Raw genomic sequence first — 226,276 nt, forward strand, 5'->3', positions numbered from 1 at the left:
TTCGCTTGCGCCATCTCAGTCTCCCGTCTCTCAGTTGTTGAACACTTCAATGTCCATGACGGCGCAAGCAGGAAAAGCCCCGGCAAGAACAGCACCGGAGCCGGGAATCATTCCTTTCATGAAACCCACGTGCACGCGCGTACGCATGACTACCCTCCAGAAAATGCTATATCACGCCCTTTTGCCTACTAATCGATGTATACCCTTAACTAGTCCGACTAATTAATTTTTTGCGGTGCAGCGCGGCGCTCCGTATTCGCGTCCCACCGTGCAGCGCAACACGATGATGGGACAGGTCCGGATCGCTGGCCGCAGGTCGTGCGTTGTCGAAATGATCTGCACAATATGCAGCTTTAATAGTATGACTATCGACTTGGCGCCCGGAAAGCAAGGGACGTGAAGAACAGTAAGCGCCCGCTGCGCTCTGCCCGGGGGTTCGACTCAGCCAACCCGTTCGCATCAGGGTTGTGTCTGAAACTGGCTACCGGTTTCCAGAACGCGCTCGGCGTCCGCGCGTGCATTGTCGAGCTGGACCAGACTTGCATGCCGCGCGCCCAACGGGTCACGACTCTGGATTGCAGTGAGAATCGCCTTGTGCCGCGGCAACGAAAGCGCGTGTGTGTCGGGATGACGGCTCGTCAGCTTGATCGATTCCGTCAGGGCAAGTGACAGCATGTTGCCGATATAGGCCAGCAGGTCGTTGTGAGTGGCCGCCATGATTGCGCGATGAAACTCGAGGTCAGGATCCAGTAGCGCGCTTGCGGTTTCCGCACGCTCCATCTGGTCGTAAGCCGATGCAATGCGCGCAAGATCGTCGCTTGTTGCAGCCGTGGCGGCAAGTGCCGCCGCCGCGGGTTCGATAACGCGGCGCACGGTCAGGAGCGAGCTGAAGAACTCGCCTTCCGGAACACTGTTGATCGTCCAGAACAGGACATCGGGGTCAAGCATGTGCCACTCCGCGCGAGGCTTCACAACACTGCCTACACGCGGTTTCGACACGACCAGCCCTTTCGCCACGAGCACACGGGTGGCCTCGCGCAGCACGGGGCGGCTAACGCCATAGCGCTCGCATAAGTCGGCCTCAGCAGGCAAGCGCTGGCCCGGCTGTACCCTGCCGCCGACGATATCCATGCCGAGCTCCTGCACAATGCGGCCGTGCAAGCTCTTGCGCTGCTGCAGATGACGATAGTCCATGGTCAACGATCGCAGTCGTGTCCGGCTCGGTTTTGCGCCGACCGGTGCGGCGTTCTGGATGGCACTTACCTCGTCGTCGACACGGATAGCGGTGGGTAGCGCGGAGATACTTGCCGGTCCAAGCATAGCACGCGACATTTGGCGCTAATACTGTTCGATTTGCCCTGCTGCAATGTCCTCGAGCGATCTTCCGCGTGTCGGCACCCCCATGAGTACCACGGCCATCGCACCGGTCAGCAGCACAAGCGTTGTCGCACCGAACACCCCGCCAAAACCAAGCTTCGGATAGACGTACCCGACAAGAATAGGCGCTGCAATCGCGCCCAGCCGGCCAATTGACGAAGCGAGCCCCGTGCCCGTTGCGCGCACGTCGGTGGGAAACACCTCCGGGGTATAGGCGTAAACGCCGGCATAGGTGCCGTTCATGAAGAACGACAGCAGGATGCCCGACACCATGATGCCGGCATCCGTACGCGTCAATGCAAGCCCAAGCGCCGATACGCCGCCCAATATCATGTATGACGCGATCGTCGCCTGCCGGCCGATCTTCTCGTTGAGCCACGCACCTGAAAAGTATCCCGGGATCTGTGCAATGTAAATCACGAGCGAATACGAAAAGCTTCGCGTGATCGTCATTCCGTTCTGAACCAGCAAGCCGGGAATCCACGTGAAAAAAGCGTAATAGCTGAACGTGATGGATAGCCACATCAACCACGTCATGGCTGTGATGCGCGCGAGTTTCGTCGCCCACAACGCCTTGACGTTCGCGACGATCGAGGCTCGTCCGGCTGCGAGCGGAACGGTTCCGTCACGCACCGGAGACAGCGGCTCCAACTGCACGCCCGCTTGGGTGACCTCCGCCTCCATCCTCGACACGATCGCATCGGCCTCCGCGTGCCGGTCGCGCGCCTCCAGCCAGCGCGGTGACTCGGGCAACGCGCGGCGCCACCACAGCAGCATCAGAATAGGCAGCGCGGTAATGACCATCACGGCGCGCCATGCATTGGGTGCGAGCGGGATCACCAGATAGCCGAGCAATGCAGCCGCTACGAAGCCGAAGGAGAAAAAACCCGCGAGGCTGCCCGTGAAACTCCCGCGATACCGCCGCGCCACGAACTCCGAGAGAAACGGCGCGACGATGGCGCTTTCCGCTCCCGTTCCTAACCCGGCGACAATCCGCGTCGCGAGAAAAAATCCCCAGTCGTTCGCCAATGCACTGGCAAGCGACGCGACACAGTAAATCACGAGCGCATACATCATGACCTTGCGTCGGCCGATGATATCGCCGAGCATGCCCGCCAGCATCGCGCCGAAGAAATAGCCCATGAACGTGCCGCTTCCCAGTACGCCCGTCTGTACGCTCGTCAGCCCCCATTGCGTGCGCAACACCGGCAGCAGGAAAGCGAGCACGGCGGCGTCCATCGCATCGAAGGTGTAGCCGAGGCCGCCCATCAATAGCAGACGGCGGTGAAAAGCTGAAAACGGCAGGCGCTCGATGCGGGCGGAAATCATCGTCATAGACAGGCTCCGACAGGGGCTGCGGGGCGCCGCGGACGCAGCGTCAAACGGTCAAACTCTTTCGAGTTCGTTGACGAAGAGCCGGCCATCCTTCATCACGAGCGGAATATGCTCACCCTGACCCAGCAGACAATCGACGGACTTCAGAGGATTGCCATCGACCACCAGCACATCGGCATGGGCATCCGGCATGATTCTGCCGAGCTTGTCCTGCATGCCCAGCACTTCCGCGCCAACGAGGGTCGCGCTTGCGATCACCTCGGCCGGTGACAGAACCTCGGCCAGGATCCGGAATTCATCGCTTTGCAGACGTTGGGCCTCGCCGAGCAAGTCGGTGCCAAAGCCCATCTTCACCCCGGCGCGCTTCATGATTTCAATCGAGTGCATGCCGGCGCCGTGCACGTCCGCGACCTTGGCAATACTTTCGGGCGGCAAACCATATTTCTCGCCTTCGCTTGCAAGGGCATCGTAAGTAACAAGGGTCGGCACGACATACGCGCCATGCTCCGCGACGAGGCGGGCGGTCTCATCGTCAATCAGATTGCCGTGCTCGATCGTGCGCACGCCACAGCGCACCGCGCGCGCGATCGCTGCAGCCGTATAGGCATGCGCGAGCACATAGGTGCCGCGCCCCTGAGCTTCCGCTACGATCGCGCGGATCTCATCTTCGGAGTAACCGAATGCGCCGACCGGATCGGTCGGTGAAGCAACGCCGCCCGAGGCCATGATCTTGATCTGGTCGGCGCCCATCTGCAGTTCCTCGCGCACGGCCCGGCGCACTTCATCGACGCCGTCCGCCACGCGGCCAAGCGCCCCCACGCGCACGCAGCATCCGCAGGGTGAATCGGGCGGCATGTAGTCGGAGCGGGCGCGAGGATCGGCGTGACCACCGGTCTGGCTTAACGCGCGGCCGGATACGAAGAGGCGCGGACCTTCGATCAGCCCTGACTCGACCGCCTGCTTGAATGGATACCCGGCACCCCCTGCGTCACGCACGGTGGTGAAGCCGCGGCGCAGCATTGCACGCATGATCGGCACGGCGCGCAGCGTCACCAGCACGTTGGGTAGCGTCGCAACGCGCGGCAGGTTGAACTCGATCGCAACGACGTGCACATGCAGATCGATCAACCCCGGCATGATCGTTTTGCCTTTCACATCAATTACGTGCGCGCTGCCGCTTTTTATCGGCTTGTCGGAAACCTCGCGGATGAAACCGTCCTCGATGAGGACTTCGAAGCCTTCTAGCAGATCAGGATGGGTAGGGTCGAGAAGTGCGCCGTTACGTAGGAGGAAGGTGGTCAACGGTTGTCTCCTTCAGGTTTCAATCGCAGCGCCCGGCATCCGGAACTCACCTCGAGTATGCAGACGGGCGTATGGAAGCGCTGCCAGAATAGTCACCGGGATCAGTGTGACACGCATCACGTCTGTGCGCTGACGAACACGTTGTGCGAAGCGGCACGCGATTGCCGGTCAACGGGTCGTGCTGCGCCGCGACGGATTCACGAAGGTGCCGTAAAAATGCTGAAAAAGTTTTTTCCCACATATTGATCTATTGGACAACTCAGCATTAAGATGAGTGCCATGGCGCGCGACATGCCACCTGAACGTGAGGTGACAGCCTGCAGCAGCCATCCCCGAATTGATCCTGCTCGCGTAGCGAGGCCAACGGATCACGTTCCCAGCAAAGCAGGTTTAGCCAGGAGACGGCGATGCTCAGTCCGCATGAATTCGCGACCCTCATGCTACTCAAGGATGCGCCGGATTGGCTGAATCTGGACGGTGCCGATCTGGAAGCGCTTCTAGACCGTCAGCTCGTCACGCTGGAGAACCTCCCTTCCGGGCAACAGCGCCCGCTCATTACCCACGACGGACAGATGTTCCTGAAGGCTGCCGCTCGTATCCTGAACGACGAATGACACGTATCGCTTGATCAGTTTCACAGTCAAGGAGTGTTCCGTGGCCGAATCGTGGACAGGAATCGTCGTGGGGCTGTGTGGGTTGAGCGCCGCCGTGCTGCTGGTCGCCGTTCACTATTGGCGCGAAATGACGCGGCGGCGGAAACTCAGCCGGATGGACCATCGCGATTGCTGGGAAGTGATGCGCCACAGGCGCTGATGGCAAGCGCACGTCGCTAACGAAAGATGTACGCACACCCGTTGCCCGGAATCCCAGAATATTAGAGGTCGAAGGTGCCTCGATACTTCTCGTCGGCATCCGAACGGGTATTGAATTCGACGAGGACGCCGCCCGGTACTTCACAGAAGAATCGCGAGCCGCGTTCATGCTTGAACACGCCGGTTTTCATCACGACGTCTGCTGCAACCATCTCGTCATAGAGCGTGCGCCGCGACGGCCACGTCCTCTTGCGGTGGCAAACCGTCACGCGCGAGGACTTCCAATAACACGCTGCGCACCGATCCGGTGCTGGCCAGCGCCACGCGCAGTTGCGGCCTGCTCTCCTCGACGTCGAGTAGCCGTGCAAGCGTAGGTCTCGCGAACTGCTGCCGCACTGAGACGCCGATCAGATGCCTGAGCGCGATCGGTCCAAGTGGCGTGCCGCGCTTCGGATGACTTCATCTGTCTGCATGCGTCGTCATGCACGCCATTCATGTCGTTCATTTTTGTCCTGAATTTGACCGCCTTTTGCCTCGGCCATATTGTGCGGACATGCCTGCCCCGTTCGCATCGTCGTACCTGCCGATCTGTGTTGTCGAGAGGCGGGATCTCCAACACTGTGATCTGCGAAATGCCATGAATCCTGACGCAACAGCTACGCTTGCTCCCCTATCCGACCTGCGTCCGACCAGCAAGGTTCGCCGCGCGGTGACGACTGCAGTGCTCGGCCAGATTCTCGAGTGGTACGACTTTTTTCTCTATGGAACCGCCGCCGCGCTGGTGTTCGGCCACCTGTTCTTCCCCATCGGCACCGATCCACTGACTGGGACGATTGCGGCGTTCGGCGGCTTTACGGTTGGCTTCATCGCCCGCCCGATTGGCGGCGTGCTCTGCGGCCATATCGGGGACCGGTACGGCCGCAAGACGGTCATGATGCTCACGCTGTTGATGATGGGCAGCGCGACCGTCTGCATGGGTCTCTTGCCGACTTATCAGCAAATCGGCATCGCGGCCCCCATTTTTCTGGTCCTGCTGCGCATCGTGCAGGGTCTGGCTGCGGGTGGGGAATGGAGCGGCAGTATTCTGCTCATCCATGAAAACGCGCCTGCATCGAAACGCGGTGCACTCGCTGCATGGAGTCCCTGCGGCGCAGCATTCGGCTTCGTTCTCTCCACCGTTGCGTTCCTGCTCGTCCAGACGCTGTCGTCTTCCGACTTTCTGAGTTGGGGCTGGCGCGTGCCGTTCCTGTGCAGCGCCGTGTTAGTCGCGCTCGGACTGTGGATGCGCCGCTCCGTGGACGAAAGTGCCGAGTTCGCCGAGGTCAAGGCCACGCACCGTGGCAGCCGCATGCCGATTATCGAAGTGCTTCGCCAATGTCCACGTCAGGTGCTGACCGTTTTCGGCCTGCGCTTTGGCGAAGGCGCTGCGTCGTACATCTTCTTCGCTTTTTCGATTGCCTACGGCCGGTTTGTCGGCCTGCCATCGAGCTGGATTCTGGGTGGATTGACGGTGTCGATGCTGTTGATGATCCCCGTTTCGCTCGTAATGGGTCACGTGACGGACAAAATCGGCCGCAAGCCGGTGTATCTCGCCGGAGCAATCGCTATGGTGCTGGTCGCCTACCCTTACTTCGTGTTGCTCGGCTCGGGCGTGCTGTGGAAAGTCATCCTGGCGCTCGTCCTCGCCAACAGCATGACACTGGGTATCCTCGAAGGCGCTCAGCCTGCTTTCATCAGCGAATTGTTGCCTGTTCATCTACGTTTCTCGGGTCTTGGCATTGGCCGCGAGATGTCGTCGGTACTCGGCGGCGGTCTGTCGCCGATGATCGCGACCGCGCTGCTCGCTCACTACCGTAGCGCCACGCCAGTCGTCATTTACCTCGTTGTTCTCGGACTGATCACCGTGCTCGCGACCTGTCTTGCGCCCGAGACTTTCCCGAAGGCTTTGAGACTTCAGGCGAAAGAAAGCGCCTAACATCGTCAAGCGGAGGCGCTGAGTCGCCGCCGCACCAGACGGATCGATTATTCAATTCCTACACCCTGCCATCATGCAAAGCCTTCAAAGTGCCAGCCTTCCGACGCACGCCTATGAACCTCGCGTCATCGATCAAGCCGACCTGTATCCGGAGTACGCGGGTCCTCTTACCCTCGATGTTCTGATCGAGGAAATAGAGCGTCGAAGAGACGAGTTCGATCAGTTGTCGCATGTTCCGCGCGACGTGATCGCGAAGATGAAACGCGCGGGCATCTTTCGCGCAAGCACGCCGCGCCGCTTCGGTGGAGACGCGCTGCCGCCGCCGCGATTTCTGCGCATACTCGAGCGCATCGCGATCGCCGACGGGTCGACCGCCTGGGTCGCCGCGTTTGGGTCGGCGAATACCTATCTCGCGTCGCTCCCAATCGAAACGCAACAGCACATTTATGCAAAAGGACCCGACCAGGTTTTTGCCGGCGGACTCTATCCATTGCAGCCAGCCGCCAAAGTGCCGGGTGGCTTCATGGTCAGCGGACAATGGCGATTTGCAAGCGGCTGCAAGGGCGCGGACTGGATCGGCGTAGGGATCGGCGGCACGCCCGCCAATTCGGGCGACACTGGCGCAGGAAAACCGTTCACCGCCGTATTCCCGGCGCACGAGGTCGAAATCGTCGAGAACTGGAACGTCGTCGGTATGCAGGGCACCGGCAGCCATGATCTGCGGCTTCGCGACAAATTCGTCGACGCACAATGGACATTCGTTCGCGGCGGCCAGGCGCTGATCGACGAGCCGCTCTATCGCTATCCTGCCGTTGCGTACCAGGCGCAAGTGCACGCGGCCGTCAACGTCGGCCTCGCGCGTGCAGCGCTCGATCTGCTGACCGACATGTCCGGATCGACTAAAACCACAACCGGCGCCCCGCGTCTTGCAGATCGCGGTTACTACCGCTCCGGTCTTGCGAAAGCGGAGGCCAACTGGCGCAGTGCTCGTGCGTTCTTCTACGAGTCCGCCGAGTCGGCATGGCAAACCATCATCGCCGGCGATCCTGCGACACAGCATCAAGCCAATCTGATGCGCCTCAGCGCGACTCACGCCGCACAAGTGTGCGCCGAGGTCGTGATGCAGGCGTATCAGTTGGCAGGCATCGCCGCGATCTACCGCGAGAATCGGCTGCAGCGATTGGTGCGCGACTCGATTGTCGTGACGCAGCACGCGTTCCTTGGAGAAGGCACCTACGACGCATCGGGCGCACTGTTTGCCGGCATCGCGCCGGTAACGCCGTATCCCTGATGAGGGCCATGCCACATGAAAGCGACAGGACAATCATGACGATCGACGACACCAAACGGCGTTTCCGCGATGCGATGGCGTGCCTGCCCGCGGCCGTCAACATCATCACCACGGATGGCCCGAGCGGACGTTGCGGGATTACCGCAAGCGCAGTCTGTTCCGTGACGGATGAGCCGCCGACAATGCTCGTTTGTATCAACCAGGCCAGTTACGTACACGATGTTCTGCATCACAACCGGAACGTGTGCATCAATGTGCTGGCTGCGGAATGTCAGGACGTCGCGCGTGATTTCGCGGGCATGACAGCCTGTTCGATGGACGAGCGGTTTGCACGTCATGCATGGACGATCGGGCATCAGTCGGCCCCGGTCCTCTCGCATGCGATTGCAAGTCTCGAAGGCGAGATAGTCGACCTCAAGAGTGTTGGATCGCATTCGGTCATGTTTGTAGAAATCGGGCATATCTCGACCAGATCGGAGGGCGACGGACTGATCTATTTTGGTCGGCAGTTCCACCGCCTTGTGCGGCCAGAAGCAACGGCGCAATCCGTCGTAGCAAGTGCTCCGAGGTGAACGTGGAAGTCTGTCTGTTTCTTATCGGCTACCGCAATGACATGCATCGGGAGCCGCGCGACATCGATATATCGCTCATTCAGGCGGTGTCCCAGAACGTAGAAGGACTGCGGCGCTTCGTAATCCATCGCTCTGTCGAGTCGGCGAATGGCGACCCTCATTCAAACGAACATGCTTTGAAGCCACGCTGGGTGCTGCAGTGGTATTTCGACGATCTCAATCCTGCCGAAGCGGCGCTTCAACGCGGCGGTGCCACACATACGATCGTGGAGCAAGCGATCGACGCCGTCCAGGACCGCCTTGCATTCGCGCAGCAACTCATGGCGGTGAGAAAATTTGCTACGCCGAATGCCCCCGACATTGACGATCCGTCTGAGAAATGCACGTATCTCGTCGGCTATGAAGGAGAAGCCCAGAATTTCAATGCGTGGTTGACGCACTATCTGAAGCATCATCCCCCGCTCATGGCACAGCTGCCCCACATTCGTGAGCTGGAAATCTATACGCGGGTCGACTATCGGACCGGTTTAGATATTCCGCAAGCAACCGCCATGCAGCGGAACAAAGTGGTCTTCGACGATTCCGCGGCGCTGGCCGCAGCGCTGGCCTCGCCGGTACGTGCGCAAATGAAGCAGGATTTCGACGCATTCCCGCCATACAGCGGACCGGCCTCGCATTTCCCTATGCACAGCATTTACGGTAACCTGCAGCGGAGGTAAGGCCGGACGCGGATGGCCCCAACCGATCGGCCGCTGTCACGTCCCGCTCTGCGAACCGGATACTGTCGCATCGAAAGTTGCGCGTCCGTTTTAACAGCCAGAGTCTGACGCAACGCGATCGTCAGACTCCTTCACTGCCGCGATCCGAACGTCATGACAAAGTCGCACTCTGGCATTACGGATTTGAATCTGCTACGCGTGTTTCTGGCCATTTCGGATCTACGCAGCCTGACCGCCGCGGGCGAACGCCTCGGGCTCACGCAACCTGCCGTTAGCCACGCGCTCCGTCGGCTGCGTGGGTTATTCGACGATCCGCTCTTCGTTCGCACACCCAGCGGCATGGTGCCCACGGATGCGGCACTGCGTTTGCACGCACCGCTCACGCAGGCGTTCGAAATCATCAACGGGGCAGTGCAGCAGCTCGCGAAATTCGACCCCGCTACGACGACGCGCGTATTCCGCGTGTCGATGTCGGATATGTCGGAGTACTTTTTCCTGCCGCCGCTGCTCTCGATGCTCGACCGTACTGCACGCGGCATCCGGATCGAGATCGCCAATGTCTCCGTCGACTCAGTGAGTGCCGCGATGCGCAGCGGTGAAATCGATCTCGCGCTCGGTTACGTTCCGGGTCTGGATTCAGGTTGCGTGAGCAGGACGCTATTCTTCGACGAACACGTTTGCGTTGTGCGAGCGGGGCACCCCTTGCGCAAACTGAAACCAACCAAGGAAGACCTCGCAGGCTTGCGCTACGTCTATGCGAGTACAAACGCAACCGGACACCGGATGGTCGAGCAATGGCTGGAGGAATTGAACCTGCGCCGGGATATCGTGCTGCGTCTGCCTCATTTTGTCGTTGCGCCCGAGATCGTTCAGAACACGGATCTCGCCGTCATTTTCCCCAGAAGCATCGCGCAGCGCTTTAACCGCAACAAGTCCTTCCGCATCCTCCCGTTGCCTTTCTCGTTGCCACCCATTGAAATTCAGGTCCATTGTCACGCCCAGTTCTCGGCGGACCCGGGAATCGCCTGGCTGGTCGACTCCATTTACGATATGTTTCATCAGGCCGGTTGACCGGATTTGCCCGGACGGCGCTAGTGTCCCGCGCGCAATCTTGCCGACGCCGATTCGAGATCACGCCAGGCCGGCTGCCCTGGCGCGTAGCGCGCGCGGATATACGACGCGAGTTCGGCCATCTGCTTGTCGTCGAATACATCTCCGAATCCGGGCATGTAGCCCAGCGATTCCGTTGCGGGCTGATCGATCCCGTGTTGCAACACATGCAGAAGATTGTCCGGTGAAGCCTGTGCAACGCTCGTGTTCAGCCCCATCAACGGACGCACGCCGAAATGGCCGACGCCGCCCGATTCCGCATGACACACCGCGCACGATGCTTCGAAAATGCGACGGCCGTTTTCGAAGCCAAGTGTCGTCGTCGAACCCGCGTCCGTAGCAATCGCATGCGCGGCCGCGGCACGGGCGGACACCTCCGCGTCAACGGGTGGCGACAACGACGCGACGTAGTGAGCCATTGCGCGCACGTCGGATTCCGGCAGCGTAGCGAGCCCGGCGACGACAGGTGCCATCGGTCCCGCCGCCACACCGTGTTCTGCAGAAAAGCCCGTGCGCAAATAGTCGAATAGCGCAGCCTCGGACCACGGCACCGGCGACGCACGCGAAGCCACCAGCGACGGCGCGTCCCAGCCTTCCGCACTCCCGCCCGACAGATACGCAAAACCGCCCTTCTCCGCGCCGATCGCATTGCGCGGTGTATGACACGCGCCGCAATGCCCCGCGCCGTCGACCAGATACTTGCCGCGATTCCATTGCGCCGAGCGCGTCTCGTCAGGGACGAACGCACGCGTGTCATGAAACAGCCAATTCCAGCCGGCCACCAGCCGTCTTTGATTGAGCGGGAATGGCAAGTTCGTTTTCGGTGGCGCGTTTTTGACCGGCGCTTGCGACATCAGATACGCGTAGAGCGCCATCATGTCGGACTCGCTCATCCTGGCGAACGCGATGTACGGAAACGCCGGGTAAAGATGCGAGCCGTCGCGCGAAACACCTTCGCGCATCGCCCGCGCGAACGCTTCGTACGACCAGGTTCCGATGCCAGTCTGCGCATCGGGCGTGAGATTGGTCGAGTAGACGGTGCCGAACGGCGTGTCGAGCGCGAAACCGCCGGCATTGGTCTTGCCGCCCGGCGCGGTGTGGCAGACCGCGCAATCTCCCGCGGCGGCGATCTGACGACCGCGTTCGAGCGTGGCCGGCGACCACAGCGAAGTGTCGACTGAGGCAATCGGCGCGATCGGCGCCGGCCCCGGCAGGACCGAGCACGCGAGGCCGATCAAACCGCCCATCACGCCGCCGACGCCGCCCCCGGCCAACCAGCGCCGCCAACGCGACGGACGACGCATTTGCGCAGGCGCCACGACCAACGTAGCGGAAGGTGCGTCAGCCAACGCGCGGCGAATGCGCTCCGCGTCGAACGGGGGTGCACGGAAACGCACGCCGGTTGCGTCGAACAAGGCGTTCGCAATCGCGGCCGCGGCGGGCGCGGCGGCACGCTCTATCGTGTCGGCCTCCGCGCTCGTCAAGGTACGCGCCGTCCCGGCAGTCGACTCGTTCAGCGCCCTCCCCGTTACGCTCAGTTCATGCGACACCGCAGCATCGCCGTTCGCAGAGCCGGTTTCATCGTGGGCCGACCGGGCAAGAAAGCGCACGCCGGTGGAGCGCTCGATCGCATCGGTCACCTGCCATGACGGCAAGCCCGAGACGCGCGCGGCACCCGGTTCGCCCGAACCACGGCCCGCAACCACGCGTCTGATCGCGACATCACCAGTTTCACGATTCACGTCGACATCCACGACCCACGCCGTCCAGCTATCGGCACTCGGATTCGGCGTTCCCGCCGTGACGCGCACAGGCAAACTGCTTTTCTCATCCGACGATAGCGGCGCGCTGTGTTCAAGCGCTTCGCCGTCGAACGCGAAGCCGCGTCCGCGCACCCAGGGCGACGCCGGCTCAACCTGAGCCGCAAGCGCCCCGCCCCACGCGGCACGCTCGGTCACCATGCGGATCGTTTCGCGCGCGCCGCCGTCACGCTGCGCGTCGAGGTGCTGCAGGCGCAACGCGACGGGATCGCGTTGCAACGCATGGGCGAGTTCGTCGATGAACGATTCGCGGGCAAACGCATGCGCCTGAACAGGAATTGTCCGGGCCGCAGAAGCTTCGACCGCCACAGACGTCTGAGCGTGCCGGTACACCAGCAAAGGCGCATCAGACTCGACGTCGTCATCGCACGCTGAAGCCTCTTTGTGTTCCAGCCGCGCACGGTATTGCCACGTTGTCATCGTGCCGTCGTGCTTGTGGCCGGTTTCGACCATCAGGTCCGCATAGGCCATTGCGGCTGCGTCGCCCGTTTGCGTTGGTACGGGCCATTGATACCGTTCCGACCGGTACAGCGCCGCGCCGGACTTTTCGTTCTCGACAGACTGCGCACGCACAGACTCAAGCCCACGTTCATCCTCACGCACCGCTACGATGTCGTCACCGTCCTGATTCATGCGCACCTTCATGCCGCAGATATTGCGCAGCGCGACGCACCGCGTTGACGATCTCGAAGTGCGTGCCGCATCGGCACAGATTGAAGCGCAGCGCGTCGCGGATCGCGTCGTCGTCAGGCTCCGGGTTACGGTCGAGCAACGCCTTCGCGCTCATGATCATGCCGTTCAGGCAGTAACCGCACTGCGCCGCCTGTTCGTCGATGAATGCGCGCTGCACCGGGTGCAGCGCGTCGACCGTCCCTAGTCCTTCCAGCGTCGTGACTTCGCGCCCGATCGCAATGCTCGCGGGCACGACGCACGAACGCGTCGGCTGATCGTCGACGATCACCGTGCACGCGCCACACTGCCCGAGGCCGCATCCGTACTTCGGCCCGTTCAGTTCGAAGTCGTTGCGCAGGATATACAGCAGCGGCGTATCCGGCGTGGCGCCTTGAACGGTGCGGCGAACGCCGTTGACGGTGAGCGTCAGCGGACCGGCGGGCGGACTCGAATGCGCCATATCTGAGCCTGTTCACAAATGAAAAGGGACGACGTTACAGCGGAAGCACGCGGCGTGCTATGGCGCCGGCGCCGCGTGCTTCCGGATTGCATGCTTGCCACTCACACTCAGGCCGAAGCAACCTCGGCGGCCGGCGACACGAGCGGTACGTTGAACACGTCGTAGCCAAAGACCCACGACGGGTCTTCATTCGTACGCAGCCACGTGTTGTTGTGGGAGACCAGTTGGACCTTGGAGGCGCGCGTCGCACGATTCGCTTCGTACAGCGCGAAGGCACCCGCGTAATCGGTTGCGCCCACTTCGTCGAGGCAGCGCGTCAACATGGCTGCGTCTTCGATCGCCATCGCCGCGCCCTGCGCCATGTGCGGCTTCATCGGATGACATGCGTCGCCGAGCAGCACCAGACGGCCACGGCTCCACAACGGCAGCGGATCGCGTTCGAGCAACGGCCATTTCGTAATGGACGGCGACACGTCGATCAGATTCTGCACGTCCGGATGAAAACCTGCGAACGCCTCGCGCATTTCTTCACGGCTGCTTTCCATCACCGACACCCCCGCGGGCCACTCGGCCTGCGGCACGCCCGTGACGTAGTAGTACTCGTCGCGCGCCTCGGTCACGTAGTAGACCATCATGTGACGGTCTTCCGACCACCACTTCACGCACATGTCATACGGCTTGTGGCCGAGCAGCGACGCGGGGAAGACCGCGCGATGCGCAACATAGCCCGTATAACGCGGCGGCTCCGAGCCCAGCAGATGATCGCGAATCTTCGAGTTGACGCCGTCCGCGCCGATCACGATGTCGGCCGTCTCGACCGAACCGTCCGCGAAGGTCATGCGCACGTCGCTACCGGTGTCCTCGACAGCCTTCAGGCATTTGCCGAAGACGATCGTGCCGGGCGCGACCGCCTCAGTCATCAGCGCATGAAAGTCGCCACGATGGACCGTCAGATAGCTCGCGCCGTAGGACTTGAGCGCGTGATCGCCGAGCGGAATCTGCGAAATCGCTTCGGCTGTTTTCCAGTCACGGCTGTACCAGAAGTCGGGATGCGAGCCCATCAGGTTCAGAGCGTCTTCGCAGCCGATGCGACGCATGATCTTCATCACATTCGGCCCCAGGTGAATACCCGCACCCAGACGTGAAAACGCCTGAGCCTGCTCGTAGAGCCTGACGTCATAACCGCTGCGTTGCAACAACGCGGCAGCCGCCGTGCCACCGAGGCCTGCGCCGATAACGGCGATACGGGTTTTTCTCATGATGTTCTCCTGTTCGTGCGCCCGCCCAGCGACATGCTTCGACGGTCCGGTTGAGTTCGATTAAATGTAGCGTACACATTAGAAATTCTTTCGACAACAAAAATTTTTCGTGCACTTGATCGCCGAATTTGTCGCCTATATACGTGCAGTCACGCTTTAATTTCTCCTGCCGCTCATCTGGGGCATTTTTATTCTGTTGAATTTTTATAACGTACACACTAGACTTTGCCTCAACGCACGACGCCCTTCGCCGTCGCAAGGCGCCGGGCATCACTCACATTGACCGGAGAGCATCACAATGACCAGGACATACCGGATCGGCCAGATCGTGCCGAGCTCGAACACCACGATGGAAACGGAGATTCCGGCCATGCTGCGACTGCGCGAGACGATCCGCCCGCAGCGCTTCACCTTCCATTCGAGCCGGATGCGCATGAAGAAGGTCGTCAAGGAAGAGCTGGCGGCAATGGACGCCGAGTCGGACCGCTGCGCCCTCGAGTTGTCCGACGCGCGCGTCGACGTGCTCGGCTATGCCTGCCTCGTCGCGATCATGGCCATGGGTCACGGTTATCACCGCGTATCGCAGGCGCGCCTGACGCAGCGCACGGCGGAAAACGGCGGGCAGGCGCCTGTCCTGACGAGCGCCGGTGCGCTCGTCGATGCACTGCGTGTGATCGGTGCCAAACGCGTCATCGTCGTGGCGCCGTACATGAAGCCCTTGACCGAGCTCGTGGTCGACTACATCCGCCACGAAGGTTATGAAGTCATCGACTATCGCGCGCTCGAAATCCCCGACAACCTGGACGTGGGCCGTCACGATCCCGCACGCTTGCCCGACATCGTCAAAAGCATGCCTTTCGAGCAGGCCGATGCAATCGTGCTGTCCGCCTGTGTACAGATGCCGTCGCTGCCGGCGGTCGCCAAGGTCGAGGCCATGACAGGCAAGCCGGTAATTACGGCCGCGATCGCCACCACCTACGCGATGCTGCGCGAGCTCGATCTCGAACCGATCGTACCGGGCGCAGGTGCCCTGCTGTCGGGCGCTTACTGACCGCCGCCGCAAGAGGACCGACCATGACTACCTTCCTGTACGGCGCGAACGTCGCGGCCAACGGCATCCGTCAGCACTATCTGCGCTACGGCGGCGCCGACGGTTCACGCGCGAAACGCCCCGCTATCGTGCTGATTCCAGGCATCACCAGTCCGGCGATCACGTGGGGCTTCGTCGGCGAAGTGCTGGGCCGCACGCACGACACCTACGTACTCGATGTGCGCGGCCGCGGCCTGTCGTCGGCATCGCCGACCCTCGACTACAGCCTCGACGCGCAAGCCGCCGACGTGGCCGCGTTCGTCGCGGTGCTCGGTCTGCGTGAATTCAGCCTGGTCGGCCATTCCATGGGCGCGCGCATCGCGGCGCGCGCGGCGCTGCATGCGCCGCGCGGACTCGCATCGGTGGCGCTGATCGATCCGCCGGTTTCCGGGCCCGGCCGCCGTGACTATCCGGGCAAGCTGCCCTGGTACGTCGATTCGATGGCCCTCGCACGAAGCGGCACCGACGCCGAAGGCATGCGCGCGTTCTGCCCGACCTGGACGGAAGCCGAACGCCAGCTGCGCGCCGAATGGCTGCATACCTGCGACGAGCGCGCGATCCTCGCCTCCTATGAAGGCTTCCACACCGACGATTTCCACGCGGACGCCGCCCGTCTTACCGTGCCCTCGCTGCTGATGACTGCGCAGAACGGCGACGTGGTGCGCGACGAGGACGTCGCCGAACTGCAGCGCGCCACACCGGCGATGCTGCACGTACGCGTGCCCAACGCTGGCCACATGATTCCGTGGGACAACGCTGCCGGCTTCTATGCCGCCTTCAGCGACTTCCTCGGCGCGCCGCTCGCCTACCGACCGTAAAAAGGAACCGTCGATGCCAGTCAGCGACTACCAATTGATCGAAGCGTGGAAGGAAGTCCTCACGCTGTCCCGCCTCGAACCCGGCCAGAGCGTCACGATTCTGACGAGCCCGGCCACGCATCCGCAGACCTTGTCGTGCGCGCTCATCGCGACGCAATCGATGGGCGCGATCGTCAATCGGCTCGATCTGCCGCCGGTGAACGGCGAGAAAGCGTTCAGCCGCGATTCGCTTGCCTATCTGGGCACCACGCCGCTCACCGGCAACGGCCCCGCGATCGCCGCGCTGAAAGCGAGTGATCTCGTGCTCGATCTGATGACCCTGCTGTTCTCCCCCGAGCAGCACGACATCCTGAAGTCCGGCACGAAAATCCTGCTGGCCGTCGAGCCCCCCGAGGTGCTCGCGCGCATGGTGCCGACCCAGGCCGACCGCACACGGGTGCTCGGCGCCGCGAAGCGCATTTCCGCCGCACGGGAAATGCGCGTGACGTCCCCGGCAGGCACGTCGCTCGTGTGCCCGCTTGGCGAGTTCGGACCCACCGCCGAATACGGCTTCGTCGACGAACCCGGCCGCTGGGATCACTGGCCGAGCGGCTTCGCTCTGACCTATCCCAACGATCGCACCGCGCGCGGCACGATCGTGATCGATCGCGGCGACATCCTGCTGCCGCAGAAGCGCTATGTGAGCGAGCCGATCGTGCTGACTGTTGAACGCGGCTATGCGACAAAGATCGAAGGGGGTGTCGATGCCGCGTTACTGCGCGACTACATGGAAACCTTCAATGATCCTGAAGGCTATGCGATCTCGCATATCGGCTGGGGGCTGCAGCCGCGTGCGCGCTGGTCGACGCTCGGTCTCTACGATCGTGAAGCGACCATCGGTATGGATGCGCGCGCGTTCGAGGGGAATTTCCTCTTCTCGCTCGGCCCGAACAACGAAGGCGGCGGCAGCCGCACGACAACCTGCCACATCGATATTCCGCTGCGCCACTGCACCGTGCTGCTCGACGACGATGTCGTCGTGCGCGACGGCCGCGTAATCGAACCGACACGCTGAGACCTGATGCGATGAATGCTCCCCAAACACACGCCGAAGCCCATGTGTATCAGCAGCAAGGGTTCGGCACACCGCTGCCCGTGCACGGCAACATCGGCCTGTTGATTGTCGACTTCGTGGTCGGCTTTGCTGATCCGTCTACATTCGGCGGCGGCAATATCGCGCCAGCGATTGCACGTACGGTGAAGGCGCTCGCACACGCACGCGCCGCGGGTTGGCCAGTCGCGCACAGCCGCGTCGTCTACGCGGAGGACGGCAGCGACGACAACGTGTTCTCGCTGAAGGTGCCGGGCATGGCGACGCTCACCGAAGACCATCCCAATAGCGCGATCGTGCCGGAACTGACACCCGCGCAAGGAGAGCTGGTGGTGCGCAAGACCGTGCCGTCCGCGTTCTTCGGCACGCAACTCGCGCCATGGCTCACGCAGCGCGCCGTGCAGACGCTGCTCGTGGCCGGCGCGGTAACGAGTGGTTGTGTGCGGGCCAGCGTTGTCGATGCGATGTCGTATGGGTTCCGGCCGCTGGTGCTGTCCGACTGTGTCGGCGATCGGGCAATCGGCCCGCACGACGCGAACCTGTTCGACATGCAGCAGAAGTATGCCGCGGTGATGCCGCTCGCGGACGCGCTGGTCGCGATCGAGCAGCGCGTGCGTTGACGCATGAGCGTGGTACACACCTTGGGACCCTGCCCGTGAACCGCTCCGAACTTCTGGCAAGTGTCGGCCGCCTTGCCGTGATCCGCCGGCCGGCTGCGCCCGTCAGGCCCGCCGCCGGACAGCCCGGCAGCCTCTCGACCTACGTGCCGGACGTACCCGAAGTCTTCGTCGCGATACTCGATGACGGACGGATCCTCGCGTTCAACGGTCACGTCGATCTCGGCACGGGCATACGCACATCGCTCGGCCAGATCGTCGCGGAAGAACTCGACGTGCCGGCGAAGCGCGTCACGGTGCTGCTCGGCGACACCGCCGCCACGCCGAATCAGGGTCCCACGATCGCCAGTGCGACAATCCAGATTTCGGCGGTACCGCTGCGTTGTGCGGCGGCGCAGGCGCGCGGCGCACTCTTCGAACTCGCCGCGCAGCACCTCGGCGTCGCCATCGAGCAGCTTGCCACCGATGACGCCCAGATTTTCTGCGCGGCCAACCCGGACGGCGCACGCGTGACGTTTGCCGAACTGATCGCTGGCCGCAGCATTACGCTTGAACTCGACATCGGCACGCCCGTCAAGGATCCATCGACGTACCGGCTCGTCGGGCGTTCATCGCCGCGCATCGATCTGCCGGCGAAGGCGACCGGCGCGTTGACCTTTGTGCATGACATGCGCGTGCCCGGCATGCTGCATGGACGGGTGGTACGTCCGCCTTATAGCGGCATCGATAGCGGCGCTTTTGTCGGCACATCTCTCGAGCGGGTTGAACGCGAATCCGTCGCTCATATTGCGGGTGTACGAGACGTGGTCGTGATCGGCGATTTCGTGGGCGTCGTGGCCGAGCGCGAAGAACAGGCGATTCGTGCCGCACGCGAGTTGCGCGTCAAATGGAAGCCACTGCCGCCGCTCGATTCCCTGGATGATCCAGGCGCTGCGATCTCCGCTGCGCCGGCAAAACGACGGCCTCTGCTGGAAGAAGGCGACGTCGAATCCGTGCGCGGTCTGCCCGGCGCGACCACGCTGTCACGCACCTACGTATGGCCTTATCAGATGCATGGCTCGATCGGTCCATCGTGTTCGGTGGCCGACTACCGGGAGCCCGGCAAGGGACGCATCACCGTCTGGTCGGGCACGCAGAACCCGGTCTCGCTACGCTGCGACCTCGCGACCCTCTTGCAACGCGACGAAGCCGACGTCGACGTCGTCCGCATGGAAGCGGCGGGCTGCTACGGACGCAATTGTGCGGACGACGTCTGTGGTGACGCGCTGCTGCTCTCGCGCGCGGTCGGTGCGCCGGTGCGCGTGCAGCTCTCGCGTGCCGACGAACACACGTGGGAGCCGAAAGGCTGTGGCCAGGTGGTGGACGTCACCGGCACGGTGAGCGACGACGGCCGTCTGCTCGGCTACGACTTCGCGACGCGCTATCCGTCGAACGATGCGCCGCTGCTCGCGTCGCTGCTGACAGGCGCCGTCGCCCCACAAGCGCGCGTCTTCGAAATGGGCGACCGCACCGCCGTCTCGCCGTACGAAAGCCCGCACCGTCGTTTCGCATGCGACGATCTCGCCCCTCTCGTGCGTTCGTCATGGTTTCGCGGTGTGTCGGCGCTGCCCAACTCGTTCGCGCACGATTCGTTCGCCGATGAAATGGCCGCGCTAACCGGCAGCGACCCACTGGAATTTCGTTTGCGCCATCTGAAGGACACACGCGCTGCCGAACTGCTCGAAGCGGTTGCCGCACGTGCCGGGTGGAAGCATCGCAAGCGCGGCATTGAAGCGGCTGACGAGCGCTATGCGCGCGGACATGGCATCGCTTACGCGCGCTACGTGCACAGCCGCTTTCCAGGCTTTGGCGCGGCATGGTCGGCGTGGGCGGTGGAACTCGTGGTGGATCGCGTGACCGGGCAGGTGCGGGTCGAGCGCATCACGGTCGGCCAGGACACCGGCACGATGATCAACCCCGACGGCGTGCGTCATCAGATTCACGGCAACGTAATCCAGGTCCTGAGCCGCTCGCTCAAGGAGCGCGTGCGATTCGTCGACGGCAAGGTGGCGAGCCGCGAATGGGGCAGCTACCCGATCCTGACTTTTCCGGAGTTGCCGGCCGTCGATATCGTGCTGATGCCGCGCCAAGGCGAACCGCCGCTGGGCGCCGGCGAATCGGCCTCCGTGCCTGGACCCGCCGCGCTCGCGAATGCGATCTACGACGCGACTGGCGTGCGCCTGCTCGCGCCGCCGTTCACGCAAGAGACCGTGCGCGAGGGTTTGCGCGCCGCCGGCAAGCTGCTGGCGGCTGAACCGGCGCATGCGGCGAATACTTAGGAGCCACGCAAGACGATCGCGGCGGGACTCGCCTACTCGGCGTCCGCGTCCGACTCCATCATTTTGCGCAGCAGAAACAGCATGGCGACGCGCTCGCCCGCATTCAGCGCGCCGTAAGTGCGCTCCGTGACCTCCTGGGCGAACGGCACAGTGCGCTCGATCAATGCGAGGCCCGCCGCGGTGGGACGCACAACGAGCTTGCGTCCGTCGTTCGGGTCGGCGCCCACCTCGATCAGCGCGCGCGCCTTCAGGCGCTCGACGACGCCGCGGATCGTTGCCTGATCGATCGCAGTCGCTTTGACGATGTCGTTCAGCGAGCACGGTTGCTGTTCTTTGACCGCACACAGTGCGACGAACTGCGCGGCGGTCAGATCGGAATCGGGAATCGCTTCCTGGAAAATCGCGACATGCCGTTGATACGCACGACGCAACAAGTGGCCGATCTGATCGTGAAAGTCGTAGGAATCCTTGCGCGGCGCCATAGGGGTACAAGGCCGGGCGGCCTGAAGACGAAAGAGAAAGAGTGTACACCCTCTAACCGGACCCTCAATACGACCTTGATCAAGCTGCCGCGTCGTGCAGCTGATTTGTAGCTAACACGCTTTACATTTTTCATGCACTTCCGCTGTGCAAGAGGTACGTACACGCTCGCATGAAAGCACGAATTACAGGCATTTCTACGAGGAATCACGCAACTCAATGAGGAAAATTTATGGGCTTTGATGGGTATTTTTCCACACCGTATTTTGGAGCGTATACGCTACGTTTTTAGCGTGATACACAGACATCTGCAAGCGAAGTGCGAGTGATCTCTGTCGCACGATATCCACCTTTTTTCGCACCACCTTCCGGGAGTGGCAGTCATGGCGAATGTTTATCAGGGCAGTGCCGTGCTCGACACGAGCAGCACCGACAACAGCGAGCTCTATCGCAAGGTTACGATCCGTCTCATCACGTTCTTCTGTCTGTGTTATTTCGCGGCGTATCTCGACCGAATCAACATCGGTCTCGCTAAGCTGCAGATGCTCGACGCGCTCAAGTTCAGCGATACCGTCTACGGCCTCGGCGCGGGTCTGTTCTTCGCCGGCTATATCCTCTTCGAAGTACCGAGCAATCTGATTCTGCAGCGGGTCGGTGCGCGCTTGTGGATCGCGCGCATCATGATTACCTGGGGTCTGCTGTCGGGCGCGACGCTGTTCGTCACCACGCCGATGCAGTTCTATATCGTGCGCTTCCTGCTCGGCGTCGCCGAAGCCGGATTTCTGCCGGGCGTGCTGCTCTATCTGACGCAGTGGTATCCCGATGCACGCCGTGCTCGCATGGTGGCGCTGTTCATGGTCGGCTTGCCGCTGTCGAGCATGATCGGCAGCCCCATTTCCGGCTGGATCATGGCGTTCTTCAACGGCGCGCACGGCCTGGGCGGCTGGCAATGGCTGTTCCTGCTCGAAGCGCTGCCGTCGATTGCGCTCGGCATTGCGATCCTCGCGTGGCTGCCGAATAACATCGAATCCGCCCGCTGGCTCAGCGCCGCGGAGAAGAAAACGCTGCGTGCGAATCTCGACGCGGAGCCGTCCGGCAACAAGAGTCATTCGCTAAGCGGCGCCTTCGTCGACTTCAAGGTGTGGGCGCTCGGCCTCATCGATCTGTGCGTGCTGCTTGGGCTGTACGCGACGAGCTTCTGGCTGCCGTCGATCCTGCGCGACACCGGTGTAGCAGATCCGTATCACATCGGTTGGCTGATGGCGATTCCGAATGCGTTAGCCGTGCTGAGCACGCTTTACTGCGGCGCCAGTTCCGACCGGATGCGCGAACGCCGCTGGCATATCGTGGTCCCGTTCCTCGTGGCGGCGGTTGCGCTGGTTATCGCCGGTTCGGGTCACCACGGCACAGTCGCGACGGTCATTCTGTTCTCGCTGATCAACGCGGGCGCGGCCGCTGCGATGCCCGTCGTGTGGTCGCTGCCTTCGACCTTCCTGAAGGGCCCCGCCGCGGCGGCGGGTATCGCCTTCGCCTGTTCGATCGCGAACCTCGGCGGCTTCGGCAGCACGTATTTCATCGGCTGGCTGCGCGATACGTTCCATTCGCAAAGCGCGGGTCTGTTCGGCTTTGCGGCATGCATGATCGTCGGCTGCGCGCTTGCGCTGACCTATTCCGCCAAGCTCGTGAACCGCTGATCGGTTCGTTGCGATGCGTCGCGTCTCGCCGCGGCGCATCATGACGCTTGCTGGCGTAGCAAAAAAGAATCGCGGAAAGAAGCGGTTAGCAAGCCGGGTGTCGGCCTGTTTTATGGGAGTTTGCCGAGAAGAGCGCTGAATTCGTCTTTCTTTAATGCACGGAGCGTTTGCGTGCGGACATTGCCTGCGGCGCCGAGCGCCAGGCCGAATGACATGAAGCTTTGCTCATCCGGTGCTTCCACGATCGTGACAATGTCATATTGGCCCATCGTCCAGTAGATCTCTTTCATTTCACAGCCAAAACTCTTGGCCATCTCAGCCGCTTGACCGGCCCGCTGTGCGCTGTTTTTGACGGCGCGAATACCCTGATCAGTAAACTGTGCAAGAACCACATAAGTCGCCATGACGATTCCCCTTACGAATAGTACGAGTTGGGATTCAGACGCGCAGGCTCGACAGCGAACGCTACTGCAATCGAGTTGCTCGAAAGCGTTCTGCGCGTAACCTGATTCTAGGTAATGGAATCGCGTGTCACCGCATCAATCTCGACACGCAGCGTTTCCGATGGGAAAAGTTGCTCGGTCGTCGCACGAGCCGGACGCTACCCAGACCCTCCCTTCCCAAATGTTATTATCGGAAACATCGAACGCCGCGCAAGGCGAGCATTTAAGCCAGCCCCATGGACACCCACCTCACCAAACCCGCCGACCCATCGACAACCGACCTCGGCCGCCGCGTCCGCGCCGCCCGCCAGGCGCAGGACTTGACGCTCGAAACCGCGAGCCGCCTCTGCGGCGTCTCCCGCTCGACCCTCTCCAAAGTCGAAAACGGTCTGATGTCCCCGACTTTCGACGTCCTGCAGAAAATCGTTCTCGGTCTGAAGATTGAAATCGGCGAGCTCTTCGGCTCGACGCCCAAAGTCAGCGCCAGCGGCCGCCGCGCGTTGACCCGCAAAAACGAAGGCCAGCGTCACGCCTACCGCGGCTATCAGATGGAGTTGCTCGCCACGGATCTGGCGCACAAAGCGATGTTGCCGTTTCGCATCCGCATTTCGGCGCACACGCTGGATGCCTTCGATGACTGGGGCCGTCACGAGGGCGAAGAATTCCTGTACGTGATCAGCGGCAGTGTGTGTCTCTATTCCGAGTTGTACGCGCCGACGCATCTGAATGCGGGCGACAGCCTTTACTTCGACAGCCGTACCGGCCACGCAGCAGTGTCCACTAGCGACGAAGACGCCGAGGTGTTGTGGATGGCAACCAGCGCCGACATCCCGCAGACGTCGGCTACCTCAGAGCCGGCGAAAAAATAACGACGGCGCTACGGCCCCTTAACGGCGCGCCGCCAACGCCCGCTGCGCTAGTTGCGCGATATGCATCGCGTGTTGCCCGGTCCCCTGTTCGATCTGCTCCCGGCAACTGAAGCCGTTAGTCAGCACGATCGTTTCCGCGTTTGCCGCCGCAGCAGCACGCACCGCTGGAAACAGCGTGTCTTCGCCGATCTTCTCCGAAAGCACGTGATGCTCGTCGTTAAAGCCGAACGATCCCGCCATGCCACAGCATCCCGTATCGAGCAATTTCCACTTCACGCCAAGCTTGTTCAGGAGCGCGGTATCGCCTTGCATACCGAACAGCGCCTTCTGATGACAATGTCCGTGCACGATCACGTCCGCTGCGAGCGTCGGCCAATCGAACGGCTGACGCGCGACGAAATCGGAAAATAGAAACGTCTGCGCCGATAGTTGCGTCGCTAAAGCATGATCGGGGAACTGCTTCAGCAGTTCATCCTTGAACACCGACAGGCAACCCGGTTCGAGCCCGACCACCGGCACACCCGCGGCGATGTCCTCTCCGAGGTCATCGAGAATGGTGGTCAGCAACTCGCGCGCACGGTCGAGTAAACCGAAGTCATACAGCGGACGCCCGCAACACAACCGGTTCTTCGGCAGCACGACGTGCCACCCCATTTGCGTCAGCACATCGGCCGCGGCCTGCGCGATCTCTGGCGTGAAGTGATCGTTGAACGTATCGACCCACAGGATGACTTTCTTCACCTCACCAGGAGAGCGAGCATCAAGCTCCGTCTGAGGCGAACGCCGAGCAATCTGCCGATACGTCCGCGTAGCAAACATTGGCAACTCACGTGCTTGCGCGACACCGGCGACCCACTTCCCAACCGCAGCCAACCCCGGCGCCGACGTCATAAAATTCGTCAACCGCGGGAAGCGCGCCGCCCACGGCGCCCATTCGCCAATCCGCCCCATAAACAACGCCTGACGCGGCCGGCGATTCGTCTCGTAGTAATGCGAAAGAAACTCCGCTTTGTACGACGCCATATCCGTATGCGTCGGGCAATCGGATTTGCAGCCCTTGCACGCGAGGCAGGTATCAAGCGCCTCTTTCACTTCACGGCTTTGCCAGCCATCGGCGATCACGTCGCCTTGCAGCATTTCCCAGAACAGATGCGCGCGGCCACGTGTCGAGTATTTCTCTTCACGTGTCGCGCGAAAGCTCGGGCACATCGTGCCGCCTTCTAGCGAGCGGCACTTGCCCATGCCGATGCATCGTTCGATCTCACGCTGAAAACCGTCGCCTTCCTGGCTCGCGAAGGTGAGCTTCGTTTGCAGTGTCACGGGCTTGTAGGCCGGACCCATGCGCAGGTTTTCGTCGGCGCGATACGCATGCACGACCTTGCCGGGATTCAATCGATTGGCCGGGTCCCAGATCGCTTTGAATTGCTCCATCGCCTGCATCAGTTCGGGGCCGTACATGATCGGCAGGAATTCGGCCTTGGCCTGGCCGTCGCCGTGTTCGCCCGAGAGCGAGCCACCGAATTCGACCACCAGTTCCGCGGCCTCGCGCAGAAACTTGCGCCACGTCGCGACGCCTTCCACGCTGCGCAGATCGAAGGTAATACGCGCGTGGACGCAGCCGTCGCCGAAATGACCGTATAGACTCGTCTCGTAGCCATAGCGATCCACCAGCGCCTGAAACGCACGCAGATAATCGCCGAGACGCATTGGATCGACCGCTGCATCCTCCCAGCCGACCACTGGATCGGGCGTGCCTGCATCCACCGACAAGGCCACCGCCGACGCGCCCGTCTCGCGGATCGACCACACCTTCGCCTGCAGAGCACGATCTTCGACAAGCATCGCGGACACGTTCGGTCCTGCTGCGCCCGACGAGAAATATGCCTCAGCGGTTTGCGCCTGATGCACGGCGTCGTCTTGCGTATCAGCACCGAATTCGAGCACGACCCAGGCATCACCTGCCGGCAACAAGGCGATCTCATCCTTCTTCAACCCGCGCGCCTGCAAGCCGCGAACGATCGCACGGTCGAGCCCTTCGATCGCGATCGGCCCGCAGCGCATGAAATGCGGCACGGCGTCCGCGGCGGTGTAGATATCGGTGAAACCGACCACGACGATCACGCGTTTCGCCGGGCTCTTTACGAGCCGAACTTTCGCCTGCAAGGTCACGGCACAGGTGCCCTCGGTGCCGACCAACGCACGTGCGACATTGAAGCCGTTTTCCGGCAGCAGTTGATCGAGGTTGAAGCCCGACACGCGCCGCTTGATCTGCGGGAATTTCGCGCGAATCTGAACGGCGTAGGTGTCGCGCAGTTGCTTGAGTGCGGCGTAGATTTCGCCCTGGCGGCCGCCTGCGGCGATGATGCGTTCGAGTTCGCCGTCCGGAGTGGGGCCGACCCAGAAACGGGCGCCATCGAAGGTTGCGATTTCCAGCGCCTCGACGTTCTCCACCGTTTTGCCGGCCATTACCGAATGCGCGCCGCACGAGTTGTTGGCGATCATGCCGCCGAGCGTGCAGCGACTGTGAGTCGCGGGATCGGGTGCGAACGTGAGGCCGTGTTCTTCGGCGGCATCGCGCAAGGTGTCGCAGACCACACCCGGTTCGACGATCGCCACGCCCGCTACAGGATCGACCGACACGACGCGGTTCACATACTTGCTCGCGTCGGCCACCACCGCGACATTCACACATTGGCCGTTCTGCGAGGTGCCACCGCCGCGCGGGAGAAAGGGCACGTCATTGCGGCGGCACGCAGCGAGCGTTTCGAGCAGATCGTCGACGTCCGATGGCACCACCACGGCGAGCGGGACTTGCCGATAGTTCGACGCATCCGCCGCATAGAGCGCTTTCGAGCCCTGATCGAAGCGCACTTCGCCGCGTACGTTGCGGCGGAGGTCAGCTTCGAGCGCCTGCATAACAGCAGCGGTCCCTTGAAAGGGCTTGGCAACGCGCGGCGCTTTTGACGGGCCATGAGCCGCGTCGCTCAACGAAGCACTCATGCCCGCGCCCTGCTCTTCATCCAATGACGTTCCCACTCCGCCTCTCATGTCTCGTGTCCGACGCTCGCGCTATCACCCTGCGCTTACAAATTAAGCCGCCTGGCTCGCGGTCATCTTGAAGATGCCCTGCGCGTTGCCCGCGTCGAAACGCAGGTCCGTTTCCCAGCGACGCGCGTCCTGATCGAAGGTCCGCTTGCGCGTGATGAACTCGTAGAACGAACCCGGCACCTCGCGCGTCACGATGCTGCCATCGGCCGCACGGAATTCGCGCCGCACGATGTCCGCACGGTATGCGGTCTGAAACACACGGCCCGAACGCGAACGCTCGACTTCCGGCTTCATCGGACGACCCTTCGCCTTTTCGTCGTCGGAGAGCTTGAACACGTCCGCGACGCGATCGGTAGCGTGATTGAACGCATTGCCTTCGGTCGCGATCCACGCCATTTCTGCCGACTCCTTCAACAATACTTCGTAATCGGCTTCGCGTGGCGTCTCATGCTGACGGGCGAAGGCGCCGACGATCACCGGCAGCAACGCGTGAGCCGCCTCGAGCGGCAACACGCCGTCGCGTTCGAGCTCCCACAACTGGCCGGCGGCTTGCGGCGTCAACGGATCGCGCGAGGCGCCGATCACGTTCGTCACCGCCTGCTGAAACTCTGCCGAGAAACGCTCGGGATGCAATTCGCTGACGAAGAACTGCGCGATCTCATCGGGGGCGTCATCGTGCGCCCAGGCGCGGCCGGTCATGCCAAGGCGATCGAGTGGATAACGGCCGTTGATGCTGAAGCCGAGCGGACGCAGGATGCGCGCGAAAGCCGCTTCGCCCGGCGGCAACGCGCCGCTCGCCGCCCAGCGCACCGTGCGCAATGCACCATGATCGAAGTAGACACTGCCACCAGCGGCGATCGCCTCCTCGGTGTACTGGCGGCCATTCGCCGAGCGCGCCAGCAGGTCTTCGAACAGCGCCATGTTCATCGCCTGCGCCAGTTCGGCGCGCGTAACGGTGCCGCCCTCCCATTCGTTAAGAATCTGCGGATGGTTCAGGGTGGCGAACAGCCTCGCGGTTTTCTCTGCGCCGAGCAGTTTCAGCAGCAGTTGTTCGACATTCGCATTCTTGATGTTTCGCATATCGGTTCCGGGCGGAGCGCGGTGAGCACGCGTTCGTGTGTTTGAAGATGGCCTGCCGGCATGGCTTCAAGGCGCAAGCACGGCATCGTTGGATGCAAGATTATTCAAATTCGCAGCACTGCCGTAAAGCGAGATAAAATCGCCACTTGATGCGTTTTTGGAATCAACGTGCGAAAGTTCAAGATCCCCAACATGGGCGCGCTGCTCGCTTTCGAAGCCGCCGCGCGGCACGAGAGCTTCACGCATGCGGCGCGCGAGCTGTTCCTCACCGAAAGCGCGGTGTCCCGGCAGATCAATACGCTGGAGAGCAATCTCGGCGTGCGGCTCTTCGTGCGCGTCAAACAGCGCGTGGTGCTGACCAAGGCAGGCAAGGTCTATAGCGCGCAGGTGCGGCGCTCGCTGGAACAACTGGACCGCGACACGCTGTCGATCATTGCGCATGGCAGCGGCGGTGGTTATCTGGAACTGGCGGTGCTGCCGACTTTCGCATCGCAATGGCTGATTCCGCGGCTGGCGGCATTCAACGCGCAGTATCCGGACGTGCGGGTCAATATGGGCGTGCGCACCGGCACCTTCCCGTTCGCCGATACGCATTTCGAAGCCGCGATTCACTACGGCAAGCCGACATGGCCAGGCACGTCGGCGGATTTTCTGTTTAGCGAGGAAGTCGTGCCGGTGTGTGCGGCGAGTCTGCTGGCCCGGCCCGTGGAAACTGCGGCAGAACTGCTGGACTACCCGCTACTGCATTCCACCACCCGGCCTGACGGCTGGGCGTCATGGTTCGCCAACCTCGGCGTCGACGATAACCGGACGATGCAAGGGGTCCGGTACGAACTCCACACGATGCTGATCAGCGCCGCCGCGGCCGGTCTCGGCATCGCGCTGGTGCCGCGCTTTTTCGTCGACGCACAGCTCGAACAGCTCGGACTCGTGATGCCGCTCGACGCACCCGCCGTCGCCGACTCGGCGTATTACCTCGTCTATCCGACGGAGTTGAGCCACGGTAAGCCGCTCACGAGCTTTCGCGAGTGGCTGTTGCGGGAAGCGGCGGCATACAGCGCCGTGAATCCTGGGCTGGGCGGCAATCCCGATACTGACTGATTCAGCGGCAGGCGCCGAGTGGCAAACGGCAAGCGCTAAGCGTTAAGCGTTAAGCGCCGGTTTGCTCGCGTGCCTGCGCCAACGCGCTCAAATTGCCTTCGCCGAAACCGTGGTGACCCTGCCGTTGCACGATCTCAAAGAAGATCTCGCCGGCGCCGCGTCGCACAAAGGTCTGAAAGAACAGCAGCGGTACGCCGTCGGCGCCGATCTCGCCGTCCACCAGAACATGCGTGCGCTTGAGCCGCTCGACATCGAGCCCATGACCTGGCAGGCGCGCGTCCAGTTGCTCGTAATAGCGCGGCGGTGGCTCGACGAATTCGACGCCGTTCGCGAGGAGTTGCTCGACGCACGCAAAGATATCGTCGGTGGCGAGCGCGATGTGCTGCACGCCTTCGCCCGGATGATCCGGCAGATAGTCGTGCATCAGATTCGTACGGCGCGTGCCTTCTTCATACAAAGGCACGCGGATCGCGCCGCATGGCGACACCATCACGCGCGATTCCGCGGACACATGCCAGTTCGCGTGCAGTTCGTGAATCTCACGGAAGTTAAGCAGGTCGCGATAAAAGTCGAGCCATTCCTGCATCCGGCCCTCACCGACCGTTTGCGTCAGATGATCGACCGCAACCAGGCCGGTGCCCGCGTGACTCAGATCGGCGTGCGCGGTATCGATCTCGATCGGACGGAAGTCGATGTCGAAGATCGAGATGTCGCCGAGGCCGCCGCGCTGGCCGCCACGGCCGCGCCACCGGTCGACGAAATAGATGTGCGAATCGCCAATGCCCTGGATCGCCGGAATCAGCAACTCGCCCGCACCGAGGCGTTCGCCTTCGAACGCCCATGCACCGAGTTCGATCGCGCGGTCGAAGGCGCGCTGCGCGTTGGCCACGCGAATGCCGATCGCGCAGATGCCGGCGCCGTATTCCTCGGCGTAGCGCTCGGCAAACGAATCCGGCTCCGCGTTGATCAGGAAATGCATCTCGCCCTGGCGATACAGCGTGACGTCCTTGCTGATATGGCGCGCAATCGCCTTGAAGCCGAGTTTCGTGAACGTCTCGCCGAGCGCCTTCGGCTCGCGCGAGGCGAACTCCACGAATTCGAGGCCGGCGGTGCCGAGCGGATTGTGCTCAGGCGCCGACACGGCGCGCAGCGCGGCGTCTGGAGTGGGCAAGTCGCTGGGCATGGCAATCTCCTTGTGCAGTCTTTCGTACGCTGTTGCGCGTGTTCGTGATGTTTCTGCTGTTCGGTGCACGCCGTCATTCACCTGAAGTGTGACACCGTATGCGCGGTGTGCCGCAGCAATGCGGCCCGTGACGGCTTTTGCACCGTGTTTGTACACCGGGTAGCAGGGCGTTCGCAACCTTCATTTTGTACTGGATGGTTCACGCGGGGAGAATTGGGCCGCAGCGGGCGTCTACTGCGCCTCCTGCATTTCCCGTGACTCCCGCATCTCCAGCTTCGCTTGGCGACGTGCGTCAGGTCTTGGACATGCCGCCGCGACTGCGTTTGGACGCACGTTTAACCGCAGGCTTGCCAGCGGCCGCCGCCATGCGCTGCTGCGCAACCTCGCGCACGGCATCGATAAACGCCCGTCCCACAGGAGACGGCTGCGTGTCCGAGCGCCGGATCAGCCCCACAGGCTCGCCGGTGCCCGCGAACGGCAAGGGCAAACGCACCAACATACCGTGCACCAGTTCATATTCGACGGCGCTCAGTGGCACGAACCACACCGCGTCATTCTCCAGCGTCAACGCACGCCCCGTCGACACCGACAGCACTTCGACAAACCCCGACAACGGCGGCACGCCCCACGCGCTCAACAGGCTTTCAGCCGATTGCCGGATCAGCGTGCCGAACGGCGGCAGCACCACCGGAAAATCCTCCAGCGACGTGGCCGGCAAGCCGGCCCCCAGCGCCAACGGATGCCCGGCGCGGACCACGGCAATCAACGGCTCGCTGAAAAGCTGCTCGAAACTGAGCCCAACCATCCGTTCCGGGTCCGCCAGACGCCCGATCGCGAATTCGATCGTGCCGGCCTTTAAACGCTCGAGCAATTCGGGGTTGGCGCCGGTGGCAAGGCGCACGATCACGCGCGGCCAAAGCGCGGCGAACCGCTTCAGCACCGGCGGCACCAGCGCAGCCGCGACGGTCGGCAGAATGCCGATTTCCAGCGTGGCGGCCGCCGCGCCTTCCGCGCGCGCCAGCAAGTCCACACCCTGTCGCAACGCACTGACACAGGCGCTCGCATGCGGCATGAAGAGCTGCCCCTCGCGGGTCGGCACGGCGCCGTGGCGGCCGCGCTCGAAGAGCTTCACGCCGAGAATCGCCTCCAGTTCGGCAACCGTCTTGGAGACCGCGGGCTGCGTAATGGACAGGCTTTCGGCCGCCCGCTGCACGCCGCCGAACTGGGCGACGGCCAGGAAGCACTGGAGATGACGGAATTTGACGCGGCTGTCCGCGAGGCTGCGTTGCATAACGGTAGGTTATACGAAATGGGCGAAAACGTCATTTTGCATAACCTCTCAGGTTAGATAAAGTCGCTCCATACGCTGTATCCCACAATTCCCCGAAGGAGACACTGATGGACGAGTCCTTTCTCACCGCGCGCGACTTCGCGTCCCACCCCGCCTACGTCTATCCCGGCTACGGTTCTTCGGTCAAACGCGGCCCGACGCGTCCGCTGATTCCGCTGAAGGAAAAACTGCGCGACCAGCGTGTACCGGTCTACGGCACCGAAGACCTCGGCGCGCTCGATCACGATCTGACGCGCAATGCGGTGCGCAACGGCGAGCCGCTCGGCGAGCGCATCATCGTGACGGGCCGCGTGCTCGACGAAGGCGGCCGCCCGGTGCGCAATACGCTGGTTGAGATCTGGCAAGCCAATGCTGCCGGCCGCTATGTGCACAAGAACGATCAGCACGACGCGCCGCTCGACCCGAACTTCCTCGGTGCCGGCCGCTGCATCACCGACAACGAAGGCCGCTATCGCTTTCTGACGATCAAACCAGGCGCTTACCCTTGGGGCAATCACCCGAACGCGTGGCGTCCGAATCACATTCACTTCTCGCTGTTCGGCGACCATTTCGGCTCGCGCCTCGTCACGCAGATGTATTTCCCCGGCGACCCGCTGCTGGCCTTCGACCCGATTTTCCAGGGCACGCCCGAGCACGCACGCGACCGCCTGATTGCAGGCTTCTCGCTCGATACGACGCAAGAGGCCTATGCGCTCGGCTACGACTTCGACATCGTGCTGCGCGGCCGCAACGAAACTCCGATGGAGCGCTAAGCCATGACGACCCTCAAACAAACGCCTTCGCAAACGGTTGGACCGTACTTCGCCTACGGTCTGTGCCCTCAGCAATACGACTTCGCCTTCAAGAGCCTGTTTACGCCGGTTCTGGCCGACCGCGAAGCGGCCGGCGAGCACATCACGATCGTCGGCCAGGTGTTCGACGGCGACGGCAAGGTGATCGGCGATGCGATGCTGGAAGTGTCGCAGGTAGACGCGCAAGGCCACTACCCGGAATCACGCGAGGAAATCCTGAAGACCGGTTTCCGCGGCTTCGCCCGCGTCGGTACGGGCACCGATCCGCTCCAGCGCTTTGTCGTTGAAACGGTGAAACCCGGCCGCGCAAACCCGGACGAAGCGCCGCATCTGAATGTGATCGTGACGATGCGCGGCATGCTGCTGCACACCTTCACGCGCATCTATTTCGAGGACGAAGCCGAGGCTAACGAACGGGATGCCGTGCTGGCAGCGGTTCCGGCGGACAGGCGTGGCACGCTGATCGCGCGCCGCGAGCCGAACACGGCCAATGTGTACCGGTTCGATATCTATATGCAGGGCGACAAGGAAACCGTGTTTTTCGATCTGTAACGCGGATTTTCTATACTTTCATAAAGCTTTCACATACACTGGAGATGATCCGTCTAGCGACTGGATCGCGAAACTCCGAGTAGGTTAAGCCCGCCCCGCGCGGGCTTTTTTTTGGATGCCGAATCAATTGGCACAACGCGATATCGCGCAGCCACGCAGGAAAACGATTAGCAGAAGAAACTGAGGCCCCGCTCAACAGCGGAAATGGTCGATGTTCTGTCCAGCGTAGATTGCACGCGCAAGCCAATCCGGCTTTTCGCCATGACCGTCCCACGTATTTCCGTAGGCGTCGCGATACATCACGGCCCGCACTGCGGCTTTGTCGGCCTCGATTGCATCAGCAAGCGCTTCAATCGTAATGCCGTATTCGTCCATGCGTCGGCGGATCCACACGATCAGGCGCTCACGCGCATTCCCGTCGAGGTCGAACAGCCGTTGTTCTTCTCGCTCTTTCATAACGTACCGGTTTCGCGGCTGATAGTGCTCGCGTTGGAAAAACAAAGGCTTCGCTAAACAACGCGAAGCCTATGCGTGAATCAGATGGGTTGAGTGCGAATCGAACTCACGACGCCGCGCCTGATGCGCGACAACTCGCATCGGGAATCATGCCCAATAAATCCTGGATTTAGGGGAATTCGTCGGCAAACGGCTCGAATCGCGCCCGATCGGCCTTGGTGCTCCAAGGCTGCTTTAGCGTATGGGAGGGCATTCTAGCATCCAATTTCCGCTGCTTGCAGCAACTGATTGGCTGCGTGCGGTGATGGGCTTTCTTTGTCATTCGGTTGGCGTTCGTTACCGGCTTTTTCGATTCTTATTGGTTCTTTATTGGTTCTATTGGCGCTGACCGAAAACAAAACCTCGCCCTCCCATGCTATGTTCACTGATCCGCATCGCCGCCTGTAGGAGACACACAAAAATGCCCGCCTCGACCGCCATCGTCACAATCCTGGCCGCACTGCTGCTCGGTGCAATGAGCCCAGGACCGAGCTTCGTTATCGTTGCACGCAATGCAATCGGACTCTCGCGCGGCGACGGCCTTGCAACGGCGGCCGGCATGGGCATCGGCGGCGTGTTCTTTAGCGGTATCGCCTTGCTCGGCCTGTACACCTTGCTGGCGACAGTGGAATGGCTGTACGTCGGCTTGAAAGTGGCCGGCGGCCTTTATCTGATCTACCTTGCGTCGAAGATCTGGCGCGGTGCGGCCAAACCGCTCGCGTTCGACGCGGCGCAAGCCGCCGCTACCAACGTGCGCAAATCCTTCTGGATCGGTTTGAGCACACAACTCAGCAATCCGAAGACAGCGGTCTACTACGGCAGTATCTTCGCGGCCTTGCTTCCGCAACATCCGCCGCTGTGGTGCTACTTTGCATTGCCCCCTGCGATCTTCGCCATTGAAGCCGGCTGGTACACCGTGGTCGCCTTGTGCTTTTCGAGCAAACGTCCGCGCGAAATCTATCTGCAGTGGAAGGCCTGGATCGATCGCGTCGCCGCAAGCGCAGTTGCCGCGCTCGGATTACGCCTGATCCTGACAGCGCATAAAGTGGGCATCTGAAACCGAAACCCAGTTGGAGTGACTTGCCGTGCCGCGCGACACGGCAAGTAAGCAACGAGGGTCACATGACCACACGCCCCTCATGCACAAACGATGCCCATAACAAAACAGTTACAAGATAAGTGTTGACGCTGACATGGCCCGGCGGTTACTGTGGCATCCGAAGTTCAAGAAGTTCGATTGCTGTTCATCAATGTCTCGCTCCTCAGCGGTATTCGTTGTCCTCTCCCTCCTTGACCCTTCACGCGCTCCTCAACAGAGCAAATTTTTCTATTTTTTCCTCAAGGATTCTTCATGGATACCGGTACCGTTAAGTGGTTCAACGACAGCAAAGGCTTTGGCTTCATCACCCCGGACAAGGGCGGCGACGACCTGTTCGCGCACTTCTCCGAAATCAGCGGCGACGGCTTCAAGACGCTGGCTGAAAATCAGAAGGTGAGCTTCGAAACGAAGCAAGGCCCGAAGGGTCTGCAAGCGGCTAACATCAAGCCGATGTAAGTTTGAAGGGCTCGGTGTCCGGCAACGGACATCGGGCTGCAGCGACATCCTCGCGGAGCGTTGTCTCCCACAGTTGGCGCGATCGCTTTTAGCTGCATATATTGTTCAGCTAGCCTAAGCGCCAAACGCCTCGTTGCACCTCATTCTCCCCTCTGGCTTTAACGCCCTTTTTAGCTTTCCGACTGCGTTTGGATTCGGCTCGCAATGGCTTGAATCGGCTCGTCCGCGTGACCCGTATAACGGCTCGCACGGCAGGCGCGCACTCGAACATTATTAAAATATAAAATGCAAAACAAACATATTCATCATTACAACGGCTATGCCGTCAAACCCTCGGCACATCGTTTGCCCGACGGTAGCTTCTCATCCAACCTGTTGCTCGAACGCGCTAACAGCGCGCGTACCGAAGGGCGCTACCAGTTCTATTCGCTCGATTACTTCCCGAACGAAGAACAGGCACTGCAGCACTCGGCACGCTGGGCACGACGTTGGGTCGACACGCGCGGTTAAGCGCTTGTCGAAACTGATGCGCGCGGAATCCCGCGCTTGCATCGCTCAGCACCCATAGCGCGCCATTCGGTGCGCTAGACCCTCGCGCGCGATCTATTCGGTTTGTTCCGCCTTGATCCGCGCGCGCAGTTCGAACTTCTGAATTTTTCCCGTCGACGTCTTCGGCAATTCGCCGAAACGCACCGCCTTTGGCAGCTTGTATCCCGCAAGAAATAGCCGGCAGTGCGCGATGATCTCTTCTGCGCTCACCTGAGCGCCCTCCTTGAGTTCGACGAACGCGCAGGGTACCTCACCCCACTTCGGATCGGCCATCGCCACCACGGCGGCAACCGACACCGCAGGGTGACGGTACAGCGTGTCTTCGACCTCGATGCTCGAGATGTTCTCGCCGCCCGAAATGATGATGTCCTTGCTGCGATCACGGATACGGATGTAGCCGTCAGGCATCCGCACGCCGAGATCCCCGGTATGGAACCAGCCGCCGCGGAAGGTCGCTTCCGTGGCGCGCTCGTTCTTCAGGTACCCCTTCATGCAGATATTGCCGCGGAACATGATCTCGCCGAGCGTTTCGCCGTCGTCAGGCACGGGCGCGAGCGTGTCCGGATCGAGTACCGTAACGGCCGCCTGCAAGTGATAACGCACACCTTGCCGCGCGTTCATTTCGGCGCGCGCGTTGTCGTCGAGCGTGTCCCATTCTTCCTGTTTTGCGCAGACCGCGGCCGGGCCGTAGGTTTCGGTGAGTCCATACACATGCGTCAGATCGAAGCCGATCTCCTTCATCTTCGCGATCACCGCCGGTGCGGGGGCCGCGCCCGCCACCATCGTCGACACGCGATGCGTGATGCCCTCACGCCATTCGGCGGGCGCATTCGCGAGCGCGCTTTGCACGATCGGTGCGCCGCAATAATGCGTGATGCCTTCGCGGCGGATCAGGTCAAACACCGTCTTCGCGTCGAATTTGCGTAGACAGACGTTGACGCCGGCACGCGCGGCAACGGTCCATGGGAAACACCAGCCGTTGCAGTGAAAGAGCGGCAAGGTCCAAAGGTAGACCGCATGCTTGGGCATATCCCATTCGAGGATATTGCTGAGCGCATTCAGATACGCGCCGCGATGGTGGTAGACCACGCCTTTAGGGTCGCCCGTCGTGCCCGAGGTGTAGTTCAACGCCATAGCGTCCCACTCGTCGGCGGGCAAGGTCCAGGCGAACTCGGGGTCGCCGGTTTGCAGGAAGGCTTCGTAGTCGGTTGCGCGGATAAACTTGCTGGCGTCGGCGGGCATCGCATCGGCCACGCTGATCACGCGCAACTCCGGGAATTCCAGCGCGGCGCGGTGCGCCAATTCGCTGTACTCCGTATCGACGATCAAGGCCTTCGCCTCGCCATGACGCAACATGAACAGCAGCGACGATACGTCGAGCCGCGTATTCAGCGTATTGAGCACGGCGCCGGCCATCGGCACGCCGAAATGCGCTTCTATCATCGGAGGAATATTCGGCAGCAAAGCGGCAACCGTGTCGCCGCGTTCTATACCGGCCTGCTGCAGCGCGCTGGCCAGACGCCGCGCGCGCTCGTAGGTTTCGCGCCAGTTACGGCGAATCTCCCCATGGACGACCGCCAGCCGCTCACCGTAGACTTCCGCTGCGCGTACGATGAAATCGATGGGCGTCAGCGGGACATAATTGGCCTCGCGCCGCTGGAGGCCTTCTTCGAACATGTGTGTCATCGCTTTGTCTCCTGAGGCGCTGGCCGCGCCGTCGATTTTTCTGATTGATGAGCTAGCCTAGCAATTGTCATGGTGAACTGTCTGTCATTCAAATGACAGAGTGACGCGCCCTGGTTCTATTCAACCGACTTCACCCGCCTACACCCCGCTCGCCGCTTATGGAAGACGCACCGTTTACCGTCGTCGCAGACTCCCACCCGCACCGGCCTGAACGGGTCCCGCGCGCCGATCTGCCGCGGCTTTTCGGCACCTGCGCATGGTTCAGGGCGCTCGCCGCCGAGCACCAAGCCATCGTGCTTGCCAGCGCGCACGCGGAGCGGCTGGAAGGGGGAGCTTGGATCGCGCGCCGCCAGGAGCCGTCAGACTACTGGATCGGCGTCCATTCCGGCCTCATCAAACTCGCCATCTACAACGCCTCGGGACGCAGTTGCACGCTCTCCGGCGTGCCACCCGGCGGCTGGTTCGGCGAAGGCAGCGTGATCAAGCGCGAATTGCGCAAATACGACGTGGCCGCCATTCAGCCTTCGCTCGTGATGTTCGTGCCGTCGGAGACGTTCCATGCGCTGCTCGAATCGAGCCTACCGTTCACCGGTTTTGTGATCCGGCAGTTGAACAACCGCATGGGCGAATTCATCGCGTCGATCCAGAATAGCCGTCTGCTGGATGTCGACGCGCGCGTCGCCCAGTCGCTCGCGCAACTGTTCAATCCGGACCTCTACCCCGATACCGGTCGCACGCTGGCCATTTCGCAGGAAGAAGTCGGCCTGCTGGCAGGCGTGTCGCGGCAACGGATCAACCAGGCACTGCAAAACCTCGAAAGGCTGCAGATTTTGCGCCTCTCGTACAACCAGATCGACGTGCTGGACCTCGAACGCCTGTGCGCGTTTGGTCAAGAACAGATCTAGGGTAAGCGCGTGCGCCCGGCTGCCTCTTGCAGCTCGCCGCGGTTTCCCGCGATTTTCTACGGGTTTTGGCTCCTTTTTCCCCGATTTTCCTCGACGTTTCCCGTATTTCATCGGTCGCCTCGGGCCGGAAATTCACGTTTCAGGCGGCAATTTCGGACGCCGGAATAAAGAATCCACAGCAATAGCCGTTATGCCGGCTATGCAACGCAGATTGCAGCCCCTCCCTATTCCGAGTTCAACGTATTGTCGAAACCGATAATGAACCGTCTGACACTAAAACAGAAATTGTGGGTGCCGATACTGCTTTGCTGGGCGGCGCTTCTGATCGTGACCGTTGTGAATGCGTTCGATGCACGAAACGCTCAAATGGACGCACGGCGCGCGGATCTGGCCGACGTCACCGACATGGCGGTGTCGCTCGTCGCGGACTACGCGAAGCAGGCCGACGCGGGCAAGCTCCCGGTCGATGAGGCCAAACAGCAGGCCATCGCCCGCATCACTGCGCAACGCTACGGCACATCGGGCTACGTGACGATCGTGCGGAGCGATTCGGTAATGGTCGCTCATCCGATGAGTCCGAAGCTGAACGGCAAGGATATGAGCAGCTTCCGAGACGCCAAAGGCAATGCGCTGTATCACGACATCGCGCAGGCAGGCGGCTCGGCGAGCGGCGCAGGCTATCTGCGCTACTGGTGGCCGAAACCCGGCGAGACGGCGCCGAGCGAAAAGATCGGCTATGTGAAGCGCTTCGGCCCGTGGAACTGGGACTTTATCGCCGGCGCCTATATGGATGACATCCAGGCGCAGTTCTACGCGACCCTCGCGCGCTCGGCCGGCATGCTGGTGCTGCTGGGTGTGCTGGTGTCGTTCGTGGCTTCGCGGGTGGTGCGCAACGTATCGCGTTCGATCGGCGGAGAGCCTTCCACGGCAGCGGCGATTGCCATGCAGATCGCGCGCGGCGACCTCGCCACTCACATCGACCTACGGCGCGACGACGCGTCGAGCCTGTTGTTCTCGCTGCGCGAGATGCGCAATCAACTGGCTGCGACCGTCGCGCGGATCAAGACGTCCGCCGAAACGATCACGATCGCCTCGAAAGAGATCGCCGCGGGCAACCTGGATCTGTCGAGCCGTACCGAAGAACAGGCCGCATCGTTGCAGCAGACTGCCGCCAGCATGGACGAACTCACCAAGACCGTCACGCAGAACGCCGACAATGCGGCGACCGCGTCAGAACTCGCGGCGGATGCATCGAACATTGCCGCGCGTGGCGGCGAGGTCGTCAATGACGTGGTCGAGAAAATGGCCGGCATCACCGATAGTTCGCGCAAGATCGGCGAGATCATCAGCGTGATCGAAGGCATCGCCTTCCAGACCAATATCCTCGCGCTGAACGCAGCGGTGGAAGCGGCGCGCGCCGGTGAAGAAGGCCGCGGCTTCGCGGTCGTTGCGGGCGAAGTGCGCAATCTCGCGCAGCGCAGCGCGACGGCAGCCAAAGAGATCAAGGTGCTGATCCATCAGTCCGTCGCGCAGGTCGGCGAAGGCTCGACGCTGGCAGGCAAAGCCGGCAGCACGATCAGCGAGGTGGTCGACGCCGTGCGCCGCGTGACGGCGATCATGAACGAGATCTCGGCGGCCTCGAAAGAACAGAGTTCGGGTATCGGCGAAGTCAATCTCGCGATCCGCCAGATGGACGATGTGACGCAGCGCAATGCTGCGCTAGTCGAACAGGCAGCGGCTGCAGCCGGTTCACTCGACGAGCAGACCGAACGTCTGCGAAATGCGGTTGCAGTGTTCAAGGTCGAACAGCATGCGTGATTGAGCGGTGCCTTCGATCAGCACCTTCATGCAGCAGGCCAAAGCATGCGATTGAAAAGGCCGTCATCCGGTAACCGGATGACGGCCTTTCTGCTTGTTATTCCGAAACGGTTCTGAGCCTGCTACGCTGGGCGCGGATAGCCCCTGCGAGTGATAGGCCGCGTCAGCATGGCATCGGTATCGAACAAGGCAAAGGCGATATTGGCCAGCACCCCTGAATTCTTCCAGCGCAAATAATAGCGATGCGCGGTCTGATAAGGCGCATAGCGGTCGGGCATTGCGTGCCATGGCTTGCCAGTGTGCAGCACCCACAGCACGCTGTTCACCACGCAACGGATGTCGATGCTGGGACGGCCACGCCGAGGTCCGTGATCTTTCATTTCAGGCAGGAGCGGCACGATGAGATGCCATTGCTCGTCGGTGAGATCCTGAATGGCTGGCGAACGAGCCAGCGGGTTTGAAGCGGGAGTATCCATGCAGTAAGAACGCGCACCTGCAGCACACGTGCTAGCGTCGCCGCGAAAAATGTCTATAACTCAATCGTTTCAGACTACCCCAAGCGCGCTGTCGCGAAAGTCAATTATTGTCAGACTCGTGTGCACAATTGTTAGAAATCGCCATACGTTATTGCGCCAATGGATTAATGGCGCGGCGGAGGTGGTGGCCTATCATCGGCGCGCCCGGCGCGTAGCAAGCCTGCGCGTCCCGCCCTTGAATGGCGCACCACGGCATCCGGCATTCACGCCGGGTGCCGACCACCAAAGTGGCGCGCCCATAAAAAAAGGTGCCGCGAACGGCACCTTTTCTGCAACAACTAGCTTCTTCTGCTGAAGCTTAGAAGCGGTGACGCAGACCGACCGTAGCGGCCGTCTGGTTCTTCGACGACGACGGCAGTTGCGTCACGTCGCCGCTGTAGATCGAAGCAACACCGCCGTCGCCCATTGCGTGCTGGTACACGGCTTGTGCGTAGACGTCCGTACGACGCGACAGCGAGTAGTCAGCTTGCAGGCCGATCTGGTGGTAGCGAACCGACTCCGAACCACCGTTTGCAGCAACGCCGTAGCCCTTGCCGTCGGTGAACGTGTAAGCAACGCCCAGGCCCAGAGCCGGGGTCACGTTGTACTTGCCGTTGACTTCGTAGTTGTTGGCGCGCAGCGATTGTTGTGCGCCAGCGACGTTGTCGATACGCGATTGCGTCCATGCCAGACCGACGGTAGCCGGGCCGAACGAGTACGAACCTGCTGCGCCGAATTCACGCTGACGGAAGTTACCGGTGAGGCCCAGGATCGAACCGTCCGAAGCTCCGCCGTTGCTTGCCGTGCCTGCTGCGTTCCTTGCGCCCGGGTTGTTCTGCTGTGCGTAAGCAGCGCCCAGGTGCAGGCCTTGCCACTGGTATGCAGCACCCACGCTGTATTCGCGGTTGTTTGCGAATGCGCCAGCCTGGTTCGAGAAGCCGTACGTGCCGCCGAACGTGAAGCCAGCGTAGTTAGCGCTCGAGTACTTGATCGAGTTGTTGACTGCGAAGCCGCCGTTCGTGTTCAGGTTGTCGTTGTTGAACGGGTGCGCGAAGTACGTGCCGCCCCAGCTGCCCGTTGCGGTCAGCGGTGCCAGGTAGTCTTGTGCCGCGTCGTATTGACGACCCAGCGTGACCGTACCGAATTGCGCGCTCGACAGACCGACAAACGCTTGACGGTTGAACATGCCGTTGTTGTTAGCGAACTTGCCGTTGTTGATATTGAAGCCGCTTTCCAACGTGAAGATTGCCTTCAGACCGCCGCCCAGATCTTCCGAACCACGCAGACCGAACATGCTTTGGTTGATGCCGCCGCTACCTGCTGCCCACTTTGCGTTGTGGTTGACGTTGCTGGTGTACGTCAAGCCTGCGTCCAGCAGACCATACAGGGTCACGCTGCTTTGTGCGTGAGCGACGGAAGCAAACGATGCGGCAACCGCAACGACGATGAGACTCTTTTTCATGCGTGGGACTCCAGTTCGATAAATTTACGCGGGGAGCGGGACCTGCCTCAGCAGCGCATGCATCATTCGCTGCCGCCCTGTTCGCCGACCCGTTTCGGATCAGCTGGGCACCCTTGAAACGAAGCGTGAGTGTAGGTGGAGACCCTAGTAGCGACGCCCGCAATTTACGCAACAGGATTTTTCAGAATCCGCAACAATCAAATCGAGATATGCATTAAGTCTTTATCTTTCATACGCTTATCGCAAAATGTGGATGAATGTACGCCTGCTCTGGACAAAAGTTATCCGCAACATCTCAATATTAAAGTTGTGTGAATGCAACAGCATTTAATATGCGTGACGTAATCGGGTCGGAACGTTTGAAAAATGAGAGACATCTGATTGCTCGGAAATCAGGCAATTGCGATAGGCCTAAATCGATGCGGTGTAAATTTATTTTGGAAAAGCGGGAACTTAATTGATTTAATGCAGTCGGCGATTTAACACCGAATACTCCGAGGAACGGGTATCTGCATTAGCTGTGATTAAAGCGGGTCGCGAATTGTCGAGCGGCGTGGCGAAGTGGAGTCAGGCGAGGTGAAGCCTTCAGCACGGGCATTGCCCGGAGGTGAACTGCGCGGCGCCAGCCGTCGTGTGACAAGAGCCCGTGCTGAAAGCGGACGACATACATCGAACAGCCTTCCGTATTCATTTAACGGCACAGCCGTGCACTTTTTTACACGGAGTTTTCCTTACCTCCCGGTCGCCGGTCCATATGGCCCGCAGTGGAACCGGTTAGGCCTTAAGAGTCGGCGCACGCTGGCGCCAGGTTCGCCGATCTCTTCTCGAAAGTGAAGCGTGATATTGCGCGGGAACACGCGACGCTTAATAAGCGGCATATTGCCGCATCTGATATTGGACTCTCACCACAAAACAAAAAGGGTTCCGAAAACTCGGAACCCTTCTTTACATCTATGGTGGGCCGGGTCGGAGTCGAACCGACGGTGTCCTTTCGGAGGCGGATTATGAGTCCGCTGCCTGCAACCAGCACGGCGTCCGGCCCAAGAAAAAGACCCGGTCATGAAGGCCGGGCCAATTCGTTGATTGGCCGACATACTACACGAAAAAGGGGCCTTCGCAACCGCTTCGCCCAAGCGAAACAACCGGAAGACCCCTTCAAACCGCTACATCATTTCGCACGACCGCCTACTTCGATCAATTCCCTTCGAGGAACGACTTCAGCTTGTCCGAACGGCTCGGGTGACGCAGTTTGCGCAGCGCCTTTGCTTCGATCTGACGGATCCGCTCACGCGTCACGTCGAACTGCTTGCCGACTTCTTCGAGCGTGTGATCGGTGCTCATTTCGATACCGAAACGCATGCGCAGCACCTTGGCTTCGCGCGGCGTCAGCGAGTCGAGCACGTCCTTCACGACGTCGCGCATGCTGGCATGCAGAGCGGCGTCGGCCGGCGCAACCGTGTTCGTATCTTCGATAAAGTCGCCCAGATGCGAATCGTCGTCGTCACCGATCGGCGTTTCCATCGAGATCGGCTCCTTCGCGATCTTCATGATCTTGCGGATCTTGTCTTCCGGCATTTCCATCTTCTCGGCCAGCGTTGCCGGATCCGGCTCGAGACCGGTTTCCTGCAAGATCTGACGCGAGATGCGGTTCATCTTGTTGATCGTTTCGATCATGTGAACCGGAATCCGGATCGTACGCGCCTGGTCAGCAATCGAACGCGTAATGGCCTGACGGATCCACCATGTTGCATACGTGGAGAACTTGTAGCCGCGACGATATTCGAACTTGTCCACCGCCTTCATCAGGCCGATGTTGCCTTCCTGAATCAGGTCGAGAAACTGCAAACCACGGTTCGTGTACTTCTTCGCGATCGAGATCACGAGACGCAAGTTCGCCTCGGTCATTTCACGCTTTGCCTGACGCGCTTTCAGTTCGCCCGCCGCCATCTGGCGGTTGGTTTCCTTCAGGTCCTTCAACGGCAGTACGACGCGCGCCTGCAGGTCCAGCAGACGTTGCTGCTGTTCGCGAATGGCCGGAATGTTACGCGTGAGGATCGCGCTATACGCGTGACCTTCACCGACGATCTTGTCAGCCCATTCGAGATCCGTTTCGCTGCCCGGGAAACGCGCGATAAATTCCGCACGCGGCATGCCGCACTTATCGACCACCGTATGCAGAATCTGACGCTCGACCTGACGCACTTCGTCCACTTGCGCACGCAACGTGTCGCACAGACGCTCAACGGTACGCGCGGTAAAGCGGATCGTCATCAGCTCGTTCTGGATCGTTTCCTGCGCCTTCAGATACGACTTGGACTTGTAGCCTTCCTTCTCGAACGCACGACGCATCTTGTCGAACCATTCGCTGATCATGGCGAACTTCTCGAGGGACGCACGCTTGAGCGCTTCCATCTGCGCTGCGTTGGCCGTGGCTTGCGCCGCGCCGTCGTCTTCTTCCTCGTCGTCCGATTCCTCTTCCTCGGCTTCCTCGTCTTCGCTTTCGATCGCTTCCGCTTCCTGCGCCGAGAAGCCGTCTGCATCTTCCGCGTTGGCGTCGATCAGGCCGTCGACCAGTTCGTCGATGCGGATTTCCTCGTTCGCGACGCGCTCGGCCATCGCCAGAATGTCGGCGATCGTGGTCGGGCACGCGGAGATCGCCATCACCATGTGCTTGAGGCCGTCTTCGATCCGCTTGGCGATTTCGATTTCGCCTTCACGCGTCAGCAGTTCGACCGTACCCATTTCACGCATGTACATGCGGACCGGGTCCGTTGTGCGGCCGAATTCGGAGTCGACGGTGGAGAGCGCGACTTCCGCTTCCTCTTCCACTTCGTCGTCTGACGAAGCAGCGGGTGCGTTGTCGTTCAGCAGCAGCGTTTCAGCATCCGGCGCCTGCTCGTACACAGCCACGCCCATGTCGTTGAACGTGCTGATGATGCCTTCGATCGCCTCGGTCTCGGTGAAGTTGTCCGGGAGGTGGTCGTTGATTTCCGCGTACGTGAGGAAGCCGCGCTCCTTGCCGAGCTTGATCAACGCGCGCAGTTTGGCGCGGCGCTCTTCGAGTTCCTCGACGGTGCCCGGCTGCGACGACGCAAACGCGTCCTTCAGCAGTGCTTTTTCCTTTGCACGACGATCGCGAGCCTTGACCTTTTCCACCTTGCCGGGAACGGCAGCAGGGGTTTCTTCGCTTTGGGTTGCGTCGTCATCGACGGGTGTTTCGTTCAGCTTTTTCGTCATGGAGTTCGTCGTACCGGCTGTAGTCTCGACTCGCGGCTGTTGGACAACAGCCGGTTGAACCGTGGATACTGGAGTCTCACGCTCTACCGCATCGTCCTGCGCGGCAGGCGCTTCCCTTGCGCTTCTGACACCCGGCCGTTTTGCGGCCGGTGGTGGTACAGCTTTCGCCGCCCTGACCGGCTCCGCTCGCGCAGCGGAAGTGGTCGAGGATTTCTTCCCGGCAGCAGGTGTGACGCTTGCGGCAGACGCTTTTCTGGGGGAAGAAGCTAACTTGGCCTCGGTGACCTTTCTGGTCGGCTCATTCGAACCTGTGCCCGTTGCTTTTTTCCCGCCTGGTGTCTTTGCCATCGCAATCGCCTTTTCGCCTTTGCTAGGAAAACCATTGAAAAAACAAACCGCTAGAAACTTTTTATTATAGCACTCAGCTTTCTGCCATCCCGCTTACAGCCCGAGCTGGCGCTTCATCTCAGCCCGCTTCTGATTCAGGCCCGTCAGCTCCGCAAACTCCTCCGGCGTGTGCCGGGATTGCCGCGAAAGCTGCTCGAGGCGATCGCAGTAAGCGTCGTATCGCATCTTCAGAATCGCCGCTTTCAACTCCTCTCCGACGATCCGTTCCTGCTCGCGCCGTTCCTCGATGACGGTCGCATCCTCCGGGTCCTTCAGCAGCAAATCCCGGACGTTTTCATCATAGTCTAGAATTTTGCGAAAGATTTCCTCGAAAGTTGGGGCATTTGCGCCGTTTCGCAACAGGTCGGACAGCAACTGAAACTCCGCCGAATCGCCCAGCGCGCGCGCATGCGTCGTCACTTCTTCGAACAGCTCGCCGTGCCGCGTGACGCTCAGAAGCGCCTGTTCGGCTTCCTCGTCGAGCACCGCCACGGTCCGCGGATACATCACCAAATTACGCAGCGTCTTTTCTTCGATCCCGGTCACACTGCGCCGGTCCTTGCGGGCCGGCGCCGATCGGGCGGCCGCCGCGATCCGGGCGTCGACTTCGCATAAAGCGGCCACTTCCTCGAACGGCACGTCGAGCCGGTCGGCAAACATATGCATGATCTGCGCGCGCAGCGCATTCGCGGGCAGCTGCTGCAGCAGCGGTTTCGCGTCGAACAGCGCACGGGCGCGGCCTTCCGGCTGATCCAGCTCCTTGCCGGCCAACACCTCGTTCAGCATGAACTGCGACAGCGGCATGGCACGCTCGACCTGCTCGGCGAACGCTTCTGTGCCGAATTCACGCACGTAGCTGTCCGGATCGTGCTCGGACGGCAGAAACAGGAACCGGATGGTCCGGTTGTCCGCCGCGTGGGGCAGGCAGGCGTCCAGCGCACGGCGCGCGGCGCGGCGCCCCGCCGAATCGCCGTCGAAGCTGAAGATGACCGTATCGGTCTGGCGCATCAGTTTCTGCACATGAATCGGCGTGCAGGCCGTGCCGAGCGTGGCGACCGCGTTCTGGAACCCCAATTGGGCCAGCGCGACCACGTCCATATAGCCTTCGACCACCAGCACGTAATGCTGTTCACGAATCGCCAGACGGGCCTCGAAGAGCCCGTAAAGCTCGCTGCCTTTGTTAAATAGAGGCGTTTCCGGCGAATTCAAATATTTGGGTTCGCCGCCGTCCAGCACGCGCCCGCCGAAGCCGATCACCTGCCCTTTCACATTCCGTATCGGGAACATGATCCGCTCGCGAAAGCGGTCGTACCGGCGGTTCTGACCTTGTGCGTCCGACTTTTCGCTGACGATCACGAGACCGGACTCGACCAGCGAATCATCCCGATAGTTGGGGAAGGCCGGTTCGAGGTTCTGCCAGCCGTCCGGTGCATAGCCGAGGCCAAAACGGGCGGCGATCTCGCCGGTCAGACCGCGTTTCTTCAGATACTGGATCGCGACCGGCGCGCCACGCAACTGCTTGCGGTAGAAATCGCAGGCGGTCTGCATGACATCGGACAGCGCCGTGGTCACCGCCTTGGACGCACCCGGCGAATACCCGCCGGAGCCGCCACCGCCGCCATAGCCCGGCGAAGGCTCGTTCGGCACGGTCAACCCGACCGATTGCGCGAGTTCGTTGACCGCCTCGGGGAACGTGGACCCAACGTGCTCCATCAGGAAGCCGATGGCCGTACCGTGCGCGCCGCAGCCGAAGCAGTGATAGAACTGTTTAGTCGGACTAACCGTAAACGAAGGGCTCTTCTCGTTGTGAAACGGGCACAGCCCCATGAAGTTCGCGCCGCCCTTTTTCAACTGCACGTACCGGCCGACCACGTCGACGATATCGACGCGGTTGAGCAGGTCCTGCAGGAATGACGGTGGAATCACAGTGAATGACGCTACCTAAAAAGCTCAAGGCTGTGCGCGCCGTCGAACAACGGCACGCGCAGACCGGAAATACAGGAATTACTTCGCGAGCGCGGCTTTGACTTGCGCCGAGACAGCGGTCATGTCGGCGCGACCGGCCAGCTTCGGCTTGAGCACGCCCATCACCTTGCCCATGTCCTGCGGGCCCGCAGCGCCGGTTTGCGCGACCGCGGCCTGAACTTCGGCAACGATCTCCGCTTCGGACATCTGCGCCGGCATATAGGCGGACAGGATGGCCAGTTCGGCCTTTTCCTTGTCGGCGAGGTCCGTGCGGCCAGCAGCTTCGAACTGGCTGATCGAGTCTTTGCGCTGCTTGATCATCTTGTCGATGACGGCGATGATCGCCGCGTCGTCAAGGGTGACGCGTTCGTCGACTTCGCGTTGCTTGACCGCGGCGAGCAGCAGGCGGATCGTGCCGAGACGCTCGGTCTCACGCGCCCGCATGGCCGCTTTCATGTCGTCGTTGATCTGGTCCTTGAGGCTCATCACTCACCTGAATGCGTTGAAAATTTAAAAACCGGCCGCTTACGGTACCAATGCGCCGCATCCAACACAAACGCCCGCTTGGGACTGCTTCCTCAAGCGGGTTGGCGCAATTTTGCGTAGTGGATGCGACCCTGCCGGCTGGCCCGAAGGGCCGTGTTTTCCGCGATGGCACCTGCTGTGCCGTCACCGTTGGATGTCGCCGCTCCGTTCGACGGGAACCGCGGCAACGCCAGAATCAGTAGAACTTCTTTGGCAGCATCTGGCCACGCAGACGCTTGAAATGACGCTTAACCGCAGCCGCCTTCTTGCGCTTGCGCTCAGCCGTAGGCTTTTCGTAAAACTCCCGGGCGCGAAGTTCCGTTAGCAGCCCGGTTTTCTCCATCGTGCGCTTGAAGCGGCGCATGGCAACTTCAAACGGCTCGTTGTCTTTTACGTGGATGGTCGTCATTTTTCAATAACGGAACTTTGTAAAGGTTCAGGAGTATAGCAGAGCTTTCTCACAAAGCTATTGCGCCGTCAAGCCCCTAAAACGTACTCCGCGGACGCCTGGCCGGCCGCCACGCCGGAGGCCCACGCCCACTGGAAATTGTAGCCGCCGAGCCAGCCAGTCACGTCGACCGCCTCGCCAATGAAGTACAAACCCGGCGTGCGGGCGCTCATCATCGTCGCCGACGACAGCTCGCGCGTGTCGATACCACCGCGCGTGACTTCGGCCTTGCGGTAGCCTTCGGTGCCGTTCGGGGTGAGCGTCCAGCGCGACAAGGCCTCACCGACGCGGCGCAGCGTCTTGTCCGGCAGATCGGCCACGCGCACCTCGGCGGGAATCTGGTGGGTTTCCAGCCAGACGTGGGCGAGCCGTTGTGGCACCCATTCCGAGAGCAGATTGGCGATCTGGCGCTTCGTGCCGGTTTTGGCTTCCAGCAACGCGGTGGTGGCGTCCTGCTCGGGCAGCAAATTGATGTGAATCGGCTCGCCGGGCTGCCAGTAGCTCGAAATCTGCAGAACCCCCGGGCCCGACAGGCCGCGGTGCGTGAGCAGCAGGTCCTCGTTGAACTCGGAGCCGGTCTTCTTGTTGCCGGTCGCCAGTTGCACTTCGAGCGACACGCCGGAGAGCGCCGAGAACGGCTCCCAGTCGGCCGGAGCAAAGGTCAGCGGCACCAGCGCGGGGCGGGTGTCGATCAGCTTATGGCCGAACTGCTTGGCGAGGCGATAGGCGAAATCAGTGGCGCCGATCTTGGGGATCGACAGGCCGCCGGTCGCCACCACGAGCGCGCGGGCCGTGATCGGGCCGGAGTGGGTGTCCAGCGTGAACCGTCCTTCGGCATCATGCCGCACCTGGTCGACCGCGAGCGGCGTGCGCCACGCAATGCGGCCCGCGTCGCATTCGTTCTTCAGTACGTTGATGACCGCGTCGCTCGACTGGTCGCAGAACAACTGCCCCTTGTGCTTCTCGTGCCACGTCACGTGATGGCGCTTGAGCAGCGCCATGAAGTCACGCGGCGTATAGCGCGCCAGCGCCGAGCGGCAAAAATGAGGATTGGCCGACAAATAATTGGCCGGTCCGGCATACAGATTCGTGAAATTGCACCGGCCGCCACCGGAAATGCGGATTTTCTCCGCGAGGCGCTGCGAGTGGTCGATCAGCACCACGCGACGGCCGAGTTGCCCGGCCACGGCCGCGCACATCATGCCGGCCGCGCCCGCGCCGATCACTGCGATATCGAAGGATTCCATGGGGCCGCATTGTACCTGCGCGCCTGCGGCTCCCTGCCCGCACTGCTATACTTTCAGGCTTGCCTTTTCACTTTTAGGCGCTGGAGCGGCTTTGCTTCCGTGCCCGCTCCAACCCATCCGCGACCCACCCACCATGCTCGTTCTCGGCATCGAAAGCTCCTGCGACGAAACCGGTCTCGCGCTCTACGACACAGAGCGCGGACTGCTCGCGCACGCGCTGCATTCGCAAATTGCGATGCACCGGGAGTACGGCGGGGTGGTGCCGGAGTTGGCGTCGCGCGACCATATCCGGCGCGCGCTGCCGCTGCTCGAAGAAGTGATGGAGCGCGCCGGCACGGTGCGCAGCGACATCGACGCGATCGCCTATACGCAAGGCCCTGGCCTCGCGGGCGCACTACTGGTCGGCGCGAGCGTGGCGAACTCGCTGGCCATGGCGTGGGACAAGCCGACCATCGGCATCCATCATCTCGAAGGGCACTTGTTGTCGCCGCTGCTGGTGGACGAGCCGCCGCCGTTTCCGTTCGTCGCGTTACTGGTGTCGGGCGGCCATACGCAGTTGATGCGTGTGACGGACGTGGGTGTCTACGAAACGCTCGGTGAAACGCTGGACGACGCCGCCGGAGAAGCTTTCGACAAAACCGCCAAGCTGCTGGGCCTAGGTTATCCGGGCGGCCCGGAAGTGTCGCGGATGGCGGAATTCGGCACGCCCGGCGCAGTGGTCCTGCCGCGCCCGATGCTGCATTCCGGCGACCTCGATTTCAGCTTCAGCGGGCTGAAGACCGCTGTTCTCACGCATGCGAAGAAGCTCGGTGGCGCGAATATCTGCGAGCAGGCGAAAGCGGATCTGGCGCGTGGTTTCGTCGATGCGGCCGTAGAAGTGCTGGCGGCGAAATCGCTGGCCGCGCTCAAACGGACGAAGCTCAATCGGCTGGTGGTGGCAGGCGGCGTCGGTGCAAACCGGCAACTGCGTGAAGCGCTTTCCGCCGCGGCGAAGAAACGCAATTTCTTTGTGCATTACCCCGATTTGTCGCTGTGTACGGACAACGGCGCGATGATCGCGTTGGCCGGCGCGTTGCGATTGCAACGCTGGCCCGATCAATCGGGTAAAGACTATGCGTTCACCGTGAAGCCGCGCTGGGATCTGACGTCCCTCGCGCGCTGAACCCGCAACGAGGCCGCGACGCCCGCCGCTTACCGGGCAAAACGATGACGATGGCAACCCCATAGAAAAAGCCGCTTCGAAAGCGGCTTTTTCTATTCGCGGCAAGCAAGAAGCTAAAGCGTGATCACGCCACCCGCTTATCCCGTTCGATCACTGCATACGCGCTGTGATTGTGAATCGATTCGAAGTTCTCAGCTTCGAGCACATAAGCGACGATGCGCTCGTCTGCATTCAGACGCTGCGCAACGTCACGCACCAGGTCCTCGACGAACTTCGGATTTTCATAGGCACGTTCGGTGACGAACTTCTCATCCGGACGCTTGAGCAAACCCCACAGTTCGCACGAGGCTTCTTCTTCCGCGATACGAACCAGCTCTTCCACCGCCACGTCGCCCACTAGCTCCGCGTTGATCGTGACGTGCGAGCGCTGGTTGTGCGCGCCGTACTGCGAAATCTTCTTCGAGCACGGGCACAGGCTCGTGACCGGCACCAGCACCTTCAGGAACAGACGCGTCGCGCCGTTGCGGGTCTCGCCCGTCAACGTCACTTCGTAGTCGAGCAGACTTTGCACGCCGGACACCGGCGCGGTCTTATTCACGAAGTACGGGAACGACACTTCGATGCGCCCCGCCTCGGCCTCGAGCTTTTCCAGCATCGCGGCGAGCATGGTGCGGAACATGGCCGCCTCGAGCGGCGCCTTGTTTTCTTCGAGCAGCGCGACGAAACGCGACATGTGCGTGCCCTTCTGATCGGCGGGCAGATGCACGTCGAGATTCCACGTGCCCACAGAAGGCTGCACTTCGCCGCTTTGCGTGCGCACCGTCAACGGATGGCGCACTGCCTTGACGCCGACTCGTTGAATCGGAATCTGACGCGTATCGGGCGTGCTCTGCACGTCGGGCATCACAAAGGCGGGATTCATCTGGTTCATATTCTTGTCCTTTCAGGAAACGCCGGGCCGTCCCATGTTTTCCGCTCTACGGGAGTCCCCCGCCTCGAAGGAAACCCCTTCAAGGATTGGAGGATTGCCCCATCGGCGGGTGTCGCAAAACGACACGTTTGAGGGCGCTCAGCGGCCGTGCGAATCAGGTCGCGCAACGGCAAACGCCGGCCCCTGCCGGCGTTGGATGATGGACCCGAAGGTCCATCGACTCAAGTTGGAGATTGCTATGGCCGCTATAGCCGCGGCGTAGCGCACGGCAGTGCAGCTGAACGACTCAGCCAATCCACGGAGCTAAGTGAGGCAACTGAGTGACACAATCAAGCGACGCGCTTCACCGAGGATTGGCCAGCGACCGCACCGCTGGAAAGAAAGCGTTCGCGAATCGACTTGGCGATGCCCGCGGCGTCGAGACCACACGCGGATAGCAACTTGGCCGGATCTCCATGATCGATGAAGCGATCCGGAAGGCCCAATTGTAGTACGGGCCGCATAACCCCACTCTCAAGCAGGGCTTCGACGCAAGCCGAACCCGCGCCGCCCATCACGCAGCCTTCTTCCACCGTGACGATGGCGTCGTGCGTTTCGGCCAGTTGACGGACCAGTTCGGCGTCCAGCGGCTTCACGAAGCGCATGTTCGCCACCGTGGCGTCCAGTTGCTCAGCGGCCGCCAGCGAGGGCGCAACCATCGTGCCGAATGCCAGAATCGCAATCCGCTTGCCGGCCGGTTGCGACGTTTCGCGACGGACCTCGCCCTTGCCGAGCGGCAGCGCCGTCATTTGCTTGACCGTTGCCACGCCCGTGCCGGCGCCGCGCGGGTAGCGCACTGCCGTCGGGTTCGGCTGCTGCAATGCCGTGTACAGCATCTGGCGGCATTCGTTTTCGTCCGACGCAGCCATCACCGTCATGTTCGGGATGCAGCGCATGAATGCCAGATCGTAAGCACCCGCATGTGTGGCGCCGTCCGCGCCGACCAGACCCGCGCGGTCGATGGCGAACACCACCGGCAGGTTCTGCAGCGCGACGTCGTGGATCAGCTGGTCGTAAGCACGTTGCAGGAAGGTCGAGTAAATCGCGACCACCGGCTTCATGCCGTCCGCAGCCAGGCCGCCGGCGAACGTCACTGCGTGCTGCTCGGCGATGCCGACGTCGAAGTAACGATCCGGGAAGCGCTTCTCGAACTCGACCATGCCCGAGCCTTCACGCATGGCCGGCGTAATACCGACCACGCGCGCGTCCAGCTCGGCCGCGTCGCACAGCCATTCGCCGAACACCTGCGTGTACGTCTTTTTCGACGGCGTGGTGGCGGGCTTGATGCCCTCAGCCGGATTGAACTTGCCCGGGCCGTGATACAGCACCGGATCGGCCTCGGCCAGCTTGTAGCCCTGCCCCTTCTTCGTGACGACGTGCAGGAATTGCGGACCGCGCAGTTCCTTGATGTTCTGCAGCGTCGGGATCAGCGAATCGAGGTCGTGACCGTCGATCGGGCCGATGTAGTTGAAACCGAACTCTTCGAACAGCGTAGCCGGCACGATCATGCCCTTCGCGTGCTCTTCGAGCTTGCGGGCCAGATCGAGCATAGGCGGCGCGACGCGCAGCACACGTTCGACGCCCGCACGCGCGGCGGCGTAGAAACGGCCCGACATCAGGCGCGCCAGATGGCGATTCAACGCGCCGACCGGCGGCGAAATCGACATGTCGTTATCGTTCAGGATGACCAGCAGCGGCACGTCGTCTTCGACGCCGGCGTTGTTCATCGCCTCGAAGGCCATGCCGGCCGTCATCGCGCCGTCGCCGATCACGGCGATGCCCATGCGGTTCTCGCCCTGCAGCTTGCTGGCAACGGCCATGCCAAGCGCGGCCGAGATCGACGTGCTGGAGTGCGCGGTGCCGAAAGTGTCGTATTCCGACTCGTCGCGCTTCGGAAAGCCCGAGATGCCGCCGAGCTGACGCAGCGTGTGCATCTTGTCGCGGCGGCCCGTCAGGATCTTGTGCGGGTAGGTTTGATGGCCGACATCCCACACGATCCGGTCGCGCGGCGTGTCGAACACATAGTGCAGAGCAATGGTCAACTCGACCGTGCCGAGGTTGGACGAAAGATGGCCGCCCGTCTGCGATACGCTGTCGAGCACGAAGGCACGCAACTCGTCGGCAAGCGGTTGCAATTGGCGGCGATCGAGGCGGCGCAAGGCTGCCGGGTCGTCGATAGTTTTCAGCAAGTCGTACATCGTCGTTCCATTGTAGGAAAACTTACGCGCCCGCACTTCATACATGCACCCCGTAGCAAAGGTGCGCGGCGGCGGGCTTTCGCGTTCAGCTAACCCGGTTCACCACCAGGTCGGCCAATTCGGCAAGACGCTGCGCGCGCGCACCAAACGGCGCAATCGCAGCGTGGGCGTCGCTGCGCAGTTGCGCTGCGAGCGCACGCGACGCATCCAGCCCAATAATCGACACGTAGGTCGGCTTGCCGTCCTTCGCGTCTTTACCTGCTGTCTTGCCAAGCGTTGCGGAATCGGTCGTGACGTCGAGAATATCGTCGACGACCTGAAACGCGAGGCCTACGGCGGCCGCATACGCGTCGAGGGAACGCATGGCGTCCGCATTCGGCGTTTCGCCCGCCAGCGCACCCATGCGCACCGCGGCACGCAACAAGGCACCGGTTTTCATCCGGTGCATGGTTTCGAGCTGCGGACGCGTCAGCGTATGGCCGACGCTTGCGAGATCAATGGCCTGCCCGCCGCACATGCCGATCGAGCCACTCGCCAAAGCCAGTTCACGCACCAGCGCGGCCTGCTGCGCCGGCGCCAGCACGTCCGACGTCAACGCGACGAATGCCTGCGCTTGCAGCGCGTCGCCGACCAGCAGCGCCGTGGCTTCGTCATACTTGACGTGCACCGTGGGCTTGCCGCGACGCAGCGCGTCGTCGTCCATGCAGGGCATGTCGTCGTGCACGAGCGAGTACACGTGAATCATTTCCAGCGCCGCCGCGGCCGCGTCCAGGCACTCGGCGCGCGCGCCGGTCAGTTCGCCGGCCGCGTGACACAGCAGCGGGCGCACCCGCTTGCCACCGCCCAGCACGGCGTAGCGCATGGCTTCATGCAGTTTGGCCGGCTCAGTCGCTTCCGTCGGCAGATAGTGTTCTAGTGCCGATTCGACACGTTCGAGTACCGAGCGTGTCCATTGTTCGAATGTCATAGGTCGTCCCCGCTTTCAGTAGCGGCTGTGCCTGCGCTATTCATAGGCAGCGGCTTCAGCGTCTCGCCATCGAGCACGCGCACCTGTTGCTCGACCTTCTCGAGCTGCTGCTGGCAAAACGCGACGAGCGCCGCACCGCGCCGGTAGGCGGTGAGCGATTCCTCGAGGCTGAGATTGCCGCCTTCCATGCGCGCCACCAACCCTTCCAGCTCAGCCTGGGCGGCCTCGTAGTTCTCGGGCAACGGCGTGGTATCGACGCCTTCAGCAGGCGCGGCAGCAGTATCTTTCGACGCGGTCTTCGCCATGAATAGTCGCAAAATTAAAACAAGTCGGACATTCTACGGCAAAAGCGACATTTCCGATCCCATCGCCAGCCCGCGCCCCGCCTTTGCCCTTCGCGCCCGACCCTCAGTCTCGCAGAAAAAAAACGATTGGTCTGCGGCGAAAACCTTGAACTTCCTTGACATTTTTGACCCAAATCAGGCACTTAAGCGCCCCGAGGAGGGGGAATCGGGTATAATCGCGGGCTCCCTAAATCGAATCTATCGATGGTTGGGTTGTTCACTGCTTTCACGTCTTCACGGGAGTGGGAATGTCCAATCTGAGCAATGCATTGCAGTTGCGGTCTGTCCACAGCCAGCTGCCAGTCACGGCTTACTTTGACGAAGCGCTTCTAACGCGCGAAATCGACACCCTTTTCAAGAAAGGTCCTCGCTACATCGGCCACGATCTCATGGTGCCCGAAGCGGGAAATTATTTTGCTTTGCCGAGCGAGAGCGAAGGGCGTGTGCTCGTCCGTAACCAGCAGTCACAAGTCGAACTGCTGTCGAACGTGTGCCGCCACCGGCAAGCCATCATGCTCAACGGCCGCGGCCAGACGGAGAACATCGTCTGCCCCCTGCATCGCTGGACGTATGACCTGAACGGCCAGCTCCTCGGTGCACCTCATTTTGCGGATAACCCCTGCCTGAATCTCGGCGCCACGCCGCTGCAGAACTGGCAAGGCCTGCTGTTCGAAGCGCAGGGGCGCGACGTCGCGCGGGATCTGGCACGCCTCGGCACCAAGCAACACTTCGATTTTTCGGGCTTCATGTTCGATCACGTCGAAGTGCACGAGTGCAATTACAACTGGAAGACCTTCATCGAGGTCTATCTGGAGGACTACCACGTCGCGCCGTTCCATCCGGGCCTCGGCAGCTTCGTCAATTGCGACGATCTGACATGGGAGTTCGGCGAGTGGTACAGCGTGCAGACGGTTGGCGTCCACAAGGATCTGGAGCAGCCGGGCAGCCCGACGTACCGTAAATGGCACGACGAAGTGCTGCGCTTTCGCGGCGGCAATCCGCCCGATTTCGGCGCGATCTGGATGGTGTACTACCCCGGCATCATGATCGAGTGGTATCCGCACGTGCTGGTCGTGTCGTGGTTGATTCCGCGTGGTCCGCAGAAAACCACCAATGTGGTGGAGTTCTATTACCCTGAGGAAATCGCGCTGTTCGAACGCGAGTTTGTCGAAGCCGAGCGCGCTGCCTATATGGAAACGGCCCGCGAAGACGACGAGATCGCCGAACGCATGGACGCCGGCCGCCGTGCGCTGATGGACCGCGGCGAATCGCAGGTCGGCCCGTATCAGAGCCCGATGGAAGACGGCATGCAGCACTTCCACGAGTTCTTGCGGCGTGAACTCGGCGCGATCTGATTCGCGCGCGGTCCGCATGCATCGGTGTTTGATGCCGATCCTGGCGCGAACCGCATCAAAACATGGAAGACGGGCTTCGGCCCGTCTTTTTTTGTTTAGACTATCAGTATCGTTCGGCCATTCGCTAACGGCCTCAAGCCGCCGCGTAAGCGCCGCAACCATCTTGCATGGGACTGGAGACGTCATGCCCCACACTCACTACACCACACTCATCTCCGCGACAAACCTCGCGGAACGGCTGGCCGCCGCGCCGGGCAGCGTGTTCGTCATCGACTGCCGTTTCGATCTGGCGGACACCGAGGCGGGCGAAAAAGCCTATCTGGCCGGGCACTTGCCGGGTGCGCACTATCTGAACCTCGATCGTGATCTGTCGGGGCCGAAGAACGGCCACAATGGCCGCCATCCGTTGCCGGATCGTGCAAGGCTGGTGGAAACGCTGGAGTCGCGCGGGCTCAAGCAGGGTCAGCAGGTTGTCGCGTATGACGCGCAAGGCGGCATGTACGCCGCGCGCGCATGGTGGCTGCTGCGCTGGCTCGGCCACGATGCGGTTGCGCTGCTCGACGGCGGACTGCAAGCCTGGGAGGCCGCCGCTCAACCGCTGACACAAGACGCGCCGGCGCAGAATACCGGTGACTTCAAAGCGGGGGCGCCGCTTTCTGTCACCGTCGACGCGCAGACCGTCGAGCGCAATCTCGGCACGAAAGAACGCGTCGTGGTCGATGCGCGCGCGAACGATCGCTATCGCGGTGAAAACGAAACGCTGGATCGCGTCGGCGGCCATATTCCTGGTGCGCTCAACCGGTTCTTCAAGGACAACCTCACCGCCGACGGCCGCTACAAGCCGGCACACACGCTGCGTGAGGAATTCCATGCGTTGCTGGGCGACACGCCGCCGGAACACGTCGTGTTGCAATGCGGCTCGGGCGTGACGGCGTGCGTGAACGCGCTCGCGATGGAGATCGCCGGCATGCATGGCGCGGCGCTGTATGCAGGGTCGTGGAGCGAATGGAGTTCTGATCCGAAGCGGCCGGTTGCAACGGGCCCGAATCCTTAAGCGGCCCATCAAGCGGGACGAATAGCAAAAGGCCGTGGCCGCTTTCCAGCGGCCACGGCCTTTCTTATTCTTTAAGGCGAGCGTATCGACGCACCCTTTGGGCACGTTAGCGACGACATCAAGACGCACCACCGGTCAGGCAAGCGCACGCCCTCAGGAGACCCCATGCTGCTTGAACCACACCAGCGCACGTCGCCAGCCATCCTCGGCATCAGCCTCCTTGTAACTCGGCCGGTAATCCGCGAAAAACGCGTGGCCCGCGTCGTCGTACACGACGAATTGCGAGCCGCGCCCCGCCTGCGGACCCTGCGCGATGGCCTGTTTCATCTGCTCGAGCGTGGCTTGCGGGATGCTCTTGTCTTGGAGCCCATATAAACCCAGTACCGGCGCATGCAGCTCCGCCACCAGGTCAAGCGGATTGGCCGGCGTCATCGCGTTCTTCGCGCCCACTACGCGCCCATACCAAGCCGCGGCAGCCTTCAGCCGGGGATTGTGCTCCGCATACAGCCACGAAATACGCCCACCCCAGCAAAAACCGTTCACACCGAGCCGGTTCAGATCGCCGCCATGTTCGCCGGCCCACATGACGGTCGCATCGAGATCGGCCATGGCCTGCTCGTCCGGCACCTTGCTCAGGATCTGATCGTCGATCTGCTGGATGGTCGGCAGCACCGAAGGATCACCCTCCCGCTCGAACAGGTTCGGGGCGATCGCCAGATACCCCAGCTTCGCAAAGCGCCGGCACACATCGGCGATATGCTCGTGCACGCCAAAGGCCTCATGCACGACGATGATCACTGGCAAATGCGTCTTGCCCTTCGGCTGCGCGCGATAGGCCGGCACCAGCGTGTCGCCCGAACGCACGCCAATCTCGCCGGCTTCAAGACCGTCGCTATCGGTATGGATGGTTTGCGCCGACACCGGCAGCACGGCCGCGGCGAAACCGGTGCCGAGGGCGGCTTTGATGAAGGTGCGTCGATTGAAGGGAACGTGCGGGACCAGGCTGTCGATATCGGGTTTCAGCATGCGGCGCTCCTCGTGTGAAGGTTGGAGGCAACAGGATACGCTTCACCCGCATCCTGTTGCAGATGCAACCTTCTCGAGCGCAGTCAGCCTTCAGTGCAGCTTGACCCGCGGCAGCGTGGTGCGTCGCAACCAGTGCGCGAAGGTGTCGAGCACCATCCGCGCGTAGCCGTGCAGCGCCGCGATATGCAACCGGTACAGCGACATGTACATGAAGCGCGCGAACAGCCCTTCGATCAGCATATTGCCGCCGATCACGCCACCCATCAGATTGCCGACCGCGCTGAAGTGCCCGAGCGACACCAGCGAGCCGAAGTCGCGATAGGTAAATTCAGGCAGCGGCTTATTCTCGAGCCGTGCCGCAAGCGCCTTCATCAGGAAGCTCGCCTGCTGGTGAGCCGCTTGCGCACGCGGCGGCACGTTACGCTCGTTGCCCGGCCATGGGCAAGCGGCGCAATCGCCGAGCGCGAAGATGTTGTCGTCGACTTCGGTTTGCAGCGTGCGGCGAACGATGAGTTGCCCCAGACGGTTGACCGGTAGGCCGTCCAGTTCACTCAGGATGGCGGGCGCCTTGATGCCCGCCGCCCATACCGTCAGATCGGCGCGTACAGTTTTGCCGCTGGCCGTGCGGATCATGCCCGGAGCGACCTCGGCCACCGTCTCGCCGATCATCAGCTTCACGCCGAGCTTGGTGAGCAATTCGGCGGTGGCCGTCGACACGCGCTCCTGCAAGGCCGGCAAAATGCGCGGCCCCGCCTCGATCAGCACGATGCCGACGTCGTGCCGCGGATCGAGCTTATGCAAACCGTACGCGGACAACACCTGGGCCGTATTACGCAACTCAGCCGAGAGTTCGACACCCGTCGCGCCGCCACCGACGATCGCCACCTGGATGCGCGGCTCAGTGGAGGTCGACGACGTGCCCGGGCTCGATTCGACAGGTTCATGCACCTGATGCTCCGCACGCATACAGGCCGCGATCAGGCGTTTGCGGAAGCGCTCCGCCTGGCTGACCGTATCGAGCGCCAGGGAAAACTCAGGCGCACCCTTTACGCCGAAGAACGCCGTGGTGCTGCCGATCGCGATGATCAGCGTGTCGTATTCGAGTTCGCGTGCGGGCAGCAATTCGGCGCCGTCGTCGTCGAGCACGGTACCGAGCGTGAGACGCTTGTTCGCGCGGTCCAGACCGGTCAGATCGCCCTGCTGAAACTCAAAGCCGTGCCAGCGCGCCTGCGCCGCATATTCGAGTTCCTGGGTGAACGGGTCCATGCTGCCGGCGGCCACTTCATGCAACAGCGGCTTCCAGATATGGGTTGGATTACGGTCGACGAGCGTCACTTGCGCGCGCACACCGCCTTTGTTCTTGTGGGGCGAATAGCGGTCGCCTAAGCGCGTCGCCAGTTCCAATCCCCCCGCGCCCCCGCCAACGACGATAAAACGATGCATTGAACTCTCCGTATTTGCCGATGGGTTATGCGTCGCGACGGCGCGCATGAAGCATGAAACGCGCGCCGTCTGTCCTGGCGATTGTCCGCGAGCGGCGCGGGTTGTCACAAGCCATCAATACGCATGTGTGACATGCGCGCGACGATATCGCCTATCACGCGCGCCGTCACATGCACGTCAATGCGCTTCCTCCCAGTTCAGGCCGGCACCCACTTCAGCGACCAGCGGCACTTTCAGCGCGGCGACACCGCACATTAGTTCCGGCAAGCGCTTACGTACGTCGGACAATTCCGCGTCCGGCACTTCGAGGATCAGTTCGTCGTGCACCTGCATGATCATGCGCGTACCGACCTTCGACTCCTCGATCCACTTCTGCACCGCGATCATCGACAGTTTGATCAGGTCAGCGGCCGTGCCCTGCATCGGCGCGTTAATGGCCGCGCGCTCTGCTGCCTGACGGCGCGGACCGTTGCCACCGTTGATCTCCGGCAGCCACAGGCGGCGGCCGAACGCCGTTTCCACGTAGCCCTTGGCCTTCGCGCTCAGACGCGTTTCGTCCATATAACGCGCAACGCCCGGATAACGCGCGAAGTAGCGGTCGATATACAACTTGGCCGCGTCGCGCGTAATGCCGAGGTTCGCGGCAAGACCGAACGCGCTCATGCCATAGATCAGGCCGAAGTTGATGACCTTCGCCACGCGCCGTTGATCGTTCGACACTTCGAGCGGCGTCACGCTGAAAATCTCCGCGGCAGTGGCGCGGTGAATGTCTTCGCCTTGCGAGAACGCACGCAGCAGGGATTCGTCGCCGGAAATGTGCGCCATGATGCGCAATTCGATCTGCGAGTAGTCGGCGGAGACGAGTTTGTGTCCCGGCGGGGCGATAAACGCCTCGCGAATGCGGCGGCCTTCGCCGGTACGCACGGGGATGTTCTGCAGATTCGGATCGTTCGACGCCAGCCGGCCCGTGACCGCCACCGCCTGCGCATAGTTCGTATGCACGCGACCGGTTTGAGCGTTGACCATGCGCGGCAGCTTGTCCGTGTAGGTCGATTTCAGCTTCGACAAACCGCGGTGTTCGAGCAGGATCTTCGGCAACGGATAGTCTTCAGCGAGCTTTTGCAGCACTTCTTCGTCGGTGGACGGCGCGCCGCTCGGGGTCTTCTTGACCACCGGCAATTCGAGCTTCTCGAAGAAGATCTGACCGATCTGCTTCGGTGAACCAAGATTGAATTCGCCACCGGCCAACACGTACGCTTCGCTTTCCAGTTGAATCAGACGCGTGGCGATTTCGCTGCTTTGCGCGCGCAGCTTTTCCGCGTCGATCAGCACGCCGGTGCGCTCCATCTTGCGCAAGACGCGCGAGGTCGGCACTTCGATGTCGCGATACACGTAGTCAAGCGTCTTCTCCGCGGCCACTTGCGGATACAAGGCCTGATGCAGACGCAAGGTAATGTCGGCGTCTTCCGCCGCGTACTCGGCGGCTTTGTCCAGCGCGACTTCGTCGAAACCGATTTGCGACGCGCCCTTACCCGCGACCTCTTCGTACTTGATCGTCTTGATGCCGAGATGGCGCAGCGCGAGGCTGTCCATGTCGTGCGTACGGTGCGATTCGAGCACGTACGATTCCAGCAGCGTGTCGTGTTCGACGCCGCGCATTTCGATGCCGTAGTTCGCCAGCACCTGTTCGTCGTACTTCATGTGCTGGCCGACCTTCTTGTGCTCGGTGCTTTCCAGCCACGGCTTGAGCTTCGCCAACACTTCGTCGCGCGGCAGTTGCACGGGTGCGTCCGGACCGCGATGCGCGAGCGGCACATAAGCGGCATAGCCGGGTTCGACCGACAACGACAGGCCCACGATTTGCGCGGTCATCGGGTCGAGCGAGGTGGTTTCGGTATCGAATGCAGTCAACTCGGCGGCGTTGATTTTCTCAAGCCACGCGTCGAGCTGCTCCCAGGTCTGCACGGTATCGTAGTGACGTTCGTGATCCACGGTGAGCGCGGGCGGTACATCGGTCTCGGGACCTTCCACGACTTCGGCGACTTCCACCTCACGCAGCCAGGTCTTGAAGCCGTTGCGCCTGAACACGTCGCGCAGTTCCTCGCGCGATTCCGGCCGGCTTTCCAGGCTCTCTTCGATCGACACGATATGGCCGGTCAGATCGCATTGGCGCTCGACGGTGACGAGTTTCTTCGCCATCGGCAGAAAATCGAGCGCACGTCGCAGATTGTCTCCTACCGCACCTTTGATCTCGTCCGCATGTGCGACGATGCCATCGAGGGTTTCGTACTGCGTCAGCCATTTGATCGCCGTTTTCGGCCCGCATTTTTCGACGCCGGGCACGTTGTCGACGGTATCGCCGATCAACGACAGGTAGTCGATGATGCGTTCCGGCGGCACGCCGAATTTGGCAATCACGCCTTCGCGGTCGAGCTTCTCATTAGTCATCGTATTGATGAGGGTGACATGATCCGACACGAGCTGCGCCAGATCCTTGTCCCCAGTCGACACGATCACATTCATGCCGCGCTTTTCCGCCGCGGTGCTGAGCGTGCCGATCACGTCGTCAGCTTCGACGCCTTCGATCATCAGGAGCGGCCAGCCGAGCGCACGCACGGCGACGTGAATCGGCTCGATCTGACGCGCGAGATCCTCCGGCATCGACGGGCGGTTCGCCTTATAGTCGGCATACCAGTCGTCGCGGAACGTTTTGCCCTTGGCGTCGAACACGCACGCGCTATACTCTGCGGTAACTTCCTTGCGCATGCGCCGCAGCATGTTGATCATCCCATAGAGCGCACCCGTCGGGCCACCCTCGGGTCCGCGCAGATCAGGCATCGCATGGTAGGCCCGGTACAGATAACTCGAACCGTCGACCAATAGCAGGGTCTTACCTTCAAGGCTTCGTTCTTCAGGCATTATGACTAAGAGAAAAGTGATTCCGAGTCTGCGATCACTCGCAGATCAAGAGCGCGCTACGGCTAAGAAGGCCCGCGCATCGTGGCAGATGTTCACGATTATGGCAGAGTTTATCGAGGCGACCGAGTACCTCTCGGAGATTCGTCCGGCTGTCAGCATCTATGGTTCAGCGCGCCTGAAACCGAACTCGCCGTATTACAAACTCGCCACGCAGATCGCACGCAAGCTGTCGGACGCCGGCTTCGCGGTCATCTCGGGCGGTGGCCCCGGCATCATGGAGGCGGCCAACAAGGGCGCCCATGCAGGCAAAGCCCCTTCGGTCGGCCTGAACATCGAACTGCCGCACGAGCAATCGGGCAATCAATGGCAGGACATCTCGCTGCGCTTCCGCCATTTCTTCACGCGCAAAGTCACGTTCGTGAAGAACTCGGATGCGGTGATCGTCATGCCGGGCGGTTTCGGCACGCTGGACGAGCTCGCCGAAGTCCTCACGCTGATTCAAACCAAGAAGTCGCGCCACGTGCCGATCATTCTGGTGGGCGGCGAGTTCTGGGAAGGCCTGCTTGCGTGGTTCAAGAACTCGCTCACGCCGATGGGCCTGATCAATCCAACGGATATGGATTTGATGCAGGTAATCGACGATCCGGACCAGGTGCTCGAAGCAGTGCTGAAGTTCTATGAAGACCGCGAAGAAGCCGAACCGCATCCGGCCAAATCGGATGAGGACCGGATGTTCTATCTGTGATGCTGGCTCTTCGCGCCTCGTGCGCGAAGTCAGCTTGCTGATGTTCAATGCGTATTTAGCAGAGCAACGCATGCGGGTTCTAGCGAGTGGCCTCCAGGTCGCTCGCTTCCGCTACGTCGGTCTGATCACCCTGCGCTTGCAGCCATTCGCAGAACTGCGCCACTAGCGGCGCCTGCGCGACCTCCCGCCTCGCCACCCACCAATAGCCGCGCGCATCGATACGCGGACCGGCCAACGGCACGACGAGCCGTCCCGATGCCAGCTCATCCGCCAGCAAAGGCAACGGGCCGAGCGCTACGCCGAGTCCATCCACCGCGGCCTGCAAGGCCAGATAGAAGTGGTCGAACGACTGCTTCTTCCGGCATGTCGCCGTGACCCCTGCCGCCGATAACCAGTTGCTCCACGCATCGGGCCGCGTGTCCGAATGCAGCAGCACGTGCTTCGCGAGATCGTCGGCCGCCTTGATTGGTGAGCGTTGCAGGAGAGTGGGACTGCACACCGGGATCTCGCTCTCGCCAAGAAAATGGCCGCTCACGCAGTTCGGCCAATGCGCCGGCCCGCGCCGCACGGCGACGTCGAAGCCGTCCAGCGTTTCGACCGGTGCGTTTGAAGTCGATAGGCGCAGCTCCACATTTGGCACCTTGCGCTGGAATTGATGAAGCCGCGGCAGCAGCCACTTCATTGCGAAAGTCGGCAGCGCATTCACCCTTAAAACGTGAACGACGCCCGTATCACGCAATTGATCCGTAGCAAGCGCGATGCTGTCGAACGCGGCCTGGACGGTGGCCAGATAGCGGCGGCCGTCGTCGGTCAGGCGCACGCGCTTGCCGCGGCGATGAAACACCTGCACGCCGAGCCATGTTTCGAAAGCTGCGACTTGCCGGCTAATTGCACCGTGCGTCACATGCAATTCGTTCGCTGCGGCGGTGAAACTTTCATGCCGTGCGGCAGCCTCGAAGGCACGCAGCGCCGGAAAAGGAGGAAGATTACGAGCCATGCTTGTGATTCTAGATCACAAAGGCGCGCTCAAAAATCGTTTTGCCCAGCGAGGGTTCGGCGCTAACCTCCAGAGCTTGAACTGGAAGCCTAGCGATATGGATCACGATCTCACCTCAATCACGGCCGACCGGGCGCCCACGCCCACATTGCGGGAAATTTTTAGCGGCTTTCTCGGCCTCGGGCTGATCTCATTCGGTGGCGCACTGCCGCTGGCGCGGCGCGCCCTGGTCGAGCAACGGCGCTGGCTGACCGGCGCGGAATTCACCGACTTGCTGGGCCTGTGCCAATTCCTGCCGGGCGGCAATGTGATCAATCTTTCGGTGGCGATCGGGATGCGCTTTCGCGGCGTGCCGGGTGCGCTGGCGGGGTTGCTCGGGTTGATCGCCGGGCCATCGCTGGTGGTGATCGGCCTTGGCGTGCTGTACGAACATACGCAAAACGACCCACACATTCGCCATCTGTTTGCCGGTCTTGCCGCCGCAGCGTCCGGTCTGCTGATCTCGATGGCCGTAAAAATCCTTCTGCCGTTGCGGGATAAACCGATGGCCGCGCTTATCGCGGCGCTCGGCTTCATCGCGATCGCCATCATGCGCCTGCCGCTTCTGCCTACGATGCTGGTGCTCACGCCACTCAGCATCTACATCGCGTCGAGGGCCGCACGATGAACGACACGCTCATTTCTCTCGCCATCATTTTCAGTCAGCTTTCGCTGCTCGCGTTCGGTGGCGGCAACACGATTCTTCCGGAGATGCAGCGACAGGTGGTGGATGTGCATCACTGGATGCCGGCCAGCGAATTCAGCGCGCTGTTCGCGCTCGCACAAGCGGCGCCAGGGCCGAACCTGATGATTGTCACGCTGGTCGGCTGGCATGTGGCGGGTTGGGCGGGGATGCTGGTGACTTCTGTGGCGAAGTTCGGACCTTCGTCGCTCGTGACGATTCTTGCGCTGCATGCGTGGGACCGGTTCAAGGACCGTCCGTGGCGGCGTTACGCGCAAGCAGGACTGGTGCCGGTGACGGCAGGCATCGTCGCGGCAAGCGCGTCCTTGATCGCCGAAGCGTCGAACCCGACGGCGATTGCATGGGCAATCTGCGCATTTACCGCCGTACTGGCGTTGAAGACGCGCATTCATCCGCTGTGGTTGCTGGCGGCGGGGAGCTTGATCGGGCTGACAGGGTTTGGGCAGTTTTAAGGCGGTAAGGCGAGGAGAGGAGCAGACGCTCGCCCTCGCCTTACCGCGCCCTATCAAGAGGCGCTTATTGAAACGCCACTTCCGCGAAGCTGCGCAACTTACGGCTATGCAAACGATGCAAGCCATTCATCCGCAGCAACTCCATCGCCTTCACACCGATCTGCAAATGCTGATCGACCTGCGCGCGATAGAACTGATCCGCCATGCCGGGCAATTTCAATTCGCCATGCAAAGGCTTGTCCGACACACATAGCAAGGTGCCGTAAGGCACGCGGAAACGGAACCCGTTGGCCGCAATCGTCGCGCTTTCCATGTCGAGCGCGACCGCGCGGCTTTGCGACAGCCGCTGCACCGGCTCACGGTGATCGCGCAACTCCCAGTTGCGGTTATCCACGCTCGCCACCGTGCCCGTACGCATCACGCGCTTCAACTCGACGCCGTCCAGTTGCGTGACCTGCGCGACCGCGCGTTCCAACGCCACCTGCACTTCGGCAAGTGCAGGAATCGGCACCCACAGCGGCAAATCGTCGTCGAGCACGTGATCTTCGCGCACATAGCCGTGCGCCAGCACATAGTCGCCCAAACGCTGCGTATTGCGCAGACCCGCGCAGTGCCCAAGCATGATCCACGCATGCGGCCGCAGCACGGCAATGTGATCCGTGATCGTCTTCGCGTTCGACGGTCCGACACCGATGTTGACCATCGTGATGCCGCTGCCGTCGGCACGCTTCAGGTGATACGCAGGCATCTGCGGCAGACGCGGCGGCGCCGTGCCTTCCTGCGCCTGCTCGCCGAGATTCTCGTTGTACGTGATCACGTCACCTGGTTCGACAAACGACGTGTATTCGCTGCGATAGGCGCGCAGTTCTTCGTCGTCGGTATGGGCCATCATCGTGCGGCCGAGTTTGACGAACTCATCGATATAGAACTGATAGTTCGTGTACAGCACGTAGTTCTGGCAATGCGTGGGCGAGGTCGCCGTGTAATGCTTCAGCCGATGCAGCGAGAAATCCACCCGCGCCGCCGTGAACAGCGCAAGCGGATGCGGCTCGCCCGGCAGCGGCTCATACGTGCCGTTGACGATGCGGTCGTCGAGCAGCGCGAGGTCCGGCGTATCGAACACGTCGCGCATCAGGAACAGGCGCTCGCGATCCAGATCGCCCTCGAGATGGATGCCTTCGGCGAAAGCAAAGTGAATCGGAATCGGCTGGTCGGAGACACCGACTTCAATCTTCACGTGATGGTTTTTCGCCAGCAGGCGCAATTGCTCGCGATAGTAGTTGCCGAACAGATCGGGCCGAGTGACCGTAGTCTCGAACACGCCCGGGCCCGCGACAAAACCGTACGAGCGGCGCGAGTCGATATGCGTGTTGACTTCGGTGCGCACTCTGACGAACGGGTAGCAGGCGCGCACCCGGCGTTCGAACAGTTCGTTGCGGCGGTAGCGCGCGAAGGCGTCGCGCAGGAACGAGGTGTTCGCTTCATAGATCGCCGACAGACGCGTGACGGCCTCGACCGCGTCGTCAAAGGATTCGGTTGGGAAGCTGTTGGCGGGAGTCTGCACCGCGCGTTGATTGGTATCGTTGTTCATCTTCATTCGCCCCTATTCATGAGATGACATTACCACGGAACCCGCGATCGCCAAATGACCTCGCCGCGCCTACCACACCTGCCGCAACAGCGGCCGCAAGATTGCGCGCACGTCGCGCGAAAGCGGCGCAAAATAAGGCGATCGCGCCCGTAGGCAAGGCTGGATTTGCTAGAATCGGGGCACCATATTGGAGAATCACCATGAAGCCGTTCCTTCCCGTCGCCGTTGCATTGGCCCTCGCCTTTGGCAACGCGGCGATGGCTGCCCAGCCTGTCGATGACACTCCGGCCCCCGGTGCGCCCCAGTCCGCCAATGAACGGGCTGGTCTGCCTGACCTGGAGAAGATCAATCGTCCGGCCGCCGAGGTCAGCTCGAAGGTCGAAATCAACGTCCCGCGCACGCCGAGCTTCTACGAACGCAGCGCTAACGGCACCGAAATCACCGAATACCGCGACAAAGGCAAGCCCGTTGAAATCAACGTGCATTCGAATCTCGGCACGCGCTATCAAATGAGCGCGCCGCTCGACACGTCGCCTACCGTGCGCGACAACGGCCGCGCAAGCACGCGTCTGCCGTCGGTGAATCTGACATATTGACGGTTGCCGGGGCAGCGGCGTGACGTAAGCCGCTCCCGGATCTGCGCGGCCCGCGGGCGTCGCCCCGGGCTTTTAGCCTGCTTGCCGATTTTCAGCACCGCCTGCAGCATGGCGATACCGCGTTGAATTGTCACAGCGCTTAGCGACCCTGACGGGTGGCCAGGATTGGCAGGCAAGATTCGCTGCCTGATTGACTTTGACTGCGTGACCTTGACCGCGCTTTCTGCAACGCATTCGCCACACCTCGTACTGGTCGCCTCGCGCCAGCCCGACTAACCTGATCCGACGTTTCCCGCATGGCTGTCTTCACCGCTGTCACCGAACCCCAACTAGCAGAATGGATGCGTCATTACGATCTCGGCGAAGTCGTCGAGTTTCGCGGCATTCCGTCCGGTATTGAGAACAGCAACTTCTTTCTGACGACGACGCGCGGTGAATACGTCCTCACGATTTTCGAAAAGCTGACGGCCGAGCAATTGCCGTTCTATCTCGATCTGATGCAGCATCTGGCCGCGCACCGCGTGCCGGTGCCGGATCCCATGCCGCGTGAAGATGGCGCGCTGTTCGGCACGCTGCACGGCAAGCCCGCCGCCATTGTGACCAAGCTCGAAGGCGCGCCGGAGTTGGCGCCGCAGGTCGAACACTGCGTCGAGGTCGGGCAAATGCTCGCGCGCATGCATCTGGCGGGGCGCGACTACGCGCGCTATCAGCCGAATCTGCGCAGCCTGCCGTGGTGGCAGGAAACCGTGCCGACCATCCTGCCGTTCCTCGAGGGGGCGCAACGAGACCTGCTGTCGTCGGAACTGGCGCATCAGGAGGCGTTCTTCGCGTCGGCGGATTACGCCAGGCTGCCCGAAGGTCCGTGCCACGCCGATCTGTTCCGCGACAACGCGCTATTCGCGCATGCCGCGCCGGAATCCGGTCACGAGGTGCGCCTGGGCGGCTTCTTCGACTTCTATTTCGCCGGCTGCGACAAGTGGCTGTTCGACGTCGCGGTAACGGTCAACGACTGGTGCGTCGACCTCGCCACCGGCAAGCTCGACGAAGCACGCACCGAAGCCATGCTGCGCGCCTACCAGACCGTGCGCCCGTTCACCGTCGAAGAAAACCGCCACTGGGGCGATATGCTGCGTGCCGGCGCTTACCGCTTCTGGGTCTCGCGCCTGTATGATTTTCATTTGCCGCGCGCGGCCGAGTTACTCAAACCGCACGACCCCGGTCATTTCGAGCGCATTCTGCGCGAACGCCTGTCCGGCGTTGCTCTTCCAGGCATTCATACCTCATGCAACTGATCGAAGTCCCCGCGAAAACCGGCTATGTCTGGTTCCGGCAGGGTATCTGGCTGTTCCGCAAGAACCCGCTCGCGTTTCTGACGCTGTTCTTCACCTATCTGCTGGTCATGACGCTGGCGGCGCAGATTCCGGTTGTCGGCGGCGTGCTGCCGCTGGTCTTCATTCCGGGTGTCGCCGTCGGTTTCATGGCGGCGTGCCGCAACACCATCGCGGGCAAGCCGGTGTTCCCGACCATTCTGGTGGACGGCTTTCACTCGTACGGCCCCGCGGTCGCCAAACGTCTGCTGGCGCTGGGCGTGCTGTACGTCGTCGCGATGGCGCTGGTGCTGGCCGGCTCGGCACTCGCCGACGGCGGCATGCTGCTGAAGGTCATGCTCGGCATGGCTACGATGGATCAGGACGCGATCGCCAACAGCAATATCCCGCTGGCAGTGATCGCCGCGTTCGCGTTCTACATTCCTGTCGCGATGATTTTCTGGTTCTCGCCGGTTCTTATCGCGTGGCACGACGTGCCGCCCGTCAAGGCGATGTTCTTCAGCATCGTCAGTTGCTGGCGCAATCGCGGCGCGTTCATCGTGTTCGGTGCATTGTGGTTCGCGGTGGCGACGACCGTCTCGTTCGGCTTGTCCGCGCTGATGCAGGCGCTGGGCGCGGGCGACTTCGCATTCGCGATCCTGATGCCCGCCACGATGATCGTCACAACCATGCTGTATTGCTCGTTCTACGCGACTTATCGCGGCTGCTTCGGCGTGCAAACGCCTGAAGCACCGGACCTGCCGACCACGCCGGCGGCTTGAGCGCCGGCTAGGCCGCTGCTCAAGCGCGGGCGCTTTTTCGGCGCCCGTGTGGTTTCAATCCGGCGCACTGCCCGCTTTCGCCTTGGCACGCTCGGCATCTCGCCTCGACTTGCGGCACAATGGTTTGCGCGCAATCGATTTGCACGCTCTTTTTTCCGCGAGATGCAACATGACCCAGCGCCCCGCTTTGCCCTTCACGCTCGACGAGCAACTCTGCTTCGCCCTCTATTCGACCTCGCTTGCGATGACGAAGGCGTACAAACCGCTGCTCGACAAGCTCGGCCTGACGTACCCGCAATATCTGACGATGCTCGTGCTATGGGAAGCCGACGACGTCACGGTGAAAGACATGGCCGCGCGCCTGAATCTCGACTCGGCGACGGTCACGCCGCTGCTCAAGCGCCTCGAGGCGCAGGGCTACCTGGAACGGGTACGCGGCGTCGAAGATGAGCGGCTCGTCTATATCCGGCTCACCAAAGCGGGCACCGCGCTGAAGCGTCAGGCACGCGAAGTGCCGGCGGAAATCTTCTGCGCGACCCAGCAGACGCCGGAATTCCTGCTCCGTCTGCGTGACGATCTGACGCGCCTGCGCACCACGCTCAACGATTACATGGACCACTAGCCGGCCTGTTTCAAATGGCACGCTATCGAGTCGATACAAAAATTAGTTTGCACACAAATGATTTGTGTACTATCTTTATCACATGCCGCTTCGATAGCACTCCGCCAGAAAGGTGGCCAAACAGCGGCAAGCATGCAAACCACCCTGACAACCCAGATTTAGGAGCAGCATAATGAACATCCTCTACAAAGCAAGCGCAACCAGCAACGGTGGCCGTGACGGCCGCGCAGTGTCGTCGGACAATGCGTTGGACGTGAAGCTGGCGGCACCGCGTGAACTGGGCGGCACGGGCGCAGCGGGTACCAACCCGGAACAACTCTTTGCAGCGGGCTATTCGGCGTGTTTCCTGAGCGCGATGAAGTTCATCGCCGGCCAGCGCAAGCAGGCTTTGCCGGCTGACACGCAAGTCACGGCAGAAGTGGGGATCGGCCCGAACGACAATGGCGGCTTCGCGCTCGACATCGATCTGCGCGTCTCGTTGCCGGGCCTCCCCGCAGATGCAGCCAAGGAACTGGTCGACGCAGCACATCAGGTCTGCCCGTACTCGAACGCCACGCGCAACAACGTCGCGGTGCGCCTGCAAGTCGCGTAAGCTCCGGCGGCTTGAACGAATTGCCAATGAATCGAATCGTTGACACGCGCGGCACGACCGCGCCGTCATGAATAACGCCCGTATCCTGCAAACCAGGCGCGGGCGTTGTGCCATTTTGCGGCGCAACAGGCATTCGCGGACGCGGCACGCAATGTGCGACATCGTGCGACATCGATCCGACCGATCGCCTGCCGTCACGCTTTTTCACCCGTAGCTTTGTGAGTAAAAGCACAGTTCAGTAATATCGTCGCCTGGCAGTTGATCATCGCGCCGTTCCATGCTTCGCCACGCGGCCCTTTACCCGACCCACGTTTCCAATGACACGCCTCCGGCGCCTGAACGACACTTTCGATACCGGTCTGGTCTGGTTTCGCCGCGACCTGCGCAGCACGGACAACGCCGCGCTCTACTACGCGCTCAAGCATTGCGCGCGCGTCTGGTGCGCGTTCGTATTCGACACGACGATCCTGCAACCGCTGAGCGACGCCTGGCAAACTCGCCATCCGGACACGCAGCCACAGGACCGCCGCGTCGAGTTCATTCTTGCTGCATTGGGCGAGTTGGACGAGGCGTTGCGCGCCAAAGGTGGCGGGCTCATCGTGCTGTACGGCGATCCGGTCGATCTCGTGCCCAGGCTCGCTGATGAACTCAATGTGGATGCAATATTCACGAATCACGATTACGAGCCGGTCGCGATCGAGCGTGACGCGACGGTGCACGAACGGCTTGTCGAGGTCGGACGCCAATGGCTGACGTTTAAGGACCAGGTGATTTTCGAGCGCGATGAGGTGCTGACAGGCCAGAACAAACCGTTCACGGTGTTCACGCCTTATAAGAACGCATGGCTCAAGCAGCTAACGGCCTTCGATCTGAAACCGTATCCGGTCGAGACCTACGCAAAGCATCTGACAGCACTGCCTCCCAAGCTGGACCGTCAGTTGCCGACGCTCGATCAACTCGGCTTCGCACCGAGCAATCTTGCGGAGCTCAACTTGCCCACCGGCATGAGCGGCGCGCAACGCCTGCTTGACGACTTCATGACCCGCATCGACAGCTATCGGGACCGGCGCGACTTTCCCGCAGTCAAAGGCCCGAGCTACCTGTCGATGCATCTGCGCTTCGGTATCGTCTCGATCCGCACGCTCGCGCGGATCGCGCACGAGATGTCACTGCAGCCGGACGGGCAAGGTTCGGCCACGTGGCTGACGGAGCTGATCTGGCGGGATTTTTACTTCATGATCCTCTCGCATCATCCAAAGCTGGCGGATGGTGCGTCGTTCAAGGAAGAGTACGACCGGCTGCGCTGGGAGCAAGGCCCGGAAGCGGACGAGGCGTTCGCCGCATGGTGCGACGGCCGCACGGGCTATCCACTGGTCGACGCCGCGATGCTGCAACTGAACCGCACGGGCTACATGCACAACCGCCTGCGGATGGTGACGGCGAGTTTTCTGGTGAAGGATCTGGGCGTCGACTGGCGACGCGGCGAGCGGTACTTCGCCGAACAACTGAACGACTTCGATTTCTCGGCGAATAACGGCGGCTGGCAATGGGCGGCATCGACGGGATGCGACGCGCAGCCGTATTTCCGGATCTTCAACCCGATCACGCAATCCGAAAAGTTCGACACCGAAGGGCGCTTTATCAAACGCTACCTGCCCCAACTTGCGAAACTGCCGGCCAAATGGATTCACGCGCCGTGGCTGGCGGGTGCGGATCGGCTCGCGGAATTTGGCGTGATTTTGGGCAAAGATTATCCCGCGCCGATCGTCGACCATGCCGACGCTCGGCAGCGTACGCTTGCCCGTTTCGGCAAGTAAGCGCCCGCTCACATTGATTTGATCAGAAACGTCTGGCGAAGACTGAAGGACGCGCCGTTTGCCGTCGTTGTTCGTGTTTTAGTGCTGATCGTCGCACTGACGCTTGCACTCTGGCGACGGGACCACTGGGCTGGCGAACTACTCGAGCCCTATGTAGCCTGGGTGGCATTTACCGCGGTGTTGGATCACGCGCTGTGGCAATTGAATCCGGCTGTTTAAGCGTGTTTGAGCCCTTCCAATAGCTCATAACAGCTTGGGCGCCTTACCCCAAACATCGGCGTTCTTCATTACGCGCCGATGCTTCAAACTCGCGCAGCTTAGTGCTGGGCCATCCACGCCGGATGACGGGTAGCCGCCTCACGGTCGAGCTTGCGCATACGGAATTCCAGATCGTAAAGATCGGTTGCCTCTGCGAGGAAGGCGTCAGCGCGTTCTTTCGCGAGTTGATCGGGCGATTTGGTCAGGAACAGAAACAGGCGGCTAAGCAGGTACATGGTCAACCTCGACAATGAGTTTAGGCGTTAACGCCTAAGGGATAACCCGTATTATAGGGAAAACCCTAGGATTACGCCAATACTCATTTCGAAGTGTTGTTCCAACGTCACCGTGCGCCTGCCGAAGCTTCTGTGGCGGTGCTTTCAGCGATACGGCCGGTGCCCGTGCGGCGTTGGTGCCTGAAAAATTCCCACACCATGGCGCTTGCGTCCGGACCTTTGGCGGAATGGAAAGGTACGGCGTCATCGCCGCCACTCCATGCGTGCGCGAGCCCCTGGACACGGCACAGCCGCACCACGCGCCGGCCGCCGCGCAGGTAGTCGCGCATCACTACGCCACCTTTGCGCTCTTCCTTCACTTCGCCGGATTTGCGCGCGCCTTTCTCGTCGACGATCCGGTTCAGACGGAGAAACTGCACCGCCAACTGGTCCGCATTGACGGGCGCGACCACATGGTCGGTGTCGCCGTGGAGGATGATGGCCGGCATCCCGGGGTATTCAGCCACGTTAACGAGTTCGTCGACCAGCTCGGCCGGCTCGCGACGCGCGCCGCGCCGCATCACGTCCATCGCCGCAATGCCGGAGCGAGCCTCGCCGAAAGCGGGGCCGGAATGCAGCGCGACCGCCGCGAATCGCTCCGGGTAGTTAGCGGCCAGAAGCGCCGTCAGGCCGGCCCCGGCAGAGATTCCGGCGACATAGACGCGCTCGCTGTCGAAGCCGTGCTGGGCAACCAATGAATCCACCAGCGAGACGACCGCACGCGCCTCAGCACCACCGGCGCTGTCGCTGGCGTCGTACCAATGCCAGCAGCGATGCGAATGCACATGCTTCGACTGTTCCGGATAAACCACGGCAAAGCCGAACCGGTCGGCGAGCACGTTCATCCGCGTGCCTTCGGCGAATTCGTCAATCGACTGGGTGCAGCCGTGCAGCATCACCACCAGCGGCATCGCCTCGTGCGCATGGCCGGTCGGGATGTACAGCCCGTACTGAAGGTGGTTGACGAGCCGCCCAGGCGCGGTAGGCGCCGAATGGAACGAGCGCGTCCATGAACCGCTCGCCCATGCAGAGGCGCGCGGACGAACCCGCGATTCCCGTGGAGCGGCACGCGGCGCGTCGCGTTTCGCGGATGCGCGCAGCGCGGCCGCCGGCTTGACAGGACGGACCTTGGCCGAAGGTTTGGTGGTAGCGGCGCGTGCCGGCCGCGTGGGGGCGCGCTTGGTGGTTGCGTGAGTGTGCTCGGTTTGAATGGCGAGCAGCCGCTTGAGACCACGTAGCCAGATTTTCGACAGACTTTTTGCCATCGGCGGGTAACCTCGCAAAAAGGGACAGGTGTCGTTCGATCGAACGACGCTTTGTTGTGCAATGCACAATAACACCAATCCTCATGCGATGCTGACGGCCTTAGCCTCTGCCGGATACCGAATTTTCCGCCCGGCGAACCTTGCAGCAGCAGCAACGTCAAATCATGGCAAAGCTTGTTCGCTAGCCAACGCCCCGCTACAAAAAGCCTGACGCGTGGCGAATCCCGCCCGCAGCACCCGTCTATACTGGCGGGTAAATAATGTCGGTGACGCCTTCGCCGCGTCGGCGATTCGCGCCGTTCGCGCGTTAAACCATTACCAACCCGATTCTACGCGGCCTTGGTCGCGCCTTTGCCATGCCCGATTTACCTGCCCATCTGTGGTACTCGATCACCAGCCTCGGCGGCGCCGGCATGACGCTGCCGCTCGCGTTCGCCATCGCACTTTGGCTGGCGATCGGCTACACGTGGCGCATGGCGGCTGGCTGGTTGCTGCTGCTTGGCGCGGCCATCGGCGTTGTGACCGTGACCAAACTTGCCTTCCTCGGCTGGGGCGTCGGCGTGCGCGAACTGGATTTCACTGGCGTCAGCGGTCACGCCATGCTGTCGACCGCCGTCTATCCGGTCGCGCTGTTCCTGATGTTGCTGCCGGCGCGCCCGGCGATTCGTCTGCTCGGCGTCTTGTTGGGCCTGGCTGCGGGTATTGCGGTCGGCTTGTCGCGCGTCGTACTGAGCGCTCACTCACCGTCTGAAGCCGTAACCGGCTGCCTGGTCGGCGCGCTGGCGGCGCTCTTCTTCGTGCGAATGGCGTGGCATGCCGAGCCGGGCCGGTTGTCGGCGGCGCCCGTCGCCGCAAGTCTGATGATCCTCGCGCTGCTGATGCACGGTGTTCATGTGCCGACGCAACGCTGGGTCACGCATATCGCGCTGAAGGTGTCCGGTCACGACCGGCCGTTCATTCGCGCCAAGTGGCGGGCCGTGCGTGACGTACGCCCCGCTATGGCACCCCTGTCGCAGACGCTCAACACGCTTACGCCGCCGCACTCGCCGGACGTCTGAAGCGCGTTCAATCGATTTCCTGTTTGGCAACTGAAGCCCACCCCTGCCGGCCCACGCGCCGCGTTATGCGCGCAACTGAATAATCAGCATGGGTACCGCTATAACCTTTCATATATTACGATAGCGTTTTAACCCCCCAGTTCCGGCCCACGCCGGACATCCAGCCTTCATGACACTGTCCCGCCGCCTTGTGAAACATGCGCTGTTCATCGCCAGCGCCATCTCCGTTGCAGTCAGCGCCAACGCACGTGCCGACGAACTGGTGGTTTCCGCCGCCGCCAGCCTGACCAACGCGTTCAAAGCGGTGAGCGAGGTCTTCGAACAGCAGCATCCCGGCACCAAGGTCCTGCTGAACTTCGGCGCCTCCGACGTGCTGATGCAGCAAATCGTCAAGGGTGCGCCCGCTGACGTGTTCGCCTCCGCCGATCAGAAAGCAATGGACAAGGCCGCGGCGGAAAAAGTGATCGTTCCGGCTACGCGCAAGGACTTTGCCGCCAATTCGCTGGTGCTGATCGTGCCGACCGACAGCCATTTCGCGCCGGCCTCGCTGAACGATCTGACGTCGGCGAATGTGAAGCGTGTGGCCTACGGTGATCCGGCTTCGGTGCCGGTTGGCCGCTATACACAGGGCGCGCTGCAAGCCGCGGGCGTGTGGGACGCGGTCAGCGCAAAGGCTGTGCTGGCATCGAACGTACGCCAGAGCCTGGACTATGTGTCGCGCGGTGAAGTCGACGCCGGCTTCGTGTTCAGCACCGATGCCGCAGTCATGCCGGACAAGGTCAAGGTCGCGATGAACGTGCCGACACAAACGCCGATCACCTATCCAATCGCGCAGGTCGAAGGCAGCCGTCACGCGGCCGACGCGCAAGCCTTCATGAACTTTGTGCTCTCGCCGGCCGGCCAGGCCGTGCTCGCGAAGTACGGCTTCAAGCCCGCGCATTAACCTGGGTACCGCACGCACATGCAACAGGCCTGGATTCCGCTCCTGCTGTCACTGAAAGTGGCGGGCTGGGCCACCGCGCTCAATCTGGTGTTCGGCGTCGCGGCCGGTTTCGGTTTGTCGCGCTGGCGCTCCGGCGCGCGCGATGTGATCGATTCGCTGCTCATGCTGCCACTCGTTTTGCCGCCCACCGTGCTCGGCTACTACCTGCTGGTCCTGCTCGGGCGGCGCGGCGTGATCGGCGGATGGCTCGACAAGCTCGATATCCAGTTGGTGTTCACCTGGCAGGGCGCGGTGATCGCGTCGACGGTGGTGGCGTTCCCGCTCGTGCTGAAGTCGGCGCGCGCCGCCTTCGAATCCGTCGATCCACAACTCGAGCGGGCCGCGCGCACGCTCGGCGTCAGCGAAACGGCGGTCTTCTTTCGCGTGACACTGCCGCTCGCCGCTCGCGGCATCCTCGCGGGCGGTCTGCTGGCGTTTGCGCGGGCGCTCGGCGAATTCGGCGCGACGCTGATGATCGCGGGCAACTTGCCGGGACGCACGCAGACGCTTTCGGTTGCAGTCTATTCAGCCGTGCAGGCCGGCGACGACAGCACCGCGAATTTCCTTGTGCTCGTGACTTCGGTGACGTGTGTCGTGATCCTGTTGCTCGCGGGCCGTCTGGTGCCGCAGCACACGCTTTTGACGTCCCGCTGATATGTTGCTTACCGTCGACATCCGCAAGACCTTCGAGAGCGCCGAGCGCCATTTCACGCTCGACGTCTCGTTCAAGGCGACCACGCAGCGCGTCGTGCTGTTCGGGCCGTCCGGCGCGGGGAAGAGTCTGACTTTGCAGGCCATCGCCGGTTTGCTGCACCCCGACGAAGGGACAATCACGTTGCACGGCAACGCGTTGTTCGACAGTGCGCGCGGTATCGATCAGAAACCGCAGGCACGCAAGATTGCGTATCTGTTTCAGGACTACGCGCTGTTTCCGCATCTGAACGTGCGGCAGAACATCGGCTTCGGGTTGCAGCAGGGTTGGCTCAATCCGCGCGCGCGAATCTCGCACCCGCAAGTCGATTACTGGCTCGATGCGCTCGAGTTGAAGAGTGTGGCGGGTAATCATCCGGCGCAGCTTTCGGGTGGACAGAAGCAACGCGTGGCCCTGGCGCGGGCGCTCGTCGCTGAGCCTCGCCTGCTATTGCTGGACGAACCGTTTTCCGCACTCGATAGCGCGCTGCGTCAGCGTATGCGGAGCGAGTTGTCGGACCTGCAGACGCGGCTCGATATTCCGATGGTGTTAATCACGCACGATCCCGACGATGTCGCCGCGTTCGGCGATCAGGTCGTGCAGGTCAGCGATGGTTGCGTGCGTGAGAACCATCCGTTTGCTGGGTACGAGCGCAGCGTGCCGTAAGGTCTGCGCGCGCCGTCGGATGGTTCGGGGCCATCCGGGACGCCACAATTCTCAGAATCGCCAGAGCCTGCGCCCTTCAGTGCCCTCGGCTCATTCAATCCTTCACGCCAAGAATCACGCTCGACGCCTTGAATACCGCGACCGCAGTCCCGCCTTCCACAAGCCCAAGCGTATCGACGCTTTGATTCGTGACGACCGCGGTAATCACCGCGCCGCCGTCCAACAGCAGCGACACCTCCGCGTTGACCGCCCCGCGCTTCACGCTCTGCACCGCGCCGCGCAACTGATTGCGCGCGGACAGTTGCAGCGGCGCACCGCTTTCGTTCTCCACGAGCAGCACCACCCACGACGCCTTGATCAACGCAAACGCCGCCGCCCCCACCGCGAGGCCCAACGTCTCCGTACTTTCATGCGTGACTACGGCGACGATCGTATGGCCGCCTGGTAGCGCCAGCGACACTTCATCGTTGACCGTCCCGCGCGTAATTGCCGACACCGTGCCATAAAGCTGATTGCGTGCGCTCGTTTTCACGCCGATGCGGCCAATCAGGTCCCAATCCGTTGCAAAGCCTTCGATCGCCGCACCCGCGCGTTCGAGAAAACGCCGATGCTCGCGTTCGACCGCCCGAAACGTATCGATCAGCTTCACGGCGCGCGGCGTGAGTATCGTGCCGCCACCGCCTTTGCCACCGGTCGAGCGCACGACGAGCGGCTCGCCGGCGAGATTGTTCATCGTGTCGACGGCGTCCCACGCGCCTTTGTAGCTCATGCCGATGGCTTTCGCCGCGCTGGTGATCGAACCGGTCTCGCCGATCGCCGCGAGCAGCGCAATCCGCGACGCGCCGCCGAGCGTTTGCGCGCCTGCCTTAAACCAGACGGAGCCGCCAAGTTCGAGGGCTTCGTGGGACGGATCGATGCGGTCGGATGTCATGGCGGCGGAGTGTCGGTGGGTGAGGAAAGGACAGCGAACCATTATAGCGACGCATCGTTGCCTGTCTGGCTGCCCCGCGCATCCATTCCCGCCCGCCTCAATTACGCGCAGGCCACCTGAGTTCGTCAGTCACTCAAACCGCGTACTGCGCGATTCCATTACCGAACGACCAATTCTCCTTCAGCACTTCGACGAGATTGATGAATACATCCTCTCGTCGCAGTCCGGGCGACTCCGCCAGTTCATCCGCCATGCGCTTGTACAGCGCCTTCTTTTGTTCGAGCGTGCGCGTATTGTTAAACGTGATCTGAATCACCACGAGATCGTCGCTGCGTTCGATGTTCAGATACTGCTTGTCGTACACAAAATTGCCGGCATCGTGCTCGGTGATGAGCATGAAGATGTCGTCTTTCGGCACATTGCACGTCTCCACCAGCGAACGCTGGATGCTGTCCGTCAGCGCCTTCCGGTATTCCACCGGCTTGCCGGCGCGCAATGCGATTCGTGTGAGCGGCATGATGAAACTCCTTGGTTGCCGTGATTGGGTAAACACAGCTTAGGCGCGCTCAGTCATAATGAACAGCCATCTTTGGCTATTTCATCCATATTCAACTGAAATGAAAGTCCTCGATCTCGATGCGGTGCGCGCCTTCGTGCTGGTCGCCGATCTGCACAGCTTCACGCGGGCAGCGGACGCGCTCGATACCACGCAATCGGCCGTCAGCCTGAAGCTGAAACGGCTGGAAGCGCATCTCGGCAAGCAGTTAGTGGAACGTACGCCGCGTGTCGTGCGCCTTTCCGCGGATGGCAACGCATTCCTTGGCGCGGCCCGGGATCTGCTGAGCGCACATGAGCGGGCGCTGGGTTCGTTGTCCGTGGAGCGTCGGCGGCTCACGCTGGGGCTGAGCGAGCACGTCGCGGGAACGAACTTGCCGCAGTTGCTCGCGCGGCTCAACGCGCACGATCCGGGTCTGGTGGTCGAATTGCATCTGGGCATGTCCGCTGCACTGCTCGCACAATTCGATGAACGGCGCCTCGACGCAGTGATCGTTCGCTACGGCGCCGATGAGCCGCCGCGTGACGACGCGCAAGTGCTGTTCAGCGAGCCGCTTGGCTGGCTCGCTACGCCGGAATGGCTGCCGCGCGTCGGCGAGCCGTTGGCGCTGGCACTGCTGAGTCCGCCGTGCAATGTGCGCGACGTCGCGCTGCACACGCTGAATGAGGCGGGGCTTGCATGGCAGGAAGTGTTCGTCGGCGGCGGAGTGGCTGCCGTCGGCGCCGCGGTCGCGGCTGGTCTTGCGGTGTCGCCGCTGGCGCGCAGAGTGGCGCCGCGTGGATTGATCGATGTCGGCGCACGGCTGGGTTTGCCGCCGCTGCCGGAATCACGCGTGACCCTGCATTCGCGCGTGAGGGATGCGCGGTCGATGGAGACGTTGCGGTTGGTGACGAATGGGTTGGCAACGCAATGACAAAACGACTTCTCGCCCTAAATCATGAATAAAGTTCGCCGGCTTTCGCTTAAGCTGGAAAACCAACCATTTCATTTAAAAGTAGATCAGTGGACCTCGACCCCCGACAAACCGCCGCCGTCCGCGCGGTCATCGAAACCGGCAGCTTCGAGCAGGCCGCCGTTCGCCTGAACATCACGTCGTCGGCGGTATCGCAGCGTGTGCGGGCGCTCGAAACGCGCCTGGGCAATCCGCTGATCGTGCGCACGCGGCCCTGTCGCGCGACGCAGATGGGCCAGCGTCTATTGCAATATCTACGGCGTGCCGCCCTGCTCGAAGACGACTTCGCCAGCGATCTTGCGGGCGCCAACGAAGCGCTGCTGAACGTCGCCGCTGCCGTCAACGCAGATACGCTGTCCACATGGTTTTTTCCCGCGCTCTCCGAGATCCTGCTGCAGGAAAACGTGCTGCTCGATCTGACCGTCGACGACCAGGATCACACCCACGCGCTGCTCGCCTCAGGCCTCGCGATCGGCTGCATCACCACCGAACCGGCGCCGATGCGCGGCTGCTTCGCGGAACGGCTCGGCGCGATGCGCTACCGGCTGGTGGCGTCGGCGGCGTTCGTCGAGCGATGGTTTCCGAACGGCTTGACGCGTGAAGGCGCGCGGCGCGCGCCGGTGATCCTGTCCTCACGCAAGGACGCGTTGCAGGCGCGCTTTCTCGAGACGCGCTTCGGCCTGCCCCCGGAAGCTTATCCGTGCCACTACGTGCCCGCGCCAGTGCCGCGCTACATGGCGATCCAGCGTGGCCTCGCCTATGGCATGGTGCCCGAACTGGAATTCGGCGATGCCGTCGAGCGCGGCGAACTGGTCGACCTTGCGCCGAAGCAGCCCACCGACGTCGAGTTGTACTGGCACGCCTGGAAGGTCCAGTCGCCACGCCTCGAAAAGCTCTCGGCGCGCATCGTCGAACTCGGCCGCACGGCGCTGGGTCCGCCGGGCACCAAGGCCAAACGCAAACGCGCCGCCTGAATCGAACAGAGGGTCAGTGGAGAATCGGCGGCAACGACCCGCTGCTGACGGTCGCCAGATTAGCGGGCGCGGTCGCCGCGGGACTTGCCGCTACGTTTGCGGCCTTGGCAGGCGCCTTCGTGTGAACCACGGCCGGTTTGGCCACGCTGGTTTTCGCCGTCACATTGACCACCTTGGCATGCGCTGCATGGCCTTGAACCAGGTCGGCGTGCATGATCCGGCCCTGCCCCGATTTCGCCTGAGCGAGTTGTGCGTGCGGCTTCTTACCCTGCGCCACCACCGCTGCCTTCGACTTAGGTTTGCCCGCGCCCTTCACCACGCCACCGTGGCCAACATTCCTGGCGGCGACCTTCTTCACGCTGCCGTGCGCTGCCGGCTTGGCACCGCTCTTCGACACCGACGCGACCCGTTGCGCCCCATGCTGCCCCTTCGCCGCCTGCTTCGAACCCACCTTCGCGCCGGCGATAGACTTGACCTTGGCGGCACCCGTCGTTTTCTTTGCGTGCTTCGCCGCATGCCCGGTCGACTCGGGCGGATTCCACACTTCCGCATAACCAGCGGCCATTGCCGCCCCGGACACGCACCACACTGCAACTGCCGTTGCTACTGCTCGAACCCACATCTCCTGCTTCTCCTGATCTTCGACTTCATAACGAGTCGGGATTATATTCTCTTGCAAAAATCCATTTTTAGACTAATATCAACAACAAGTACAGATAAGGACTCACCCCATCATGGCTCACGCCGCCCGCGTCACCCAGCCCGAACCGCCCATCCGCCGGCCGGTTTCGGAACCCACGCTTACGGAAATGTCGGCGGCAGGCCTGCGCGCGTTCTTCAACATCGCGCGAGACTGGGATTTGAGCGCCGAAGAGCAGATCGTGTTGCTCGGCTCGCCGGGCCGTTCCACCTACTTCAAATGGAAATCCGCGCCGGGAACCGCACGTCTGGGGCGCGACACGCTGGAACGCCTGTCGCTGCTGCTCGGCATCTATAAGGCGCTGCAGATCCTGCTGCCGCAGCCCAGCGCCGCCGACACCTGGATCAAGCGCCCCAACAGCGCGCCGCCGTTCGGCGGCCGCCGCGCGCTGGACCGCATGCTGGCCGGCAACATCAGCGATCTCGTGGCCGTGCGCCAGTATCTCGACGCGATGCGAGGCGGCTGGGCGTGACAGAACCGCATTGGCAGCACCGCTGGCGCAACGCGCCGCTCGACTGGTCGCCCGCGTATCGCGTGATTCCAACGCGCTTTCCGGCCGTCAATCTGTTCGACCGGGTCGCATCGCCCGAAGATTTCGACGCCCTCTACGCGCTCGAAGCGATGACCAACGACCGCCTGCGCACCGAAGTCGGCGAACTCGATCTCGTGCCACGCGAAGAGCGCCGGTTCGGTCCGGGCTATGGGCCGATCATGGCCGCGTTGACACACCTGAATCCACTCGGCAGCCGTTTCTCGGACGGCACGTACGGCGTGTTCTATTGCGCCCGTTCGCGTGCCACTGCGATCGCGGAGACGCGCTACCACACAGGGAAATTTCTGGAGGCGACAGCCGAGCCACCCATGCGGCAGCAGATGCGGCTCTACACCGTCGTGGCGCAAGGCAACGTGGTCGACATCCGCGACGACGCATCGCTCGATCTCGCGGTGCTGTCGCCCGACGACTATGTCGCCGGACAATCGCTCGGCCGTGCCGTGCGCGAGGGTGGTGCGCCGGGCATCGTGTATCCATCGGTGCGGGATGACGAAGGCGAGTGCCTCGCCGCGTTCAGAACCACGCTGCTACGCGACTGCCATCACGCGGCGTATCTGGAATACAACTGGAATGGCACGAGCATCGATATCGTGTTCGAGCTCAATCAGGTGGGCTAAGAGCTAAGAGACTCGCAACAATCAGGGCAGGGCCAGCGCCGCCGCCCCGCTCTCCCGCGCCGCCTCAACCGAGATCGACCAGCGCCGCAACGCCTGCGGCTCCACGATGGTCAGCTTGCCACCGGGCCCGAACGCGCCGGTGTCGATGAAAATCTGCGAGCCGATCTGCTGGATGTCGCGCATCGGCGTATGGCCGCAATAGGTCAGCGAAAGCCCATGCTGCCGCTGCGGATCGCCATTGCCCAAGGCCAGATCCCGCCCCCACAGCAATTGCTGGCGCGTTTCGGCGGAAAAATTCCCGGCGTCGAGTTCGGCGTCCGTGCCGAAGAATTCGGCATGCAGAATATTGAAGCGCTCCTTACCGCTGCCGACCACGCGTACGAGCGGCAGCGTCCGCAGACGTTCGGCGTAGTGTTGCAAACGTTCGTCGGACAAACTCGCCGCCCATATCCCGCCGATTCCATACCACCACTGGCGCCGCAAGCGCCCATCGGCGACGCCGCACAAGGTGTCTTCATGATTGCCGAGCACCGCGTGAAACCACGGCTTGTCGAGCAGGGCCAAAGCCTCTTCGGAATGTTGACCGCGGTCTACCAGATCGCCGACCGAAAAGAGCCGGTCACGCGCCGGATCGAACGCGATGTCGCGCAGCAGATAGCGCAGCGCATCGACACAGCCATGCAAATCGCCGACGACAAAGTCGCGGCCACTCCGATTGGCCGGATGATGCTGAACGGAGTTGACGAGTACGGAATCCATTCGCTCATGATAGTGCGGCATCCGCAAGTGCGTATGCGCGTTCCCTATCTTATCCTGACGTCTCGCATCGCTCGAATGACGTAGAAACAACGCAAGAACGGCGCGTCTCCGGCAGGACTTACCGGAAAACGCGCCGGCCGCGCACTCATTATTGCTGGGTTCGCAGTTTGGCGACCTGATCCACCGTCACCGTGGACTGCGGATTGCCGAACTGTTTGGTGACGTAATTGGTGATAGCCGCCACCTGGTCGTCGGTAAGCTGGGTGCCGAACGCGGGCATCAACACGTCAGCCTGTTTCGTAGTACGGCTAACGCCGTGCAGGATCACCATCGCCAGATTGTTGGCGTCGCTCGCGCCGACCGCCGAGTTGTGAATCAGTGACGGATACGCGCCCGGCGCGCTGGCGCCGACACCCTGACCTGTCCAGTTATGGCACGTCGCGCAATTGGCGATGAACAGTTGCGCACCGTTCACCGCATTGATCTTGGTGCCGCGCAGCGCGGTGACATCGTCGACGGCGGGATTGCCCCACTGGTCGCGCGGACGCGATTCGCCGCCGTTGATCGGCGGCACCGAGCGCAGATACGTGACGATCGAGCGGACGTCCTCGTGCGTCAGATACTGCGTGCTGTCGGTCACCACCTCGGCCATGGGGCCCGCCGCATTGGCTCGACCAGGCGCTGCGCCGGTCGACAGATACGCCACCAGGTCGTCATCGCTCCAGTTGCCCACGCCGCTGGTCTTGTCCGACGTGATGTTGTACGCATGCCAGCCGGCCTGCACCGCGCCGGAGAAGCGCGAACTCGTCTTCAAGCCCTGCGTGAAATTGCGCGGCGTGTGGCATTCCTCGCAATGCGCAAGACCCTGGACCAGATACGCGCCGCGATTCCATTCGGCGCTTTGCTTCGGATCGGGCACGAAGCGGCCTTCGTCGAAATTGAACAGGTTCCAGAACACCATCAGCCAGCGCAGATTGAAGGGGAATTTCAGGCTGTTGCTCGGCGGCGCGTAGTGGATCGGCGTGAGCGTGTTCAGATACGCGCGAATCGCCAGCACGTCCTGATCGGTGACCTTGGTGTATTCCGCGTACGGGAACGCCGGATAGAGCCGTTCGCCGCTCTTGCCAACGCCTTCATGCATCGCGCGCAGAAAATCGGCGTCGCTCCATTGGCCGATGCCGGTATCTGGGTCGGGCGTGATGTTCGGCGTCACGATCGTACCGAACGGTGTGTTGATCGGCAGGCCGCCCGCGAACGGGCGTGCTTTGTCAGCGGTGTGGCAGGCGACGCAATCGCCGGCGCGCGCAAGGTATTCACCGCGTTTCACGAGATCGCTGCTGGTCGCCGCCGCCGGCGTGGCCGCCGCATTGTCCGGTTGCGCAGCGTTGTCCGCGTGGGCCTGTGTGATCGGCAGCTCGTCGTTATGTCGTGCGGTCGGCCCATGCGCTTCGTGCCAGGCGACATACAGCGCAAACAGCGAAAAGACGGCCGCCAGCGTCGCCACCCGGAAGTGCTGACGACGCGCACGCTGAACAAGCGCATCGGCCGGCTGCACGCGAGAGGTGTTCTTCGTCATTGTGGCTCTCCGTTCAGGGCTCAGATTTCACGCTTGAGCTTGTCGGCCAGTTTCAGCGACAAGGCGGCGATCGTCAGCGTGCAATTCACGGAGGCCGCAGTCGGCATCACGCCGCTGCTGGCGATGAACAGATTCGAGTGATCGTGTGTGCGGCAATCCGCGTCGACAACCGAATCGCCTGCATCGCTGCCCATGATGGTGGTACCCATGATGTGATTGTTCGGCGCGAAAGTATCATCGAACGAGACCTCGGCACCGCCGAACAGCGAGGCGATCTGCGCATACAGTTCATGCGTGTTCGCCGCGCTCTTCTTCACGTAATCGTTGATCGAGTAGTAGATCTCGGGCTGCGGAATGCCGAGCGCATCCTTGTGATCCGCCGAGGGCACCACGCGGTTCTGCGGCTCCGCCAGATGCTCGTGAAAACTGTTGATGTTCAGCGTGCGCGACGCGCGGTCGCGAATCTGCCGGTCGAGTTCGGCACCGGTGAGGCCTTGTTTCAGCAGATCGGCGGTCACGCTCATGGTCGGCACGCCATTCGACAGATGCAGCTTTTTCGCTGCGTAATCGGAGCGGAACGAGCCGTCGCGGAAGTTGACGATCGAGGTCATCTCCATCGGCCCGCGTCCGGGCCACAGCGGTTCGTTGGCGAGGAAGGTGACGCCCGTGCCCGGATGGTCCATCAGGTTGCGGCCCACCTGGTCGGAGCTGTTGCCAACGCCGTGCGGGAATTTGTCGGAAGTTGACATCAGCATCAGCTTCGGCGTTTCGATGCCGTTCGCGGCGAGCACGAACAGCTTGCCGGTCACGCGTGTGCTGTTGCCGTTCGGGTCCTTGTAGTGGACGGCCGTGATGAGCCCTTTGTTGTCCGCTTCGACGCGGTACACGACCGCCTCGGGAATCAGCTTCGCGCCGGCCTGTTCGGCCTTCTCCGCGTGCACCACGCCGTTGTACATCGCGGCGATCGGGCAGATCGGCATGCAGTTGTTGTTGCCGCAGCAGGTGGGCCGCGCATCGTACGGACGGCTGTTACGCGCCACCGGCTCGGGCACCACCTTGAAGCCTTGTGCGTTGAGCACGTCGCTAAAGCGCTGATCCATGTACGAGAGCGGCAACGCGCTCATCGGGTAGGGCTTGGAGCGCGGCGAACCGAGATCGATCGTGCTGTCCGGTCCGGAAACGCCCAATTGCATTTCAGCCGCTGAATACCAAGGTTCCAGCGTTTCATACGGATAGGGCCAATCACGTCCCACGCCATACAGCTTGTGCAACTGGAAGTCCGACGGCAACAGCCGCCAAGCAGCGGCAGCCCAGTGCCACGTCGTGCCGCCGACCAGCCGCACATACTGTGAGTTGTACGGATAGTCACCTTTCTGGATCAGATAATTGTTGGCGGGTGCGTACTCGGGATGCGGTGCGTAAGGCGTGGAGGGATAGGGTGTCGCGAAGTCGGACTTGGCCGGCGAATTGCGGAAGTTCTCGACGATCTGCCAGCGCGGAATGCGCGGCCCGGCTTCGAGCAGAATCACCGACGCGCCGGCCAGCGCCATTTGATGCGCGACCAGTCCACCTGCCACGCCCGAACCGACTACGACGATGTCGGCGGAATTTGAGTTTGCCATTGTTGCCCTCTTTTACTGGCTTATCTTTGCTTGCTGATCTCGCGTGCCGGCGTTTCGTCGAACGGCTCAATCAGGCCATGCGACGACAAGGCACGCGTGAGAGGAACATCGGTCAGGCGCTCACCGGTTTCTGCGTCCAGTAGAACGGCACGTCGCGGCAATAGGACGGAATCGTCAGCACGTCTTTGACCGGCTCGAACATCAGCGCTTTTTCATAAGCGACCACATCCACATGCGGCATGTCGCCCACGAGACCGAGATACCACGCGCGCATGATCGCGCTCACGGATTTCGCGAGCGCCGGCTGATCGACCTGCAAGGCCTGAGTGACCGTATCGGACGGCACGCCGCCATGGCCTTGCAGCCACGTGTTGAGCGCGGCGACGTTCTGGGAGAACTGGCTGTCGGATTTGGCGAGGGCGTCGTAGACGCGTTTGCCGAGCACGGCGTCGAAGCCCGTGTGACCGGTGAGACGCTGCGAGAGCGCAAGGAAGGCATCGAGTCCGCCACCGGGGGGCGCGGTGTCAGCGAACGCCGGCGCGATCCACGAGAGCGAGCGGCCTGCCCCGGCAAACGCGAGCGCCGCGGCCGTTGCGCATGCGCCTAGCACCCAGGCTCTGCGCGAGGCGGAAAACGATGCATGCAGCGAAGATGAGCGAGTGGATCCCGGCGAAGAAAGCGGCGAAGAGGACTTTGGCGACGGAAACCTGGCCAGATGCGTCACGTCATGGTGCGCATCTTTATTCTCAGGAACATCTGTCATGGGGGCTCCAGATGGTGAGTTGATCGTGAGTTGTTCTCAACAGACAACGCCGCCGTGGCGTGATGCCGTTGGCGCGCTGCGTCGATTTCTCTACCCCAAACCTAGTCTGGCGCCGCTTAAGCGGTCTTGTGTGGCTGCATGATGCCGATGCGAGCCGCATTACGTTGTGCCGATGACAGCCTTGTGAAAACAGCCTGACTGCGCGGCACGCGCGGCGAAAAACCCGCCGCCTGCCAATCGCCTTTCAACTGAAAGCGGCCCGCAAGGCCGTTGCGAAAGACTATAGCCTGTGATTCCCCCATTCGACAAATGGTGCCCGAAGCGCGAGTAGAATCCGCGGCACAGACGGCCCTTCACCCTATATCTCATGCTCCTAAAATATTATCCGCAGGTTCTTCGCAATCGACCCCGCATGCTGATCGGCCTCGCCGTCGGCCTCGTGGCAGCGCTGGTGGCCCCTGAACACACACGCCCCATGGTGCGTGTTCTGGCCGGTTGGGATGCCGCGGTGTGGATCTACCTCCTGCTCATGTGGGTGCACATGGCCGCCGCCGACGAAGGCCGTGTCCGCGAATTCGCGCAGCGCGACGACGAGAACGCGGGAGTGGTGCTGGTTGTGATCTGCGTCGCGACGGTCGCCAGTATTGCCGCGATCGTGCTCGAGCTGGCCTCGGCGAAGGGCACGGCCGGCGCCTCGACTGCATGGCACTACCTGTTGACCGGCCTCACGATGTTCGGCGCCTGGTTCATGATCCCCACCATTTTCACATCGCACTACGCGCGGCTTTACTACGATCCGGATGCAGCGGAGACCCCCCTGCTGTTTCCCGACCACAAGCTCCAGCCGAACTACTGGGATTTCCTGTACTTCTCGTTCACCATCGCCGTGGCCTCGCAAACCTCAGACGTGGTGCTGCGCTCACGATCGATTCGCCGTGCCGCGCTCGCGCAGTCGATCCTGGCGTTCTACTTCAACGTCGCCGTGCTCGGCTTGTGCGTGAACATCGCAGCGGGCTTGCTCGGCTCCTGACCCGCCGAGCTTCCTTAAAAGCCTTTTCCCCTCGACGCTTGCCCCGCCGGCCGCCACTTCGCCTTTTGCGGCCCCGGCGGCCCCCGCGCCCGCGTCGCGCCACCCCGTGTAAAACCCGGGCGAGGCCCGTCCGTTTTACACGCAAGCCACCCGCCACCGCGCGCCCACCGCGTCCGGCCGTCCGTCGCGCCTCCCCTTAGGGCGCGCGCGCCGCCACCCTTCCGCTTCAGTCCAGAACGCACTGGCACAACGTTTGCTGCGTCTTGCGAATAGTTCTGGCCGGCCCCGTGCCATCGACGCCTGGCGTCAAAGCACCCCTTACTGGCCAGCGGCGTGACGATCTTTGCACTACATTGACCAGTACGCGCCCTCGCTTCACGCATCGCGCGGTATCCGGCTCTGGAAGCCCAATGAGCGCTGTGATCGCATGTCAATTGCATCCACACCGCAGCAGGACGAATCTGGAAACGACCGATGGAATCCCCAAACGGGTACGCGCCGCGGATTTACTTTTTCCATTCACTTCTCGTTGGGCCGCTCGATGCATGGCCTGCGCAGTTCGCTCACGCAGCCGGACTGGGCTTCGATCACGCGCTGATCGGCGGCCTCTTCGAGCCGGGCCGCGCGGGTCACGCACAGGTGGTTGGCAACCACGGCCGGCTGCATCCGGCATTCGAGACTCAGCAACCCGCCACGGAGGCGATCCGTACGCTCGCGCACGCCGCACGCCAGAACGGTCTGACCTTGCTGGTCGATCTGGTGATCGACCGGATGGCCGCCGATGGCGCGCTGTACGCCGAACATGCCGGCTGGTTCCACCCATTCGAGTCCGAAGAGGCGCGGCTCGATCCGCGCCACGTCCATCACGAGGACAACGTCGCGTATGCCAACTTCAACGACACCGCCGGCAGCGCTGCGCTAGTCGGCTGGTGGACGCAGCAACTGCTGGCGCTGGCCGACGCCGGTGTCGGCGGCTTCCGGTTCGATTCGCCGCATCGCGTGCCGGCCGCGGTTTGGCGGCAACTCGGCGACGCGGTTCGCGCAAAGCATCCTGAGGTGCGTTTCCTCGCCGCGACGCCGGGTCTCGCGCGTGGCGATCTGCTCGGCCTCGCTGGCGCGGGCTTCGACAGTGTGTTCTCGTCAGTGCGCTGGTGGGACTTCCGCGCCGGCTGGATGGTGGAAGAGCATGCCGCGCTCGCCCGCATCGCCGCACCCATCGCGTTTCCCGAAGCGCCTTACGGCACCCGCCTCGCTGCCGATCTCAGCGATGCGCACGACGCCGCCATCGTCGAGCGGGCCTACCGGCGCGCGCTGTTCGCGTCGGCCTCGACCGGCACCGGCTGGATGATGCCGATGGGCTTCGAATATGGCATCACCGAGCCCATGTCGCAGACGCGCGGCGACGTTGCGCAGTTTGCGCTGGCCTGCCGGTCGAAGCGATTCGATCTCTCGGAACAGATCAGCCATGTGAACGACGTGGCGCGCAATACAAAAACGCTGCATGCCAACGGCGAATTGCGCCCGCTAAGCGGGCCCGGCGCGCCCGCGGCCGTCTTGCTGCGCGCCGACGCACCCGATCTGCGCGACGCCGGCGAAGCAATCCTGATCGCCATCAACCCCGAACTCGGTGCGCCTGTGCGCGTCGATCCAGCCCGCTTCCTCACGGGCGTACCGGGCAACTTCACGCGCTTCGTCCCGCTCGACGCGTCCGCGCATGCCACGCCCGCCACGCTGACGCCGTTCACGCTCGCACCCGGCGCCGTCAGTTTGTTCCGCGGGGTCGCCGATGAACCGATCCGTCTCGCGCCGCCTATCGACAAGGCGAACAGCAAGCGCAGTGGCCGCAAGACCGTGCTCGAAGCGATCGGCGCGCCGCGCGTGGCGATCGAGAGCGTGACACCCTCGGTCGATAACGGACGCTTCCCCGCCAAGCGCACGGTGGGCGAGCGCGCGGAAGTCACCGCCGCGATCTTCGCGGAAGGCCACGACAAGATCGCCGCCGCCGTCGTCTGGCGCGCCGCTGACGAAACCGCCTGGCACGAAGTACCGATGAGCCCCGCACAGCCGGCCGGCCTCGATATCTGGAAAGCGCGCATTCCGCTGGAGCGCATGGGCCGTCACGAGTTCACCGTGATCGCATGGCGCGACGACTTTGCGTCGCTGGTCGAGCATATTCAGAAGAAGCTGAAGGCGGGCCAAACCGTCGAACTCGAACTCGACGAAGCCACGCATCTGTTCGCCCTGGTGCTCGCCGAAGTGGAAACCGCGGAAGGCGCGGAGGGTACGATAGGCGAGCCGCTCGAACATATCGTCAAGGTCTTCACCAAGGCCGATCCCGAGGCCAAGCTCGCACTGCTGCTCGCGCCGACCACCGCGAAGGCGATGACCGCCGCGCGCCACCGCCCGTTCCTGAGCCGCGATCCAATCGTCTACAAGATCGACGCCGAACGCACCGCGGCAGGCTTTGCAAGCTGGTACGAAATCTTCCCGCGTTCGATGAGCGACGACGAATCGCGTCACGGCACCTTCGCTGACGTCGTCACGAAACTGCCGCGCATCCGCGACATGGGTTTCGACGTGCTGTACTTCCCGCCGATCCACCCGATCGGCGTCGCCAATCGCAAAGGCCGCAACAATACGCTGACCGCACAGCCGGGCGATGTCGGCAGCCCGTACGCGATCGGTGGGGTCGAGGGCGGCCACACCGCCGTGCATCCCGAACTCGGCACGCTCGACGACTTCAAGCAGATGCTGGCCGCCGCCCACGCGCACGGCCTCGAAATCGCGCTCGACTTCGCGATCCAGTGCTCGCCGGATCACCCGTGGCTGAAGGAGCATCCAACGTGGTTCGCCTGGCGCCCCGACGGCACGCTGCGTTACGCGGAAAATCCGCCGAAGAAGTACCAGGACATCGTCAATCCGGACTTCTATGCGCACGACGCCAAGCCCGATTTGTGGCTCGCGCTGCGCGACGTCTTCCTGTTCTGGATCGAGGCGGGCGTGCACATTTTCCGTGTGGACAATCCGCACACCAAGCCGCTGCCGTTCTGGGAATGGGTGATCGACGATGTGCGCTCGCGCTATCCCGACACGATCTTCCTCGCCGAAGCCTTCACGCGGCCGCGTATGATGAACCGGCTCGGCAAGATCGGCTTCTCGCAGTCGTACACGTATTTCACGTGGCGCGAGTCGAAGCGCGACTTCATCGAGTACATGACCGAACTCACGCAAACCAGCGCGCGTGATTTCTACCGGCCGAATTTCTTCGTCAATACACCGGACATCAACCCGCGGCATTTGCAGTCGTCAGGGCGTTCGGGCTTTCTGATTCGGGCCGCGTTGGCCTCCACGCTCGCCGGTTTATGGGGCTTGTATAGCGGTTTCGAATTGTGCGAGGCCGCTGCGCTGCCGAACAGCGAGGAATATCTCGACTCCGAAAAGTATCAACTGCGCGCATGGGACTGGAACCGGCCCGGCAACATCGTCGGCGAGATCACTGCATTGAACCGGATTCGCCGTGCAAACCCGGCATTGCAAACGCATCTCGGCCTCACGTTACTCACGGCGCACAATGACAACATCCTGTTCTTCGAAAAAGCGACCGCAGCACGCGACAACGTGATCCTGGTGGCGATCAATCTCGATCCGTTCAACGAACAGGGCGCGGATATCGAATTGTCGTGGGACACTTTCAACCACTGGAATCTGCACGACCATGGCGCGCTGGAAGTGACCGATCAGATGACCGGTGCGCGTTTCGAATGGCACGGCCGCTGGCAGCACGTCCGCCTCGGTTCAGGCCAACCGTTTTCGATCTGGCGCATCGCGCCGCTCGGCGGCCTACCCGCTGAACGCCCGGATGATGCCGACAGCGACTATCACGCAGACGACGCTGGCAACCCAACCCCTACGGAAGGTGCGACATGAAGCGTGAAGATCCAGCCCAAAGCACGTCGCAGACCCACACGAGTACAGCCGCCAGCGGCGCGGCGAAAGCGCGGACATCGCGGCGCGGCAAACCCGCCGCGCTCAGCGACGATCCGCTCTGGTATAAAGACGCCATCATTTATCAGGTGCACATCAAGTCATTCTTCGACGCGAACAACGACGGCGTCGGCGATTTTCCGGGCCTGATCGCGAAGCTCGACTACATTGCCGAACTCGGCGTGAATGCGATCTGGCTGCTGCCGTTCTATCCGTCGCCGCGGCGCGACGACGGCTACGATATCGCCGATTACCGCAACGTGCATCCGGACTACGGCCAACTATCGGACGTGAAGCGCTTCATTCAGGAAGCGCACGCACGCGGCATCCGCGTGATTACGGAGCTGGTGATCAACCACACGTCCGATCAACACCCGTGGTTTCAACGCGCCCGTCGCGCGAAGCCGGGGTCGAATCATCGCAACTACTACGTGTGGTCCGAAACCGATCAGAAGTACCAGGAAACGCGGATCATCTTCATCGATTCCGAACCGTCGAACTGGACCCATGATCCGGTCGCGGGCGCTTATTACTGGCATCGCTTCTACTCGCACCAGCCCGATCTGAACTTCGACAATCCGGCCGTGCTGAAGGAAGTGCTGCAGGTGATGCGCTTCTGGCTCGACATGGGCATCGACGGGCTGCGGCTCGACGCGGTGCCGTATCTGGTCGAACGCGAAGGCACCAATAACGAGAACCTGCCTGAAACGCACGCGGTGCTGAAGAAGATCCGCGCAACGATCGACGCCGAGTATCCGAACCGGATGCTGCTCGCCGAAGCGAACCAGTGGCCGGAAGACGTGAAGGAATATTTCGGCGACGAAGACGAATGCCACATGGCGTTCCACTTCCCGCTGATGCCGCGCATTTATATGTCGATCGCGAGCGAGGATCGCTTTCCGATCACCGACATCATGCGGCAGACGCCGGATCTTGCGGAAACGAACCAGTGGGCGATTTTCCTGCGCAATCACGATGAACTGACGCTCGAAATGGTCACGGATTCAGAGCGCGATTACCTGTGGAACACCTATGCGAGCGATCGCCGCGCGCGCCTGAACCTCGGCATTCGCCGCCGCCTCGCACCGCTGATGGAGCGCGATCGCCGTCGCATCGAGCTGATCAATTCGCTGCTGCTGTCGATGCCCGGCACGCCCGTGATCTATTACGGCGACGAACTCGGCATGGGCGACAACATCCACCTCGGCGACCGCGACGGCGTGCGCACGCCGATGCAATGGTCGTCGGATCGCAATGGCGGATTCTCGCGCGCCGATCCTGAACAACTAGTGCTGCCGCCGGTGATGGGTTCGTTGTACGGCTTCGACGCCGTCAACGTCGAAGCGCAAAGCCGCGATCCGCATTCGCTGCTGAACTGGACCCGGCGCATGCTCGCCACGCGCCGTGCGAAACAAACTTTCGGACGCGGCACAATCCGATTCCTGAAGCCGGAAAACCGCAAGATCCTTGCGTATCTGCGCGAACTGCCAGGCGAGCCGCCAATATTGTGCGTAGCCAACCTGTCGCGCGCACCGCAGGCGGTTGAACTCGATCTATCCGAATTCAACGGCTCGGTGCCGATCGAAATGACTGCCGATTCCGTGTTCCCGGCAATCGGCCAGCTCACTTATCTGCTGACCTTCCCGCCGTACGGTTTCCTGTGGTTCATGCTCTGCTCTAGTGGCCAGCGTCCGACATGGGCGCAAGCGCATTCCGAACCGCTGCCCGAGTTCGTCACGATCGTGATCCGCGAGGGTCAGGTCGGCCCGACACCGGAAAACGTCCGCCTGCTCGAATCCGAAGTGCTGCCGTCCTGGCTGAGCCGACGCCGCTGGTTTGCCTCGAAGGATCAGAAGATGCACGCGGTGCGCCTCGCCGCGTTGACGACGATCCCCAACGGCGGTTTCGCGTTCACCGAAATCGAAGCCGACGTGGGCGATCACACCGAACGCTACGTCGTGCCCATCGCGATCACGTGGGGCGGCGAGACCACCACGCCGCTGTTCATGCAACTCGCCTTGGCGCGCGTGCGCCGCGGCCGCAACGTCGGTCATCTGACGGACGCGTTCGCGCTGCCCATCTTCGCTCATGGCGTGATGCGCAAGCTGCGCGAACGCGCGGTCGTGCCGACCGTACAGAAGAGCGAGATCAAGTTCCTCCCCACCGAGCGTTTCTCCGAACTCAATGATATCGGTGAGCGGCCCGAAATCCGCTGGCTGGCGGCCGAGCAAAGCAACAGCTCGCTGATCATCGCCGATGCCGCGGTGTTGAAACTGGTGCGGCGCCTGGTGAGCGGCGTTCATCCGGAAGCGGAAATCAGCCGCTATTTGACCCAGCTCGGCTACGCGAACACCGCACCGCTGTATGGTGAAGTGGTGCGCGTCGATCCCGAAGGCGTGCCGCATACACTCGCTATCTTGCAAGGCTATATCGACAATCAGGGCGACGCCTGGAACTGGTCGCTGGACTACCTGCGCCGCTCGGTGGACGAACTCGCGATCGCCGTCGATACGGACGGGCAATCGCCGGACCGCGACAACGAAACGATTCTCATGGAAGGCTACAGCGCGTTGGCCGGCACCATTGGTAAGCGGCTTGGCGAACTGCACATGGCGCTTGCGTCACCTTCCGACGACCCGGCATTCGCACCGGAACTCGCCAGCGCCGAGCAGGTGAAGGCGTGGGTCGCCGGCACGCAAGCCATGCTCGCCGGCGCGCTCGATCTGCTCGCGCCGCGCATCGAACAGATGAGCGATCCGGACACCCAGGCATTGGCACAAAGCCTGATCGACCGTCGCGCCGCGCTGGTCGCTGCGGTCAGCAAGCTGGTGTCGGGCGATGCGGGTGCGCTGCGTACCCGCATTCACGGCGACTTCCATCTAGGTCAGGTGCTGGTCGCGCAGGGCGACGCGTATCTGATCGACTTCGAAGGCGAACCCGCGCGTACGCTGGAGGAACGGCGTCAGAAGTCGAATCCGTTGCGCGACGTGGCCGGCTTGTTGCGCTCGCTGTCGTATGCGAGCGCCGCGGCGCAGTCCACGATGGAAAGTGCGCCACAGCAAACTGCCGATCGCAAGCGCGCGCTCTTCGACCGTTTCCGTGCGCATGCTACCGAGACGTTCCTCAAGGAATACCGCGCCGCCATCGCGGATTCGCCGACGCCGCTGGTAGCGCCCGAAGCCGAACAGGCCTTGCTCGATCTGTTCCTGATCGAGAAAGCCGCTTATGAAATCCGTTACGAGGCGGCGAATCGTCCAACGTGGCTCAGTTTGCCGGTACGCGGCCTCGCCTCGCTCACCAGCCGCTTGCTCGGTGACACCGGCAATCCGCAGCACGATCCTTCAACCCAGGCGCCAAACGCCGCCGCATCGCCTAATCCGGCCGAGGGCGACTATGAGTGAGCACGATCCGGCCGCAGGCCTCCAAACACTCGATATCGACGCGCTCGTTGAAGCGCGTCACCCCGATCCTTTCTCGCAGCTCGGCATGCATCGGACGGACGCGGGTCCGGTGGTGCGCGCGCTGTTGCCGAACGCCAGGCACGTCACCGTGATTTCACGCACCAACGGCGCAATGCTCGGCGAGCTCGAGCAACTCAGGCCGGGGCTGTTTGCCGGCCGCATCACGTCTTCCGCGCCCTATCGCCTGCGCATCGACTGGCATGGCACCGTGCAGGAAATCGAAGACACGTATTCGTTCGGCCCCGTTCTCGGCGACGAGCCGTTGGGCCGTCTGGCCGGTGGCGACCCGTACGCGGTGCTCGAATGCCTCGGCTCGCGTCCGATGGAAGTGGACGGCGTGCCAGGCGTGCGCTTCGCCGTCTGGGCGCCGAACGCGCGGCGCGTCTCGGTGGTCGGCGACTTCAATTCGTGGGATGGTCGCCGTCATCCGATGCGGCTGCGCCATCAGGCAGGCGTGTGGGAATTGTTTGTGCCGCGCGTCGGCCCGGGCACGCGCTACAAGTACGAATTGCTCGCCCGTGACGGCCATCCGTTGCCGCTCAAGGCCGACCCGTGTGCGATGCAGACGGAATTGCCACCAGGCACCGCATCGGTGGTCGCACATGTCGAGGAGATCGAGCAGTTTGAATGGACCGATCACGACTGGATTCAGTCGCGCGCCGCCAAACAGACCCCGCGCGCGCCGATCTCGATCTACGAAGTGCATGCCGAATCGTGGCTGCGCGTCGCCGAAGAGGGCCAGCGCGGGCTCACGTGGGAAGAACTCGCGGACCGGTTGATTCCGTACGTGAAAAGCATGGGCTTCACGCATGTCGAGTTCATGCCGATCGCAGAGCATCCGTTCGGCGGTTCGTGGGGCTATCAGCCGCTCGGACAGTTCGCGCCTTCGGCACGCTTCGGCAAGCCCGAGCAGTTCGCCCTGTTCGTCGACAAGGCGCACGCGGCCGGCCTCGGCGTGCTTCTCGACTGGGTACCGGCGCACTTTCCGAACGACGCGCATGGCCTGATCGATTTCGACGGCACGCCGCTCTACGAGCACGCTGATCCGCGCGAAGGCTATCACCAGGACTGGAACACGATGATCTACAACCTCGGCCGCAACGAGGTGAGCGCGTTCCTGGTGGCATCGGGCCTCGCGTGGTTGAAGCGCTATCACGTCGACGGCCTGCGTGTGGATGCGGTCGCCTCAATGCTGTATCGCGACTATTCGCGCGCCGCCGATGAGTGGGTGCCGAACATCCACGGCGGGCGCGAAAATCTCGAATCGATCGCATTTCTGAAGCGGCTGAATCATGAAGTCGGCTATGTGCCGGGCGTGCCGGGCGCGATCACGATCGCCGAGGAATCGACCGCGTGGCCGGGCGTGACTGCACACCTCGAAGACGGCGGCCTCGGCTTCCAGTTCAAGTGGAACATGGGCTGGATGCACGACACGCTGCACTACATGGAAGAAGATCCGGTCTACCGCCAATACCATCACCACATGATGACCTTCGGGATGGTGTACGCATATTCCGAGCGCTTCGTGTTGCCGCTCTCGCACGACGAGGTGGTACACGGCAAAGGCTCGCTGCTCGGCAAGATGCCCGGCGACCGGTGGCAGAAATTCGCCAACCTGCGTGCGTACTTCGGCTTCATGTGGACGCATCCGGGCAAGAAGCTGCTGTTCATGGGCGGCGAATTCGGCCAGATGGCGGAATTCGATCACGACACGTCGCCACACTGGCATCTGCTCGACGATCCGAACCATCACGGTGTGCAGAAGCTCGTGCGCGACCTGAACCATCTGTACCTCCATGAGCCCGCGCTGCATTTGCTCGACAGCGAGCCGGGCGGCTTCCAATGGCTAGTTGGCGACGACAACGGCAACAGCGTGTATGCCTACCGCCGCACCGATGGCGAAGGCCGCGAACTGGTGGTGGTGTGCAATATGACGCCGGTGCCGCGGGTCGGTTACCGGATGGGGATGCCGCGCGGCGGCCGCTGGACAGAAGTGCTGAATACGGATGCCGGCGTGTACGGCGGCTCGAACATGGGCAATGGCGGGCTGATCCACACCGACAACGTCTTGAGCCACGGCTGGCCGCATTCCGCTGCGCTGACGCTGCCACCTTTGGCAACGATCGTTTTGCGCGCAGATTGATAGAAGTGTTGTAAGACGGGCGCGCGGCGGCCAGGCCGCGCGCCCGTTGCATGAAGTCCCACGATAGCGTTCATAAAACAGAACAAGGAAGGGGAATCATGTCGCATGCAATGCCCGACCGGCTTCTGCCCGGCTCGCCCTATCCGCTCGGCGCTAGCTGGGATGGCCTCGGCGTCAACTTTGCGGTGTTCTCGGCGAATGCGCAGAAAATCGAGCTTTGCCTGTTCGATCCCACCGGCCGCAAGGAGATCAGGCGCTTCACGCTGCCCGAATGCACCGACGAAATCTGGCACGGCTATTTGCCCAATGCGCACCCCGGCACGGCATACGGCTTTCGTGCGCATGGGCCGTACCAGCCGCAGCACGGACATCGTTTCAATCCGCACAAACTATTGCTCGATCCGTATGCGCGCAAACTGGTCGGGCAGTTTCGCTGGTCCGATGCGCTATTCGGTTACCGTGTGCATTCGAATCGCGCCGACCTGTCCATCGACCGGCGCGATTCGGCGCCGGCCATGCCGAAGTGCGTCGTGATCGACGAAGCCTTCGACTGGTCGCACGACAAGCGCCCGAATGTGCCTTGGGGCGAAACCGTCGTCTACGAGGCGCATGTGCGCGGCGTGTCGATGTTGCGCCCCGATTTGCGCCAGCACGAACGCGGCACGTTTGCCGCGCTCGCGTCGCCGGAATTCATCGAGCATTTACTGAAGCTCGGCGTGACCGCCGTCGAATTGCTGCCCGTGCATGCGTTTCTGAACGACCGCTTTCTGGTGGAGCGCGGCCTGCGCAACTACTGGGGTTACAACACCGCGGCATTTTTTGCACCGGAGCCGTCGTATCTGAGTTCGCACCGGCTCGATGAAATGCGCATCGCCGTTCGTCAGTTGCATGCGGCCGGCATTGAAGTGATTCTTGACGTGGTCTACAACCACACCTGCGAAGGCAACGAGATGGGGCCGACCGTCTCATGGCGCGGCCTCGACAACGCGAGCTACTACCGCCTGATTCCCGGCGACGAACGCCACCATATCAACGACACCGGCTGCGGCAATACCGTGAACCTGCCGCATCCGCGCGTGCTGCAGATGGTGATGGATTCGCTACGCTACTGGTCGACGAAGTTCAATATCGACGGCTTCCGTTTCGATCTCGGCGTGACGCTCGGCCGCGAGCAGCATGGTTTCGATCCCGGCTCCGGTTTCTTCGACGCGTTGCGCCAGGATCCGATCCTGTCGCAACGCAAGCTGATTTCCGAGCCATGGGACATCGGCCCTGGCGGTTATCAACTCGGCAACCATCCACCGGGCTTCGCCGAATGGAACGATCGTTTCCGCGATACAGTGCGCCGCTTCTGGCGCGGTGACGCGGGCCTGCGTCCCGATCTTGCCGCGCGTCTCACCGGTTCCGCGGATCTGTTCAACCGGCGTTTCAGGAAACCGTGGGCATCGGTCAACTTTGTCACGTCGCATGACGGTTTTACGCTCGCCGATACCACCGCGTATGAGCACAAGCACAACGAGGCCAATCGCGAAGACAACAACGACGGCCACAACGAAAACTGTAGTCGCAATTGGGGTGTAGAGGGCCCGACCGACGATCCGGTCCTCCTCGAAACCCGCAAACGCGTGGCCCGCTCGCTGATCGCCACGTTGCTGATGGCGCTCGGCACACCCATGGTGCTGGCAGGCGACGAATCGCTGCGGACGCAGAACGGCAACAACAATGCGTACTGCCAGGATAACGAACTATCATGGCTTGACTGGGAGCGCGCGGAGTCGCCCGACGGCCGTCAGATGACCACGTTCGTCGCGCGCGTGATCGCGCTGCGCAAACAGCATCCGCTGCTGCGCGAAACGCGCTTTCTGTTCGGCGATCGCGAAGTCTTGCCGGGCCTGTTCGATGTCGGCTGGTTCGATGAACACGGCGATCCGCTCACTATCGAAGCCTGGCAGGACCCCGAAGGCCGCGCGTTCACGCTGCGGCGCGCGGGTCCAGGCTTGAATAACGAAACGGAAGTATTGTTGATGATGCTCAATGCTGCGGACGAAACACGGCGTTTCACACCGCCCGCGCCACACCTGGAATGGCATGTGCTGCTAGATACGGCTGAGCCGGAAAGCGCGCCGCATCGGTTGGCAGTGCCGGAGGTCGAAGTGGCCGCGCATAGCCTCGTGATGCTGGCGGCGCAGCCCATTGGCGAAGCGGATTGGCAGGCGGGCTGGAAAGCCGGCGCGCAGCACGGGCCGCGGCTGTTGACCGCGCTGCCGCCCGATCCGGGTGCGCATCCGCCGAGCAGCGATACGTCGCCGACCACGTAGGCGAAAGTCATATCGAATGGTGATGAATCATGTCCGAATGTCCGATTGATCCTCACGCGCATCATCACGCGCATTGCCTGCCGTTCAGCGCACAGTTGCTAGGCGCTACGGGCGCGAAGCCGCGCACGCGGTTCCGTTTCTGGGCGCCTTCGTGCAAGACGGTCCAGGTGGAGATCGAAAACGGACCGGCCCAGGGCGCGCACGACATGACGCCTGCCGGCAACGGCTGGTTCGAAACCACCGTCGAGAGCGGCGCGGGCACACTGTATCGCTTCCGGCTCGATGGCGAGCATGCGGTGCCCGATCCTGCGTCACGCTTCCAGCCGCAAGACGTGCACGGGCCGAGCGAAGTGATCGACCCGCGCGCGTACCACTGGGAACATACGAACTGGCACGGTCGCCCGTGGGAAGAAACGGTGTTGTACGAGTTGCACGTCGGCGCGATGGGCGGCTATGCGGGCGTGCAGAAACGTCTGCCCACGCTTGTCGCGCTCGGCGTGACGGCCATCGAACTCATGCCGTTAAACGACTTTCCCGGCCGCCACAATTGGGGCTACGACGGCGTGCTGCCATATGCGCCCGATTCCGCGTACGGCCGCCCCGAAGAACTGAAAGCGCTGATCGACGCCGCGCACGGTCTCGGCCTGATGGTATTTCTCGACGTGGTCTACAACCACTTCGGACCGGACGGCAATTATCTGCACCAATACGCCCGCTCGTTTTTCCGTGAAGGCACGCACACGCCGTGGGGCCCGGCGATCGATTTCGACCGCAGTGAAGTGAGCGATTTCTTCATCGACAACGCTGTCTACTGGATCAACGAATATCGTCTCGACGGCCTGCGTTTCGACGCGGTGCATGCCATCGACAATCACGCATGGCTGCGCGAATTGTCCGACCATATCCGCGCAAAAGTGCAGCACGGCCGGCATGTGCATCTGGTGCTGGAAAACGAACACAACAGCGCGAGCCTGCTTGAAACGCATTTCGACGCGCAGTGGAACGACGACGCGCACAACACGCTGCACGTTCTGCTGACGGGCGAAACGGAGGGCTATTACCACGCATACGAGGATCAGCCGATCCGTCGCCTTGCGCGCGTGTTGTCGGAAGGTTTCGCGTATCAAGGCGACCCGTCGCCGATTCACGACGGCGCGCCGCGCGGCGAAGCAAGCCGGCATCTGTCGCCCACCTCGTTCGTGATGTTCTTGCAGAATCACGATCAGATCGGCAATCGCGCATTCGGCGAGCGCCTGCGCAAGCTGACGTCGGACGATGCCTTGCGCGCCGCCACCGGTTTGCTGCTGCTGTCGCCGCATATCCCCATGCTGTTCATGGACGAGGAATACGGCTCGACCCAGCCGTTCCTGTTTTTCACCGACTACACCGGCGAGCTCGCCGACGCCGTGCGCGAAGGGCGGCGTCGCGAATTCGCACGCTTTTCGGCGTTCAGCGATGAAAAGCGTCGCGCGCAGATTCCCGATCCGAACGACGTGCAGACCTTTACAGCCTCGTCGCCGCCTGAGCCCATTCAAGGCGCCGCTGCGGATGCCAGCGCGAAAGACCGCCTCGAGTGGATGCACTTCTACAAATCCGCGCTCGCCGTGCGGGCGAAGCTGATCACGCCGCGTCTGAAACATGCCAAAGCGTGTGGCTCGACCGTGTTGACCGCCACAAACGGCGGCGACGCCAATGCGCTGATTGCCCGCTGGAAACTCACCGACGGCGAAACCTTGTCGATTGCGTTGAATCTCTCGAAGGAGAACGTGGCGTTCCCCGATCTGCCTGCCGGCAAAGTGATTTTCGAAACACCGCCGCGCGTGCGGGAGCAGATCGACGCCAAGGTGTTGCCATCATTCGCGTTCGTCGCGTGGGTGACCGGCGACGTCAGCGACTATGCCATCGGCCACGATGCCCGCATCGCCGGCCAACAGGAGCACAACGCGTGAGTGCCACCCGCCGTCCAAACGATACGATCGTGACCCTTGCCACGCGCGCTGGCTTCGAAGTCGAGTGGCGGGATGCGCACCATTCGACGCAACACGTACCCGAGAGCACACTCGCCGTGCTGCTCGACCGGATGGGTTTACCGTGCGGTAACGCCACGCAGATCCGGCACAGCGCCGCCGCGCTCGAAGCGGAACTGTCCGGCCGCAAACTGCCCCCGCTGATGACGGCGGAGGTCGAGCGCGGCATCGCGCTGCCTGCCGCGGCGATCAAATCCGGCAGTCACTACCGGATCGAACTCGAAAGCGGCTCGATCATCGACGGTCGCTTCACGGCGCCTAAAGGCGAGGAAGCGTTGCTCACACCGATCGACGAGCCCGGCTATCACACGCTGGTGATCAACGAACAACGCATGACTTTGGCCGTCGCGCCGTCGCGCTGCTATACCGTCGCCGATGCATGGCGCACGCTGCACGACGGCACCACGACGCAAACGCCGCTGTTGTGGGGTATCGCCGCGCAGTTATACGGCTTGCGCCGCACGGGCGATGGCGGCATCGGCGACTATACGGCCCTCGCGCAAATGGCGATTGAAAGCGCAAAGCGTGGCGCGCATGCGCTCGCCGTCAGTCCGACGCACGCGATGTTCAGTGCCGAGCCGAATCGCTTCAGTCCGTATTCGCCGTCGTCGCGTTTGTGGTTGAACGTCACGCATATCGACCCCACCGCGGTGTTCGGCGCCGAAGCCGCGCGCGCCGCGCTTGAGGTCGCGCGGGCCACCGAAGCATGGCCGGCACTCGAAGACTTGCCGCTGATCGACTGGCCGAACGCGGTCGTGCTGAAGCTGAAGGTTTTGCGCGCGCTGTACGAGAACTTCTGCACCCAGGAGCGCGCGCACGACACGCCGCGTGCGCTCGAATTTCATGGTTTCTGCGAACGTGCCGGCCGTGCGCTCGAAGACCACGCGCGTTTCGAAGCGCTGCAGGCGGTGCAGTTGGCTCAGGAGGGCGGCAATGGCCACTGGCGCAACTGGCCCGAGGCGTTGCGCGATCCGCGCAGTCCGGAAGTTGAAGCCTTTGCCGAAGCGCATCGGCATGAAGTCGACTTTCATCTGTTTCTGCAATGGCTCGCCGCCAAGGGCTTGTCGCACGCGCAGCATGCAGCGAGCGACGCCGGCATGGCGGTCGGCCTGATCGCCGACCTCGCCGTCGGGTGCGATAGTGCCGGCAGCCATGCATGGTCGTACCGCGACGACATGCTGCAAGGTATTTCAGTGGGCGCACCGCCCGATCTGTTCAACCAGGCCGGACAGGCTTGGGGGCTCACCACCTTCTCGCCGCGCGCGATGCGCACGCAGGGCTTCTCCGCATTCATCGACATGCTGCGCGCGGCGTTCGCGCATGCGGGCGGCATCCGCATCGACCACATTCTCGGCTTGCGGCGCCTGTGGCTCGTGCCCGAGGGCGAGAGCGCGCGCAACGGCGCCTATCTGCGCTATCCGCTCGAAGACCTGCTGCGGCTGATCGCGCTCGAATCATGGCGGCATCGCGCGATCGTGATCGGCGAAGATCTCGGCACTGTGCCGCCCGGTTTTCGCGAGCGGCTCGACGAGCACGGTCTCGCCGGCATTCGCGTGCTGTGGTTCGAAGGCGCGGAAGGCGGCAGGGGCTTCAAGCCGCCGCAGGCGTGGGACCGCAACGCTGTCGGCACCACCACGACCCATGATCTGCCGACCGTGGCGGGCTGGTGGCGCGGCAGCGACATCACGTGGCGCAACCGGATCGGTCAGACGATGGCGCGCGCCGATGGCCGCGACGCGGAGGAAGTGGCACAGGAAGAACGCGCCGCCGATCGCGCGCTGTTATGGCGCGCGTTCCAGCAAGCCGGCGTCGCCGCGCCGGACGTGGACGCGCCGCCGCCCGACAAGGCGCCCGTGGATGAAGCGCTCGCCTTCGTAGCCGCCACGCCCGGGCCGCTCGTCACTTTCCCGCTCGAAGATTTGCTCGCACTGGTCGAGCAGCCGAATTTGCCCGGCTCGATCGACGAGCATCCGAACTGGCGCCGCCGCGTGATCTTGCCCATCGACGCATTGTTCGAGGACGGCACCTTCAGCGATCGCCTGCTGGCGGTCGACCGCGCGCGCCGCGGCGCCACCGTTCCTGCTGCTTCCAACGTTTCTTCGGAGCCTGATACGCCATGACCGTCCCGCGCTCCACGCTTCGCCTCCAGTTCCATCGAGGCTTTACCTTCGACGATGCCGCAAAGCATGTCGACTACTTCGCCGCGCTCGGCATCAGCCACGTGTACGCGTCGCCCATCACCACCGCCGAGCCGGGTTCGATGCATGGCTACGATACCGTCGACTACACCCAGGTCAACGCTGAATGCGGAGGCGAAGCGGGCTTGAAACGCCTCGCCGATAAACTGCGCGCGCACAACATGGGGTTGATCGTCGACGTGGTGCCGAACCACATGGGAGTCGGCGGTTCGAGCAACGCTTGGTGGCTCGATATCCTCGAATGGGGCCGGCACAGCGCGTACGCTCGCCACTTCGATGTCGACTGGCATTCGCCCGATCCGGCCTTGCGCGGCAAGGTGCTGGCGCCGGCACTCGGCGCGCCGTACGGCGAGGAACTCGCGGCCGGCCGGATTGCGCTGCATTTTGCGGCCGACAGCGGGCGCTTTTATATCGGCTACGGGCCGCATATGTTTCCGGTGTGCCCAATCGACTACGCGGCGATTCTGCAAAGCGCGGACCGCGCCGATCTCGCCGCACTGGCCGAACGTTTCCAGGGCCTGACGACGCAGCCTGCCGATCAGCCGCGCGCCGGCGAAGGACGCGACATGCTGCGCGAATTCGTCGCGCAAAGCGGCAGCTCAGCGATCGAATTGGTGCTGGAATCGTATTCGCCCGCGGACCCGGTGACGCGTGACCGTTTGCATCGATTGATCGAACGGCAGCACTTCCGCCTCGCGTGGTGGCGCACCGCTTCGGACGAAGTGAACTGGCGACGTTTCTTCGACATTTCGACGCTGGCCGGCGTGCGCGTGGAGCGGCCCGAAGTGTTCGAGGCCGTGCACGCGCTGATTTTCCGTCTGTATCAGGAAGGTGTGGTGGATGGTTTGCGGATCGACCACGTGGACGGTCTCGCTGAACCGCGCGAGTACTGCCAGCGCCTGCGGCAGCGCCTCACCGAATTGCGCGACACCGCGCCGTATGTGGTCGTCGAAAAAATTCTCAGCCGTGGCGAGCCGCTGCGCGACGATTGGCCCGTCGACGGCACGACCGGCTACGATTTCATGAACGACGTGGGCGCGCTGCTGCACGATCCGGCCGGCGCCGAGCCGCTCGCGCAGACGTGGGCCGAACTCACCGGCCGCAGCCCGCGCTTCGCCGACGAAGCCCTGGCCGCGCGACGCAAGATTCTCGCGGAGAACCTCTCGGCGGAACTGGACCGCGCGGCGCGCGCGCTGCACCGCATTGCCCGTGATTCGCTGACCACGCGCGATTTCACCTTCACCGCGCTGCGGCGCGTGCTGGCCGAACTGGTCGTGCATTTTCCGGTGTATCGGGTCTATCCACAGAACGGGCTGCGCAGCGCTGCCGATAACGTGTATTTCGAGCAGGCGCTAGCAGGCGCGAGAGAGACGCTTTCGCGCGCGGACTACGTGGTGCTCGACCGCGTGAACGCGTGGCTTGGCGGCAGTGCTGAAGAGGTGCCGAACGCACGCGGCAATGCGCAATCGCAACAGCAAGGTTCGAATGGCGCCCCGCCAAGTCAAGCAGGTTCCGCGCGGCGCACTGCGCAGACGCTGTTTTCGCAATTGACCGCACCCGTCGCCGCAAAGGCGATTGAAGATACAGCGTGCTATCGCTATGGACGCTTGCTATCGCGCAACGAAGTCGGCTCGGACCCGGGCGAGTTTGCTCTGTCGGTCGCGCAATTTCATGCGGCGAATCTCGAACGTTCGCAGCGCTTTCCTCACGCGATGCTCGCCACGGCCACGCACGATCACAAGCGTGGCGAAGACGTGCGTGCGCGCCTTGCCGTGTTGAGCGAGATTTCTCATGACTGGAGCACGACGTTGCGGGCGTGGTCAACCTTGAACGCGCCGCATCGGCGTGCGCTCGACGGTAAGCCGATCAGCAGCGTGAGCCACGACACAAGCTACGATTGGGCGCCAGGCCCCGCCGCCGAGGCGATGCTGTATCAGACCTTGGTGGGCAGTTGGCCACCGGATTTAAAACCGGACGATGAAGCGGGCGTCAAGGAACTGGCTGAGCGCGTCGCGCAATGGCAATTGAAGGCGCTACGGGAAGCGAAGCTGCAGACCAACTGGCTCGCACCCGATGAAGCCTATGAGGCCGGTTGCCGCGATTTCCTGTTCGATATCCTGGCGCCGCAGCGGCGCAATGGTTTCCTGCGCGAGTTGTCCGCGTTCGTGGCGCGGATTGGACGCGCCGGTGCGCTCAACAGTTTGCAGCAGACCGTGTTGCGGCTGACGTCGCCTGGGATTCCCGATCTTTATCAGGGTACTGAGTTGTGGGACTTCAGCCTGGTCGATCCAGACAATCGCCGGCCCGTCGATTTTGCGAGGCGTGAGGCGTGGCTCGCACAAACACCGCCTTCGGAGTTTCTGGCGAACTGGCACGATGGCCGGGTAAAGCTCTCGGTAGTGCAGCGCATGCTGGCGTTGCGCGCGCATTTGCCGGAGTTGTTGAGTCAGAGTGCGTATCTGCCGCTTGCAGTGCGCGGTGCGCATGCGTCGAATGTGATCGCGTTTGCACGGCGGCATGGGAATGCGTGGGCCGTGGTGGTGGCGAGCCGGCTTGCTGCCGGGTTGCTCGGCGCAGAAGGCAATGGCGGCGATTTGCCGATGGTCGATCCGGCCAAATGGGGCGATACGGCGATCGAAATGCCTGCGGATCTGGCCGCGCGGGCGCTGTTCGACTGGCTGAGTCCGGCGGCGCCCAAGGTCGACGAAAACGGTTTGCTTTATCTGCGCGATGCGTTGAGCGCGATGCCTATCGCGGTGTTGGTGGAGGACGGCGTGCCACGTAGTTGATCTGTGATTTTTAGAAGATCTTTTGAAGATCGTATGCAGAGCAATGTTTCAGTGGACCTGAGACGGACTCAGCAAATAAGCCGTTCAACCGCCTTCGTCGTCGTAGGTCTTCGGATAAACGCGCACGAGCACGATGCGCGGCCCCTTCATCTTCTTGACCACCACGTCGAACCGATCGAACTCGACGCGCTGCCCTTCGGTAGGCAGATCGTTGAGCGCCTGAATCACGAGGCCGCCGACCGATTCGGCCTTGCCCTCGTCAATGTCGATTCCGAGCGCGCGTTCCAACGACACCACCGGCAAGCTGCCCTTGCCCATCAGCGTGCCGTCGTCCATACGCGTCCAGTCGGCGTCGCCCTGGCGGAATTCGTCGTGGATCTGCCCAACCAGCGCGCCGAGCAGATTGTCCAGCGTCAGAAACCCGATCGGCTTCGAGTTCTTGTGACCAACCAGTGCAAAGTGAGGCGCGCCCTTGCGGAAGCGGCGAAACAGTTCAAGCGCCGGCATGTCCGGTTTTACGTACTGCACGGGTCGCGCATATTTGGAGAGGTCGTCGAGCGTGCTGCCCGCGTGCCGCGCCAGCAGCAAATCCTTCAAGTGGATCATGCCGGCCACGCGCTCGCCGGACGCGTCTTCGAACAACGGATAGCGGCTAAAGCGGTGCCGCGCCACGACCTGCATGTTTTCGCGCAACGGCAAATCGCGCCGCAGGCCGACCATTTCGTAGGACGGACGCATCAGATCCGAGACGGTCATGCGCGAAAAATCCAGCGAATGCGCAATCGTGTTCCATTCGTCCTGGCTGTATGCGCCATCCGGCGCACCGAGTTCAGTCGCGACGTTGGCTCGGCGGCCACGCAGGATCAGCTTGAGTTCGTCGGTCGAATAATGCGAGTCGTGGCCATGGTCCGCGTCGAGGCCCGCGAGCTTCAACACCGCGTTGGCGCTCGTATTGAGCACCCAGATCGCCGGATACATCGCCCAGTAGAAACCGTACAACGGCGTGGCGGCCCACAACGAAACCTTTTCCGCCTCGCGAATCGCCAGCGACTTCGGCGCCAGCTCGCCCACCACGATGTGCAGGAACGAAATACAAGAGAACGCGAAGAACAGCGAGATGCCGTGGATCAGCTTCTCCGACTCGACGCCGAGCAGGCTGAACACCGGCGTGAGCAGTTCCGCGAACGCCGGCTCACCAATCCAGCCGAGCCCAAGCGACGCCAGCGTAATGCCGAGCTGACAGGCCGACAGATACGCGTCGAGCCGACCATGCACCTTTGCCAGCAAACGCCCACGCATACCGTGTTTGGCCGCGAGGCTCTGCACGCGCGTCTGCCGCAGCTTCACCAGACCGAATTCGGCGGCGACGAAAAAACCGTTGAGGGCAACGAGAAACAATGCACCGATAAGGGCGACAACCTGGATCAAAGCGACGGGCTCCGGCAACAAAAGTTGTCAGTATAAATGGCGAAAGCAAGCTGAAAGTTAATCGCGTGCACGAACGCGGGTCGACAGCCGCCGCTCACGTTGCTGTCGTTGCACTCAGCGGCACATGTAGCGCGAGCGTCGCCGCTTCGCTCTCAGGCGCGTCGCTTTGCTCGAAACTGCCGCCGTGCGCTTCCGCAACGCGTTTGCACAGCGCGAATACCCACGCGACCCGTTTGGCTTCGCGCGGCTCGCGCGCCTGTTTGCGGGCAAAGGCTTCCAGCAAATGCGGCACCGCCGGATCGTTCAGTGCAGCGGCGTTTTGATTGAAGGTGACAGTGGCGTACCACCTGGTGGCGTCCACGCGTGCGGCCAGCGTGACCGCGGCGCCCTCCGTGCTCGCTTCGACGGCAAATGTGAGCATCAGCCACAGCGCGGCGGCCAGGCGCTCACGGTCGCCGTTGAGCTGCTCGGTAGCGAGGTGCGACTCGACCGTGACCTCGACTCCGCGCGCGCGCGCCAGCCCGGAACGGACTTCGTCAACGGTTTCATCGAGTAGCGGATGCAGCGAAAACGGCGCAAACGCCAGTTCCAGCGATTTGGTCTCGGCGCGCGTGGCGTCGACAATCGTCTCCAGCAACTTCACCTGCTGTTCCACACCGTTGCGAATGCCGGTGACGGCGCGTTGCGAATTCGGGTCGTTGGCATCGAGCTTACGCTCGAGCACGTACGCCCAGCTATGGATGGCGTTCAGCGGGCCACGGAGATCATGCGACACCAGCGACAGCACGTGATCGCGCATAAACAGCGCGGTCTCCGCGCGCAGGCGTGCGGTGCGTTCGGATACGGCGAAGCCGGAAGGAACCGGCGGTGCGCCGGCGGTCCCGGTGGAAGGCGTTGTCACGATCGAACCCTCTCAGGCGGTGCATCAAATGTTAAAAGAAGTCCCATTATAGGCATGCCGCCCAGCGCAACCAGCCTGGCCGGATGGCTAACCTGAACGCAAACCGCATACCACACGGCAATCCTCGGCGATGCGACGCCAACACGCCTACAATGTCGGTTTTTACGTTTTTGATCTAAGGAGCGACACATGTCGACTGTGACTACCGAATCCGGCCTGAAATACGAAGACATCGTTGAAGGCACTGGCGCCGAAGCGGTGGCCGGCAAGACCGTCAGCGTGCACTACACGGGCTGGCTGACCGACGGCCAGAAGTTCGACTCGAGCAAGGACCGCAACGACCCGTTCGCGTTCGTGCTGGGCGGCGGCATGGTCATCAAGGGCTGGGACGAAGGCGTGCAAGGCATGAAGGTCGGCGGCACGCGCAAGCTGACGATTCCGCCGCAACTCGGTTATGGCGTGCGTGGCGCAGGCGGCGTGATTCCGCCGAATGCAACGCTCGTATTCGAAGTCGAACTGCTCGGCGTCTAAGTTTTTCGCTGCGCTGTTTTGTATTTTGTAATTGGGCTTCACCGATGAGTCACGCCGCCGTCACCGCTCCTAGCGTTTCGTTGCGCCGCTACGGCGCGATCGAAGCGTCGGACGTGCACGACTTTCACCAGGTCGTGCTCGGGCTCGACGGCGCGATGGTGATGGCGGTAGACGGCGTCGCGCATCAGATCGACGCCGGCTCCGCCTGGCTCATCCCGGCGGGTGCACGGCACGACTATGCGGGCGTCGGCGAGAACCGGCAGTTGGTGCTGGATCTGCCGGCTACTTCGCTGGCCGTGCCGGAGCGTCTGTTCGACCGCGCGCGGGCCGTGACGGTGGATGCTTCGCTCACGCAACTCGCGCATCGGATTGCGGCGCACGCCACGGGCGGCGCGCAAGGCGACGATCTGGATACGCGGCGTTTTCAATGGGACGCGGCGGCGCGATTGGGCGCTGCGTTAGTGGCCGATACCGGCACGGTGGCCGAGGCGCAGGCATCTGGCGCCGGCCTCGACTTCGCGCGCATCGACCGCTGGCTGCGCGCCCATCTGTCGGAACCGCTGCGTATCGCCGACCTGGCCGCCCATTGCGGCTTTGGCATGCGGCGCTTTCATCAGCTTTTTATCGACGCCTTCGGCGAAACGCCGCATCGCTATTTGCAGCGTTTGCGGCTCGATACCTCTCTTGGTTTACTGTCTGATCCACGCCTGTCGCTCAGCGATATCGCGTTGGAAATCGGCTTCGGCGATCAGAGCGCTTACACGCACGCATTCACGCGGCGTTTCGGGCTGGCGCCCGGTCAATGGCGCGCGTTGCGTCATTGAGTTTGTGCAACATGCGGGCTGCCTGAAAAGGCGGCCCGCGTTTCCTGCTGCGCTCGCCTAGCGCTATTAACCCGCTAAACCGCGCTCCAGATCGCCGCGGATATCGCCGGCGTTTTCCAGACCCACTGCGAGACGGATCAAACCTTCGCTGATCCCCGCCGCTGCGCGCGCTTCCGGTGTCACGCGACCGTGCGTGGTCGTAGCCGGATGCGTGATGGTGGTACGCGTATCGCCGAGGTTGCCGGTGATCGAGCAGATCTTCGTGCTGTCGATCACGCGCCAGGCATTCGCGCGCATCTGCTCAGGCGTATCGCCCTTCAGTTCGAACGACAGAATCGCGCCGCCCGCCTTCTGCTGACGCATCGCCAGCGCGTGCTGCGGATGCGATTCGAGCCCCGGATAGAACACGCGGTTCACGGCCGGATGCGTTTCCAGCCAGCGCGCGATTTCGAGCGCATTCGCCGACTGCTTTTCGACGCGCAGCGACAGCGTTTCCATGCCCTTGAGCAGCACCCACGCGTTGAACGCGGACAAGGTCGGCCCGGCACTGCGCACGAACGGGAACACCTTTTCCATGATGAACTGCTTCGAACCGACCAGCGCCCCGCCGAGCACACGCCCTTGGCCGTCGAGGAACTTGGTGGCCGAATGCATCACGACGTCCGCGCCGAGCGTCAACGGCTGTTGCAAAGCCGGGCTACAGAAGCAGTTGTCGACCACGAAGATCGCATTGGCCGCCTTCGCGATCTTGCTGATCGCTTCGATATCGGCGACTTCGGTGAGCGGGTTCGACGGCGTTTCGAGGAAGAACATCTTCGTTTCCGGACGCACGGCGTTTTTCCACGCGTCCAGATTGGTCGGATCGACGAAGGTCGTCGTGATGCCGAACTTGCTGAAGATCTGCGAGAACATGCCGAGCGTCGAACCGAACAGCGCTTGCGAGCTAACCAGATGGTCGCCGGCCTGCAAGGTCGACATCACCACCGACATGATCGCGGCCATCCCCGAAGCCGTGGCCATGCACGCTTCTCCGCCTTCAAGCGCGGCCAGACGGTCCTGGAACATCGAGACGGTCGGATTCGTGAAGCGCGAGTAGGTGTAGTTGTCTTCGGAATTCTTGAATTTTTCGGCGGCGTCCGCGGCACTCGCGAAGACGAAGCTCGAGGTCAGGAAAATCGCTTCCGAATGTTCGTTGAAGTCGCTGCGCACTGTGCCCGAGCGGACTGCCAGCGTGTCGAAGTTCAGGGAGTCGTCCATGTTGGTTCTGGTATCCAATGTTCCATGGCTGGGTTCAGCGTCTGCGGCTCATGTTAGACGAGCACAACAACGCCAAACGGCAGCAACAAAAAAGCCCGCTTTTGCGTCGGCATAAGCGGGCTTCATGTGCGGGGGAAAGCTGGAGCGGAGGCGGATGACTGCGGCTTTTCCACCATTCGCTTTAGCTGTTTTGGGTTGCCCCGCGTCCGCAAGCTGAGATCAAATCGACGCAAGCCGTCATGCTAACACGCTCGCGGCGTGGCGTGCAGCGGGCCACGACGCGAGCGCTATTACTCAACCGACCGACAACTGCAGATGCAGTTGCGAACGCGACGGGCCACCCTCGGCCGCTTCGCTCGCGGCGTCGCGATCCGATTGCGAGGACGGTGCGAGACGCGCGGTTTCGATGCGGTCGAGGTACTCGGTGGTCACATCGCCCGTCACATAGTTGCCGTCAAAACACGAGGCTTCGAATTCCTTCAGCGCCGGGTTGATATCGCGCACTGCCTGCTTCAGGGCGTCGACGTCCTGATAAACCAGATAGTCCGCGCCGATCATGCGCGCGACTTCGTCGTCCGTGCGGCCATGTGCGACGAGTTCACCGCGCGTGGGCATATCGATACCGTAGACGTTCGGGTACTTCACCGGCGGCGCCGCCGAAGCGAAGATCACCTTGTTCGCGCCGGCATCGCGTGCCATCTGCACGATTTCGTGCGAGGTGGTGCCGCGCACGATCGAGTCGTCGACGATCAGCACGTTCTTGCCCTTGAACTCGATGCCCATTGCGTTCAGCTTCTGGCGCACCGACTTCTTGCGCATCGCCTGGCCCGGCATGATGAAGGTACGGCCCACGTAACGGTTCTTGAAGAAGCCTTCGCGATATTCCACACCCAGTTTCTTCGCGACCTGCATCGCGGCCGGACGGGACGAATCGGGAATCGGCATCACGACGTCGATCGCGACGTCGGGCAATTCGCGCTTGATCTTCTCGGCGAGGTAATCGCCCATGCGCAAACGCACGTTGTAGACCGGCACGCCGTCGAGCACCGAGTCCGGACGCGCGAGGTACACGAGTTCGAAAATGCACGGGTTCAGGCTCGGATTCGTCGCGCATTGCTGCGAGTGCAAATTGCCTTCGAGGTCGATGAAAATGGCTTCGCCCGGCGCAATGTCACGCACAAATTCGAAACCAATACCTTCGATCGCAACCGATTCCGACGCCAGGATCCACTCGACACCTTCCGGCGTTTCCTGCTTGCCGAGGCACAGCGGGCGAATGCCGAACGGGTCACGAAAGCCGAGCAAACCGTAGCCGGCAATCAGCGACACGATCGCGTACGAACCCCGCACCCGGCGATGCACGCCCGACACCGCCTTGAACAGCGCAGCCGGATCGAGTTGCAGGCTCGAACTGGATAGCTGCAATTCGTGCGCGAGCACGTTGAGCATCACTTCGGTGTCGGAATTGGTATTGATGTGGCGGCGATCGATGCGGAACATCTCATCTTTCAGTTGCTGCCAGTTGGTCAGATTGCCGTTGTGCGCGAGGATGATGCCGAACGGCGCGTTCACGTAGAACGGCTGGGCTTCTTCTTCGCTCGATGCAGAACCGGCGGTCGGGTAACGGACCTGGCCGATACCGGTGGTGCCGGGCAGGCTGCGCATGTTGCGCGTGCGGAACACGTCGCGCACCATGCCGTTAGCCTTGTGCATGTGGAAATTGCTGCCGTTCGCTGTCGCGATGCCGGCGGCGTCCTGACCGCGGTGCTGCAGAAGCAGCAGGCTGTCATAGATCAACTGATTGACCGGAGAATGGGAAACTACGCCTACGATGCCGCACATGGCATGTCCTTCAAAGGTACGAAATTCGTAACGGCGGCCGGTGCCTGCGATGCTGCGCGAGGGTACGCGACTACGTAGAGGCACCGGATTGCGCCGGAGTCCTGCTGCGCTCCTCTAACCGTTCACCTGATCGTCACACGCGGACGTAGGCAGCGAGCGGCTCGGGAAGCAGCGGTTTCATTACGTGCACGCCCTCGACCGCATAGGGCCGAAGCAAGGCGTTGCGCCAGAATTCCTGTTGGGGCAGTTCGGTCAAGCCTGCGAGGGCGACCAGAATCAGCACCAGAACGACCCCGCGCACGAGGCCGAACATCAAACCGAGCGAGCGGTCCACGCCGCTCAAGCCGCTTGCCTGCACGATGCGGCTCAGCAGCGCGTTCAGCACGCTTGCGACCAGCACCACGCCGATCGCCACCAGCGCGAACGCCAAAAGCCACTGGGTCAGCGCGCCGCCCGGCCACGTGGCAGGGATAAACGGCACGACATAACCAACAAAGCGGCAAGCAATAAAAAACGCGGCGATCCAGCCGATCAGCCCGAAAATCTCAGACAAAAAGCCGCGCCATGTGCCGCGCAAGGCCGACAAACCGATCACCGCCATTACAGCGTAGTCGAAGGCAGTGAACATCGCTCGCTTACTGTGCTGCGCCGCTGTTCGCGCCCGACGTCAAGCCGGCCTCACGAACCTTCGCAATCGCGGCGCTAGCCGCTGCACGGTCGGCGAACGGACCGGCGCGCAATAGCGTGAGCATCGAGCCGTCGGCCTGCTTCCGATGTTCGGTATATGCGGGCACACCGGCCGCTTTCAACTTGGTGGCCCAGGTACGGGCATTGGCGTCGTTCGCAAATGCGCCTAGTTGGACGGCGAAACGGCTACCCGGCGGCGATGCTGGCGTGCCAGAATTGGCGTCCGCGCTTGCGGCGGCCGTATTCGCGCTGTCTTCGCTCGGGGCCGAAGTGTTCGCCGCGCTTTGCGTGGCAGGTGCTTTGACCGGTTTGGCAGGCGTTTGCGCTACAGGCGCTGCAGGTGCCGTATTGGCGGCAACGGCGGCGGGCGCTTGCGGTTTCGCAGCCGGTTTGGCTGTGGGCGCTGCGCTCGTAGCCGCACTCTGCTGTTTAGCAGCGCTGGACTGGCCTTGCGTGGCTGCCGTTGTCGGCGCAAGGCCGGAAGCGGCGAGTGCCGCGTCAGGCGCTGGGTTATCCGGTGCTACGCCGGCCTGCGTGTCTTCTTCGGTCTTGGTAGCGACCTTCGGCGCGGGGCGGCTTGGAATGTCGATGGAGATGTCGTCCGTGACGGGCTTTGGATGCGAATCCAGCACCATGGGCAGGATCACCACCGCTGCAACCACCAGCGCGACCGCGCCGACGAGTCTGCGCCGCGCACGCTGCTTTTCAGGCAACGTAGGGTCGAGCAGCATCGCATCGGCATCCACGGTGCGCTCCGTGCGGCGGGTTCGCCGCTCCACACGCTCGCCACGGGCGGCCCGGGTGGAACTGGTGTTTGCGCCGCGCCGAGTAGGTGCGTCGTCTTTCTTGCCGAACGAGAAAATTCCCATGAATCGCTTGGTTCGAGCCTGGCGCCCGTTCAGTGTTGCTGCGATTTACGGTAGGCCATCACGCCTGCTACCGTATAGAAACTGCCGAAAACCACGATTCTATCATTCTCTGACGCTCGTTTTAGCGCGTCTTGGAAAGCGTCTGCCGGTGTTGCGTAGCGCGTCACGCTGCTGTCATTGCCGTCGCTCACGCCCTGCTCGCGCAAAGCCGCTTCGAGCTCTTCCGCCGACGCCGCACGCGGGGTCGGCAGATCGGTCACGCACCAGTGGTCGATTTCGCCTTTCAGGTGCGTCAGCACGCCGGCAATGTCCTTGTCGCGCATCGCGCCGAACACGGCGTAGGTGTACGGGAAAAAGCCCATATTGCCGAGGTTTTGCGACAGTACAGCCGCAGCGTGCGGATTGTGGCCGACGTCGAGCACGATGGCCGGCTTGCCGGGCAGCACCTGGAAGCGTCCCGGCAATTCGACGTTAGCCAGACCGAGCCGGATGTCCTGCGCCGACACCGGCAAACGGTCGCGCAGCGCTTCAAGACCGGCCAGCGCCGCCGACGTGTTGATCAACTGGTTCGCGCCGCGCAATGCCGGATAGGCGAGCGCGGAACGGCGCATGGTCGGGCCCACGTAGCTCCATTGCTGGCGCTCGCTGCCTGCCTGCCCTTCGTAGCGGAAATCGCGGCCGAATAGCCACAATTGGGCGCCGATCTTTTCGGCATAGTCGATCAGTGTTTGTGGCGGCACCGGATCGGCGCAAATCGCCGGCTTACCCGGGCGGAAAATACCGGCTTTTTCGAAGCCGATTTTCTCGCGCGTGTCGCCGAGATACTCGGTGTGATCGATATCGATGCTAGTGATGATCGCGCAGTCCGCATCGAGGATGTTGACCGCGTCGAGGCGGCCGCCCAAGCCGACTTCGAAGATCACGGCGTCCAGTCCGCGCGAGGCGAACAGGCTCATGATCGCGAGCGCCGTGAATTCGAAGTAAGTCAGTGTGATCGGTTCGGCAAGGCTCAGGCGTGCGGCTTCGACGGCTTCGAAATGCGGCAGCAGGTCTGCGTCGCTCGCCATTTCGCCGTTCACGCGCGCCCGTTCGTTGAACGTCAACAGATGCGGCGACGTGTGGCAGCCAACCGTGAAGCCCGCGCGCAGCAAAATCGATTCGAGGATCGCGCAGGTCGAACCCTTGCCGTTCGTGCCGCCGACCGTGATGATCGGGCATTCAAACGACAACTGCATCGCGTCACGTACCTGGGAGATGCGTCCCAAACCCATGTCGATGCCGACAGGATGCGCGGATTCAAGGTGCGTGAGCCACGCGTCGAGGGTGGGGAATGTGGTCATCGAGCGAATCTTTGCTGCGTTGCGAGATCGTGATTATCCCGGAAATGACAGCGCGCCGCTTGATGACTCTCGCGGCGCGCTATTTTTCGACTGCTTTTCGGACGGCTGCGGCGCCCTTTCAGGCGCGGCCCGTATTGATGCAAAGGCTTACGCGACTGCGTCCGCCGGCTGATGGCTCAACAGCGCCATCAATTGCGCGATTTCTTCACGCAGCTTGCGACGGTCGACGATCATGTCGACCGCGCCCTTCGTCAGCAGGAATTCGGCGCGCTGGAAGCCTTCCGGCAGCTTTTCACGCACGGTTTGTTCGATCACGCGCGGACCGGCAAAGCCGATCAGCGCCTTCGGCTCGGCGATCACCACGTCGCCCAGGAACGCGAAACTCGCCGACACGCCGCCCATGGTCGGATCGGTCAGCACGGAAATGAACGGCAGCTTGGCTTCGGCGAGCTTGGTCAGCATGGCGGTGGTCTTCGCCATTTGCATCAGCGAAAGCAGGCTTTCCTGCATCCGCGCGCCGCCCGAAGCGGTGAAGCAGATAAACGGCACTTTCTGTTCGAGCGCGTTCTGTGCGCCGCGCGCGAAACGCTCGCCGACCACCGAACCCATCGAGCCGCCCATGAACGAGAATTCGAAGCACGCGACCACCACCGGCAGCGTGTGGATGGCGCCGCCCATCACGACCATCGCGTCGGTTTCGTCGGTGTCGTCCATCGCCTCTTTCAGGCGGTCCGGGTACTTGCGGCTGTCCTTGAACTTGAGCGCGTCGACCGGGACGATTTCCTGACCGATTTCGTAGCGGCCTTCCGGATCGAGCAGGCCGTCGAGCCGCTCACGCGCGCCGATGCGCATGTGATGGTCGCACTTCGGGCAAACGTGCAGATTGGCCTCGACGTCATTGCGGTACAGCACGGCTTCGCACGACGGGCACTTGATCCACAGGCCTTCCGGAATCCCCTTGCGGTTCTTCGGGTCGGTTTGTTTGATTTTCGGCGGCAGCAGCTTATCGAGCCAGCTCATATTGAATCCCTCTGGGTCAACCGGTTGCGCAAACGGCGGGACGAACCCGCCGCTCACACTACAGGAGACAAAAAATAACTGTTATCGGGCAGTCGCGACGCTATCGAGCGCCTCGCGCACTTCGGCAATGAAGCGCGTAAGCGTCTCGGCGGCGGCTTCGGGCGCCGCTTGTTCGAGCAATTGCACGATACGGCTGCCGATCACGACGGCATCGGACACTTCGGCCACCGAACGCGCCGTTTGCGCGTCACGGATGCCAAAACCGACGCCCACCGGCAGGGGTACGCGCGACTTGATGGCGGGGATTTTACTCGCGATGCTGGAAACGTCCAGATTTGCCGCGCCGGTCACGCCTTTCAGTGACACATAGTAGACGTAACCACTGGCGATTTTGCCGACTTCCGCGATGCGCTCATCCGTGGAGGTGGGCGCCAGCAAAAAGATCGGATCGATGCCGGCAGATCGCATCTGTTCGGCGAAATTAACGCACTCTTCCGGCGGGTAGTCGACAACCAGCACGCCGTCTACACCGGCTTCTTTCGCAGCCTTGGCGAACGCTTCGGTGCCCATGCGCTCGATCGGATTGGCGTAGCCCATCAGCACCACCGGCGTCTTGTCATCGGTTTCGCGGAAGCGCTTCACGTCGGCCAGTACATGGCGCAGCGACACGCCATGCGCCAGCGCGCGTTCGGACGATTGCTGGATCACCGGGCCGTCGGCCATCGGGTCGGAAAACGGTACGCCCAGTTCGATCACATCGGCGCCGCCGGCGGCGAGCGCGTGCATGAATTCAACCGTGCGCGCCGGATCCGGGTCGCCGGCCGTCATGAACGGAATCAGGCCTTTCTTACCCTGGGCGGACAACGCGGCAAACGTGTTCTTGATACGGGACATGGAATATTCTCGGATTTTTAAGCTACTGCGCGCTTATTGCGCCTCGGTTTGCTGCTCGGCTTTGGCCGCATTCTTGCGGCTTTTGCGAGCGGCAGCAGGCGCCGACGCGGCCGCGCTAACGCGCTCGCGTGCTATCGCGCAGTAACTTTCATTGATCTCATAGCCGACGAATTCGCGCTGCTGCCGGGCGCAAGCGACTGCGGTGGTGCCGCTGCCCATGAACGGGTCGAGTACGCGCCCGCCCTTCGGACAACTTGCCAGCACCATCCGCTCGACAATTTCCAGAGGTTTCTGGGTCGGATGATCGACGCGCTCGGCGTGTTGCCGATGCAGCCGCGATACCGACCAGACGTCCTTCGGATTATAGCCAAGCTCCAGCCACTTACTGCCTTCGAACAATTTACGCGAACGCGCCTTCTTCGTGATGGCATCGTACGGGATGCGGACGGGATCGAGATCGAAAAAGTAATCTTTCGACACCGCGAAAAAGCCGATGTTGTCATGCACCGAGGTGAACCGGCGAACCGTTCCCCCCATGCTCGGCACACGCCGGTCCCAGATGATTTCGTTGATCATCGTGAGTTTTGTCTTCAGGAAGCTGAAGATTTCCGGCGCGTACTGCCAGGTGCAGAAGATATACAGCGAACCCGACGGCTTGAGCTTCGGAATAGCCAACTCGAGCCAGCCACGCGTCCAGGCGAGGAAATCCTCGCCGGAGCGCATGTCAGAGTCGTTGCCGTAATCCTTGCCGAGCCCATAAGGCGGATCGCACAGGATCAGGTCGATCGACCCGTCGGGGATGTTCGCTACATCGGTCAGAAAATCGCGGTTCAACAGCCGGATGCCGGCGGGCACCTGCGCTAACAAGGGTGCAGGCGCCTCGGCCGCCACTACCTCGGCGGCCGGGCTGGTTTCAAGCGCCGGTTGCGGCTCGTCGAACTCGTCACGCATCGTCGCGGCGCTCAGAACTGAATGCCCGATCGCTCAGCGACCGTATGCATGTCCTTGTCGCCGCGGCCCGACAGATTGACCAGAAGGACCTTGTCCTTCGGCAGCGTCGGCGCGAGCTTCGCGGCGTAGGCCAGCGCATGGCTGGACTCGAGCGCCGGAATGATGCCTTCGATGCGGCAGCAATCGTGGAACGCCTTGAGCGCTTCTTCGTCGGTGATGCTGACATATTGCGCGCGATTGCTGTCTTTTAGCCACGCGTGTTCAGGGCCGACACCCGGATAGTCCAGACCGGCCGAGATCGAATGTGTTTCGATGATCTGACCGTTCTCGTCTTGCAGGAGATACGTGCGGTTACCGTGCAGCACGCCCGGAGTGCCGGCGATCAGCGAGGCTGCGTGCCGGCCGGTTTCGATCCCGTCACCCGCTGGCTCGACGCCGATCAGTTGCACCGAAGCGTCGTCAATGTACGGGTAAAAGATACCCATCGCGTTCGAACCGCCGCCAACGCACGCAATCACGGCGTCCGGCTGACGACCGACCAGTTCGGGCATCTGTACCTTGCACTCGTCGCCGATCACGCGCTGGAAATCGCGCACCATCATCGGATACGGATGCGGCCCCGCCACCGTGCCGATGATGTAGAAGGTGTTTTCGACGTTGGTCACCCAGTCGCGCATCGCTTCATTGAGCGCGTCTTTCAGTGTGCGCGAGCCGGACGTCACGGGCACGACGGTCGCGCCGAGCAGCTTCATCCGATACACGTTGGCCGCCTGGCGGCGCACGTCTTCTTCGCCCATGTAGACCACGCATTCCATGCCGAAACGCGCCGCGATGGTCGCGGCCGCCACGCCGTGCTGGCCCGCGCCGGTTTCCGCGATCACGCGCGGCTTGCCCATCCGCTTTGCGAGCAGCGCCTGACCGATCACGTTATTGATCTTGTGAGCGCCGGTGTGATTCAGGTCTTCACGCTTGAGGAAAACCTGCGCGCCGCCGAGCATTTCGCTCCAACGTTGTGCGTGATAAATGGGGGACGGACGACCCACGAAATGCTTCAGTTCGCGCTCGTATTCGGCGACGAATTCCGGGTCTTTTCGAAATTTCTCGTACGCGGCACGCAGCTCGTCGAGTGCGTGAACCAGCGTTTCGGCGACGAACACGCCGCCATACTGGCCGAAATGGCCTCTTTCGTCAGGCAAGTTATACATGGTGATCACTCTTCTCAGTGTGGCGCACGGCTTTGATATGAGAAAACCGCGCCGCCTGAATCATTCAGCGTCCGCTGCGCGCACTGCGCGTACGAACGCCGCCATCCGGGCGTGATCTTTCACGCCCTTGGCGCCCGGCACTTCGATGCCGCTCGAGACATCGACCGCGTACGGGCGCACGCGATGGATCGCATCACTGACGTTTTGCGCGTTCAACCCACCACTCAAAACGGCCCGACGCGCGAGCTCTGCTGGAATAAGTGACCAATCGAAAACCTTCCCGCCGCCGCCATAGCCTTCGACATGGGTGTCGAACAGGAGGGCGCTGGCTGCTGAATAGTTAAGCGCTGATTTTACCAAATCTGCCGGCTGAGTATCCGCTGCGACTCGCAAAGCGCGCAACCAAGGCAAACCCGCAACACTGGCGAGGGATTCACACTGCTCAGCGGTTTCGTCGCCGTGGAACTGCAGCAGCGTAAGCCCGACATTGCTGGCGACTTCGCGAATCCAGTCCGGCGTTGCGTTCACGAACAAGCCGACCACCGATATGAACGGCGGCACGTCGTGTACCAGCTCTACTGCCTGCGCAACGCTCACCGAACGCGGGCTCGGCGGGTAGAACACGAGGCCGATCGCGTCGGCGCCGAGGTCGATCGTCAGCGACACGTCTTCCGGCTTCGACAGGCCGCACAACTTGATACGCGTGCGATGCGGCGCGGCATGCTGCTGCGCGCCGGCGTTTGCTTCGGCTGCCAGATTTTCAGTTGATTTCATGTTTGCGCTTGCTCGGTCCAGACGGTACTCCACGGCACGCTGCCGGTCTGCGGCGCGGGCACGGCGAATTGCTCAGGATATCCCACCTGCGCCAGGTACAGGCCGTCAGGCATGAAGGTCGGCGCGGCACAATCGCGATCGCGGCTGGCAAGAACCTCTGCCATCCATTCGGCCGGATGGCGTCCCCGGCCGATATCGACCAGACAGCCCATCAGGTTGCGCACCATGTGATGCAGGAACGCGTTCGCCCGAAACCGGAAATGAACGAAGTCGCCCTGTTGCCGCATGTCGATCTGATACAGATGTTTGACCGGCGTTTTCGCCTGGCATTGCGACGAACGGAATGCCGAAAAATCGTGCTCGCCGATCAGATGAGCGGCCGCGGCCTGCATGGCGTCGACGTCGAGCGGCGTGTGTACCCAGCCGGCCCGCGTATCCTGCATTGGCGAACGGAACGGATGGACGTACAGGACGTAGTAATAGGTCCGTTCGAACGCCGAAAAACGCGCGTGGAATTCGTCGGGCATCGGCTTGGCCCATTGCACGGCGATCGTCTTCGGCAGGAAGGCGTTGGTGCCGCGAATCCACGAAAAGTCCGTGCGATCGAGTTCGGTGTCGAAGTGCACGACCTGGCCGAGGCCGTGCACGCCGGTATCGGTGCGCCCAGCCACAATGGTTTGCACAGGCGTTTGCGCGAACTCGCGCAACGCCCGTTCAAGCTCGTCCTGCACGGTCTTGCCGTGCGGCTGCGACTGCCAGCCGCAGAATGCTGAGCCGTCGTACTGAACGCCTAACGCAATACGCTTCACGACAACGGCGCGAGCGTCGAGAGCAGCGCGCGCGCCTCAGTGCGCGTGGCCGGATCGTTCGCTTCGATCACTTCGTTGATGAGCGTGCGCGCGCCGGACAGATCGCCGAGGTCGATATATTCGGCGGCCAGATCGAGCTTGTTGCGGGCGATGCGGGTGAGATCGGCCCGCGTGAAGGCCGGCAACGGCTGAGCCGGGCTCGGCGGCAACTCCAGGTCGAAATCGAGCTTCAGCGCGCCGAAGCCGGCCGCGCCCAGGCCCGCGACGGCTGCATGGCCTGCGGTGCCGGCGGCGATTTCGTCAGCGACATGCGGGAAGTCGTCCGGATCGTGCGGCGCTACGGCTTGCTGCGCGGCGGTTTCCGGGGAGGCAACCGGCGGCGTCGCCAGCGATCCGGGTACGCTCACCGCTGCGTCGTCGGTCGATTCGACGCGCGGCGGCAATGGCATGTTCAGACTGCTGAAGGCATCGAGGGCATCGCGTGGGAACTCGGTCGGCACGGACAGCGCGGGCTGAACTGGTGCAACGGGTGCCGGTTCGAAGTTCGGTGCGCCATCGGGCGTCGCGGGTTCGGCGTGCAGATGTGACTGCGGTTGCGGTTCGTAAGACGGTTGATGCGTCGGTTCGACGTGAGCCGCGCCCTGTTGGGCTGTGGGCACTGCCGGCACCGAAGTATCGGGCACCGGATGCGCCGACGTCTCGCTGTGCGGCTGGCCGAACGGCGAAGTCGTGTGCGGTTCAGCCTGCTGCCGCGTGAAGTCGATGACCGGCGGCGGGGTGTCCTGATGGCTCCACGACTCTGCACGCGACTCATTCGTCGGCTCTGCCAACGGCATGGCCGGCGCGCTCGATGCCGGTTCGTCGTCCCATTGCAGACGGTGCGGAGGCACCTCTTGCTGGAAGCTCTCGTCGACCGGTTCAAGTGGAGTCAGCGGCAATGCTTCGGCACCGAGTTCCGCGGCGGCTGCGAGGCTCGCAGCCGTGGTTGCCCCGTCGAGATTCTCGTGATGGGCCGAGGGAAGAGGTTCGGACGTGGGACCGCCGTGGCCGATCGATTCGGTGTCCGGGCTCGATTGCGTAGCTTCGAACGGCGCGGGTGTCGGGTGGACTTCCTGCGATGCGTGTTGGAACGCATCGTGGTCTTGTGAGGGCGAGCCTGTGTGAGGTTGGCGGGCAGCGGCTTCGTGTTCTGCTGCGGCGCGTTGTGCCGCGTCGTGATCTTCCGCCGCACGCGCAGCCGCGGCCTGGTCTGCCTCCGCGCGTTCGGCTTCTGCGCTTTCTACCGCAGCGCGCTCCGCTTCTGCACGTTCCGCCGCCAAGCGTTCGGCCGCCGCGCGTTCTGCACTTTCTCGCTCTGCCGCCTCGCGCACCGCCGCTTCCCGCGCAGCCGCCGCGCGAATTTCCGCTTCGCGCTCTGCTGCCACGCGTTCCGCCACTTCTCGCGCTGCCGCTTCATCCCCAGCGGTCTCGTGGCCAGCCGGCGCCACCGCAGCCGCGTACCCGGCTGCCGCTTCGCCGCTCACGTCCGACGCTTCGCGCGTCGAATCGACATCCTGCGACCCAGCCGCTCGCGCGGAAGCCGCCGCTGCGTCCTCCGCCAGCGAGCCGCCTGCGGCGGCAACACCAACGCGCTTACGTCGACTCAAACGCAACGCCGCCAGCAACACGACCAACGCCGCGCCGATCGCCGCCGCGATGCTCAAATTCGTCTGCGAAATGCCAGCGTCGGTCGACGTGGAAATCGGCGCGCTGCCATGACCGGAAACGGCTGCCGCGGACGAAACACCGGCGGCCGGTTGCGCACCATTTGTAGCAGGCGGCACCGGCGCGGTCGGCGTACCACCGATGCCATGTTTCTGCAGTTCCATCAGCACGCGGTTTTTCAGCGCGAGCAATTGCTGCAAGCTAGAAACCTGCGCACGCGGTTGCGATGCCGGTTGAGCGGTGGACGTTGCAGCTGCTGTGGCAGCCGCCGACGCCCCTTCGGCAGCCTCACTGGCCGAGGGCTGGATCGCTCCCGACCAGACATGTGCGCCGCTGGCTGGCACGGCTTGCGACCCTCCTGCTACTGGAGCCGCGCCGGCCGCTGCGGAGCTACCCGGCATCGCCGAGCTGGCTTCAGCCGTCGAGCTGGCCGTCCCTGAAACCGCAGGCATGGCAGCCTGAGCCGCAGCGCTTGCCGCGCTCGCTGCGGCGGCATTGACCTGCGCCACACCGCTCGCGGCGCCGACAGCAGCACCAACCGCCGCCGCGTTCGGCGCGGAAGCCGGCGCAGCCGTAGTGGCCGATGGCGCGGCAGACGCAGACCCCGCAACCGGCGCAGAAGCCGCCGGAGCACCGGTTGCATCGAGAGCCGGGATCGTCAACAGCGCACCGACGCGCATCCGGCTCGGGTCATGACTCATGAAGGCATTCGGATTCGCATCGAACAGCGCGCGCGAAGCGCGTGCGAGCGTCCCCTTGTCGTGCGATTGCGTGACGGCAATCGCCACGTCGTTCAACGACTGCCCGGGCCGCACCGTATATTGGCTCCCGGCGGCGTAAGAAACGGAAGCGCCCTCGGGCGCGCTCGCGGCGTCGCCCGGCGCTGCCACCGCGCTACCCATACCGGCGCCCGCCAGCGCGAACGCCAAGGCGGCCACGGCCATCAGCCGGCCCGTACCTTGATGCATAGACATAGCCCGAAGGGAAGAGAGTCGAAGGTTCATCGGGACTCCAGGCGCGTCAGCGCGCAGCCCTTTTTTGCGGTTGGAAAGAGACAAGATAATCGGAGCACACAATGAAAAAAGCGCCGCGCAAGCGCGACGCTTTTTGAGTTTTCTACGCGTCGTGAGCGCGTAGTTTACTTTACTTGTCGAGCACAATGCGAAGCATGCGACGCAGCGGTTCTGCCGCGCCCCACAGCAGCTGATCGCCGACCGTGAAGGCCGACAGATATTCGCCGCCCATCGCCAGTTTGCGCACACGGCCAACCGGCACCGTCAGCGTGCCCGTGACCACGGCCGGGGACAGATCGCGCATCGACGCTTCGCGTTCGTTCGGCACAACCTTGACCCAGTCGTTACCCGAGGCGAGGATGCTGTTCACTTCGTCCAGCGGCACGTCCTTATTCAGCTTGATGGTCAGTGCCTGCGAGTGGCAGCGCATTGCGCCGATCCGCACACAGAGGCCATCTACCGGGATCGAACCCGGCGTGCCCATAGCCGGCTTGCCGAGGATCTTGTTGGTTTCCGCGCCGCCCTTCCACTCTTCCTTCGACATGCCGTTGCCGAGATCCTTGTCGATCCACGGAATCAGCGAGCCCGCGAGCGGCACACCGAAGTTGTCGGTCGGCATACGGTCGCTGTTCATTGCACTCAGCACGCGGCGGTCGATGTCGAGAATCGCCGACGACGGATCCGCCAGGTCTTCCTTGGCCGCGCCGTACAGCGTGCCCATTTGCTGCAGCAGTTCGCGCATGTTTTGCGCGCCTGCGCCCGAAGCGGCCTGATACGTCATGGCCGTCATCCAGTCGACGAGGTTTTCGCGGAACAGGCCGCCCAGCGCCATCAGCATCAGGCTGACCGTGCAGTTGCCGCCGATGAAATTCTTCTGGCCCTTGACCAGCGCGTTCTTGATCACGTCGAGGTTGACCGGATCGAGAATGATGACCGCGTCATCCTTCATGCGCAGCGACGAGGCCGCGTCGATCCAGTAGCCGTTCCAGCCCGCTGCGCGCAGCTTCGGGAACACTTCATTCGTGTAATCGCCGCCTTGGCAGGAGATGATCGCTTCGCACTTCTTCAGGTCTTCGATGCTTGTCGCATCTTTGAGCTTGGTCTCGTTTTTGGCGAACGACGGCGCGTTGCCGCCCGCGTTGCTGGTGCTGAAAAACACCGGTTCGATCAAGTCGAAATCGCCTTCCTGCTGCATACGTTGCATCAGGACGCTGCCGACCATACCGCGCCAACCTACGAGACCTACGTTCATGACTTCATACCCTTCGAATGGAAACTTCCCCGCATCTTTGCCCGCAGTGACCGCGCGGGGAAGATGAGCGGGCACGACGGACGATCAGCGTTTCGTGATCGTTTTCGGGGTAATCGCTTTTGTGGTGGTAATGGCGAGCTCAACCACACGGGCCGTTTTGCCGTGCAGTTTCGAAATCGAGGAGATTTGAGCCATGTGCGCCATCGCTACAATATACACGAAAACCGGAATCTGGCGACGTGATCGTCTGCCGCTATCGTCCGTATTACGCGCGAATCGGCCTGTTTTGAGGCCAATTCGCGTTTTAAAGGCCGTTTGACCGCCTAACTACAACCTTTACCACGTGCTGTTTCAAAGGCCGTTACAGCGCGGCGACCACTGCGTCGCCCATCGCCACGGTGCCGACCTGCTTGCAACCCGGCGTCAGAATATCGCCCGTGCGGAGGCCCTGTTCCAGCACCTTCTTCACCGCGTTTTCGATGCGATCCGCCTGTTCCGCCTTGTTCAGCGAATAGCGCAGCATCATCGCGGCCGACAGAATCGTAGCCAGCGGATTCGCCACGCCCTTACCGGCGATGTCCGGCGCCGAACCGTGCGACGGCTCGTACAAGCCCTTGTTGTTCTTGTCGAGCGAGGCCGACGGCAGCATGCCGATCGAACCCGTCAGCATGGCGGCTTCATCCGACAGAATATCGCCGAACATGTTGCCGGTCACAACCACGTCGAACGCCTTCGGCGCCTTGACCAGTTGCATCGCCGCGTTGTCCACGTACATATGCGACAACTCGACGTCCGCGTATTCCTTCGACACGTCGATCATCACGTCCCGCCAGAACTGCGACGTTTCGAGCACATTCGCCTTGTCCACGCTCGTCAGCTTCTTCTGACGCTTTTGCGCGGCCTGAAAAGCGACGTGCGCAATGCGGCGCACTTCCGGTTCCGAATAACGCATCGTGTCGAAGCCTTCCTTCGCGCCTTCGAACAGCCCATCCGGCGACGAACGCACGCCGCGCGGCGCGCCGAAGTAGATGTCGCCGTTCAGTTCGCGCACGATCAGGATGTCGAGACCCGAAACAATTTCTTCCTTCAACGAGGAAGCACCAGTGAGCTGCGGATAGCAGATTGCCGGACGGAAGTTCGCGAACAATTGCAGGTGCTTGCGCAGACCGAGAATCGCCTGCTCCGGGCGCAGCGCGCGTTCGAGCGAGTCGTATTTCCAGTCGCCGACGGCGCCGAACAGGATCGCATCGGCTTCTTTCGCCAGCGCCAGCGTCGAATCGGGCAGCGGATGGCCCTTGGCTTCGTAACCCGCGCCGCCAACCGGTGCTTCTTCGAGTTCGAACTTTTCGCCGAGCACGTTCAGGACCTTCACGGCCTCCTTGACGATTTCGGGACCGATGCCGTCGCCCGGCAAGACTGCGATCTTCATGCGAATTTCCTTGATGATTTTTCTGTTTATCCGACGATGCGGTGATTCAGCCACGGCTGCTTCGCGATCCGCTCTGCTTCGAACTGGCGAATCTTGTCAGCGTGACGCAGCGTGAGGCCGATATCGTCGAAGCCATTCAGCAGACAGTACTTGCGGAACGCCGCCACTTCGAACGGATACTCGGCGCTACCGTCTGACGTGCGCACGACTTGCGCTTCCAGGTCGACGGTCAGCTTGAAGCCGTTGAACGCGTAGGTTTCGTTGAACAGGTGATCGACTTGCTGTTCGGTCAGCACGATCGGCAGCACGCCATTCTTGAAGCAGTTGTTGTAGAAAATATCGGCGAAGCTCGGCGCGATGATCGCGCGGAAACCATACTGCTCCAACGCCCACGGCGCATGCTCACGCGAGCTGCCGCAACCGAAGTTCTTGCGCGCCAACAGCACCGATGCGCCCTGATAGCGCGGCTGATTCAGCACGAAATCCGGATTCAGCGGACGCTTCGAATTGTCTTGACCCGGCTCGCCGTGGTCGAGGTAGCGCCATTCGTCGAACGCGTTCGGACCGAAACCCGTGCGCTTGATCGACTTCAGGAATTGCTTCGGAATGATCGCGTCCGTGTCGACGTTCTCACGATCGAGCGGCGCCACGACGCCGGTGTGTACGATGAATTTATCCATGACGCTTGCGCCTGTTTCAAGACCAAACGATGCGCGTGGCGGCCGGAAAGCCGCTCGCGCATCGCCGGCAAAAATCAAAAACCGCTTATTTGTCAGCGTGATTGCTGATCGAATTGCCGAGGTGCGACATGTCCTCGCCAAATCCGTGCACCGTGTTGCAGCCAGCCAGACCGAACAATAGCCCGGCCAAGGTACCGAGTGCGAAGCGGCGCAATAGAGTGGTGCGATTCATGTTCTTCATCATGCGTGTTTATCCAAGCTTGCGAATATCGACGAAATGCCCTTCGATAGCCGCTGCGGCAGCCATCGCGGGGCTCACGAGGTGGGTACGGCCACCGGCGCCCTGACGACCTTCGAAATTACGATTCGACGTGGACGCGCAACGCTCGCCCGGATCCAACCGGTCGGCGTTCATTGCGAGACACATCGAGCAACCGGGCTCACGCCATTCGAAACCGGCATCCGTAAAGACCTTGTCGAGGCCTTCGCGTTCCGCTTGCGCCTTCACCAGACCCGAACCCGGCACGACCATGGCCAGACGAATGTTCGGTGCGACGCGGCGGCCGAGCTTCTTCACGACGTATGCCGCAGCGCGAATGTCTTCAATGCGCGCGTTGGTGCACGACCCAATGAAGATTTTATCCGGCTTGATGGATTCGATCGGCGCATTCGGTTCGAGCGCCATGTATTTCAACGCGCGCTCCATTGCGTCACGCTTGACCGGGTCCTTTTCACGCTCAGGATCCGGCACGCGGCCGTCCACGGCAGTGACCATCTCCGGCGAAGTGCCCCACGTGACTTGCGGCACGATTTCAGCGGCGTTCAGCTCGACTACACGGTCGAATTGCGCGCCTTCGTCTGACTTGAACTGCTTCCAGTACTCGACCGCGTGATCCCATTCGACGCCTGCCGGCGAGAAGGGACGGCCCTTCAGATATTCGATGGTGGTGTCGTCCACAGCGACCATGCCGGCGCGCGCACCTGCTTCGATCGCCATGTTGCAGACCGTCATGCGACCTTCCATGGACAGCGCGCGAATCGTCGAACCGCCGAATTCGATTGCGTAGCCCGTGCCGCCTGCCGTGCCGATCTTGCCGATGATCGCGAGCACGATGTCTTTCGCGGTACAGCCGCGCGGCAACGGGCCTTCGACCTTCACCAGCATGTTCTTGCTTTTCTTCTGCAAGAGCGTTTGCGTGGCCAGCACGTGTTCGACTTCCGACGTGCCGATACCGTGCGCCAGCGCGCCGAACGCGCCGTGCGTGGACGTGTGCGAGTCGCCGCAGACAATGGTCATGCCGGGCAGCGTTGCGCCCTGCTCCGGCCCGATGATGTGCACGATGCCCTGACGCAGGTCGTTCATCTTGAACTGCGTGATGCCATAGGCGTCGCAGTTCGTGTCGAGCGTATCGACTTGCAGCTTGGAGACCGGATCGGCAATGCCGTGGCTGCGATCCGTGGTGGGGACGTTGTGGTCCGACACCGCCAGATTCGCGCTGATGCGCCACACCGGACGCTCAGCCAGCTTCAGGCCTTCGAACGCCTGAGGGCTGGTGACTTCGTGCAGCAGGTGACGGTCGATATAGAGAATCGTCGTACCGTCTTCTTCCGTGTGGACCACGTGTGTGTTCCACAATTTGTCGTAGAGAGTCTGTGCCATGGTATGCGGAGTAGTAATGACTGCGGGCTGACTGTGTCGGTCGATTATGCCACGCAGAACCCGGCTTTGGGCCCATGAATCATGCAAAAAACCGATAAAAAACAGGGAGTTGGGTGGTAGTGGCGATACCTGTATGGGTGTTACCCGGCAAGGGATTGCATGGGGCAATACGAAGCTTGAAACGCGGCTCGTTGCCCGGGAGTTTCCGGCGGTTGACACCCGCGAACAAGTGGTTCAACTTCGCCAAGCCTTTGTATTCGCGATATGTTTGGCTTTCCCCGAGTGCAACCGCGGGCTGGTAAAAAAATTTGCGAGAAAGACGGATTTCGAACAAAAAACTTGTTGGGATACAAAAAAAACGCTGAACTGCGCCTGAACGACAAATTTTTGGCCATGCGATGGCAGCGCTTCAGCGTAAAAAAACCTTCAGTCATACGGCGTTTTGTAAAAAAAACTGTGCCGATATAAAAAAATATTTGTAAACTGCACGTTTGGGATAATTTTTCGGGACACTCATGTCAGCCGTCGGTTACGAGTACTTGCGCCAGCAATTGAACCTGAGCGCGCTGGAGCTCAAGCGGCCAGCCCTCGTGAAACCGGTCACGCGGCTGACCAACATCAACGACTGTCTGTCCGTTCCCAAAAACATGGCGCCGGCAGACGGAGCCTATCTTGACCACGTGCTCTTTGCTTTGAAGCACGAAGGCACCAATTTGGCGGTTCTCGCCCAAACATTGCCGAACATCAGTGCCGAGGATCTCCTGGCGGAACTGCGCCGCTCGCCTAGCGGTGGCTATATACGGAAAGCCGCATTTCTCTGGGAGACATTCACCGGTAAAGAACTCGAAGGCGCACCGGTTGCCGGTGGCGCTGTCATCCCCTTGTTTGATCCCACCCAGTACTACACAGGTCCCTCTGTGCGTAATGCACGTTGGAGAGTCGACTTCAACGGCCTTGGTTCAATGCGTTATTGCGCAACGGTCGCACGCACGCCAACGATTACTCAACTCCTCGAGTCAGACGTTCTCACACGGGCGCGCGAGTTCATGGCGTCGCTGCCGGCAGAGATGCAAGACCGGGCGCTCAGTTGGGCTTATCTCCACGAAACACAAGATTCGTTCGCTATCGAGAAGGAAGCGCCCTCCGAAGACAAGGCTCAGCGCTTCGTCAAGCTTCTGCGGCAAGCACATGAGCGTCATCCACTCAGCGAAGAATATCTCGTCGAATTGCAGAACATCTGCGTAACAAATCCACTGGATCAAGCCGCGTCTTATCGCGCGGAACAAAACCATCTGCAAAGCGGCCTGCGGGGAGCGGCGGGCGTGACATACGTGCCGCCACCGCCGGACATGCTGACTGATCTGATGGCAGATTGGCTAGCATTTGCCAACTCCGCGCCCACCCAAGTAGACCCGCTCATTGCGGCAAGCATCATCTCGTTCGGCTTCGTGTTCCTGCACCCGTTCATGGATGGTAACGGCCGGCTCTCACGCTTCCTGATTCATCACGCGCTCTGCTCATCGGGCAAACTCGAAAACGGCCTGCTTCTGCCGGTATCGATTGCCATGAAACGAGAGGAGCAGGCTTACCTGGAAGCCTTGCGGGATTTTTCAAAACCAATCCGCGAACGTTGGCAAGTCCGCTGGTTGGACGAAATGAAATACGACTTCAAATTTCAAGGTGACGTGTCGATTTATCAGTTCTGGGACGCGACTCCGGCGGTCGAGTTCGTCGCCAGAATGGCCGACCTCGCACTGGAAGTTGAGCTTCGTCAGGAGACGCTCTTTCTGCAACGGTATGACAAAGTGCTGCGCGCGGTAAATCAGCGATATGACGTGCGCGGCAGTACGCTTTCGACGCTCGTCATGATGTGTCTCGATAACGCTGGGAAAGTGTCTAAAAATCGCCGGAAGCAGTTCGCCAACCTCGTGCCTGAAGCGATTTTCGACGCCATCGAAGCTGAAGCGAAAGCCGTTCTGGACGAAGAGAATGAGTTGAGGGAGGAGCCCGGACATACACCGGACAACACTTAGTCCGCGGCTTGACGGCTTCGTCCTCAACGCCTGACGCTCGAGATCTATCGCCGCAAACAAAACGCCCCAACGATAAACCCGTTGGGGCGTTTTTTATCAGCTGATTCCGCACTGGCTCGCAGCAGTCACAACCCTACGAACCACGCAGATTCAAACCCGATCAGCGTTGCGCAATCGGCTTCGCTTCACGTTGCGTGTCGCCGATGAACAACTGACGCGGACGGCCAATCTTCTGTTCCGGATCAGCGATCATTTCGTTCCACTGCGCAATCCAGCCGACCGTACGTGCCATCGCGAAGATACACGTGAACATCGAGGTCGGGATGCCCAGCGCGCGCTGCACGATGCCCGAGTAGAAGTCGACGTTCGGGTACAGCTTGCGCGACACGAAGTATTCGTCTTCCAGAGCGATCTTTTCCAGCGCCATGGCCAGCTTGAACAGCGGGTCGTCGTGCAGGCCCAGCTCTTCCAGCACTTCGTGGCAGGTTTCGCGCATCAGCTTCGCACGCGGATCGTAGTTCTTGTAGACGCGGTGACCGAAGCCCATCAGCTTCACGCCCGAGTTCTTGTCCTTCACCTGCTTGATGAACTCAGGAATATTGTCGACCGAGCCGATTTCTTCCAGCATGTTCAGTGCGGCTTCGTTCGCACCACCGTGTGCCGGGCCCCACAGGCAAGCGATACCGGCCGCGATACACGCGAACGGGTTAGCGCCCGACGAACCCGCCAGACGAACCGTCGACGTCGACGCGTTCTGTTCGTGGTCTGCGTGCAGGATCAGGATACGGTCCAGCGCGCGCACCAGCACGTCGTTGACCTTGTACTCTTCGCACGGGTTCGAGAACATCATGTGCATGAAGTTCGCGCTGTACGACAGGTCGTTCTTCGGGTACGCAAACGGCTGGCCGATGCTGTACTTGTACGCCATCGCGACGAGCGTAGGCAGCTTCGCGATCATGCGAATGGCCGACACTTCACGGTGACGCGGATTGTTGATGTCGAGCGAGTCGTGATAGAACGCCGACAGCGCGCCGACTGCAGCGACCAGAATCGCCATCGGGTGCGCGTCGCGACGGAAGCCACGGAAGAAGAAGTGCATTTGCTCATGCACCATCGTGTGCTTCGTGACGGTGTTCACGAACTCGTCTTTCTGCTGCGCGTTCGGCAGTTCGCCCTTCAGCAGCAGATAGCAGGTTTCGAGGAAGTCGGCGTTTTGCGCGAGGTTGTCGATCGGGTAGCCGCGATACAGCAGCTCGCCCTTGTCACCGTCGATGTACGTGATCGCCGAATTACACGCCGCCGTCGACATAAAGCCCGGGTCGTACGTGAACTTGCCGGTCTGGCCGTACAGTTTGCGGATGTCGATCACGTCCGGGCCGAGAGTGCCCTTGTAAATCGGCATTTCAACGCTCGGCGAATTGTCGCTGAACGATAGCGTGGCTTTAACATCTGACGGGGTCATAGCACATCCTCAATCGAAGTATGGAAACAGGGTTTCGATAATTTGCACGCCTTGGAACAACGGACAAGCGGCGCTCAAGACGTTAGCGGCGCTCAAGCATTCCGCAACAGCTCCAGCACCCGGATCACATCCGGGTCGGCAAGTTCGCCTTCCGGTTCCTTGCGAACGAGCAGCAAGTCCATCAGGTCGTTATCGCTCAGCTCGAGCAGGCGCGTGAGAGCGCCTACATCGGCATCGCTGAGGTCATGCTCATATCGGCTGAAAAAACGTTCAAAGATCAGATCGTTTTCCAGCAGGCCCCGCCGCGCGCGCCAGCGAAGGCGCGCGCGGCGGAGAGGGTCGGACTGATGCGATGTTTCGTTCATGTCAGTACGCGCCGGGCCGCCCCAAGCGTACTGACCGCCCCCTCGGGGGGCAGCGAACGATAGGGAGCGTGGGGGCTGTTCATATCAAACTGCGCGGCGAACCATCAATTCCTTGATCTTGCCAATCGCCTTGGTCGGGTTCAGGCCCTTCGGGCAGACGTCGACGCAATTCATGATCGTATGGCAACGGAACAGACGGTACGGATCTTCCAGGTTGTCGAGGCGTTCACCCGTCGCTTCGTCGCGGCTATCCGCGATGAAACGATAGGCTTGCAACAGACCAGCCGGGCCGACGAACTTGTCCGGATTCCACCAGAAGCTCGGGCACGACGTGGAGCAGCTAGCGCACAGAATACATTCGTACAGGCCGTCGAGCTCGTCGCGTTCTTCCGGCGACTGCAGACGTTCCTTTTCCGGCGGCGGCGTATCGTTGATCAGGTACGGCTTGATCGAGTGATACTGGTTGAAGAACTGCGTGAAGTCGCAGATCAGGTCGCGCACGACGGGCAGGCCCGGCAGCGGACGCAGCACGATCTTCTGCGGCAGGTCGTTCATGTTCTGCAAGCAGGCCAGACCATTCTTGCCGTTGATGTTCATCGCGTCCGAACCGCACACGCCTTCGCGGCACGAACGGCGGAACGACAAGGTTTCGTCCATCGCTTTCAGCTTGAGCAGTGCATCGAGCAGCATGCGTTCGTGCGAGTCGATTTCGATCTCGTACGTTTGCATGCGCGGCGCTGCGTCCTTGTCCGGATCGTAGCGGTAAATTTCAAATGTACGCTTGGCCATTTCTGAATTCCTTTGACTTGTGCCTTAGAAGGTACGCGCTTTCGGCGGTACCGATTCGACCGTCAGCGGTTGCATCTGAACCGGCTTGTAGTCGAGGCGATCGCCTTCGCTGAACCACAGCGTATGGCGCAGCCAGTTTTCGTCGTCGCGATGTTCGAAGTCGTCTTGCGCGTGCGCGCCGCGGCTTTCCTTGCGCGCTTCGGCGGAAACCATCGTGGCGCGGGCCACTTCGATCAGGTTCTCCACTTCCAGTGCTTCGATACGTGCCGTGTTGAACACCTTCGACTTGTCTTTCAGGTAGATGTTGTCGACACGGTCAGCCACTTCGCGAATCCGCTCGACACCTTCGGCCAGCAGCTTCGACGTGCGGAACACGCCGGCGTGCGCCTGCATCGTGGAACGGATGTCGGCCGCAACGGTCTGCGAGTATTCGCCCGACGTGGATTTGTCCAGCTTGTTCAGACGCGCCAGCGAGAAATCGCCTGCGTCGGCCGGCAGCGGCTTGTGCTCCTTGATGTCCTTCACGTGCTTGACGATGTGATTGCCGGCCGCGCGGCCGAACACCACCAGGTCGAGCAGCGAGTTCGTACCGAGACGGTTTGCGCCGTGCACCGACACGCACGAGCATTCGCCCACTGCGTAGAAACCGTTGACGACTTCCTTGTGATCCCGCGACGTGCCAACGACCTGGCCGTTGATGTTCGTCGGGATACCACCCATTTGATAGTGGATGGTCGGCACAACCGGAATCGGCTCTTTAATACAGTCGACGTTCGCGAACTTCATGGCGATTTCGCGGATCGACGGCAGACGCTTCATGATCGTCTCAGCGCCGATGTGCGACAGGTCGAGCAGCACGTGGTCCTTGTTCGGACCCACGCCGCGGCCTTCCTTGATTTCCTGGTCCATCGAACGCGAAACGAAGTCGCGCGGCGCCAGGTCCTTCAGCGTCGGCGCGTAGCGTTCCATGAAACGCTCGCCGTTCGAGTTACGCAGAATGCCGCCTTCGCCACGCACGCCTTCGGTAATCAGCACGCCCGCGCCGGCCACGCCGGTGGGGTGGAATTGCCAGAACTCCATGTCTTGCAGTGCGATACCCGAACGCGCAGCCATGCCCAGGCCGTCACCGGTGTTGATGAACGCGTTCGTGGATGCTGCGAAGATCCGGCCCGCGCCGCCCGTAGCGAACAGCGTGGTCTTGCCTTCGAGGATATAAACGTCGCCGGTTTCCATTTCCAGCGCGGTCACGCCAAGCACGTCGCCGTCGGCGTCGCGGATCAGATCCAGCGCCATCCATTCGACGAAGAACTGCGTCTTGGCAGCCACGTTTTGCTGGTACAGCGTGTGCAGCAGCGCGTGACCCGTACGGTCAGCGGCCGCGCAAGCGCGTTGCACCGGCTTTTCGCCGTAGTTGGCGGTGTGGCCGCCGAACGGGCGTTGGTAAATCGTGCCGTCAGCGTTGCGGTCAAACGGCATGCCGAAGTGTTCGAGCTCGTACACGGCGTTCGGTGCTTCACGGCACATGAACTCGATCGCGTCCTGGTCGCCGAGCCAGTCGGAACCCTTGATCGTGTCGTAGAAGTGATAGTGCCAATTGTCTTCGCTCATGTTGCCGAGCGAGGCGCCGATGCCGCCTTGGGCAGCGACCGTGTGCGAACGCGTCGGGAACACCTTGGACAGCACGCAAACCGACAGACCGGCGCGCGCGAGTTGCAGCGAAGCGCGCATCCCCGAGCCGCCCGCGCCGACGATAACCACGTCAAACTTGCGACGCGGCAGAGAATTCTTGATTGCAGCCATTCTTTTACACTCTCCAGAGAATCTGCGCAGCGTAGCCCGCACATGCGAGCAGCCAGACGATCGTCAGCGCTTGAAGAAACAGGCGCATGCCAACGGGCTTCACATAGTCCATCCAGATGTCGCGGATACCAACCCACGCGTGATAGAACAGCGACAGCAGCGTGACAAACGTGGCGAGCTTCATCCATTGCGTTGCAAAGATCGAGGCCCAACCGTCATACGAGAAATCGCGCGCGCCGAAGAACCACGCGAGCAGGATCACCGTGTAGACCGCCATGATGCAGGCGGTAATGCGCTGGGCGAGCCAGTCGCGCAGGCCGTAATGTGCGCCGACGACGAGACGCTTCGGACCGATTCGGTTATTAGCTGCCATTTTTTTAGAATGCTCCGAAGAGTTTGAGCGCGAAAGCAATCGTCAGAAGCGACGAAACGACCAGCACCACGATGGAGGTTTGCTTGCCCTTCTCTTTAGTCGTGAGACCGTGGCTCGTGTCCATGAACAGGTGACGGACACCGGCGCAGAAGTGGAACAGGAAGGCCCACGCGAGAACGAGCGTGATGAGCTTGACGATGATGTTGGAGAGGAAGCCCTTGAAGACTTCGAAGCTGAGTTCGGAAGTCAGGCTCTGATCGAAGAGGTACAGCAGGAACGGAAGAAAAACAAAAAGCAGCCCACCGCTTAAGCGATGCAAGATCGACACACGCCCCGCTAGCGGGAGACGGTATGCCGTCAAAATCTGCCCGATACCGATGTTCCGGAATTCCGGCCTCGGTTTTTTTACGGCTTCAGCCATGCTAGACCCCTACTATGTAGTCACACTAATCCGCAATTTTAGCGCCTTTTTATATCGCGCTGCAGCGAAAACCACCACAGGTCCGTTACAGCGTGCGCGATAAAGGCGCCTTCAAACAGGCGCGCGCGTGGGACGCGGCGCCCTTTTTCATCCCGATTCAGCTCAGATCGTTCTGATAGTAATACCCGGTTGTGACATACCAACCACGGCGCACCTCAACCGGCCGGTCTCCATATGTATAGGAGACGCGTTCGACCGACAGCAGCGGAAAACCCGCCGGCACATGCAGCAGGTCAGCGACTGAAGGCTCGGCTGCGACCGCGCGGATCTTCTCCGTTGCGCGGATCATGCGTGTGCCGAATTCCGTCTCGAACATTGCGTAGAGGGGACCTTTATACTCCGACAACCGCTCGAGCGTGAGCCCGCGAAACACCGCGCCGGGCAACCAGATTTCGTCGAGTACGGTGACTTCACCGTCGAACTGCAGCAAGCGCTTGATCAACACCACCGGATCGGCGGGTTTCAGATCGAGTTGCCGGGCGATGTCCGCCGAAGCGCGCAAACGCCGGCATTCAAGCAGGCGGCTGACGTGCGGATGCTCCGCGCCGTCATCGGCCAGTAATCTGAGGAAGCGAAACTGGGCGCGGTCTTCATTGTGCGTTGCAACAAAAGTACCCTTGCCCTGGCGGCGCACCAGCAGGTTATCGGCGGCAAGCTCGTCAATCGCTTTGCGCACTGTTCCCTGACTGACCTTGAATCTGGCCGCCAATTCGACTTCACTAGGAATGATCTCGCCAGGTTTCCATTCGCCGGTTTCGAGGCTCTGCGTAATCAAGCCCTTGATCTGCTGATACAAGGGGCTGAAAGTGGGCGACGTAGCGGGCGTGGCAGCGGATACACCCTCGCCCGTGGCCCCTTGGCCGTTCGGATTCGCGGTGTTCGCCTGGTTCGAAGTCATCCGCGCATTTCATCATAAAGGGCCGGGCCGCGTCTAGGGCTTTCCCCGCAACAGATATGTCTTATATAAGACATAAGATAATGTTGACTTTGTGTCTGACGGCTCCTACACTCCTTGTCGAGCAAGGGTTTGCGGGTTTTTCGGCGGCTGTTTTGCACTGTGCAATACAGCGCCGCAGCGCACCGGCAGCCACTCTGCGCCATGCTGTTCCCACGCAGTCCAGGTTTCGATTCGCCGCCATTCGTTGGTCAGACGCTTGCCGAAACGCGCTGTTTGCAGGAGCCCGCATCGTGCAGCGGCTACCCGGCGCCAAGATGCCCCGCTCCCCGCCCGGCAGTACAGGTTTCCGGCATGGCGGTCTTGCCGTAGCGCGCCGCACAGCCTCGGCACATTCCGAGGCCGTACGCGAACAGTGAATTCCGCCGTGTTTCACAACGCTTCGCTGAACGCGCATATAGAATGGCGTTTTCCCTAGCGTCTAACGCATCGTCCTGGAGATTTCTCAATGGCTAAGCCCGCAAAGCGCGTTGCCGTCACCGGCGCCGCAGGTCAAATCGCTTACTCCCTACTGTTCCGCATCGCCAATGGCGATCTGCTCGGTAAGGACCAGCCGGTTGTCCTGCAACTGCTCGACCTGCCGCAAGCGCAAGGCGCCGTCAAAGGCGTCGTGATGGAACTGGATGATTGCGCATTCCCGCTGCTGTCGGGTGTCGTGATCACTGACGACCCGAAGGTTGCATTCAAGGATGCAGACGTTGCCCTGCTGGTTGGCGCACGTCCGCGTTCGAAAGGCATGGAGCGTAAAGACCTGCTGTCGGCAAACGCCGAAATCTTCACGGTTCAGGGCAAGGCGCTGAACGAAGTCGCGAGCCGCGACGTGAAGGTGCTGGTGGTCGGCAACCCGGCCAATACCAACGCTTACATCGCGATGAAGTCGGCGCCGGATCTGCCGAAGAAGAACTTCACCGCCATGCTGCGCCTGGACCACAACCGCGCGCTGTCGCAACTGGCCGCCAAGTCGGGCAAGCCGGTCGCTTCGATCGAAAAACTGGCTGTGTGGGGCAACCACTCGCCGACCATGTACCCGGACTTCCGCGTTGCAACGGCAGAAGGTCAAGACCTGACCAAGCTGATCAACGACGAAGAATGGAACCGCAACACGTTCATCCCGACCGTCGGCAAGCGCGGTGCAGCAATCATCGAAGCGCGCGGCCTGTCGTCGGCAGCGTCGGCAGCTAACGCTGCAATCGACCACGTGCGTGACTGGGTGCTCGGCACGAACGGCAAGTGGGTCACCATGGGTATCCCGTCGGACGGTTCGTATGGTATTCCGGAAGACATCATCTACGGTGTGCCGGTTACGTGCGAAAACGGCGAGTACAAGCGCGTTGAAGGTCTGGCAATCGACGCGTTCTCGCGCGAAAAGATGGACGGCACGCTGAACGAGCTGCTCGAAGAGCGCGAAGGCGTTCAACACCTGCTCGGCTAAGCGCTAGATGCAGACGAACCGGAACTCCGTGGCTTCATCGCAGCGGGTTCCGGTTTTTTACGTGCGAATGCAGGTACGTCCCACGAAATTGCGGTTCACTTCGCAATTTGTCGTGCCAGTATTCGCCTCTGATTCGAACGCGCTTTGCGTCATGGCGGGCTGATCGCCGAGCAGAGCGCGTCCGAATCCGATTTACCCACCCGACCACCCAGAATCCTGACGCCGAAGATGCGCGCCCTCACACCCGCCGAAGTGCTGTTTGACGGCGAAGTGCCGCCCGCTGTGCTGCCTGCCTGCGATCACTACGCCGGCAGCGAGAAGCTGATGCTGAAATCACTGGCATTGCAGCAGCAGCTCGGCCCGGTGTTCGACATCACGCTCGATTGTGAAGACGGCGCGCAGGTCGGCCGGGAGGCCGAACACGCGGAGCTGGTCGCATCGCTGCTGGGCAGCGAGCATGACCACTTTGACCGCGTCGGTGTGCGGATCCACGACTTCGATCACGCGCACTGGCGTGACGACGTCCGTCTCATTCTGCGGGCCGCAAAGCGAGCGCCCGCCTACATCACCCTCCCGAAGATCCGCAACGTCCCCGATGCCGCCGAAATGGTCGCGTTCATCGAGGCGACGCGGCTTGAGCTTGGCATTGCGCAGCCGGTGCCGGTGCAACTGCTGGTCGAAACGCATGGCGCGTTGACGCGCGTGTTCGATCTGGCTTCGCTCCCCGGCGTCGAGGCGTTGAGCTTCGGCCTGATGGACTTCGTTTCCGCGCACGACGGCGCGATTCCCGATACCGCCATGCGCTCGCCCGGTCAGTTCGATCATCCGCTGGTGCGACGGGCAAAGCTCGAGATTTCGGCCGCCTGCCATGCCTATGGCAAGGTGCCGTCGCATAACGTCAGCACCGAAGTGCGCGACATGAGCGTGGTTGCAAACGACGCCGCCCGCGCCCGCAACGAGTTCGGCTACACGCGCATGTGGAGCATCCATCCGGCGCAGATCGAAGCGATCGTCGCTGCATTTGCTCCGCGCGACGAAGAAATCGTCACTGCTACCGAAATTCTGCTGGCTGCACAGTCGGCGCAATGGGGACCGACGCGCTATCACGACACGCTGCACGACCGGGCGAGCTATCGCTACTACTGGTCAGTGCTACGTCGCGCGCAATCCACCGGCCGCGCCGTCCCGCAAGACGCTGCGCCGCTCTTCACGATAGTGGGCGCTAACGGGCAAGCCGCATGATGAGCACGATGGCCAATGCACCAGCCGGCGTGGCAGCGCTGGGAGGCGCCCTCGCATGGCGCCGTACAAGCGAATCAGAGCAACGTCTCGCGCAGCAGGAAACAGACGTCGAATGCGTGGTTCAAGCGGAAACAATGAGCAGGCACAAAGGAGATTGCGGGAGATGAGCGAGACGACGCAAACCGCCGGTGCACAAGGCGAGAACGAACCTAAAAGCGGCTTCAAACCGAAGAAATCCGTCGCCCTGTCTGGCGTGACGGCTGGCAACACTGCACTCTGCACGGTCGGCAAGACCGGCAACGATCTGCATTACCGCGGCTACGACATTCTCGACATCGCCGGTGCATGCGAATTCGAAGAGATCGCATATCTGCTGGTCCACGAAAAGCTGCCGACGCAGTCCGAGCTGACCGCCTACAAGACGAAGCTCAAGGCGCTGCGCGGATTGCCCGCGAACGTCAAAGCCGCGCTGGAATGGATTCCGGCCGCTGCTCACCCGATGGATGTGATGCGCACCGGCGTGTCGGTGCTCGGCACGGTGCTGCCCGAGAAGGACGACCACAACCTGCCGGGCGCACGCGACATCGCCGACAAGCTGATGGCATCGCTCGGTTCGATGCTGCTGTACTGGTACCACTACTCGCACAACGGCAAGCGCATCGAAGTCGAAACCGATGACGATTCGATCGGTGGCCACTTCCTGCACCTGCTGCACGGTGTGGAACCGTCGAAGGCATGGGTCGACGCGATGCATGTGTCGCTGAACCTGTACGCCGAGCATGAATTCAACGCGTCGACGTTCACCGGCCGCGTGATCGCAGGCACGGGTTCGGATATCTACTCGGCGATTACCGGTGCAATCGGTGCATTGCGCGGCCCGAAACACGGTGGCGCGAACGAAGCCGCGTTCGAGATCCAGTCGCGCTATCAGACGCCTGATGAGGCCGAAGCCGATATCCGCCGTCGTGTCGAAAACAAGGAAGTGGTGATCGGTTTCGGTCACCCGGTGTACACGATCTCCGACCCGCGCAACAAGGTCATCAAGGAAATCGCGAAGAAGCTGTCGAAGGAAGCGGGCAACCTGAAGCTGTTCAATATCGCCGAGCGACTTGAAACAGTGATGGCAGAAGTGAAAAAGATGTTTCCAAATCTCGACTGGTTCAGCGCCGTTTCGTATCACATGATGGGCGTGCCGACGGCGATGTTCACCCCGCTGTTCGTGATCTCCCGCACGGCAGGCTGGAGCGCGCACATTATCGAGCAGCGGATCGACAACAAGATCATCCGTCCGAGCGCAAATTACACCGGTCCCGAGAATTTGAAGTACGTGCCGCTAAATAGGAGAAAATAGCGGTCGCTGTGCGCTTTCATAGCGCGTGCAGTTCAACCCTCGCGGTCGCCAGGACCGGTAGCCCGCGTACTGTTCAACTGAAATTAGATAGAAAGGTTCTCCTCCATGAATAAGCTGTTGATTGCCGCCGTAATCGGCGCTTTGTCCACGACGATGCTGACCGTTGCGACGGACGCCGCTGCACAAACCACCACCACGCCGGCTGCCAAGGCTGTGCCGAAGAAGCCGCAACCGAAACGCCTGATCAAGCGCAAGGCCAATCCGGCCAAGGAAGCGAAGGTTGATCCGGTACCGGAAGGCGCGGAAAAGTGGTCGTGCAACGAAGGTCTGGCATTCGACCTGAAGGGCGACATGAAGCGTGACCAGATCGTCACGGTTCACTGGGCGAACAAAAACTACAATCTCCCGCGCGAAGCGACCACCACGGGCGCAGACCGCTTCCACGACGCAGCAACGGGTATGGACCTGGTCGTGATCCCGACGAAGGCGATGTTGTTCTCGGATAAGGACAGCTCGCGTCTGGCCGACGAGTGCAAGACGGCAGCCATGGTGCAAGGCGCACCGGCCCCGACGCAATCGAACGCGATCAACAAGACCAACTAATCCGTTACATCAGGAAAGCTCCCCGATGTCCGCTCCGATTTCCAACGTGCGACCCGACCCGGACCCAGTCCTGGTCGATATCGTCGATTACGTACTGGATTTCCCGATCGACAGCACGCTCGCGCTGGACACCGCGCGTAACTGCCTGATCGATACGCTCGGTTGCGGACTCGAGGCGCTCACCTACCCGGCCTGCACCAAGCTGATGGGACCGATCGTGCCGGGCACGATCGTCCCCAACGGCGCGAAGGTGCCGGGCACATCGTTCCAGCTAGACCCGGTTCAGGCCGCCTTCAACATCGGCGCAATGATCCGCTGGCTGGACTTCAACGACACATGGCTGGCCGCCGAATGGGGCCATCCGTCGGATAACCTCGGCGGAATTCTGGCGACGGCCGACTGGCTTTCGCGCAGTGCCATCGCAGCGGGCAAGAAGCCGCTGACGATGAAAGACGTGTTGATCGGCATGATCAAGGCGCACGAAATTCAAGGCTGTATCGCGCTCGAAAACTCGTTCAACAAGGTCGGGCTCGATCATGTGTTGCTGGTAAAGCTGGCGTCGACCGCTGTGGTCGGCCAGATGATCGGTTTGACGCGCGATGAGTTGATCAACGCCGTATCGCTGGCGTTTGTCGATGGACATGCGCTGCGCACCTACCGTCACGCGCCGAATACCGGCTCGCGCAAGTCGTGGGCCGCGGGCGATGCGACTTCGCGCGCCGTGCGTCTCGCGCTGATCGCGAAAACCGGCGAGATGGGCTATCCGTCGGTGCTGACCGCGAAGACGTGGGGCTTTTACGATGTCCTGTTCAAGGGCAATGCGTTCAAGTTCCAGCGCCCGTACGGCTCGTACGTGATGGAAAACGTGCTGTTCAAGATCTCATTCCCGGCTGAATTCCACGCGCAGACGGCGGTGGAAGCGGCGATGACGCTTCATGCGCAACTCAATGCAGCAGGCAAGCGCGTGGAAGACATCAAGAAGATCACGATCCGCACCCACGAAGCCGCGATCCGCATCATCGATAAGAAAGGTCCCCTGAATAATCCGGCCGACCGCGATCACTGCATTCAATACATGATCGCCGTGCCGTTGATCCATGGCCGCCTGACGGCCGCGGATTATGAAGATTCGATCGCGCAGGACGCGCGTATCGATGTGCTGCGCGCCAAGATGGAGTGTGTCGAAGACGCGCAGTTCACGAAGGATTACCACGATCCGGAGAAGCGTTCGATCGCCAATGCACTGACGGTCGAATTCAACGACGGGTCGACGTTCGACGAAGTTGTAGTCGAATACCCGATCGGTCACAAGCGTCGTCGCGAAGACGGGATTCCGTTGCTGGTCGAGAAGTTCAAGACCAACCTCGCGCGCCGCTTTCCGGTCAAGCAACAACTGGCGATTCTCGATGTGTCGCTGGATCAGGCAAGGCTCGAAGCCATGCCGGTCAATGAATACGTCGATTTGTACGTCATCTAGTTAAGTACTGTAGTTCCGCGATCAAACCAAGGAAAACACCATGGCCCACAACCTCCACAAAACGCTCAAGGAATTCGACAGCGGTTCCGGCAAAGGCAAGTTCTACTCCCTGCCGCAACTCGGCAAGGCACTGAACATCAAGATCGACCGCCTGCCGGTTTCGATCCGTATCGTGCTGGAATCGGTGCTGCGTAACTACGACGGCAAGAAGATCGCCGAAGAACACATCGAGCAACTCGCGAACTGGAAGCCGACCGCTGCGCGCGTCGACGAAATCCCGTTCGTCGTGTCGCGCGTCGTGCTGCAAGACTTTACCGGCGTGCCGCTGCTCGCCGACATCGCTGCAATGCGCGGTGTCGCGAAACACATGGGCAAGGATCCGAAGTCGATCGAACCGCTGGTCCCGGTTGATCTGGTGGTCGATCACTCGGTGCAGATCGATCACTTCCGCGAAAAGAACGCGCTCGATCTGAACATGAAACTGGAATTCCAGCGCAACAACGAGCGCTACCAGTTCATGAAGTGGGGCATGCAGGCATTCGACACGTTCAAGGTCGTGCCGCCGGGCGTCGGTATCGTTCACCAGGTGAACCTGGAATACCTCGCACGCGGCGTGCACAAGAAGGCCGAAGGCGCGGACACCGTGTACTACCCGGATTCGCTGGTCGGCACCGACAGCCACACCACCATGATCAACGGTATCGGCGTGGTGGGCTGGGGCGTGGGCGGTATCGAAGCTGAAGCCGGCATGCTCGGCCAGCCGGTGTACTTCCTGACGCCGGACGTGGTAGGCGTCGAACTGAAGGGCAAGCTGCGCGAAGGTCTGACGGCGACCGACCTGGTCCTGACCGTGACCGAACTGCTGCGCAAGGAAAAGGTTGTCGGCAAGTTCGTCGAGTTCTTCGGCGAAGGCACGAAATCGCTGTCGCTGCCGGATCGCGCGACGATCGGCAACATGGCGCCGGAATACGGCGCAACCATGGGCTTCTTCCCGGTCGACGAAAAAACCATCGACTACTTCAAGGGCACGGGCCGCACCGACGCAGAAATCTCCGCCTTCGAAAACTACTTCAAGGCGCAGGGTCTGTTCGGTATTCCGAAGGCTGGCCAGATCGACTACACCAAGGTCGTCACGCTGGATCTCGGCACGGTGACGCCGTCGCTGGCAGGTCCGAAGCGCCCGCAAGACCGTATCGAAATCGGTCACGTGAAGTCGACCTTCAGCGACCTGTTCTCGAAGCCGGTGGCAGAAAACGGCTTTGCGAAGAAGTCGGAAGACCTCGACGCGCAATACACGACGAGCAACGGCGTCGACGTGAAGAACGGCGACATCCTGATCGCCGCGATCACGTCGTGCACGAACACGTCGAACCCGAGCGTGCTGCTGGCTGCTGGTCTGCTGGCGAAGAAGGCTGTCGAAGCTGGCCTGACGGTCGCGCCGCACATCAAGACGTCGCTGGCGCCCGGATCGCGCATCGTCACGGAATACCTGACGAAGACCGACTTGATGAAGTACCTCGACAAGCTCGGTTTCACGCTGGCCGCTTACGGTTGCACGACCTGTATCGGTAACGCGGGCGACCTGACGCCGGAACTGAACGAAGCGATCACGAAGAACGACATCGTCGCGGCTGCGGTGCTGTCGGGCAACCGTAACTTCGAAGCGCGTATTCACCCGAACATCCGCGCGAACTTCCTGGCCTCGCCGCCGCTGGTTGTGGCTTACGCGATCGCCGGCAACATCACGCGCGACCTGATGACCGAACCGGTCGGCAAGGGCAAGGGCGGCAAGGACATCTATCTGGGCGACATTTGGCCGACCAGCGAAGAAGTCAACGAGCTGCTCAAGTTCGCGCTGGACGCAGATGCGTTCCGCAAGAACTACGCGTCGCTGACCAAGAAGGGCGACCTGTGGAGCAAGATCGAAGGCGAAGAAGGTCAAGTCTACGACTGGCCGAAGTCGACGTACATCGCTGAGCCGCCGTTCTTCGGCAAGGACTTCTCGATGACACCGGCCGACAGCATCGCTCCGGTCAAGGGCGCACGCGCACTGGGCATCTTCGGTGACTCGGTCACGACCGACCACATCAGCCCGGCAGGCTCGATCAAGGAAGACTCGCCGGCAGGCAAGTGGCTGAAGGCAAACGGCGTGCAGAAGGCCGACTTCAACAGCTACGGCTCGCGCCGCGGCAACCACGACGTGATGATGCGCGGCACGTTCGCGAACGTCCGGATCAAGAACCTGATGATCCCGGTGAAGGCAGACGGCACGCGCGTTGAAGGCGGCCTGACGATTCACCAGCCGAGCGGTGAGCAAGAGTCGATCTATGACGCAGCGATGAAGTACATCGACGCGGGCACGCCGACGGTTGTGTTTGCGGGTGAAGAGTACGGTACGGGCTCGTCGCGTGACTGGGCTGCGAAGGGTACGCAACTGCTGGGCGTGAAGGCTGTGGTTGCTCGCAGCTTCGAGCGGATTCACCGTTCGAATCTGGTCGGCATGGGCGTTCTGCCGCTGCAGTTCAAGGGCTCGGATAGCGTGCAATCGCTCGGTATTACCGGCGAAGAAACGTACGACATCGAAGGCCTGGGCGCTGACTTCAAGCCGCAGCAAGAAGTGACGCTGGTGATTCGCGGTAAGGACGGCAAGGAGAAGCGCGTCGCCGTGCTGCTGCGTATCGATACGCCGATCGAAGTGGACTACTACAAGCACGGCGGGATTCTGCCGTTCGTGTTGCGTTCGCTGCTGGCTGCTTAAGGTATCAGGTAACGCATGCAATAACTGCAAGCTGTTTTGCAGGTGCTGCGTCCTTGTGGAAGGACGCAGCCGATTTGAGAGCCCGGCTTTGGCCGGGCTTTTTTTATTTGCCGCTACGGTCCGTGTGGAAGGCGGCGGGATCGTCGGTGATACGGCGCTGGGTCATGTGGGTGTTCCAGTCGACGCCACCCGAGACCGGTACGGTGGCGCGCGTGGTGACATGCGCGCGTGACTGCTTGGCCCAGTTGAGCAACGCTGCGCGGTCGACTGTGTCGTTTTCGGCCGACGGACGCGTGGTCCATTCTGGCTGTTTCGACACGGCAGGCCCCGCGGCTGGGCGAACGGCACGGCTCAGCGCGAGCCGCTCGTTGACATGCCCTTCGGTCATACGTGCGACCGCGACTTTGCGTTCCGTCTTTGCTAGGCGGGTCATCGTGGCTTCGCGAGTGGACGCTCGCGCGGTCGGCTGCTGCACAGTGTGCTGCGACAACTGCGCGCGCTTGCTTCGAGGTGTCGTCACCGGAGCAGTGTCGTCGCGCATCGCGGCGCTGGCCGGCGCCCCCGTTGACCCAGCATAGCTTGCGATGGAAGGTGCTGGCACGACATCTGCCGCCGCATAGCGCGTTGCTGAGCTTGCGGACGGCGGCGCTGCAACGGGGCTTGGCGCAACTGCCTTTGACACCGCGCTGGCTACCGAAGGCACACTCCCCGAAATCGTCTGCGTCTCTTCAACTCCCAACTGAGCCAGCTTAATCGGTTCTTGCGAATCGACAACGGGCGGACTGATGACCGCCGGCACAACGGGCGGTCTCGAGGCCAGTTCGCTCGCCCTGTTGGCGTCTCGCATCGCGCATGTCGCCAGCAACCAGGCCAGCGCAATGCCGCAACCTACGAAGATCGCCCCACCGAGTATGTGGTCCGAACGGGACGAGCGCGGACGCGCCCTGCCTGCCTCAAGGTAGCGCTTTGCTTCAGCCATCGCCACGTCAAAACGGTGGGAATCCACCCGTTGCTGCGGCACTTTATAGAACAAAAGCTTCGCGCCCGGAGGAAACGGACCGGGTCGTGCCTGTTGCGGCCGGCGTTGCACTGCGTCCTGCATCGCCTGTTGTGCTTCGGTTTGAGCGATGGGTTGGGGGGCGCGTTGCGTTGCGTCTTGTGCCGCGGCTCGCGCGGTACGTCGTCGCGAGCCGAAAGGCGGCGGCAAGCCGTCGAATGGGCGCGGTTTCGGAATCGCCAGCGCGCCTTCGATCAAGGCCAGAGGTCGGTTCATCGTATGGTGCTCCGGTATGGGTCGATCGCCGTGTCGAGTTGCGTGACCAAGGTCCTGCCGCGTTCGATGAGCAAGTCGATTGCACCGGTCTCGTGCTCCGGTGCCGCACTAGCGCTCCGTAGCGCGTCCATCAGACTGCCTGCACCGACGAGGCCCACGGCCCCACTCAATCTGTGCAGCAAGGTGCGTAGCTCATCGATGTCATGCTGGCGATGCAAGCCGCTCAGGCGCTCCAGATCGTCCGTCATCGAACGACGCCAGGCATTCAGAAATGTGTGGAGGTTGATACCCTCTTCCGACAACGCGTCGAGATAGCGACGTTCGAAGGGTTCAGATGAGGTGCTCGTGGCAACGTCCCGCGACTGGGCGGCAATGGCGAACAGGGATGCCTGAGCGTTGCTCGTCAATTCCGCGGAGGGCCCCCATTGCTCGACGCTGAACGGCGCACTGAAGCTCACACGAGTGGAGGACTTTGAGTCGCTCGCGACTGAAAGTTCGCCTTGCATACGCTGCGCGAGTATTTGGCAAAGCGACAAGCAAGCATCGAGGTTGGCGCACCATTCTCCGGCGAACGCTAGATCACCGCTCGGCCCGAAAAGTGGCTGTTGTGCAACGTGAACAGCATCACTTCCGGTATCCATCAATTTGATAGAAATACGCTGCGAGCCCGCATTCAACAGGTCCGCCTGCACAACGACGGCAATTTCTCCCAGCGTATTGAGTTGGATCGTACGGTTTAGCAGGTGGAAGAAAATCTGACCGAGCCGCGCGCTATCGGCAAGTATCAGCGTCGCCACCGTTTGGTCAACGCTCACGCTCGGATGCAAGCCTCGCTGCGCAGCGGCCGGAGCCAACAGCGCGATGACACCGTCGATGACTTCTCGCGGATTCGTCACGCTTTCGTCGAGAACAATGGCGCGGGACTCCAGAGGCGAAATATCCAGCAGATCGTGAAGCGTTTGGGCCCACGTGCGCATCGCGGATCGGATCACCAACGCTTGCGCGCGTTGAGCGGAAGGCATGGCTGCGGTTCCGAGCGATTCAAGCAGACCCGTTACGGCGGTCAAAGGAGCTTCTGCATAGAGGCGCATCGCGCCGAGCAGCCAGAGCCGCTCCTGCTTTGCGGCGGCACTTGCCTGGATGGACGCCTCGACACGTGCAGCCTGTTCCCGCGCTTCGGCTGCATCGCACCGGCGCGCCCATTCATCTTCAGCGCGACGCCATTTCTCAGCAGCGCGCCTCAGCGCCGCGCGAAACAAGCACGCACCGGCAAGCGCTACGACCGCGGGGGCCGCGAGCGCCAATAGCCACGTTTGCCGATCGATCTCGGTATCACGTGCGCCCGTTGCCGGTTGGCCCGTGACATAGCGACTATCGGTCGAAGCAAGCGCAAAAGGCGCGCTGGCTGCAGTCTCGCTGCGCGAATGAGTGCGGTTGGCCGGTTGCCCGAGTTGTGCCACTGCATCTCGCGCAGCCAACACTACAGCCGGACGCGAATTGCTGGCGAGTAGTCCCCGTGGTGCGCCGTCGGCTACCAATGTCGCGTTGGCCCGTAGCGAGAACATACACAGCAGCGCAAACGCACAAAGACCGCCCAACACCGCCGCAAAGCGGATCGACGTGAGTCCCGCATTCTGTGAGATACGCGACGCACGACTACGCGTGTCCGCTGAAGAACCAAGCCGGCCCATTTTATTCATAGCCCGCAAAACTCAGTCGATCAGTCTGTGCAACGTCGCGAACTCGATTAGCGCGGCCAACGACGACAGCCCAAGCTTTTCCTGAATGCGACTCTTGTACGTGCTCACGGTCTTGTCGCTCATAAACAGCGTGTCTCCAATCGTCTTGTTCGACATACCCTTTGAAAGCATCTGCAGAATCACGAGCTCCTTATCCGATAACAGGGTGAGTCTGTCTTCCTCTTTTGCATCACCGGTATTGGACGACAACCCACGGCCGCCGGGGATTACAGGAAACACGGTATACCCCGCCAACACCGCCTCTACGCCGCGCATAATCTCCTTCATTTCCTGCGACTTGGCAACGAAACCTTGCACGCCGGAGCGCATTGCTCGCGGCGCAAATATAACGGGATCCTGACCTGACAACACCAGCATGCGCATCGACGGATGTGCAAGCTTGAGCCGAGGGATTACATCAAGCCCGCTGATACGTGGAATATCGAGATCAAGTATCGCGAGTTTCGGCGTGTGCTGACGGGCCAATTCGACGGCCGTTTGCCCGTTATCGGCTTCGATCACCTCTTCGACGCCAAGCAGTTGCATAAGCTGCATCTTGATGACCAGTCGAAATGCCGGGTGATCATCGATAACTAGAATAGTAGACATATATTGGATTCCTCATTAAAACACCCCTTGCCACGTCAATTCTTACCACCCGTAATCTCGAAATCTGCATCGATCGAGGAGAGACGTTATGCGCCCTGAGAACGAGAAGACAGGACACCGGTGAATATTTCTGCCTGACGTGCACACAAACGTAGTTCTGCCTCACGACAAGAAACTGCAGGGAATGGAGATTACGGAGAGCTCTTAGCGGAGCCGGGATACAACATGAGCGAGTCGAAATATCGACCAGCCGCGCGACGTCGGCATCCGTTGATACCGACGGTCATTCTCAAAGCGCGTGCACGCTATGATGCAGCGAGCACAAATTCGATCTCGACGCGCCGGTTTGGCTCAAGACACCGCACCAGTTCGTCGCGTTTTGTTTGCTGGCAGGTGACCAACTGATTCGCACTGCCTTGGCCTTGCGCGGTCATCGGCAATGTCACGCCGTGGGTGCGCAGATACTGCCTGACCGTGTGCGCACGCTGCAAAGATAGACTCTGGTTGTAGGCATCGCTGCCGAGGCGGTCGGCAAACCCCGTGATCTTTAGCTCGCGTACGGCGGGAACCTGCTTCAAGCCTGTCACCACGTCGTCGAGATGTCGCTTGCCAGCCGGCAGGATCGCAGCCTCGCTGCCACCGTCGAAACGGAACAGAGAGTCGGCCCGCAGCGTAATCTTTTGAGGCGCCTGCGCTGTGGGTGCCGGTGCAGGCGTCTGCTTCGCTTGCAAGCATTGCAGCGCCGTTTCCGCCGACTTCCGCAAGTTATCCTGAACCTCGGGCAAACGCTTTTCAGCGGCGGAGAACCTACGCGCCCACGCGTCATGCCCTGCGTGCAACAGTTCGACTTCGGCACATGCAAGGGGTTGTTGTGCTTGGGGACACTGGGCGAAGGCAGGATCACCCTTGATGGTATTGACGATCTTCCACAGATCAGGGCGCACGGTGGACACCGTGCGTAAGACCGGGTTAGCAGCGGACAACGGCGTGCCATTTTCGAGGCTGATCGTCAGCATCGCCGCCTGGCCGATAGCTTCCTCGACAAAACCCCACTGGTCATGTGCGCGCCATTCCTGCTGTCCGGCATCGATCCAGCACTGAGCCTTCGCACGAAAATAACTGCTCTTGTCACCGGGCAATGTGTCCAGCTTCTGTTGCAGGGAAGCAAGCGCCTCGCCGCCGCTCCTGATTGGCGCATAGGTGCTGAACCATTGAGGCGTCGGTGCGCCAGCAGCCGCGTCTTGTGTCACGCCGACGCCCGTCTTCAGAACGGTCGGATCTTCGATACCCAGCCGGTCTCGTGCGACCTGCCCCGCGCAACCCGACAATGCCAGTGCACATGCGAGAAGCGTTAACTGAAATTTCATGGAATCCCTGCGAAGAACGCATTCACTTTTAAGAAGTTTTGAGTATGAAGAGGCGCAAAGCGACATGGAATGGGAAGATTCCTAGAGTTCTGTCAGATGGACAGGTCATCTTTGATACGGATTGCACACAGGAACGTCCATCTTGAATTTAACTAACTCATCAATTAACCTGAATTGATGAACCCGACACGTTCTCCCCTGAAACCACTCGGCCGCCGCCCCGCCGTCGAGGACTTCGATGTGCGAGAACATCTGCTCGACACCGCGACGCGGCTCTTTTCCGAATGCGGCATCGCGGCCACGACGGTCGCGCAGATCGCGAGCGAAGCGGGCGTCACGTCGGCACTGGTCCATTACTACTTCACGAATCGCGAAAAGCTGCTTGACGCAGTGGCCGACGAGCGGCTCGCCCCTGCGGCGGAATTCGTCTGGCGCCCGGCCGTTGAAGACGCCGCGGGCGATCCCTTCGCGCTGGTTCACGAATTCGTCGCGCGCCTCTTTGACGTGACGGACCGCATGCCCTGGTTGCCGCCGCTCTGGCTGCGCGAGATCGTCAACGAAGGCGGCCTGCTGCGTGAACGAATGATGCGACGCATCCCGTTCGACAACATCAAGCGCTTCGGTAGCCGCGTTGCACACGCTCAGCGGGACGGCACCGTCAATGCCAACCTGGAAGCGATGTTGCTATTCAATTCCATTCTGGCGCTCGTGATGCTGCCGCTCGCCACGGCAAAGATCTGGCAGAGCGCGCGAGGCCTGCCCGTCATCGAGCGCGATGCGTTGCGCCGGCATGTGATCGCACTGCTGATCGGCGGCATGCAGCCAGCCCCACATGCGGCATCGGCGCCAGCACACGCACGAGCACGAGCACGAGCACGAGCACAGCAGCAGCCGAAGCCTCCATCAGGACGCCGCAGCCGCAAAGACACAGGAACAGGGAGCCCGTCATGAGTCGTCCGTTCAGCGCCTGCGTTTGTCTGCTGCTCGCGGCGATGGCTCTCGCAGCCTGCTCGCATCGCGACAACAATGTCTATCAAGGCTACATCGAGGGGGAGTTTGTGTATCTCGGCTCGTCGCAGTCCGGCAAGCTGGCGCAGTTGGCGGTCGCACGAGGACAGACCGTTGACGCAAGCGCACCTGTATTCACGCTCGAATCCGAGGACGAGACTGCCGCATTACAGCAGGCACAACAGCAACTCGCTGCGGCACGCGCACAGCTAGCCGATATCCAGACCGGCAAGCGCCGTCCCGAAGTGAACGTCACCAAAGCGCAACTCGCTCAAGCCGTCGCCAATGCGCGCAAGGCGGCGTTGCAACTCACGCGCGATGAAGCGCAGTACCGCGCAGGCGGCATTCCAAAAGCGCAGCTCGACGATTCGCGCGCCAACGCGGACGCCACCGCCGCGCAGGTCCGCGAACTCAGCAACCAGGTGGATGTCGCTTTGCTTCCCGGCCGTTCGCAGCAAATCACTGCGCAGAGCGCGCAGATCGAGGCCGCTCAAGCCGCCGTCGTCCAAGCTCAATGGAAGCTCGACCAGAAGCGCGTCAACGCGCCGGCGGAAGGACTCGTCTACGACACGCTGTATCGCGTCGGCGAGTGGGTTCAGGCTGGCAATCCTGTCGTACAGATGCTGCCACCGCAGAACGTGAAAGTACGCTTCTTCGTACCGGAGACCGTGGTCGGCAAGCTCGCACCAGGCCGTGCGCTTTCCATTCATTGCGACGGTTGCGCCGCCGACGTCCCGGCGAAAATTACGTACATATCGAGCGAAGCCGAATACACACCGCCGGTGATCTACAGCAACGAGAACCGCGCGAAACTGGTGTTCATGGTCGAAGCCCACCCTTCCGCCGCCGATGCAGTCAAGCTGCACCCCGGTCAACCCGTTGCGGTGAGCCTGCAATGAACCAGCCCGCACCGCAACCTGCGCAATACGCGATCGACGTGCACAAGCTCAACAAGCACTTCGGCGATAAACATGTCGTGAACGACGTGACGTTGCAGGTCGCACGCGGCGAGATTTTCGGCTTTCTTGGACCGAACGGCAGCGGCAAGACCACCTCGATCCGTCTGATGTGCGGGCTGCTCACGCCCGACTCAGGCAGCGGCACCTGTCTCGGTTACGACATAGTTCGCGAGAGTGCGCAGATCAAGCGCAACGTCGGCTATATGACGCAACGCTTCTCGTATTGGGACGACCTGACGATTCGCGAGAACCTCGACTTCGTCGCCCGCATTTATCAGATGGCGAACCGGCGCGAAGCGGTTGACCGCTCGCTCGAATCGCTCGGTCTGCAAAGCCGTGCGGATCAGTTGACCGGCGCGTTGTCCGGCGGCTGGAAGCAGCGGCTCGCGCTTGCAGCCTGCATGCTGCACGAGCCTCAGTTGCTGTTACTCGACGAACCGACCGCGGGCGTCGATCCGAACGCACGCCGCGAATTCTGGGAAGAGTTGCATCGCCTCGCCGCGCGGGGCATTTCGGTTCTGGTCAGCACGCATTACATGGATGAGGCCGAGCGCTGTCATAAGCTCGCGTACATCGCGTACGGCAAGCTGCTCGCGCAAGGCACTTCGAAGGACGTGATCGAATCGCAAAATCTCGCGACCTGGACCATCTACGGCGAGCACCTGAGCAAACTGTCGGAACAGTTGCGCAAGACGCCCGGCGTCGATCAGACCGTCGTATTCGGCTCCGCGCTGCACATCAGCGGTATCGACCATGCCGCGCTCGAAACCGCCATCAGACGCGCGACCGAGGGCACGGCGCTGCGCGCCGAGCGCATCGAAACCGGGCTTGAAGACGTGTTCATCTACTTGATGGGCCACTCCACCGACAACTACGGAGCGCAACCGTGAGCACGCGCACCCTGTTCTCGCTGTCGCGCTGGTGGAGCATCGTGCTCAAAGAGTTTTTGCAGTTAAAGCGCGATCGGATCACGTTCGCGATGATCGTCGGCCTGCCGATCATTCAGCTCACGCTGTTCGGTTTCGCGATCAATACCGACCCAAAGCATCTGCCTACCGCTGTCATCATCGGCGACGACAGTACGTTTTCGCGCAGCTTCATCGCCGCGATGAAGAACTCCGCCTATTTCGACATCGTCGAAACCTTGCCCAACGAGGAGGCCGGCCGCCGCTCTCTTACCCAAGGCCGAGTGCAATTCGTGTTGTCGGTGCCGGTGGATTTTTCGAAACGTCTGTTGCGCGGCGAACGCCCTTCGCTGCTGGTCGAAGCCGATGCGACCGATCCCACCGCGACGAACACCGCGCTCGCGGCGCTGCCGGGCCTTGTGCAACCGGTCGCGGACAAAGACATCACCGGCGCGCTCGCTCACCTGAATGGCACTCCGGCCGCTTGCGACGTCCAGGTGCACCGCCTCTACAACCCTGAAGGCATCACACAATACAACGTAGTGCCGGGTCTGATGGGCGTGATCCTGACGATGACGATGGTGATGATGACCGGCCTCGCGATCACGCGCGAACGCGAGCGTGGCACGATGGAAAACCTGCTCTCCACACCTGTGCTGCCGATCGAAGTGATGACCGGCAAGATCGTGCCTTACGTAATGATCGGGCTGGTGCAGGCGTCGATCATTCTGACTGCGGCGCGCTTCGTGTTCGATGTGCCGTTCGCAGGTAGCCTGGTGGCGATCTATCTTGCTGCGCTGCTGTTTATCGCGGCGAATCTGACGGTCGGCATCACGCTTTCGTCGATTGCGCAGAATCAGTTGCAGGCGATGCAACTGACCGTGTTCTATTTTCTGCCGAGCCTGTTGCTGTCGGGTTTCATGTTTCCGTTTGCCGGGATGCCAGGCTGGGCGCAATTCATCGGCAATCTACTGCCGCTCACATATTTCAACCGGTTGGTTCGCGGCATTCTGCTCAAAGGAAACGACTGGGCCGACCTGTGGCCGTCGGTGTGGCCCGTGGCGCTGTTCATGGTCGTCGTGATGGGCATCGCGCTGCGCTTTTACCGGCGCACGCTCGACTAGGAGGACCGGTCGATGAAACCGCTCGCTTTCTTGTCCGTCGTCGCGCTGTGCGGTTGCGCGGTCGGGCCGGATTTTCAACCACCGGCGGCGCCGGACACGCAAACCTATACACGTGAAGCGCAACCTGCTGCCACAGTCGCAGCCAGCGGTGTGGCTGGAGCATCGCAAGCATTTATCGCGGCTGAGCATGCAACACCAATGTGGTGGAAGCAGTTTCAATCCGATGCGCTAGACCGTCTCGTCGAGCAAGCCCTGCAACAGAGCCCCACGCTCACGCAAGCCCGCGCGAAGCTGATTGAGGCACGCGAAAACTACAATGCGCAATTCGGCGCGACTGCATTCCCGGCTGTCGATGCGACCGTATCCGGCGTGCGGCAGCGGGTCGATATCGCGGCGTTCGGCATTCCGAATGTGCCCAATCAGGGGCCGTTTACGCTTTACAACGCGTCGGTCAGCGTGTCCTATGCGCTCGATATTTTCGGCGGTAATCGCCGGGCGCTGGAAGCGCTCATGGCACAAGTCGACTATCAGTCGTTCGAATTCGAAGCGGCGCGGCTCTCGCTCGCAGGCAATGTGGTTTCGACTGCGATTCGACGCGCGTCTTTAAAGCAGCAGACCGCCTTGACGCAGCGCCTCGCGGACACCCAGGCCCAGCAACTCAAGATCACCGAAGAGCGGTTTGCGGCAGGCGGTGTCTCGCAACTCGACGTGCGCAGCCAGCGCACGCTGCTCTCGCAGACCCGTGCGTCGTTGCCACCACTCGCGACACAACGTGCGCAGACCGACCACCAACTCGCGATCCTGCTTGGCATGCCGCCGTCGAAGGCGGACTTCGCAGACCTGACGCTCGATTCGCTGCATCTGCCAGATACGTTGCCGCTCACATTGCCATCGACGCTCGCGCGCGAACGGCCGGACATTCGTGCTTCGGAAGCGTTATTGCATCAAGCGAGCGCGAATGTCGGCGTGGCGACGGCAAATCTGTATCCGCAATTTTCCATCTCGGCGGGGATCGGTTCGGAACGCACGAACATTCAGGACGTGGTCAGCGGGCTGAATATCTGGAACTTCGGCCTCACTCTGACGCAACCGATTTTCCGCGGCGGCGAATTGCGCGCGAAGAAGCGTTCTGCACAGGCGGCTTATGATGCGGCGCTCGCTGACTATCAGCAGACGGTGCTGCAGGCGCTGCAGCAGGTTGCGGACACGCTGACAGCGCTGCAGGACGACGCGCACGAACTGCAGGCTCGCGACGAGGCTGCCCAACAGGCGCACGCGAGCCTGGATATCGCACAAGCGCAGTATGCGGCGGGCGGTGTTAGTCAGTTCGGCCTGCTCGATACGCAGCGTCAGGTGTTGCAAACCGCACTAGACCGAACTCGCGCGCAAGCGGACCGGTTCGCCGACACGGCGGCGCTGTTTCAGTCGCTGGGTGGGGGTTGGCAAGCAGTCGCTACTTCAACGCCGTAGTCACCCCATCCGATGCGGCTGTATTGCGTCAGTCGCCGGGTGACGGGTAGCAGGCTGCGACCATTTTAACGCCGTAGCCATCTCATCCGATACGGCTGCGTTGCTTCGGTCACTGGGTGGCGGGTCGCAGGTTACGGCGACTTTAACGGCGTATCGATCCCACTCCGCCGCACTGCCGTTACGCCGCCACCGCCCGCGCTGCATTCCTCCCACGCAGCCATTCCAGCGCAAGCAACAGGCACGTCGAGAACACGATCAAAATCGTAGCCAATGCCGCGATAGTCGGGCTGATGTTCTCGCGAATACCGGTGAACATCTGACGCGGCAGGGTGGTTTGATCCGCTCCAGCCAGGAACAGCGTCACGACCACTTCGTCAAACGACGTAGCGAACGCGAACAGCGCGCCCGAAATCACGCCCGGCGCGATCACCGGCAACGTGATGCGAAAGAACGTCTTCACCGGATTCGCCCCCAGCGACAAGCTCGCGCGCACCAGGTTGTAGTTAAAGCCTTGCAACGTCGCCGCCACCGTCGTCACCACAAACGGCACGCCGAGCGACGCATGCGCGAGAATCAGCCCAATATACGTATTCGCCAGTCCAAGCGGCGCAAAAAACAGATACATGCCGACGCCGACCACCACCACCGGCACGATCATCGGCGAAATCAGAACCGCCATCAGCAAAGCCTTGCCGCGGAAATTCGCTTTGGTCAGGCCGATCGCCGCCAACGTGCCGAGCACCGTCGCCACGACAGTTGCCGAAGGCGCGACGATAAAGCTGTTCTTCGCCGCCATGCGCCATTCATCGGACCCGATCAGGTTCGCATACCAGCGCAGCGACCAGCCCGGGATCGGATACACGAGGAACGTGCTGGACGAAAACGACAACGGCACAATCGCCAGCACCGGCAGGATCAAATACAGCAGCGTCAGCACGGCAAGCGCGCGCAACGCGAAATACCACACGCGCTCGATCAAGGACGTATGCGGCGCAAACAAGGGCTTGGCAAGTTTCATCGCGAGTAAGCTCCGTTCAGCCAATCAGCCGAGGCTCAGGGACGAACGCGTGAAGCGTCCATAGATGACATACAGCACAAGCGTCGCGGCAAGCAGCAAACCGCCGAGCGCACACGCCATACCCCAATTGATCGTCACGTTGGTAAAGTACGCGACGTAGTAGCTGACCATCTGATCATTCGGTCCACCGAGCAATGCCGGCGTGATGTAGTAGCCGATCGCGAGAATGAACACAAGTAGTGCGCCCGCCCCGATGCCCGGATAAGTTTGCGGCACATAAACACGCCAGAACGCGGCGAACGGATGACTGCCAAGCGAGATCGCGGCGCGCTGATAGGTCGGCGGGATCGACTTCATCACGCTATACAGCGGCAGGATCATGAACGGCAGCAGAATGTGCGTCATCGAGATGTACACGCCCGTGCGGTTGAACAGCAGCGACAACGGATCGTGCAAAATGCCGCTCGCAATCAGCGCCTTGTTCACCAGCCCTTCGCTTTGCAGAATCACGATCCATGCGGCCACGCGTACGAGGATCGAAGTCCAGAACGGAATCAGCACGAGGATCATCACCAGATTCGCGCGGCGATCGGAGAGCGTCGAAATCCAGTAAGCAAGCGGGTAACCGAGCAGCAGCGCAAAGAATGTCACGACTGCGCCGATTACGAAGGTGCGGCTGAATACGTGGAGATAAATCTGTTGATCCGGATCCGTCTCGATGATGTGACCGAATCCGTCCTGCTTGTGGTCCAAAGAAGCCAGTAGATAAAACGGCGAGTAGGCACCGGAATTCTTCGCGATCGCCTGCCAGTAAGCGACGTTGTTCCAGCGTTCGTCGAGTTCGACGAACTTAGCGTGCATCTGGGCCGGCGTGAGCGTCAACGGCTTGCTGTTGTCGTCGACGAACGGCATCGCGTGAGCCGACTTTGCGACCAGCGAGCGATAGCCTGGAATTTCCACGTTCAACCGTCGCGCCAGCGCGCCCATGCCATCGCTATCGGCAATCGCCGTCAGATCCACGGCCAGTGCAGAGTATGCGGCGTCAGGCGGCAGTGCCTTGCGATCCCAACCGCTCAACGCATTCAGCGTGTGCGGCAGGGCGTTCATCACTTCCGGATTCTGCGCGGCCCGAGTCAATAGCGCACCGATCGGCACGACAAAAATCAGCAGCAGAAAAATGGCGAGCGGTGCAATCAGCAACAGCGCCATCGCGCGCTTCTTTGCTTCTGCGGCCTTTAGTTCTCGCTTAAGTCGAACATTCGACTCAGGCGTCGAATCGGCGGCGATCGTCATCGTAGTCACACCTCGTCTCCTCGATCCGGAGTTAGCGCTTTGGCTGTCGGCAGGAGTTAGCGCTTTAGCGCTTACTCCTGCCCCATGCAAAAGCCCTTACCCCGATCCCATGCATCCGGCCGCTCGCGTACATCGCGAAGACACGCGTTTGCGTTTGTTTCATTGCATTGATGCGGCGCGGCTTCACCATAAAAGCCGCGCCTTCTCACACCCGGCTAATTACTTCGAAGCCCACGACGAAAAACGTTGCTCCAACTCATCGCCATGGTCGGTCCAGAACGAGAGGTTCTGCAGCACCGCGTTCTTGCCGTTAGCCGGCGAATTCGGCAGATTGGACAGCGTCTTCGGATCGAGCGCCTTGATGGCCGCCACGTTCACCGGACCATACGCAATGTTGTGCGCGTAGTCCTGCTGCGGCTTCGACGAAATCGAATAGGCGATGTACTTCTCTGCCAGCGCCTTGTTCGGCGTGCCCTTCGGAATCGCCCAGTAGTCGAGGTCGTAAATGCTGCCGTTCCACACCACCTTGAGGTTCTTGCCTTCCTTCTGTGCGGCATCGATACGGCCGTTGTACGCAGTGGACATCACCACGTCACCCGCGACCAGGAATTGCGGCGGCTGCGCGCCCGCTTCCCACCACTGAATATTCGGCTTCAGTTCGTCGAGCTTCTTGAACGCGCGGTCCTGACCTTCCTTGGTGGCAAGCACCTTGTAGACGTCCTTCGGCGGCACGCCGTCGGCCATCAGCGCGAATTCGAGGTTGTAACGCGCGCCCTTGCGCATCGCGCGCTTGCCCGGGAATTTCTTCACGTCCCAGAAGTCGGCCCAGCCGGCCGGCGCGGTTTTCAGCTTGTCGGCGTTGTACGCGAGTGCCGTCGACCACACGAAGAAGCCCACGCCGCAGGTTTGCGGCGCTTCCGGAATCAGATCCGTCTTCTTGCCGATCTTCGACCAGTCGAGCTTCTCATACAGCCCTTCGTCACAACCACGGCCGATGTCGCCCGACTCAACTTCCACCACGTCCCAATTCACATGCTTCGCTTCGACCATCGCCTTCACTTTGGCCTGCTCGCCGTTGTATTCGACCGCGGTCACTTTATTGCTGGTTTGCGTCTCGAACGGCTGGTTGAATGCGACCTTTTGCGCGTCGCCATTCGCACCGCCGAAATTGACGACCGTCAGCTCGGCTGCATTGACTTGCGCGGCGCCCAGCGCGAGCGCCACAGCACCGACAGCGATGGCGCAGCGCGATTTCCCGATCTTGCTCATGGTGTGTTGCTCTCCTTTGGTGGTGTGCTTCAAGCTACGTACAGTGCGACTTGTTATGTGCTGCTTAGGTGAACTGCTTCTTTTGTCTGCGTCGAACGACCTACGACCCGCGCAGTGCACGCGCTCACGCGCCTGCAAACACCCGCAGATGCTCGGGCGCAAACTCGAGCGCGACGGGCGCGCCAGGTGCGAAGGTTTCGAGTGCATCGGTGCCGAGCGGCACCTTCACGAAGCACTCGTCCTGCTCCGGCAGACCACAGCGCATCCGCACGTGGTCGCCGAAATAGATCAGCCCGCGCGCTTCGCCGCTTAGCGCATTAGCGCCAGGCCGTGACACGCCGTTGGCGAGTTTCATACGCTCAGGACGGATACACGCGACCGCCGGCGTACCCGCCCGCGCGCCGCCTATATTGCGTCCCGTAAGCCGTGTGCCGTCAATCAGATGAAACTCGCAGTACTCGCCGTCGACGTTCGCGATCGTGCCGCGCAGCTTGTTGCTGTCGCCGATGAAGTTCGCGACGAACTCGTTGCACGGCGATTCATAGAGACGATCCACGGTATCGAGTTGCTGCACGATGCCTTTATCGAACACGGCGACACGGTCGGACATGGTCAGCGCTTCGCCCTGGTCGTGCGTGACGTACACGAACGTCACGCCAAGCTTCTCGTGCAATGATTTAAGTTCGTACTGCATGTGTTCGCGCAACTGCTTGTCGAGTGCGCCGAGCGGCTCGTCCATCAGCACGAGCTTCGGCTCGAACACGAGCGCCCGCGCCAAGGCAATACGTTGCTGCTGGCCACCGGAAAGCTGCGCCGGGTAACGCTTGGCGAAGCCTTCCATGCGCACCATCTTCAGCGCATTATTCGTGCGATGCGCACGCTCTTCCGCCGACAGTTTGCGCACCGTGAGCGGATACGCGACGTTCTGCTCGACCGTCAGATGCGGAAACAGCGCGTAGTTCTGAAACACCATGCCGATGTTGCGCTTATGCGGCGGCACGGTATTGAGCAGCGTGCCGTCGAGCCAAATCTCACCGCCGGTGGGAAATTCGAACCCCGCCAGCATCATCAGACATGTGGTTTTCCCTGATCCGGACGGCCCGAGCAGCGTCAGGAATTCGCCCTGATAGATATCCAGATCGAGTTGTTTGACGACCAGCGTTTCGCCGTCGTACGTCTTGCGCACACCCCGAAAGCTGACGATCACGTCATCGGTTTTCATCGCACTAGTCTCCTCTGCGGTCCGGCTGGCTCCCCCTGCAAAGCAGCGGGATTGCATTAATTGCGTGGCTCACTATAGTCCCTTACGGTTCTACAATATGGAACCATTTCATTATTCCGGATAGAACCACTTGGACACCGTGATCTTGTCGGATTGGCTTGCCGCGCGGCTCGACCGCGCCGCCGCCGAACCGGTCTACAGACAGACGTTGCGGCTGATGCAGCAGGCCATCCTGACCGGCCAGCTACCGCCTGGCACCAAGCTGCCCAGTTCGCGCATGCTCGCCGAGGACCTCGGCATCGCGCGCAACACGGTGCTGCACGTCTACGATCAGCTAACCGCCGAAGGCTATGTGATCTCGACCACCGGAAGCGGCACCTATGTCGCCGACACGCGGCCGGACACGGCTGCCGTGAATGCACGCAAGAAGCCGACAGTGGCGAGTGTCAATGGGGACATGGACAGCGCCGATCAAGCCGGCGAGGCCTTAAAGCCGCTAAAACGCGATCTAGGCGACCTCTCCATGCGCGGACGCAGGCTCATCGATCAGGCCGGTGTCTCCGCCAAACAGTGGGGCGCGTTCATGCCCGGCGTGCCCGACGTCGCTGAGTTTCCGGCGCGCACGTGGAGCCGTTTGCAGGCAAGGTTGTGGAAGGAAGCCAATCCCGATCTGCTGACTTATGCGCCGGGCGGTGGCTACCGGCCGTTAAGGCGGGCGCTGTCCGACTACCTGCGCGTCGCACGCTCGGTGAATTGCACGCCGGACCAGATCATCATCACGACGGGCATTCATCAGTCGATCGATCTGGCCGTGCGTTTATTGACCGACGTCGGCGATCGCGCGTGGGTGGAAGAGCCGTGCTATTGGGGCGCGCGCAGCGTGCTGCAATCGTCAGGGATTACGCTAGTGCCGGTGCCCGTGGATGACGAGGGCCTCAATCCGCGCGAGCAGGATCTGCAACAGCCGCCGCGGCTGGCGCTCGTCACGCCGTCGCATCAATATCCGCTCGGCATGGTGATGAGTCTCGCGCGGCGCCGTACGCTGCTCGAATACGCACGCCAGCACAACGTCTGGATCATCGAGGACGACTACGACAGCGAGTTCCGTTACGGCAGCCGACCGCTTGCATCGCTGCAAGGGCTAGACGACGCCGGCCAGGTGATCTACGTGGGCAGCCTGGGGAAGATGTTGTTTCCGGGTTTGCGGATCGGCTACATGATCGCGCCGGAGCATCTGGTGGATACGTTCCGCACGGGCGTGGCCGAGCTGTACCGCGAGGGGCAACTGATGCAGCAGGCGGTGATGACCGACTTCATCATGGACGGCCATCTCACATCGCATGTTCGCCGTATGCGCGCGCTCTACGGCGAGCGGCGGCAGATTCTGATCGATGCGATCACCGCGCGTTTCGGCAACGAACTACCCGTGATGGGCGACGAGGCCGGCCTGCACCTCGTGCTCGGCCTGCCCGATCATGCGAACGATCGCGCCGTCACGGCAGCCGCTTACGATGCCGGCGTGATCGTGCGGCCCCTCGCCGCTTACTACAGCAGCGAGACGCCCGCGCGACGCGGACTGTTGCTGGGCTACGCCTGCGTGCCGAACGAGAAGATCGGTCCGGCATTCGACACGCTCGCGCGCGTGATCGAGCAGACGGCGCTGAAGAAGGTGCCGACGCGAGCCGCTTAACCGTACGCCGCCGCTGCCTTGACGGGCAGGTAGCGGCGTACACCCACTACGCAATACGTTACATCGCGCCGCATCACTTCAGCCCAAAGTCCACCCGCGTCGTGGCGCCCTTGTCCTTGATGCCATCGGCGTCCAGTTTCGGCGCGACGATAAACACGCGGCTGCTGTCGATCTTGCCCTCGAAATACTGCTGCACGGCTTGCGCCCGTTGCTGGGCGAGCTGCCGCAAACTTGCGTCGTCGATCGGAGCATTGGCGGCCATCGCCGCCTTCATCTCGTCGTCCGGCAGGCTCTTGGTCAAGCCGACGAAATTGCGCGGCTTCTTGAAGTCGGCCGCTTTGTAGGCCTTGGCCAAGTACTTATCGTATTCCTTCGGATCCACGGTGACGGTCGACAGATCCACGCTCTCGCCATTGCCCACCACGTCCTTGATCTTCTGTTGCTTGACCTCGCGTTCGACGTATTGCGCACGCAGGCCCGGCCCGTCGACTGCCGGATCGACGCGGCCAATCAGATCGATACGGATCGAGCTCTTGTCGGCCAGCGCCTTCACGATGGTGTCGAGCTTCTTGTCCGCGGCGTCGGACAGTTTCGCCGACCCCGGTTCGAACTCGACGTAGCCCAATTCCTCGCCACCACCACCGAAGGCATTGGCGATCAGCGAGAACGGCGCGGTGACGGCTTTCTGCAGCAGATTGAGCACCGCATGCCAGATGAGCCCGCCGACGCTGAACTCCGGATTCGACAACGATCCCGACACTGGCAGATTCACGTCGATTTCACCGCGCGAGTTTTTCAGCAGTGAGATCGCGAGACGCACCGGCAGCTTGGTCGCCGTATCGTTCTCGACGTGATCGCCGAACGTGAGCTGGTCGATGAAAATATGATTGTTCGCGTTCAACTGATCGTTATCGAGCTGGTAGTGCAGATCGACGTTCAGCTTGCCCTTGGTGATCGGATAGCCGGCGTATTTCGCCGAATACGGCGTGAGGTTGGTGAGTTCGATATCGTGCGCGCTGGCTGTGAGATCGAGCGCCGGTTTTGCGATCAGCGGATTGACGGTACCGCGAATCGACAGCGGACCATTCGCCGCCAGCTTCGCGGCGATGTCCACGGGCGCAGGCGTTGTCGACTGCGTGCCGAACGCGCCGACCGTACCTTGAATGCCAACCAGGTTCGCGGTGAAGTTCGGCTTGATGAAGTTGTCCGTATACGTCACGCGGCCCTGTTGCAGCACCAGTTGGCCGAAGTGCAGTTTGACGGGGCTTTGCGGCGGCGTGGCGGCCGTAACTGTGGCCGGCGTGGCTGGAGTTGCCGACGACGCCGGTACCGGCGCGGAGGCCACCTCAGGCGCCGATGCAGCCTGCGGCGTCAACGGCACCGGCTCGTGGCCGCCGCTCTTGTCGCGTGTCAGCGATTGCGCGGCGCCGCTTTCATGCGCGACCACGTCCTTGAGATTCAGCTTGCCTTGCGCGTCGAGCAGCACACGCCCATAGAACTTCGTGAACGTGACGCGGCCCGCGTCGACCGCCGTGCCGTGTTCGTCGTAGTCGGCCTTGAGATTGGTCAGCGCGAGCGAACTCCATCCTGCGAATGGGTCCGAAGTCGCCTTGTCGATCATCCGCACGTCGACGAGCGCGACGTCGCCGCGGTACGTCGCTTTGAGCGCCTTCGCCTGACTTAGCGCGAGATCGCCGTTCGCGTTGAGCAGCGCGCTGGCAATCAACGCATTCAGCTTGCTGCCGAAGTACGGTTCGAAGGCCGCCGCATCCAGGCGGTTCGCGTTCACTTTGACGGCCACCTTGAGCGGCGTCGCCGTGACATCGCCCTTTACGCCGAGCGTGCCTTTCTTGTTGAGCGTGGCTTGCAGATCGACCGGCAGCGGCTTACTCAGGTCGTCGCTGATCTGTTGTACCTTCAATTGCAGCGGCGTCACGCTCAGCTTCACTGGATTCGGCGTCGTGTTGTCGGTGAAATTCGCGGTCGCGTCTTTCAGGTTGAGTTCGCCGATCTTGTAGTGCCACGCGGGCCCTTCCGCCTCAGCCTTCTTCACCGCATGGATCGCCGTGCGCTTCTGCTCGACCTGATGCGGACCCGCGAGCGTGGCGAGGTCGATGCTGCCGTCTTTCAGACGCTGCGCATTGACCACCAGGCCGGTCGTGTTGACGCCGGTGATATCGGCAGTGCGCCCCGCGACGTCCACCTGCTTGACCGTTACCTGGCCTTGCGCGAGCGAGACGACCGGATCCTTGCTGCCACGCGCCGCGAGTTTGAGCGACTGCAGATCGAGTTGTGTATCGGTGACCATGACTGCGACCGGCGACTTCGACCAGTTCGCGCCGACGTTGGCATTGGCGGAAAGCGCGCCGTCCATCACTTGCGCGGCGGTCGCGGTGTCGAGATACGGTTGCAGCAACGGCAACTTCAATGACTTCAGATCGAGCTTTGCGCTGGCGGTCTTCGCAACAAGGCCGAACGCGCCGGCCACGCCGAGCGAGCCACCGGCGTCCTTGAAGTCGGTATTGAGCGTGTAATGCGCGGGGGCGGGGGCGAGCGTCGAGAAATCGGTCAGCGTGACGGCCAGTTTTTGCAAGCCCAAGTCGACCGGACGCGAGGCGGCTTCATCGTGAACGTTGACGGTGCCGTCGTTGAGCGCGAAACGCTTGATCGACAGGTCCAGAGGCTGTGCGGCCTTTTCCGTGGCGCTGGCACCAGATGCCGCGACGGGCGCAGACGCTGGCACCGACGCAGAAGCCCCCGCAGCAGGCGCAGTCGCGAACATCCGCTCGACACTCAACACGCCTTCTTTATCACGCGCAAGATTGGCGCTCGGCGCGTCGATGCGGATCTCGTCGAAGTGATACAGGCTCTTCAACGGCTCCAGCGTCGCGGCAGCCACATGCACTGCGTGCGCCGCGAAGAACGGCGCCTTGCTTTGATCGCGCACGTCCACATCGTTCAAGTCGACGGTGCCCGCAACACGCAACGAAGGCGTGCCGTTGGACATCACAAAGTTGAGCTTGAGATCGGTCGACAGCTTGCCGTTCTGCACAACCACAGGCAGCTTGGTCGGCGCGTAGGAGATGAGCTGCGGCACGTCGAGCCCGTCGAAGCGCAGCGACACCTCCGATTCGCGCGACGCAGCAAACGGCTTGGTCTTGCCTTCGATCGCAAGCGGACTGCCGTCGATACGCGCACGCAGCAACGGCTCGACGAAGATGTCGGTTTTCGAAGGCAGCGTAGCGATGAACGGAATGCCGAGCTTCCATTGATCGATCACGTGCGTTGCGCCGAGCAATTTGTCGTCGAACGTAATCTGACCGTTTTCGAGGCGAATGTTCGACACCGAAAACAAGGTCGGTTTGCTATCGGGCTTGGCCGGCTGCTTCGAGAATTTCTCGATCAGGTCGGTGAAATTGAAGCGCTGCGCGTCATAGCGAACGATATGAAAGCGTGGTGAATCGAGCTGTATTTCATCGACGATCGGCGCGCCACGAAACAGCGAGCTCCATGACGGCTTCACGATGAACCGCGCAATATCGACAAAATCGCCCGCGCCGCCACGCTCGCCGATATGCACGCTATCGGCTTCGAGCTTGAGCGTGTACGGATTGAGTGCGATGCGGCCGATCGTGGCCGGCCGGTCGAGTTGCTTGCTGAGTTGCTGCTCGGCAATGTGACGAATCAACGGCGGCGCCGCGAAAAAGCCCAGCAGACCGAACAATACGAGGAAGATCAACAGACCCGTGATGACACGCCGGGTGCGGCGTGACTGCGCGACATCGCGCACGGTCTGCATGGAAGAGGCGATTGATGCTTTATTGAGGCTTGCCATGCTCGGTCTTGGGTAATGCGGCGGCAAGCCCGCCGCGAAACGAAAATCCCGCAAGCGGCAGTATAAGTGGTGAATCTTACGCGGGATATAAATGTAAGCCGTGGCTTACACATTGTTGCACGCTACAGCGGCGTATGTCCGCCGGCACGAAGGCGGACATACGCTGATTTATGCGTCACTCATACCTTGCTGTCACAGCAGTGACGCATAACGCTGGTGGACTTCACACCGGCACTTCGCTGCCCCGCATCAACGAGGCATTTCGCTGGCGAACTTCATCGACGTCGGCGCATGTCACTGACGCACGACGGCCGGCGGTTGCCAACTGCCATCGGTGGCTTGCGGCTTCGGTGCGTACAAACGCAGCATCAGTTGCAAATCGGCGCGCGGCGCCGGCAGCCAGTTGCCGCTCTTACCTCGTGTTGATGACACCGTCACGTCGAGTGAGCCGTCGCGATTGCGGCGCGCACCGTTACGGTCGCCGACTGCAAGACGCGCCGGCGCGCTTTCCCCTAACGCGCCGTCCTTCGTGTAGGCGGTGATCGACCAGAAGCCGCGCACCGGCGGCAACTGGTTCGGCTCGAAGTGGATCACGTAACGATTTGCGCCGTTGAGGGCATGACCGTCGCTGTCCTGGGTGACGACCGCGCGCACTTCATCGTCCTTCGTGCCGATGCCCGGTTGGATCGCCGCGGCGTAAGCGCGCATCGCATAGTCGGGGCCGTAATTGCCCACGCCGTCGCCGAACCAGTTCCAACCGTTGCCGCTCAGCAGATTGGACGGCGGCGTCACGACACGCTGGTGGCCATCGGCAAGGCCCGCAGCGATCGCCTCGGGCGCGCTCGGCAGCTTCACCGGATCACCAGGCGTCACGCCGAAGTCCGAAAGGATTTTCAGCGCATGCGGATCGGCCGGCGTCGGCGGGTTGTCCGGCAAGGCCTGCGCGAGCCGGCTGAAGAAGCCGTTCGCGTCGAGCGCGGCGACTTGCGCGGCCGGCGTGCCGGAAACGGCCGCGGCGGCGGCATCGGCAGCACTGCTGCTAGGCGGCGTAATCGATGCCGAGCGCGTGCCGCCCGCGTAGACGCTCAACGGTGCGACGCGGATGGCGCGCTGCAGCTTACGAACCGCTGTCAGATCGCGGGTGCCGTTCGACTGGATGCGCACGCTCACCCAGACGTTGCGGGTCGGCACGTCGACGCGCGTCACGCCCTTGGGCAGATCGCCCTGCCAGCCCGCGCCGACGAAAGCAATCGTTTGCGTCTTGATGCCTGCGGCACGGGTGGTGAATTGCGAACTGGTCGACCAGACGACGTTGGTCCACATGTCGAGCACGCGGGCGTCCACGTAGCGGCCACGCGAGTCGGGCAGCGACACGATCACCGGCTCAGTGCCGACGTCCAGCCAGCCGGTCGAGTCGAGCGTGTCGAGACTCGGCTGCAGCGGATTGGCCGCGCCTATCGGCGGCAAGGCCTGCGCGTGACGTAGCGTATTGACCGGCGCCTGGCCCGGATCGGTGCCGACCGCCGCGTCGCGCGCGACGCCCATCAGCACCAGCGGATAGCCGAACACATACGAATCGGCGACTTCGTCCTTGATCCAACTGTTGGCTTTTTGCGTCGTGGACGGAGTCGACGCACAACCAGCCAGAAATGCGAGGCCTGCGAGCGATGCGCAGGTCCAGTGAAGCGAAAACAGTTCTTGGCGATTTTTTATCATTCGTTCAGGTGGCAGAACGTGCGGTCCTAAGGGAGACGTCGGTGCGCAGCGAAACCGGTTTGCGTGGCCTCCCTAAGCCCAGCGCAGCCAGGCGGTGGCTCGCGATTCCGACAACATCGGGTTGTATCGTATCCTTGCTCACCAGGCAAGCGCAAAGGCAGGAATAGCGCCTGGCAATGCGCGCGCGGACACCATTAGCGTACGGTTGACGATTTTTGCCACTGCGCCGCTGGTTCTTGCCCTGCTGGTCAAGTCGGGCGACTGGTCGGCCAGGCGCACCGCAAAAACATCCTTGACCTTCCCATCATGGGAAGGTCAATACTGGGTTCATGATGCGGCCCAATGCCGCGACGAGCCTTGTCTACCATGACCGAACTTGCCACGCCGCTGCGTCCCGCGGACGCTACACCCTTCAGAACCACCGAACTCGACATCGGCGGGATGACCTGCGCCTCATGCGCGATGCGTGTCGAGAAAGCGCTGGCTAAGGTGCCGGGAGTCGCGGAGGTGTCGGTGAATCTGGCGACCGAAACGGCAACCGTCAATCTCAGCGACGTGGCATCGGATGCCAATGCCGCCTCCGATGCATTGATCGCGGCGGTCAAGAAAGCGGGCTACGAGGCAACGCTGATCGCGCCGCCGGACGCACCGGCGTCGGCTGCCGGGAATGCCGCCCTTGCCTCCTCTGCTGACAACAAACGCAACCAGACACGCCGCGAACTGGCGGCCGTGCTCGCCTCCGCCGTGCTGACGCTGCCGCTCGTCCTGCCGATGGTCGGCGAATGGTTCGGTTTGCACGCAATGCTTTCGCCGTGGCTGCAGTTCGCCCTCGCCTCGATCGTGCAGTTCGTATTCGGCGCGCGTTTCTATCGCGCGGCCTACCGTGCGGTGCGGGCGGGCGCCGGAAACATGGACTTGCTGGTGGCGCTCGGCACGTCGGCGGCTTACGGAATCAGCGTCTACGAACTGGCGACCCATCCGGGCGACATGACGCATCTGTACTTCGAAGCGTCGGCGGTCGTAATTACGCTGGTGCGTTTCGGCAAATGGCTCGAAGCGCGCGCCAAGCGCCAGACCACGGATGCGATCCGCGCCCTCAACGCACTGCGCCCCGACCGCGCACGCATCCGCGTCGGCACGGACGAACGCGAGGTACCGCTCGCCCAAGTGCGGGTCGGCACGGTGGTGATCGTGCGTCCGGGCGAACGCGTGCCAGTCGACGGCGCCGTGCTCGAAGGCCGCACTCATATCGACGAATCGCTGATTACCGGCGAAAGCCTGCCCGTGCCGAAGCAGGCAGCCGATCCGGTTACCGCCGGTTCGATCAACGGCGAAGGCGCGATTGCGGTGACGACGACCGCGATCGGCGCGGAGACGACCCTCGCGCGAATCATCCGCCTCGTGGAAAGCGCGCAGGCTGAAAAGGCGCCGATCCAAAGGCTGGTCGACCGCGTCAGCGAGATCTTCGTGCCGGCGATTCTGGCGATTGCGGCGCTCACGCTGGTGGGTTGGCTGATCGCCGGCGCAGGGGGCGAAACCGCGATTCTGAATGCGGTCGCCGTGCTGGTGATCGCCTGCCCGTGCGCGCTCGGACTGGCAACGCCCGCGGCCATCATGGCCGGCACCGGCGTTGCTGCGCGGCGCGGCGTGCTGATCAAGGACGCTGAGGCGCTGGAAACCGCGCATCGGGTGAATATCGTTGCATTCGATAAAACCGGCACGCTGACGCTCGGGCAACCGTCGGTGACGGCGTTCGAGGCGATCGGCGGCATTGAGCGCGGCGAGGCATTGGCGCTTGCAGCGGCCGTGCAGCGGCACAGCGATCACCCGTTGGCGCGGGCAGTGGTGAAGGCGTATGAAGCGGCACAGGTGGGCGGCAGTCTGCAGGACGACGCTGCGGTTGAGGACTCGCCGGCGAACGGTGCCGTCGGCGCGCTGGACGATAGCAGCGGACTGGGCGCTTCAGCGTCCGTTGCGACAGCGAAGGTCGCGGCGGCGGCGCAAGTTCCGGCAATCACAGCCAGCGCCGCACGCGCGGTGCCCGGGCGCGGTGTGGAAGCCGACATAGACGGCCGCACCCTGGCGCTCGGCAGCACGCGCTGGCTCAACGAACTCGGCATCCAGTTGCCGCCGGAACTCACTGAGCGCGCAAAACAGCTCGAAGCCACCGGCAACACGGTCTCCTGGCTGATGCAGCGTGCACCGCTTGCGCCTACCGCGCTCGCCTTGATCGCCTTCGGCGACACCGTCAAGCCGACCGCCCGCGCGGCCGTCGAACGGCTTGCCCAGATGGGCATCAAGAGCGTGCTCGTCACCGGCGACAACCACGGCAGCGCAGCGAGCGTGGCCCAGGCGCTCGGTATCGACGAATTCCACGCCGAAGTGCTGCCCGACGACAAAGCCCGCGTCATCCGCGACCTGAAGATCCGCAGCGCCGGCATCGTCGCGATGGTGGGCGACGGCATCAACGACGCTCCCGCGCTCGCCGCCGCCGACATCGGCATCGCGATGGCGACCGGCACCGACGTTGCCATGCAGGCGGCCGGCATCACGCTGATGCGCGGCGATCCGGCGCTGGTGGCCGACGCCTTCGACATTTCGCGCAAGACGTGGCGCAAGATCCAGCAGAACCTGTTCTGGGCATTCGTCTACAACCTGATCGGCATTCCGCTTGCCGCCTTCGGCTTGCTGAACCCGATGCTTGCCGGCGCGGCGATGGCGTTTTCGAGTGTAAGCGTCGTGACCAATGCGCTGCTGCTGCGCACCTGGCGCGGCGCGTCAGCGCGTTGACGGTGTTTACGCCGCTACATTACGCAAAGCTTTCGAAATCGCTAAAGATATGGGCAAATCGGCCGTAATGCTGGCATAGGTGAAAACCATGCATTCGCATGGTTTGCGCACCTCATGTCCTCCTTACTCTGAACGCCCATGGAATTTTTCTCTTTGCGCCGCGCCAGCATCGGCGCCCGGCTTGCCGTGCTGTCGTGCGTGCTGGTGGCATTGATTTTTGCCGCCTTTACATGGGCGCTCACGCGCAACGCCGGCAAGCAGGTCAGCGATCAGGTGCTCGAACGCATCGCCGACAAGGACCGCTCGATCGCCGCAATGATCACGCTGTTCGACAAGGCGCTGTCCGCCGAAGTCGATCGCTCGATGTCGCTGTTCGCGAGCTTCCTGCCCACCGCCTACACGCTCGACGACACCCAGAAAGTCGACATCAACGGCGTTGCCACCCCGACCATCAAGGCCGGCGACAAAGTCCTGAACATGGACTTCTCGATTCCCGACCAGTTTCTCGAACGCAGCGGCGCGGTGGCTACCGTGTTCGCACGCAGCGGCGACGATTTCGTCCGCGTGACGACTTCGCTGAAGAAACAGGACGGCTCACGTGCGATCGGCACGCTGCTCGACCGCAAGGCGCCGGCGTACGGGCTGATCATGGCGAACAAGTCCTACACGGGACTTGCCGCGCTGTTTGGTAAACGTTTGATCACGCAATATCGACCGATTACGGACGCGAGCGGTCGCGTGATCGGCGCGCTGTTTGTCGGCGTGAACGTGGACAAGGAAATCCAGTCGGTCCAGGACGGCATCAGCAAACTGAAAATCGGCGACAGCGGCTACTACTTCGTGGTCAATGCCTCGAAGGGCGCGGATCGCGGCAAGCTGATCGTGCATCCGGCCGCCGCCGGCCAGAACGCGGACAACGCGAACGCGCCGTATCAGCAGATGCTCGACATGAAAGAAGGCCAACTCGAATTCAGTTCCGCCGACGCGACGCTGGGCGAGCGCAACGCGCGCGACAAATTCGTGTCGTTCGTCACCGTGCCGGAATGGCAATGGCTGGTGGGCGGCGTCGCGCCGCGCGACGAAGTGATGGCGGACGTCGTCGCGACACGCGATGAATTCCTGCTGATCGGTTTCGCACTGGTCGGCGTGTTCGCGATCGTGTTCCTGATCGCCGTGCGTCGCCTCGTGAGCCGTCCGCTCGATGAGGCCGCGAAAGCGTCCGAGCGCTTCGCGTCGGGCGATCTGAGCGTGCGCGTGGGGAAGGGTGTCAAGGGCGCGAATGCGCGTGCCGACGAAATCGGCCGCCTGATGCAGTCGATCGACGGCATTGGCGAAGGCCTTGCGCGCATCGTTTCGCAAGTACGCAATGCGTCGACGGATATGTCGGAAGGGACTGAAAAGATCGTCACCGGCAGCGGCAACATCGCCGCGCGCATTGCCACCCAGGCGAGCAGCCTCGAGGAAACGGCGGCCAGTATGGAACAGATCACGTCGACCGTGCAACAGAACGCCGACCATGCCGCGCAGGCCAACACGCTCGTCACGAATGCCGCGGACGCCGCAGTCGAAGGCGGCCGTGCCGTCGAACGCGTGGTTTCGACGATGGGCGAGATCAGCCGCTCGTCGCAGAAGATCGCCGAGATCACCAGCGTGATCGAAGGCATCGCATTCCAGACCAATATCCTTGCACTGAACGCGGCCGTGGAAGCGGCGCGCGCCGGCGAACATGGCCGGGGCTTTGCGGTGGTGGCGTCGGAAGTGCGCGCGCTGGCGCAGCGCAGCGCGGCTTCGGTGAAAGAGATCGACGGGCTGATCGCCGCCTCCACGGCGACCGTGCAAAGCGGTTTCCGGATCGCGGAGGAAGCTAGCTCGACGATGCAGGGCATCGTTCAACAGGTGGGCCAGGTGCGCGCGATCATGGCCGAGATCAGCGTTGCGTCACGCGAGCAATCGGGTGGTATCGAGCAGGTCAATCTCGCTGTCACGCAGATTGGCGAGGCGACCCAGCAGAACGCGACGATCGTCGGCGAGGCTGAACTCGCGGCGGCTGAGTTGCGCGATCAGGCTGCTCGGCTTGCGCAGGTCGTGAGTGTGTTCAAGCTGGAGGCTGGGCGGGATTAAAGCGTTGCCTATGTAACGGCGCGGCAGCTTGCCGCGCCGCCGTGCGCCGTGATCAAAACTCGACGTCCAGTTCGTCGATCTCCTCCACTTCCTGCTGCGCGTCCGCGATCCATTGCTGCATCTCGGGCAGCGCCATGATCCGCTGCCCATAGTCGACGATCTCCGGATCCAGCTTGACGTCGTAGGTCACGAAACGCGTCACCACGGGCGCGTACATCGCATCCGCCGCACTGCGCTCGCCGAACAGAAACGGCCCACCGTACTGCTTCAGGCACTCGCTCCAGATCGTCACGATGCGGTCGATATCCGACTGCGCCCGCGCCCACACCTTGAAGCCCGGAAAATGCGCTTTCAGATTCATCGGCAACGCCGAGCGCAGCGAGCCAAAACCCGAATGCATCTCGCCGCAGATCGAGCGGCAATGCGCTCGCGCGCGAATGTCTTTGGGCAATAGCGCCGCTTCCGGCTTCAGTTCGTTCAGATATTCGGCAATCGCGAGGGTGTCCCAGACCTTGATGCCGTCGTGAAAGAGACATGGCACCAGAATCGACGGCGACAGCAGCAACAATTCTGCGCGCGCGGCGGGATCGTCGATCGGCATCACGATCTCTTCGAACGGCAGGCCGCTGAATTTGGTCAGCAGCCAGCCGCGCAGCGACCACGACGAATAGTTCTTGCTGCTGATGGTGAGCGTGGTATTCGCCATACGATTCTCCTCCAGATGAGGCGTTCGTCCGACGCCTGACGATGCGCATGCACGTTGTCGTGCGCGGGCGCACCAAAGCGCGGCAAATTCGGCCCGTTCCCATGACCGGCGCAAATGCTATGCCAACGTGCAGTGACGGCCGCGTCAGTGCGACTGCACGATTGGCACATGACTTGCCTCTATTCGGGCTCCTTCCCTTTCTGCACTCGTGCGAAGGTTATGAACCTGTTCGCATATCCCACATACCAGGCTTTCGCCGACATGATGCTGCCGATGCGGCACGGCGCAGCGCTGGTGAATCATTCGCTCGACGCCTGGCCCGCGTTTGGCGATACGTCGCATGGACGCTCGATACGCGCGGCTTGCGAATTGCTGACGCTCGCCGGACTCACGCCTGTCAGGCCGCCATTCGGCATCGATAGCGTGGTGACGGAAGGCAAATCCGTACAGATCGTCGAGGAAGTCGCGGCGCACACGCCGTTCTGTTCGCTGTTGCATTTCCGTAAAGACACCGCGCCTTCTCATCCGCAACCGCGCGTGCTGGTGATCGCGCCCATGTCCGGCCACTTCGCGACGCTGCTGCGCGGCACCGTGCGCACGATGCTGGCCGAGCACGACGTTTACATCACCGATTGGCACAACCCGCGTGACGTGCCGCTGAGCCAGGGCCGGTTCGGTTTCAACGAATACGTACGGCACGTGATCGATTTCATCGAAACGATCGGGCCGGGCGCGCATCTGCTGGCGGTGTGTCAGCCGACTGTCGCCGCTTTGGCCGCGGTCGCGCTAATGGCCGCCGATGACAACCCCGCGCAGCCCGCCAGCATGACACTGATGGCCGGCCCGCTCGACACCCGCATCAACCCGACACGTGTCAACGAGCTGGCTAAAAGCAAGCCGATCGAGTGGTTCGAGCAGAACCTGATCAGCGCGGTGCCGTTCGGTTTTGCGGGCGCGCACCGTCGCGTGTATCCCGGCTTCGTGCAACTGACCGCGTTCATGGCGATGAATCTCAACCGCCATCTCGACTCGTTCGAGACCATGCATTACGAGCGGGCCAAAGGCGATCCAACGAAGGCCGATACGATCCGCACTTTCTACGAAGAATACTTCGCGACGATGGACCTGACGGCCGATTTTTATCTGGAGACCGTCGACACGGTTTTTCAGCGGCACGCGCTGCCGTTGCATGAACTCGAGGTGGAAGGGCGGCTTGTGGAGCCTTCGAAGATTCGACGTACTGCGCTGCTGACTGTGGAGGGTGAAAAAGACGATATTTGCGCGGTTGGGCAGACGCTCGCTGCGCAGGATATGTGCGACAAGTTGAGGCCTTATCTGAAGACGCATCATGTGCAGACCGGTGTGGGGCACTATGGCGTGTTCAATGGACATCGGTGGGAGCGGCAGATTTATCCACGCGTGCGGGCCGTGATTTACGACAACGAACCGCGTGCGGTGGTGGTGAGTTCGCGGGCGCGGACGATTCAGCCGGTGTCGGTGGCTGCGGCGGCTGAGGTGATGGCGGCAGCGCCGGCTGCGGTGGCGGTGGTCGATGTCGAAGTGGGTTCGGCGACGACGGTGGTCACTGACGCGCCGAACGGAGTTAGCTCCGGCAGCGGCACCAAGCCTCAGCAGGCGGCGTCACGGGCGCCGCGCCGGCGGCCGCCCGCGACACAATCGTGAGTCAAGCCACGGCGCTCTTCCACGGCTGCACCGCCGGGACTTCGCACGGACCTTCGACTTCAATCGACTTGAAATCGGCCGGCGACACGATCTCGATGTACTCCATATCTTCGGAGTAATCGAACAGATAGTGGACGATGCCCGGCGCCTGATGCACGCAATCGCCGGCGGCGACGAGCGTCTCCTTGTCGCCGTACATGAAGCGCGCCCAGCCCTTCAACATGATCACAATGTGGAAATCGGCCTCATGACGGTGCCAACCGGTGCCTTGCTCTGGTGCGTGATTCGCCTTGACGAGTTGCGCGAGCACCTTGCCGCCGGTTGCCTGCGCGATGCCTAAATCGCGGTAGAGAAAAAAGTCGCGTAGGCCCTGATCCACGTAGGACGTGTCTTGCGGACGGACATGGCTGAACTGCGTAGCGAATTCGGTGGACATGATCGCGCTCCTCTTGAGTGAGCCGGCAGTTGAAAACGACGCGTTGGAGCGTCGGTTGCAAGCATCAAGCGGGCCAGTTTGCGGGGGTGGCTATGCGTTGCTCGAAGGCGACCAGGCTGAGGACGCACCACGCATTACGCAGTGCGTCTTGCTTCAAACGCTTCGGCTGTTGCGGACCATTATGCGCTCGGGCGAAACATCTGGAACATCTCACCGATTCCCGCGTAGTCCGCGCGGTAGCCCGCGCGCATGATCGGCTGCGCGGCGTGTGTGTCGAACAGACCGTCTTTCAGATAGGCCTCGTTGATGTGGACGCCGACCACTTGCCCGAGCGACAGGTAGTTGTCCATCGGCTTGCCGTCGAGGGTATGCAGACGGACCACTTGCAGCAGCTTGCATTCGAGCGCGGCCGGCGATTCGGCGACGTGCGGCACGGCCACGTTGCGGCCAGGCGCGGGTGTAAGGCCCGCGAGTTCGAATTCGTCGACGTGGGACGGGACGGGTGCGGAGGAACGGTTCATCTGCTCGGCGAGCGGCTTGCTTGACAGATTCCAGACGAATTCGCCGGTGGCCTCGATGTTGGCGATGCTGTCTTTACGGCCTTCGCTGCAGAAGCCGATGATCGGCGGGAAGCTGGCGAACGCGCCGAAGAAACTGTAGGGCGCGAGGTTCAGCGTGCCGTCGGTGGCGCGTGAGGAAATCCAGCCGATCAGGCGCGGAGCGACGATGGCCTTGAACGGGTCGTGCGGGAGGCCGTGACCGGTGGCGGGGTTGTAGAAGTAGTGGGACATGGTTTGTGTTGGGGTTTGCGGGTGAGGCGGGAGGTATTTATACCGCAGAGTCATTAGGGCTGCTGGGAGTGGGAGTGAAGGGAGCTGCTGCTGTTGGCCTTTCCGTGGATTCAGGTTGATCGGTTGGCTTCGCGCTCCCTCTTAACAGGCTTTAGACTGTAAATGCTAAATACAGCTTATTGCCTGTATTTGTGCGCTACAGTTCAGAGACTGTATGAGCCTGAAGAAGGAACCGATGGATTACGCTATCAAGACGCTAAGTCAGCTTCGCCCCATTCTCCTGGGCTTCCGAAAATCCGCGGGGCTCACACAAACTGCGGTGGCGGAACTGCTAGGTATCACCCAGCAGAGTTACGCACAACTGGAAGCCAAGCCGGCATCGGCAAGCGTCGAGCGGCTTTTTAAGGTCTTGCGCTTGCTGAACGTGGAGCTACGTATGAGACAGAGATCGTCCGCGCCAGGTAGTGAACCGAAGCAGGCCGACCCGCCGAAAAGCCAAGGGCAAGTCCCCGCCGCCGAGAAAACGAAACCGTCGCCGGTCGCCAAGCGCCCGAGCCGAACTCAGAACGCGTCTAGTTCGAAACAACCTCTTAGGGCAATCGCGACCAAAAAGAAACGAGAAAACTGGTAATCGTGGCACGCCCTTGTCAGACGCAGCGACTTGACATCTGCGGAGCCGTTGTGACGCACGGGACTGGGCTTGCCATAGAAGGCTCTTTCTCAAGCGCTTTCCCGCGGCAAGATCGAGGCTCAATCACCCGGGTAACGCCACCGCCTGCAATCTGCACGTAGTTGGTTGCGGCGTCCGTCAGCGATGCGTAAGCACACCGTCATAGTCGACCGGTGCCGCACACACGACAACCGCGAATTGCACAAACCGGATGGCAGCGCCACGACATGCTCAGACGCCATAAAGCACAAACCCGGTGCTCGGGCTGGGTTTGTGCTACTGCTTGCTGCGGGGGCTAAATCCCTAATCTGGCGATCAAACTAGATCCCCTCTATTCGTACATCTTCGCCGCGTAAAGGATATCGGCCGACGTGCGCCAACTCGGCGTGACCGGAATGTCTTGTCCAGTGTTTCTGTAAAAGTTGTCAATGGATCTGATCCAACTTTCCATTGCGACAAGAAACCGCTCAAGCGTTGGGTTTTCCCATTCAGCTCGATTTTGCTCTAGATCTTGTAACAGAGCGGCAACGAAATCTGCCAATTCCTCTTTGGATGCAATGCCCCTCACCCGCTCCGACAATTGCATGCGTTCCTCCTACGGTTTGGACGTGCCTTTGACACAAATGATGCAACCTTGATTGGGGGTTGTGAACTTCCACCCCCGACTCGACACTTCCTGAGCTGTAGCCGGGGTAATGTTAACTTGGGTTCCTAACTGATACGTAGCAAATAGTCGGCGGTTGTCGAACGTGTACACAAGTCCGTCTTGCTCGTACACGCGTATCGGTGGCAAATCGGCTGGCGAAATCACGCCGGATTTCAGAGCCCCGATCGTATCTTGCCGCGATGTTCCATCCTTAAACGTTGAGCTGATGCTGTATCGCGTGAAACGAACCAAACCCGGATTCGCCAATCTGCTCAGATTGCTCGGCACGCCATTGTTTGTGGCATGGCAAGCCTGTCCAACTCGCGAACGCTGATTACTGGAACAATATCGAGAGGCGACGTGCTATTGCAATCGCGGCCAGATCATCAATCCGCTCAAGCAACAACTCTCCGTCAACATCAATAAAAGATTCAAGCGCATTTTTCGGAACCAATCCCACCGATCTCGCGACCTTGTTTTGCCACTCCGAAATGAAAGGTGTTGGCGCTCGAGTTTTCATTTCTGAAATTATCTCATTCAATTCGTTACGGAGATCAATGCATGCCAAATCCCCCCATTCTCCATCAGAATCGGAATGCAGAATGAAGGTCGGGAATCGACATCCAGCACGCCCACCCTCCAGCTCCGTTACCAAGTACTCGCGCAAACCATTGAAGTCGGCATAAGTGCCGATCTCGACACCTTCCACCTCTTCTTGGCCGTCAAAGATACAGAGATAGAGACCCATCAATAGTTCTCCCGTGTGACCGAGTTCCGGCACCGCTTTATCAAATCAACCAGAGATCGATCAAACTCAAACGAATTCGGCACCTTAATAATCAGTCTCTTCCTTTCCTCGACTGCCCGGAATGCAAGAAGTCGAATCTGATAGGTCGCCCGTAGTTTCGAAACATTTTTCACCAGATACATCCTGTTAAAAGACTCCGCATCCGGCATCGCGCTCCGTGCAACTTGATGTTTCGTATTCTTAAATTCCACGATATCCCCTTACTTCGGCACTGGTTGAACGCTTACACCCCAATTTGATAGCCATTGTGCAAACGTCGAGTTGACGCTGAATGCTTCGCACGACCTCGCATTGACCGGCCCGCTGCAAGGCGCGAGCGTCACGACCGCGCCTGCGACGTTGATATCGTGTTGCGCATTAATGCCGACTGTCGTACCACTGGAGATCTTACCCGTCGATACCACGGTCACATCGTTCTGCGCCGTCGCCGTCACAGCGTGCAACGCCATTAACCGCGACTAATCACCTGCTTACGGCCTGCTTTGACGCGCGCCAAATGGGCGTCGTCCCACTCATAGAAACCAGCACCGCTACGTACGCCAACACGCCCCGCGTTCACCTGCGCACGCAGCAGATCGAGCACGTCTTCGTCTTTGGCGAGTTCCGGCATCAGATGCTGGGAGATATCGAGGAAGGTATCGAGGCCGCCCATGTCCGCGCCCTCGAGCGGCCCGACGATCCCCCATCGGCGCCCGAGCGACGCCTTCATGACCCGATCGACCACATCAGGCGTGGCCGCTCCTGAACGCACGATGTTCAACGCCTCGCGCAGCACCGCGAACTGCAGCCGGTTGCCGACAAAACCCGGAATCGCCTTCGCGAGCACCACCGGCTCCATGCCGATCGCGCTCATCAACGCTGCGGTACGTTCGGTGACTTCCGGCGCGGTCGCGGTACCCGGCACGACTTCGACGAGCGGGATCATGTGCGGCGGATTCCAGAAATGCGCGATCAGAAAACGCTCCTTCGCGCGCAACGGAGCAACCAGTTGATCGGGTGGGAAACCGCTGGTGTTGCTCGCGAGAATCGCATCGTCTGCCATCAGTTCAGCCAGCGACGCATACAGGCGATGCTTCAGTTCCAGCACCTCGGGAATCGCCTCGATCACGAATTGCGCCGCCGCCATCACGTCGAGTTGCGCATGTGTCTCGATGCGCCCGAGCGCCGCCTGTTTGGCGGCGTGGTCGATGCGCCCGGCGTCGATCAGTTCGTCGAGTACCGCTTCCGCCTTGGGCGCGACGCTCGCGAGGCGCGCCGGGTCGACGTCGTGAACGATCGTCCGATGCCCATGCAACGCGCTTTGCGTCGCAATGCCGACGCCCATCAATCCAGTGCCCACTACGCCTATGACTGCCTCGTCCACGCCGCTCTCCTGCTGCCGTCGATGAAAGCCTTCGAGCATAGCGTAGCGCGCCGTTTTCCAAGACCGAACGTGGCAAAGCCGGTCTTCCGTGAGGAAAGACCGGCTTTGCGAACTTCACGCCGCGTCGCACGGCGCCGTCATGCGCGCATTAGTAGCGCGGGGGCGGCGGGCGATGATCGTCGCCGTGATGATGCGGATCGTAGTCGTGCGGATGGTGACCCATCCAGTCGTCATGAGCCCAGTAGCGGTGGCCGTCGTAGTAACGATCGCCGTGCCAGCCGATGTTGATCGACACGCCCACCGGCCTCATGTGCGGCTGACCGTAAACCGCCGGTCCCGGACCATTCTCGACAACCACCCGTTCCTGGGCGAAAGCACTGCCGGCTGCGAGCAACGCGCCGCCCGCCAGCAAGGTTGCAACGATCGAACGCGACGTCTTGTTAAAGGTTTTCATCGTGACCTCCCATGCAAAGTTTTGTATCAAGCCAGCGCCCGTGTTCGGTCGACATCGAACCGCGGTTTTGGGTTCGGACCAGACGCCGTACGCTTGAGACCAACTTTAGCGGTGCAAACCGCGTGAAGACGTGAGCACTTGTAAGCGCACATTTCATTGGAAAAGACTGATGAATGGGAGTCTTTTCGACCTTCGCCGCCCGTCTATAGCACATGCGCGGTGGATCAACTGAATGACACGATGGCGCCGTGTGAGGCGCCGTTACATCCATTTCGGCCGGGAAATATTCGGAAAAACTGGAAATCGGGCTGCGAGCGCACCAAAAACAAAAGCCACGGCACGCGTTTCGCGGGCGGTGGCTTCAATGATGCGAGGCGCACTCGACGTGCGCGCCCATGCGCGATGGTCCGCGCTCAGGCCATACGACTTTGCTTTTTAGTCGCTCAGCTTGATGCCGAACAACGTAGATTGCGCTTTGCGCATGCGCTCTGCTTCGCGGCTACGTGCTGCGTACGAGTAGTCCGAATCCAGCGGCAGATGGGGCGACGCAAAGAGGTCGCTGACCTTTTGGAACAATGCAAAAATGAAGCTCATGGCGACTCCCGGTTGGTTACTGCATTTGCTAGGGTTTTCCCTTAACAAGAATTATAGGGTTTTCCCTAAGCAAAAGCTAGTGCAATGCAGCAATTTCTCGGGTGTGGTGTGTTGTCACAGGGTTTTAGTCCATGGTGCGTTGCACCATGACAACGTCCCCGTTTTTCGTATTTCAGGGTCAAAAGCGTCCGCTTACTGAAGGGTGGTCGATTGCGGCTTTCTGCTGCGCGTGGGTTTCGCGCTCGTCGTGTTTTTGCGAGGGTTCACTACGGCTGCATCGACTGCACCCTCCGCAGTGCTCTCCGCACGCATCAGCGTCGCGCTGTTGACGGAGACAATCAGCCCCGGCAAGGTCCGCGCGGGGTTCTCTTGCGGCTTGACGGAAGCGCCCGTCGCCGAAAACTCGACGTTCAACGCCCAGTGCCCTTCGTGGATGCCCTGATCGCGCAGAAGCGCGCCTAGCAGTTCCTCGATCGAATATTTGTGCGTGCTGGTCGGCATGGTGGCTCCCGTCAGAAGATGCGCTGGCGTATCCGGTCCGGCTTCGCAACAGCAACGAGAGTGTAAAACGCGACGTTTGGCTTGCAAGGCGTTGGCGGCGGGTGTTGCCTTACGGCGCCTATCCTAGGAGGCAGGGAGCGAGAGCGGGGCTGGGGGTTCAGGACTGGAAGCCGCGATGCTGCGGGGCCGGGAGCGGGAATAGGCGCCCAGCTGTTTGCGCGGGCAAAACGAGCTGCCGCGGCCGGCTAACGCCGGCGCGGCAGTAGTTGAAGATCAGTGCGAATTGGCAGCTTTCGGCTTGTGCGCGTGCTGCGCGCGCGTGCCGCGTTTGCCATGCGCTGGCGTGGCCACGGCTGGCTGAGGCGCTGCGGTTGCGGCTGCGTCAGAAGCCGCATTGGCCGCCGCCGCGTTGGCCATCGCGATGTGCGTGTCGAGCAAGCTGGCCATGGCGGCCTGCTGGTTCTGCATCATCTGTTCGATGCGGTGTTGCTGGGCGGTGGTTTCACGCGTCAGGCGCATCAGGAGCACCGTCTGCGTGATACCGATCGCGACTGTCATCAGCAACGCGCCCACCACGATCGACAACATCCACTTCATTCGGCGTGAATGGTCGGTCGCGGCGAGGCGTTGATCGGCGATCACGCCGTACAGGGCATCGACGGTATCGGCGAAGGCCGTAGCACGCGCGCGGTCGAGTTCAGGCGCGGCCCGCAGCGCTGCCGCGGCTGCTTCGGCGCGCTGGGCTTCACGGAAAGAAGGCGCAGAGAAAGACGCGTTTGTGTGTGCGGCAGATGCCGAGGCTGATGCGGGCGCTGATGCCGACACCGACGCCAGCGCAGATGCCGATGCGGGCGCAAACGCAGACACATTGCCCGACGACTTCGCAGCCGGCCTCGGCTCAGCAACCACCGCGCCGGAATCAGTCCCAGCCCCAGACTCGGAGGAAGACAAAGCACGCTCCGCTCCCGCATGCGCGCCTTCTGCGCCGACCGCTTCTCTCAAAGCCGTCGTCGCCTTGGCAAAAGTCGCCGCGAAACGCTGCGGCGGAATAGGCGGCCTGGCACCGCCCGAGGTCGTTGCAACCGCTGCATCTGTCGTCGCTGCGCCCGGCTCAGCAGCCTGGCGCAGCGCGGTCACACTGCGCGCCACAGTCGCCGCCGCCATCGCAGACGTGAGCGGCACAACCGCGTCACGTGCCGACGCCGCCGTTTTATCTTCGGCCGACGCTTCTGCGACCGCCTTCACATCCCCGAAAGCCAGCTCGCCGACAGGCGATGCCGTGGCCTCCACGGCCTCCGTCTCCAGCCCACTCAATTGCGCATTCACCTGCACCGGTTCATCCGATTTCGCAGCGCGAGGCGCACGCCGCGCCGCCCTTGCCTCCAGCGACATGCCGTCGGCATCGATCGCGCCAACCGCGGCCAGCACGACATCGGGTAATTCAAAGCCGTGCAACGTGCCTTGCCGGACGTCGATATTCATCGCTTCCAGCGTGGCGCGAGTGGGATCGTCGGGGAACAGGTCGAGCGTGCTGTCGTCGCGCGAGGCATCGCTCAGTTGCGCGAGACGTTGTGCCGAGCGCGCGGCGCGCGCCAGCTTGTTTTCAGTTTCGGTCGAGACGGTGGCCTGCCGCCGCTTCTTCGAAGCGGCGCGCTGAGGCCGGGACTGCGTGGATGCTGCGGAATCTGCCATAGAGAAAAAAGCGGTCGTCGCCGGAAAGCGGGCGCCGAGCACCGCTCGTCAATGCCATTGGAATTTTTCGAGACCGCATTGTCGCATGGCCGCCCGCCCCAGCCGAAGCCATTCGCCGAGGTTTTTCCGTTTTTAAGACGACGCCTCGTCCTGCCGGAACTGCTTGACGCCGCGCAACTGACGCAAGCGTGAGCGGATCACTTCATATTCGGTATTCGACACGCGGTGCAACGTGATCACTGTGACGGAGTGCCAGCGGCAGCCGTTTGCTTTATGCTTGGCCGCACGTCGCCGCGCGGGTTGCTGGGACGATCGTCGTGCCGCTGGCGAACTGCCCTATTGCGGGCCAATCAGCATCCACGATCGCCGGCGGCGCGCGCCGTGGCGAGAGCCAAAACCCGCACGCGCTTCGAATGACCGAGTTTGACCAACCGAACTATGCAGAGCATGACCCCTTTCACCGCTTCGACCATCCCGCTTGCCACCACACTGCGTGATCACTTCACTCACGTCGTGCTGCCGCTGTGGCGCGGACCCGGTTTCAACCCCGTGCTGAAGCTACCCTACGAAGCGGTCAGCGCCGAGGGTCCCGAACCGTTGCCCGCGGAGCGTTATCGGGCGATGGCGTGCGCGCGACAATTGTTCGTGTTCTCGCAAGCAGGCGATGCAGCGCATGCCAAGGTGCTGTTCGACTCGCTGATGCACGCCTTTCAGGACACGCGCAACGGCGGATGGTTCTATAGCGCGGATGCGCAGGGCGCGCCGCTCGACACGACCAAAGACTTGTACACGCATGCGTTCGTCGTGTTCGCCTGCGCGGAATATGCCGGCCGTTCCGGCAACCGCGACGCGCTGGAAGTCGTGCATCGCACGTCGTCACTAATTCAGTCGCACTTCGCGGCCGGCGATGATCTGTTCAACGCCGCACTCACCGCGGACTTCGCCAGCGTGACCGGCACGCCGATCCAGAATCCCTTAATGCACCTCACCGAAGCCTGGTTGGCCGCCCGCGAAGTCACGCGCGACAACGCCTTCGACGCCGCGTTGCGCCGCCTCGCCGGCGCCATCGCGCATCACTTCGTGCATGCGCCGACCGGCTGCGTCGCCGAATTGCCGATTGGCGCGGACGACAACCGTCTGGAACCGGGGCACCAGTTCGAATGGTTCTGGCTGGTCAAGCAGGCGGGTGCGTTGTTCGAAGCCTCAGGTCTCGACGAATCGCTGACGCGCGCGTTCAGCTTCGCGCAGCAATATGGCGTGGACCCGCAAACGGGCGGCGTGTACGCCTCGCTCGACGAAACCGGACGCATCAAGGACGCCACCCAGCGGATCTGGGCGCAGACCGAGTACCTGCGCGCCCTGGCGAGCCATGACGACCCCGCTGCGCACGCCGCGCTGCCGCGGCAAATCGAACTCTTCCGGCAACGCTTCCTGCGTCCGCAAGGCTGGTTCGAATGCAAAACGGCCGCCGGTGATGTGGTGCGCGCCGACATGCCGTCGACCACCCCCTATCACCTCGCGACCGCCTATGACGCCTTGCCCGGCTAAGTGCCGGCCGCCGTCTTCCCGTGCATCGGCGTCAAAAGCCGACTGACCGGTCAATCAGTATTCTTCGCGTTGCCAGGGTCCCCAATCGGCGTCGGCAGTTTTGAATCGCGTGTAGGTTGCGCTATGTCCGGTGGGGGTATCCGATGTGTCGCCGTGCGGCTTTTTATCGGTGGTGTGAAGGGCGAAAGCCTGGTGCTCTTCGGTATCGACCGTGATACGGCCGACCGGATCCGGGGCGCCTTCTTGAGGTGATTTCGACTCCAATATCGCGAGATAGGGGGTCAAACGACTCCAGAATGAGGTAAGTTCATCTTGCAAATAATGTGTCAATGTTTTTCCTGGAAGAGTAATACAAGCAGTTTACCCTACCGGCTGGGCCCCCTTGGAAAATGGTTTCCGGACCTCAAAAGGGTCCAATCAGGGGAATACCCGAATACTTGTTGATTGGCGTCCATCATAAAGACGTGATACAACTCGTACTTCGCGCTCGATCTCGTGTTGAGAAATAGCGGTCGCGAATGCAACACACAACATTTACTGGATTAAAAATGGCAACAGGTACTGTGAAGTGGTTTAACGATGCAAAGGGCTTTGGCTTCATCACCCCGGACGACGGCGGCGAAGACCTGTTTGCACACTTTTCGGAAGTTCAAGGCAGCGGCTTCAAGTCCCTGCAGGAAAACCAGAAAGTGACGTTCGAAGTCAAGCAAGGCCCGAAGGGCAAGCAAGCTGCGAACATCCAGCCGGCCTAAGTACCTTCAGGTACGTTGAGGCACCCTTAGGCGCTTGCGTCTAATGCAAAATGGCCCGCTTTGGCGGGCCATTTTCTATTGCAGATGCCCTCTTTTTGGGCACGTTCGCGGTCTAGATCGCCCGCATTCCTGACAGCGCAAACGCCGCCGTTTGCCCGCGCAGATCGTCCATTTGTTGCATTCGCAACACAGTCTCAGAAATTTCGAACACGGAAACGGCGTCCTTCAATTGCTGCGTCTGCTGATGCAGCGAAGCAGCCGCTGCGGCGGCTTCCTCGACGAGCGCCGCGTTCTGCTGCGTCATCTCGTCCATCTGCACCACCGCCTGGTTGACCTGCTCGATGCCCGTGCTCTGCTCGAGCGACGACGCGCTGATTTCCGCCATCATCTGCGTGACGCGCGAAATCGACGCGGAAACGTTGCTCATCGCCTCACCGGCATGCTCGACCAGCGCCGAACCGCCCTGAATTTCGGCGACGGATTCGCTGATCAGCGTCTTGATTTCCTTCGCCGATTGCGCGCTGCGCTGGGCGAGCCCGCGCACCTCGCCCGCCACTACGGCGAAGCCACGGCCCTGTTCGCCCGCGCGCGCCGCTTCGACGGCCGCGTTCAGCGCGAGGATATTGGTCTGGAACGCGATGCCGTCGATTACCGAAATGATCTCGGCGATCTTGTCCGAGCTTTGCGCGATGCCGCGCATCTTGTCGACCACCTCGTTGACCACTTCGCTGCCGCGCGAGGTCGCCTCGAGCGCGGTTTCGGCGAGGGCATTGGCTTCACGGGCGTGATCGGCGTTCTGGCGCACCGTGGCGGTCAATTCCTCCATGCTCGACGCGGTTTCTTCGAGCGATGCCGCCTGGTTTTCCGTACGTGCCGACAGATCGGCGTTGCCGGTGGCGATTTCGTCGGCGCCGAGATGAATCGAGTCAGCGGATTCGCGCACGGTTTGCACGGTGCGCGCCACGCTCGCCTGCATTTTCGCGAGGCCCGAGAACAAACGGCCGATCTCATTGGTACCGCGCGAAGCGATCGGCTGGTCGAGACGCCCTTGCGCGATGCGGTCGAAGTGACGGCCGGCTTCTTCCAGCGGCGCCACCACGCCCTTACGGAGCGCTGCGTACACGCCGAATGTGCCCGCCACCAATGCCAGCAGGATCGCGATGCTGACGGCGCGGAACGTGGCCATGCGGGTGTCGATCGAATCGAGCGACGCACGGCTCGCGGCGGCGCCGAATTGCACGAAGTTGTGCGACTCGGCGAGGTACGCGTCCTGGAAGCCTTGGGTCGGCTGGTCGAGAAAGGCCTGGATATTATTCGCGTCGAGAAACTGCACCAGTTCCGCGAGCGCGTCGTGGAGCTTTTTGTAGCGCTCGGCGAGCGCCGCAGCGCGAGTGCTGTTTTCGTCGCTGGTCTTCTGCGCGCTCATAAACGCGCCGAACGACTGGTCGGCTGCTGTCAGTTGTTCGCGGGCGTGCTGCACGATGTCGGCCGGCTCGGCGCCGCCGCGCACCATGCGCGTACCGGCGCGCGACAGGTTGATGCGCGCGTCCATCAGATGCTGGGTCGTTTCATTGACCGCGTCCACCTGCTTCAAGGCGATATTCGACAGATCACCCACGTCGTCATGCGTGCGCGTGAGCGACCAGAATCCCAAACCCACCGTGACAAGCTGGAAAACGCAGAACGCGGCCAGAACACACAACAGGCCGGATGCGACCTTGATCTTGCTGAACATCGTGAACACCTAAAGCAAAGAATGACGGGACCTACGTCAGGGTTAACGGCAAGGCCAAACTTTGCTTGAGATCAATGTCGTCAAAAATCGTCTTACGTCCCCTTTTCATCGGCCAACTTCGCAATTCCCGTCATTTTTCGCAACAATGCTGCGCAGATATTTTGGATTCACCTTGACGCGATGCGTCGGCGCTTCCTAGAGTGGGTAGGGACTGCACAATGGACGCCGGTGCAGATGCCACTGCGGGCTACGCCCGAAGGAATCACAATGACCGACATCCTCGACCGGGCGCGCGGCGCACTGCATGCCCAGCCGTTCAGCATGCTGCTGGGCACCGAACTGATGCACACCGGCACCAACGAACTGACGCTGTGTCTGCCGATCCGCGACGAGTTGCGGCAACAACATGGCTTTGTGCATGGCGGTGTCATCAGTTATCTCGCCGACAATGCGCTGACGTTCGCCGGCGCGCTGTCGCTGGGGCCGAAGGTCGTGACCGGCGAGTACAAGATCAACTATCTGCGGCCGGTGATGAACGGCACGCTGATCGCGCGGGCGAAGGTCGTCTACGCGGGGCGCTATCAGGCGACCTGCCAGTGCAATGTGTATGTGATGGACGGGCAGCGCGAGAAACTCGTCGCCGTTGCGCAAGGCACGATCAATCGCATCAGCGAGAACGGCGAGCACGAACCGGCGGGTTGATCGGAACCGTGCACTAGAGATGGGACGGGCGAGTCATAAGGCTCACACCGGGGTACATAAAAAAACCGCGCCTGCTGGGAAGCAGGCGCGGTTTTTCATTCTGAACGGTGCCAATTGTGCGGCTTACTGCACCGTCTATCGCACCGCTTATTCCGCCGCGTAAGTCTTCTGCGTCTGTTCGCCGAGACCTTCAATACCGAGACGTATCGTCTGGCCTGGCTTCAGATACACCGGATTCGGCTTCACGCCCATGCCGACGCCCGGCGGCGTGCCGGTCGAAATCACGTCGCCCGGTTGCAGGCTCATGCACTGCGACACATACGACACCAGCTTCGCGACGCCGAACACCATCGTCTTCGTGCTGCCGTTCTGATAGCGGTGGCCGTCCACTTCAAGCCACAGGCTCAGGTTCTGCGGATCGGCGACTTCATCGCGCGTCACGACCCAGGGGCCGATCGGACCGAACGTATCGAAGCCCTTGCCCTTGTCCCACGTGCCGCCGCGTTCGATCTGCCATTCGCGTTCCGACACGTCGTTGATCACGCAGTAGCCGGCGACATAGTCGAGTGCGTTCGCTTCGTCGATATATTTCGCGGGCTTGCCGATCACCACGCCGAGTTCAACTTCCCAGTCGGTCTTCTTCGAGCCGCGCGGAATTTCGACGTCGTCGTTCGGGCCACTGATCGCGCTCGTCCACTTGTTGAAAATCACCGGTTCCGCCGGCACCGGCAGATTCGATTCTGCAGCGTGGTCCGCGTAGTTCAGCCCGATGCAGATGAACTTGCCGATCTTGCCGACGCACGGTCCCATGCGCGGATTGCCTTCGACCAACGGCAGCGAAGCCGGATCGAGTGCGCGCAGCTTGGCGAGGCCTTCGTCAGTCAGCGCGGCGCCGTCGATATCGCCAACCACCTTCGACAAATCGCGAATCTTGCCTTGCGCGTCGAGCAGGCCCGGCTTTTCCTGGCCTTTCGGCCCATAACGAAGCAGTTTCATCGTTGCACTTCCCTTTCCGTTCAGTGGTATTCGGTTCGTGTTTCAGCGTTGATCAGACCGCGTCAGTTCGACCAGCCGCCGTCGATCACATGCGCGTGGCCGGTGGTAAACGACGATTCGTCCGACGCGAGATACAGCGCCAATGCGGCGATCTCTTCCGGCTTGCCGATGCGGCCCATCGGCTGACGCGCGACAAAGGCCGCCTGCACGGCGTCGAGCGTCGCGCCCTGCGCCTTGGCCTGCTCAACGATCCGCTGTTCGAGCGACGGTGAATGCACCGTGCCCGGGCAGATCGCGTTACAGCGTACACCACGTGTGATGAAGTCTGCAGCGACGGACTTGGTCAACCCGATCACCGCGGCTTTCGACGCGCTGTAGGCAAAGCGGTTCGGCACGCCCTTCACGCTCGAGGCCGCTGACGACATATTGATGATCGAGCCGCCGCCCTTCTCCACCATCGCCGGCAAAAACGCGCGGATCATGCGGTACATCGCCTTCGCGTTCAGGTCGAAGGCGAAGTCCCAATCTTCTTCGCTGCATTCGAGAATCGAGCCGGCATGCACGAAGCCCGCGCAGTTGAACAGCACGTCGATCGCGCCGAGTTCGGTGGCCAGCGCCTTGATCGCCGCGTTGTCGCGCACGTCGAGCTTGCGCGCTTCGACCGGCTTGCCGGCGAGTCCGTCGATGCGGATATCGGTGGCGATCACGCGCGCGCCTTCGCGCGCGAACATTTCCGCGGTGGCGAGACCGATACCTTGTCCTGCAGCGGTGATCAGGGCCGTCTTGCCGGCCAGTCTTTGTGTCATCTACGACTCCAGTTGAATGGGCTTGCTCTTGTCTTCGTAATTCGTCTTCGTCACATCAAAGTCGATAAAACGCAGCGGCGTTGCCGCCGAAAACCGCGTCACGCTCGGCGTCGCTCAAGGACGCGAGCAAGGTGTTCGCCACCGAGTGCCAGACCTGATAGTCGCCGTTCAGATCGAGCACGGGCCAGTCGCTGCCCCACATCAAACGCGAGGGGCCGAATGACTTCAGCAGATGCTCGACATACGGATGAAGCGTTTCTTCGCTCCAGCCAGGCGACGCTTCGGTGACGAGTCCCGACAGCTTGCAATGCACTTGCGGCAACTTTGCGAGCCGCGTGATTGCGTCGGCCCATGATTGCCAACCCGCGCGACCGTAACGGATCGGTGGCTTCGCGCCGTGATCGACGACGATGCGCAGCGCGGGGAAACGCGCCGCGAACGTTTCGAAAGGCTCGACATGCCGCGCGTAAATCAACGCGTCGAACGCGAGGTCGTGCTCGATCAGTGCTTCGATTGCGGGCGCGAGATCGGGATTCGCAATCCACGTATCGTCGGGCAGATCCTGCAGCATCGGCCGCACGCCTTTGAACTTCGACTCATGCGCCAGCGCTCCAATCACGGCCGGCGCCGTGGGTAACAGCAACGGCACCCAGCCGACCACACCGGCAATCGATGGCTCATGCCGCGCGATGTCCAGCAAGTAGCGCGTTTCATCGATGGTCGGCGCTGCCTGGACCACCACCGTCCGTTCGACGCCCGCTGCTTCTCGCAGTGGCTTGAGATCGTCGGGACCGAACAGCCGGTACAGGATTTTCAGTTCCGGCGTGAGCCACTCGTAGTCGCCACGAGCGGGGTCCCAGTAGTGCTGGTGGGCGTCGATACGTATCGTCAAATCAATCCTCCGGCGCGGGCGCGCGGCTGTCGAGCAAGCCCTTGTCACGCAACGCGGACCACAGATCCGCGGGGATCGGCTGCTCGAACGACGCGGCGTTCTCGCGCAATTCATTGGCACTGCGCGCGCCGGTCAACACGGTTGCGACCGCCGGATGCGCATACGGAAACTGCAAAGCTGCGGCGGCAAGCGGCACGCCATGCACCCGGCACACCGCTTCCAGCCGCGCGACGCGTTCGATGATTTCGCTCGGCGCGTCGCCGTAATTGAATTTCAGATCGCCCGCGACGCCGCGCGCCAGAATGCCTGAGTTGAACGCGCCGCCTAACAGAATGCTGACGCCGCGTTGTTCACATGCTGGGAGCAGATCGTTGAGCGTGGTCTGTTCGAGGAGCGTATAACGGCCCGCGAGCAACGCGCAATCGATATCGAATTCGGCCATCACATCGAGTATTGCCGCGCCTTCGTTGACGCCGAGCCCGACCGCTTTGACCGCGCCCGAGGAGCGCAGATCATCGAGCGCACGAAAGCCGCCGCCTTCGGTGAGTTGCCGCCAGTAATGGGGGTTCTTGTCGCCATGCGTGACAACGCCGATATCGTGCACCAGCAGAATGTCGATATCGACCATGCCGAGACGCTGCTGGCTGTCTTCGAACGAACGCAGAATGCCGTCGTGCGTGTAGTCGAAGATCGCCTGGAACGGCAGCGGGTCTTGCCAGCCTTCGCTGCCGTCGTAGGGCGTGGTGCGCGGTACGAAGCGGCGCCCGACTTTGGTGGACAGCACGTATTCACTACGCGGGTAGCCGCGCAACGCGTCGCCTAGACGGTGCTCGGCTTTCGTGTGACCGTAGTGCGGCGCGGTGTCGAAAAAGCGCACGCCGACGTCCCACGCAGCGGCGATAGTCGCATGCGCTTCTTCTTCGGACAGATCGCGGTACAGACCACCCAACGGCGCCGTACCGAGCCCCAATCCGGATACCTGCAATGCACGACGGCCAATGTTGCGCCGCTGTTCGATCTTCGAACCGATCTTTGCCGTCATGGACCACGTCTCCTATGTCGACCAGAGTTGGCGCTTTAGCGCTTACTCTGGTCCCATGCAAAGCTGTCGATCGGAGTTAGCGCATCAGCGCTTACTCTGATCCCGTTTATGTTTTAGCACGTGCCGGCGATGTTTGCCCGCTGCCGCGCTAGTAGCGACTGACTTGGCGCGCTGATGGCCGCTGAATCGAATACGGCTCGCGCTCGCGGCCGTACTGATCGCTGAGGTCGCTAGGCCCGCTCAGTGCGGCTCGATCGCAACAACCCGATGCGGCGGTGCAGCGTTCGACGGCAAACAGGCCGGGCCCATTGGTTCGAAAGTCTTGTACGTCAGGATGAATTCCTGATGACCGAGCATTTCCGATTTCGACGCCGCCCCGAGCGACACCGCCACCGTTTGCTCGAACACCTCGCGGCCGACTTCGTCGAGCGTGCCGCGGCCTTCGAGAATGCGCCCTGCATCGACGTCCATATCGCCGGCGAGATTGCGGTAGGTCGCGGGATTCGCGCACACCTTGATGACCGGTGAAATCGCCGAGCCGACCACCGATCCACGTCCGGTCGTGAACAGAATCACATGCGCGCCGCATGCGATCAGCTCGCCGATTTCCGCGTTGTCGCTGATGTTCGGAAAGCCGAAGCGCGGTTCGCCGTCAGGTACGACGTCGAGAAGATAAAGGCCGCCGGTCGGCGGAACGTCGCCGGGTTTGATAATGCCGACAATCGGCGACGCGCCGCTTTTCGCATACGCGCCCAACGATTTCTCTTCCTGCGTGGTGAGGCCGCCGTCCGCATTGCCGACGGCAAAACTGCCATGCCCGAGGATCGAGTAGTAGCGCGCCGCCTTCGCCACGCACGCGACAATTTCATCGCCGAGTTCTGGCCTCGCGGCACGCGTTTTCATATGAAACTCGCAACCCACCAACTCGCCGGTTTCTTCGAAGATGCAGGTCGCGCCCGCGTCGATCAGATGATCGAACGCACGGCCCACAGCCGGGTTTGCGGTGATGCCGCTGGTTCCGTCCGAGCCGCCGCAAATCGTGCCGATCACCAGTTCGCTCAGCGCCATCGGCACTTTCTGCTGCGCGGCAAGTTGCTTGCGGGCGTCGCGAATCCAGTCGACGCCGTATTGAATCGTGCTGCGTGTGCCGCCTTTTTCCTGGATCGTCAGGACTTCGACAGGACGGCCGCTCGCGCGCACCACGTCCACAAGGTAATGCTTGTTCATGCTCTCGCACCCGAGCGACACGAACAGCACCGCGCCTACGTTGGGATGCGTGGTGAGGCGCTCGAGCATCTTTTCGGCGTAGCCATTCGGATAGCAACCGGGAAAGCCGATCAGATGCACCGGCGGCTCGCGTTCGGCTGAAGGATCGTCGAACGCGTCGAGCGGTTCGCGAAACTGCGTGACGATCTCGCGCGCGACGTGATGCGCGCACTCGACCAGATACGCCACCGCAACCACATTGCGGATGCCCTTGCGGCCATCCTTGCGCGGATAGCCCTGCAACAAGGGCTGATGCTGCGCGGCGGCGGATGCTACGGAAGTGTCAGTCATGATCATTCCAGCGCGGCGCAAGGCCACGTCAATGTGCTCAATTCAGTGATGGACGAACTCGTGGCCCGCGTCGTGCGTATACGTGGGCAGGTAATCGCTTTCGAGGTTGTGCGTATGCAGATGCGCGCCGCGCGCCACCGCCTCGGTCACGTGACCGATCACCGCGCCGTAACGCAGCACCTTGTCGTCTCTCGCAAGTTCATGGCGCGCGACCTTGTGACCGAGATCGATGGTTTTGGTGAGCGTCACGCGCTCGCCTTCGATCTCGACTTGCGTGCCCGCATCGAGACGCGCCGCCGCGATCAGGCAGTTATCCGCGGGGCTGAGCAGGATCAGGCGTGGATCGATTTGCAACGTTTGGGGCGTTTGCGGGGTTTGCGTTGAGCTGCTGGTCAAGTGCGTTCTCCGTGATGCGTGTGCATTAGTTCTGGCCTTCGCCGCTGGCGAGCCGTGCCACCATCAGCGAGCCGAGGATGATCGCGCCGTAGATCGCCTGAATCCAGAACGACGGCACCTGGGCCAGCGTCAGCAGGTTCTGCACGACGCCGAGCAGCAACACGCCGGTGAGCGCACCGAGCATGGAGCCCTTGCCGCCGTCGAGCGAAATGCCGCCGATCACCGCCGCCGCGAACACCGTGAAAATCATGCCGTTACCCTGGTTCGCGTTGATCGCGCCGACGTACCCGGTCACGATCAGACCGCCCACCGAGGCCAGCATACTGCCGAGCACGAATACGCCCCACGTAATACGCTCCACGCGAATCCCCGCCGCGCGCGCCGCTTCCGGATTGCCGCCGATCGCGTACAACGCGCGACCCAGGCGGTGATAGCGCAGCACGAACGCAGCGATGGCAAACGCTGCCGCCGCGAGCCACACCGACAAGGGCAAACCGAGCACGATCGTGGTGGCGAGCGAGAAGAACGACGGCGGCATATCGAACAGCGTGCCGCCTTTGGTCGCACCGACCAGCATGCCGCGCAGCACGATCAGCATCGCCAGCGTAACGATGAAGGCGTTCAATCGCAAACGCACCACCAGGAAACCGTTGACGAAGCCAATCACCGCGCCAACCACGAGGATAGCCAGCAAACCCGCCGCCGCCGGCCATTGCAACCCGAAGCCCGCGGACGCCGCCGGCATCACCAGCATCGCGCCGATAGCCGGCGCAATGCCCACCGTCGATTCGAGCGACAGATCGAACTTGCCGGTCAACACGATCAGCGATTCGGCGAGCACAACCAATGCCAATGCCGCGGACGCCCCCAGCACGCTGATCAGATTTGCCTTCGTCAGAAAGCTCGGGCTGACGAACGCGCCGATCACGAGCAGCAACGCAAGCGCGGGCAGCAAGGCCAGTTCGCGCAGCCGGGCGAGTTCGCTGCGGGCACGTTTGCCGCTTGAGGCCGCCGCGATCGGCTGCGGTTGCGCTTGAGCTTGCGCGGTGCCGAATGCAGGGCTGGGCACACTATTCTTCATGGAGACTAACTCCTTCAACGGATGCGATCAGGTCGTGGTCTTGCCAACCCGCGGGAAATTCGGCCGCGACACGGCCACGGAACATGACCAGCACACGGTCACAGGTACGCAGATCGTCGAGTTCGCCGGACACGACCAGCACGGCCTTGCCCTCCTCTCGCACGCGATCCACGACTGACAGCAACGCCTCTTTCGATTTCACATCGACGCCTGCCGTAGGGTCGATCAATACAAGCACGTTCGGATCGGTGGCGAGTGCGCGTGCCATCACGACCTTCTGCTGATTGCCGCCCGACAGCCCTGACACGACATGCTCGGGGCCTTGCGCGACGATGCCGAGCGCGTCGATCATCTTCTGACCGAAGGCGTTCTTTTTCGCAGGCGGCGCGATGCCGAATTTGCCAAGCAGGCGCGCGATCGTCATCGAGGCGTTTTCGGCAACCGATTGCGTCAGCACCAGGCCTTCGTGATGGCGATCCTTCGGCACGCAACCGATGCCGTGAGCCAGCGCAGCAGGGACATCGCCAGGCGGCAGCGTTGTGCCATCCACGCTGATCGAGCCACGCCTCGCCGCGCGCAAACCGGCAATCGCTTCGGCCACGCTCGTGCGGCCGCTGCTAGTTGCGCCGGTCAGCCCGACCACTTCGCCACGCTTCACCGTGAACGACACACCTTCGTAATCGGAACCCACCAGATCTTTGACTTCCAGCGCAATGGCGGTGTCCGCCGGCAACGCATCGCGCGCCGCCGCGTCAGCGACGGCCAGGCCGCCGCGCTCGCCGGTCATCGCTTCGATCAATTGCTCGCGCGGCAACGCGGAAACCGGCGCGCTGACGATATGCCGCGCGTCACGCAGCACCGTCACCGCCTGGCAGATTTCATAGACCTCTTGCAGATGATGAGAAATAAAGAGGAACGTCACGCCTTCGCGCTGCAACTCGCTGATGCGGCGGAACAGGCGCTTGATTTCGTCGCCGTCGAGTTGCGCGGTCGGTTCGTCGAGAATGATGAAGCGCGCGCCGTACGACAGCGCCCGCGCAATCTCCACGAGTTGCCGTGCTTCCACGCTCAGATCGCCGGCGCGCGCATCTTCGCGTACGTCGATCTTCCAGTGATCGAGCAACTCACGTGCATCGCGGCGCATGGCGCGCCAATCAATCACGCCCCCTCGTGACGGCTGCCGGTTGATGAACAGATTCTCCGCGACGCTCAGATCGCGAATGATCGTCGAATGCTGATAAACGCAGGCCACACGCTCGCGCCACGCATCACGGTCCGCGATCGACGGCGCGGCCGTGCCGCCAAAACGCACCTCGCCGGTATCGGGCTTGCGCAAGCCGGTGAGGATCGACACCAGCGTCGATTTGCCCGCACCGTTACGCCCGACGAGCGCATGCGACTCACCAGGCATCACCCGGATGCTCACGTCTTTCAGCGCGGCCGTGGAGCCGAAGCGTTTGGTGACCTCAAACGCTTCGACGACCGGCACGGAGGGCGTCGGCTCGCTCATTTAACGGTATTGCCCCACAAGGCTTTGTCGTCGACATTCGCCTTCGTGACGAGCGGTGCGGGCAATTGATCTTCGAGAATGCCCGGCGCCAGCTGGACGATGTTGCTGCCGTGATCCGTCGGGCCCGGCTTGAAGGTCTGTCCGGCCAACGCGGCCTTGATGTAGAAGAGACCGTATTTCGCGTAGGAATCGGCAGGCTGCGAAATGGTGGCGTCGATATCACCACGACGGATGGCCTCGAACTCCTGCGGAATGCCGTCGTTACTGACAATCACGACGTGCTTCGCATCGCCGGCCGGAAACAGCATCTGCTTGCGGCGCAACGTTTGCAGCGTGGGCGACAGATAGACGCCGCCTGCCTGCATGTAGATTGCCTTCACGTCAGGATTCGCGGTGAGCAGGCTGTCGAGCGCGGTAGCCGCGACGTCACCCTTCCAACTTGCCGGAATCTCCAGCAGCGACAAACCCGGGAAGCCCTTCAGACACGAGCGGAACGCTTCGGAGCGGTCGCGTCCGTTCACCGACGCCAGGTCGCCCATGATCTGCACAACCTTGCCCGACTTCACGTGCTCGCCGATGTACTTGCACGCTTTCTCGCCGTAGGCGTGGTTGTCGGCGCGCACCACCATCGCCACCTTGCCTTGCGTCGGCGCGACGTCGACGGCGACCACCGGCACGTTCTTCGCCGATGCCGCATCGAGCGCGCGACTGATCGCCGCCGAATCCAGCGGGCCGACCACGATGCCTTTCGCACCGAGGTTCAGCAGGTTGTTCATGTCGGTGATCTGCTGGACCGGATCGCCGTTCGAATTGACCGGCGCGAGGATATCGATGCCCATGTCCTTCGCGTACTTGGGCAGATAGTTGTTGTACGACTGCCAGAACGGCGACGTGAGAAGCGGCAGACCGAGGCCGACCTTGCCGGCGTCAGCGGCGTGTGCCGCACCACTGACGGCGAAGCTGGCGACGCAAGCTGCCGCCGCAATGGCGAACAACGAACTCTGGAACAAACGGCGAGCCGGGTGCGGCCCTTTCGCGAACGACATGGTTGTCTCCTATGTCGGTCCGGAGTTAGCGCTTTAGCGCTTACTCCGGCCCCATGCAAAGCAATGCGTTGTGGGAACTGCGTGAACCCGCCATGCGAGTGGTGGGCACTTGGTCCTGCGCTTTCTTATGAAGTATTGGTGTGCGTTCATTCACCAATGAACGTATTATTCATATACGGACTTTTCGAAGTCAAGCGATGTGCACTGCATCATGCCTCGGTGTTTCCCCTGGCGCGTGCCACCTCGCACGAGATTCCCCACGCACTTACACTCACGCGCCAGATAATGAGAACAACACACGGAACCTCGCTCACCATGGACGCAGACGACAAAGACGACGCCGACCGTTACCGCGCCCCCGCGTTGGACAAGGGCCTCGACATCCTAGAACTGCTCGCGGAGCAGAAAGAAGGGCTGACGCGCGCCGAAATCACCAAGCGGCTGGGACGCAACGCGAGCGAGATGTACCGGATGCTGGAGCGACTGGTCGCACGGCAGTACGTGGTGCGCTCGGCGGCGGGCGACCGCTATTCGCTGAGCCTGAAGCTGTATGCGCTCGCACATCGTCATCCGCCGATGAACCGCCTGATCTCCGAAGCCCTGCCGCTGATGCAGCGTTTTGCCGATGCCGCGGAGCAATCGTGTCACCTCGTGGTGTGCGACCGCGGCAATCTGCTGGTGATCGCGCAAGTGGACGGACCGGGCACGTGGGGCATGTCGGTGCGGCTCGGCTCGCGGGTCGGCCTGATCGATACGGGTTCGGGCCGCGTGATGCTCGCGTTTCAAAGCGTCGAGCAACGCGACCAGATGCTGGCCGAACACACCAAGGTGAAAGGCGAAGTCACGATCGATCGCGAAGCCCTGGAACAGGCATGCGAGCGGATTCGCGCGGCGGGTTTTTCGCAGAAGGACAGTCAGCAGACCTTCGGTGTCACGGACGTCACGTTTCCGATCCAGGGGCCGTCGGGTCAGGCGATCGCGGTGCTCACGTGTCCGTACTTGCGGCGCATCGACGAATACGTCGCGCCGACGCTGGAGGCGGCAACGGCGCTGCTGCGTGAGACGGTGCAGGCGCTCTCGATGTTTCGGGAAGAGGCTGTTTAATGCACATGGTTTAGAATGGCGACCCTTTCAAAAATCACGCCGCAGGGGTCTCCTCATGCGCGCTCAACGATCAAGCAATGGCGAAACTTCTGACCGATTCCGAATTCCAGCGTTTTTCCGAACTTCAGCAGAAGCAGTCGAGCTTCACGATCACGCCCGAAGAAGCCGACGAACTGCGCGACATCGTCGCTCATGCGCAAAAGCGCCGTGACGACCGCGCTGCGGCGATGCACAGCATCGAGACCTTCATTCAGCAATTCGACATCAGCCCGGACGAGCTGTTTTCGGCTGAGCAGATCGGCGACGCCGCGCGCACCTTCGGCCTGATTCCGGCCGCGAAGAAAGAGCGCGTGCTGCCGCCGCAGTTCACGTTCAACGGCAAGCCGTATCAATGGACGGCGCGTCCGCTGCCGGACGACATCCGCGTGCCGCTGTTCGACGCCTTCAAGGCGGGTGAATCGGTGAAGTCGTTCATCGCGACGCTGAAGGACGCGAACCGTTGCGCCGCGACCATCGCGCGTCTGGAACGCGAAACCGGTGCTGTGTACGCTGAAGCGTTGCTGGAAGAGTTGTCCGTGACCCGCACGCAGGTCGACGAAGCCGCGGCGAAGTTGCCGGCTTAAAAGCTGAAGTCACAACGCCTGGGGCCGCGAATCGCCGCGGCCTGGCGTCATAGTCATAGCGGGCGGTCTTGTGTCTGTGAGCTTCGGCAAGCGCCCTCCCCGCCAACTTAGCCTTGCGCCGGTTCATCCAGCGCCATCCTGAAGCCGACCACGCCAGGATCTTCCGTCGGCGTGATGGTGAAGCCGCAGGACTTGGCTAGCGCGATCATCGGCGCGTTCTCCCGCAACGCCTCGCCGACCAGCCAGTGGGTGCCGCGCGCCCGCGCGTACTTGATGATCCGATCCATCAGCAATTGTCCAAGGCGCCGGCCTTTCTGGTCGGAGCGCACCGCGGCGGCGAACTCGGCCGTCTCGTTGTCGGGATCGGCTACGGCGCGCACGACGCCGAGCGTGCGCGTGAAACCGTCTTCGCTGGTGACCGTCGCGATCAGCGCCATTTCGCGGTCGTAGTCGATCTGCGTCATACGCGCGAGCTGCGAGTGATCGAAGCTGCCTACTGCGCCGAAAAACCGCAAACGCAAATCTTCCGGCGTCATCGCTTCGACGAAATCGTGATGCGCGGCTTCGTCTTCCGGTCGGATCGGCCGGACTGTCACGCGCAGGCCCTGCCAGTCGATCGTCTCTTCGAAACGGCGCGGGTACGGTACGATCGCGAGCCGGCTGCGTGTCGACGCGAGGCTGAGGGTAGGCTCGACTACCACCACGTGGTCCTTGAATACGCACAGCGTCAGCGCCAGGCCGACGATCTCCTTGACGTCGCAGACCGCCTGCGAAAGCGCCGTCAATGCGGTTAATGCCGGCTCGGGATCGATCAGGCGCGCGTAGCGCGAGTGCATGACCATGTCGCGCGCGAGCATCGGATTAAGTGGCGGCAAGCCGTAGACGCGCAGCGGCTCGGACACGCCATCCGCAGAAGGCGCGGTGAAGCGGAAGACGGGGCCGAAGTTGTCGTCGTCGTGAAGTTCGACGGCGATGGCGACAACCGGCTTGCGCGACTGTGCGGCGACCAGTTCCTCGCAGTCTGCTTGTGCCGGCGCTGCGGCTAGTTGCTGCACGGCTTGTTGGGTTAGCACTTGCGTCGATCTTTCCGTAGCGCCTTGCGCCGAGGATCCTTTCGTCAGGTCGCCCCCTTGCGTTTCAACGCTCAGACCAAAACGCTCAAGAAACTGTGCCGCCGCGGCCCCAGTTAGTTGGTGCTCACCTGCCGCGAGCACGGCGCGGGCCTGCGCCTGAGCGGCGTCGATTGCTTCGGGTATCTGCGCCGGCAAACCTTCCGGCGTTTGCATCAGCAGTTCGCGTCCCATCCGGTAGTCGACCAGACGCGCAAAAGCGCGCGCAAGCCGCTGTGGCGTCGTATGAACCGGAATGCCTTGCGCATGCAGCGCATCGCGCGTGGCCGCATCCACGCCGCCGAAAAAGCATGCGAGCAGCCCGCGATAGGCGAAGCGCTGATTCGCGATCAATGCCTGCGCGACCTCACCGACCGGCGCGCCATGCGTCGACGCGTGGACCACGAAGGCCGTGCCCGTGCTGCGATGCTCGGCGAGCAGCTTGAGCGCGGTGCCGAAATGCTCGGGACGCGCATCGTCGCCGAGTCTTAGCGGGTTGCCGGCCACCGCGTGCGGCAGCGCTTCGCTTAGCGCCGCATCCGCTTCGGCGGGCCACGGCGCGAGCGTGTCGCCGGCAGCGGCAAAGGCGTCGCAGGCGAGCGTGGCGAGGCCACTGTCGCTGGTAATCAGCGTCGCCGTCGCGCCTGCCGCCACCCGGCCCACGCCGAGCGTTTCGATTTCATCGAGCAGATCGTCGAGCGAATCGACGCGCACCATGCCCGCGCGGCGGAATGCCGCCGTGTACAGCGCGTCGGCCGGATCGGCGCGGCCTGAGCGCAACGCCAGCACTGGCTTGTTGCGCGCCGCCGCGCGAGCCGCGGACATGAATTTACGCGCGGCGCGCACCGTATCCAACTCCAGGAGGATCGCGCGCGTGCCGGGATCGCTCGCCAGATAGTCGAGCACGTCGCCGGCATCTACGTCGGCTTCGCCACCCAGCGCCACGGCGTGCGAAAAGCCAAGGCCGCGCGCATGCGCCCAACCGAGCACAGCATTCGTCAGTGCATTCGACTGCGACACCCATGCCACACCACCCGCCTTCACCGTGCACGACGGCGCACCGAAATGCGCGTGCAGCGCCGGCGACACCACTCCGAGACTGCCCGGCCCGACGATCCGCAGCAAATGCGGCCGCGCCGCCGAGAGCGCATGCCGGAGATGCGCGCGGTCCTCATCGCTCCGCACCTCGCCGACGATGATCGCCGCGCGCGTGCCTAGGCCGCCGAGCTTGTGGATGATGCCGGGCCACGTGTCGGGCGGCGTGCAGATCAGCGCGACGGTAGGCGCTTGCGGCAAATCGCCGACATCGCCGATGACCTTGCGTCCGCCGAGCGTCTCGTATTTCGGATTGACCGGCCAGATGGGGCCCTCGAAGCCGCCTTCCAGCACGCGCGCCCACACCATTGCGCCGGTGCTGCCCGGCCGCTCGGAAGCGCCGATCACGGCGACGGATTTAGGGCGGAACAGGGCGTCTAGGTTGCGAACGGTCACGGGCGCTCCAGCGGAGTGTGAAGTAGGCACGGCGGCCAGGTGGCGCGCGTCTTCGTCAGGATAGGCGAAGTCGAGGGCTTGCGCGGCTGCGGTGCTGAAAACGCGGTGTGACGTAGACGAAATCCCGCTTGATCCGCGCCAACGCACGCCAGAATTTTTTTAGCGCGATCAGGCAAAATATCGAGCCTGAATGCGACAATCCTATGGCTGCCCGAACGGCCCGTTTGCCTTTGACAGGTGCGGGCTGATTGATGGCGGCACGGCGCGTCGGAGACAACGCGCAGCACGAACATGGATTCCGCGAGCAGGCACGCGACAACAGTCACGCCTGCTCCGAACGAACAAAGAGACAGAAGGTGATTTATGCGGCGCTTGCCATCGCTGATCGCGTTGCGCTTCTTTGAAGAAACAGCCCGGCACATGAGCTTTAACCGCGCGGCCACTGCGCTATGCGTCACCCAAGGCGCGGTGAGCCGGCAGATCAAGCTGCTCGAGGAATCGCTCGGCGCGAAGCTGTTTGAGCGCGATCACAAGGGGATCCGGTTGACGCCGGCCGGGGTGCAATTCCTGCCTTGCCTCTCCGAAGCTTTCGACACCATCGAGCGCGGCTTCCGTCAGATCACCGCAGCCAAAGGGCGGCGGCGTCTCGTCGTCGCCGTGCCGCCCACCTTTGCGACACAGTGGTTCTCGCCGCGGCTCGGCTCGCTCGGGGACGAATTGCCCGATGTCGAACTGTCCGTTCGCACGTCGCCCACCGAAGACTGCCACTGCGTCATCCGCTTCGGCCGAAATGCACTCGCGGGTGCGCATTCCGAATTGCTGATGACGGAGCGCCACGTACTAGTCGGCGCACCGGGTCTGCTCAGCGAATCACTCGACATGCTGCTCGAACATTTGCCCGCGCTGCACGTGCTGCATAACGACGCCCGCCTGGACCTGTGGCCGAACTGGCTGGCGAAGGCGGGCCTGCCCGCACGCTACGCGGAAAACGGCATCGAGTTTTCTACGCTGGAGCAGGCGATCCGCGCCGCGCGTAAAGGCGCGGGGCTGGCGGTGGTCGATCGGAACATGATCGTCGAGGAATTGGCTGATGGGAGTTTGACGCGGTTCTCGGAGATCGAGGTGACTGGGCCGTTCGGGTATTGGCTCGACATCCCGCAGCAATATGTGGGGCTTGAGTATGTGCAAGCGTTCGCGGGGTGGATGCGGGAAGAGGTTTTGCTCCTACAGGTCTCGCACTCGGTTAGCGCCAGGTCATCGCAGTCGAAGGGCGTAACTTCGTCATCCGGGCTGGAATAATCCCTTGATCCCTTGCCGTGCGTGTTAGCCGAGGGTATTCGACAAGGCCGCGGTAGCGTTTACTCACGCAAGTTCAATGCGCGCAAGAGCGCCTCGACCTGTCCAAAGGCGTCCTGTTGCCATTGCTCTGGCGTGCGATCACCCAGGATTTGAGAGTCTTCGACGAATCGCCGGACCGAGGTAGGTCCAAAACCGTCGAGGACATCAAACTTTGCTGCGATATACCCGAACCCCACAGCACCGCTGGCGTGGTCGAGAAGCGGGTAACAGGCGTCTGCCAAGGCCTCCACGCCTCCCGGATAGTTTCGCACGCAGAAGTAGACGTCATAAGCGTCTTTTTGTTTGAGCCGTCCGTTCAGGGCATACCCCTTCATGGCCAGCAGGGCCGGGATGGAACACACGGCGATTTCGACTTTGTTGGTACCACCGTTTGGCATCGGCCCTGAAATCGCCACCATTTGATAGAAACGCGTAGCGAGGTCGGCGCCGTCTGCGCGGTGGACCGCGAAGTTGTCAATCAGCGGCGGAATGTTCTTTTCAATGTCGGCCGGACGCGGCATAAGGAAGTCGACGATGACATCGATCGCCGGCCCTTCATCCGTTGGCGGGACCTGACGAACGAGCTGGAAGCGCCTGAGTCCGTCGCGTTGTTGATAACCGTGACCCATCAGCGCCGCGACGAGGGTGGCGTATTCCTTATCGGCAAGAGCCTCGGCGTCCAGGCTCAAATCGACGTCAATCGTGCCGACGTGTCGCATCTCTTCGCTGTCGAGCAGCAACCAGGGCACCGCGCCACCAATCACCGCGAATTTGCCTCTAAAGCTGCCAAGCACCTGGCCAATCTCCACCAGAACGGATTTCACGGCATGGGTGGTGCGATCGTCGTAATCAGCCGCCGACTGCGGCTCCTGTGGAACTAATTCGGCCATGTCATCCTTTCCTGACGTAGATATTGAGCGGCCTCTTCGCCGCGCTCACCGGCAATGCTCAGATCAAGATAGGTCTGAACCGGGCTGGTACAGATGGCGCCGGGTGCCGGTTCGACGGTGTCCGACAGCACGCCTTCGTCTTTAGGGAGCATGATCATAACGTTCTCTCCCTTCGCTGAAGGCTCCAGTTTCAGAGCCGTCTTGAGCTTCTCCAGCCCTGCGTGGCTTGCATAGAAGTAGTGGGTACTGGTTCGCGCATAGGGCGCCAACCACTTGGCAGCGGAAAATGAAGCGAAGGCCGCCCAAAGATCCTTCTCGCCATTCCCACTCAGCACGTTGCGCGCGGCATCCTCAAGGGCACTTCCGTGCAGTGTCGTGTAGAAACGCTTGTGCTCGCCGGCTGGCGCTTCATAGCTATCACGCCATGCGTCCAGCAAGAGGTCGGGTTGGGACAAGTAAAGTCCATCGCTGCTCGCCGTGGCCCATTCACGATCCAGCAATCCTGTGCGCACATTGCTGACGTGGCCCAGACTGACGCCCGAGGCTTGCGCAAGCTCAGCAACGCGCCAGATACGCGCGGGCTCGCGCAACATCACTCGAAGCACTTGCGCCGACCGAGGCCTGAACAGGGACTTGAGCTCGCGGCGTTCAACGACAGGCTTGACGGAAACTTGACGGTCAATGAAGACACTCCCGAAGGAAATCCGCGCATTGCCCTCCAAGTCGAGATAGCCCACATGGTTTTGTTGACAGACATCCCTCGTCGCCGGCGAGAAATAGGGGGCAATAAGAATCGGCACAACCTCTGGTCCGCCCCGGGTTACTTCCTCACGCATCTTCAGTAAGGCGTGGTTGACATATCGCGGCTGCCCGCTGGGCAGGATGTCGCAGAACAATTGATAGGGCTGCTCTGCCGTTTGCAGGTGCACGATGAGGTCGACTTCCTGACTGGCGAGCGGGCGCTCCCATTGCACGTCACGGATGCCGATGACGGGTATTTGCGAGAGCAAGCTCTCCAAGGCCTCACGACCCTGAAGTTCGGTCCTGTTCATCAATTTGTCCACTTTCAGCATTTGTTGAAATTAGCCTAAATACTGAAATTTGGCAAATTTTTCAGTAAAATCACCATTTTCAGCAAATGTTGAAATTAATTGTTTTACTGAAAATTTGTGCAAGCATTTGCCTGGCGGCTTTCAGCCCCGCCAACACAACCGCTGGGTCACAGGCTTTCTCGCTCATGAGTTCGCTGCGCCGGATTCACGCCCCATCCTTGGCCGATTCTTGCTGCCTTTCAATTTAACAGCCCATAGATAGGCTGTTAAGCCGCTTAGTGGCCCATATGAGGGATGTTAGACGCATCTTCTAACGCGCCACGATCGAACGCCAAGGAGCGCAAGAGCAACCTACGTCTGCGACCCTTGAACGACTGCCATCCAGTCGCTGATTCGGCCAAAAAGCACTTATAAGAAGCACATAAGCAATCCATCGCCTTATCGCGCTACATTTAGGAGGCACAAGGAGTTGCCTCATGGATTGCACCCTGCAGATATTTCTGGACGATCGCTGGGTTGACTGCGCGCAGATCGAGCTTAACGGCGGCCTTTGCCTGACCATCGACGACGTCGCCGTGCGAAGCGCAGAATTCAAGGAAATGATGTCCGCGCACGGGATGCTGGGCACCGGCACCACGGGGGTTCAGGGCGCGGCGCCGAAATACCTGCTAACCCGGGACCGCGCGGGCCTGCTGCGTGGTGATGCCATCCTGCCTGATGCCGATGCCACGCAGCACTTGATCGCGAAACTGCCGCGCGGGAATAGCGCGGCCGACGACAAGGTCCTGCGCAATGAAGCAGCGTACATGCGGGTGGCTGCCGCGCTGGGTATCCGCACGCACGCGGATTTGCCGACCCTTCACGGAGACGTTCTGCTGGTTCCGCGCTTCGACCGGATCGCGCGCGACGGGAAAGTCGTGCGCCTCCATCAGGAAAGCGTGGCATCCATTCTGGGGTTACCCGGTTTTGACCAGCGACCGAGCCTCTTCGAGGTCGTGGCCGGAATCCGCAAAGTTGTGAGCGATCCAGCAGCCGAAACGCTCGAATTCATCAAGCGGGACGTACTCAATCTGGCGATGCGCAACACGGACAATCACGCGCGCAATACGGCTGTGCAACTGGTCGAAGGCAGAGTTCAGCTCACGCCCCTGTTTGACTTCGCGCCGATGTACCTCGATCCCGAGTTGATCCCACGTGCATTGAGGTGGTATCGCCCGAACACCCGGGCTGAGCTGATGGACTGGACCGACGTGCTCGCGGCGTTGCCTGTACCTGACCACGAACGCCGAATGCTCGCCGCGGAGTTGAGCCGGTTTGCCGTACAGATCGAACGCCTGCCCGACACGATGGCAGCGCGGGGGGTCGATCACGACATCATCGAGTTCCTGACGCAGTACATCGATACACAGGCCCGACAACTGAAAGCTCTTCAACCCTTAGAGGCCTAGCATGCCCCGTCGGATTCGCCCCACCCGTGAAGAGCAGAACGCCCTGCGCCGCGCTTTCTACGAAAGGATCGCCCGGGGCGACATGACCATTCCTGAGGCCATGAAAGCGATGCGCAAGATGACGGGCCTGACCCAGGCGGAATTCGCCGCGCACCGAGGCGTCAGCCGCCGAGTCATCCAGGACATCGAGCGCGGGACCGGGAATCCGACCGTCGACTCGCTCAATAGCGTTGCGAAGCTTTTCGGCCTGCAGGTCGGATTTGTCCCAATCAGGCGAAACGAACCCGCTTCACCGACCTCAATTAGCGGCCTATGACGGCTTACATCGCCTTCTTGAACGGCGCGCCCGAATGCTCGCGCAGTTCATTAAAGACAATCTTCGGCCAGGCCTTCTGCGCGACTTCGATTTCCGACACATGCGATGCCAGATACGTCGGCGCATCCGATGCATCGAGCGCGATCCGCGCCGCGTACGAATCCGTGAAACGACGCAATTCAGCCGCATCGTCACACGTCACCCAACGCGACATGCGATACCGCGCCGGCGCCATCCGCACGTCGACCTTGTATTCCGTCGACAAGCGGTGCGACACCACTTCGAACTGCAGTTGACCCACCGCGCCAAGAATGATCAAACCGCCGACTTCCGGACGGAACACCTGAATCGCGCCTTCCTCGCCGAGCTGCTTCAGCGCTTCGCCGAGTTGCTTCGCGCGCATCGGGTCCACCACTTCCACCGTCTGGAAAATTTCCGGCGCGAAGAACGGCAGGCCAACGAACTGCAACAGTTCGCCTTCGGTCAACGTATCGCCGAGGCTCAGGGTGCCGTGATTCGGGATACCGATGATGTCGCCCGGATACGCCTCGCTGACCGTCTCACGACGCTGCGACAGGAACGTCACCACGTTATTCGCGCGGAACGTCTTGTTCGTGCGCGTCACCTTCACGGCCATGCCGCGTTCGAAATGCCCCGAACACACGCGAATGAACGCCACGCGGTCGCGGTGCGCCAGGTCCATGTTCGCCTGCACCTTGAACACCACGCCGGTGAACTTCGGCTCGTCCGGCATCACCGGACGTTGCACGGTCATGCGCATCGACGGCGGCGGTGCAAGGTCGACCAGCGCGTCGAGAATTTCCTTCACGCCGAAGTTATTGATCGCCGAGCCGAACAGCACCGGCGATTGCTGACCCGCGAGGAACTGCTCGCGATCGAAATCAGGCGACGCGCCTGTGATCAGGTCGATTTCTTCTTTCGCCTTGACCCAGCTATGGCCAAAGCGGCGTTCGCCTTCTTCGTCGCTGAGCGCTTGCAGCGTTTCGACCGCACCGCCCGCCTTATCCTGCCCAGCGCGGAACAGGCGCACCTGGTCGTGCTGAATGTCGTAGACGCCCTGGAATTCCTTGCCCATGCCGATCGGCCAGGTGAACGGCACGGCCGCCACACCCAGATGCTGCTCGATTTCGTCGAGCAGTTCGAGTGGCTCGCGCACTTCGCGGTCGAGCTTGTTGATGAAGGTAACGATCGGCGTCTTGCGGCTGCGGCAGACCTCGAGCAGCTTCAGCGTTTGCGCTTCGACGCCGTTGGCGCCGTCGATCACCATCACGGCGGCGTCGACCGCCGTCAGCACACGGTAGGTATCTTCAGAGAAGTCCTCGTGGCCCGGGGTGTCGAGCAGGTTGATGACGGCGTCGCCGTACTCGAACTGCATGACTGAACTGGCGACAGAAATGCCGCGCTGCTTTTCGATCTCCATCCAGTCCGAAGTCGCATAGCGATTGCTCTTGCGGCCCTTCACGGTACCGGCGATCTGAATCGCGCCCGAGAACAGCAGCAGCTTCTCAGTAAGCGTGGTTTTGCCCGCGTCCGGGTGGGAAATGACCGCGAACGTGCGGCGGCGTTTGAGTTCGGAGACTGACATCGGGTCTGGCGGTCACGGATAGAGGTTCGAGCGGTCTTCAGAAGCTTGTAGCCCCTGGTCTGCCATGTCTGGCGCGGCGGCGCCGAACTGCGGGAGCCGGTCTGAGACCCGCTTCACGCGGCAACTCCGCTGCGTCGCAACCAGGTTACGAACGAGCGTTTGGAAATACGGGAATTGCCGGCACAGAACAGCGCAGGGAACGAATGATACACGTCATGGGGGCGGACGTATCGGAAATGGGGATTGGGGGGCAGATGCGGCACTTGAACGGGGCTCCCTGCCAAGTGCTTCTGGCGAACAGCGGGCCGCTTGCGCAGCACTATTGATAGGCCATGGTGAAAGTGGCCACACCCTTTATTGTGCCCGGAGTCAAAGGCACGGTCGTTCGTATGTATAGGGCAGTCAGTCGAATATTCATCGTACCGCCTGCCGCCATGCCTGCCGACCATTGATTCATTTTTCCCGCAACAGGGGAGTCGGGGCCATAGGCAATCGGCGTCGTTCCATTGAGAATCTGCAAACCAACGCCCTTCGCGGTTGAGTCTGGCGTCAGGCTCAACGTGCTCGACGTGTTGGAAACGTTCGACGCATCGTTAGCGTCACATAAACCTTGGCCCCGGAAGGGCAGTTGACGCCAAGGTTGAACAAAGTTGCCCCAGCCGGTCCAAAGGCTAGACTGCTTGGAGACACGGTAGGCAGCGGCTGCGTAACAGAAGGTGTAGTCACACTGCAACTGCGCGGGACTATCGTCGCCATCACCGCAAGCGGGGGCCGCACTACCATCCGTAAGCCGAGTGACTCACTCTTCAGCATTACCACCGAACTAAGCGGAGGCGCGGCTTGCCTTGATATCTCGTCACCCATTACTGATACGACATCGTGAACGTAGCAAGCGCATTGACCGTCCCCGGTAAGAGCGCACCTGTTCTGATGTAGCGCGCGGTCAGCGGCACATCTAATGCTCCATCTGGCGAACTACCAATCGTCCATTGGTTCGTATTGCCAACCGTGTCAGAGTCTGGGCCGAACGAAACCGGTGAGTTGCCATTTAAAATCTGCACCCCAACGCCTTTCGCCGTCGAACCCGCCTTTAGCTGAAGGGTATTGCTTCGGTTCGCCGTATCCACGCTGTCCGTAAGCGTGATCAACACCTTCGCCCCGGAGCTGCAACTAAACGACAGCGAGAACTGCTCCGCCCCTGCGGTTGAACCGACGCCGGATGACAGCCGGCTGATGCCGATCGAGGGAAGTGTAACTGGAACAGCCGGCCGGCTAACGGAGCAGGCAGGATGGACGAATGTACCCGTTGCGCTCCCCGAAAAAAGGTCACCCTTAGACCAAGAGGTATCTTGATCAGACGACGTATAGACGATTGAGATCAATGGAGAAGTCGACAGCGTCGACGTTCCAAAACCTATCGCTCCTGTGACCACAAGCGTGGGTGTTACAGTAATGTTGGCGGTCTGGACTGGTCCGCCTATCGGTCCCTCGAAGAAGCAGCCAATCTTCACCTTACCGTCTTGCATCACCACGTCTTTCACGTTGCAATCAGATGAATTAAACGTGTATCGAACTCCGATACCAGCAATGTTGGTTTTGTAAAGGTCGTTGTATCCGGTAGCAAGCGATGCCTTTGTACTGAGATTTGCGTAATTCGTCGCGGCAGTAACGTTGTTAACTCGATTCGTAAAATGGCATTTCATCTGGAAGGTGCTGGAAGAAATGGTACCCAATGTCGTACCAGGCACCGTACTCACGGGTAAAGCAATATTTCCGGCCGCAATTGCCAAGTCGATATTCGCAACTTCGCAGGCAATGTTTGCGTGTGCTGATACCGAGATCAGGCCACCGAACAGTATCAGCGCAAATCGCACGAAGAGTCGCGTCAGCGAATGCCCCAAATGGAGTTCGCCAGCGTCGGCTTCAAAACGCCCAACATCGATATTGGTTGAGCCGATTCCGCTCATACTCAAGTCTGCTTTAAACATTGTATTCACCTTTCCGATTCGACACTGAGACGGTTGGCGGTCGCTGGATCCCGCTCGTCATCGGGACGGCAGTGTCCTTCCACCGATATGTACGCCGCCTCCGTCTTACCCGTCGACTTTGGCAACACATAATCAATCCGGCACTGCTCGGCCCCTGCCTCGCCCCACTTCACAAATAGCGAGCCCTTGTCTTCCAGGCCGCGCGCAAAGATCCGACTGTCCTGCGCCACCACACCCACAGTCTTGCCGTTTCCATCCACCACATCCACGCCAAACGGCAGCGCCTTGTCACCCGGTTGCGGCGCACGAATCAAGGCCGCCCGTCCGGTCACCGTCTTGTACTTGAGCATCACCACCGACCCGAGCCGCGGCACCGCCTGCTCCGAAGTCGATTCAAACTCAACATCGGTCGACGTGCCTTTCGGATCGATATCCACCGTGTTCATGCCATACGGCGTCAGGTACGGCACCACCGCATAACCACGACTGTTGACCTTCACACCCGGCGCGCTCGACACACTGGCCCCTTCGGCTCCCGGCGCATCGACCATGCCGAACGTATCGCCGACCGTCTGCGAGAACGTCACGCCACCGGGATGCGCGACCACCGTCCCGCTGATACCAGCCGACAGCTGGCTCGTACCCGATCCCGAACTGGCCGACGCAGTCATCTGCGCATACGGGGCGCGCCAGGTACCGCTGACACCCGCGTTGGACGCGGCCCCGCTGCTGGCGCTGTTGTACGTGCCATAGGCGTTGTACGAGTACTGGTTGCTGTCGCCGAGCGAGCCGCTGACATTAGCCTGCAAGTTCATAGCGCCGCCCGTGCTCGACAGGTTGGTCGACATCAACGGCGCATGCTGGCTGTGGCCGAGCGGTATCGTCGTGCTAACCATGTACAGGTTCTCCATCGAGCCGTCGGAGTTGCGCGTGCGTCCCGCCGTGATGCTGTAGGTCCCGTACTTGAAGCTGTTGGTGTAGCCGGCCTGATAGAACGTGTCGCTGCCGCTGCGATTCCAGTACTTCTGCGACGACGCGCTCAGAAATACGGTGCCTTGATCCTTGAAGTTCTGGTTGACTGTCACTTGCAACCGGTTGCGCTGCCGGTCGACCGAGTTGATGTCGCCGCCGTGCAAGGCCGCATCGCGCACAGATGCTGCATCCGACAGATTCAGGAAGCCTGCGGTCGAATAGCGATACGCCGCCGCCGAAATGTTCGTGTCCGTCGAATCGATGAACTTGCTGTAGCCGATGCGCAAGCTGGTGCCGCGCATCGTGCTCTGGCCCGGCACTTGGGTCTGAGCGCCGGTAATGTCCGCCGAGAGCGCGCCGTACTTCGTGTTGAGCGCGGCGCCGATGTCAGCGGCCACATAGCCGTTGGCAACCACGGCGCCGCCGTAGGCCGTCACCGTGTTAGTGAGACCACGCTGCAGGGTGAACTGCGCAAAAGCTGGCTTCGTTTCGAGCGTATCGTTCCGCAACTGCCCCGCCGTCGCTGAGAATCGCGTGGTGCCCGGCCGCAGTGACTGTGCAACCGAGGCGTACGGCACAGTAAAGCTTTGTGTGTGTCCGTCCGCTTCGGTCACGGTCACATCGAGGTTGCCGCCGTAGCCGGTCGCGTACAGGTCCTTGATCTCGAACGGCCCTGGCGACACCGTGGTTTCGTAAATGATCTGGCCGTTCTGGCGAATCGTCACGCGCGCGTTCGATTGCGCCGTGCCGCGCACCACCGGCGCGTAGCCGCGCATCGATTCGGGCAGCATGCGGTCGTCCGTGGCGATTTGCACGCCGCGGAAAGCCACGCTGTCGAATACGTCGCCGGCGGTGCTCGCATCGCCCAACGTCACTTGCGACTTGAGCTTCGTCACGTCGTGCTGGACGTAGGTGGCGATGTCGTCAAACTGCGTACCTTCACCGGACGCCGAGGTTACCGACGACTGATGGCGGAAATGCCATCCGCCAATGTTCACACCCGCATTAAGCCCCAAATAGCTCTGGGTCGAATTGATGCCGGCACCATTGGTGTGATACGTATTCGCGTTGTAGCTCACGAAGCCCGCGTTCACACCCTGCTGCCACATCTCCGCCGGCACGTAACCGCGCGCGGCGTTGCGCATGTACTTCTGCGGCACAGTCAGCATGAGCTTCTGTTCCGAGAAGTCGAAGTCGACGGTCGCGTTCGGCACGGCGGTTGCCAGGTCAATACACTCGTTGCTATCAGCAGCACCGGCAGGCTTGCCAGCCTGCGCCGCGGCAATCGCATCGCTGGCCTTTCCTGCCTCCGGCTTCGCAGCGGTGTCCACACCGACCTTGGCGAAATCGACCCCGAAGCCCTCGAGCACCTGACGACTAAAGCAAGGGCGTGCAGTGTCACTCCCCTCTACCGCCACAAAGCGGACGTCCTGCCGGGCGATGCGAGTATCGTTCAGCCACACGTCAACCGAGTACACGCCTGGCGACACCGCGTTGCCACGCGCGAAACGCGCGACGTCCACGGTCTGGTTCGGGTCGGTGCGCAGGAACGTCGAATCGAACTGCACGGCTGCGGGAGCGGTGTCGCTCTCGGAAGCACTCACACACGCCGGCTGGACGCCGCCCACCACCGCGAAAACCGACAGCACAACTGCGGTGACGGGGTTCAGGCCGAACGGACCAGATTGAGCACTGGTGCGAGCATGCGACTGAAGACGAGGTGAACGTTTCATGATCTGGCTGACTTCTAATGTCCGGTAACAGGCGTGCGTCGTCCCTGTGCGTTGCCTGTGCAACGCACGCTGTGGGCAGGAAAGGGTTGTCAATGGGCGGAAGGCGGCCGCCCGGCCGACGAACTACGGAGGTCTATTGGCCGAGCGTTGCGTCGCCGGGCATGGGGCCGCCGTAATCGCTGATTGCGGTGTAGTGGACCTTCGCGCCTGCGGCGACTGCATTCATCTGGGCGACGGGCATCACCTCGGTCGCGTGGGGTGCCACCATACCGCCCTGTTCGTTCTTGTATGTGTGACCGCCGCTCTCCACGTCGACTTCGCTAAACGACACGTAGTACGGCGTCGGATTCGATACGCTCAGGGCTTCGCCTTTGCCGCCCGGCGCAGCCGTGACCTTCCAGCTCAATTGGGCCGGCGCATCTTCCGGCTTGCCGGCCAGCTTCGGCGGCCGCACGAACACCTTGATGCGTGTCCGATAGGCAAGCTGCAGCAAGTTGGCGTTATCCTTGTTGTCTGCCTTCGGCGGGATGTCGAGCACGTTGAGCCAGTACACCGATTCGCGATCGGTCGGCACGGCCTCACCGCTGTAGATAACCCGCAGCGTTTGCGACTTCTTCGGGTCCATGCGGAAGATCGGCGGCGTAATCACGAACGGCACTTTGATTTCGCCTGGCTTCGCATCCGGGTGGCCGTCGTCGATCCACACCTGTACCAGGGATGGCGTGCCGCTGTCGTTTTCGAGCTTGACCGTGACTTCGCGCTGGTCAAGCGGATACACCACACGCGTACCGCCAATCGTCACGCTTGCATTTGCGTTGCCTGCCAGCAGCGCACAGGCAAATCCAACTCCTATTGCAATTCGACCGAGCTTCATCACATTCACCTCTTTGAAAAATGGTCTTAAAAATGGGCTATAAAAAAGCGCTCGCGCGAGCGAACGCCTCGGCTTTCGCTTACTGGTACTGCATCGTGTAGTTAACGCTCGTGCTTACTGCACCGGCCGTCGCCTTACCCGTGGCGTAGTACTCGCCGTAGTAGTTAAGGGTTGCAGCGCCTGCAGTGATCGTCGCGCCATTAGCGGCGATATCGTTGTTCAAACCGCTGGTGATGTTGATCGGTTGGAACGATGCGTTCAGCAAACGCACTTCGACGTTGGTAGCCGGACTTGTGGCTGCCTGGTTCTTCAGGTAGCCGTTGCTTTGGTCAACGGTCGGGCCGCTTTCGAAAAAGGCCACGGCCTTGGTCGCTGTGCCCGAGCAGCCGGTCAGTGCCAGCACGATCGGCTGCGTCCGGCCCGCCGTTGCGCCTGCAGTCCCGAGCGCGGAGGCCGAAACCTCCGGCAACTGGACACCCGGTATGTCAGCAGGTGTGCCGGCCGCCTTGCCGTTAATCGAGCACGTGGTGTCCGACAGGCTGCCCGTGAACGTAATCGTGCCGTCCGACGCTTGCGCGCCGAGCGATGCAAGGCCCAGCAGACCGCCGGTTGCGAACGCAACTGCGGGGATGAGTGACTTCATAGTTACTGCTCCAGTGAGTTAAAAAAACAACTTTCTTGATTCGATTCAACGGCGAATTCGTATTCGGTACGACCCGCCATCTGCCCCTGGGCGTTCCAATGTTCATCGCCGGAAATGGCGGTCTTGTTTCGAACCATTGGCCTATCGTTCAGGCGCAAAACAATATTAAGATTCCGCATTGTCGAAGTACCTAAGAAGATTCTTAAATTCGTAGGACTATCCCTACGATTGATTCGAATGCATCCGACAGCCATGTCTTTTACTCGGATCAACGATTAAGACTTTTCCGAAAAATGCATGAGACACCTCCGCCCGAACTCTCGCGCCGCAAATGAAAAAACCCCGCCGCATCGTTGCCGATGCGGCGGGGTTTCCGAACAGCACTAACCGCGGACTATGCGCCGCTGGCTTCGTTCAACGTCAGATGCTTCGTCTCAGGCGCCCATGCAATCGACACCACCATGCCAATCAGCAGGACAACGGCAAGCACCATCATCGTCGAGTGAAAACCCAGGTGGAGGATGCCGAGCGGCAACAGAAACGTACCGACCGCCGAACCAAGACGGCTGCACGCAATCGCCAACCCGACGCCGCACGCGCGCACTTCGGTCGGAAAACACTCTGGAGGAAACACGCCAACAAGGTTCGAGAAAGCGGACATCGTCAGCGTGAAGATCGCGAACGCGACGATCATCGCGAGCGTCGCTGACTCCGGCAGCAGGCTCAACGCAATCAACGACATACATGTCACTGCGAACGAGCCGATCAGAAACATACGGCGCGATAACTTAATGGTGAGCCAGATACCGATCAACGCGCCGAGCACGAGGAAACCGTTCAACAGAAAATCCGTGCTGGAGTTGTTGTCCAAATGAATCGCTTTAAGAATGGTGGGCAGAAACGTGTAGATCGCGAAATAGGGAATCACGAGGCACACAAAGAACGCGCAGTTGAAGATCGTTCTGCGGATCAGGTCCTTCTTGAACAGGCGCATGAAGCCACCGTGCGTTTGCGCGTGTTCGTCATCGCCGCCGTCGAGCGTCACGTTGGGGCCGAAGTGCTTGAGCACGATCGCTTTGGCTTCAGCAACACGTCCCTTGCCATGCAGCCAACGCGGCGATTCAGGTGTACCTATACGCAAAATCAACACGATCAGCGCCGGGATGCCGGCCGACGCAAGCAGCCACCGCCATGCATCGGGCGACGCGTCGGCATACTGCATGCCAAGCACGTTGGCCGCCACATAGCCAATTGTCCATACCACGCTGAACGACCCGAGCAAAGTGCCACGATGTTTGCGTGGCGAAAACTCCGCAAGGATCGCGTGCCCAACCGCGAAATCGCCGCCCATGCCGAAGCCGATCAACACCCGCAGCAGACACAACTCGAGCGGCGAACTCACGTAGAACTGCGCGAACGCTGCTGCGGTGATGATCAGAAAACTCAACAAAAAGATCTTCTGCCGTCCCAGGCGATCCGACAGCCAGCCGAACACCAGGCTGCCGACAAAGATGCCCATCAGCGCGGAACTGCCGATCATGCCCATCCAGAACGCGTCGAGCGGCATCTGGCGATTCAGCGACGCCAGTGCATAGCCGATCGTGCCGAGTGCAAACCCTTCGGTGAAGTGGGCGCCGAACGTCAGCCCGGCAATCTTGACGTGGAACGCGTTCAACGGAACGTCGTCGAGAGGAATGGGGCCGTGCACGGCCGTCGCTGCGGCTGACGACAAAGTGGGGGCGAGGCCGAAAGTGGCCGCCTGGCTATCCTGATTGCTCACGCTGTCTCCTTGTATGTGTGTGCGCGGCGGACGCGGAGCCGGCGTGATGCCGGTGCCGCGCCAAGCCACGCAGTTGGGCTCGTTATTCGCTTCGCGGTTTATCTCGTCGTTCGCCTCGCTTTTCGCCGCGTGCGTCGGCGTGCGATGCGTCAGGCGAATGCGTGGGAAGAGCGCTTGAACGAAGATCAGCGGCCGAGCCCGCCCATCATCATGTACTTCAGTTCCGTGTATTCATCGAGCCCGTACTTCGAGCCTTCGCGGCCAAGGCCCGATTGCTTGACGCCGCCGAACGGCGCGACTTCGGTCGACAGAATCCCTTCGTTAATGCCGACCATGCCGCTCTCCAGCGCTTCCGCAACGCGCCATGCACGCGCCAGGTCACGCGTATAGAAATAGGCGGAGAGGCCGAACGGCGTGTCGTTGGCCGCCGCGATGGCTTCGTCTTCCGTCTTGAAGCGAAAGCACGCGGCCACTGGGCCGAAGGTTTCTTCCGCGGCGATCAGCATCGAGTTCGATGCATCGATCAGCACGGTCGGCTCATAGAACGTGCCGCCGAGTGCATGCGGTTTGCCGCCCGTTAACACCTTCGCGCCTTTCTGCAACGCGTCGGCGACATGCGCTTCCACCTTCTTCAGCGCCGCCTGGTTGATCAGCGGACCTTGTTCAACTTCGCCTTGCAGCGCGTTGCCGACGCGCATCTTCCGCACGGCCTGTGTCAGCGCCTGCGTGAATGCGTCGTAGATACCGTCCTGCACGTAGAAGCGATTCACGCACACGCAGGTCTGCCCGGTGTTGCGGAATTTCGAAGCCATCGCGCCTTGCACTGCCGCGTCGATATCCGCATCGTCGAAAACGATGAACGGCGCGTTGCCACCAAGCTCCAAAGACAGCTTCTTCAGCGTATCCGCCGACTGCTTCGCGAGTAGTTTGCCGACGCGCGTCGAGCCGGTGAACGACAGCTTGCGCACCACCTCCGATTCAGTCAGCACACCGCCGATCGCCACTGCATCGCCGGAGACAATGTTGAACACGCCCGGGGGAATGCCGGCCTTCTCCGCCAGTACTGCCAGCGCCAAAGCGGACAACGGCGTTTCTTCGGAAGGCTTGAGCACCATCGTGCAACCTGCCGCAAGCGCCGGGCCGGCCTTGCGCGTAATCATCGCAAGCGGGAAGTTCCAAGGTGTGATGGCCGCGACCACGCCGACCGGTTCGCGCGTCACGATGATCTTCGCGTTCGGATTCGGGCTCGGGATCACGTCGCCATAGCTGCGCTTGGCTTCCTCAGCGAACCATTCGAGGAAGCTCGCCGCATATCCGACTTCGCCACGCGCTTCGGCGAGCGGTTTGCCTTGCTCGCGTGTCAGCAATTCGGCGAGCGCGTCGCGGTTCTCGAGCATCAACTCGCCCCAGCGTCTGACACGCGCGCCGCGCTCCTTGGCTGTTATCGAGCGCCACGCCGGAAAGGCTCGCTCTGCCGCAGCAACGGCGTGCGTCGTTTCCACCGCGCCGCCCTTCGCGACCTGAGCGATCACCTCGCCCGTTGCAGGATTCAGAACCGGGTACGTGCTCGCGCTTTCGTACCACTGGCCACCAACGTAATGTCCGGTTCGAAGCAATTCGCTCATGCGGCCTTCTCCAGGTTCTCGACGAACACGCCTTGCGCAAGCCGCGCTTCACGAGCGATGCGTTTTCCCGCGGTGTAGTCGTTGATCAGATCGCACGGCGTGTAGTTGCGTTCGAGTTCGAACAGCTCGTCGGCTGAGAGCTTCGTGCCGAGCGCAGCCAGCGCGCTATCGAATTGAGCGGCCGTATCCGCGCCGACCAACATGCTGGCAACGCCGCCATGGTTCAGCACCCACGCCTGTGCGATCTGCGCAGCCGACACACCGCGCCGCGCCGCCACGCGCGCCACCGAAGCAGCAATCTCACGAGATGCCGTATCGCCATACATTTGCGCGGTGAAGAAATCGGTCTGGTTGCGCGTGGAGTTTGGATCGCAGGTCAGCAAACCGCGCGCCAAAGGACTGAACACGGACACACCGACGCCCTGATCCTGGCAATACGGAATCATTTCGCGTTCTTCCTCGCGATACGCAAGGTTCAACTGCAGTTGCATGTTGATGGGTTTGTGCCAGCCGTTGCGCTCGCAGACCTGCATGATCTTCGCGAACTGCCACGTGTACATCGTCGATACGCCGATGTAACGCGCCTTGCCCGCGCACACGATATCGTTCAACGCGCCCATGGTTTCTTCGACCGGCGTGTTCACGTCGAAGAAGTGCAGCATGTAGATATCGACGTAATCCATACCGAGGCGCGTGAGCGACGCGTCGACACCGTCCATGATGTGCTTGCGCGAATGGCCGCCGGCATTCTGATACGCGCCCATGTCGTAGCCGACCTTGGTCGTCACGACAATCTCCTCACGCCGCGCGAGACGCTTCAAAATGCGGCCCACCACTTCTTCGCCCACACCGGTCGAATAGAAATCGGCGAGGTCGATAAAATTGACGCCGGCTTCCAGCGCGTGACGCACAATTGGCTCGCTCTGCGCTTCGTCAAAGATCCACGGCTTCCAACGCGGAGTGCCCATGTTCATCGTGCCGAGGCACAGACGCGACACCTTCAGGCCCGAATGGCCGAGGCGAATGTATTCCATAGTGCTTGTCTCCTTCCTGATCACATTCAGTAGCGCACGCAGCAGCACGCCCCTCACGGCGCGCGGACCGCGTTGCGTGTGATTAGCGTTGTTTGGGGGTGTAGAACGGATTCGATACATCGCGAGCGGCGGCAAACACCTCATCGCGATGCGGCAGGCCCTTCATCGCCGCGAGAATTGCGTTCTTGCACGCGCGGTAGTTGTTCTCGAAGACGGCGTCGAGATCGTCGGTGGCCGGATTGACCCAGTTCGCCGACACCACCACCCAATCGTTCTCCGCTTCGGGCGGCAACGTGCCGTTCTCCAGCGATTCGGCCACGGCCTTGGCGATGCCGGCTTGCGAAGCACCCCACGTCGCGTTGCCATGGAAGTCGCTGCCGATCTGCGCCTTGTTCACATAGAGCGTCAGCGGCTTGGTCGGCACACCCGGCCGCGCGATCACGACAAACGGCGCATGCCCCGTTGAAGGCGTCGCCAATGCCGTAGCGAAGGCCTGCCCCGCGGGGCCGTTGCGCGGGCCGACCAATACATTGATATGCGCGAGATTGACGCCAGGGCCTTCGAATCCTTCGCCGATAAAGAGTTGTTTGTCCGTCGATACGCTCATGGTCTTTCCGTCGGGGGTGAGTGGATGACCGATTGTGCTGCGCGGTCTTCGCGACCATGTATCGATGAGTTTTGATGCGGGGTATGAGGCGAACTCATCTCCGGGTTTGCCCCGGGCGCACCAGTCGGCACGTTGGATGTGCGCGTTGAGTCGCGCGCACGGGCAAGCGCAAAGGTGAGACTTTTCGGGACTCGCGGTGACGAGCCTCGAATCGAGACGAAAGGTGAACGCACCGAAGGCCGCGCACGCACCAGCGGCGCGAAGTTCAGCAACGAGGCAACGTCCGCGGAAAAGACCGTGTGAGAATCGAACGATGGACTACGCGATTCTTCGCATAGCCAGGGAACGCCCGCCAGCAAAGGCTGGCGCGGGTTTCGAGGAAGGTTGCGACACCACGATGGACTGCCGGGATGATCGCGCCGCAAGGTGCGTCATCCGACAAAACCAGGCTCACCGAAACAACGAACCCTGGTGCGAGGCGCCTCGCTAAACCCACGGCGCGCCTTGCAAGCTCACACGAAAGGTGAGCGTTTTCGGGACCCTCTCAGCGGTGCGAGAAAAACCCGCCGCAACTTCACTTCAGAGAAATTCGGCGCGTTGCGAGCGCAAGCGCCATGGTCGAAACGTACTTTAGCCTTCGATCAGAAAACGCTCGCGATTCTTGCCCGCGAGCCAGCCAGGCGAGCGGCCACGGCCGCTCCACGTCTCGCCGGTTTTCGGGTTGCGGTACTTGGCTACCGAAGGCGCTTTGCGTACCGCGGCACGCTTGCTCGTAAAACCCAGTTCTTCCGCGGTCAGATCGTACTCGGCGACCTTCTGCTTGATCTCGGCAATCGCCTGCGCGATTTCCTTTTCGCGCGCCACCGCGACTTCCTTATGGAGCTTCTCGAGCTGAGCAGTTAACTGTTTATATGAGGCCATGGCGGGTACTCCGATCGATTTGACGAACTGCAGTGCGGACACTTGCGGACACTATCAGACGAATAAAGCGCCGGATAGAGCGGCCCGCGCAGGACGGTCCGCTCAGAGTGCGCCCGTGAACTGTCCGCCGCTCAAGACCGCCCGCTCAACTGCTGCAGCCCACGCACTCAATCGTCAATTGCATCGTACACGCGGCGCTCGAAATCAACCGACATTGGGAAGGGTTCGACAGCACGGCGCTGAATCAGCATGAGACCGATCAGGTCCTCCACCGGATCGGCGAACCAGCTCGTGCCATACGCACCCGGCCAGCCGAACGAACCCATCGAGCGATAGCCGAGCGGCAACTGCTGCGCCGGATCGTCGACGATGGACAAGCCGAGACCGAAGCCTTGGCCTGCCCACAGCACATGACCGAACGCCGGCACGCGCCGCTGGTCGCGGGTCAGAAAATTCGAGCGCATCAAATCGACCGAGCGATGCGACAGCAGACGCGTCGAGCAGGCGCGTCCGCGCCCTAGCAACAGTTGCGCGAACTGCAGATAGTCCTGCGCTGTCGAGACAAGGCCGCCGCCGCCGCTCTGGAAGCGGTCGGGATTCGCCCAGCGGCTCGCCGACGGATGATCTTCGACCACGCGCCGCCGCGTGCCCGCCTCGACGCCATACGCCGTCGCCAAACGCGTGAGCTGCGCGTCGGGCACCCAGAACGCCGTATCGCGCATGCCGAGCGGTTCAAAAATCCGCGTCCGGAAGAAGTCGCCGAGCCGCATGCCGCTCACGCGCTCGATCAGCACGCCGAGGACGTCGGTCGCGATGCCGTAATGCCAGCGCGAGCCGGGCTGAAACATCAACGGCAAGCTGGCTATGCACCCCAGCCACGCGCTGGCATCCCCGCGCGCTTCAATGCCGTTGAAGGCTGCCGCGTAAGCTTCGGCCAGCGGTCCGGTGGCGGTGAAGTGATAGGCAAAGCCGGCGCGATGCGTGAGCAGATCGAGCACGGTAAGTGGCGCTCTGAGCGGGTCGGTTTCGTCGAGCGGGCCGGTGGGGTCGCGCAGCACGGATGGCGCAGCCAGCTCCGGCAGCCACGATGAGATTGGCGTGTCGAGCGCGAGCCGATCCTCTTCGATCAGCATCAGGATTGCCGCGCTCGTCACCGGTTTGGTCATCGACGCGATGCGAAACAGCGTGTCGCGCTCCATGGGCAATTGCGCCGCTTCGTCGCGCAAGCCGAGCGGCTCGAAGTAACCGATTTCACCGCGCCGCCAAACCAGCGAAACGACCCCCACCACTTCGCCGCGTTCCACATAGCCTTGCATGGCGTTCGTGAGCGCCGTCAGCCGGGTGGCTGAAAGTCCTGCTGGTTGCATGCTCCTCCTGAGTCCTTAGGCATTACGTTCCCTTATTTCTGCCGGAAACGTTACCCGATCAGACGGTACACGTCACCCTCCGCCCATGGACAGTTACGCTTTCTGCCGCTCCTCCAATGCGGAGAGGGCCGCATTGAGCCGTTTGACGCGACTAGCCTGCGCCGGCACCAGTGCCGCCCCGGACACCGAGTTAATGCGGTTGCGCCAATATGACAGCGGGATGCGGTCTTCAGCGGAAATATGCGTGATTACATTTTCAAGGTGTTTGATATCTTTTTCGAGTTGGAGGTGATTCATTGCTTTCCCCGGAATTACTCATTGAGCCAGTTTAAGAGCATAAAGCGTGCCCCGATTACTCCAGGAGCTCCGTTGAAACGGAAAATTTTTCTGAAGTTGATAATTCGGGCCGCCGCAAAACCGGCAAAACCTGCACATTGTTTTTGATTGTGAGCCGGCCAGATGAGGATACTGCGGCGAAACTTCGCGTTCCGTTAGATGCCGCACCGACTCGGCTTGACAGCGAAAACCGAGCGCTTTTTTATCAGCGCAAGCGGTAAGAATAATAATCTCGAAGCAATTCGATCAATATTCATTGCGCATCGCAACCGTTTCGGTAAATGCACATTAGAGCCAGATATTTATGACGGCCATATGCTTCTTGCATGACACCGCTCGCCGTATCGTCGGTTTAGCCCAGTTAAGCGAAAACTGCGAAGAGAGGGAGACAGCCCGCCGTCATGGCCGAGCGGCGGGATCAAGGAAGGAAAGTGTTAGAGCGTGTTAGGCACTTCGTGTCAGACCTGGTATCCTAGCGGCATGAGAAAAGCAGACCGCAAAGGGTATCCGAGTGATGTGTCGGACGAAGAATGGAGCTTCGCGGCACCGTATCTGACACTG

Annotated in this window: 194 protein-coding genes, 1 tRNA gene and 1 pseudogene (1 of these 196 running past the window's edge); 80 read left to right on the forward strand and 116 right to left on the reverse strand. The window is 61.8% G+C overall.

Annotated features, from left to right (window positions below):
• The 4 genes from FSO04_RS00495 to FSO04_RS00510 form a co-directional block, all read right to left on the reverse strand.
• Positions 1–14: the start of a sugar ABC transporter substrate-binding protein gene (locus tag FSO04_RS00495; RefSeq protein WP_154557870.1), read on the reverse strand. The gene continues 1,075 nt to the left of window position 1, outside the view; 14 of the gene's 1,089 nt are visible here — the first part of the coding sequence; its start codon is at positions 12–14; its stop codon lies off the left edge, out of view.
• A gap of 445 nt (positions 15–459) precedes the next feature.
• A complete protein-coding gene (locus FSO04_RS00500; RefSeq protein ID WP_154557871.1) occupies positions 460–1,194 on the reverse strand; it encodes a FadR/GntR family transcriptional regulator in 735 nt (244 codons plus the stop codon).
• A gap of 144 nt (positions 1,195–1,338) precedes the next feature.
• Complete coding sequence (locus FSO04_RS00505; protein ID WP_154557872.1) at positions 1,339–2,712, reverse strand: MFS transporter; 1,374 nt, start codon at positions 2,710–2,712, stop codon at positions 1,339–1,341.
• Positions 2,713–2,763: 51 nt separating this feature from the next.
• Positions 2,764–4,014 carry a metal-dependent hydrolase family protein gene (locus FSO04_RS00510; protein WP_154557873.1) on the reverse strand — a complete coding sequence of 417 codons (1,251 nt, stop codon included), beginning with the start codon at positions 4,012–4,014 and terminating at the stop codon, positions 2,764–2,766.
• Positions 4,015–4,421: 407 nt separating this feature from the next.
• On the opposite strand from FSO04_RS00510, the gene FSO04_RS00515 reads away from it, so the two are divergent.
• Positions 4,422–4,628, forward strand: a complete 207-nt coding sequence (locus FSO04_RS00515; protein WP_154557874.1) for a hypothetical protein — start codon at positions 4,422–4,424, stop codon at positions 4,626–4,628.
• 40 nt (positions 4,629–4,668) lie between these two features.
• Positions 4,669–4,827 carry a hypothetical protein gene (locus tag FSO04_RS00520; RefSeq protein ID WP_154557875.1) on the forward strand — a complete coding sequence of 53 codons (159 nt, stop codon included), beginning with the start codon at positions 4,669–4,671 and terminating at the stop codon, positions 4,825–4,827.
• Between the two features lie 61 nt (positions 4,828–4,888).
• On the opposite strand, the gene FSO04_RS00525 is transcribed toward FSO04_RS00520, so the two are convergent.
• Positions 4,889–5,095 carry a hypothetical protein gene (locus FSO04_RS00525; protein WP_408382048.1) on the reverse strand — a complete coding sequence of 69 codons (207 nt, stop codon included), beginning with the start codon at positions 5,093–5,095 and terminating at the stop codon, positions 4,889–4,891.
• A gap of 368 nt (positions 5,096–5,463) precedes the next feature.
• On the opposite strand from FSO04_RS00525, the gene FSO04_RS00530 reads away from it, so the two are divergent.
• The 5 genes from FSO04_RS00530 (at position 5,464) to FSO04_RS00550 (ending at position 10,454) form a co-directional block, all read left to right on the forward strand.
• Positions 5,464–6,801 (forward strand): MFS transporter, encoded by a 1,338-nt coding sequence (locus FSO04_RS00530; RefSeq protein ID WP_154557876.1) that lies wholly within the window; start codon positions 5,464–5,466, stop codon positions 6,799–6,801.
• A 73-nt stretch (positions 6,802–6,874) separates the two neighbouring features.
• Positions 6,875–8,092: an acyl-CoA dehydrogenase family protein gene (locus FSO04_RS00535; protein WP_154557877.1), complete on the forward strand. Its 1,218-nt coding sequence runs from the start codon at positions 6,875–6,877 to the stop codon at positions 8,090–8,092.
• Between the two features lie 35 nt (positions 8,093–8,127).
• The gene (gene hpaC / locus FSO04_RS00540; protein ID WP_154557878.1) at positions 8,128–8,664 is read left to right on the forward strand and encodes a 4-hydroxyphenylacetate 3-monooxygenase, reductase component; all 537 of its coding nucleotides are present in this window, start codon (positions 8,128–8,130) and stop codon (positions 8,662–8,664) included.
• Positions 8,665–8,666: 2 nt separating this feature from the next.
• Complete coding sequence (locus FSO04_RS00545) at positions 8,667–9,383, forward strand: ethyl tert-butyl ether degradation protein EthD (protein ID WP_168435529.1); 717 nt, start codon at positions 8,667–8,669, stop codon at positions 9,381–9,383.
• A gap of 153 nt (positions 9,384–9,536) precedes the next feature.
• On the forward strand, positions 9,537–10,454 hold the full coding sequence (locus tag FSO04_RS00550; RefSeq protein WP_154557879.1) for a LysR family transcriptional regulator: 918 nt from the start codon (positions 9,537–9,539) through the stop codon (positions 10,452–10,454).
• Between the two features lie 20 nt (positions 10,455–10,474).
• On the opposite strand, the gene FSO04_RS00555 is transcribed toward FSO04_RS00550, so the two are convergent.
• The 3 genes from FSO04_RS00555 to FSO04_RS00565 form a co-directional block, all read right to left on the reverse strand.
• Positions 10,475–12,946, reverse strand: a complete 2,472-nt coding sequence (locus FSO04_RS00555) for a c-type cytochrome (RefSeq protein ID WP_154557880.1) — start codon at positions 12,944–12,946, stop codon at positions 10,475–10,477.
• A complete protein-coding gene (locus FSO04_RS00560) occupies positions 12,930–13,445 on the reverse strand; it encodes a (2Fe-2S)-binding protein (protein WP_154557881.1) in 516 nt (171 codons plus the stop codon). The genes FSO04_RS00555 and FSO04_RS00560 overlap by 17 nt, the downstream gene beginning before the upstream one ends.
• A gap of 107 nt (positions 13,446–13,552) precedes the next feature.
• Positions 13,553–14,704 carry an FAD-dependent monooxygenase gene (locus FSO04_RS00565; RefSeq protein ID WP_154557882.1) on the reverse strand — a complete coding sequence of 384 codons (1,152 nt, stop codon included), beginning with the start codon at positions 14,702–14,704 and terminating at the stop codon, positions 13,553–13,555.
• Positions 14,705–15,002: 298 nt separating this feature from the next.
• Here FSO04_RS00565 and FSO04_RS00570 point away from each other — a divergent pair, with 298 nt between their 5' ends.
• Genes FSO04_RS00570 through FSO04_RS00590 form a run of 5 tightly spaced genes read left to right on the forward strand, consistent with a single transcriptional unit; the run spans position 15,003 to position 20,637 of the window.
• The gene (locus FSO04_RS00570; protein ID WP_028194760.1) at positions 15,003–15,755 is read left to right on the forward strand and encodes a maleate cis-trans isomerase family protein; all 753 of its coding nucleotides are present in this window, start codon (positions 15,003–15,005) and stop codon (positions 15,753–15,755) included.
• A 23-nt stretch (positions 15,756–15,778) separates the two neighbouring features.
• Positions 15,779–16,612, forward strand: a complete 834-nt coding sequence (locus FSO04_RS00575; RefSeq protein WP_154557883.1) for an alpha/beta fold hydrolase — start codon at positions 15,779–15,781, stop codon at positions 16,610–16,612.
• Between the two features lie 13 nt (positions 16,613–16,625).
• Positions 16,626–17,666 (forward strand): 2,5-dihydroxypyridine 5,6-dioxygenase NicX family protein, encoded by a 1,041-nt coding sequence (locus FSO04_RS00580; RefSeq protein WP_154557884.1) that lies wholly within the window; start codon positions 16,626–16,628, stop codon positions 17,664–17,666.
• An 11-nt stretch (positions 17,667–17,677) separates the two neighbouring features.
• Positions 17,678–18,322, forward strand: coding sequence for an isochorismatase family protein (locus tag FSO04_RS00585; protein ID WP_154557885.1), 645 nt, complete (start codon positions 17,678–17,680; stop codon positions 18,320–18,322).
• 35 nt (positions 18,323–18,357) lie between these two features.
• Positions 18,358–20,637, forward strand: a complete 2,280-nt coding sequence (locus FSO04_RS00590; protein ID WP_168435512.1) for a xanthine dehydrogenase family protein molybdopterin-binding subunit — start codon at positions 18,358–18,360, stop codon at positions 20,635–20,637.
• Positions 20,638–20,669: 32 nt separating this feature from the next.
• Here the strand turns inward: FSO04_RS00590 and FSO04_RS00595 are convergent, their stop codons facing one another.
• Complete coding sequence (locus tag FSO04_RS00595) at positions 20,670–21,119, reverse strand: MarR family winged helix-turn-helix transcriptional regulator (protein WP_154557886.1); 450 nt, start codon at positions 21,117–21,119, stop codon at positions 20,670–20,672.
• Positions 21,120–21,500: 381 nt separating this feature from the next.
• Between FSO04_RS00595 and FSO04_RS00600 the strand changes: the two genes are divergently transcribed.
• Entirely contained in the window at positions 21,501–22,811 is a 1,311-nt protein-coding gene (locus FSO04_RS00600; RefSeq protein ID WP_154557887.1) for an MFS transporter, read from the forward strand.
• 110 nt (positions 22,812–22,921) lie between these two features.
• Here the strand turns inward: FSO04_RS00600 and FSO04_RS00605 are convergent, their stop codons facing one another.
• Complete coding sequence (locus FSO04_RS00605) at positions 22,922–23,215, reverse strand: GYD domain-containing protein (protein ID WP_154557888.1); 294 nt, start codon at positions 23,213–23,215, stop codon at positions 22,922–22,924.
• Positions 23,216–23,490: 275 nt separating this feature from the next.
• On the opposite strand from FSO04_RS00605, the gene FSO04_RS00610 reads away from it, so the two are divergent.
• Positions 23,491–24,123, forward strand: a complete 633-nt coding sequence (locus FSO04_RS00610) for a helix-turn-helix domain-containing protein (RefSeq protein WP_093635019.1) — start codon at positions 23,491–23,493, stop codon at positions 24,121–24,123.
• 18 nt (positions 24,124–24,141) lie between these two features.
• Here FSO04_RS00610 and FSO04_RS00615 read toward each other — a convergent pair whose 3' ends face one another.
• On the reverse strand, positions 24,142–27,123 hold the full coding sequence (locus tag FSO04_RS00615) for an FAD-binding and (Fe-S)-binding domain-containing protein (RefSeq protein ID WP_154558021.1): 2,982 nt from the start codon (positions 27,121–27,123) through the stop codon (positions 24,142–24,144).
• 90 nt (positions 27,124–27,213) lie between these two features.
• Positions 27,214–28,251, reverse strand: a complete 1,038-nt coding sequence (locus FSO04_RS00620) for a DUF1338 domain-containing protein (protein WP_154557889.1) — start codon at positions 28,249–28,251, stop codon at positions 27,214–27,216.
• Between the two features lie 168 nt (positions 28,252–28,419).
• On the opposite strand from FSO04_RS00620, the gene FSO04_RS00625 reads away from it, so the two are divergent.
• Positions 28,420–29,352: a LysR substrate-binding domain-containing protein gene (locus FSO04_RS00625; protein WP_174825264.1), complete on the forward strand. Its 933-nt coding sequence runs from the start codon at positions 28,420–28,422 to the stop codon at positions 29,350–29,352.
• Positions 29,353–29,401: 49 nt separating this feature from the next.
• Here the strand turns inward: FSO04_RS00625 and FSO04_RS00630 are convergent, their stop codons facing one another.
• Together FSO04_RS00630 and pcaQ are read right to left on the reverse strand one after the other, a co-directional pair.
• Positions 29,402–30,535, reverse strand: coding sequence for a 4-hydroxyphenylpyruvate dioxygenase family protein (locus tag FSO04_RS00630; protein WP_154557890.1), 1,134 nt, complete (start codon positions 30,533–30,535; stop codon positions 29,402–29,404).
• Positions 30,536–30,827: 292 nt separating this feature from the next.
• A complete protein-coding gene (pcaQ, locus tag FSO04_RS00635; protein ID WP_154557891.1) occupies positions 30,828–31,826 on the reverse strand; it encodes a pca operon transcription factor PcaQ in 999 nt (332 codons plus the stop codon).
• Positions 31,827–31,933: 107 nt separating this feature from the next.
• Here pcaQ and pcaH point away from each other — a divergent pair, with 107 nt between their 5' ends.
• Together pcaH and pcaG are read left to right on the forward strand one after the other, a co-directional pair.
• On the forward strand, positions 31,934–32,638 hold the full coding sequence (gene pcaH, locus FSO04_RS00640) for a protocatechuate 3,4-dioxygenase subunit beta (RefSeq protein ID WP_154557892.1): 705 nt from the start codon (positions 31,934–31,936) through the stop codon (positions 32,636–32,638).
• A 3-nt stretch (positions 32,639–32,641) separates the two neighbouring features.
• A complete protein-coding gene (gene pcaG, locus FSO04_RS00645; RefSeq protein WP_154557893.1) occupies positions 32,642–33,229 on the forward strand; it encodes a protocatechuate 3,4-dioxygenase subunit alpha in 588 nt (195 codons plus the stop codon).
• Between the two features lie 192 nt (positions 33,230–33,421).
• Here the strand turns inward: pcaG and FSO04_RS00650 are convergent, their stop codons facing one another.
• A complete protein-coding gene (locus FSO04_RS00650) occupies positions 33,422–33,685 on the reverse strand; it encodes an H-NS family nucleoid-associated regulatory protein (RefSeq protein ID WP_054034930.1) in 264 nt (87 codons plus the stop codon).
• 460 nt (positions 33,686–34,145) lie between these two features.
• Between FSO04_RS00650 and FSO04_RS00655 the strand changes: the two genes are divergently transcribed.
• The 3 genes from FSO04_RS00655 to FSO04_RS00665 all read left to right on the forward strand — a co-directional run bounded on the left by FSO04_RS00655 (position 34,146) and on the right by FSO04_RS00665 (position 35,789).
• Positions 34,146–34,781, forward strand: coding sequence for a LysE family translocator (locus tag FSO04_RS00655; protein ID WP_093635011.1), 636 nt, complete (start codon positions 34,146–34,148; stop codon positions 34,779–34,781).
• Positions 34,782–35,075: 294 nt separating this feature from the next.
• Positions 35,076–35,279, forward strand: a complete 204-nt coding sequence (locus FSO04_RS00660) for a cold-shock protein (RefSeq protein ID WP_007178877.1) — start codon at positions 35,076–35,078, stop codon at positions 35,277–35,279.
• A 285-nt stretch (positions 35,280–35,564) separates the two neighbouring features.
• The gene (locus tag FSO04_RS00665; protein ID WP_093635010.1) at positions 35,565–35,789 is read left to right on the forward strand and encodes a hypothetical protein; all 225 of its coding nucleotides are present in this window, start codon (positions 35,565–35,567) and stop codon (positions 35,787–35,789) included.
• 93 nt (positions 35,790–35,882) lie between these two features.
• Here FSO04_RS00665 and FSO04_RS00670 read toward each other — a convergent pair whose 3' ends face one another.
• Entirely contained in the window at positions 35,883–37,514 is a 1,632-nt protein-coding gene (locus FSO04_RS00670) for an acyl-CoA synthetase (RefSeq protein ID WP_154557894.1), read from the reverse strand.
• A gap of 158 nt (positions 37,515–37,672) precedes the next feature.
• Here FSO04_RS00670 and FSO04_RS00675 point away from each other — a divergent pair, with 158 nt between their 5' ends.
• Both FSO04_RS00675 and FSO04_RS00680 read left to right on the forward strand, forming a co-directional pair.
• Complete coding sequence (locus FSO04_RS00675; protein WP_154557895.1) at positions 37,673–38,419, forward strand: Crp/Fnr family transcriptional regulator; 747 nt, start codon at positions 37,673–37,675, stop codon at positions 38,417–38,419.
• Positions 38,420–38,677: 258 nt separating this feature from the next.
• Entirely contained in the window at positions 38,678–40,237 is a 1,560-nt protein-coding gene (locus FSO04_RS00680; protein WP_154557896.1) for a methyl-accepting chemotaxis protein, read from the forward strand.
• A gap of 122 nt (positions 40,238–40,359) precedes the next feature.
• Here FSO04_RS00680 and FSO04_RS00685 read toward each other — a convergent pair whose 3' ends face one another.
• The 8 genes from FSO04_RS00685 to FSO04_RS00720 all read right to left on the reverse strand — a co-directional run bounded on the left by FSO04_RS00685 (position 40,360) and on the right by FSO04_RS00720 (position 50,023).
• Positions 40,360–40,713 (reverse strand): transposase, encoded by a 354-nt coding sequence (locus tag FSO04_RS00685; protein ID WP_154557897.1) that lies wholly within the window; start codon positions 40,711–40,713, stop codon positions 40,360–40,362.
• Positions 40,714–41,071: 358 nt separating this feature from the next.
• Positions 41,072–42,214, reverse strand: a complete 1,143-nt coding sequence (locus FSO04_RS00690; protein ID WP_154557898.1) for a porin — start codon at positions 42,212–42,214, stop codon at positions 41,072–41,074.
• 954 nt (positions 42,215–43,168) lie between these two features.
• A tRNA-Ile gene (locus FSO04_RS00695) sits at positions 43,169–43,256 on the reverse strand.
• A gap of 152 nt (positions 43,257–43,408) precedes the next feature.
• A complete protein-coding gene (rpoD, locus tag FSO04_RS00700) occupies positions 43,409–45,799 on the reverse strand; it encodes an RNA polymerase sigma factor RpoD (protein ID WP_154557899.1) in 2,391 nt (796 codons plus the stop codon).
• Positions 45,800–45,892: 93 nt separating this feature from the next.
• Positions 45,893–47,764: a DNA primase gene (dnaG, locus tag FSO04_RS00705; protein ID WP_168435514.1), complete on the reverse strand. Its 1,872-nt coding sequence runs from the start codon at positions 47,762–47,764 to the stop codon at positions 45,893–45,895.
• 78 nt (positions 47,765–47,842) lie between these two features.
• Complete coding sequence (locus tag FSO04_RS00710) at positions 47,843–48,289, reverse strand: GatB/YqeY domain-containing protein (protein ID WP_154557900.1); 447 nt, start codon at positions 48,287–48,289, stop codon at positions 47,843–47,845.
• Between the two features lie 235 nt (positions 48,290–48,524).
• Complete coding sequence (gene rpsU, locus FSO04_RS00715) at positions 48,525–48,737, reverse strand: 30S ribosomal protein S21 (RefSeq protein ID WP_154557901.1); 213 nt, start codon at positions 48,735–48,737, stop codon at positions 48,525–48,527.
• A 68-nt stretch (positions 48,738–48,805) separates the two neighbouring features.
• Positions 48,806–50,023 carry a BaiN/RdsA family NAD(P)/FAD-dependent oxidoreductase gene (locus tag FSO04_RS00720; protein WP_154557902.1) on the reverse strand — a complete coding sequence of 406 codons (1,218 nt, stop codon included), beginning with the start codon at positions 50,021–50,023 and terminating at the stop codon, positions 48,806–48,808.
• A gap of 133 nt (positions 50,024–50,156) precedes the next feature.
• On the opposite strand from FSO04_RS00720, the gene tsaD reads away from it, so the two are divergent.
• Entirely contained in the window at positions 50,157–51,185 is a 1,029-nt protein-coding gene (gene tsaD, locus FSO04_RS00725) for a tRNA (adenosine(37)-N6)-threonylcarbamoyltransferase complex transferase subunit TsaD (RefSeq protein WP_097394777.1), read from the forward strand.
• Between the two features lie 124 nt (positions 51,186–51,309).
• Here tsaD and folE2 read toward each other — a convergent pair whose 3' ends face one another.
• The 4 genes from folE2 to FSO04_RS00745 form a co-directional block, all read right to left on the reverse strand.
• Positions 51,310–52,116, reverse strand: a complete 807-nt coding sequence (gene folE2, locus FSO04_RS00730; protein WP_154557903.1) for a GTP cyclohydrolase FolE2 — start codon at positions 52,114–52,116, stop codon at positions 51,310–51,312.
• 329 nt (positions 52,117–52,445) lie between these two features.
• Entirely contained in the window at positions 52,446–54,353 is a 1,908-nt protein-coding gene (gene dxs / locus FSO04_RS00735) for a 1-deoxy-D-xylulose-5-phosphate synthase (protein ID WP_154557904.1), read from the reverse strand.
• Between the two features lie 85 nt (positions 54,354–54,438).
• Positions 54,439–55,320: a polyprenyl synthetase family protein gene (locus FSO04_RS00740; RefSeq protein WP_054034829.1), complete on the reverse strand. Its 882-nt coding sequence runs from the start codon at positions 55,318–55,320 to the stop codon at positions 54,439–54,441.
• Positions 55,317–55,625 carry an exodeoxyribonuclease VII small subunit gene (locus FSO04_RS00745; RefSeq protein ID WP_054034828.1) on the reverse strand — a complete coding sequence of 103 codons (309 nt, stop codon included), beginning with the start codon at positions 55,623–55,625 and terminating at the stop codon, positions 55,317–55,319. Before FSO04_RS00745 ends, FSO04_RS00740 begins: the two co-directional genes overlap by 4 nt.
• Positions 55,626–55,912: 287 nt before the next feature.
• Between FSO04_RS00745 and FSO04_RS00750 the strand changes: the two genes are divergently transcribed.
• Entirely contained in the window at positions 55,913–57,019 is a 1,107-nt protein-coding gene (locus FSO04_RS00750) for an aromatic ring-hydroxylating oxygenase subunit alpha (RefSeq protein WP_154557905.1), read from the forward strand.
• Positions 57,020–57,203: 184 nt separating this feature from the next.
• A complete protein-coding gene (locus FSO04_RS00755) occupies positions 57,204–58,073 on the forward strand; it encodes a sulfurtransferase (RefSeq protein ID WP_154557906.1) in 870 nt (289 codons plus the stop codon).
• Positions 58,074–58,226: 153 nt separating this feature from the next.
• Here the strand turns inward: FSO04_RS00755 and FSO04_RS00760 are convergent, their stop codons facing one another.
• The 3 genes from FSO04_RS00760 to polA form a co-directional block, all read right to left on the reverse strand.
• Entirely contained in the window at positions 58,227–59,099 is an 873-nt protein-coding gene (locus FSO04_RS00760; RefSeq protein ID WP_154557907.1) for a dienelactone hydrolase family protein, read from the reverse strand.
• 90 nt (positions 59,100–59,189) lie between these two features.
• A complete protein-coding gene (locus FSO04_RS00765; RefSeq protein WP_154557908.1) occupies positions 59,190–60,542 on the reverse strand; it encodes an NAD(P)/FAD-dependent oxidoreductase in 1,353 nt (450 codons plus the stop codon).
• Between the two features lie 177 nt (positions 60,543–60,719).
• Positions 60,720–63,461 (reverse strand): DNA polymerase I, encoded by a 2,742-nt coding sequence (gene polA / locus FSO04_RS00770; RefSeq protein WP_154557909.1) that lies wholly within the window; start codon positions 63,459–63,461, stop codon positions 60,720–60,722.
• Between the two features lies 1 nt (position 63,462).
• Here polA and FSO04_RS00775 point away from each other — a divergent pair, with 1 nt between their 5' ends.
• Positions 63,463–64,206, forward strand: coding sequence for an LOG family protein (locus FSO04_RS00775; protein ID WP_054034825.1), 744 nt, complete (start codon positions 63,463–63,465; stop codon positions 64,204–64,206).
• Between the two features lie 79 nt (positions 64,207–64,285).
• On the opposite strand, the gene FSO04_RS00780 is transcribed toward FSO04_RS00775, so the two are convergent.
• On the reverse strand, positions 64,286–65,203 hold the full coding sequence (locus FSO04_RS00780) for a transcriptional regulator GcvA (RefSeq protein WP_154557910.1): 918 nt from the start codon (positions 65,201–65,203) through the stop codon (positions 64,286–64,288).
• Positions 65,204–65,300: 97 nt separating this feature from the next.
• Here FSO04_RS00780 and FSO04_RS00785 point away from each other — a divergent pair, with 97 nt between their 5' ends.
• Complete coding sequence (locus tag FSO04_RS00785; RefSeq protein WP_154557911.1) at positions 65,301–65,870, forward strand: chromate transporter; 570 nt, start codon at positions 65,301–65,303, stop codon at positions 65,868–65,870.
• Positions 65,867–66,397, forward strand: coding sequence for a chromate transporter (locus FSO04_RS00790; protein ID WP_154557912.1), 531 nt, complete (start codon positions 65,867–65,869; stop codon positions 66,395–66,397). The genes FSO04_RS00785 and FSO04_RS00790 overlap by 4 nt, the downstream gene beginning before the upstream one ends.
• Positions 66,398–66,461: 64 nt before the next feature.
• Here the strand turns inward: FSO04_RS00790 and FSO04_RS00795 are convergent, their stop codons facing one another.
• Entirely contained in the window at positions 66,462–67,988 is a 1,527-nt protein-coding gene (locus FSO04_RS00795; protein WP_154557913.1) for an AMP nucleosidase, read from the reverse strand.
• A 200-nt stretch (positions 67,989–68,188) separates the two neighbouring features.
• Between FSO04_RS00795 and FSO04_RS00800 the strand changes: the two genes are divergently transcribed.
• The 7 genes from FSO04_RS00800 (at position 68,189) to FSO04_RS00830 (ending at position 73,923) form a co-directional block, all read left to right on the forward strand.
• Positions 68,189–68,584 carry a hypothetical protein gene (locus tag FSO04_RS00800; RefSeq protein WP_154557914.1) on the forward strand — a complete coding sequence of 132 codons (396 nt, stop codon included), beginning with the start codon at positions 68,189–68,191 and terminating at the stop codon, positions 68,582–68,584.
• A gap of 296 nt (positions 68,585–68,880) precedes the next feature.
• Positions 68,881–69,876 carry a homoserine kinase gene (locus tag FSO04_RS00805; protein WP_154557915.1) on the forward strand — a complete coding sequence of 332 codons (996 nt, stop codon included), beginning with the start codon at positions 68,881–68,883 and terminating at the stop codon, positions 69,874–69,876.
• Positions 69,867–70,673: a BPSS1780 family membrane protein gene (locus tag FSO04_RS00810; protein ID WP_093634984.1), complete on the forward strand. Its 807-nt coding sequence runs from the start codon at positions 69,867–69,869 to the stop codon at positions 70,671–70,673. The genes FSO04_RS00805 and FSO04_RS00810 overlap by 10 nt, the downstream gene beginning before the upstream one ends.
• Before the next feature lie 169 nt (positions 70,674–70,842).
• Positions 70,843–71,295 (forward strand): MarR family winged helix-turn-helix transcriptional regulator, encoded by a 453-nt coding sequence (locus FSO04_RS00815; RefSeq protein WP_054034820.1) that lies wholly within the window; start codon positions 70,843–70,845, stop codon positions 71,293–71,295.
• 172 nt (positions 71,296–71,467) lie between these two features.
• Positions 71,468–71,887, forward strand: coding sequence for an organic hydroperoxide resistance protein (locus FSO04_RS00820; protein WP_154557916.1), 420 nt, complete (start codon positions 71,468–71,470; stop codon positions 71,885–71,887).
• Positions 71,888–72,204: 317 nt separating this feature from the next.
• The gene (locus FSO04_RS00825; RefSeq protein WP_154557917.1) at positions 72,205–73,704 is read left to right on the forward strand and encodes a cryptochrome/photolyase family protein; all 1,500 of its coding nucleotides are present in this window, start codon (positions 72,205–72,207) and stop codon (positions 73,702–73,704) included.
• 18 nt (positions 73,705–73,722) lie between these two features.
• The gene (locus FSO04_RS00830) at positions 73,723–73,923 is read left to right on the forward strand and encodes a tryptophan-rich sensory protein (protein WP_154557918.1); all 201 of its coding nucleotides are present in this window, start codon (positions 73,723–73,725) and stop codon (positions 73,921–73,923) included.
• Between the two features lie 98 nt (positions 73,924–74,021).
• On the opposite strand, the gene FSO04_RS00835 is transcribed toward FSO04_RS00830, so the two are convergent.
• Together FSO04_RS00835 and FSO04_RS00840 are read right to left on the reverse strand one after the other, a co-directional pair.
• Positions 74,022–74,198 carry a DUF3563 family protein gene (locus FSO04_RS00835; protein WP_093634980.1) on the reverse strand — a complete coding sequence of 59 codons (177 nt, stop codon included), beginning with the start codon at positions 74,196–74,198 and terminating at the stop codon, positions 74,022–74,024.
• Between the two features lie 107 nt (positions 74,199–74,305).
• A complete protein-coding gene (locus FSO04_RS00840) occupies positions 74,306–75,502 on the reverse strand; it encodes an extracellular catalytic domain type 1 short-chain-length polyhydroxyalkanoate depolymerase (RefSeq protein ID WP_154557919.1) in 1,197 nt (398 codons plus the stop codon).
• A gap of 356 nt (positions 75,503–75,858) precedes the next feature.
• Here FSO04_RS00840 and FSO04_RS00845 point away from each other — a divergent pair, with 356 nt between their 5' ends.
• From FSO04_RS00845 to FSO04_RS00860, 4 genes are all read left to right on the forward strand, one after another.
• Positions 75,859–76,560: a phosphatase PAP2 family protein gene (locus FSO04_RS00845; RefSeq protein WP_154557920.1), complete on the forward strand. Its 702-nt coding sequence runs from the start codon at positions 75,859–75,861 to the stop codon at positions 76,558–76,560.
• Positions 76,561–76,729: 169 nt separating this feature from the next.
• Entirely contained in the window at positions 76,730–77,503 is a 774-nt protein-coding gene (modA, locus tag FSO04_RS00850; RefSeq protein WP_154557921.1) for a molybdate ABC transporter substrate-binding protein, read from the forward strand.
• A gap of 18 nt (positions 77,504–77,521) precedes the next feature.
• Positions 77,522–78,196, forward strand: a complete 675-nt coding sequence (gene modB / locus FSO04_RS00855) for a molybdate ABC transporter permease subunit (RefSeq protein ID WP_154557922.1) — start codon at positions 77,522–77,524, stop codon at positions 78,194–78,196.
• 1 nt (position 78,197) lies between these two features.
• Positions 78,198–78,899, forward strand: coding sequence for a sulfate/molybdate ABC transporter ATP-binding protein (locus FSO04_RS00860; protein ID WP_154557923.1), 702 nt, complete (start codon positions 78,198–78,200; stop codon positions 78,897–78,899).
• A gap of 94 nt (positions 78,900–78,993) precedes the next feature.
• Here the strand turns inward: FSO04_RS00860 and FSO04_RS00865 are convergent, their stop codons facing one another.
• Together FSO04_RS00865 and FSO04_RS00870 are read right to left on the reverse strand one after the other, a co-directional pair.
• Positions 78,994–79,830 carry a TOBE domain-containing protein gene (locus tag FSO04_RS00865; protein WP_154557924.1) on the reverse strand — a complete coding sequence of 279 codons (837 nt, stop codon included), beginning with the start codon at positions 79,828–79,830 and terminating at the stop codon, positions 78,994–78,996.
• A gap of 133 nt (positions 79,831–79,963) precedes the next feature.
• Positions 79,964–80,347 carry a tautomerase family protein gene (locus FSO04_RS00870; RefSeq protein WP_154557925.1) on the reverse strand — a complete coding sequence of 128 codons (384 nt, stop codon included), beginning with the start codon at positions 80,345–80,347 and terminating at the stop codon, positions 79,964–79,966.
• 100 nt (positions 80,348–80,447) lie between these two features.
• Between FSO04_RS00870 and FSO04_RS00875 the strand changes: the two genes are divergently transcribed.
• Together FSO04_RS00875 and FSO04_RS00880 are read left to right on the forward strand one after the other, a co-directional pair.
• Positions 80,448–81,299, forward strand: a complete 852-nt coding sequence (locus FSO04_RS00875; protein ID WP_154557926.1) for a LysR family transcriptional regulator — start codon at positions 80,448–80,450, stop codon at positions 81,297–81,299.
• 89 nt (positions 81,300–81,388) lie between these two features.
• On the forward strand, positions 81,389–82,312 hold the full coding sequence (locus tag FSO04_RS00880) for an HTH-type transcriptional regulator ArgP (RefSeq protein ID WP_168435515.1): 924 nt from the start codon (positions 81,389–81,391) through the stop codon (positions 82,310–82,312).
• A gap of 13 nt (positions 82,313–82,325) precedes the next feature.
• Here the strand turns inward: FSO04_RS00880 and FSO04_RS00885 are convergent, their stop codons facing one another.
• Positions 82,326–82,934: a hypothetical protein gene (locus FSO04_RS00885; RefSeq protein WP_154557927.1), complete on the reverse strand. Its 609-nt coding sequence runs from the start codon at positions 82,932–82,934 to the stop codon at positions 82,326–82,328.
• 112 nt (positions 82,935–83,046) lie between these two features.
• On the opposite strand from FSO04_RS00885, the gene FSO04_RS00890 reads away from it, so the two are divergent.
• Together FSO04_RS00890 and FSO04_RS00895 are read left to right on the forward strand one after the other, a co-directional pair.
• Entirely contained in the window at positions 83,047–83,484 is a 438-nt protein-coding gene (locus FSO04_RS00890) for an MbcA/ParS/Xre antitoxin family protein (RefSeq protein WP_054034811.1), read from the forward strand.
• On the forward strand, positions 83,481–84,182 hold the full coding sequence (locus FSO04_RS00895) for an RES family NAD+ phosphorylase (protein ID WP_168435516.1): 702 nt from the start codon (positions 83,481–83,483) through the stop codon (positions 84,180–84,182). Before FSO04_RS00890 ends, FSO04_RS00895 begins: the two co-directional genes overlap by 4 nt.
• 21 nt (positions 84,183–84,203) lie before the next feature.
• Here FSO04_RS00895 and FSO04_RS00900 read toward each other — a convergent pair whose 3' ends face one another.
• The 4 genes from FSO04_RS00900 to FSO04_RS00915 all read right to left on the reverse strand — a co-directional run bounded on the left by FSO04_RS00900 (position 84,204) and on the right by FSO04_RS00915 (position 88,902).
• A complete protein-coding gene (locus tag FSO04_RS00900) occupies positions 84,204–84,941 on the reverse strand; it encodes a metallophosphoesterase (protein ID WP_171927057.1) in 738 nt (245 codons plus the stop codon).
• Between the two features lie 148 nt (positions 84,942–85,089).
• On the reverse strand, positions 85,090–86,517 hold the full coding sequence (locus FSO04_RS00905) for a cytochrome c (RefSeq protein ID WP_154557930.1): 1,428 nt from the start codon (positions 86,515–86,517) through the stop codon (positions 85,090–85,092).
• A gap of 20 nt (positions 86,518–86,537) precedes the next feature.
• Entirely contained in the window at positions 86,538–88,139 is a 1,602-nt protein-coding gene (locus FSO04_RS00910; RefSeq protein ID WP_154557931.1) for a GMC family oxidoreductase, read from the reverse strand.
• A 112-nt stretch (positions 88,140–88,251) separates the two neighbouring features.
• Entirely contained in the window at positions 88,252–88,902 is a 651-nt protein-coding gene (locus FSO04_RS00915; protein ID WP_154557932.1) for a sugar dehydrogenase complex small subunit, read from the reverse strand.
• A 367-nt stretch (positions 88,903–89,269) separates the two neighbouring features.
• On the opposite strand from FSO04_RS00915, the gene FSO04_RS00920 reads away from it, so the two are divergent.
• The 8 genes from FSO04_RS00920 to treY all read left to right on the forward strand — a co-directional run bounded on the left by FSO04_RS00920 (position 89,270) and on the right by treY (position 108,852).
• Positions 89,270–89,932, forward strand: a complete 663-nt coding sequence (locus tag FSO04_RS00920; RefSeq protein ID WP_154557933.1) for a DUF1345 domain-containing protein — start codon at positions 89,270–89,272, stop codon at positions 89,930–89,932.
• 474 nt (positions 89,933–90,406) lie between these two features.
• Positions 90,407–93,859, forward strand: a complete 3,453-nt coding sequence (locus FSO04_RS00925; RefSeq protein ID WP_154557934.1) for an alpha-1,4-glucan--maltose-1-phosphate maltosyltransferase — start codon at positions 90,407–90,409, stop codon at positions 93,857–93,859.
• On the forward strand, positions 93,856–97,317 hold the full coding sequence (gene treS, locus FSO04_RS00930) for a maltose alpha-D-glucosyltransferase (protein WP_154557935.1): 3,462 nt from the start codon (positions 93,856–93,858) through the stop codon (positions 97,315–97,317). Before FSO04_RS00925 ends, treS begins: the two co-directional genes overlap by 4 nt.
• Positions 97,310–99,520, forward strand: coding sequence for a 1,4-alpha-glucan branching protein GlgB (gene glgB / locus FSO04_RS00935; protein ID WP_154557936.1), 2,211 nt, complete (start codon positions 97,310–97,312; stop codon positions 99,518–99,520). The genes treS and glgB overlap by 8 nt, the downstream gene beginning before the upstream one ends.
• A 98-nt stretch (positions 99,521–99,618) precedes the next feature.
• Positions 99,619–101,838 (forward strand): glycogen debranching protein GlgX, encoded by a 2,220-nt coding sequence (glgX, locus tag FSO04_RS00940; RefSeq protein ID WP_154557937.1) that lies wholly within the window; start codon positions 99,619–99,621, stop codon positions 101,836–101,838.
• Positions 101,839–101,867: 29 nt separating this feature from the next.
• Positions 101,868–103,787, forward strand: coding sequence for a malto-oligosyltrehalose trehalohydrolase (gene treZ / locus FSO04_RS00945; RefSeq protein ID WP_154557938.1), 1,920 nt, complete (start codon positions 101,868–101,870; stop codon positions 103,785–103,787).
• Positions 103,784–105,985, forward strand: a complete 2,202-nt coding sequence (gene malQ, locus FSO04_RS00950) for a 4-alpha-glucanotransferase (RefSeq protein ID WP_168435517.1) — start codon at positions 103,784–103,786, stop codon at positions 105,983–105,985. The genes treZ and malQ overlap by 4 nt, the downstream gene beginning before the upstream one ends.
• Positions 105,982–108,852, forward strand: a complete 2,871-nt coding sequence (treY, locus tag FSO04_RS00955; RefSeq protein WP_154557939.1) for a malto-oligosyltrehalose synthase — start codon at positions 105,982–105,984, stop codon at positions 108,850–108,852. The genes malQ and treY overlap by 4 nt, the downstream gene beginning before the upstream one ends.
• An 84-nt stretch (positions 108,853–108,936) precedes the next feature.
• Here treY and FSO04_RS00960 read toward each other — a convergent pair whose 3' ends face one another.
• Positions 108,937–110,280, reverse strand: a complete 1,344-nt coding sequence (locus FSO04_RS00960) for a hemolysin family protein (RefSeq protein ID WP_054034925.1) — start codon at positions 110,278–110,280, stop codon at positions 108,937–108,939.
• 94 nt (positions 110,281–110,374) lie between these two features.
• Positions 110,375–111,181, reverse strand: a complete 807-nt coding sequence (locus tag FSO04_RS00965; protein WP_168435518.1) for a sensor histidine kinase — start codon at positions 111,179–111,181, stop codon at positions 110,375–110,377.
• A gap of 189 nt (positions 111,182–111,370) precedes the next feature.
• Between FSO04_RS00965 and FSO04_RS00970 the strand changes: the two genes are divergently transcribed.
• Together FSO04_RS00970 and FSO04_RS00975 are read left to right on the forward strand one after the other, a co-directional pair.
• Positions 111,371–111,712, forward strand: a complete 342-nt coding sequence (locus FSO04_RS00970; RefSeq protein ID WP_027803023.1) for an FKBP-type peptidyl-prolyl cis-trans isomerase — start codon at positions 111,371–111,373, stop codon at positions 111,710–111,712.
• Between the two features lie 44 nt (positions 111,713–111,756).
• Positions 111,757–112,536 (forward strand): AraC family transcriptional regulator, encoded by a 780-nt coding sequence (locus FSO04_RS00975; protein ID WP_154557940.1) that lies wholly within the window; start codon positions 111,757–111,759, stop codon positions 112,534–112,536.
• 66 nt (positions 112,537–112,602) lie between these two features.
• On the opposite strand, the gene FSO04_RS00980 is transcribed toward FSO04_RS00975, so the two are convergent.
• The 17 genes from FSO04_RS00980 to leuC form a co-directional block, all read right to left on the reverse strand.
• Positions 112,603–113,793 (reverse strand): O-succinylhomoserine sulfhydrylase, encoded by a 1,191-nt coding sequence (locus tag FSO04_RS00980; protein WP_154557941.1) that lies wholly within the window; start codon positions 113,791–113,793, stop codon positions 112,603–112,605.
• Positions 113,794–114,087: 294 nt separating this feature from the next.
• The gene (purF, locus tag FSO04_RS00985; protein ID WP_153142101.1) at positions 114,088–115,635 is read right to left on the reverse strand and encodes an amidophosphoribosyltransferase; all 1,548 of its coding nucleotides are present in this window, start codon (positions 115,633–115,635) and stop codon (positions 114,088–114,090) included.
• Positions 115,636–115,768: 133 nt separating this feature from the next.
• On the reverse strand, positions 115,769–116,263 hold the full coding sequence (locus tag FSO04_RS00990) for a CvpA family protein (RefSeq protein WP_154557942.1): 495 nt from the start codon (positions 116,261–116,263) through the stop codon (positions 115,769–115,771).
• Between the two features lie 7 nt (positions 116,264–116,270).
• Entirely contained in the window at positions 116,271–117,191 is a 921-nt protein-coding gene (locus tag FSO04_RS00995) for an SPOR domain-containing protein (protein WP_154557943.1), read from the reverse strand.
• A gap of 29 nt (positions 117,192–117,220) precedes the next feature.
• Positions 117,221–118,531: a bifunctional tetrahydrofolate synthase/dihydrofolate synthase gene (gene folC, locus FSO04_RS01000; RefSeq protein ID WP_154557944.1), complete on the reverse strand. Its 1,311-nt coding sequence runs from the start codon at positions 118,529–118,531 to the stop codon at positions 117,221–117,223.
• 147 nt (positions 118,532–118,678) lie between these two features.
• Entirely contained in the window at positions 118,679–119,551 is an 873-nt protein-coding gene (accD, locus tag FSO04_RS01005; RefSeq protein ID WP_074289018.1) for an acetyl-CoA carboxylase, carboxyltransferase subunit beta, read from the reverse strand.
• Between the two features lie 81 nt (positions 119,552–119,632).
• Positions 119,633–120,445: a tryptophan synthase subunit alpha gene (gene trpA / locus FSO04_RS01010; RefSeq protein WP_093634943.1), complete on the reverse strand. Its 813-nt coding sequence runs from the start codon at positions 120,443–120,445 to the stop codon at positions 119,633–119,635.
• A gap of 33 nt (positions 120,446–120,478) precedes the next feature.
• On the reverse strand, positions 120,479–121,396 hold the full coding sequence (locus FSO04_RS01015; protein ID WP_154557945.1) for a DNA-methyltransferase: 918 nt from the start codon (positions 121,394–121,396) through the stop codon (positions 120,479–120,481).
• 11 nt (positions 121,397–121,407) lie between these two features.
• Positions 121,408–122,601, reverse strand: coding sequence for a tryptophan synthase subunit beta (trpB, locus tag FSO04_RS01020; RefSeq protein WP_154557946.1), 1,194 nt, complete (start codon positions 122,599–122,601; stop codon positions 121,408–121,410).
• Between the two features lie 60 nt (positions 122,602–122,661).
• Complete coding sequence (locus FSO04_RS01025) at positions 122,662–123,375, reverse strand: phosphoribosylanthranilate isomerase (RefSeq protein WP_154557947.1); 714 nt, start codon at positions 123,373–123,375, stop codon at positions 122,662–122,664.
• On the reverse strand, positions 123,372–124,184 hold the full coding sequence (gene truA / locus FSO04_RS01030) for a tRNA pseudouridine(38-40) synthase TruA (RefSeq protein WP_168435519.1): 813 nt from the start codon (positions 124,182–124,184) through the stop codon (positions 123,372–123,374). The genes FSO04_RS01025 and truA overlap by 4 nt, the downstream gene beginning before the upstream one ends.
• Positions 124,181–126,862 carry a FimV/HubP family polar landmark protein gene (locus FSO04_RS01035; protein WP_414693366.1) on the reverse strand — a complete coding sequence of 894 codons (2,682 nt, stop codon included), beginning with the start codon at positions 126,860–126,862 and terminating at the stop codon, positions 124,181–124,183. Before FSO04_RS01035 ends, truA begins: the two co-directional genes overlap by 4 nt.
• A gap of 169 nt (positions 126,863–127,031) precedes the next feature.
• Entirely contained in the window at positions 127,032–128,153 is a 1,122-nt protein-coding gene (gene asd / locus FSO04_RS01040) for an aspartate-semialdehyde dehydrogenase (RefSeq protein WP_027805102.1), read from the reverse strand.
• Between the two features lie 361 nt (positions 128,154–128,514).
• Entirely contained in the window at positions 128,515–129,582 is a 1,068-nt protein-coding gene (leuB, locus tag FSO04_RS01045; protein ID WP_054034794.1) for a 3-isopropylmalate dehydrogenase, read from the reverse strand.
• A 26-nt stretch (positions 129,583–129,608) separates the two neighbouring features.
• Positions 129,609–130,262, reverse strand: coding sequence for a 3-isopropylmalate dehydratase small subunit (gene leuD / locus FSO04_RS01050; RefSeq protein ID WP_154557949.1), 654 nt, complete (start codon positions 130,260–130,262; stop codon positions 129,609–129,611).
• An 85-nt stretch (positions 130,263–130,347) separates the two neighbouring features.
• Positions 130,348–130,506 carry an entericidin A/B family lipoprotein gene (locus tag FSO04_RS01055; protein ID WP_154557950.1) on the reverse strand — a complete coding sequence of 53 codons (159 nt, stop codon included), beginning with the start codon at positions 130,504–130,506 and terminating at the stop codon, positions 130,348–130,350.
• A gap of 6 nt (positions 130,507–130,512) precedes the next feature.
• The gene (leuC, locus tag FSO04_RS01060; RefSeq protein WP_154557951.1) at positions 130,513–131,922 is read right to left on the reverse strand and encodes a 3-isopropylmalate dehydratase large subunit; all 1,410 of its coding nucleotides are present in this window, start codon (positions 131,920–131,922) and stop codon (positions 130,513–130,515) included.
• A gap of 133 nt (positions 131,923–132,055) precedes the next feature.
• Between leuC and FSO04_RS01065 the strand changes: the two genes are divergently transcribed.
• Together FSO04_RS01065 and FSO04_RS01070 are read left to right on the forward strand one after the other, a co-directional pair.
• Entirely contained in the window at positions 132,056–132,298 is a 243-nt protein-coding gene (locus tag FSO04_RS01065) for a hypothetical protein (protein ID WP_154557952.1), read from the forward strand.
• Positions 132,299–132,437: 139 nt separating this feature from the next.
• Positions 132,438–133,955 (forward strand): Fic family protein, encoded by a 1,518-nt coding sequence (locus FSO04_RS01070; protein ID WP_154557953.1) that lies wholly within the window; start codon positions 132,438–132,440, stop codon positions 133,953–133,955.
• A gap of 160 nt (positions 133,956–134,115) precedes the next feature.
• Here the strand turns inward: FSO04_RS01070 and gltA are convergent, their stop codons facing one another.
• From gltA to FSO04_RS01105, 7 genes are all read right to left on the reverse strand, one after another.
• Positions 134,116–135,417, reverse strand: a complete 1,302-nt coding sequence (gene gltA / locus FSO04_RS01075) for a citrate synthase (protein WP_028196113.1) — start codon at positions 135,415–135,417, stop codon at positions 134,116–134,118.
• A 92-nt stretch (positions 135,418–135,509) separates the two neighbouring features.
• On the reverse strand, positions 135,510–135,782 hold the full coding sequence (locus tag FSO04_RS01080) for an FAD assembly factor SdhE (RefSeq protein WP_097397112.1): 273 nt from the start codon (positions 135,780–135,782) through the stop codon (positions 135,510–135,512).
• 84 nt (positions 135,783–135,866) lie between these two features.
• Complete coding sequence (locus tag FSO04_RS01085) at positions 135,867–136,571, reverse strand: succinate dehydrogenase iron-sulfur subunit (RefSeq protein WP_054034792.1); 705 nt, start codon at positions 136,569–136,571, stop codon at positions 135,867–135,869.
• Positions 136,572–136,595: 24 nt separating this feature from the next.
• Complete coding sequence (sdhA, locus tag FSO04_RS01090) at positions 136,596–138,371, reverse strand: succinate dehydrogenase flavoprotein subunit (RefSeq protein ID WP_093634934.1); 1,776 nt, start codon at positions 138,369–138,371, stop codon at positions 136,596–136,598.
• A gap of 4 nt (positions 138,372–138,375) precedes the next feature.
• Complete coding sequence (gene sdhD / locus FSO04_RS01095; RefSeq protein ID WP_063498406.1) at positions 138,376–138,744, reverse strand: succinate dehydrogenase, hydrophobic membrane anchor protein; 369 nt, start codon at positions 138,742–138,744, stop codon at positions 138,376–138,378.
• Positions 138,745–138,748: 4 nt separating this feature from the next.
• The gene (gene sdhC / locus FSO04_RS01100) at positions 138,749–139,165 is read right to left on the reverse strand and encodes a succinate dehydrogenase, cytochrome b556 subunit (RefSeq protein ID WP_054034790.1); all 417 of its coding nucleotides are present in this window, start codon (positions 139,163–139,165) and stop codon (positions 138,749–138,751) included.
• A 157-nt stretch (positions 139,166–139,322) separates the two neighbouring features.
• Entirely contained in the window at positions 139,323–140,123 is an 801-nt protein-coding gene (locus tag FSO04_RS01105; RefSeq protein ID WP_154557954.1) for a GntR family transcriptional regulator, read from the reverse strand.
• A gap of 505 nt (positions 140,124–140,628) precedes the next feature.
• On the opposite strand from FSO04_RS01105, the gene FSO04_RS01110 reads away from it, so the two are divergent.
• The 6 genes from FSO04_RS01110 (at position 140,629) to acnA (ending at position 149,043) form a co-directional block, all read left to right on the forward strand.
• On the forward strand, positions 140,629–141,612 hold the full coding sequence (locus FSO04_RS01110; RefSeq protein ID WP_154557955.1) for a malate dehydrogenase: 984 nt from the start codon (positions 140,629–140,631) through the stop codon (positions 141,610–141,612).
• A gap of 228 nt (positions 141,613–141,840) precedes the next feature.
• A complete protein-coding gene (locus FSO04_RS01115; RefSeq protein WP_154557956.1) occupies positions 141,841–142,854 on the forward strand; it encodes an HpcH/HpaI aldolase/citrate lyase family protein in 1,014 nt (337 codons plus the stop codon).
• 163 nt (positions 142,855–143,017) lie between these two features.
• Positions 143,018–144,205, forward strand: a complete 1,188-nt coding sequence (gene prpC, locus FSO04_RS01120; protein ID WP_154557957.1) for a bifunctional 2-methylcitrate synthase/citrate synthase — start codon at positions 143,018–143,020, stop codon at positions 144,203–144,205.
• A gap of 105 nt (positions 144,206–144,310) precedes the next feature.
• Positions 144,311–144,808, forward strand: coding sequence for a hypothetical protein (locus FSO04_RS01125; RefSeq protein ID WP_154557958.1), 498 nt, complete (start codon positions 144,311–144,313; stop codon positions 144,806–144,808).
• 25 nt (positions 144,809–144,833) lie between these two features.
• Positions 144,834–146,285, forward strand: coding sequence for a bifunctional 2-methylcitrate dehydratase/aconitate hydratase (locus tag FSO04_RS01130; protein ID WP_154557959.1), 1,452 nt, complete (start codon positions 144,834–144,836; stop codon positions 146,283–146,285).
• 40 nt (positions 146,286–146,325) lie between these two features.
• Positions 146,326–149,043: an aconitate hydratase AcnA gene (gene acnA, locus FSO04_RS01135; protein WP_154557960.1), complete on the forward strand. Its 2,718-nt coding sequence runs from the start codon at positions 146,326–146,328 to the stop codon at positions 149,041–149,043.
• Between the two features lie 103 nt (positions 149,044–149,146).
• Here the strand turns inward: acnA and FSO04_RS01140 are convergent, their stop codons facing one another.
• The 4 genes from FSO04_RS01140 to FSO04_RS01155 all read right to left on the reverse strand — a co-directional run bounded on the left by FSO04_RS01140 (position 149,147) and on the right by FSO04_RS01155 (position 154,031).
• Positions 149,147–150,316, reverse strand: coding sequence for a hypothetical protein (locus tag FSO04_RS01140; RefSeq protein ID WP_154557961.1), 1,170 nt, complete (start codon positions 150,314–150,316; stop codon positions 149,147–149,149).
• Positions 150,313–152,016 (reverse strand): sensor histidine kinase, encoded by a 1,704-nt coding sequence (locus FSO04_RS47340; protein WP_233464697.1) that lies wholly within the window; start codon positions 152,014–152,016, stop codon positions 150,313–150,315. The genes FSO04_RS01140 and FSO04_RS47340 overlap by 4 nt, the downstream gene beginning before the upstream one ends.
• Before the next feature lie 12 nt (positions 152,017–152,028).
• Positions 152,029–152,664 (reverse strand): response regulator transcription factor, encoded by a 636-nt coding sequence (locus FSO04_RS01150; RefSeq protein ID WP_154557962.1) that lies wholly within the window; start codon positions 152,662–152,664, stop codon positions 152,029–152,031.
• A gap of 305 nt (positions 152,665–152,969) precedes the next feature.
• Positions 152,970–154,031: an OmpA family protein gene (locus tag FSO04_RS01155; protein ID WP_154557963.1), complete on the reverse strand. Its 1,062-nt coding sequence runs from the start codon at positions 154,029–154,031 to the stop codon at positions 152,970–152,972.
• Positions 154,032–154,208: 177 nt separating this feature from the next.
• Between FSO04_RS01155 and FSO04_RS01160 the strand changes: the two genes are divergently transcribed.
• The 5 genes from FSO04_RS01160 to FSO04_RS01180 are packed head-to-tail and all read left to right on the forward strand — an operon-like array spanning position 154,209 to position 159,497.
• Entirely contained in the window at positions 154,209–154,982 is a 774-nt protein-coding gene (locus FSO04_RS01160) for a TetR/AcrR family transcriptional regulator (protein WP_154557964.1), read from the forward strand.
• Positions 154,979–155,938, forward strand: coding sequence for an HlyD family secretion protein (locus FSO04_RS01165; protein ID WP_154557965.1), 960 nt, complete (start codon positions 154,979–154,981; stop codon positions 155,936–155,938). The genes FSO04_RS01160 and FSO04_RS01165 overlap by 4 nt, the downstream gene beginning before the upstream one ends.
• Positions 155,935–156,888 (forward strand): ABC transporter ATP-binding protein, encoded by a 954-nt coding sequence (locus FSO04_RS01170; protein ID WP_154557966.1) that lies wholly within the window; start codon positions 155,935–155,937, stop codon positions 156,886–156,888. Before FSO04_RS01165 ends, FSO04_RS01170 begins: the two co-directional genes overlap by 4 nt.
• Entirely contained in the window at positions 156,885–158,027 is a 1,143-nt protein-coding gene (locus FSO04_RS01175) for an ABC transporter permease (protein WP_168435520.1), read from the forward strand. The genes FSO04_RS01170 and FSO04_RS01175 overlap by 4 nt, the downstream gene beginning before the upstream one ends.
• 12 nt (positions 158,028–158,039) lie before the next feature.
• Entirely contained in the window at positions 158,040–159,497 is a 1,458-nt protein-coding gene (locus FSO04_RS01180) for an efflux transporter outer membrane subunit (RefSeq protein ID WP_154557967.1), read from the forward strand.
• A gap of 178 nt (positions 159,498–159,675) precedes the next feature.
• On the opposite strand, the gene FSO04_RS01185 is transcribed toward FSO04_RS01180, so the two are convergent.
• The 4 genes from FSO04_RS01185 to FSO04_RS01200 all read right to left on the reverse strand — a co-directional run bounded on the left by FSO04_RS01185 (position 159,676) and on the right by FSO04_RS01200 (position 164,299).
• Positions 159,676–160,515, reverse strand: a complete 840-nt coding sequence (locus FSO04_RS01185; protein WP_154557968.1) for an ABC transporter permease — start codon at positions 160,513–160,515, stop codon at positions 159,676–159,678.
• Between the two features lie 24 nt (positions 160,516–160,539).
• On the reverse strand, positions 160,540–161,808 hold the full coding sequence (locus FSO04_RS01190; protein WP_154558027.1) for an ABC transporter permease: 1,269 nt from the start codon (positions 161,806–161,808) through the stop codon (positions 160,540–160,542).
• 219 nt (positions 161,809–162,027) lie between these two features.
• Positions 162,028–163,077 carry an ABC transporter substrate-binding protein gene (locus tag FSO04_RS01195; RefSeq protein ID WP_154557969.1) on the reverse strand — a complete coding sequence of 350 codons (1,050 nt, stop codon included), beginning with the start codon at positions 163,075–163,077 and terminating at the stop codon, positions 162,028–162,030.
• Positions 163,078–163,201: 124 nt separating this feature from the next.
• A complete protein-coding gene (locus tag FSO04_RS01200) occupies positions 163,202–164,299 on the reverse strand; it encodes an ABC transporter ATP-binding protein (RefSeq protein ID WP_154557970.1) in 1,098 nt (365 codons plus the stop codon).
• Positions 164,300–164,429: 130 nt separating this feature from the next.
• Here FSO04_RS01200 and pdxR point away from each other — a divergent pair, with 130 nt between their 5' ends.
• Positions 164,430–165,989: a MocR-like pyridoxine biosynthesis transcription factor PdxR gene (gene pdxR / locus FSO04_RS01205; RefSeq protein WP_154557971.1), complete on the forward strand. Its 1,560-nt coding sequence runs from the start codon at positions 164,430–164,432 to the stop codon at positions 165,987–165,989.
• A 73-nt stretch (positions 165,990–166,062) separates the two neighbouring features.
• Here pdxR and FSO04_RS01210 read toward each other — a convergent pair whose 3' ends face one another.
• Together FSO04_RS01210 and FSO04_RS01215 are read right to left on the reverse strand one after the other, a co-directional pair.
• Positions 166,063–169,824, reverse strand: a complete 3,762-nt coding sequence (locus FSO04_RS01210; protein WP_154557972.1) for a DUF748 domain-containing protein — start codon at positions 169,822–169,824, stop codon at positions 166,063–166,065.
• A gap of 294 nt (positions 169,825–170,118) precedes the next feature.
• Positions 170,119–171,540, reverse strand: a complete 1,422-nt coding sequence (locus tag FSO04_RS01215; RefSeq protein ID WP_154557973.1) for a DUF1254 domain-containing protein — start codon at positions 171,538–171,540, stop codon at positions 170,119–170,121.
• A 342-nt stretch (positions 171,541–171,882) separates the two neighbouring features.
• Between FSO04_RS01215 and FSO04_RS01220 the strand changes: the two genes are divergently transcribed.
• Positions 171,883–174,330 carry a heavy metal translocating P-type ATPase gene (locus FSO04_RS01220; RefSeq protein WP_154557974.1) on the forward strand — a complete coding sequence of 816 codons (2,448 nt, stop codon included), beginning with the start codon at positions 171,883–171,885 and terminating at the stop codon, positions 174,328–174,330.
• A gap of 138 nt (positions 174,331–174,468) precedes the next feature.
• Positions 174,469–176,451, forward strand: coding sequence for a methyl-accepting chemotaxis protein (locus FSO04_RS01225; RefSeq protein WP_154557975.1), 1,983 nt, complete (start codon positions 174,469–174,471; stop codon positions 176,449–176,451).
• A 52-nt stretch (positions 176,452–176,503) separates the two neighbouring features.
• Here the strand turns inward: FSO04_RS01225 and FSO04_RS01230 are convergent, their stop codons facing one another.
• Positions 176,504–177,157 (reverse strand): glutathione S-transferase family protein, encoded by a 654-nt coding sequence (locus tag FSO04_RS01230; protein ID WP_054034774.1) that lies wholly within the window; start codon positions 177,155–177,157, stop codon positions 176,504–176,506.
• 219 nt (positions 177,158–177,376) lie between these two features.
• Between FSO04_RS01230 and FSO04_RS01235 the strand changes: the two genes are divergently transcribed.
• Entirely contained in the window at positions 177,377–178,840 is a 1,464-nt protein-coding gene (locus tag FSO04_RS01235; protein ID WP_154557976.1) for a polyhydroxyalkanoate depolymerase, read from the forward strand.
• A gap of 1 nt (position 178,841) precedes the next feature.
• Here the strand turns inward: FSO04_RS01235 and FSO04_RS01240 are convergent, their stop codons facing one another.
• Both FSO04_RS01240 and FSO04_RS01245 read right to left on the reverse strand, forming a co-directional pair.
• Entirely contained in the window at positions 178,842–179,276 is a 435-nt protein-coding gene (locus tag FSO04_RS01240; protein WP_093634459.1) for a cupin domain-containing protein, read from the reverse strand.
• A 179-nt stretch (positions 179,277–179,455) separates the two neighbouring features.
• Positions 179,456–180,067, reverse strand: a complete 612-nt coding sequence (locus FSO04_RS01245) for a flavin reductase family protein (protein ID WP_154557977.1) — start codon at positions 180,065–180,067, stop codon at positions 179,456–179,458.
• 235 nt (positions 180,068–180,302) lie between these two features.
• Between FSO04_RS01245 and FSO04_RS01250 the strand changes: the two genes are divergently transcribed.
• On the forward strand, positions 180,303–180,698 hold the full coding sequence (locus FSO04_RS01250) for a helix-turn-helix domain-containing protein (protein ID WP_154558028.1): 396 nt from the start codon (positions 180,303–180,305) through the stop codon (positions 180,696–180,698).
• Between the two features lie 370 nt (positions 180,699–181,068).
• On the opposite strand, the gene FSO04_RS01255 is transcribed toward FSO04_RS01250, so the two are convergent.
• The 7 genes from FSO04_RS01255 to FSO04_RS01280 all read right to left on the reverse strand — a co-directional run bounded on the left by FSO04_RS01255 (position 181,069) and on the right by FSO04_RS01280 (position 186,795).
• The gene (locus tag FSO04_RS01255; protein WP_154557978.1) at positions 181,069–181,323 is read right to left on the reverse strand and encodes a DUF7660 family protein; all 255 of its coding nucleotides are present in this window, start codon (positions 181,321–181,323) and stop codon (positions 181,069–181,071) included.
• Positions 181,324–181,717: 394 nt separating this feature from the next.
• Positions 181,718–182,131, reverse strand: coding sequence for an Imm70 family immunity protein (locus FSO04_RS01260; protein WP_154557979.1), 414 nt, complete (start codon positions 182,129–182,131; stop codon positions 181,718–181,720).
• 508 nt (positions 182,132–182,639) lie between these two features.
• Positions 182,640–183,593: a 3-hydroxyacyl-CoA dehydrogenase family protein gene (locus FSO04_RS01265; protein WP_154557980.1), complete on the reverse strand. Its 954-nt coding sequence runs from the start codon at positions 183,591–183,593 to the stop codon at positions 182,640–182,642.
• A gap of 109 nt (positions 183,594–183,702) precedes the next feature.
• Positions 183,703–184,008, reverse strand: a complete 306-nt coding sequence (locus FSO04_RS01270) for a hypothetical protein (RefSeq protein ID WP_154557981.1) — start codon at positions 184,006–184,008, stop codon at positions 183,703–183,705.
• 435 nt (positions 184,009–184,443) lie between these two features.
• Positions 184,444–184,602 (reverse strand): hypothetical protein, encoded by a 159-nt coding sequence (locus FSO04_RS46230; protein WP_166618131.1) that lies wholly within the window; start codon positions 184,600–184,602, stop codon positions 184,444–184,446.
• Between the two features lie 192 nt (positions 184,603–184,794).
• Positions 184,795–185,103 (reverse strand): hypothetical protein, encoded by a 309-nt coding sequence (locus FSO04_RS01275; protein ID WP_154557982.1) that lies wholly within the window; start codon positions 185,101–185,103, stop codon positions 184,795–184,797.
• A gap of 273 nt (positions 185,104–185,376) precedes the next feature.
• Positions 185,377–186,795 (reverse strand): hypothetical protein, encoded by a 1,419-nt coding sequence (locus FSO04_RS01280; RefSeq protein ID WP_154557983.1) that lies wholly within the window; start codon positions 186,793–186,795, stop codon positions 185,377–185,379.
• Between the two features lie 438 nt (positions 186,796–187,233).
• Between FSO04_RS01280 and FSO04_RS01285 the strand changes: the two genes are divergently transcribed.
• The gene (locus FSO04_RS01285; protein ID WP_154557984.1) at positions 187,234–188,343 is read left to right on the forward strand and encodes an AGE family epimerase/isomerase; all 1,110 of its coding nucleotides are present in this window, start codon (positions 187,234–187,236) and stop codon (positions 188,341–188,343) included.
• Positions 188,344–188,397: 54 nt separating this feature from the next.
• On the opposite strand, the gene FSO04_RS01290 is transcribed toward FSO04_RS01285, so the two are convergent.
• Positions 188,398–188,628 carry a hypothetical protein gene (locus FSO04_RS01290; RefSeq protein ID WP_233464700.1) on the reverse strand — a complete coding sequence of 77 codons (231 nt, stop codon included), beginning with the start codon at positions 188,626–188,628 and terminating at the stop codon, positions 188,398–188,400.
• 263 nt (positions 188,629–188,891) lie between these two features.
• Between FSO04_RS01290 and FSO04_RS01295 the strand changes: the two genes are divergently transcribed.
• On the forward strand, positions 188,892–189,095 hold the full coding sequence (locus FSO04_RS01295) for a cold-shock protein (protein WP_007178724.1): 204 nt from the start codon (positions 188,892–188,894) through the stop codon (positions 189,093–189,095).
• Positions 189,096–189,207: 112 nt separating this feature from the next.
• On the opposite strand, the gene FSO04_RS01300 is transcribed toward FSO04_RS01295, so the two are convergent.
• On the reverse strand, positions 189,208–190,830 hold the full coding sequence (locus FSO04_RS01300; protein WP_154557985.1) for a methyl-accepting chemotaxis protein: 1,623 nt from the start codon (positions 190,828–190,830) through the stop codon (positions 189,208–189,210).
• Between the two features lie 267 nt (positions 190,831–191,097).
• On the opposite strand from FSO04_RS01300, the gene FSO04_RS01305 reads away from it, so the two are divergent.
• A complete protein-coding gene (locus tag FSO04_RS01305) occupies positions 191,098–191,532 on the forward strand; it encodes a PaaI family thioesterase (RefSeq protein WP_154557986.1) in 435 nt (144 codons plus the stop codon).
• 147 nt (positions 191,533–191,679) lie between these two features.
• Here FSO04_RS01305 and FSO04_RS01310 read toward each other — a convergent pair whose 3' ends face one another.
• The 9 genes from FSO04_RS01310 to FSO04_RS01350 form a co-directional block, all read right to left on the reverse strand.
• Complete coding sequence (locus tag FSO04_RS01310; RefSeq protein ID WP_154557987.1) at positions 191,680–192,528, reverse strand: ureidoglycolate lyase; 849 nt, start codon at positions 192,526–192,528, stop codon at positions 191,680–191,682.
• A gap of 62 nt (positions 192,529–192,590) precedes the next feature.
• Positions 192,591–193,334, reverse strand: a complete 744-nt coding sequence (locus FSO04_RS01315; protein WP_154557988.1) for an SDR family oxidoreductase — start codon at positions 193,332–193,334, stop codon at positions 192,591–192,593.
• Positions 193,335–193,389: 55 nt separating this feature from the next.
• Positions 193,390–194,220, reverse strand: a complete 831-nt coding sequence (locus FSO04_RS01320; protein ID WP_168435531.1) for an amidohydrolase family protein — start codon at positions 194,218–194,220, stop codon at positions 193,390–193,392.
• A 7-nt stretch (positions 194,221–194,227) separates the two neighbouring features.
• Entirely contained in the window at positions 194,228–195,268 is a 1,041-nt protein-coding gene (locus FSO04_RS01325; protein ID WP_093634398.1) for an aldo/keto reductase, read from the reverse strand.
• 240 nt (positions 195,269–195,508) lie between these two features.
• A complete protein-coding gene (locus FSO04_RS01330) occupies positions 195,509–196,825 on the reverse strand; it encodes a UxaA family hydrolase (RefSeq protein WP_154557990.1) in 1,317 nt (438 codons plus the stop codon).
• 42 nt (positions 196,826–196,867) lie between these two features.
• On the reverse strand, positions 196,868–197,221 hold the full coding sequence (locus FSO04_RS01335) for a UxaA family hydrolase (RefSeq protein ID WP_174825265.1): 354 nt from the start codon (positions 197,219–197,221) through the stop codon (positions 196,868–196,870).
• Between the two features lie 25 nt (positions 197,222–197,246).
• A complete protein-coding gene (locus FSO04_RS01340; protein WP_154557991.1) occupies positions 197,247–198,302 on the reverse strand; it encodes an ABC transporter permease in 1,056 nt (351 codons plus the stop codon).
• Entirely contained in the window at positions 198,292–199,812 is a 1,521-nt protein-coding gene (locus FSO04_RS01345; RefSeq protein WP_154557992.1) for a sugar ABC transporter ATP-binding protein, read from the reverse strand. The genes FSO04_RS01340 and FSO04_RS01345 overlap by 11 nt, the downstream gene beginning before the upstream one ends.
• Positions 199,809–200,858 carry a sugar ABC transporter substrate-binding protein gene (locus FSO04_RS01350; protein WP_166618132.1) on the reverse strand — a complete coding sequence of 350 codons (1,050 nt, stop codon included), beginning with the start codon at positions 200,856–200,858 and terminating at the stop codon, positions 199,809–199,811. The genes FSO04_RS01345 and FSO04_RS01350 overlap by 4 nt, the downstream gene beginning before the upstream one ends.
• Before the next feature lie 315 nt (positions 200,859–201,173).
• Here FSO04_RS01350 and FSO04_RS01355 point away from each other — a divergent pair, with 315 nt between their 5' ends.
• The gene (locus FSO04_RS01355; RefSeq protein ID WP_154557993.1) at positions 201,174–201,962 is read left to right on the forward strand and encodes an IclR family transcriptional regulator; all 789 of its coding nucleotides are present in this window, start codon (positions 201,174–201,176) and stop codon (positions 201,960–201,962) included.
• 77 nt (positions 201,963–202,039) lie between these two features.
• Positions 202,040–202,585 carry a hypothetical protein gene (locus FSO04_RS01360; RefSeq protein ID WP_054034758.1) on the forward strand — a complete coding sequence of 182 codons (546 nt, stop codon included), beginning with the start codon at positions 202,040–202,042 and terminating at the stop codon, positions 202,583–202,585.
• A 107-nt stretch (positions 202,586–202,692) separates the two neighbouring features.
• Here FSO04_RS01360 and FSO04_RS01365 read toward each other — a convergent pair whose 3' ends face one another.
• Positions 202,693–205,185, reverse strand: a complete 2,493-nt coding sequence (locus FSO04_RS01365) for a bifunctional acetate--CoA ligase family protein/GNAT family N-acetyltransferase (protein ID WP_168435523.1) — start codon at positions 205,183–205,185, stop codon at positions 202,693–202,695.
• A gap of 363 nt (positions 205,186–205,548) precedes the next feature.
• Between FSO04_RS01365 and FSO04_RS01370 the strand changes: the two genes are divergently transcribed.
• Positions 205,549–206,484 (forward strand): LysR substrate-binding domain-containing protein, encoded by a 936-nt coding sequence (locus FSO04_RS01370; RefSeq protein WP_154557994.1) that lies wholly within the window; start codon positions 205,549–205,551, stop codon positions 206,482–206,484.
• A 59-nt stretch (positions 206,485–206,543) separates the two neighbouring features.
• On the opposite strand, the gene FSO04_RS01375 is transcribed toward FSO04_RS01370, so the two are convergent.
• Both FSO04_RS01375 and FSO04_RS01380 read right to left on the reverse strand, forming a co-directional pair.
• The gene (locus tag FSO04_RS01375; protein ID WP_154557995.1) at positions 206,544–207,413 is read right to left on the reverse strand and encodes a nucleotidyl transferase AbiEii/AbiGii toxin family protein; all 870 of its coding nucleotides are present in this window, start codon (positions 207,411–207,413) and stop codon (positions 206,544–206,546) included.
• A complete protein-coding gene (locus tag FSO04_RS01380; protein WP_154557996.1) occupies positions 207,401–208,486 on the reverse strand; it encodes a type IV toxin-antitoxin system AbiEi family antitoxin in 1,086 nt (361 codons plus the stop codon). The genes FSO04_RS01375 and FSO04_RS01380 overlap by 13 nt, the downstream gene beginning before the upstream one ends.
• Positions 208,487–208,941: 455 nt before the next feature.
• Here FSO04_RS01380 and FSO04_RS01385 point away from each other — a divergent pair, with 455 nt between their 5' ends.
• Together FSO04_RS01385 and FSO04_RS01390 are read left to right on the forward strand one after the other, a co-directional pair.
• Positions 208,942–209,913, forward strand: coding sequence for a type II toxin-antitoxin system HipA family toxin (locus tag FSO04_RS01385; protein WP_233464701.1), 972 nt, complete (start codon positions 208,942–208,944; stop codon positions 209,911–209,913).
• 1 nt (position 209,914) lies between these two features.
• A complete protein-coding gene (locus FSO04_RS01390; protein ID WP_154557997.1) occupies positions 209,915–210,229 on the forward strand; it encodes a helix-turn-helix domain-containing protein in 315 nt (104 codons plus the stop codon).
• Positions 210,230–210,233: 4 nt separating this feature from the next.
• Here FSO04_RS01390 and FSO04_RS01395 read toward each other — a convergent pair whose 3' ends face one another.
• The 14 genes from FSO04_RS01395 to FSO04_RS01450 form a co-directional block, all read right to left on the reverse strand.
• Positions 210,234–211,835 (reverse strand): peptide chain release factor 3, encoded by a 1,602-nt coding sequence (locus FSO04_RS01395; RefSeq protein WP_074289095.1) that lies wholly within the window; start codon positions 211,833–211,835, stop codon positions 210,234–210,236.
• 319 nt (positions 211,836–212,154) lie between these two features.
• Entirely contained in the window at positions 212,155–212,568 is a 414-nt protein-coding gene (locus FSO04_RS48665; RefSeq protein WP_414693365.1) for a fimbrial protein, read from the reverse strand.
• Positions 212,569–212,698: 130 nt separating this feature from the next.
• Positions 212,699–213,823 (reverse strand): fimbrial protein, encoded by a 1,125-nt coding sequence (locus FSO04_RS01400; protein WP_154557998.1) that lies wholly within the window; start codon positions 213,821–213,823, stop codon positions 212,699–212,701.
• A 5-nt stretch (positions 213,824–213,828) separates the two neighbouring features.
• Entirely contained in the window at positions 213,829–216,528 is a 2,700-nt protein-coding gene (locus tag FSO04_RS01405) for a fimbria/pilus outer membrane usher protein (protein WP_154557999.1), read from the reverse strand.
• A 133-nt stretch (positions 216,529–216,661) separates the two neighbouring features.
• Positions 216,662–217,402 (reverse strand): fimbria/pilus periplasmic chaperone, encoded by a 741-nt coding sequence (locus FSO04_RS01410; protein WP_154558000.1) that lies wholly within the window; start codon positions 217,400–217,402, stop codon positions 216,662–216,664.
• Between the two features lie 79 nt (positions 217,403–217,481).
• Positions 217,482–218,045, reverse strand: coding sequence for a fimbrial protein (locus tag FSO04_RS01415; RefSeq protein WP_154558001.1), 564 nt, complete (start codon positions 218,043–218,045; stop codon positions 217,482–217,484).
• 2 nt (positions 218,046–218,047) lie between these two features.
• The gene (locus FSO04_RS48215; RefSeq protein WP_267905002.1) at positions 218,048–218,182 is read right to left on the reverse strand and encodes a hypothetical protein; all 135 of its coding nucleotides are present in this window, start codon (positions 218,180–218,182) and stop codon (positions 218,048–218,050) included.
• A 257-nt stretch (positions 218,183–218,439) separates the two neighbouring features.
• Entirely contained in the window at positions 218,440–219,825 is a 1,386-nt protein-coding gene (locus FSO04_RS01420) for an MFS transporter (RefSeq protein WP_168435524.1), read from the reverse strand.
• Between the two features lie 185 nt (positions 219,826–220,010).
• Entirely contained in the window at positions 220,011–221,450 is a 1,440-nt protein-coding gene (locus FSO04_RS01425) for an NAD-dependent succinate-semialdehyde dehydrogenase (RefSeq protein WP_154558002.1), read from the reverse strand.
• Positions 221,447–222,484 (reverse strand): aldo/keto reductase, encoded by a 1,038-nt coding sequence (locus FSO04_RS01430; RefSeq protein WP_154558003.1) that lies wholly within the window; start codon positions 222,482–222,484, stop codon positions 221,447–221,449. The genes FSO04_RS01425 and FSO04_RS01430 overlap by 4 nt, the downstream gene beginning before the upstream one ends.
• A gap of 82 nt (positions 222,485–222,566) precedes the next feature.
• Positions 222,567–223,091 (reverse strand): formaldehyde-activating enzyme, encoded by a 525-nt coding sequence (gene fae / locus FSO04_RS01435; RefSeq protein ID WP_154558004.1) that lies wholly within the window; start codon positions 223,089–223,091, stop codon positions 222,567–222,569.
• A gap of 630 nt (positions 223,092–223,721) precedes the next feature.
• The gene (locus tag FSO04_RS01440) at positions 223,722–224,012 is read right to left on the reverse strand and encodes an H-NS histone family protein (RefSeq protein ID WP_054034751.1); all 291 of its coding nucleotides are present in this window, start codon (positions 224,010–224,012) and stop codon (positions 223,722–223,724) included.
• Positions 224,013–224,179: 167 nt separating this feature from the next.
• On the reverse strand, positions 224,180–225,379 hold the full coding sequence (locus tag FSO04_RS01445; RefSeq protein WP_154558005.1) for a serine hydrolase domain-containing protein: 1,200 nt from the start codon (positions 225,377–225,379) through the stop codon (positions 224,180–224,182).
• A gap of 93 nt (positions 225,380–225,472) precedes the next feature.
• On the reverse strand, positions 225,473–225,676 hold the full coding sequence (locus tag FSO04_RS01450; protein WP_154558006.1) for a hypothetical protein: 204 nt from the start codon (positions 225,674–225,676) through the stop codon (positions 225,473–225,475).
• Between the two features lie 519 nt (positions 225,677–226,195).
• Between FSO04_RS01450 and FSO04_RS47345 the strand changes: the two are divergent.
• Positions 226,196–226,276, forward strand: a pseudogene (locus FSO04_RS47345) (IS5/IS1182 family transposase); the annotation flags it as partial.

This window comes from Paraburkholderia madseniana (assembly GCF_009690905.1).
Lineage (GTDB): Bacteria > Pseudomonadota > Gammaproteobacteria > Burkholderiales > Burkholderiaceae > Paraburkholderia > Paraburkholderia madseniana.

What these genes read in the sequence shown, in the direction of transcription:
- FSO04_RS00550 (WP_154557879.1), top strand. Translation starts at nt 9,537, where the DNA reads ATGACAAAGTCGCACTCTGGCATTACGGATTTGAATCTGCTACGCGTG.
- FSO04_RS00875 (WP_154557926.1), top strand. Translation starts at nt 80,448, where the DNA reads ATGAAAGTCCTCGATCTCGATGCGGTGCGCGCCTTCGTGCTGGTCGCC.
- FSO04_RS01240 (WP_093634459.1), bottom strand. Translation starts at nt 179,276, where the DNA reads ATGTCCACCGAATTCGCTACGCAGTTCAGCCATGTCCGTCCGCAAGAC.
- dxs (WP_154557904.1), bottom strand. Translation starts at nt 54,353, where the DNA reads ATGTACGACTTGCTGAAAACTATCGACGACCCGGCAGCCTTGCGCCGC.
- FSO04_RS00600 (WP_154557887.1), top strand. Translation starts at nt 21,501, where the DNA reads ATGGCGAATGTTTATCAGGGCAGTGCCGTGCTCGACACGAGCAGCACC.
- FSO04_RS00755 (WP_154557906.1), top strand. Translation starts at nt 57,204, where the DNA reads ATGCCCCACACTCACTACACCACACTCATCTCCGCGACAAACCTCGCG.
- FSO04_RS01160 (WP_154557964.1), top strand. Translation starts at nt 154,209, where the DNA reads ATGAACCCGACACGTTCTCCCCTGAAACCACTCGGCCGCCGCCCCGCC.
- FSO04_RS01200 (WP_154557970.1), bottom strand. Translation starts at nt 164,299, where the DNA reads ATGAAAACCGATGACGTGATCGTCAGCTTTCGGGGTGTGCGCAAGACG.
- FSO04_RS00835 (WP_093634980.1), bottom strand. Translation starts at nt 74,198, where the DNA reads ATGTACCTGCTTAGCCGCCTGTTTCTGTTCCTGACCAAATCGCCCGAT.
- FSO04_RS00745 (WP_054034828.1), bottom strand. Translation starts at nt 55,625, where the DNA reads ATGGCGAAGACCGCGTCGAAAGATACTGCTGCCGCGCCTGCTGAAGGC.
- FSO04_RS00595 (WP_154557886.1), bottom strand. Translation starts at nt 21,119, where the DNA reads ATGGCGCCGCGCAAGGATTCCTACGACTTTCACGATCAGATCGGCCAC.
- FSO04_RS00765 (WP_154557908.1), bottom strand. Translation starts at nt 60,542, where the DNA reads ATGCATCGTTTTATCGTCGTTGGCGGGGGCGCGGGGGGATTGGAACTG.
- FSO04_RS01445 (WP_154558005.1), bottom strand. Translation starts at nt 225,379, where the DNA reads ATGCAACCAGCAGGACTTTCAGCCACCCGGCTGACGGCGCTCACGAAC.
- prpC (WP_154557957.1), top strand. Translation starts at nt 143,018, where the DNA reads ATGAGCGAGACGACGCAAACCGCCGGTGCACAAGGCGAGAACGAACCT.
- FSO04_RS01025 (WP_154557947.1), bottom strand. Translation starts at nt 123,375, where the DNA reads ATGAAATCAACTGAAAATCTGGCAGCCGAAGCAAACGCCGGCGCGCAG.
- FSO04_RS01315 (WP_154557988.1), bottom strand. Translation starts at nt 193,334, where the DNA reads ATGACACAAAGACTGGCCGGCAAGACGGCCCTGATCACCGCTGCAGGA.
- pcaH (WP_154557892.1), top strand. Translation starts at nt 31,934, where the DNA reads ATGGACGAGTCCTTTCTCACCGCGCGCGACTTCGCGTCCCACCCCGCC.
- FSO04_RS00670 (WP_154557894.1), bottom strand. Translation starts at nt 37,514, where the DNA reads ATGACACACATGTTCGAAGAAGGCCTCCAGCGGCGCGAGGCCAATTAT.
- FSO04_RS00790 (WP_154557912.1), top strand. Translation starts at nt 65,867, where the DNA reads ATGAACGACACGCTCATTTCTCTCGCCATCATTTTCAGTCAGCTTTCG.
- folE2 (WP_154557903.1), bottom strand. Translation starts at nt 52,116, where the DNA reads ATGAACCAGATGAATCCCGCCTTTGTGATGCCCGACGTGCAGAGCACG.
- trpA (WP_093634943.1), bottom strand. Translation starts at nt 120,445, where the DNA reads ATGTCCCGTATCAAGAACACGTTTGCCGCGTTGTCCGCCCAGGGTAAG.
- FSO04_RS00570 (WP_028194760.1), top strand. Translation starts at nt 15,003, where the DNA reads ATGACCAGGACATACCGGATCGGCCAGATCGTGCCGAGCTCGAACACC.
- FSO04_RS01355 (WP_154557993.1), top strand. Translation starts at nt 201,174, where the DNA reads ATGGACGCAGACGACAAAGACGACGCCGACCGTTACCGCGCCCCCGCG.
- tsaD (WP_097394777.1), top strand. Translation starts at nt 50,157, where the DNA reads ATGCTCGTTCTCGGCATCGAAAGCTCCTGCGACGAAACCGGTCTCGCG.
- FSO04_RS01345 (WP_154557992.1), bottom strand. Translation starts at nt 199,812, where the DNA reads ATGAGCGAGCCGACGCCCTCCGTGCCGGTCGTCGAAGCGTTTGAGGTC.
- FSO04_RS01225 (WP_154557975.1), top strand. Translation starts at nt 174,469, where the DNA reads ATGGAATTTTTCTCTTTGCGCCGCGCCAGCATCGGCGCCCGGCTTGCC.
- FSO04_RS01215 (WP_154557973.1), bottom strand. Translation starts at nt 171,540, where the DNA reads ATGATAAAAAATCGCCAAGAACTGTTTTCGCTTCACTGGACCTGCGCA.
- FSO04_RS00675 (WP_154557895.1), top strand. Translation starts at nt 37,673, where the DNA reads ATGGAAGACGCACCGTTTACCGTCGTCGCAGACTCCCACCCGCACCGG.
- FSO04_RS01325 (WP_093634398.1), bottom strand. Translation starts at nt 195,268, where the DNA reads ATGACGGCAAAGATCGGTTCGAAGATCGAACAGCGGCGCAACATTGGC.
- FSO04_RS01340 (WP_154557991.1), bottom strand. Translation starts at nt 198,302, where the DNA reads ATGAAGAATAGTGTGCCCAGCCCTGCATTCGGCACCGCGCAAGCTCAA.
- trpB (WP_154557946.1), bottom strand. Translation starts at nt 122,601, where the DNA reads ATGTATAACTTGCCTGACGAAAGAGGCCATTTCGGCCAGTATGGCGGC.
- FSO04_RS00920 (WP_154557933.1), top strand. Translation starts at nt 89,270, where the DNA reads ATGCTCCTAAAATATTATCCGCAGGTTCTTCGCAATCGACCCCGCATG.
- FSO04_RS01295 (WP_007178724.1), top strand. Translation starts at nt 188,892, where the DNA reads ATGGCAACAGGTACTGTGAAGTGGTTTAACGATGCAAAGGGCTTTGGC.
- FSO04_RS00885 (WP_154557927.1), bottom strand. Translation starts at nt 82,934, where the DNA reads ATGTGGGTTCGAGCAGTAGCAACGGCAGTTGCAGTGTGGTGCGTGTCC.
- FSO04_RS00615 (WP_154558021.1), bottom strand. Translation starts at nt 27,123, where the DNA reads ATGAGTGCTTCGTTGAGCGACGCGGCTCATGGCCCGTCAAAAGCGCCG.
- FSO04_RS01440 (WP_054034751.1), bottom strand. Translation starts at nt 224,012, where the DNA reads ATGGCCTCATATAAACAGTTAACTGCTCAGCTCGAGAAGCTCCATAAG.
- FSO04_RS01375 (WP_154557995.1), bottom strand. Translation starts at nt 207,413, where the DNA reads ATGGCCGAATTAGTTCCACAGGAGCCGCAGTCGGCGGCTGATTACGAC.
- FSO04_RS00750 (WP_154557905.1), top strand. Translation starts at nt 55,913, where the DNA reads ATGTCCAATCTGAGCAATGCATTGCAGTTGCGGTCTGTCCACAGCCAG.
- hpaC (WP_154557878.1), top strand. Translation starts at nt 8,128, where the DNA reads ATGACGATCGACGACACCAAACGGCGTTTCCGCGATGCGATGGCGTGC.
- FSO04_RS01330 (WP_154557990.1), bottom strand. Translation starts at nt 196,825, where the DNA reads ATGACTGACACTTCCGTAGCATCCGCCGCCGCGCAGCATCAGCCCTTG.
- pcaG (WP_154557893.1), top strand. Translation starts at nt 32,642, where the DNA reads ATGACGACCCTCAAACAAACGCCTTCGCAAACGGTTGGACCGTACTTC.
- FSO04_RS01370 (WP_154557994.1), top strand. Translation starts at nt 205,549, where the DNA reads ATGCGGCGCTTGCCATCGCTGATCGCGTTGCGCTTCTTTGAAGAAACA.
- FSO04_RS01150 (WP_154557962.1), bottom strand. Translation starts at nt 152,664, where the DNA reads ATGTCTACTATTCTAGTTATCGATGATCACCCGGCATTTCGACTGGTC.
- FSO04_RS00815 (WP_054034820.1), top strand. Translation starts at nt 70,843, where the DNA reads ATGACCCAGCGCCCCGCTTTGCCCTTCACGCTCGACGAGCAACTCTGC.
- modB (WP_154557922.1), top strand. Translation starts at nt 77,522, where the DNA reads ATGCAACAGGCCTGGATTCCGCTCCTGCTGTCACTGAAAGTGGCGGGC.
- purF (WP_153142101.1), bottom strand. Translation starts at nt 115,635, where the DNA reads ATGTGCGGCATCGTAGGCGTAGTTTCCCATTCTCCGGTCAATCAGTTG.
- FSO04_RS01410 (WP_154558000.1), bottom strand. Translation starts at nt 217,402, where the DNA reads ATGAAGCTCGGTCGAATTGCAATAGGAGTTGGATTTGCCTGTGCGCTG.
- FSO04_RS01140 (WP_154557961.1), bottom strand. Translation starts at nt 150,316, where the DNA reads ATGAACCGACCTCTGGCCTTGATCGAAGGCGCGCTGGCGATTCCGAAA.
- FSO04_RS01260 (WP_154557979.1), bottom strand. Translation starts at nt 182,131, where the DNA reads ATGGGTCTCTATCTCTGTATCTTTGACGGCCAAGAAGAGGTGGAAGGT.
- fae (WP_154558004.1), bottom strand. Translation starts at nt 223,091, where the DNA reads ATGAGCGTATCGACGGACAAACAACTCTTTATCGGCGAAGGATTCGAA.
- FSO04_RS01285 (WP_154557984.1), top strand. Translation starts at nt 187,234, where the DNA reads ATGCAGAGCATGACCCCTTTCACCGCTTCGACCATCCCGCTTGCCACC.
- FSO04_RS01190 (WP_154558027.1), bottom strand. Translation starts at nt 161,808, where the DNA reads ATGACGATCGCCGCCGATTCGACGCCTGAGTCGAATGTTCGACTTAAG.
- glgB (WP_154557936.1), top strand. Translation starts at nt 97,310, where the DNA reads ATGAGTGAGCACGATCCGGCCGCAGGCCTCCAAACACTCGATATCGAC.
- FSO04_RS00680 (WP_154557896.1), top strand. Translation starts at nt 38,678, where the DNA reads ATGAACCGTCTGACACTAAAACAGAAATTGTGGGTGCCGATACTGCTT.
- FSO04_RS01255 (WP_154557978.1), bottom strand. Translation starts at nt 181,323, where the DNA reads ATGCAATTGTCGGAGCGGGTGAGGGGCATTGCATCCAAAGAGGAATTG.
- polA (WP_154557909.1), bottom strand. Translation starts at nt 63,461, where the DNA reads ATGCCTGAAGAACGAAGCCTTGAAGGTAAGACCCTGCTATTGGTCGAC.
- FSO04_RS01070 (WP_154557953.1), top strand. Translation starts at nt 132,438, where the DNA reads ATGTCAGCCGTCGGTTACGAGTACTTGCGCCAGCAATTGAACCTGAGC.
- modA (WP_154557921.1), top strand. Translation starts at nt 76,730, where the DNA reads ATGACACTGTCCCGCCGCCTTGTGAAACATGCGCTGTTCATCGCCAGC.
- FSO04_RS00580 (WP_154557884.1), top strand. Translation starts at nt 16,626, where the DNA reads ATGCCAGTCAGCGACTACCAATTGATCGAAGCGTGGAAGGAAGTCCTC.
- FSO04_RS01430 (WP_154558003.1), bottom strand. Translation starts at nt 222,484, where the DNA reads ATGGAATACATTCGCCTCGGCCATTCGGGCCTGAAGGTGTCGCGTCTG.
- FSO04_RS00890 (WP_054034811.1), top strand. Translation starts at nt 83,047, where the DNA reads ATGGCTCACGCCGCCCGCGTCACCCAGCCCGAACCGCCCATCCGCCGG.
- FSO04_RS01130 (WP_154557959.1), top strand. Translation starts at nt 144,834, where the DNA reads ATGTCCGCTCCGATTTCCAACGTGCGACCCGACCCGGACCCAGTCCTG.
- FSO04_RS00530 (WP_154557876.1), top strand. Translation starts at nt 5,464, where the DNA reads ATGAATCCTGACGCAACAGCTACGCTTGCTCCCCTATCCGACCTGCGT.
- FSO04_RS00925 (WP_154557934.1), top strand. Translation starts at nt 90,407, where the DNA reads ATGGAATCCCCAAACGGGTACGCGCCGCGGATTTACTTTTTCCATTCA.
- FSO04_RS00760 (WP_154557907.1), bottom strand. Translation starts at nt 59,099, where the DNA reads ATGCTGAAACCCGATATCGACAGCCTGGTCCCGCACGTTCCCTTCAAT.
- FSO04_RS00610 (WP_093635019.1), top strand. Translation starts at nt 23,491, where the DNA reads ATGGACACCCACCTCACCAAACCCGCCGACCCATCGACAACCGACCTC.
- acnA (WP_154557960.1), top strand. Translation starts at nt 146,326, where the DNA reads ATGGCCCACAACCTCCACAAAACGCTCAAGGAATTCGACAGCGGTTCC.
- FSO04_RS01245 (WP_154557977.1), bottom strand. Translation starts at nt 180,067, where the DNA reads ATGTCCCACTACTTCTACAACCCCGCCACCGGTCACGGCCTCCCGCAC.
- FSO04_RS01185 (WP_154557968.1), bottom strand. Translation starts at nt 160,515, where the DNA reads ATGAAACTTGCCAAGCCCTTGTTTGCGCCGCATACGTCCTTGATCGAG.
- FSO04_RS01390 (WP_154557997.1), top strand. Translation starts at nt 209,915, where the DNA reads ATGCCCCGTCGGATTCGCCCCACCCGTGAAGAGCAGAACGCCCTGCGC.
- FSO04_RS00810 (WP_093634984.1), top strand. Translation starts at nt 69,867, where the DNA reads ATGCAACTGATCGAAGTCCCCGCGAAAACCGGCTATGTCTGGTTCCGG.
- FSO04_RS00505 (WP_154557872.1), bottom strand. Translation starts at nt 2,712, where the DNA reads ATGACGATGATTTCCGCCCGCATCGAGCGCCTGCCGTTTTCAGCTTTT.
- FSO04_RS00825 (WP_154557917.1), top strand. Translation starts at nt 72,205, where the DNA reads ATGACACGCCTCCGGCGCCTGAACGACACTTTCGATACCGGTCTGGTC.
- FSO04_RS00780 (WP_154557910.1), bottom strand. Translation starts at nt 65,203, where the DNA reads ATGGCTCGTAATCTTCCTCCTTTTCCGGCGCTGCGTGCCTTCGAGGCT.
- FSO04_RS01275 (WP_154557982.1), bottom strand. Translation starts at nt 185,103, where the DNA reads ATGCCGACCAGCACGCACAAATATTCGATCGAGGAACTGCTAGGCGCG.
- FSO04_RS47340 (WP_233464697.1), bottom strand. Translation starts at nt 152,016, where the DNA reads ATGAATAAAATGGGCCGGCTTGGTTCTTCAGCGGACACGCGTAGTCGT.
- leuD (WP_154557949.1), bottom strand. Translation starts at nt 130,262, where the DNA reads ATGGATAAATTCATCGTACACACCGGCGTCGTGGCGCCGCTCGATCGT.
- FSO04_RS01110 (WP_154557955.1), top strand. Translation starts at nt 140,629, where the DNA reads ATGGCTAAGCCCGCAAAGCGCGTTGCCGTCACCGGCGCCGCAGGTCAA.
- FSO04_RS01350 (WP_166618132.1), bottom strand. Translation starts at nt 200,858, where the DNA reads ATGTCGTTCGCGAAAGGGCCGCACCCGGCTCGCCGTTTGTTCCAGAGT.
- FSO04_RS00560 (WP_154557881.1), bottom strand. Translation starts at nt 13,445, where the DNA reads ATGGCGCATTCGAGTCCGCCCGCCGGTCCGCTGACGCTCACCGTCAAC.
- folC (WP_154557944.1), bottom strand. Translation starts at nt 118,531, where the DNA reads ATGACCACATTCCCCACCCTCGACGCGTGGCTCACGCACCTTGAATCC.
- FSO04_RS00980 (WP_154557941.1), bottom strand. Translation starts at nt 113,793, where the DNA reads ATGGACGACTCCCTGAACTTCGACACGCTGGCAGTCCGCTCGGGCACA.
- rpsU (WP_154557901.1), bottom strand. Translation starts at nt 48,737, where the DNA reads ATGACGACCATCCACGTAAAAGACAACGAGCCGTTTGAAGTTGCCATG.
- rpoD (WP_154557899.1), bottom strand. Translation starts at nt 45,799, where the DNA reads ATGGCAAAGACACCAGGCGGGAAAAAAGCAACGGGCACAGGTTCGAAT.
- treS (WP_154557935.1), top strand. Translation starts at nt 93,856, where the DNA reads ATGAAGCGTGAAGATCCAGCCCAAAGCACGTCGCAGACCCACACGAGT.
- FSO04_RS01210 (WP_154557972.1), bottom strand. Translation starts at nt 169,824, where the DNA reads ATGGCAAGCCTCAATAAAGCATCAATCGCCTCTTCCATGCAGACCGTG.
- FSO04_RS01155 (WP_154557963.1), bottom strand. Translation starts at nt 154,031, where the DNA reads ATGAAATTTCAGTTAACGCTTCTCGCATGTGCACTGGCATTGTCGGGT.
- FSO04_RS00865 (WP_154557924.1), bottom strand. Translation starts at nt 79,830, where the DNA reads ATGACATCCGACCGCATCGATCCGTCCCACGAAGCCCTCGAACTTGGC.
- FSO04_RS01035 (WP_414693366.1), bottom strand. Translation starts at nt 126,862, where the DNA reads ATGTCTATGCATCAAGGTACGGGCCGGCTGATGGCCGTGGCCGCCTTG.
- FSO04_RS48215 (WP_267905002.1), bottom strand. Translation starts at nt 218,182, where the DNA reads ATGGTTCGAAACAAGACCGCCATTTCCGGCGATGAACATTGGAACGCC.
- FSO04_RS00990 (WP_154557942.1), bottom strand. Translation starts at nt 116,263, where the DNA reads ATGTTCACTGCCTTCGACTACGCTGTAATGGCGGTGATCGGTTTGTCG.
- FSO04_RS00820 (WP_154557916.1), top strand. Translation starts at nt 71,468, where the DNA reads ATGAACATCCTCTACAAAGCAAGCGCAACCAGCAACGGTGGCCGTGAC.
- FSO04_RS00620 (WP_154557889.1), bottom strand. Translation starts at nt 28,251, where the DNA reads ATGCGAAACATCAAGAATGCGAATGTCGAACAACTGCTGCTGAAACTG.
- FSO04_RS01015 (WP_154557945.1), bottom strand. Translation starts at nt 121,396, where the DNA reads ATGCGTGACGAGTTCGACGAGCCGCAACCGGCGCTTGAAACCAGCCCG.
- FSO04_RS01180 (WP_154557967.1), top strand. Translation starts at nt 158,040, where the DNA reads ATGAAACCGCTCGCTTTCTTGTCCGTCGTCGCGCTGTGCGGTTGCGCG.
- FSO04_RS00605 (WP_154557888.1), bottom strand. Translation starts at nt 23,215, where the DNA reads ATGGCGACTTATGTGGTTCTTGCACAGTTTACTGATCAGGGTATTCGC.
- FSO04_RS00575 (WP_154557883.1), top strand. Translation starts at nt 15,779, where the DNA reads ATGACTACCTTCCTGTACGGCGCGAACGTCGCGGCCAACGGCATCCGT.
- sdhD (WP_063498406.1), bottom strand. Translation starts at nt 138,744, where the DNA reads ATGGCAGCTAATAACCGAATCGGTCCGAAGCGTCTCGTCGTCGGCGCA.
- FSO04_RS00805 (WP_154557915.1), top strand. Translation starts at nt 68,881, where the DNA reads ATGGCTGTCTTCACCGCTGTCACCGAACCCCAACTAGCAGAATGGATG.
- FSO04_RS01310 (WP_154557987.1), bottom strand. Translation starts at nt 192,528, where the DNA reads ATGAAACTGCTTCGTTATGGGCCGAAAGGCCAGGAAAAGCCGGGCCTG.
- FSO04_RS01405 (WP_154557999.1), bottom strand. Translation starts at nt 216,528, where the DNA reads ATGAAACGTTCACCTCGTCTTCAGTCGCATGCTCGCACCAGTGCTCAA.
- FSO04_RS00905 (WP_154557930.1), bottom strand. Translation starts at nt 86,517, where the DNA reads ATGACGAAGAACACCTCTCGCGTGCAGCCGGCCGATGCGCTTGTTCAG.
- FSO04_RS01425 (WP_154558002.1), bottom strand. Translation starts at nt 221,450, where the DNA reads ATGAGCGAATTGCTTCGAACCGGACATTACGTTGGTGGCCAGTGGTAC.
- FSO04_RS01270 (WP_154557981.1), bottom strand. Translation starts at nt 184,008, where the DNA reads ATGAAAACCTTTAACAAGACGTCGCGTTCGATCGTTGCAACCTTGCTG.
- FSO04_RS00900 (WP_171927057.1), bottom strand. Translation starts at nt 84,941, where the DNA reads ATGGATTCCGTACTCGTCAACTCCGTTCAGCATCATCCGGCCAATCGG.
- FSO04_RS01115 (WP_154557956.1), top strand. Translation starts at nt 141,841, where the DNA reads ATGCGCGCCCTCACACCCGCCGAAGTGCTGTTTGACGGCGAAGTGCCG.
- FSO04_RS00500 (WP_154557871.1), bottom strand. Translation starts at nt 1,194, where the DNA reads ATGGACTATCGTCATCTGCAGCAGCGCAAGAGCTTGCACGGCCGCATT.
- FSO04_RS00860 (WP_154557923.1), top strand. Translation starts at nt 78,198, where the DNA reads ATGTTGCTTACCGTCGACATCCGCAAGACCTTCGAGAGCGCCGAGCGC.
- FSO04_RS01080 (WP_097397112.1), bottom strand. Translation starts at nt 135,782, where the DNA reads ATGAACGAAACATCGCATCAGTCCGACCCTCTCCGCCGCGCGCGCCTT.
- glgX (WP_154557937.1), top strand. Translation starts at nt 99,619, where the DNA reads ATGTCGCATGCAATGCCCGACCGGCTTCTGCCCGGCTCGCCCTATCCG.
- FSO04_RS00775 (WP_054034825.1), top strand. Translation starts at nt 63,463, where the DNA reads ATGACTAAGAGAAAAGTGATTCCGAGTCTGCGATCACTCGCAGATCAA.
- FSO04_RS00785 (WP_154557911.1), top strand. Translation starts at nt 65,301, where the DNA reads ATGGATCACGATCTCACCTCAATCACGGCCGACCGGGCGCCCACGCCC.
- FSO04_RS01280 (WP_154557983.1), bottom strand. Translation starts at nt 186,795, where the DNA reads ATGGCAGATTCCGCAGCATCCACGCAGTCCCGGCCTCAGCGCGCCGCT.
- FSO04_RS01385 (WP_233464701.1), top strand. Translation starts at nt 208,942, where the DNA reads ATGGATTGCACCCTGCAGATATTTCTGGACGATCGCTGGGTTGACTGC.
- sdhC (WP_054034790.1), bottom strand. Translation starts at nt 139,165, where the DNA reads ATGGCTGAAGCCGTAAAAAAACCGAGGCCGGAATTCCGGAACATCGGT.
- gltA (WP_028196113.1), bottom strand. Translation starts at nt 135,417, where the DNA reads ATGACCCCGTCAGATGTTAAAGCCACGCTATCGTTCAGCGACAATTCG.
- FSO04_RS00665 (WP_093635010.1), top strand. Translation starts at nt 35,565, where the DNA reads ATGCAAAACAAACATATTCATCATTACAACGGCTATGCCGTCAAACCC.
- FSO04_RS01265 (WP_154557980.1), bottom strand. Translation starts at nt 183,593, where the DNA reads ATGCTCGAAGGCTTTCATCGACGGCAGCAGGAGAGCGGCGTGGACGAG.
- FSO04_RS01195 (WP_154557969.1), bottom strand. Translation starts at nt 163,077, where the DNA reads ATGAGCAAGATCGGGAAATCGCGCTGCGCCATCGCTGTCGGTGCTGTG.
- treY (WP_154557939.1), top strand. Translation starts at nt 105,982, where the DNA reads ATGACCGTCCCGCGCTCCACGCTTCGCCTCCAGTTCCATCGAGGCTTT.
- FSO04_RS00690 (WP_154557898.1), bottom strand. Translation starts at nt 42,214, where the DNA reads ATGAAAAAGAGTCTCATCGTCGTTGCGGTTGCCGCATCGTTTGCTTCC.
- FSO04_RS00740 (WP_054034829.1), bottom strand. Translation starts at nt 55,320, where the DNA reads ATGACATTCGAACAATGGACACGCTCGGTACTCGAACGTGTCGAATCG.
- FSO04_RS00870 (WP_154557925.1), bottom strand. Translation starts at nt 80,347, where the DNA reads ATGCCGCTCACACGAATCGCATTGCGCGCCGGCAAGCCGGTGGAATAC.
- FSO04_RS00630 (WP_154557890.1), bottom strand. Translation starts at nt 30,535, where the DNA reads ATGCCCAGCGACTTGCCCACTCCAGACGCCGCGCTGCGCGCCGTGTCG.
- asd (WP_027805102.1), bottom strand. Translation starts at nt 128,153, where the DNA reads ATGAACGTAGGTCTCGTAGGTTGGCGCGGTATGGTCGGCAGCGTCCTG.
- FSO04_RS01305 (WP_154557986.1), top strand. Translation starts at nt 191,098, where the DNA reads ATGACCGACATCCTCGACCGGGCGCGCGGCGCACTGCATGCCCAGCCG.
- FSO04_RS01415 (WP_154558001.1), bottom strand. Translation starts at nt 218,045, where the DNA reads ATGAAGTCACTCATCCCCGCAGTTGCGTTCGCAACCGGCGGTCTGCTG.
- FSO04_RS01400 (WP_154557998.1), bottom strand. Translation starts at nt 213,823, where the DNA reads ATGTTTAAAGCAGACTTGAGTATGAGCGGAATCGGCTCAACCAATATC.
- FSO04_RS01170 (WP_154557966.1), top strand. Translation starts at nt 155,935, where the DNA reads ATGAACCAGCCCGCACCGCAACCTGCGCAATACGCGATCGACGTGCAC.
- FSO04_RS01085 (WP_054034792.1), bottom strand. Translation starts at nt 136,571, where the DNA reads ATGGCCAAGCGTACATTTGAAATTTACCGCTACGATCCGGACAAGGAC.
- FSO04_RS00515 (WP_154557874.1), top strand. Translation starts at nt 4,422, where the DNA reads ATGCTCAGTCCGCATGAATTCGCGACCCTCATGCTACTCAAGGATGCG.
- FSO04_RS01235 (WP_154557976.1), top strand. Translation starts at nt 177,377, where the DNA reads ATGAACCTGTTCGCATATCCCACATACCAGGCTTTCGCCGACATGATG.
- FSO04_RS00910 (WP_154557931.1), bottom strand. Translation starts at nt 88,139, where the DNA reads ATGGCAAACTCAAATTCCGCCGACATCGTCGTAGTCGGTTCGGGCGTG.
- FSO04_RS00975 (WP_154557940.1), top strand. Translation starts at nt 111,757, where the DNA reads ATGAGTCACGCCGCCGTCACCGCTCCTAGCGTTTCGTTGCGCCGCTAC.
- FSO04_RS00845 (WP_154557920.1), top strand. Translation starts at nt 75,859, where the DNA reads ATGCCCGATTTACCTGCCCATCTGTGGTACTCGATCACCAGCCTCGGC.
- FSO04_RS00915 (WP_154557932.1), bottom strand. Translation starts at nt 88,902, where the DNA reads ATGACAGATGTTCCTGAGAATAAAGATGCGCACCATGACGTGACGCAT.
- FSO04_RS01125 (WP_154557958.1), top strand. Translation starts at nt 144,311, where the DNA reads ATGAATAAGCTGTTGATTGCCGCCGTAATCGGCGCTTTGTCCACGACG.
- treZ (WP_154557938.1), top strand. Translation starts at nt 101,868, where the DNA reads ATGTCCGAATGTCCGATTGATCCTCACGCGCATCATCACGCGCATTGC.
- FSO04_RS00650 (WP_054034930.1), bottom strand. Translation starts at nt 33,685, where the DNA reads ATGAAAGAGCGAGAAGAACAACGGCTGTTCGACCTCGACGGGAATGCG.
- FSO04_RS00800 (WP_154557914.1), top strand. Translation starts at nt 68,189, where the DNA reads ATGAAGCCGTTCCTTCCCGTCGCCGTTGCATTGGCCCTCGCCTTTGGC.
- FSO04_RS00995 (WP_154557943.1), bottom strand. Translation starts at nt 117,191, where the DNA reads ATGGGAATTTTCTCGTTCGGCAAGAAAGACGACGCACCTACTCGGCGC.
- FSO04_RS01220 (WP_154557974.1), top strand. Translation starts at nt 171,883, where the DNA reads ATGCCGCGACGAGCCTTGTCTACCATGACCGAACTTGCCACGCCGCTG.
- FSO04_RS00795 (WP_154557913.1), bottom strand. Translation starts at nt 67,988, where the DNA reads ATGAACAACGATACCAATCAACGCGCGGTGCAGACTCCCGCCAACAGC.
- FSO04_RS00660 (WP_007178877.1), top strand. Translation starts at nt 35,076, where the DNA reads ATGGATACCGGTACCGTTAAGTGGTTCAACGACAGCAAAGGCTTTGGC.
- FSO04_RS00710 (WP_154557900.1), bottom strand. Translation starts at nt 48,289, where the DNA reads ATGAGCCTCAAGGACCAGATCAACGACGACATGAAAGCGGCCATGCGG.
- FSO04_RS00970 (WP_027803023.1), top strand. Translation starts at nt 111,371, where the DNA reads ATGTCGACTGTGACTACCGAATCCGGCCTGAAATACGAAGACATCGTT.
- FSO04_RS00720 (WP_154557902.1), bottom strand. Translation starts at nt 50,023, where the DNA reads ATGGAATCCTTCGATATCGCAGTGATCGGCGCGGGCGCGGCCGGCATG.
- FSO04_RS00655 (WP_093635011.1), top strand. Translation starts at nt 34,146, where the DNA reads ATGCCCGCCTCGACCGCCATCGTCACAATCCTGGCCGCACTGCTGCTC.
- leuB (WP_054034794.1), bottom strand. Translation starts at nt 129,582, where the DNA reads ATGAAGATCGCAGTCTTGCCGGGCGACGGCATCGGTCCCGAAATCGTC.
- FSO04_RS00535 (WP_154557877.1), top strand. Translation starts at nt 6,875, where the DNA reads ATGCAAAGCCTTCAAAGTGCCAGCCTTCCGACGCACGCCTATGAACCT.
- FSO04_RS01055 (WP_154557950.1), bottom strand. Translation starts at nt 130,506, where the DNA reads ATGATGAAGAACATGAATCGCACCACTCTATTGCGCCGCTTCGCACTC.
- FSO04_RS00585 (WP_154557885.1), top strand. Translation starts at nt 17,678, where the DNA reads ATGAATGCTCCCCAAACACACGCCGAAGCCCATGTGTATCAGCAGCAA.
- FSO04_RS01300 (WP_154557985.1), bottom strand. Translation starts at nt 190,830, where the DNA reads ATGTTCAGCAAGATCAAGGTCGCATCCGGCCTGTTGTGTGTTCTGGCC.
- FSO04_RS01380 (WP_154557996.1), bottom strand. Translation starts at nt 208,486, where the DNA reads ATGCTGAAAGTGGACAAATTGATGAACAGGACCGAACTTCAGGGTCGT.
- leuC (WP_154557951.1), bottom strand. Translation starts at nt 131,922, where the DNA reads ATGGCACAGACTCTCTACGACAAATTGTGGAACACACACGTGGTCCAC.
- FSO04_RS01065 (WP_154557952.1), top strand. Translation starts at nt 132,056, where the DNA reads ATGGGTGTTACCCGGCAAGGGATTGCATGGGGCAATACGAAGCTTGAA.
- FSO04_RS00565 (WP_154557882.1), bottom strand. Translation starts at nt 14,704, where the DNA reads ATGAGAAAAACCCGTATCGCCGTTATCGGCGCAGGCCTCGGTGGCACG.
- FSO04_RS01360 (WP_054034758.1), top strand. Translation starts at nt 202,040, where the DNA reads ATGGCGAAACTTCTGACCGATTCCGAATTCCAGCGTTTTTCCGAACTT.
- sdhA (WP_093634934.1), bottom strand. Translation starts at nt 138,371, where the DNA reads ATGGCTGCAATCAAGAATTCTCTGCCGCGTCGCAAGTTTGACGTGGTT.
- pcaQ (WP_154557891.1), bottom strand. Translation starts at nt 31,826, where the DNA reads ATGCAACGCAGCCTCGCGGACAGCCGCGTCAAATTCCGTCATCTCCAG.
- FSO04_RS01165 (WP_154557965.1), top strand. Translation starts at nt 154,979, where the DNA reads ATGAGTCGTCCGTTCAGCGCCTGCGTTTGTCTGCTGCTCGCGGCGATG.
- FSO04_RS01250 (WP_154558028.1), top strand. Translation starts at nt 180,303, where the DNA reads ATGGATTACGCTATCAAGACGCTAAGTCAGCTTCGCCCCATTCTCCTG.
- FSO04_RS00685 (WP_154557897.1), bottom strand. Translation starts at nt 40,713, where the DNA reads ATGGATACTCCCGCTTCAAACCCGCTGGCTCGTTCGCCAGCCATTCAG.
- FSO04_RS00555 (WP_154557880.1), bottom strand. Translation starts at nt 12,946, where the DNA reads ATGAATCAGGACGGTGACGACATCGTAGCGGTGCGTGAGGATGAACGT.
- FSO04_RS01230 (WP_054034774.1), bottom strand. Translation starts at nt 177,157, where the DNA reads ATGGCGAATACCACGCTCACCATCAGCAGCAAGAACTATTCGTCGTGG.
- FSO04_RS01105 (WP_154557954.1), bottom strand. Translation starts at nt 140,123, where the DNA reads ATGACTTCGAACCAGGCGAACACCGCGAATCCGAACGGCCAAGGGGCC.
- accD (WP_074289018.1), bottom strand. Translation starts at nt 119,551, where the DNA reads ATGAGCTGGCTCGATAAGCTGCTGCCGCCGAAAATCAAACAAACCGAC.
- FSO04_RS46230 (WP_166618131.1), bottom strand. Translation starts at nt 184,602, where the DNA reads ATGAGCTTCATTTTTGCATTGTTCCAAAAGGTCAGCGACCTCTTTGCG.
- FSO04_RS01450 (WP_154558006.1), bottom strand. Translation starts at nt 225,676, where the DNA reads ATGAATCACCTCCAACTCGAAAAAGATATCAAACACCTTGAAAATGTA.
- FSO04_RS00840 (WP_154557919.1), bottom strand. Translation starts at nt 75,502, where the DNA reads ATGGCAAAAAGTCTGTCGAAAATCTGGCTACGTGGTCTCAAGCGGCTG.
- FSO04_RS01395 (WP_074289095.1), bottom strand. Translation starts at nt 211,835, where the DNA reads ATGTCAGTCTCCGAACTCAAACGCCGCCGCACGTTCGCGGTCATTTCC.